A 230,686-nucleotide genomic window follows, 5' to 3' on the forward strand; every position below is an offset into this window, starting at 1 on the left:
TCCTCCCCGCGACAAAAATCCAAGGCGCCATCTAGGGCAGGGTACGGCCACACCATCGTGGATCGGTTGCTAGCGTCGATGTTTCAGCTGTTGGAAAAAAACGCCACCGCGTATTTGCGGTGGCGTTTTTGCTTGCGCATCGTGTCCTTACTTCCCAGGCACCAGGTGGACGCGCGACTCGGTCGCGGCTTCCACTGCCTTGCGCGAATACAACAGCGGGAAGTACTCGCCCTTGAGCCACAGCGGTGCGAGGTCGCGGTAGTGCGGGCTGTCGGGATTGCCGGACTGGCCGGGGAGGTTGACGGCGCGGGAGTTGTCCCAGTTGCCGACATCCACCACCGTGCGGAACGATGGGCCGTTGGTCTGCAGGAAGTCGCTCGCGCGATACGTCGATTGGTTGGGCGTGTAAGCGCTGCCGCCTTCGGGTGTGGGCCCGACGTTGAGCTTGGCACGCGTGGCTTCGTCGACGATGGCGGCGAACGGATGGGCGTTCAGGTTGTGGTGCAGCTGGCCCCAGTTCCATGCCTGCGGGTTCGCGCCCTGGCGCTTGACCATATCGGCCCATGCGTCCTTCAGGCTGGCCAGCAGGACGGCGTCGCGCTTGGCGGCCGCTTGCTGCGGGTCTTCGCCGAACCTGTGATCGGCGCCTTGGGGGTGTTCGAGCGTGTCGAGCATCACGGCGGTATCGGGCGCGCCCATGGCGTCCGCGGCGGCCTTGGAGAGCACCGCGTTCTTGAACGCGCGGCCCAGGTGATGCGTGAACCAGACCTCGTGCAGCGCGGCCTGCGCAGAATCCGCCAGCATGGTCGCGTCCCAGCCCTTGAGGAGGTTCAACGCGGCCTGCGTGTCGGCATCGCTGGACGACAGCGGGGCCAGCAGCGCGACGAGGCGGCGTGCCGGGATCGACACCATGTCGTTCTGCAGGCGCATGGAGTCTTCCAGCGATACCTTCTCGAGCTTGGCCAGCACTTCGTCAATGCGCGCGTGACGCGAGCCGTTGGTCCACTCGAAGCCGAGCTTGCGTTCGCGGTACGGGTAATCGGGCGGGAGGTTCATCTCGTTGGACGAGGTGAAGTAGCCGGATTTCGGGTTGTAGGTGCTGGGCAGCTGATCGCCGCGCCAGAATCCGGCCCATTCGTAGCGGCCGTCGCCGGGAACGGGCAGCAGACCGTCCCAGTTCGGGCGGATCGGGGCGAGGCCGCCCGGCACCCAGCCGATGTTGCCCTTCGTGTCGGCATAGACCTGGTTTTCGGTAGGGGCGCCCCAGTTCATCATCGCCTGCTTGAACTGCGCGAACGTGCGGGCGCGCATGTAGCCGACCGAGCCGAAATACGGCGACATGCCCGGCGACAGCCACGCCGAGCGCACGGCATACGCGCGGTGCTTCTCGGCATCGATATAGATGACGGGGCCGTGGCGCGTGAAGGTGAGGTCGATGGGGCGCGACTCGCCGCCGCGCACCTTCACGGTTTCGTGCAGCACCTTGAACGGCTCCCAGCCGTCCTTGTAGCGGTACTCGGTGTGGTTGGCCGGGTTCAGCTCGTAGACGTAGAGGTCTTCCTGGTCGATGTTGAAGATCGTGAGGCCGAAGGCGACGTGGCCGTTGTGGCCGATCGACACGGCCGGCAATGACGGCTCGCCCGCGCCGATGATGTCGAGCGTCGGCGTGCTGACGTGGGCGATGTAGCGCAGGCCCGGTGCGGAATACGCGCGGTGCGGGTCGTTGGCCATCACGGCGCGGCCAGTGGTGGACTTGCCCGGCGCGATCACCCAGTTGTTGCTGCCCTCCATGGCCTCTTCGAGGTTGGCCGCAGCGGCGACCCGCGTGCCGTCAGTGTCCACGCCCTTGAGCGATTCCGGCGCGAGCTTCACGCCTTGCGTGGCGAGCGTGAAGACCTTGAGCAGATCCTTCGGCAGGCACGGGTCCAGGCCCTCCGGCATCTGGGTTTGCCACGCCGGCTGCAGGCCGAAGCGGATCGTGTCGTCGGCGAGGTTGGCCTTGCAGGCCACGTTGGCGCGCGCCACTTCCGACTGCAGATTGCGCGTCAGGCCGTGGCTGCGGATGCGCACCACGTCTTCGGGCGCCCAGTGCGCGGGCGTGTAGTTCAGCTTGCGGAACTCGAACGGCATCTGCTCCGGATGCCTGGTCAGCCAGTCGACATAGGCGTTGATGCCGGCGACGAAGCGCGTGGCGATGCGCTGCGCATCGGGGCTGTAGCGGTTCCATTCGGTCTGCATGTCGCCGCGATAGAGAAACAGCCGCGTGGCGCGATCCTGTTCCACATAGGCGGGGCCGAACACTTCCGAGAGCTGCCCCAGGCCGCGGCGGCGCCACAGATCGATCTGGAACAGGCGGTCGCGCGCGGCATTGAAGCCCTGCGCGAAGAAGCCGTCGTCTTCGCTCTTGGCGTAGATGTGCGGCACGCCCCAGCGGTCGATCAGGATGTCGGCGGGCTTGGACAGGCCGGGCACGGCGATCGTCTGCGCGGCAGCGGGGGTTGGCAACTCCTTGGCGACGACCTGCGTGGCCACGCCAAGCGCAACGGCAGACAGCAGAACGGGAAGGGAACGGATGGGCATGGCGATGCGGTCTCCTCTCTGTGCCCGGAATGCCGGCGCAACCCAAGGCGGGCGGCGGCGTTCAGGCGTTCTTATGGGTACGGCAGACAGCTGCACGGCGGCGGACGGCGGCTGATTCGGAAGGCAGGCTGGCCGATCGGTGAACTGGGTGCTGGGCACTGCTAGGGGAGAGATGCCCACCGACCGGCACAGACCAACAAGTATGCGGATGCACCATCACGCGCGCCAATGACTTTTGTTCGGTCAACCATTCCGTCAAGGCATGGTTTGCGCGCGGCGCAGGCGCGGCCATGCGTGACCGCTAGGCCAACGTCGGGGGCCCGGCCTTGCGATGCACGTTGGCGGCCAGCACGTGGCCCAGCTCGCCCGGGAAGATGGGCTTGGTAATGACGGATTGGTAGCCGGCCTCTTTGGCCGCCTTCAGGCGGATCGGATCGGCAAACGCCGTGACGGCAATGGCGGGCAGCTCTGTCATGCCGCTGGCGCGCACGGCGTGGATGAGCTGCAGGCCGTCCATGCCCGGCATGGCGAGGTCGCTGACCAGTGCGTCGAACGGGTGGTTGCCGGCCGCGGCCTTCAGTGCGTCGAGTGCTGCCGCGCCGCTGGAGACCGTCGTCACCTCGGCGCCGTAGCGCTCGAGCATCAGCGCAATCACGCCAAGCGACTCAGGGTTGTCGTCCACGGCCAGCACGCGGATGCCCTCCAGCGTCGGCATGCCCGTGCCGGCCACCACGCCGGGCGCGCGATTTTCCTGCTCGCCGGGCTGCGCGGCGTGCAGCGGCAGCGTGACGGCCATGGTGGTGCCACGGTTTGCACCGCTGCTGGCGGCGGTGATGCGGCCGTGGTGAAGCTCGACGAGCTGCTTGGCAATCGCCAGGCCCAGCCCCAGCCCGCCGTGGCGGCGCGTGCTCGACAGGTCTGCCTGCTGGAAGCGGTCAAAGATGTGCGGCAGGAACGCCGGCTCGATGCCGATGCCCGTATCGCGCACGGTTGCCACGACACCCTCCGGCGCCGGGTGCACCGAGAGCCTGATATGCCCGCCCTCGGGCGTGAACTTGACGGCATTGGCCAGCAGGTTCCAGAACACCTGCTTGAGCCGCCCCGCATCGCCCTGCAGCAGCGGCACGGGCAGGTAGTCGCTCTCCATGGTGATCTGTTTCTGGCGCGCCATGGGCTCAATGGTCTCTCGCGCGCGCTCCAGCACGTCGGCGAGATCGACGGGACCAATGTCGAGCGGCACCTTGCCCGAGAGGATGGCCGACATGTCGAGCAGATCGTCGATAAGGTGGACCTGCGTGCGCGCGCTGCGCTCGATGGCCTCGATGCCGCGCTTGAACAAGCCCTCTTCGTACGGGCGCATGTTCAGCAACTGCGCCCAGCCCAGCACCGCATTGAGCGGCGTGCGCAGCTCGTGGCTGACGGTCGCGAGAAAGTCGTCCTTCAGGCGGCTGGCCCGTTCGGCTTCTTCCCGCGCCCGCGATTCGGCTTCGAGCAGCTGGGCGCGGCGCTCCTCGGCCTGGCGGCGCTCGCTGATGTCGATGACGGCGTTGGTCAGGCCGATGATCTCGCCGGTATCGTCGCGCAGCGGCGTCACCACCACGTCGTAGACCACGCGCTGCGTGTGCCGGCGGCGGAAGGCGAACTCCACGCGCGTGGGTGTGCCGGTGGCAATCACGCGCTGGCCGGCCTCGGTCAGCCGCGCGGCGGCCCGACGGCCGAAGACTTCCCGCACGGTGCGCCCGAGCAATTGCTCCGGCTTCAGGCCGAACACGGCGTTGTGCACCCAGGTGAAGTGCATCGTGTTGTCGACGTCGTACAGCGAGATCGGCGACGCCTGCAGCGCTGCCACCAGGCGCTGCTGTGACAGGCGCTGCTGCGTTTCGGCCAGCGCGCGGCGTTCCGCGCCGGCGCGCGCACGCCGCAACTGCTCGCAGAGCACGCAGATGAGCAGCGCGCCCACACTGAAGACCAGCACCTGCGCGGTTGTCGGCGGCGGCGGCCCGGCCCAGGTCTGCACGGCGGCTACCGCCAGGAACAGCGTCCCGTAGGCGCCGATGGCCAGCATGCCCGGCCAGAAGCCGCCGTACCATGCGGCGATGGTCACGACCGGAAACGCCAGGTAGAACGGCAGGTGGATCCCCATGGTCGCCTCGAGCGCGACCCGCACCGCCGTGCCCAGCACGGCTGCGCCGATGGCCACCAGCCATGCCGATGGGCGGATGGCCGGCGCGGCCTTCAGGCCGCTGCTGCTGAACGGGCCCGGGTCTGCCGGTCGGGGCGGTTCAGCGGTATGCGTATCGGACGGACGGGATGGACGAGGCGGAATGGACTTCATGATCGGGCGCGGTATCCGACGCGACCAGACAGGGCGGGCAAAGGTGACTCAGCATACGAACTGGCCGGCGTGGCTGCCATCGGATTTTCACTGACACGCGTGCAAGACGGCCGCCGATTCGTGCGCGGCAATAGCCTCCCGGCTGCAATCACCCTTCCGACGAGGGGTGCGGGTCGCGCATCCTGTCCCGCCGGACGAGGTCCGGAAACAGCCGCATCCAGATCGCCACCACCAGCAGCGTGCCCAGCCCACCGAGCACCACCGAGGCCACCGGCCCAAGCAGACCGGCCACCATGCCCCATTCGAACTCGCCGAGCTGGTTCGATGCTCCCACGAACACCGAGTTGACCGCGCTCACGCGGCCCCGCATCGCATCGGGCGTATCGAGCTGCACCAGGGAGGTCCGGATCACCACGCTGATCATGTCCGATGCGCCCAGCACCACCAGCGCCAGCATCGACAGCGGCAGCCAGCGCGATACCCCGAACACGAGCGTCGCCATGCCAAATATCGCCACGGCCGCAAACATCACGCGGCCCACGTGCCGGTCCAGCGGACGATGCGCGAGAAAGAGCGCCATCCCCAGCGCCCCCACCGCCGGCGCCGAACGCAGCAGCCCCAGCCCCCACGCGCCCGTGCCGAGGATGTCGCGCGCGTAGATCGGCAGCAGCGCCGTGGCGCCGCCCAGCAGCACCGCAAACAGATCCAGCGAGATGGCGCCCAGCACCACGGGCCGCCCCTTGATGAAGACGATGCCCGCAAACAGCGACTCCAGGCTCACCGGCGTGCTGACCGGCGCCGCCCGCGCCATGCGCACCCACGCGATCAGCACGTGCGCCAGCAGGAAGAGCCCCGCCGCGGTGGCATAGACCACCGGCGCGCCGGCCACGTACAGGAACCCGCCCACCGCCGGCCCCAGGATGATGCCCGTCTGGCCTGCTGAACTTGACAGCGCCACCGCGCGCGGCAGCACCTCGGGCGGCACCAGCGAGGGCAGCAGCGCCTGCAGGGTGGGCGTCTCGAAGGCCCGCATCGCCCCGATGACGACCACGCACAGAAAGATGGGCTGGATGCTCGCGTGCCCCATTGCCGCCATCACCGAGAGCGACAGCGCCACCAGCGCCTCGACGGCCTGGCACGCGCGCACGACGCGGCGCCGGTCGTAGCGATCGGCGATATGGCCCGACGCCAGCACCAGCACCACTGAGGGCAGGAACTGGGCCAGACCCACCAGCCCGAGCACATAGGCGCTGCGTGTGAGGTCGTAGATCTGCCAGCCCACGGCCACGCCAAACATCTGGTACGCAAAGGTCGTGGACAGCCTGGCAAACCAGAACAGGCGGAAGGCGGGGTAGGAAAAGGGCGCGTGCGACAGCGCTGTCGCGGGAGGGGGCGCGGAAGAAGCGGGGGAAAGACCGGCGTCGCCAGACACGTTGAATGCGCGCCGGAACCCGGCGACTTGCTGAAAGGGTGAGCGGAACGCCCGTCATCGTAACGGAAGTCGGCGGCCCGCAGCGTCTCGTACAGGTACGTGGCTTGCGAAACTGCCCATACATCATTACGGGAGATTTCATCATGGCCACATCGCACGCCAAGCCGAAATCCGATGCCAAGCCGGGCAAGGGCGCGCCGCATCGCTGGTCACACCACGTGATGGAGACGAGCGACGCACTGGATCTTGAACCCGACATCTTCAAGTCGCGCAGCCCATCGCGCATTGCCGCGTCGCTCAAGGCATCGGCCGAGCACAGCAGGCGGCGCAAAGGGACGGCGTTCCAGTCGGCCATGTCGATGCTGACGTTCTATATCAATCGTGCGGGGCACAACCTCAGTGCGGGGCGGCGGCAAATCCTGGAGCGTGCCAAGGACAGCCTGCGCGCCGAGTTCGGCCGGCCCACGCGCGGCGCTGCCAAGGCGCGGCATTGAGCGCGGCGGCGCCCCTGCGGATGGCGGGTCAGAGGGCGAGCATGACGCTCAGCAGCTGGCTCGCCACGGTCCGGTAGCTCTCGGGGTCACCCTGTGGCGAATAGGTCGACAGCGTCTTGCCGCGGTAATTCACGGTCACGATGCCGTTGCGCGCCGAGTAGGTCGCGTCGATGCGGCGGCCGCCGCGTTCGATATGGAAGCCGATGGTCTCGGCCACCAGCCGGACGGTTTCCGGATGGGGCGCCGGCATGGACAGCGGCGCAGGGCTGGCTGGGGTCGGTTGTTCGGGGCGGCGCACGGCGCTTTCTCTTCAGGAAGGTATGGGGCGCAACGCAGGTTCCGTACCAGCCGGGTTTGGCGGCCCTGCAGTCCGTGTCGCCCCAAAAGTGGCACTTCATCGCCGGATCGGCCGTCGGACCGACGCTCGGCTTGACGCCATGCGTCGCTTCGCTGACGAAATTTGTCATTTTCGTAAATCGGCCAAATACGCAATTAACCGCCAAGATTTTTGGGCCCCGTGCAAATCCGGGCTATCAGGCGCGAGGCGCAGGTGCCATGCTGGTCAATGACGCGGCGCATATCGTGTGCGGGGCGTTCTGCCGGCGTCCAACCATGCCAACAAGGAGGCGATATGGGTTCTCATACCTACAAGATGATCGAGCTGGTGGGCTCGTCACCCGAATCCAGCGATGCAGCCATCCGCAATGCCATCGCGCGGGCGGGCGAGACGCTCAACCATCTGGATTGGTTTGAGGTGCTGGAGACGCGCGGGCATCTGGTCGACGGCAAGATCGCGCACTGGCAGGTGACGCTCAAGGTCGGCATGCGGCTTGAGGCGCTGGAAAGCGAGAAGCCCGCCGGGAAGAAGAAAGGGAAATAGCGCCCAAGAAAGAAAGGCGGCCGCGCATGTCCGCGGCCGCCTTTCCCGATGCGCCCGGCGTTATTGCGCCTGCGAAAAATCGAGCGCGTTGGTCAGGTCGCCCATCGGTTTGTTGCCGTTGGCGACGAGGGCGTCGTCGCGCTGCTTCAGGCCGGGCAGCGTCGGCAGGGCAAAGCGGTGCGTGATCAGGCGCAGCACCGAGGCCGTGTCGTACTGCGTGTGGTCCACGAAGCCCTTCTTGGCGAACGGCGAGACGATGATCGCCGGGATGCGGGTGCCCGGGCCCCAGCGGTCAGCCTTCGGCACCGTGGCGTGGTCGTAGAAACCGCCGTTTTCGTCATACGTCACGACGATCACCATGTTCTTCCATTGCGGGCTCTTCTGCAGCTGCGCAATCACGTTGGCGATGTGGGCGTCGCCGTCGGCCACGTTGGCGTAACCGGCGTGCTGGTTCAGGTTGCCCTGCGGCTTGTAGAACGTGACGGCGGGCAGCTTGCCGGCGGCGGCATCGGCCAGGAAGGCGGCGTCGTAATCCTTCAGGTGCGCGGCGCGCTCGGCGGCACCGCTGGCGGTGGCCGGGTCGAAGCGGCTGAAGTAGTTGAACGGCTGGTGGTGCGGCTGGAACTGCGTGGTGCCAGCGTAGATCACGCTGCGCGTGGCGTTCGGCGCGTCGGCGATGGCGGCGTTCCACGCGCCGGCATACCAGGCCCAGTCCACGCCCTTGGCGCTCAGCAGGTCACCGATGTTGGTCGTGGACTGCACCGGCATCGTCGAGGCCTTGGTGGGGTCTGCGTAGGCCGCATTGCCGCTGGCCACGCCGTTGCCCGACGGCTGGAACGGCGGCTGCATGGTGTTGACGGCGTAGAACACGCCCGAACCATCGTCGGCCGTGAGCGTGCTGTCGTTGGCGTAGACCGCCTTGCCCGACAGCACGGAGCTCGGGTTGCCCGTTCCCGCGTCAAGCACCGGCACACCGTCGGCATTGACCGTGACCTTCGAGATGCTGCCCGCCGCCGGCGAGGACTTCGCGTTCGGATAGATTGGCGCGCAGGCGCAGATCAGGTACTGGTGGTTCAGGAACGAGCCCCCGAATGCGCCCATGAAGAAGTTGTCGGCGAGCGTGTATTGCTGGGCGATCTTCCACATGGCCATCTTGCTGCCGTCGTAGTAGCCCATCGAGAGGCCGCCCGCGTCGGAGTACGCGGCGAACTTGTCGTTCTTGCCGCCGTTGATCTGCATCTGGTTGTTGTAGAAGCGGTGCACGAGGTCGCGCGTGGTCACGCTCTGCGGCACCACGACGCCCGTGCCGTTCACGCCGTTGGGATCGTCGATCTGGAACATCTTGTTCGGCCAGCCGGTGGTCTGCGCCTGCGTGAGGGTCACGCTCTGGCCGGCGGCGGTCAGGCCGCCCCAGGTGGGCGGCAGGCTCGGCAGCACCGAGCCATCGAAGTCCTTCTGCGCGACAGCCGTGCCGGTGGACGTCGGGTTCACGCCGGGGATGCCGTTGGCGCCCGGGAACAGGCCGTACAGGTTGTCGAAGCCGCGGTTCTCGGCGTAGATGACGACGATGGTCTTGACGTTGTCAGCGAGCGCCATGCGCTTGCTCACGCCGTCGCGGATTGTCTTGCCGACGTCGCCGCCGCTAGCCACGGCATCGGCGATCAGTGCGATGGCCTGGTCGATCTCGGCCTGCAGCGCGGTCTTGGTGGCTGCGTCGGTTTCCTTGTTGTGGTCTTCCAGCAGCTTGTCGACCGTCACGCCCAGCCGCGCGGCCAGCGCGGTCTTGGCGGCATTGATGTCGCCGCCGTTGCTGTCCATCAGCGCGGCAAGTTCGGTCGAGATGGCGCTCACGACAGCGTTGGCGCCGGCCGGCGCGCGGAACACCAGCGGCTGCGTGACCGGCGTGCTCGTGTTCTTGTCCGGATCATTGCGCTTGGCATCCGTGCCGATTTCCACGGTGATGGCACCGGTGCCGGCCAGCGTGTACGCACCGTTCTTGTCGGTGCGCGTGCTGGTTTCACCGGCGTCGCACTTGCCGTTGTTGTTGGCGTCGATACAGACCTTGGCGTTCTCGAAGTAGCTGCCGGTCACCACGCCGGAGGTCGATTGCGTGGAGGCGCTGCTGTTCGAATCGCTGCCGCCGCAGGCAGTCATGCTGGCTGCCACCAGCGCGGCGAGCGGAAGGTGAGGCAAAAGACGGAATGCTCGGCTCATGATTTCCCTTGATTGTTGTGTGGGGGACGAAAGCGAGCGGGAGTCTGTGCCTCGTGTGTGACAAGTTGATGATGCAAACGCAGGCGCGGAGCGGATCTGGGCCGAGCTCAGCAGGAACACCATCGTCAGGAGGAGCAGGGGCACCGCCGAACGTTTGAAGACATTTGCCACCATGGGACCTCTCCAAGGACTGACGTGACGCGCGTTTGACGACATCAAAGTGTCATGGTGGCCGTGCTAAGTTGCAAGGCTTCCATCATTGCGCCCATCGTCGATGCCTCGTCTTCTGCCGTTGTCCACTGTTCGCGCGATTGCCGCTTCGGCGCTCGCGCTGGGGCTGGCCGCTTGCGGGCGCGGCGAACCGGCGGTGGCGCATGCCGCGGCGCCGGCCGGTGCGTCGGCACCCGCGGCCAAGTCCGTCCCTGCGTACGAAAAGGCCTTCTACACGATGATGGCGACGCGCCGCCCGTCGGTGCCGGCCATGGCGGCACTGGGCAAGGCGCTGTTCTTCGATCCGGCCATGTCGGCCTCGGGCAAGCTCTCGTGCGCGAGCTGCCATAGCCCGGCGCACGCCTATGGCCCCCCGAATGACCTCTCGGTGCAGCTGGGCGGCCCCGGCATGGACAAGACCGGCGTGCGCGCCGCGCCGTCGCTGCGCTATCTGCAGAGCGTGCCGCCGTTTAGCGAGCACTTCTTCGAGAACGACGGCAACGACTCAGAAGACCAGGGCCCGACCGGCGGCTACACCTGGGACGGCCGCGTGTCGTCCACGCACGACCAGGCGCGCATTCCGCTGCTTTCCGCGCACGAGATGGCGAACGGCACGCCGGCCAGCGTGGTGGCCAAGCTGCGCAATGGCAGCCATGCGCTGGCGTTCCGCCAGGTGTTCGGCAACGACATCCTCGACAACGAAGACACGGCCTTCCGCGCCGCGCTGATGGCGCTGGAGGTGTTCCAGCAGACGCCATCGGAGTTCTACCCGTACGACAGCAAGTACGACGCGTTCCTGCGCCGCCAGGTCAAGCTGTCGCCGCAGGAAATGCGGGGCCTGCGGGCGTTCTCCGATCCGGCCAAGGGCAACTGCGCGTCATGCCACGTCAGCGCGATCAAGCAGGACGGCGCGTTCCCGGCCTTCACCGATTTCGGCCACATTGCCGTGGGCGTGCCACGCAACCGCAAGCTCGAAGCCAACGCCGACCCGGCGTTCTTCGACCTCGGCCTGTGCGGCCCCGACCGCACCGACCTCAAGGATCACGCCGAGTACTGCGGCCGCTTCCGCACGCCATCGCTGCGCAACGTGGCGCTGCGCAAGACGTTCTTCCACAACGGCGCGATCCACTCGCTCGAAGATGCGGTGCGCTTCTACGCCCAGCGCGATACCCAGCCGCAGAAGTGGTACCCGCGCAAGGCCGACGGCACGGTCGACAAGTTCGACGACCTGCCGCCCCGGTACCACGCCAACGTCAACATGGAGCCGCCGTTCGGCGGCAAGCCGGGCGACAGGCCGGCGCTGTCCGAGGCCGACGTGCGCGACATCGTCGCCTTCCTCAAGACCCTCACCGACGGCTACCGACCGCCACACGTTGCCCGGCGCTGAGCCTGCGGCCCGTTTGTTGCAACGCCCCGAAGCGTACGCGCGGCTGCCCGGGCGTGCGCTCCGGTTATCATCGGCAGATCGTCTTCCCGCAGTCTTGATTGCCCTCTATGACCTGGCTTGCTGACCCGTCCGTCTGGATCGGGCTGTTCACCCTCGTGGTGCTCGAGATCGTTCTCGGCATCGACAACCTCGTTTTCATCGCCATCCTGGTCAACAAGCTGCCGCCCGCGCAGCGTGACCGCGCGCGCATGATCGGCCTCGGCCTGGCGCTCGTGATGCGCATGGTGCTGCTGGCCACCATGTCGTGGCTCATCGGACTGACCAGGCCGCTGCTCACGCTGGGGCCGGTGGAACTGTCCGGGCGGTCGATCATCCTGCTGCTCGGCGGGTTCTTCCTGCTGTTCAAGGCCACGTCTGAGCTGCACGAGCGCCTTGACGGCCAGCCGCATGACGAAAGCCACGGCACAGGCCATGGCAAGTTCTGGAACGTGATCGCGCAGGTGGTGATCCTGGATGCGGTGTTCTCCATCGACTCCGTCATCACGGCCGTGGGCATGGTCAACGACCTGCCGGTGATGATGGCCGCGGTGGTCATCGCCATGGGCGCCATGCTGTTTGCATCACGCCCGCTGACGCACTTCGTCAACGCCCACCGCACGGTGGTGGTGCTGTGCCTGAGCTTCCTGCTGATGATTGGCTTCTCGCTGGTGGCCGAGGGCCTGGGCTTTCATATTCCGAAGGGGTATCTGTATGCGGCCATCGGCTTCTCGATCCTGATCGAGTTCTTCAACCAGGTGGCCCAGCGCAATACCGTGCGCTACGAGCGCCGCCGCCCCCTGCGCGAGCGCACCGCCGATGCCGTGCTGAGCCTGCTGGGCGACCGCCCCGGCACGCCAGCGGATGCCGAATCGCATGAAGCAGTGCCGCACGAGGATGGCCACCCCGAGCCGCAGGCCGTGTTTCGCCCGGAAGAGCGCAGCATGGTCAGCGGCGTGCTCGATCTGGCCGAGCGTTCGGTGCGTTCCATCATGACGCCGCGCCACGATATTTCGTGGGTGGACCTGGAGGCCGATGCGGCCGTCACGCGCAAGCTGCTGCTGTCGGTGCCGCACAACCAGTTCCCGGTCTGCCGCGGCGGGCTGGATGACCTCGTGGGCGTGGCGCGCGCCAAAGACCTGATGGGCGATCTCGACACACGCGGCACCATCGACGTCGAGCGCACCGTCAAGCCCGCGCTCAAGGTGTCCGACAACATGGGCATCCTGCGCCTGATGGACCAGCTCAAACGTGCGCGTGGGCGCATGCTCGTCGTGACCGACCCGCTTGACGTCGTGCAGGGCGTGGTCACACCCATCGACGTGCTGGAAGCGATTGCCGGCGAGTTTCCCGACGAAGACGAACGCCCCGGCGTGGTCGAGGTGAGCGACGGCTGCTGGGAGGTGGCCGGCGAGGCCGACTTGCGCCAGCTCGAAGACGTGCTGCAAGTCGACTGGCTGCTCGACGAAGGCGGCGGCGCGACAAGCCTGGGCGGCTACCTCTTCAACCAGTGGGACCGCCTGCCCGAGGTGGGCGACACACTGGTGCGCCACGACCTGCGGTTCGTCATCCTCGAAGCTGGCAGCCGCCGCATCGTGCGCGTGCGCATCGAGCGCATGGAAGACGTGACGGCGCCAGAGGCCGAAGCCTAAACGGCTTCTTCGGGTGGCGATGCGGCAGGCGCGGGCCTGCGTGTCAGCGCGAGGCTCGCCACCGCCGCCAGCACGCACGCAATGCCGCCCACCTGGCGCACGCTGACGGATTCGCCAAGCAGCACCGCCGCAAACGCCACCGCCGCGACGGGCGCCAGCGCAGTGAACAGCGCTGCCTCTGCACCACTCACGCGCGCTGCGCCGGCATACCACACCACGAAACCGCCGACCGTCGGCACGACCGCATAGTAGGCAACGGCCACCAGCGCCTGCGCTGCCTGCGTCGATGCATGCAGTTGCCAGGGCGATTCCCCCAGTGCAGGCAGCAGTGCCGTCAGCAAGCCGAACGCACTCATCGTGGCGGACAGCGCCAGTGGCGGCACCGGCGTACGCAGCCGCTTGTTGAGCAGGATGAAAAGCCCCTCGCATAGCACGGCGCCGAGCACCAGCAGATTGCCCAGCAGCGGGTGCGCGGCGTCGCTGCCCGGCTGGAACGCGATGGCAAGCACACCGGCCGTGGCCAGTGCGATGGCGCCCAGGACGGCGCGGCGCGGCCGCTCGCCCAGCAGCAGGATCGCAATGAGCGCAGACATGACAGGCAGCGTGCCGATGATCACGCCGGCATCTGCGGCGGAGGTGTAGCGCAGCCCCGAGATCAACAGCGTCGTGTAGCCGACGCTGCCTGCTGCGGCCTGCAACACCAGCAGCGCCCAGTCGCGCCGCGCGAGCACCGGCCAGCGCGTGCGCATGACCCGCATGATGAGAAGAAACAGCGGCAGCGCGAGCGCAAAACGCAGCGCCGTTGCCGTGAAAGGTGGCAGGCCCGCCGCGATGATCTTGCTGGCCGCCACGGTGCTGCCCACCAGCACCATCGCCAGCGCCAGATAGAGATAGCCTTCGAGCCGCTTCGACATGTCGCACCCCGCGCAGATGAAAGCCGCAGGATGCCCCCGCGCTGGGCGGCCGTCTTGAACGAAATTGCAGCGCGGCGGTGTGTGCCCTAGCGCGCCGCCGCCACCATGCCGGGCGAGACCCCGTACTTGCGCACGAACTGCCGCGTCATGTGGCTCTGGTCGGCAAAGCCGCAGGCGGCGGCCACCTCGGCCAGCGGCAGCCCTTGCGCGATGAGGCGGCGGGCCAGCGCCACGCGCCGCTGCAGCTGATATGCGTGCGGGGTCAGGCCCGTCACGCGTGCGAATCCGCGCAGGACCTGGAATCGGCTCAGCCCGGTCTCGGCGGCAAGATCGTGCAGCGAGACGGCGGCGGCCGGGTCATCGTCGATGCGGCTGCGCGCGGCGCGGATGGCATCGGGCGCATCGTCGGCACGATGGGTGCGGGCGTGCAGCGCATCGGCAAGGACGGCCAGCAGCAGTTGCTCGCGCAGCAGCGCATCGCCGCGCCCGCCCGAGGCCGTCATTTGCGCAAACAGCAGGCGCACCTGGCGGGCCAGCCGGGCGTCGCGGATGACGGGGCGGCTGAACTCCGCCGCGCCGGGCACGCTGGCGTGCAGGTCGCTGGCAAGGTCCGCCACCACGTCGGCGTCAAGGTAGAGCATGCGCCACGCCCGTCCGGTATCGCCGATCGGTGTGCCGTCGTGCACCTCGGCCGGGTTGACGGTGATGACGTCGCCGGCGCCGGCTTCCACCATGCCGCGCCCGCTGAACGATTTCTGCGCGCCGCGCTCGATGATGCCGATGCCGAACTGCCCGTGCGTGTGGCGCGGAAAGCTGTGCGGCGTGTCTGCGGCGACGGCCTCCACGCCGGGCATGGCGCAGCGCGGCATGAAGAACGCGGGGCGGGGCGTCTGGCGCGGCAAAGGCGGCTCCGTGGGTGAAGAGCGTGTGGGGCGGGCGGGGGCGCCAAGTGGCAGCAGCATACGCTTTCTTCGCATTTCGCTCACTTTCTGGCCGCGTGCCGTTGCTATGCTCGCGTACGGCTGCTGGCACGCCCGGTAAGATGAGCGCGGCCCACCTGCCGGGCACTGCGCAAGCCGCTCCCGCCGGCGGTGCGCCAAGCCGCCCTGATTGATTCATGCGCCTGTCTTTCGGTATCACCTCCAAGCTGTTCGTTGCGCTGTTCACGCTGAGCATCGTGGTTGCGCTTGCCATGGGCGCGGCGGTGCGCTGGCGCTTTGACGCCAATTTTCTCGACTACGTGAATGCCCGCGAGGCCGAGCGCATGGCCGCCATCGCGCACGGCGTCGAGGCCGCCTACGCGCAGCACGGCAACTGGGATTTCCTGCGCAGCGACCGCGCCGCGTGGTTCCGCCTGCTGCGCCGCGAGGGCGCACGCGCGCGGGCAAGCGGCATGGGCGCCGATCGCTTCGAACCCTCGGCGGGCTACCGCTTCGAGCCGCCGCCCGGCCTCGAGCCGGACATGCCGCTGCCGCCGGGCCCACCGCGTCTGCCGGGCGAGCCGCCCCCGATGCCGCATTCGCCCATCTGGCTGCTGGACGCCGCGCGCAACGTCGTCATTGGCGATGGCCCGCCGCTTGGCCCGAACGCGCGCTGGCACGAGCTGCATCACAACGGCCAGACGATCGGCTGGCTGGCCATGCCGCCGCGTGTGCGCGTGCCTGAGGGCGCCGACCAGGCTTTCCAGGCGCAGCAACTGCGTGCCACGTGGATCATCGCGGGCCTGTCCGTCCTGCTGGCGGCGCTGGTGGCCGTGCTGCTCGCGCGCGGGTTGCTGGCCCCGATGCGCCGCCTGACCGACGCAGCACGCCGCATGGCAGACGGCGACTACGCCACGCGTGTCGACGTCCATTCGCGCGACGAACTCGGCGGGCTGGCGGCGGATTTCAACCACCTCGCTGCGTCGCTCGAGGCCAACCAGAAGATGCGGCGCCAGTTGACCGCCGACATCTCGCACGAGCTGCGTACGCCGCTGGCCGTCCTGCGGGGCGAACTCGAAGCGCTGGAAGACGGCGTGCGTCCGCTGACGGCCACGTCGCTTGCGTCTTTGCAGGCCGAGGTTTCCATACTCAGCAAGCTCATCGACGACTTGTACGAGCTCTCGCTGGCCGACGTGGGCGCGCTCGCATTCCACATGGAGCCGCTGGACCTGGCCGACACGGTGTGCAGCGCGGTGCAGGGCTTCACGCCGCGCCTGATGGAAAAGGGCATCGCCCTGCAGATCGACGTGCCGCAGGGGCCGGCGCATGCAACGATGGTCCGCGGCGACGCGCAGCGCCTGCGCCAGGTCATGCACAACCTGCTCGAGAACACGCTGCGCTATACCGACGATGGCGGCACGCTTCGTGTGCGCGTCCACCAGGACGGCGCGTGGCAGCAGGTCGACGTGCAGGACAGCGCGCCGGGCGTGCCCGAGGCGATGTTGCCGCGCGTGTTCGATCGGCTGTTCCGTGCCGATGCGTCGCGCAGCCGGGCGCACGGCGGGGCCGGGCTTGGGCTCAGCCTGTGCCAGACCATCGTTGCCGCGCACGGCGGCACCATTGAAGCCAAACCCTCGCCGCTGGGCGGGCTGTGGATTGCGATTCGCCTGCCGCTGCTCGCCCAGCCATGACACGCTAGCCGACCATGATCCTCATCATCGAAGACGAACCGAAGCTGGCCGCGCTGATGACCGACTACCTGCGCGCCGCCCACTACGAGACCGAGTGTCTGCCCGACGGCACGGACGCCGTGCAGCGCATCCGCGAGACCACGCCCGAGCTCGTGTTGCTCGACCTGATGCTGCCTGGCAAGGACGGCCTGCAGATCTGCCGCGAGGTGCGCGGCTTCAGCGAGGTGCCGATCGTCATGGTGACGGCGCGCGTGGAGGAGATCGATCGTCTCCTCGGCCTGGAGCTCGGCGCCGACGACTACGTCTGCAAGCCCTTCAGCCCGCGCGAACTCGTGGCGCGCATCAAGACCATCCTGCGGCGGGTGCAGCGTGCGGGCGGCGTGCCTGACAGCGCCCTGGTGATCGACAGCACCGCCTATACCGCCACGCTGCGCGGCCAGCGGCTCGATCTCACGCCGGTGGAGTTTCGTCTGCTGTCGGCGCTCGCGGCCGCACCCGGGCGCATCCTGTCGCGCGCCAACCTGCTCGAGCAGATCTACGACGACCACCGCATCGTGACCGATCGCACGGTCGACACGCATGTCAAGAACCTGCGCCGCAAGATGGAGCAGGCCAGCCCCGGCACCGATCTCATCCATTCGGTCTACGGTGTGGGCTACCGGCTCGACGCCTGAGGTTCAAGAAAACTCCTCGGTTTGCCCACCGTTGGTGCAACTTCAGTGCCTACAGTGGGCGCATGGCCGGCGCGCCCGGCCGATGAACCCTTCAGGAGCCTCATTCATGACCGTTGTGACTTCCCGCCGCCTGCCCGCGCTTGCCGCCGGGCTCTTGCTCTCGTGCGCCGCGCTGGCGCAGACCGCCGCACCCGGTGCGGTTCCGCTGTCGCCGATGCCCGCGCATGGTCCCGGCATGATGGGCCGCGGCCCAGGCATGGAAATGGGCCCGCACCGTGGCGGCATTCCGTTCCTGCGTGGCCTGAAGCTGACCGAAGCGCAGCGCGACAAGGTCTTCGCCATCGAATATGCGCAGATGCCGGAAGCGCGCGAACAGCGCAAGGCCATCGCGCAGGCTCACCGCGAATTGCACCAGATGGTCGTGTCCGGCCAGTATGACGAAGCGCGTGCCCGCGCGCTGACCGAGACGCTCGGCAGGGCGGTGGCCCGCGAAGCGCAACTGCGTGCACAGGCGGGTGCCAAGATCATGCAGGTGCTCACGCCCGAGCAGCGCAAGCAGATCGGCGAGCGCGAGGCGCAGCGCGTGGCCGAACTCGAACACGGCGAGGGCGGGCTGGAGCCCGTGCCGGTGATGTAGCCGGCACATCGGGGGCGCCTACCGCAGATCGTCCAGCGCCAGGTTGAGTTCCAGCACATTCACGGTAGGCTCCCCAAACACACCAAGCACCGGCCCCTTGGTATGCTCGGCGACCACCTTCCTCACCAGGTCCGGCGACATGTGCCGCGCCCGCGCCACCCGCTCCACTTGATACGCCGCCGCCGCCGGGCTGATGTCCGGGTCCAGCCCACTCGCAGAAGCGGTCACAAGATCAGCAGGAATCGGCGCAGTGTTCGTCGGGTCCGCTTCCTTGAGCGCCGCAATGCGGGCCTTGGCCGCCTCCGTCAACGCCGGATTGCTCGGCCCAAGGTTCGATCCGCTTGATGCCTGCGCGTTATACGGATTCGGCGCAGTCGCCGAGATCCGCCCCCAGAAATACTCCGGGGTGTCAAAGTTCTGCCCGATCAACGAAGACCCGACAGCCTTGCCGCCACGCTCGATGATCGAGCCCCCGGCCTGCGCCGGAAACAGCGCCTTGCCGACACCCGTCACCACCACCGGATACAGCACCCCGGTAATGAGCGACAGCCCGACGAACACCACCAGCGCCGCACGCACCAGCCCACCTTGTTGCGGCACATCGGCCTGAACAGGTTGACGCACTTGAGTTGTGGTTGCCATGAATGCACTCCTTCCTTAAACCCAGCCCATTGCGGCCAGGAACATGTCGATGATCTTGATGCCCGGGAAGGGCAGCAGCAGGCCGCCCAGGCCGTAGATCAAGAGATTGCGGCGCAGCAGCGTGGCGGCGCCCAGCGCGCGGTACTTCACGCCCTTGAGCGCCAGCGGGATCAGGAACACGATGATCAGCGCGTTGAAGATCACGGCGCTCATCACGGCGGATGCCGGCGTTGCCAGGTGCATCACGTTCAGCGCGGCGAGCTGCGGATACGTCGTCGCAAACGCGGCCGGGATGATGGCGAAGTACTTCGCCACATCGTTGGCGATCGAGAACGTGGTGAGCGAGCCGCGCGTCATCAGCATCTGCTTGCCGATCTCGACAATCTGGATCAGCTTGGTCGGGCTGGAATCCAGGTCGACCATGTTGCCGGCCTCCTTGGCGGCCTGCGTGCCGCTGTTCATGGCGACGGCCACGTCGGCCTGTGCCAGGGCGGGCGCATCGTTGGTGCCGTCACCGGTCATGGCAACGAGGTGGCCCTGCGCCTGCTGTTCGCGGATCAGCGCCAGCTTGGTCTCGGGCGTGGCTTCGGCAATGAAGTCGTCGACGCCGGCTTCAGCGGCGATGGACGCGGCGGTCAGGCGGTTGTCGCCGGTGATCATCACCGTCTTGATGCCCATCTGGCGCAGCTCGGCAAAGCGCTCGCGGATGCCGGCCTTCACGATGTCCTTCAGTTCCACCACGCCGAGCACGCGGTCGTTGTCGGACACCACCAGCGGCGTGCCGCCTGCGCGTGCCACGTCATCCACGGCCGTCGACACGGCATCGGGAAACTTGCCGGCCAGCAGCGTCACATGCGTGCGAATCGCATCGGCCGCGCCCTTGCGGATCTGGCGGGCGTCGCCTGCATGGGAGACGTTGATACCGCTCATGCGCGTTTGCGCAGAGAAGGCGACGTACACCGGCTGCGTCTTCGCCAGCGCGGCTTCATCGATGGACGCCTCGCCCAGGTTGCGCGCGAGCGTGACGATGCTGCGGCCTTCCGGCGTTTCATCGGCCAGCGACGACAGCCATGCGGCCTCGGCCAACTGCTTGGCCGTCACGCCCGGCGCGGGGATGAAGCGCGACGCCTGGCGGTTGCCGTGCGTGATCGTGCCGGTCTTGTCGAGCAGCAGCACATCCACGTCGCCGGCCGCTTCCACGGCGCGGCCCGAGGTGGCGATCACGTTGGCCTGCATCATGCGGCTCATGCCCGCCACGCCAATGGCGGAGAGCAGCCCGCCGATGGTGGTCGGGATCAGACACACCAGCAGCGCCACGAGCACGGTAATCGTGATCGGCGAACCGGCCTTCATCGCGTCCACCGAGAAGATCGAGTACGGCAGCAGCGTGACGGTCGCCAGCATCAGGATGATGGTCAGGCTCACCAGCAGGATCGTCAGCGCCAGCTCGTTCGGCGTCTTCTGGCGCTTGGCGCCTTCCACCATCGAGATCATCCGATCGAGGAAGCTCTCGCCGGGGTTGGCGGTGATGCGCACGATGATCCAGTCCGACAGCACGCGCGTGCCGCCCGTCACGGACGAGAAATCCCCGCCCGATTCGCGGATGACCGGTGCCGATTCGCCCGTGATGGCGCTTTCGTCCACCGAGGCCACGCCTTCGATGACCTCGCCGTCGCCGGGCACCATGTCGCCGGCTTCGATGAGCACGATGTCGCCACGGCGCAGCGCGGTGGCGGCGCGTGCTTCCGTACGATCACGGCGGCCTGCATCGGCCAGCACCTTGGCCTGCACCGTGGTCTTGATGCCGCGCAGCGATGCGGCCTGCTGCTTGCTGCGGCCCTCGGCCAGCGCTTCGGCAAAGTTGGCGAACAACACCGTGAACCACAGCCACACCGACACGGCGAGGATGAAGCCCGCCGGCGCTTCGGCCTGGCCGCGCAGCGCCATCACCCACAGGATCGTGGTGAGGATGCTGCCGACGTAGACGACAAACATCACCGGGTTCTTGGCCTGCGCGCGCGGCGACAGCTTGCGGAAGCTGTCGACAATGGCGGGCTTGACCAGCGCCGACGAGAACATCGACAGCTTGCGCACATCCTTGGCGGACAGCGTGGTATGCGTCGTATGCGTGCTGCGTGCCTGCGGCTCGGCGGCTGCAGCAGTACCAGTACCGGCGCTCGGCTCAAGCTTGTGCTTGACCGTACGCACAGCCGGTTCGGATTCGGGATAACGGATAGCCATAAGGCACCTGTTGATATGGGGTAGACGACTCGCCGTGCGCTTAGCGGGCGAGGTGTTCTGCAATCGGACCCAGTGCGAGCGCCGGGATGTACGTGAGCGCGCCCACCAGCAGCACCGAGCCGATCAGCAGCACCACAAACAGCGGGCCGTGCGTGGGCAGCGTGCCGGCCGTCACGGGCAGGCGCTTCTTGGCGGCAAACGTGCCTGCCATCGCCAGCACCGGCACGATGATCCAGAAGCGGCCCAGCCACATCGCAATGCCCAGCGCGATGTTGTAGAACGGCGTGTTGGCAGACAGGCCCGCAAACGCGCTGCCGTTGTTGTTGGCCGCCGATGAGAAGGCGTACAGCACCTCAGAGAAGCCGTGCGTGCCGGGGTTGAAGATGCCGGCCTTGCCCTGCGTGACGACCACGGCGATGGCCGTGCCCACCAGCACCAGCAGCGGCGTGACGAGGATGGCGATGGACGTCATCTTCATCTCGAACACCTCGATCTTCTTGCCGAGGTATTCCGGCGTACGGCCGATCATCAGGCCCGCAATGAACACGGCCAGGATGGCGTACACCAGCATGCCGTACAGGCCCGAGCCCACACCGCCAAACACCACTTCGCCCAGCTGCATCAGGAACATCGGCACGAAGCCGCCCAGCGCGGTCAGCGAGTCATGCATGGCATTCACCGCCCCGCACGACGCTGCCGTGGTGATGGTGGCAAACAGCGACGAGGCCACGATGCCGAAGCGCGTTTCCTTGCCTTCCATGTTGCCCACGGCCTGGTCGATGCCGAGGTTCGCAAGCATCGGGTTGGCATGCAGCTCGGCCCATGCCAGGAATACGGCGAGCACGGCAAACAGCACCGTCATCGCCGCAAGCACGGCCCAGCCTTGCCGGCCATCGCCCACCATGCCGCCAAACGTAAAGCACAGCGCCGCCGGGATGATGAAGATCGCCAGCATCTGCACGAAGTTGGTCAGCGCGTTCGGGTTCTCGTACGGGTGGGCGGAGTTGGCGTTGAAGAAGCCGCCACCGTTCGTGCCGAGCATCTTGATCGCCTCTTGCGACGCGACCGGGCCCATCGGCAGGGTCTGCGTTTGCGTGGTGGCTTTCTCGGTGACGGGGTTGCCTTGTGCGTCCTTGAGCGGCTGGCCGCTGGCGTCCATCTTCGGGTTGTCGTACGTGGTGGCGGTGACGGTGGTCACTTCCTTGTAGCCCTCGAAGTTCTGGATCACGCCCTGGCTCACGAAGAACACCGACACCAGAATCGACAGCGGCAGCAGCACGTAGACCGTGGCACGCGTGAAGTCGACCCAGAAGTTGCCGATGGTGTTGGCCGAGTGGCGCGCAAAGCCGCGGATGAGCGCAATCACCACCGCAATGCCGGTCGCCGCAGACAGGAAGTTCTGCACCGCCAGGCCGAGCATCTGCGTGAGATAGCTCATCGTGCTTTCGCCCGAATAGCCTTGCCAGTTGGTGTTGCTCACAAAGCTGATGGCTGTGTTGAACGACGAATCCGGCGTGATGGCACCAAAGCCCTGTGGGTTGAGCGGCAGCCACTGCTGCACGCGCTGCAGCGCATACACCGCCAGCGCGCCCAGCACGTTGACGACGATGACGGCCAGCGCGTAGTGCTTCCAGCCCATCTCGGCCTGCGGATTGACGCCGGCCACGCGATAGAACAGCCGCTCGACGGGGCCGAGCCAGTGCGCGCGCGATGGCTTGTCACCAAACACGCCGGTCATATACGCACCCAGCGGTTTGGCCAGAACCAGCAGCACGACCAGGTAGATCGCCAGCTGGAGGAGGAACGCATTCATGGTGTGCCTCGCAGTGTTGTTAGAAGCGTTCGGGCCACAAGAGGGCGACGAACAAGTAGACGAGCAGGACCACCGTGATGGCCCCGGACAGCACATAGAGCCAGGTCATTGCTGTTTCTCCATCGCGTGCGTGGTCGGTTGGTCTTTGGTGGCAAGCCGGCCGGAGAGGGCGAGCAAGCCGCCCACTGCCAGGGCCAGCACCGCAAGGCCGGCGAGATAAACGAAGTCCATATGCGCTCCCCTTTCCTTCAGGTCGTGTTGGTCAGAACGTCTTGGTCACCGCCAGCAGCGCGGTGGCCTTGCCCATGTAGTTGCCGCGCGTGTTGGTGTACGCGGCGCGCGCGGCGTTGGTGTCGATGTACGCAAGCGATGCCGTCCAACCGCTGCCGAAGTCCTTCGTCACGCCCACCTTCCAGTCGGCATACGAGGTCCGCACCACCTGATGCGGCACCTGCTGATAGCCCACGTGCAGGTTCAGCGTGAGGCCCCAGAAACCGGTGTCGAAGTTGCCCGACAGATCGAAGTACTGGCTGTGGTGGCTATCCGCAAAACCGAACAGGTTGGAGAACGCATGCGAGTACTTGAACGAGACCGGCCCGTAGCCGATCTGTGCATAACCCTCGGTGGTGTGCGGGCGGGTGTAGCCGTCGGGGTAGCTGCCCGGGTAGTAGTACTGCAGCACGCCCACATCAATGGGCACGTCCTTCATCAGCTCGGTCTTGTAGCCGCCGTAGAAATCCATCTCGATGGACGCAGAGACGTTGGGGTTGGAATCCCCCAGCCAGCTGATCGACGAGTTCCAGTTGCCCACGTAGAAGCCGTTAGGCAGCGCGTAATCCACGCCGCCCTGGATGGCGGGCTTGTTGTTGGTCTGCATGAGACCGCGATAGCGGTATTGGCTGGCCAGCGTGACATTGGCCGTCAACGGGCTGGCGGGTGCTGCGGCCGGGGCCGGCGCAGCGTCAGTGGACTGCGCAAAAGCGGCCGCGCTCGACAGTGCTGCGGCACAGAAGACAACGCCACCCATGACGGTGGCGTGCAAAGAAACCTTGGCTTGCATGGACCTTTCCCTTGTTGTTTTAGGTGCCGCCCGGCCCGGCGCAGGTGCGCGTCAACGGGGCCGGATGCGGCGTGCAGGCAGGCTCCCGTCACAGGGCCTGCGTGCAGTGCAACAGTAGGGAAGCGCGGATAAAAACGGGATAAAGCTTCGGGGGAGGGGTGTAAACGCCGTGTAAAAACGGTCGATTGCACAGGCGACGGCCGCCCCGGTTACAGCAGCAGCGCGCGCAAGCGCGGCGCAGGCGCACCATGCCGTAGCGGATAGCGCCGGTCTTGGTTGTCGGATTCCGGGGATACGGTCGCCTGCGGCGCGGCGGAGCGGGCTGAGGCGCGCTTGATGTCGATGGCGAGACAAGTGGGCCGGCGCTCCGCGCAGAATGCAGCGACGCTAGGTCGTGGCTGCAAGCGCCTGACGGGCGCGCGGGTTAGCGGACGAGCGTGACCGGAATGCGCGACAGGCGCATCAACCGGTTGGAAAGCCGCGCGGCCATGAGCGAGCCGAACGGCGAGCGCGCTGCCGAGCCCATCACGATCATGTCGCATTGGTTGGCCGCAGCGGTTTGCGCGATGGTTTCGGCCACGCGACCGATCCGCACCTGGGCAACGTAGTGCGCGCCGGCGTCGTCCAGGATGGCGCGCGCCCGCCGCAGGACCTCTTCACCGCTTTGTTCTTCAATCTCGCGCAGGGCCTGGAGCGAGTGGTAGGCGCTGGCGCGCCCGCCTTCAATCGGGGTCTGTACGTTGAGCAGCACGATGTCCGACGCGCAACGGTCCTGGCAGAGAAAGGCTGCATGGCGAACCGCGTCGAGCGCGTGGCGAGAACCGTTGACGGGGACGAGAAGCTTGAGCATTGCGTAACCCTGATCACGTTGATCGACCGGCGGCAGGGTGAGTCGGGTCGTTGCCTGCACAGTGCCGGGGCATGGCCGTTTGAACAGCGTGACGGCCTGTCGGTGTTATACGAACGCCGCCGCAAAGACGGTGTAAAGACTGCGGCCCACGTCTATAAAAAACCTGTAAAGGCTGCCTGCAACGCGTGCGCCGTCAGCGTGGCGTCGGATGACGCCGGCAGCGGCAGTCTTCAGGATGGATCCCCGGAGTTCGAGAGCCCTTTTTCATGGTGGTCGATTGCGCGCCCATAGCGTCGGGACGCGCTTCGCTCATCCAGGAAAAGCACCACGAACAACATCACGAGGGCGAGCACGGCACCGGCGCCGAGTAGCCATCTGGCGGCCAAAGTCATGATGAATGAGCGCACTGCGCCCCCATAGTCCAGTCCATGCAAGGGTAGTCAGGCGGCCATTAAAAACGTGTAGAGACTTGGCGTGGCCGTAGAAAAATCCTGTAAACGCCCTGCCTGCGGGTTCGCGCTTTTTGCCGTTCGGGACAGCGTTTGCGGGTGGGCAGCGCGGCAAGCCAGCCCAGGCATGCATCTGTAGCGTTGCGCAGAGCGTTGTTTTAGATTGCCGAATAGAACGCGATCCAACTCGGCGCGCACGGGTAAGAAAGCCCTCCTCCCGCCACGACGCCGCCCGCATCGAAATCGTCTGCTGCAGGGGAGACACCATGGCCCGCTTCGCCAAGATGTGGCAGTTGCTGTTCGGCAAGCCACTGGACCCGCTGGACCCGCGCACGCGACACGCCATTGCCGTGACGCCACTGCTGGCGTGGGTCGGCCTGGGCGCGGATGGTCTCTCATCCTCCTGCTACGGCCCGGAAGAAGCCTTCCTCGCACTGGGCCAGCACACACCGCTTGCCTTGTTCCTTGCGCTGGCCACCGCTGCCACGGTGTTCATCATCGCGCTGGGCTACAACCAGGTCATCGAGCTGTTTCCCACTGGCGGAGGCGGCTACCGCGTCGCCACGGCACTGCTCGGGCCACGGCCAGGTCTCGTGTCGGGCGCCGCTCTTCTTGTCGACTACGTGCTGACCGTTGCCACCTCGCTCGCCAGCGGCGTCGACGCATTCTTCAGTCTGCTGCCTGTGAGCGCGCAGGCTTTCAAGCTGGGCACCGAGATTGTCCTGGTCGTGCTGATGACGGGGCTCAACTTTCGGGGCATGCGCGAATCCATCCTCGTGCTGCTGCCCATCTTCATCGGCTTCGTGGTGCTGCACCTCGGCTTGATCGTCTACGGCGTCGCGGTGCATGGGCAGCATCTTGCGGCTGTGGTGCCCGAAGCCGTCGGCGAGGCGCATGGCATGTCGCAGGCCTTCGGGCCGCTGGTCATGATCGGGCTGCTGATGCGCGCGTTCTCGATGGGCGGCGGGACCTATACCGGGCTGGAGGCCGTCTCCAACAACGTCAACATGCTGGCCGAACCGCGAGTTCCGGCCGGCAAGCGCACCATGGTCTACATGGCAACGTCGCTGGCCTTTACGGCGGGCGGCATCATCCTGCTCTACATGCTGTGGCAGGCCAAACCTGTGGAAGGGCAAACGCTCAACGCCGTGGTATTCGGCAGCGTGATCGACCACATGGGCCTGGGCTCCGACTTTGCACGCAATGCGCTGCTGGCCGCCGTGCTTGCGTTCGAGGCCGGCCTGCTGCTGGTGGGCGCGCAAACCGGTTTCCTGGATGGCCCCGCGGTGCTGTCGAACATGGCGCAGGACTCGTGGGTGCCACGTCATTTCCGTGACCTGTCGACGCGACTGGTGCGGCAGAACGGCATCATCGTGATGGGCGTGGCCAGCGCGATCATCCTGCTGTGGACACATGGGCAGGTCGCGGTGCTGGTGGTGCTCTACAGCATCAACGTGTTCCTGACCTTCAGCCTGTCATTGCTGGGCCTGTGCACCTATTGGTGGCGCCGCCGCCGCGATGGCGGCAACTGGTACACGCACTTCGGTCTGTCCGCACTGGGGCTTTCGGTCACCAGCACGGTGCTCGTCATCACGCTGGTCGAGAAGTTCATGGCCGGCGGCTGGTTGACCGTGCTTGTTACCAGTGCAGTGGTCGCGCTGTGCTTCCTGATCCGGCGGCATTACGACGAAACGCGCGCACTGATCGCCAAGGAAGACGCCTTGTTTGCCGGCCAGCCGCCTGAAGTGGACCCGACCGCCGCACCGGCAACGCCCGACCCGTCGCAGCCGACCGCCATCCTGCTGGTGGGCAAGCACCGCGGCGCCAGCATGCACGCGCTGCTCTGGGTCAACCGGCTGTTTCCGGGCCACTTCAAGAACGTCATCTTCCTGGCCGTGGGCGAAGTGGATGCACAGAGCTACGAGGGCGCAGAGCATCTGGACCACCTGCGCCAGACCATCGGCGCATCGCTGCAGTACTACGTTGCGCATTGCCGGCGTCACGGCATGGCCGCCGACTACCGCATCGCTTTCGGCACGCACCCGATTGCCGAATTCACCCGGCTGGCGGAAACCACGATGGACGCCTTTCCGAACAGCGTGTGCTTTGCCAGCAAGCTGATCTTCAAACAGGTCAACTTCCTGACCGCATGGCTGCATAACCAGACGCCGCTCGAGATCCAGACGCGCCTGCATGTGCAGGGCAAGCAGATGGTGCTGCTGCCGATGAATGTGGGGTAGGTGAAGCGGATGTGCGGGGGAGTGTAAAGACGCTGCAGAAAGCCCGGCGCCCCTTGCTGCGACGCCCGGGTTTCTCTGCTGGACTGTTTACCTGTACTCCCAGGTGTCGTCGATCTTAATGATCTTCCAGGCCGCATCCACTCGCTTCATGAACAGCAGCACATGCACCGGGTCTTGCGAGCCAAAAGTGACCGGCACAACCGCAACATCGCCCAGCATCAGCGCGCGTTGCACTTGCATATGGGCGAGCCAGTCGCGGCTATCGTAGTCCTGCACCTTCAGGAAATAGTCCACGCCATTTGGCGCGCCGGCGTGCGCGTAGTCGTTGCGCAACCGGGCAACGGTCTCTTTGGCGACATAGCGCTCAATGTCCGGCTCGCGCAGCGGATATGTGTGATCCGAATCGTGCTGAATGAACCAGGTGTAGAACGAGATGGCTGCGGCCTCCGGCGTGTTTTGCGAGACGGCGGCCTGTGCAGCGGATGCCGACCAAACCGCGACGGCGCATACCACCGCAACGAGCAGGGAAAGGACGCGGGTCATGAGCTTGCCTCAGTGATAACGGTAGATCTTGTAGGCCGGTTGGGCGCTTCGGTACGCCGGGCCAGGATAGAAACCGTGCAGCTGCTTGAAGTCCGATATCCAGTGGGAGCCATCGTAGATCGCCATGTGCCCGTGAGGGTGCCCGGGGGCGGGTTGAATCACGATCACGTCCCCCTTCATCGGCGAGCCTGTCACCTCGTGAAACCCGGCTGCCCGCAGTAAGGGGCCGTAGTCCTTTGCCGAGCGGGTGCGCTGCAAAGAAATGCCGCCCCATTCAATTGCCTTGCGCACGTATTCTGCGCAGCGGCCCACACTATTCGGCTCGATATTGCTTGCTGCATAGTTCGCAGCCAAGATGCCGTCATACATTGCGTGCTCCTGAGAAAGTTGGTTGAGGGCTTTCTCTTTTACGGGGTGCACATCGGCAAATGCATGAGCCGTTTCTGAAAATTCAACCGGGTTCGAAGGCCTCTTTGTGGCTGGGATTGGTCGTGACTCTTTCGGCTTGCTGAGAAAAAATTCCGCAAAAACAAGGCGAAATAGAGAAGCCGACTCGCAGCGCACTGTCCAGTTTTGTACTGTCGGCACTCTGTGGGCGGTTCACTCTTTAAGCTCAGCCGGCAAACAGCAGTTGGCCAACGCATAGCCAAAATAGGCCCCACACACTCCTAACAGCGCCAGGAACACCAACTCCGCACCGGTCCAGGCATACATGCCAAAACCCCATCCGCTCATAGCTCCTAACCAATGGAGTTGGGCAAACATCGCGGCGAGAACCAACGCAAACAGGCAGACGAGAAGAAGAATTGCGCGATTCACGATGCGCTTGAACCGCTTCTTTCGATTTCGGTAACGCGCTGCGGAATCGTCATCTCTCGCACGCGCTCTGTGCACAGAGAAATACAGCAGGCACACCGTCAACGGCACAAGAAAGACAATCGCGACGATTGCCGCCAGAAAGAACACCAGTGGTTCAAACATCAGGTCCTCTCCGTATCGGTTCGCTCAGCCACCACATCGTCCACACGGTTCTGCGGCCCGCGACTAAACCGCACCGCCAGCGCCTTGCGCGCCGCATCCAACCCTTCCCCCTGACCAGCCACCTTGAGGAACGCGTACCCCTCCAACGCGGCGCTCATCACATCGCTGCCCAGCGCTAAGTGCGAATCCGCCATGCGTTCGTGAATGCGGGCGACACGCATGAGGCGGCTGCGTAGCTGATCGAAGCCCGCCAGATCGCGGCGCAGTTCCGCAAGGTCGAAATTGCCGGGCAGCACGTTGGGGTTGTTGTTCAGCACCTCCACGGCCTTGCGCGCGAAGGCTTCGGACTTGTTGCCCATCTTCACCAGCGTTCGGCGCTGAACCGGGGTGAGGTCGATCAGGCTGGCGAGCCGGTCTTCCAGCGTCTTCAGCGCGCCGTCCACGGCGGCGAGATCGGCCGAGGTGAGCTGATATGAAATCAAGTTCTGCGGCATTTCACTCCTCGCAAATCAATTGGCAGTGCCGTGCCATCAAGGGCACGAGGGCGGGAGATTGGCCGCTACGGCGTTGGTCCGCAATGCCAGGAGGGGGTTTTGGACGAAGAATCAGAATGATCTGATGCGGCGTTCACAACTCGACACATCGAGAGACGTTCTCGACAGTCCGAGCGCTGAGCTCGACGCGCGAGGCTCTTTTGTCGGTCGCCCAGGATTGAAGCTCGGCGGGCCAGGTATTTTGCTCGACGGCCCAAGCTTCGAGCGCGGCGCATCGGGCATTGTTCTCGACAGCCGGAGATTCGGACTCGACGTACGGAGCTTTTTTCTCGGTGGGTCGAGCTCGGAACTCGGCATGCGCAGTTTTTTTCTCCGCTGGCGGAGATTGAAACTCAACACGCAGGCCTTGTTGCTCAGAAGACCAAGACCGCAGCTCGGCGTGCGAGGCCGTTTGCTCGGTGTGGCCCGTGCAGCGTGGAGCCCGCCGGGCCGCCTGCATCGCGCCATTCCGCCCCGCCGATTTTTACGCCGTTTTTACACCACCTTCTCTAAGCTCCCCACCACCGCCACACCCCATGCCTCGGCCACCACAAGCCCATGGCACAATCCGCAACACCCGCCACAACGGGCCACCCCGCCCACCATGCCTGACGCCACCCCCCGCGATTTCGCGCCGCGCCCCGACCCCGATGCCCTGTTGCAACGCGTGCAAGAAGCGGGCGCACGTGCTGCCATGGGCAAGCTGCGCGTCTACTTTGGCGCGTCGGCGGGCGTGGGCAAGACGTTTGCCATGCTGACCGCCGCGCGGGCGGTGCGCGCGCAGGGGGTGGACGTGGTGCTGGGCGTGGTCGAAACCCACGGCCGGGCTGAGACCGAAGCCCTTATCGACGGCATCGAACGGCTGCCGATGAAGGACGTGCCCTACCGCGAGCGCGTGCTCAGGGAATTCGACCTCGATGGCGCCCTGGCGCGCCGGCCCGCGCTGATCCTGGTGGACGAACTCGCGCATTCCAACGCGCCCGGCAGCCGCCATCCCAAGCGCTGGCAAGACATCCAGGAGCTGCAGGCGGCCGGCATCGACGTGTGGACGACGGTCAACGTGCAGCACCTCGACAGCCTGAACGAGGCGGTGGGCGGCATCACCGGCATCCGCGTGTGGGAGACCGTGCCGGACACGGTGTTCGATGGGGCGGACGAGGTCATCCTCGTCGATCTGCCCGCCGATGAACTGCTGCGCCGGCTGCACGAAGGCAAGGTCTATCTGCCGGAACAGGCCCGGCACGCCGCCCGCAACTTCTTCCGCAAGGGCAACCTGATCGCGCTGCGTGAACTGGCGCTGCGCCGCACGGCGGACCGCGTGGACAACGATGTGCGGGCGTGGCGCACGCAGGAATCCGTGCAGCCGGTGTGGCGCACGCGCGAGGCGGTGCTGGCCTGCATTGGCAGCGGCGACGACGCCGAGCAGGTCGTGCGCAGTGCGCGCCGTCTGGCGGGGCAGCTCGATTGCGACTGGCATGTCGTAACCATCGCCACGCCGCGTCTGGCGCCGCCGTCCGACGCCGCACAGGCGCGCCTGCAGGCGGCGATGCGGCTGGCCGAACAGCTCGGCGCGCGCACCGAGGCATTGGCCGGCAGCGACATGGTGCAGGCCGTGGTGGCCTACGTGCGCCGGCACAATCTCACCAAGGTGGTGCTGGGCCGCGCGCCGGCGGATTGGCGCCGTGGCGGTGCTTCGTGGCCGGCGCGCGGCCGGGCGCTGCTGGCGCTTGCGTTGTCGCCGTTCCTGGGCGCGCAGGGGTGTTTGTTCGGGCGACGCAGCTTTGCCGATGCGCTGGCCGCCGGCTGCCCGGAGATCGACGTGATCCGCGTGGCGGCAGACACCACGCGCGTCGACGTCAAACCGCGCCACGACAGCGGCCGCGCCGATGCCGATGCCGCTGGCACCGACGGTGCACGTCGAAAAGACTACGCTTGGGCCGCCATCTGGTGCGCCGGCGCGACGGCGCTGTCGGCGCTCACGCGGCCGTGGTTCGATCTCGTCAACATCGCCATGCTGTTCCTGGCGGCCGTGGTGGGTGTGGCGTTGCGACACGGGCGCGGGCCCGCGGCGTTTGCCTCGGTGCTGGCGGTGGCGGCCTTCGACTTTTTCTTCGTGCCGCCGCGCTTCTCGTTTGCCGTGAGCGACGTGCAGTACCTCGTGACGTTCGTGGTGCTGCTGGCGGTGGGGTTGGTGATCGGCCAGTTGACCGCCGGCCTGCGCGAGCAGGCGCACCTGGCGGTCGCGCGCGAGACGGAGGCGCGCACGCTCTACGAGCTGGCACGCGAGCTGTCCGCCGCGCTCATGAACGAGCAGATCGTGGCGATCGGCAGCCGCTTCCTGCGTGCCGCGTTCGATGCCAATGCGGCGTTCTTCTTTGTCTGCGCAGAGGGGCGCCTGTTGCCGCCGGTATCCGAGACCGGCGAGCGCAGCGTGACCGAGCACGGCGATGCGGTGGACCGCGTACTGGCGCAATGGGTGTTCGACCACGGCCAGCCGGCCGGCACCGGCACCGATACCTTGCCTGGCAGCTCCGTCCTGTATCTGCCGCTCAAGGCGCCGATGCAGGTGCGCGGCGTGCTGGCGGTGGAGCCCCGCACATGGCGCGCGTTTGCCCAGCCGGCCGTGCGCCGGCAGGTGGACGCGTTCTGCACGCTCATCGCGATTGCGGTCGAGCGGCTGCACTATGTGGACGTGGCGCAGCAGGCGTTGCTGCAGATGGAATCCGAGCGGTTGCGCAGTTCGTTGCTGGCGGCGGTGTCGCATGATTTGCGCACGCCGCTCACCAGCCTCATCGGCATGGCGGAAACGCTGCAGCGCAGCCATCCACCGCTGGCGCCGCCGGTGGCCGACACCGTGCAGGCAATGCGCGAGCAGGCACAGCGCATGCATACCATGGTGATCAACCTGCTCGACATGGCGCGCCTGCAAAGCCGCGATGTCGCCATGCGCAAGGAATGGCAGTCGGTCGAGGAAATCGTGGGCGGGGCGCTGGCCGCCATGCGCGGCGCGCTGGCGCAGCATCGCGTGGTGGTGGCGAACCTGTCTGCGCTGCCGCTGCTGGAATGCGACGCCGTGCTGATGGAGCGTGTCGTCTGCAACCTGCTGGAGAACGCCGCGAAGTACACGCCCGCCGGCACGGAAATCCGCATTGGCGCGCAGGTGCACGGCGATGAACTGCGCCTGACGGTGGAAGACGATGGCCCCGGCGTGCCGCCCGGCAAGGAACGGCGGATCTTCGAGAAGTTCACGCGCGGCGAGCGCGAGTCGGCGTTGGCTGGTGTGGGGCTGGGGCTGGCGGTATGCGAGGCCATCGTGCAAGCGCATGGCGGGCGGATCTGGGTGGAAACCGCGCAGCGCGCCGATGGGGCCAGCGCCCGGGCGGGCGCACGCTTCGTGGTGGCGCTGCCGCGCGGCAATCCGCCCCGGATCGAGCCTGAGACGGCCGAGCTGGCCTAGGCATCAAGCAAGTACGTAAGAGAGGCGGCACACATGCCATTCGAGTTTTCGCCCACGGTGCTGATCGTTGAAGACGAGCCCCATATCCGCCGGTTCGTGCGCACCACGCTGGAAGCCGAGGGCTGCACCGTGCACGAGGCGGAAACGCTCAAGCGCGGGCTGATCGAGGCCGGCACGCGCAAGCCCGATCTCGTCATCCTCGATCTCGGCTTGCCCGATGGCGACGGCGTGACGCTGATCCGCGAAGTGCGCACGTGGACGGAGGTGCCGGTGCTGGTGCTCTCGGCCCGCGCCGATGAAGGCGACAAGATCGTCGCGCTCGATGCCGGTGCCGACGACTACCTCACCAAGCCGTTTGGCGTGGGCGAACTGGTTGCGCGCCTGCGCGTGCTGCTGCGCCGGCACGCCAAGGCCAATGCGCAGGGCACGTCGCAACTGGCGTTCGGCGATGTGGTGGTCGACCTCGCCAACCGGCTCGTCACGCGCGCCGGCCAGACCGTGCACCTGACGCCCATCGAATACCGCCTGCTGGCCGTGCTGCTCGCCAACCGGGGCAAGGTGATGACGCACCGCGAACTGCTGCGCCAGGTGTGGGGCCCTTCGCAGGCGCAGAGCAGCCAGTACCTGCGCGTCTACATGGGGCACTTGCGGCAGAAGCTCGAAGCCGACCCGGCGCAGCCCGTGCACCTGCTCACGGAGACGGGCGTGGGCTACCGCTTTGCCGGCTAGCCGCCCGCCCACGTCACACGCATTCAGCGATACACCACCACCGGCACGTGCGCATAGGTGAGCACCTTGCGCGTCTCGTTGCCGATCAGCAGGCGGCCCATCAGGCTGCGGTGCCCGTGCGAGGCCATGAAGATGACGTCGCACCCATGCCGCTTTGCCGCGTCGAGAATGCCGAGGTAGGGCTCGGGAAACTGCGACACGTCGGTGTCGAAGTCGATGCCTTCTTCACGGGCACGCTCGGCGATGCGCTCGATGCAATCCTTGGCGTAGCCCTGCACCTGTTCCATGTAGTGCGCGTGCGGGCATTCCCCCACGCCGGCCGAGTAGGCCATGTTGGGAAATTCTTCGATGCACGTGTAGGCGGTGAGCCGGCAGCCCGTGGCGCGCGCGAGCTTGAGGGCACCGTCGATGGCCTTGCGGCATTGCTCGGAGCCGTCGGTCGGCAGGAGGATATGGGCAAACATGGCGGTCTCCATGGGGAACCCATGTTCACGTTACTGCGCCCGTGCGGGCGCCTCTATCGTGGAAAACGCTAGGGGCTGCGACGTCCCGCCAATCCTGCGTGTGCGGGCCCCACGGCGGGCTGCCTATCGGCCCTGCCAGGCCTGCCGATAGCGTGACGGCGATGCACCCAGTTGCATGGAGAAGCGCCGGCTGAAATGGCTCGCGCTGGCAAAGCCGCAGCGCTCGGCAATGGTTGCCAGCGGCAGGGCGGTCGTGCGCAGCAGTGTCTGCGCGCGGGTCATGCGCTGCTGCATCACCCAGTCATGCGGCGCCGCCCCGAACGACGCGCGGAACATCCGCGCGAAATGAAAGGCCGACAGGTTGGCCTCCGCCGCAAGCTCACCGAGCGAGGGCGCCAGATGCAGTTCGGCCTCGATGCGGGCGGCAAGGCGGCGACACACGTGCGGCGCAAGCCCGCCGCGCACGGCAAGCGCGCGTGTGCGGCCCTGCGTCTGCACCAGGTACGACAGCGTGTCGTTGGCCAGCGCGTTGGCGCGCATGCGGTCGTCGAGGTCGGTCCAGTCGAGTTGGGCGATGCGGGCGCAGGCCTGTGCGAGGTGCACGTCTTCGATGAAGGTGCGGTCGTGCAGGGTGAACAGGCGCGGCTCGGCGTCGAGCAGGCGGACGGCGTGCCCGGCCAGCGCCTCGGGCGCGAAATACAGATGGACGAAGCGCATGGGCTGTTCGATCACCCATGCCGACTCATGCTCGGCCGGCAGCATGCACACGCGCCCCGGCGCACCAAAGAGGTTGGGCAGGTCCTGCCGGTGCGTGGTGTAGCCGCCTTGCAGATAGACCGACAGCGTGTGGTGCCCCGGCTGCGTGTAGCGCGCCTCGTCGTGTTCGTTGCGCCAGATGGCGGCGGTCACGCCATCGCCCAGGTTGGCGACACGTTCCAGCGAGGCGCGCGAGCCGCGTGCGAGCGTGCCGAAGACGCTGGCGTCTGCGGTCATGCGTGGGTCTGGCGAGGCGGGGGTGGGAGCAAGGTGCACGCGGCGATGTTACCAACGATCACGCCGCCGCGCGGAAGCCAGAGCGGCGCTACCTCGGCTTGCCCGCGCCCGGCACGGGGATGGCCACGGCGTCGGAATGGCTGCACGCCATGGTGACGCCGGCCTTGTCCACGTCGACCAGCACGGCGCCGGGCTTGTCGGCGGTGCTCGGTGTGCCGGCAAGGCTGCCCGACAGGCGCTGCATGATGGCCTGGCAGGTCGGCGGCTTGCCCTTGGCGGACGTTGCGGACGGCGCAGCCGGCACACTGGCGGACGATGCCGCCGGCGGGGTTGGGGCAGCGTGCGCGCGCGGCAGGGCCACGAGCGCGGCCAGCACCGCCACGGCAATCAGCAGCCGCACGGGCGGGCGCAACGCCACGGGCGAGGAACGGGATGGGCGGGACAGAGATGGCATGACGGTCAAGACACGGGCATCCAATGCGCCTGCGGGATCACGGGCAGGCGGGCTCTCATGCAGTAACGGCACATGGGCGCGGAACTTGACGCGGCAATCTGCCTCATCGGTCACGTGGGCGCGCGTTTGCCGCGGCAAGATGCGAGGTCCACGCAACATAATCGGCCGGTGCGGAACATTCTCGGCGCCGCGTTGATCCACCCAATATGCCGGGGAGATTTTCTCGACGTTGTCGGCATCGCCAGACGGGCCAGCAACAAGGCCCGCACGTGCGGACGGGACCAGCAGCACAGGGGTTCGAGCAGTGACAGGAAAATGGGTCAACCGAAAATAAAAATGGGACGGGATACCCCGTCTTTTCCTCCCTTTGTTTTTTGGAGCGGCACACTATGATTCAAAACATGGAGGCGATGCGGTGCCACGACGCGCCGCTCGCTTCATGGGTCGGTTCTCCTCTCTGGAACAGATCGACACGGTCCAGAGATTTCAACCCGCGCCTCGTCAACTGAGCGCGGGTTTTTCTTTGGTTGCGCCAATGTGGGCGGTGCAGCCACACGCGTGTCATGGGTATCACGCGACACTCTTCAGTTTTTGGCCAGCGCGCCGTTGTGGATAGGGTCGAGGCGCCGGCCTTGTGCTTGCCGTGTCTTTCGTGATTCCGTTGCTGTCGTTGCCAGAACCATCGCAATTTCCATGACCCGTTTCCTGCCGGCCGATGCCGGGGCCCCTGCTGATGATGCCGCACCCGGCCCCGGGGCCGCGCCGCATCGGGAAGCGGCCGCCGTTGCGGCAGGCGCGCGAAGCCGGGCCGATACCGATTTCGATGCGCTGGCGCGGCTGTCGTCCGATGCCGTGCTGCTGACGGTGGACGGGCGTGTCGTGCGCGCGAACCCGGCTGCCGCCCGCCTGATGGGGGCGCAGGATCCCGTGCAGCTCGTGGGCGCCCAGGTGGCGGCGTTGATCCACCCCGACGACGTTGCCCAGACGATCCCACGCCTGGCCGGCATGGTGAGCCGCAGTGCGCCCGCCCAGCCGGTGGAGCATCGCCTGGTGCGCGCCGATTACACCCACGTGCTGGTCGCCAGCGAGGCGGCCGCCTGCGAGCACGAAGGCCAGCCCGCCGTCATGCTCGTGCTCCGGGAAGCCGTGTCCCGGCATGCGCTGGAGCGGCACGCCGTGCAGGCCCGTGCCGAGGCGCTGCAGGCGCGCCGCCTGCTTGCCTCCGAGAACGCCGTGCTCGCCCAACTCGCCTCCAACGCAACGCTGTCGAGCGTGCTGCGCCATCTGTGCCTGTACGTCGAACAGGTTTATCCGAATGCCATGGCGGCCGTGCTCCTGCTCGATGCCGAGACGACGACGCTGCGCGTGGCTGCGGCCCCCACGCTGCCCGCGGCCTATGCGGCCACGCTCGAGAATACCCCCGTCGGCCCCGAGGCCGGCGCGTGCGGCTGCGCCGCCTACCTCGGCGACACGGTCCTCATCGACAACATCGCCGCCGACCCGCGCTGGCAACACGAGCGCACGGCGGCGCTGGCGGCCGGCTTTGCCGCGGCGTGGGCCTTGCCCATTCGATCGTCGCGCGGCGACAAGCTGGGCGTGCTGGCGTTGTTCTATCGACAGCCGTGCCTGCCGGTGGAAGAAGAGCAGCATTTCCTGGACGACGTCACCCACCTGGCCGGCGTCGCCATTCAGAAAGACAGCATCGAGCGGGGCCTTGCCGAAAGCGAGGAGCGCTACCGGCTGGCCATCTCGAACCTGCATGAAGGCGTGGTGATCCAGTCGCTGGACGGGGTGGTGCTGGCCGCCAACGCCAGTGCGGAGCGCATCCTGCGCGTGCGTCCGGGGCAACTCGTCGGCCGCAACCGGCTCGATGCGATCCAGCGCGTCATGGACGAAGACGGCAACGACGTCGAGCCGACCATGATGCCGTCGGCGCAGGTTCTGCGCAGCGGCGAGCCGATGCTGGGCCACGTCTACGGCGTGCTGCTCAAAACGGGTGAGCTGGTGTGGCTGCGCCAGAATGTCATCCCGATCCGCCGGCATGGCGATCCGCTGCCCAGCAGCGTGATGCTGTCGTTTGCCGACATTACCGACATCAAGCGCGCGGAACAGCGCCTGCGCCACCTGGCCGCGCACGATGCGCTCACGGGCCTGACCAACCGCAGCTTCTTCATCAGCCACCTCGAAGGCGCCATCGAACGCGCGCGCGACGAGAGCCGCGAACTGGCGCTGTTCTTTCTCGACCTGGACCGCTTCAAGAGCGTGAACGACACCGCCGGCCATGCCTGCGGCGACACGCTGCTGCAGAGCGCCGCTGCCCGGCTGACCGACTGCATCGGCCCCGGCGACGTGATCGCCCGCCTGGGGGGGGACGAGTTCGTCATCCTCATCGACCAGCGTGTCGAAGGCAAACGCATCGCATTGCTGGCCGAACGGCTCCTGCAGGCCATGCGCGAGCCGTTCGACACCGTCAACGGGCGCTATTACCTGGGTGTGTCGATCGGCGTGGCGCTGTATCCGCATGACGGCATCTCGGGCTCCGACCTGCTGCGCTCGGCCGACGCCGCCATGTACCGCGCCAAGCAGAACGGCCGCAACCGCGCGCAGTTCTACACGGCGGAGCTCAATGCGCGGCTGCAGCGCCGCTACCTGCTCGAAAACGCGCTGCGCGACGCGCGCGACAATAACGAGCTGCAGCTTGTCTATCAACCGAAGTACGACCTCGCCAGCCACCGCATCGTGGGGGCGGAGGCGCTGCTGCGCTGGAACAGCGCCAAGCTTGGGGCGATCTCGCCGGTGGAGTTCATTCCGGTGGCGGAGGAGACCGGCCTTATCGTGCCGATCGGCGAATGGGTGCTGCGCCGCGCGTGCGAGCAGGCCGTGATCTGGTACGAGGCGCTCGGCTACGACTTCCGCATGGCGGTCAACCTGTCGGCGCGCCAGTTCCAGGCGGGCGAGGTCGTGCCGATGATCGAGCAGACGCTGGCCGACACCGGCCTGCCGCCCACCGCGCTCGAAGTCGAGATTACGGAAAGCCTGCTGATGGGCGGCGCCGACGAGATCCGACCGATGTTCGACGCCCTCACGGCGCAGGGCATCCGCATCTCCATCGACGATTTCGGCACGGGGTACTCGTCGCTGTCGTACCTGCAGCGCTTCCCGATCAGCAACGTGAAGATCGACCGGTCGTTCATCACCGGCATTCCGGGCGACCCCGATTCGGTGGCACTGACGGAGGCCATCGTCGCCATGGCGCGGGCGCTGGGCATGACCGTCACGGCCGAAGGCGTGGAAGATGCCGACCAGGTGGAGTTTCTCGCCAAGGCGGGGTGCCAGGAGATCCAGGGCTACTACATCGGCAAGCCCGTCACGGCCGAGGGCTTTGACCGGCTGCTGCGGGCGCACCTGTCGGTGGTGGATGCCGGCGTGCGGGCTGCGCTGGGCTGATCCGGGGCTTCGACCATTCGCGGCCGGCTTTCTGCCGTTTGTCGCAAACCGCTCCCGCGTGCGCGGGCCGGCACCTAAGCTGGCGTCATTCCAACACGGAGACTGCCATGCCCGGATCCATCGCTTCGATCGTGTCGCATACGCCCGCCTGGGTGTTCGTGCTGTTTGCCGGCCTCATCGCCATCGGCCTGCGCCAGACGCAGCCGCGCGTTGTGTCGCGCCGCCGCCTGATCGTCCTGCCGCTGCTGATTGCCGCGTATTCGTTCTACGGCGTGGCGACGGCAAGCCACGGCAGCCCGCTTGCGCTCACGATGTGGGTGGTGGCGGTCTTGATGGCATGTCTGCTCACGTATCTGTCGCCGCCCGACGGCGCGGTGTCTGAGATGCCCGGCACCGTGCGCGTGCCCGGCAGCTGGGTGCCGATGGTGGTGATTGTCGGGCTCTTCGCCACCCGCTATGCCTACAACGTGATGCTCGCGATGCACCCGGAGGTTTCCCACTCAGGCAATTTCATGGCGGCGTTCAGTGCGCTGTTCGGCTTCCTGGGCGGGCTGCTGCTCTCGCGCTCGGTGCTGCTGCACGTGCGTACGCCGCGTCTGGTGGCTGCCTGAGACCTGCGCCGCCGCCGATCGGCCCGCAATCGGCGCTAACATCCGCATGTTGCAAATCGCGATTCCCTACGAGACGACATGCTGGAACTCGACGGCACCATCTGGCTGCGCGCCGGTGACAACAACTGGGGCGGCCACGGCCGCATCGCCTTGCTCGATGCCATCGGGCAGACGGGCTCGATTACCGCGGCGGCCAAGGCGGTGGGCCTGTCGTACAAGGCTGCGTGGGATGCCATCGACACGATGAACAACCTCGCCGGCGAGCCGCTCGTCGTGCGCACCACCGGCGGCAAGGGCGGCGGCGGCAGTGTGCTGACACCGCGCGCGCTGCGGTTGATCGAGAGCTTCCGTGTGCTCGAGACCGAGCACCGCCGCTTTGTCGAACGCCTGGATGCCGCTGCACACGCCGCCAGCGAAGATGCGACGCTGCTGCGCCGCCTCATGTTGCGCACGAGTGCACGCAATGCGCTGTTCGGCACGGTGGCGTCCGTCGTGTCGGGCGCGGTCAACGATGTGGTCACGCTGCGCCTGCCGGGCGGCCAGGCGGTCGTGGCGACCATCACGCAGGAAAGCACGCAGACACTGGGGCTCGCGCCCGGCGTGCAGGCTGTCGCGCTCATCAAGGCGCCGGCCGTGATGCTGCTGCGCGCGTCCGGCGAGTGGCGCGTCTCCGCCGAGAACCAGCTGCCGTGTGTCGTCACGGAGATCCGCGAGGGCGCGGTGCAGTCGGAAGTGCGGCTGCGCTTGCAGGATGCAGGCGCTGCGTCGGCGCAGACCGTGCTGGTGGCGATGCTCTCGCGCACGGCCGTCGAAACGCTGGCGCTGGCCGAGGGCGTGGAAACCGTGGCGGTGTTCGAGGCGTCGAGCGTGATGCTGGGGCTGGGGTAGGCCGCCATGGCTGCGCCCAGGACCCTGTTGATCGTCTACCACTCGATGACGGGCGGCACGCGCCAGATGGCCGAAGCCGCCCAGGCCGGCGCCGAGGCGGACGGCAGCGTGGCGGTGCGGCTGCTGCACGCGGCGCAGGCCGGCCCCGACGACGTGCTCGGCGCAGACGGCTATCTCTTTGGGACGCCGGAGAATCTCGCCTCCATCAGCGGACAGCTCAAGGATTTCTTCGACCGCTGCTATTACCCCGCGCTGGACCGCATCAATGGCCGCCCGTATGCGTGCCTGGTCTGTGCCGGCAGCGACGGGCAGAACGCGGTGCGGCAGATCGAACGCATTGCCACCGGCTGGCGGCTCAAGCGCGTGGCTGAACCGATCGTGGTCTGCACACGCGCGCAGACGCCCGAGGCGATCCTGGCGCCCAAACACCTCGCGGCGGACGAGCTTGAGCGCTGCCGTGCGCTCGGCGAGGCGATGTCGGCGGGGCTGGCGCTGGGCGTGTTCTAGACCGGGCCGCCGGCCACCACCGTCAGATGCGGATACGGTGAGACAGGCGGCGCACCCGGCGCGCGCACCGCATCGGCCACGACACGGCCGTCGCGCAGCTCGAACACATGGTCGCCAAAGATCTCCACATCGGCGGGGTCGTGCGTGATCATCAGCATGGGCACGTCCAGCCGGGCCTGCAGCGCGGACAGCTCCGAGCGCATGCGGGTGCGCAGGGCCGGATCCAGCGCCGCGAACGGCTCGTCGAGCAGCAGCATCGAAGGCTCGGCGATGAGCGCACGGGCCAATGCCACGCGCTGACGCTGGCCGCCGGAGATCTGCGACGGGTAATTGGCGGCCACGGCGCTCAGCTCGAAGGCGTCGATCCACTGCAGCACGCGCGGGTCCCGTGTGCGGCGGGGCGGATTGAACCATCCGCGCTGCAGCCCGAACGCGATGTTCTGCGCCACCGTCAGATGATTGAAGAGCGCGTAATCCTGGAACAGATAGCCGACGCCGCGGTCCCGCGCGCTGACATGCACCCCGTCTGCATGGTCGAACAGCGTGCGGCCGTTGAGCACGATGCGGCCGCGATCGGGCGTCATCAGGCCCGCGATGGCGCGCAACGTCAGGCTCTTCCCGGCGCCGGACGGGCCGTACAGCACCACGCGGCGGCTCACCGAGCGCACGGCCACGTCGAGCGAGAACACGCGCGCCGCGCTGGCCAGTGTCTTCTGTATCGCGAGGTCGAGCATGACGGCGCTCATGCCGGCTGCTCCTGCAGGCCCGGCGCGCGACCCTGCAGCAGGCGGCTCGCCACGACCAGCACCACGATACACGTCAGCGAGACGATCAGCACCAGCGTGTTGGCGGTGGCGTCGTCACCGGCCTGCACGGCTTCGTAGATGGCGACGGACAGCGTCTGCGTGCGGCCCGGCAGGTTGCCGGCAATCATGAGCGTGGCGCCAAACTCGCCCAATGCGCGGGCAAAGGCCAGCAGCACGCCGGCGGCGATCCCGCGCGCAGCCATCGGCAGCGTGACGCGAAAGAACACGGCCGCGTCGGGCAGGCCCAGCACGCGGGCTGCGTTTTCCAGCTGGTGATCCACGCCTTCGAATGCGGCGCGCGCCGATTTCATGACCAGCGGAAACGCCACCACCGTCGCCGCGATCACCGCCCCCTGCCACGTAAAGACGAGCTGGACGCCAAGGCTGTCGAGCCATCCGCCGATCGTGCCGCGCCGGCCCAGCAGCACCAGCAGGTAATAGCCGAGCACCGTGGGCGGCAGCACCAGCGGCAGCGTCAGGATGGAATCGACGACATCGCGCAGCCGGCTGCGCGTGCGCGCCAGTGCGTAGGCCGCGGCCACGCCGAGGATGAGGTTCAGGGCAGTAGCCCAGCCGGCCACCTTGAGGGAGAGCAGCAGAGGCGTCCAGATGGAGTCAGACATGGGCGCAGCGCGACGAAGGCGGCATCGGCCGGCAGGGGGACCCTGTTGCCTCGTTGGCGCCTCGCGACAGATTGGGTGAATGACACGCAATATAGAGTTGGATATAACGCCAGGTCAATCCTGACACCGTGATGCCCGGCATGCCGCCCAGCGCATGGCGCCACCTCGCACCGCGCGGTGGCAGGGGTGTCGTTCGCTGCATCGCGACATAAGCCCCTTCGATGGTAGGGCACTAAAAAGTTTTGTTGGACAATGTTGCCGCCGCTTTGCAACAATGCGCCAAAACGTAGGCCGGACGTCGCTTTTCACGATCCGCGCCCGGCGGTGCAGACGGGTCACCGCACAGCATGAGTCATCCCCCGGGGGGGAAACAGCCTTGGCCACGACCGGCGAAGATCGGGCGGCCGAGCAGGTGTTTCCAACATGACCGGAGGACGGCAATGGCCGCCGCACATCGCTCAGATGGTTTGCAGGCAGTACGTTTTCCCCGCGCCGAAGAGCTGGCGCCCCTGCTGGACATGCGCACCACGCTCCAGGACGCGGATGGCGCGCAGGCCCGCGTCTGCGCCCACCCGGGCGCTTCCGTCCGGATCGACCTCGACGCATTCCCCGCCCACGAGCGCACCGCGCCCCGACCTGGGCACGCCGATCCGCTCACTTCCCGTGTTGCTGCCGACGACGCCGCCAACGGCGACCGCTTCTTCGTGCCGTTGCCGCCTGGCACCGAGGTTGTGCCGGTGGACGAACACGCGCTGACGTTCGACCCGGCACCGGCGCAGCCCGGCCGCCTGCGCCTGGCTGCAGAACTGCAGGCGGCGCGCGGCGTGGCCGAACGCGCGCGCATCGTGTCGGGGCTGATGGGGCTGATGGGCTTTGCCTCGCTCACCTACGCCCTGACCGAGCGGCATGAGAACGCGCCGCCCACGGTGGCCATGCTCAAGAACTACGTGGCGCCGCGCTTCATGCAGCGCTATTGCGAGGAGCGCCTGTTTGCCGTCGATCCGCGCCTCTCGGCGGTGTTCGCGACCGGCATGCCGCTCGTGTGGGACCTGGCCTCGCTGGCGCGCAGCCAGCCGCGCATGGAGCCCGCGCTGCGCACGCTTCTGCAGGCAATGGACGAGCATGGCTTGCGCAGCGGCGTGATGTTCAGCCTCGGCGCGGGCGACGGCACGGGCCACGCGGTGGTCAGTCTCACCTCGTCGCATGCGGGGCGTGACTGGATCAGCGACAGCGTGATCGGGCAATCCATCCTGTTTGGCATGGCGCTGCACCAAGTCTGGCGCGGGCCGATGCAAACGTTCGCGCGCCACACGCGGCAGTGCAGCGAAGAGGCACCGCTGTCGGCCATGCAGCGGCGCATCCTCACGTGCCTGGCCGCGGGCATGAGCGACAAGGAAATCGCCATCAAGCTGCACACCACCGCGCACAACGTGGATTACCACCTGCGCCTGGTCCGCCGCCGCTATGGCGCCACGAATCGCGCGCAGCTGGCCTATATCGCGGGCCGCCTCAACCTGATTTGAACGGCGCCGCTGCCGCGCGAGGTGTTCAACGCGGCAGGGCCACGCAGCGCAGGCACGCGCTGCCATCGGCCCGGTTGCACGCAACGATCATGACCTGCCGCGCATTTTGCCCGGTGCAGGCGCTGCCCGACAGCACGTTCGGCTGCGTAGCGGCCCGTGCGGCGCGAGCGGGCCGGGGTGCCGGGCCATTGCCACCGGCCGGCACCACCGGAATCGGCTCCACGCGGCCTGCGCCGGCCTCCGGCGCGAGGGCTGGTACCTGCCCCGCGTTGGCAACCACTTTCTGCACATAGCCGTGGCGGAAGCCGGTTTCGAAATTGCCGCTGTAGTAGCACGACAGTGCGGCGCGCAGGGCCTGCTGCGGATCGCCGTAGCGCGGCAGCGAGCGCGCAAAGCACTCGGCGAGGATGGTGCCGCCGGCGCGCAGGTTGCGGCACGCGTCGAACGCGGTGTCGAGCGTCTCGCCAAAGCGCGCGAGGTTGTAGCGGTTGACCTGCCCGAGCCCGACGCTGAAGTTGTAGCCCTGCCGCTCGAGCGCACGCGCCGTGGCCAACGCTTCTTCCAGTGTGGCCGGTTGGCGCACCAGCCGGCCCCCCACCACGCCAATCGCATACGGGTTGTAGGCCGATTCCGTGCGCACGAGGGCTTCCAGCGTGAGGCGGTCGACGTGGGGCGCGCACGTCGCGGCCAGCTTGGCGAACGACTGCGCATCGATCCGCGGGCCGGCCATCGCGGGTGGGGCTGCTGCGCCGGCAAATACGATGGCACACACGAGCAACGCGGTTACGCGCATGGTCGCCCCCTCATCGATAAGACAGCACGAGCCCGTGCACCAGCACCGACCACCCGTCGAGCATCACGAACAGCAGCAGCTTGAAAGGCACCGAGATGGTGGTCGGCGCGATCATCTGCATGCCCAGCGCCAGCAGCAGGTTGGCGACGATCAGGTCCACCACCACGAAGACGATGTACAGGACGAAGCCGACCTGGAACGCCTTGATCAGCTCGGTGAGCGTGAAGCTCGGCACCAGCACGGTCAGGTCATCGTTCTTGAGTTCGGCCGCACGCTCCTTGGGCCAGATGCTGGTGGCCGACTTGACGAAGAAGTTGCGCTCCGACTCCAGCGTGTGGGCCTGCAGGAACTTCTTCACCGGCGGCTGTGCGGCATCGAGGATGGCGATCACGTCGTCCACGCTCATCTGGCTGCTGAGGTTGAAGTTGCGACCGCGCAGGTTGTCGACCATCTCCATGCCGACGGGCGCCATGATGAACACCGTCAGGATCAGCGCGATGCCGTTGAGCACGATGTTGGGCGGCACCTGCTGGATGCCCAGCGCCGAGCGCAGCAGGCCGAACACGACGACGAGCTTGGTATAGCTCGTGACCATGAGCGCGGCAAAGGGCGCGATCCCCAGTGCCGCCACCACGGCAATCATCGCGACGGGATTGGGCAGGTTTCCCATGGGCGTGTCGAGTGTTGTGGATGCGTTGTTCTGGTCGGCGGGGCGCTGGCTCAACCCTGCGCCGTTGAAGGTTGCCCGATGAAGCGCGAGACCCGCACGCCCAGGCGGTTGCCGACCGCAATCAGATGGCCTTCGCCCACCGGCGTGCCGTTGGCGAGGATGCGGATGACGGCCTGGTTCAGCGGCTGCGACAGCTCCATCACCGTGCCGGGCCGCAGTGCACGCAGCTCGGCCAGCGACACACGCCGCTCTTCCAGCTCGAACGTGGTGACCAGTTCGATGTCGTCGAGGCTGTCGGTCGGGAGCGGTCGGGCCGCGGGCTCCCCGGCAGAGGCGGCGGCTGGGGTTTCGGTGGTCATCGGTTTCTCCTCCACGTTATCCACGACGATGCGGTTGCCATGCACGTGGCCGAACACGAGCAGGTGCAATCGGCCCCGCACGCGCGCCACGCAGCGCAGCGCGTCGCCGGCGGGCAGCCATTTCTCGATGCGCACGATGTCGCCCAGCGCAATGCCGGCCAGATCGCGGCGCGACAGGAAGGTGGCGCCCAGTTCGAAGCGCAAGCCGACCTGCGTGCCCATGAAGACCGCCACCGGGATGGGCTCCGGCGCCAGGTCGGGCGGGCACAGCGCGGGCAGGATCTGCGGCGAATCGAACACCAGCCCGACGCGCGCCTGCCATGGCGTGGTGCCGTCCTCGGCCGGGGCGGCATCACGGCGGGTGATGACGAGCTGCAGCACGTCCGGCCGTTCAAGCCGCACGTCGGGCGGTGCGCGATCGGGCAGCCATGCGAGGGCGCGCCCGCTGCGCTGCTCGACCAAGTGGGCGAGCGCGGCCAGCGCATCGGCCAGTACGGCGCAGCGCAGCGCTTGCGGCACGTGCGCGTCCGCCGCGTCTGCCAGCCACGCGCGCTCAGCGGCGGCGTCCACCAGCAGCCAGCCCGGCGCGTCGCCCAGCGTGAAGCGGTACGCCTGTGCCATGGTTTGCACCGCGTGGGCTTCGCAGCGCGCTTCGTAGGCGAGTCCACCCACGGCAAACGGCAACGCCGCACGCGCCAGGTAGAGGCGCGAAAGCGCGCGCGCCAGCGCGGCATCGACGGCCGAGAGCATGCGCGCGTCCAGTGTGTTCATGTCATGAGCACGCGGCCGGCCATGTAGGCAAGCTGCACGCGGTTCTGCGCGCCATACTTCTTCTTGAGCTGGCGCAGGTGATAGTCGACGTTGTGCGGCGACATGTTCAGCTGCTCGGCAATCGCCTTGTCCGACAGGCCGCTGGTGATGAACTCCAGAATCTGCCGCTGCACCTGCGTGAGGGCGCGGGCGTGCGTGTCGTCGTGCAGCGGCTTGGCGTGCTGCATGAGGAATTCGTGCAACCCAAGCCCCACGGCATACGCCTGGCCGACCACGTTGTCGGCAATCCAGCCCTTGGCGTTGTTACCGGAGCCGAAGCAGATGACGCTGTGCTCGAGGCTGCGCGGGCTCAGCACACCAAAGCTGATGCCGCTGCGCAGGCCGGCGCGCTCGGCATCCTGCAGCAGGCGGTGCAGACGCTCGGCATCGGCCGGTGCGGTGGGCGTGGCGCCCAGGTCGGTGAGGTCCCACACCAGCGGCCATTCGTAGCGCAGTGCGAAGGCCAGGCGCGGGTCGACTTCGTAATAGCGCTCGTCTACGTAGCGCTTGGGCCAGCTGGGCGGGGAATATGCGCGGAAGTACAGCACGCGCGTAATCGATTCACCGATGCGCGTCACGCGGTAGTAGCACAGCCAGTCGAAGCCGATGCTGCGCAGCGCGGCGCGCAGCAGCAACTGACGTTCCTGCGGGCCATGCGCGGTGCGCAGGTCATGCGCGGTTTCCGAGAAGGCCTCGGGATGCGATGGGCCGACGCGGATGGCATCCGGGTCCACCACGATGTGTTCTTCGCCAAACAGGATTGGCGCGCGGGCATCGCCGGCACCCACATTGGAAGCAGTCAACCGTCGCCCCTCGCGTGGCACATGGATGCAGTTAATGTAGTGGCACGCATGCGTTGCGATGAACTACAGAAAAACGTAGTCGCCCCCGGAACTTCGTGGGAGTTTGGCTGCACGACTACGAGTTTCAGCGTTGAGCCGGGTTGCCTCCCACTTCTACACTTTCCGCAAGGGAAAGCGGACGCAGCCGCGTCTGCCATCTACGAAGAATCGTGGGCCGACGGCCCGAAGGCGCCCCATGGCAAAGCCTCGGAATCTTGCTGCAGCGTTGGACATTCCGCTCACCGGCATGCGCTGGGCGCGGCTGGTGAACTACGACATCGCCATCGCCGTGTTCGTGGTGGCGGTGGTGGCGCTGTTCGTGCTGCCGCTGCCGACCGTTGTGCTCGACGGGCTGATCTCGCTCAACCTGGCGGCCAGCATCGTGCTGCTGTGCGTGTCGATCTATCTGCCGTCGGCGCTGGCGTTCTCGTCGTTTCCGGCGGTGCTGCTGTTCACGACGCTGTTCCGCCTGTCGCTGAACATCGCCTCGTGCAAGCTGATCCTGCTGCAGGCCAATGCAGGCCACGTGATCGACACCTTCGGCAAGCTGGTGGTGGGCAACAACTTCGTGGTGGGCGGCGTGGTGTTCCTCGTGATTGCGGTGGTGCAGTTCATCGTGATCGCGAAGGGCTCTGAGCGTGTGGCGGAAGTCGGTGCGCGGTTCTCGCTCGACGCGATGCCCGGCAAGCAGATGAGCATCGATGCGGACCTGCGCGCCGGCATCATCACGTCGGATGAGGCCAAGCGCCGCCGCGAGGCGCTGGAGCAGGAGTCGCAGCTGCACGGCGCGATGGATGGCGCGATGAAATTCGTCAAGGGCGACGCCATTGCCGGCATCATCATCGCCGTCATCAACATCCTGGCCGGCATTGCCGTGGGCGCGTTGATGCACGGCATGTCGATCGGCGACGCGCTGCACCGGTACGCGATCCTGACGGTGGGCGATGGCATGGCCTCGCAGATTCCGTCGCTGCTGGTGTCGATTGCCGCCGGCATCGTCACCACCCGGGTGGCCACGCGCGACCGCGATGCGCGGCACCTCGGCCAGCAGATCGGTGCGCAGATCACGGCCCACCCGCGCGGCATGCTGATGGCCAGCGGCGTGCTGCTCGCATTCCTGCTGGTGCCCGGCTTTCCCAAGTGGTCGTTCCTGCTGCTGGCCGTGGGCACGGCCGGGGCGGCGTTCCTGCGCATGCGGCAGCGCCGGCAAGCGCCGCCGCTGGATTTATTGGTGCTGGGCACCGATACGCGACAGCTGGACGAGCCCGGAACCGGCTCGCCCATGGAAGGCATTGCGGCGCCCATTGCCGTGCGTCTGGCCGAAGACCTGCGGGGCGAAATCGACCTCGTTGCATTGCAGACGCGCCTGGCGGAGGCCAAATCGCGCGTGCAGCGCAAGCTCGGCGCCGTGTTTCCGCGCGTGCAGCTGAACTGGGATGCCGCTCTGCCGGCCCGCGGCTACGCGCTGCTCGTGCAGGACGTGCCGGCCGCCGAGGGGACGCTGCCCGGGCGCGATGCCATCCCTGCCAGCGCGCTGCCCGGCGAAGCGCGCCTGGCCGCCGAGGTGGAGACGCTCATCGAGCGCAACGCCGCGTCGCTCATCGGCATCCAGGAGACGCAGAACCTCATCCAGATCATGCGTCGCGAGCACGGCGAGCTGGTGGCGGAACTCACGCGCCTGGTGCCGCCGCAGCGCATTACCGAAGTCCTGCGCCGGCTGGTGCAGGAGGGCGTGTCGATCCGCAACCTGCGCGCCATTTTCGAGAGCCTGATCACGTGGTCGCCCAAGGAGCCCGAAGACGTGATCGGCCTGGTGGAACTCGTGCGCGTGGATCTGCACCGCCAGATCACCGAGCAGTTCTGCGGCACCAGCCGCGTGCTGGACGTGGTGCTGTTCGAGCAGTCGCTGCAGGAGCGCATCGAGCAGGCCGTCGTGCACACCAAGCAGGGCAGCGTGCTGAGCCTCACGCGCGACGTCAAGCAGGCGATCACCGACCAGGTGGTGAAGATCCTCGGCGGCACGCGGCCGCTGGAGAAGGACCGCAACGGCCGCCCGCTCGCGGTGATGGTCTCGCTCAACTGCCGGCGCTATGTGAAGACGATGCTGCAGCCCGTGTTTGGCGATCTGCCGGTGCTGTCGTACCAGGAGATCGACGAGGCCATCGAGCTCAACACCGTCGGCTGGGTCACCAACCCGGCCTGACCACGCAGGGCGAAGGAGACAAGCGGATGAACATGAGCGCCACCCTTCTCGAAGCCACACGCCAGGGGCTGCTGCTGGTGCTGCTGGTGTCCTTGCCGGTGGTGGCGGTAGCGACGGTGTCGGCGTTGCTGATTGCCATCGCACAGGCCGTGACGCAGATCCAGGACCAGAGCATCGGGCTTTCGGTGCGGCTGATCGCGGTGATGGTCACCATCGTGGTGCTGGCGGGCTGGGGTGGGCGCGAGGTGCTGCGTTTTGCCCGCATGGCACTGGAGCAGGTGTTTTACGGCGGTGCGGCGCCGTTCTGAGCCCAGAGAGAGCGCGCCGATGAACAACAACATATCCGAGCGAGAACACGCGTGAACAAACGCTATCGATTCCTGAGGTGGAGTGCGTCGGCGGTGTGCCTGTGGCTGCTGACGACCGCCGCTGTGGTGCAGGCGGCCGAGCTGCGCTGGCGCAACCGGTCGTACACGCTGGTGGCCGAGGGCAAGAAGGTGAGCGACTTCATCCGCGAGCTGGCCGCCTCGCAAGGCGTGACGGCCGTGGTGGACCCCAAGGTGGAAGGCACCATCAGCGGCAAGTTCTCTGGCCCGCCGGCCAACACGCTCAATACCGTGTGCGCCACCTACGGGCTGACGTGGTACTACGACGGCTCGCTCATCTATGTGGACCGCGCCGATGATGCGCAAACGCAGGTCTTCCCGATCCCGAAGGGCAGCGGCCCCGAGCTCGCGCAGATCCTGCGCGCCATGCAGATCACGGACCAGCGCTTTCCGCTGGTGGTGAGCGACAGGGAGAACACCGTCTACGCCTCGGGCCCGAAGCGCTACGTGGAGCTCGTGCGCCAGGCCATTGCATCGATTGCAGACCCGTCGCGCGGCATGGACCGCGCGGAAATCCGCGCGTTTCCGCTCAAGTACGCCTGGGCGGGCGACGTGGAGATCAACCGTTCCGGCAAGCCGGTGACGATCCCCGGCATCGCGACCATGCTGCGCCGCCTGCTCGGCGCCCCCAACCCGGGTGCCAGCAGCCCGGGCACGTCGCCCACGCGCGCGATGCGACTGACGGGGCCGACGCGGCAGATGAAGCTCAGCTCCGGTGACAGCATCAATGTCCCGCGCATCGAGATTCCGCTGGCCGGCGCGCAAGGCGACTCCGGTTATGGAGCACAAGCCCCGGCACCGGCAAGCAGCGGCACACCGGCGGACCTCCCCCGCATCGAGGCGGATGCCGGCATCAACGCTGTGCTCATCCGCGACGTGCCCGAGCACATGGCGCAGTACGAGCGGCTGATCGCCTCGCTCGACACCAAGCCGCGGCTGGTGGAGATCAACCTCACGATCATCGACATCAGCACCGATTCGCTCGACAGCCTCGGCGTGGATTGGCGCCTGCACACCAAGCACGGCGATTTCCAGTACGGCAACGGCAACAACCCGCCGCTGACGTTCAACCTCGGCACCACGGAAGAGGGCCAGACCGGCGCCACCACGCCGGTGGGGCTGGCGCTTACGGCATCGATCGGGGGCAGCCTGCGCAACTACCTGCTGGCGCGCATCAACGCACTCACGCAGACCGGCAATGCGCAGCTGCAGGCCAAGCCGAAGGTGCTGGCGCTCGACAACACCGAGGCCATCCTCGAGAACCTCATCCACTTCTACGTGCCCGTGTCGGGCTTCCAGGATGCATCGCTGTACGGCATCACGACGGGCACGAGCGTGAAGGTCACGCCCCTCATCGTCAACGAGGGCGGGCAGATGAGCGTGATGATGTCGATCGACATCGACGACGGCAATCTCACCAACGACCGCGTCTCGCAGCTGCCGGTGGTGCAGGAGCGCTCCATCGTCACCAAGGCGATGATCGAGGAGGGCAAGAGCCTGCTGATTGCCGGCTTCAACTCCGACAGCGTGAACAACACCAAGTCGGGCATTCCGTTCCTGTCGGACGTGCCCTTCATCGGCAACCTGTTCAAGTACACCAACAAGACCGGCCAGCACATGGAGCGCTTCTACCTGCTGACTCCGCGCATCCTCACCGCCGCCAGCACCAGTCCGAACGACGTGCCGGCGGTGTCGATTCCCGGCGTCGGGGTGCCGGTGCAAGGTGCGACCGATTGGAAACCGGGCCCGTCGCCCATCGCTCCGGCGCCTGCCGTGCCGGGCACGCTGCCCACGCCGCCTGTGTCTCGATTGCATGAACCCGACAGCCGTTCCACCCTCGCCGCACGCTGACAAGTCGCCCTGGAAGCTGTGCTTCCTGAGCGGGCCGCTGTACGGCAGATCGATGCCGTTGCGCATGGGCGCCAACGTGGTCGGCGCCGCGCCCACGTGCGACATCATCGTGCCCGACAGCAGCGTCGCGCCGCGCGAGCTGATGTTCGAGGTGGGCGGCATCGCGGTGTCGGCGCGCCGGCTCGACGAGGCGACGCCTACGCTCAACGGCCAGCCGTTCGGGCAGACGCGCCGCAGCGTGGTGCCCGGCGATGTGATTGCCATGGGCGACATCCGCGTCGGCATCGAGAAGGTCGGCACGATCCGCATGCCGACGGCGGCCGTGGAAGGCGCGGGCACCACCGCACTGGCCGAACGCGTGCCGTCGTGGCTGCCGCTGGCTGCCGCGGTGTGGCTGTCGCGCTTCTCGACCCGGGCAGGGCGGGGGCGGACGTGGCTCGTTGCCGGCATCGGGCTGTGGCTGGCGGTGCTGCTGGCCGGCGGCGTGGTGGCGTTTGCGGGGCACGACGGGTGGTCGTTGTGGGGCCGGGATCCGGCAGCGCGTGCGTTGCAGGTGCGGCACGCGCTGGGCGATCTGCCCGAGATCGTGGTGATGCCCGCGCCGGATGGCACGTCCCGCGTGTCTGGCTATGTGCAGACCGAGGCCGACCGCCAGGCGCTGCTGAGCCGCGCGCGCGGGTTGTCTGATGTGTCGATCGGCGAGGTCTACGTGGTGAGCGACCTGCTGGCGGCTGCACAGCAGTACTTCAGCGCGGGGGGCACCAGCGGCACGGCGGGCCTGAACGTCGCGTACGACGGGCACGGCCGCATCGTGGTGAGCGGCACGGCCGACCGCGCGCAGGCGTGGCAGCGCATCCGCAACTACGCGCGCGATGCCAGGCCCGCCGTCGAGATCATCGATCGCGTCGCCTGGGATGGCCCGCCGCCGCCGAACATCGTGGCCGAGACGCCGCGTGCCGACGGCCTGCCCGCGATCGTGAGCACGTATGAGGATGAAGACGGCACGCGCTTCGTGCAGACGCGCGACGGCCAGCTGTATTTCGAGGGCGCCCGGCTCAAGGGCGGCCTCCAGGTGAAGAGCATCGCTTCTGATGGTGTGGTGCTCGACCGCGGCGGGCAATCGGTCACCTGGCCGATCCAGCCGCAAACGCCGTAGCGCCGGCGCTGCCCGGTGTGTCGGCGTGAGCAGTGCGTTGGTATGCAGTTCTTGTTGTCTTTGTGACCCCTTTTTTTTGACCAAGCAGGAGATGACCATGGCAGCTCCCACCACCGGCGTCGATGGCGCCATCAACAGCATCAACCAGTCCGGCGAAGATCAACTGAAGATCGCCACGGCCGTGCAGGCCGCCGCAGCCAAGGGTGCCGCGGCCAGCGGCATCATCGGTGCCGCCCAGTCGCTGAGCAACACGGCGGCTTCGGCCGCCGGTGCCGTCCGCGACGGTGCACGCGCCAGCTGACGATGCAATGCGGCGGCGGGTACGGCCCGCCGCCGTTCCACCGAATACAGGAGGCCACGATGTCCATCGAAACCAATGCGATTGCGGCCGTGGGCGCCGCCCAGGCAAGCCAGGCCGCGCCCGCGCAAGCGAGCAACGCTGCCGGCGGTGCGCAGGCCGCCCATACCAATCCCGCCGCCTATGCCGCGCAGGGGCCGGGGCAGGTCGAGCAGGGCATCGGTGCACCGACAGCGCAGGCGGCAAGCCCTGCCGATGCGCAGCACTTTGGCAGCATGATGCGCGCCGGCGCGCCCACCGCCGTGCAGCCGGGCGCGCTTCCCGCCCAGCCGATCCCCGTGGTGCCGAACGCTACGCCGTCTCCGGTGGCGGACGTATCGTTCACGTTCACGCGCGGGCCAGGCGCCGACGGCGCGATGGGCCAGTGGCGCGACTACGGCCACGACCTCAACGAGCGCTACACCAGCATCAACGCCAAGCGGCAGGAGATGCTCGATTCGCTCGACAGCATGGACGTGACCATGACGATGGTGAAGCTGGCCGACTTCAGCTACTTCGCCTCCATGACGCTGGCCGAGTACCAGATGGACATGAGCTTTGCGCAGGCCGCCAACGGCGTGAGCCACTCGCTGCTGAAGAACCAGGAAGGCTGACATGAAGCGATTGCTCGGGGTGCTGCTCGCGTTGGCGTGCCTCTTTGGCCTGGCCGGGTGCGAGCAAGAGCTGTACACCGGCCTGTCAGAGGTCGAGGCCAACGAGATGGTCGCCGCGCTGTCCTCGGTAGGCATCAGTGCGCAAAAGACGGTGCAGGAAGGCCAGGGCCAGGAGGGCCGCACCTGGACGCTCACCGTCGACCAGGCCGACATGGGCCCATCGCTTGCCGTGCTGCGCGCGCAGGGGCTGCCGCGTCCGCGCCTGGCGTCGCTCGGTCAGGTGTTCCAGAAGCAGGGGCTGGTGGCCACGCCCGCTGAAGAACGCGTGCGCTACATCTATGGCGTGTCGCAGGAGCTCTCGCGCACGCTGCTGGATGTGGATGGCGTCATGCTCGCGCACGTGCACGTCGTCATTCCCGAGAACGATCCGTTGGCGGACAAGGCCAAGCCCGCTTCGGCGGCGGTGTACATCCGCTACCGGCCCGGCGTGAACCTCACCGCCATGGCGCCCATGGTCAAGGACCTGGTTGCCCACAGCATCGAAGGGTTGAGCTACGACAACGTCTCGCTGTTCCTGCAGGGTGCGCAGCCCGTGCCGGTGGACGTGCGCAAGGGCACGGCGCTGCTCGGCACGTTCAGCATGCGCAATCCGCTGGTGTGGCTGCTCGGCCTGCTCATCGTCGCGGCGCTGGCGGTGACGGGGCTGGTTGCGTGGCGGCGCGGCGTGTTCGACGGGCTGGGCAGGCCAGGCACGCGCGAAGCGGAGCGCGCCTCATGACGACCGATGCGCGCCTGGCCGGGCTGGTGGCTACGTTCAACCTGCGGCCCGACCGGTACATCGATCCTTCATGGCTGCCGGCCGACTGGCCACTGCCGTTGCGTGACCCGGCCAGCTACGGGGAGCCAGGCCGCGCGGTACTCGCGCGCGCGCTGCTGCAGGCGCATCACCTCGATGAGGAATGGGATTACGACTTCGCGCCCGTGGACAAGCGCATCGCCCTGTTGCCCGGCAACGCGCTCGAACACATGGCCGTGTGCTGCGGCCTGTGCCTGCACCGCCAGTGGCTGCGCGAGGCGGACGTTCCGCGCAAGACGCGGCAGGCCATCGACCTGGCCTTCGGTGCGCCGCTGATGGCGTTTGCCCTCGAGCGCATGCCGCCCTTCGAGGCGGTGGCAGAAACGCTGCAGACGCAGCGCCAGCACCCGCGCCTGGCGGTCGAGACATTGCGTGCACGCGGGCGCCGGCTGCTGACCGATTTCCTCGCGCCGTTCGGCCCCGCCGTCCTGCGCCGCCTGGCGCTGAAGTTTCCGCGCAACGCAGGCGGTGCGGATCGTCCGCCGTATCTGCTCGGCCGCACGCAGCGCGCGGAGCTGGGAGAGCTGTTGCGACTGAGCTTGATTCCTGAACAGGTGCCGGCATGGGACTGGCTTTTCTGATTACCACCGACAAGCTGCACATCCTGAGCGAGCGCAAGGTGCTCAAGCAGCACGAGTACGCCGCGCTGCTGGATGCCACGAGCATCCTCGCGACCGCGCAGGAAGAGCGTGCCCGCCTGCTGGAAGACGCCCAGGCGCAGCGCGAGCAACAGCTCAAGGCGGGCTACGACGCCGGCTACGAAAAAGGCCAGCGCGAGGCGGCCACGCGCCTGTATGCCGATGCGCTGGCCAATGCGCGCGCGCTGGCCGCCATGAAGCAGTTGATGGCCGAACTGGTGACGCGCACCGTGCGCGAGCTGGCGGCCGACCTGCCCCGCGACGCCATCTATGCCAAAGCCTTCGCGCGCATCGAAGCGCTGGTCGAACACGAGCCCGTGCTGACGGTGCGCATTGCCCCGCAGCAGGTGGCCGATCTCGAACGCGTGCTCGACACCATGACCGACGGCACGCGGCGCGTGCGCGTGGTGCCCGACGCCAGCCTGTCGGAAGATGCGCTGGTGGTGGAAACGGCCTCCGGCGTGGTCGAGGCGGGCATCGATACGCAGCTTGCCGCGCTGCATGCCGCGCTGGTGGGGGAGCAGACATGAACGGACCCGTCGCCTCGCACATCATCGACGCCAGCAAGCTCGAGCGCAGCCTGCGCGACGCGCTTGAGCGCTCGGATGGTGCAGCCGCCGGCGTGCAGATGCGCGGCCGCATCCACCGAGCGGTCGGGCTGATGCTCAATGCCTCCGGCATCCAGGCCCGGCTGGGCGAGGTGTGCGAACTGCGCACGCCGGGCGAGCGCAGCGTCTATGCCGAGGTCGTCGGCTTCGAGAGGCAGTCGACGCTGCTGACGCCGCTTGGCAGCGTGCATGGCCTGTCGGCCGCCACGGAGGTGATCCCGTCGGGCAGCGCGCATCGGTTTGGCGTGGGCGATGCGCTGCTTGGCCGCGTGCTCGACGGCCTCGGCGCGCCGATGGACGACGCGGGCCCGCTGTACACGAGCGGGCGGGTGTCGACGCATGCCGAGCCGCCAAGCCCGCTGGCACGGCGGCGGATCGACGCGCCGCTGTCGACGGGCGTGCGCGCGATCGACGCCATGTTGACAGTCGGCATCGGCCAGCGGCTCGGCATCTTCGCGCCATCGGGCGTCGGCAAGAGCACGCTGCTCGGCATGATCGCGCGTGGCGCGCAGAGCGACGTCAACGTCATCGCGCTGATCGGTGAACGCGGGCGCGAGGTGCGCGAGTTCCTGGAACTGTGCCTGCCCGAGGCCACGCGCCGCAAGACGGTGCTGGTGGTGTCCACGTCGGACCGCCCGGCCATGGAGCGCGTGAAGTGCGCGCTGGTGGCCACCGCCGTGGCCGAGTACTTCCGCGACCGGGGCAAGAACGTCCTGCTGCTAGTGGATTCGCTCACGCGCTTCGCCCGAGCGCAGCGCGAGGTCGGACTGGCCAGCGGTGAGCCGCCCACGCGGCGCAGTTTTCCGCCGTCCACGTTCTCGGTGCTGCCGCAGTTGCTGGAGCGGGCGGGGGCGGGGGCGCAGGGCGTCATCACGGCGTTCTACACCGTTCTCGTGGAAGGCGATGAAGAAAGCGACCCGATCGCCGAAGAAGTGCGCTCCATCGTGGATGGGCACATCGTGCTGTCGCGCAAGCAGGCGCTGGCGGGGCGGTATCCGGCCATCGACGTGCTGGCGAGCATCAGCCGCGTGATGCCGCAGGTGACGACGCCCGGGCATCGCGCAGCCGCGCAGCGTGTGCGCGAACTGCTCGCCAAGTACCAGGAGATCGAATTGCTCGTGCAGATCGGCGAATACCGCGAGGGCAGCGATGCCCTGGGCGACACCGCTTTGCGCGCGCATGCCGCGCTGACGCGTTTCTTCGAGCAGGATGCCGATACGCGCGTGCCGCTGGAGCGCACGGTGGCTGACCTGCAGGCCGTGGTGGGGGCGCTATGAGCGACGTGCTGCAGCAACTTGCCCGCGTGCGCGAGGCACGCAAGCTTGCCGCGCTGGCCCGGGCGCAGAAGCAGGCGGCGCTGGTCGCACAGGCCGCCGCGCAGGAAGCGGCGGCCCGGCAAGGGCTGCAGCGGGTGGTCAGCGCGCGGTCGGCGCACGATGCCGCCATCGAGCGGGCCGTGCGTGACGATGCGCGCGGCGCCGTCGTGCTGCTGTGCGAGGCCAACGCGGCACGGCTGGCGCTCGACCGCGCCATCCTCGACGCGCATCGCCAGTCGGCGCACGCGGGCGCGGCGCTGGCGGCCGAGCAGGCAGCCCAGATGCAGGCGCAACAGCGCGTCGCGCGCGCCAACGCCAGGTGCGAAGCGGTGGCGCGTGCCGAAGAGCGCGTAGCGGCCGCGCAGCGCCGTGCGCAGGCGTGGCAGGAGGAAGACGCCGCGCTGGAAGCACAGCTCGCGCGCTCCACCGTCATCACGGGCTGACCCGATGCAAGGGTTCGATCCGCATTCCATGGAAGGGCTGTTCCGCCAGGCACTGCTGGTGCTGCCGCGCCTGCTGCCCATCATGTTCATCGTGCCGGTGTTCAGCGGCCGGGTGGTGACGGGCATGGTGCGCAGCGGGTTCATCGCCATCCTCGCGGTGTTCGTGGCGCCGTCCATGGCGGGAGCGGCCATGAACGTGCAGGGCGGCGGGCTGTGGATGGCGCTGGCGCTCAAGGAGGCACTGATCGGCGTGTTGCTCGGCATGGCGTTCGGCGCGCTGCTGTGGGCCATCGAGAACATCGGCCACCTGATCGACTTCCAGACGGGCTCGGGCAACGCCTCGTTCTTCGATCCCGTGGCCGGCCACGAAAGCGGCCCGACGGCGAGCTTCCTCGGCTTCATGGCCATCACGCTGTTTGTCACCGGCGGCGGGCTGCACGTGATGCTCGGCGCGTTCTTCGAGTCGTACAAGCTCTGGCCCATCGAGCGCATGCTGCCCAGCGCGTCGGTGGCGCTCGAACAGTTTGCCGTGCGCGAGGCCGACAGCGTGCTCGGCTGGACGCTCAGGCTCGCCGCGCCCGTGATCATCGTGCTGGTGGTGGCGGAACTCGGCATCGGGCTCATCAACCGGTCGGTGCCGCAGCTGAACGTGTTCCTGTTTGCGCAACCGGTGAAGAGCCTGCTGGCGGTGCTGATGATGGTGCTGTTCCTCGGCTTCGTGTTCGAGTCGCTGCGCACCTTCCTGGCCGGCAACGGCGAGATGGTCTGGCTGCTGCGCGCCTTGCTGCGCCAGCCCGCGTCATGAGCGAGAAGCAGCACAAGCCCACGCAGCGCCGGCTGGAAGATGCACGGCGCGAAGGAGAGGTGGTGCGCAGCGCCGATGTGGTCGGTGCGCTCGTCTTCATTGGCGTGCTGATGTTGCTGTGGCAGGGCGGGCCATGGCTGCTCGAACGCCTGCGCGGCCTGCTGGTGCAGAACGTGGCCGCAGCCGCCCGCGCGCACGATCCGTCTGCGGCGGTGGTGCAGGCGCTGGTGTCGGCGGGCGGGCAGTGGCTGCTGGTCAGCGTGGCGGTGTTCGGCATGGTGGCCGTGCTGGCGGCGCTGGGCGCATTCGCGCAGGTGGGCGGCATGGTGGCGCCCAAGCGCCTGGCGCCCATGCTGTCGCGGCTGAACCCCGGTGAGGGGATCCAGCGCATGTTCTCCGTGCGCAACCTGGTCGGCCTGGCGATCATGCTGCTGAAGGTGGGCTGCCTGGCGCTGATGCTGTTCGTGGTGCTCCGCGGGTCGTTGTCGCTGCCGCTGCAGGCCGGTTACGGGCGGCCGGCGGCCATCCTGGCCGTGGTGGCGCACCTGGTGCTGGTGCTGTTCGGATGGGCGGCCGTGGTGTACGTGCTGATGGCTGCGGTGGACTACTGGCACGTGCGCTTCGAGTTCTTCAAGAAGAACCGCATGTCGACCGAAGAACTGCGCCGCGAACACCGCGAGCTGCAGGGCGACCCGCATATCGTCGGGCGCCGTCGGCAGCTGGCGCTGGAGGTGCAATACAGCGCGCTGGAAGACCGCATGCGCATTGCCACCGCCGTGGTATTCAGCGCGCGGCATGCCGTGGCGCTGTACTACCCGGGCGACGGCACGCTCCCGATGGTGATTGCCAAGGGCAGCGGAGAGGCCGTCCAGCGCATCCGCCAGATGGCCGAGTACCACCTGGTGCCCACGGCCGCAAATGCCGGCCTGGCCGAGCGCCTGCACGACACCGTGCCGATGGATACCACCATCGGCCGCACGCTCTTCCGCGATGTGGCGGCGCTGCTGCGCTGGGCCGACGGCGCGGATGCGATGGGCACGCCTTATGTCTCGTCGCGGTCCTGAGCCGGGACCGCGCCAGGACAGTCGGCGTATGCCGGCCTGCGGGTCCGCTAACCGATCCGCACGATGTCGCCCGGCACGACGAGGTCCGGGTCTTGCGCTGTCGCGCCCGGCGTCTGCGGATCGCCGTCCAGCGCGGCCCAGTCGAACTGGTGGTTCAGTGCATGCAGCTTGGCGAGCGCGGCTGCCGTGCGCGCGTCCGACGCGGGAGCCTTCGTGCCGAGCAGCCTGGCCGCATCGGCGGCGCTCAGGCGCCAGAGCGTGTCGCCGGGGCCGACGATCGCGTATTGCGGCGACGTAGCGGTGCCCACGGACCGCAGCGCCTGCGTGGCGTCGGCACGCAGCACTTCGCCGCTGACCCCCTGCATGTCCGGAAACGCAAGCGTGGCGACAGGCGGCATGCCCTGATCCTGCTGGTTGTCATTGCCCTTGCCCTTGCCCTTGCCCTTGCCATTGCCCTGCACTTGCGACACCGCGGGCGCGGGCGTCTGGTTTGGTACGAAGAACTCGATGCCGAAGCGCGTGACGGCAGCCACACCCAGCAGCACGCCGCCGGGCACCATCGCACTGCTCGGCAGGCGCTTGCCGACCTTCGGCATCAGGTCGCCCGCCAGCCGCAGCGCGCCGGCGCCGAATGCGAGATCCAGCGCGGCCTTGGTGGCGCCCATGGCGGGGCTGTTGGTGTGCATGAGCGCATCGTTCATCGCCAGCGGCACCGAGCCGACCGTGTACAGCGACATCGTGAACGCCTGCGCGCGGTTCAGCCATGGGCTGCCCATGGTGGCCTTGTCGTTGAACGTGGCGCCGAGCCGCCCCGCAAAGTTGCGGCTGGACAGCGCCAGGTTGGCCGTCAGGAACAGCGCGTTGCTCCAGAAGGCCGGTGTATTGAGATGCGCGCCGTGCGTGGCAAACCAGTACGCAGTATTGCCGTTGTTGAGCGCGAGCGTGAGCAATTGCAGCGTGTCGTTGGCGCGGCCCGTGAAGCTCTTGGGCGACAGCAGCTTGCCGGGCGCGCCCAGCAGCGCTTGCAGGCGCCGCACGTCCGGGTCGCTCTTCTGCGCTGCTGGGTCGTCCTTGCGCGCGAGGGCGGCGGTGAGCGCATCCGGATTCGACTGGAAATGGTCGATCGCTTCCCCGATCGCCGCGCGGTCGGCCTTTGAGATGCCCCAGCGTCCGGCCTGGCCGCGCACGTTGGTCTTGAGCCATGCCAGGGCCGCAGCGGAGTCCTCCGTGCCCAGCTTGCCGAGCTGTTCGTTGATCGCACGTGCCTTGTTGGCGCGCAGCGCGGCAATGCCGCCGCGATAGATGAACGACAGCGGGCTGGTGACGGCCGGGTCGAACGCCGCGGAAGGAATGTGCGCGGACGTGAGCGTGGCTGACGTCGCGGCCGTCGAGAACGCGCCCGTGAGCGAGCCCGCGAAGATCCAGCGGATCCACGGCTTGCGCTTGGGCTCGTCGCTGCCGGCGGTGCCGTCCGGCGCCTTCGGTGGCGTGCCGCTGCCGTCGTCTCCTGCGCCGGCGGGCTTTGCGGCCGACGTGGTCGGCTCGCCCGTCTTGCCGCTCGTGGGCGGCGTGTTCGACGCAGGGTTGCCGGGCTGCGGACCTTCCGGGCCCTGCGGGCCGGTGGCGCTCGCGGCAGGCGGCTCGAGCTTTTGGCCCGCGGCCAGGTTGATCATGCGGACGACGGTCTCGTATGCGTTGCGGTCCTGCCCGCCAACGGTCGCCTGCGCGCGGCCCGTTGCGCCATCGATGGCACCGGCGTCGACCGTGGCTTGCAGCACGTCCATGTGCTGCTGGTGCGTGGTCAGCAGATCGGTGCGGCCGGCCGCTTTCAGGGCGGATGCTGCCAGGCCGTGCGCGCCCCAGTTGGACGTCGATGCCGTCACCAGGTGGGCGGCCGGCACCACCGAGCGCGGGTCGACCACTGTGCCGTCGGGCAGCGTCACGCGCGGCGCCGTGCGGCGCGTGTTGCCCATGCCGGCCTCGTGCCCGCGCGAGCCCACGCCGATCGTCACCACGCCGTCGGCCTTCCAGCCCGCCACGGCCACTTCATCGAGCGGCACGGTCTGGTCGGTGACGTCGACGCCGTTCTGGTCGATGTAGCGGCCCTCGGCATTGCGGCCGTGCACGTTGATCGAGACGATCGCGTCCGGCGATTCGGCGCCGAGCAGGTCATGCGCGAAGTTGCGTGCCGCTTCGCCGGGCGCGGCATCGAACGGGATGATGCTGTAGTCGTTGACGGCCGCGCCGCGCGCCTGCAGGGCGGCATCGAGCGCGGGCACCGCTTCATGCGGCACCACGTAGACGATCTCCTTGCCGGCCGCCCGCATGTCGTGGCCGAAGAGCGCCGCACCGGCCAGGCCGTCGGTGTCCACGGCGCCGTGCGCATTGCGCGAGCCGGCCAGGACGAGGATGCGGTTGCTGTTCTGCAGCGCGCCCGCGGCGTTGTCGATGCCGAGCGGGTTCTCGATGCGGGCCATGTCGGGGTCGAACATCGCCATCACGGCATTGCTGATGGGGCTGGGCTCGATGCGCCGGTTCGGCGGAATCACGTCGTCGAGCGTCTTGCCGGGACCGAAGCGGCGCACCCGCTGCACGGGCACGTCGGGCAGTTCCATCAGGTTGCGTGCCGATTCGCTCACGGCCTTGGTCTTGCCCGAGGTCACCACGTAAGGGTCGGTGGCGTACGCGGCGCTGGGCACCTTCCATTCGCGCGCGTCGATGGCCTTGAGGACGGCCTCCGCCTGGTACTTCATCGGGTCGATGACGGGGATGTCCATGCCACGCTTTTCCAGCGAGCGCACCAGGAAATCCTTCATGGCCGGGTAGTGGGTGCAGCACAGCCAGAGCGACGTTGTGTTCGGGTCCAGCTCGGCCACATAGGCGTCGGAGGCGGATTGCAGCTCGGTCTTCACGGCCGGGTCGTCACTCTTGTGCTTGAGGGCGTTGACGAAATCCGCGAACTTGTGGGCGGCCACGGCCTGCGGGCGGATGGCGCCATCGGTGAGCTCGGCCACCGTGTTCTGGTAGGCGCCGCTCTTGACGGTGCCGGCGGTGGCGATGACGGCAGGGCGGTCGCCGCCGTGCTGCACGATCGCGCGCGAGGTGATATCGATCAGATCGATGACCGGCACGTCGATGTTCTCCAGCGCCTTCGGGAACGCCGTGCAGGCGGTGTTGCACGCCATGGCGACCATCGCCGCCTTCAGGCGCCGCGCGGTCTGCAGGCCATTGCCGACCAGGCGGACCAGTGTGTCCGGCCCCTTGGGTCCGTAGGGGGCGTTGGCGTGGTCCACGACGATGGCCACGCGCAGGTCTTCGCCGGTCTGCGCCTTGATGGTCGCCAGCATGTTCCTGGCCGCGATCAGGCCGCCGTTGCTGGAGTCGAACGCGGCCAACGTGAAGGGCTCGGTGGCCGTTGCCTGATCGAACGTCTTGCCCTTGGGCATGTGGTTCATCGCCTCGGTCAGCAGCACGAGCATGCCCTGGTGTACCTGCGACGGGAAGCCGTCCACGCTGGCTTCGCCCTTGCGGCTCACGCCGTCCACCGCGCCAGCCTCCACCGAGGCCTTGATGGCCGCGTGCAGCTGCTCGGGCTTGGGCATCAGGTCCATGCGGCCCATCTGGCGCAGCATGTTGGCGAGAATGGCCTGCGCGCCGAAGTTGGAGTTCCACGCCGTGACGGGAAAATCCACCGGCACCGTCGACGCGAAATCGACCTGGCTGCCGTCGGCCAGTGCGACGGCCGGGATCTTGCTGCGCAGGCTGCCCATGCCGGCTTCGTTGCCGCCGTCGCCAACGCCCACCGTGATGATGCCGTCGCGTTCGTTGGCGGCCAGCACGATCTCGTCTTTTGGCGCGTTCACGTCGGCCACCGAGACGCCGCGCATGTTCAGGTAGTCGCCGTCGGCATTGCGCGCGGGCAGTTCGATGGCGACCACCGCCTCCGGCTGCACGCGGTCGAGCAGCGCGTTGGCCGCATCGCGCGCGGGCTGGCCACGCCTGGCGTCGAACAGCTCGAGCTTGACGAGGTTGCCGCCTTCGTACGTGTCCAGCACGGCCTGCAGCACCGGCATGCTGGCCGAGTCGGTGGCGATGGTGATGTCGTAGCCGGCGCGCGCCAGCGTCGCGGCTTTTTCTGCGGCGCCGACGGGGCCGTCGGTTTCCGGCAGCAAGCGGCCCGTTTCAGCGTCGCGCCCGACCGTGAAGCCGGTCACCATCAGGATGCGCTTAACGCCGACCAGCGCCGCCGCCGCGTCTTCCGTGCCGCCCTTGACGAAGAAATTGCGGATGCCGCGATCGACGAAGATGGCCTGGATGCGGTCGACCGGCGACATGATGCGATCGGCCGTCCGCCCGAACACCGACGACTTGCCGCGATAGAGCTGCATGCGCTGGCGCCAGCTCATGCGCACCGGGTCCTTGATGTTGGCGGTGTCGCGCGCGAACTCGGCCTTGTCGAGGATGAGCCGGCGCTGCTCGTCGCTCATCTTTGCCAGCGCGGCCGCCAGGCGCCGCACGCCGATGCCGCGCGGGTGGCGGCCGACGGTGCTGCCGCTGGTGCGGTAGTTCTCGGCGTCGAGCAGCAGGTTGGCATGCCGCGCCAATGCGTTCTGCTGGTCCGCATCCAGCGCCTTCTGGGTGTCGGTGAAGCCCGTGAGCGTGACCTCCGGGTTGGCAAGATCATCGAGCGCACCGGGCAGCGGACGCGATGGGCGCGCGGGGCCGGTGCCCGGCGGATCGGCTGCGCTGCCGGTCTTGTCCGTCGTGGAATCGGCCACCGGTCCGGTCTTGCCCTTGGGGGGGGCCGCGGGGTCGGTGCCGGCCTCGGTGGTCTTGCCGTCGTTGCCGGTCGTGCCGCCTTCGGGCTCGGTGTGCTGGCCGCCGGTCTGCGTGACGACCGGCTCGTTGGTCGGATCGCCCTTGGGCCGTCCGGCGCTGGCGGGGTCGTTGGCGGCCATCGTGGTCGGCTCCGCCGGCATCTCCGTGGTCTTGTAGCGGTCGGCGTTGTTCTTGAGTGCATTGAGCAGGCCGGTGCGCTCGGTGCCTTGCGAGAGGCCCATGCGTTGGAGCATGCGCGTCGCACCGATCTGGCCGAGGCCGAGACCGAGGAACATGATCGCCTCGGCCTTCTGCTCGCCCGACATGCGGTCGCCGTACATCAGGAGATCCCTGACCTGCGCGCCGGTCATGACCACGCCGGCTATCCCCGCGACGACGTCCGATGCGGTGCGGGTGAGCCTGAACATCCTCGAGGCGGCCGCCGCTTCCGACACCGCCGAGAGGCCCTTGCCGGCGAGGCTGTATTCGCCCGCCGCAGACGTGACGATCGCCAGCCAGTCGTTGAACGCCTCGGGGTTCGTCGGCGACCACGACCGGCCGTGATCGGCCAGTGTGTTCAGGTGGTCGATCGATTCCCCCACCATCCAGCCCGTGCCGACCGCCACCATCGCACCGCCCACGAACGACAGCGTGCCGCCCGAACCGACCGAGAGGATGACCCCGCCCACCGCCGTGGCTACGCCGGCCACGATGTCGACCACGTGCCGGATCTTCTGGCCCGTGGTGGTGATGTGCGCACTGAAATGGTCGACGTCCGGAACCCCGGTGGGGCCGGCCGTGACGCTGCCCGCCAGGTTCTTCGGCACGTAGATCGTGCCGCCGTCGGACAGCGCGTTGTTGCGCCGGTATTCGTCGAGGTCCTTGTACTCCCAGCCGCGGTCGTCGATGTAGTGCGTCTTGCCGTCGGTGCCCTTCACCTCGAACAGTGCCGTGGGCATGACGCCCGCGCTCTTGTCCACATAGGCGATCGGAATGGCCTTGACGGTCGGGTTGTCGCCGCCGTACTTGTGGATCGCGTCGCTGACCTCGTTGATGATCTTCGTGCTGTTGCCGCTGGTGAACCACGCCGTGCCGGTGGCGCCGCTGCCTTGCGCGCCGGCGTTGTCGGCCTGGATCATCAGCGCGCCGCCGATGTAGTTCTTGAGCTGCGTGTCGGCGTCGGGGCCGGTGAACGTCTGGCGCTTGTCGTTGTAGAGCGGTGTGTCCTTGCCGAAGGTCGCCTTCGACATCTGGCCGAAGAGGGTCTTCAAGCCCGCGTCCTGGTCTGCCTGGAAAGTGTTGTAGTCCGCTTCCGCCTGCCGCTGCCGGACCTTCTCGTTGCCGCGCTCGAAGGCCCGCTGCAGCATGTCGGCGTTGGGCAGGTCCTTGCCGTGCTGCTGGATCAGCGCGTTCGTGAGCGTGCCGCCGTTGCCTTCGCCCACGGCGTTCTGCACGGGCGTCCACGACGGCATGGTGCCTCCCGAGCCGGAGGTCTGCATGCTGTAGAGGAACGACTTGGCGTCGGCGTTCGTGGTCAGCCAGTTGGCCACCTGCTGCGCGTGGTCGGTACTCGGCTGGTCGCTGGCAAAGCGCGGCGCGTCGGCCACGGCGGCTGCGAGGCTCAGCCCGCCGTAGAAATCCGACCCATGAGCGATCAAGCCGGACGTATCGCCCGAGTTGCTCTGGAACCAGTGGCCGTTGTCGTTGAAACGGTCCTGAACGGTGGACAGCAGGTTGCTCGCCACCTCAGGCGGTGCCACCTTGGCGAGGTCCTTCATCCATTTGCCGACGGCGTCGTACTTGACGGTGCTGTCGGCCATCTTCCTGCCGCTGTCGGGGTCGCTCGGGTCGTATTTGTAGACCTGCGTGAGGTTGGTGATCTGCCTGTCGAAGTAGTCGCTGTGGGCACCAAAGAAGGGCTCGCCGGCTACCTGGAACAGGTGGTCGCGCGCTTCGGTATCGGCGCTGGAAACCGATACGTCGTTCATGTTGGTGGCAAGGATCTTCAGCGCGCCCTCGGCGTCGCCGTTCTTCATGTGCTGCGTGACCTGATCCTTGGTGTAGGCCACGCGCACGTCGTAGCTGGCCGCCCCGATCTGCTCGAAGACCTGTTCGGCGTTCTTCTCCTTGCCGTACGGCCGGGCAAGCTGCACGCACGCAAACTGCACGGGGTCGTTCGTGGCAAGCGCCTTGTCCTGCGCCGACAGCGTCGGGTCGTTCGGGTCGACGTGCTGGATCTGGTAGCGGATCGCGTCACCCGTGGCGATGTTCCTGGCAAACGCAATGCTGCCGTCGTCCCAGTCGGGGTGCGCCTTGGCCAATGCGTCGACCGCGCTGTCGGCCGCCTTCAGGTTGTCGCCAGAGCCGAACGTCTCGTAGCCGGCAAGCTCGTTGCCGATGGCCGTCTTGAACGTCTGTATGGCCTTCTCCAGATCAGCCTGCGCGGCGCTGACGGAGTCGCCCTTGTCTTCCGCGGCGATGCGGCTGGTGACCTTGACGCTCTGCGCCTGGTGCAGCTTGTCCTGGGCATCGAGCACGCCGTCGCGTGCTTCGGACGTCGCGCGCTGGCTCGGGTCTTGCTTCTCCACCGCTTCCTTGGCGTCGTCGACGATCTTGTCGAGCCATTTGGCGTCTGGGTCCCGCTTCTTGATGGCGGCAGCGGCATCTTCCACGGCCTGCTTTTCGTTGCCGGGCGCCGCCTGGTCCGCCTGCAGGCGCAGTTCGTTCTGCACCGAGGTGATGACATCGGACAGCGGCCGGTCGAGCTTTGCCTTTGCGGCGTCCGAATCGTCGCCATTCTTGATGTAGTTGTTGACCGCGCCGTTGGCGTTCTGGATGGCCGTGTCGGTCTTGGTCCTGGCGCTGGCGGCGGCCTGCTGCTGTTCTGGCGTGGGCTGGGGCTTCGGGGGCGGCGGCCGGTAGTAGACGATGCGGCCGTTGATCTCGTCGATGGCGGGCATGGTGTTCTCCAGCGGCGCCCCATGCGGGGTGTGCCTGATTGAAAGCAACCCGGTGATAGGGGCATTCTGGACGCCGGTCGGCAACGCAGCTATTGGCAAAACACGTAGTGCGGCGGCGGCGTGTGATGCAGTGCGTTGTAGAAACTACGAGACGCCGTGGCCGCCGGCACGGGGCTTGGTAAGAATGACGGCGGCGGGGTGGGCCAGCCCCGTACGCGCAAGGCGGTAGAAGGGCCGCACACAACAGCATGAGGGGCAGGGCATGAACCTACGGTTTCTGGAAACCTTCGTCTGGGTCGCGCGATTGCGCAGCTTCCGTCTCACGGCCGACAAGCTGTTCACCACGCAGGCGTCCATCTCGGCGCGCATTGCCGCGCTGGAAGAGGAACTGGGCGTGCGCCTGTTCGACCGCGACACGCGGGGCGTGCAGCTCACGCCCGATGGCCACAAGGTGCTCGAATATGCCGACCGCATGGTCAGCACGCTGCATCAGCTGCAGGCCGCCGTGGCGCAGCGTCCCGGCTTTGAGGGCCGCGTACGGGTGGGGGCCATGGACAGCGTCATCCACACGTGGCTCTCGCCGCTGATCGCGCGCACGGCCGAGATGTTTCCCGCGCTCGAAATTGAACTGGTGGCCGACAGCGCGATGCACCTGGTCGAGCAGTTGCAGAAGGGCGCGCTCGACATCGCCTTCCAGACCGACCTGCTGCGCGCCGAGAGCGTGCGCAACGTGCAGCTGGCGCAGTACCCAATCCACTGGGTGGTGGCCACCAGCTCGCGGCTGGCGCATCCGTACGCGAGCCTTGCCGAACTGGCGCAAGAGCGGCTCATCACCTTCGTGCGCAATTCGCGGCCGCACCAGGACATGCTGAACCTGCTGCACCTGAACGGCGTGGAATCGCTGCGCGTGAACTGCGTCAACTCGGTGGCCGCCATGACGCGGCTGGTGGGCGACGGCTTTGGCGTGGGGGCGCTGCCGACCGTGCTGGTGCGCGACCGCATCGAAAGCGGTGCGCTGACGGTGCTCGAAGTGGACCCGGCCTTGCCGGCGTTGCCCGTCATCGCGTCGTGGCGCGTGGGTGCGGGGCTGGAGGTGCACGAGGCCATCGTCGGCCTGGCGCGCACGATGGCGCGGGAGTTCTGCCTCTCGGTGGGGCCGCGTTACGCGATTGCCGAAGACCTCGAGCGCAGCACCGAGGCCGCCTGAACGTGGCGCGGCGCCCGCGTCAGAAGATCGACCGGCCGGACAGCGTGGTCAGCCATTCCAGCGCCTGCAGGCCGGCCAGCGAGTTGCCGCTGACATCGAGCCCCGGCGACCACACGCACACGCCGAACTCCTCCGGCAGCACGGCCACGATGCCGCCGCCCACGCCGCTCTTGGCGGGCAGGCCGACGCGGTAGACGAAGTCGCCGGCGGCATCATAGGTGCCGCAGGTCAGCATCAGCGCGGACAGGCGCTTGGCGGGGCTGGCATCGACGATGCGCTCGCCGCTCCAGGGCACCACGCCGGCGTTTGCCAGGAACAGCACGGCGCGCGCCAGGTCGGTGCAGTTCATCTCGATGGCGCACTGGCGGCAGTAGGCATCGATCACGGTCTCCACCGGCATGTGCAGGTTGCCGAAGCTCTTCATGAAGTGCGCCATGGCGCGGTTGCGGTCGGCATGGGCCAGCTCCGATTCGGCCACGCGCGGCGCGTAATCGATGCCCGGGTTGCCGACCAGCCGCCGCATGAACTGCACCAGCGCGGTCTCGGCCTGCACGAAGCGCCGGCACAGCACGTCGGTCACGACGAGCGCGCCGGCGTTGATGAACGGATTGCGCGGAATGCCGTTTTCATATTCGAGCTGCACGAGCGAGTTGAAGGCATTGCCGGAAGGCTCGCGGCCCACGCGCTGCCACAGCGATTCGCCCTCCAGCTGGAAGGCCAGCGTGCAGGCAAACAGCTTCGAGATGCTCTGGATCGAGAACGGCACATCGGCCTTGCCCACGCGATGAACCTGGCCCTGCAGCGTGACGATGGCCATGCCGAAATCCGACGCGCTGGCCTTGGCCAGCTCGGGGATGTAGTCGGCGACGCGGCCCCGGCCGAGCCACGGCTGGATGTCGCGGTGGATGGTGTCCAGGATCGCTTGGTAATCCGCTTGGTGACGCATCGGAGGCTGGGGGCAACGGTTGGGGCGAAGGATTCTACACGCGCAGGTGTGGCTTGGGTCGTGGCCGCGGCAATCAGCTTTTTCTATCGCCTGCCATCCGAAACTTTCGTTGGACCCGGTTTCATCGCGCTTTCACAATTTGCCGCACGAACAACCTTGTGGACGAGCTTTGTATGAACATGGCAGTGGAGTCAGCCCAGGCAAAAAGAATGCCGGAACAACCGGCGCCGATTTCCGCACCTGCCCGCACGGCGGCCAGCGTGTCTTACGCGAACCCGTACTCGGCGCGGCTGGCGGCCCGCTCCGGCGTGCTGCGCGGTCACACCAGCGGGCTGTGCGATGGTCATGTGCAGGCCAATATCGTGATGCTGCGCGACACCTGGGCCAACGAGTTCCTGCGTTTCTGCCAGCTGAACCCGAAGCCGTGTCCGCTGCTGGACGTGACGGAGCCCGGTGTGCCCGTGTTCCGCCACCTGGGCCAGGACGTGGACGTGCGCCGCGATGTGCCGCGCTACCGCGTGTACCGCCATGGCGAGCTCGCCGACGAACCGCTCGACGCGGAAGCGCTGTGGACGGACGACATGGTCGCCTTCGCCATCGGCTGTTCGTTCTCGTTCGAGCACGCGCTGATGGAGGCCGGCGTGCCGCTGCGCCATATCGCCATGGCGCGCAACGTGGCGATGTACCGCACGTCGATCGACACGGCCGGGACGTCGCGCCTTGCGGGCAAGCTCGTTGTGTCGATGCGGCCGATGTCGGTGCCCGATGCCATCCGTGCCATCGAGATCACCTCGCGCATGCCGCGTGCGCACGGCGCACCGGTGCACTTTGGGGATCCGGCCGCCATCGGCATTGCGGACCTCGCGCAACCCGACTGGGGCGATGCCGTGCCCGTGCAGCCAGGCGAAGTGCCGGTGTTCTGGGCCTGCGGCGTCACGCCCCAGGCCGTGGTGCAGCAGGCACGGCCGGAGCTGTGCATCACCCACGCGCCGGGGCACATGCTGATCACCGACCTGCGCACCGCGGCGCTGGTCTGATCGGATTCGCTGCCGCATCGCAGGCCTTCAGGACGGAGAGAAGCAGGGGCGGACGGGTCGGGGTTCCCGCTGGCGCACGCAGAGGCGTTGGCCTATCACAAACAAAAAGAAGCACGAGACAGCAACAGTGAAAAAGGAGGAAGCACCATGACGACCGAAGCATCGGTTGCGCGAGCGCCCACCGAGGCGGACACCGCAGCCCCATCCGCCGCGAATCCGGGCGGCCTGTTCCGCTGGTACCGGGAGATCTCGCCGCAGGAGCGGCGCACGTTCTGGAGCTGCAAGGTCGGCTACGCGCTCGACGCCATGGACACGCAGATCCTGAGCTTCGTCATCCCCACGCTGATCGGCGTGTGGGGGCTCTCCAAGGCCGATGCGGGGTTGATCGGCACGTGCACGCTGCTGGCATCGGCGGCGGGCGGCTGGGTGGCGGGCATCCTGTCGGACCGCATCGGCCGCGTGCGCGCGCTGCAGATCACGATCCTGTGGTTTGCCGTCTTCACGTTCCTGTGCGGCCTCGCGCAGAACTACGGGCAGCTGCTGATTGCCCGCACGCTGATGGGCTTCGGCTTTGGCGGCGAGTGGACGGCCGGCGCCGTGCTGATCGGCGAGGCCATCCGCGCGCAGGACCGCGGCAAGGCCGTGGGCATGGTGCAGGCCGGGTGGGCCCTGGGCTGGGGTGCATCGGCGCTGCTGTACGCGTGGCTCTTCAGCGTGATGCCGCCCGAGACCGCATGGCGCGCGCTGTTCCTGGTGGGCATCGTGCCGGCGGTGTTCGTGTTCTTCCTGCGCCGGCTGGTGAAGGAGCCGCAGGTGTATCAGGAGGCGAAGTCTCAGCAGACCGGCGGCGTGGGCTCGAGCTTCTTTGCGATCTTCTCGCCGCGCCTGCTGAGCACGACGTTGCGGGCCGCTGTGCTGACGACCGGCGCGCAAGGTGGCTACTACGCGATCACCACGTGGCTGCCCACCTTCCTGAAGACCGAGCGCCACCTGACGGTGCTGGGCACCGGCGGCTACCTGGCGGTGGTCATCATCGGCTCGTACATCGGCTACCTGACCAGCGCCGTGCTGACGGACCGCCTGGGCCGCAAGCGCAATTTCATCCTGTTTGCCGCCGGGTCGATGGTGGTGGCGCTCGTGTACACGCAGCTGGACGTGACCGACAGCCTGATGCTGGTGCTCGGTCTGCCACTGGGCTTCTTTGCCTCCGGCATCTTTGCGGGCATGGGCGCGTTCCTGACCGAGCTGTTTCCGACCTCGGTGCGCGGCTCGGGCCAGGGCTTCTGCTACAACGTGGGCCGGGCCGTGGGCGCGAGTTTTCCGTTCCTGATCGGGCAGGTGAGCGCGCATTCGTCGCTCGGGCACGCCATCGGCATCTTTGCCGCGGGCGCGTATGGCCTGCTGATCCTGGCGGCGCTCACGCTGCCGGAAACGCGCGGCCGCGAGCTGGAGGCGATTTAATCCTTGTGCTTCCCCCAAGTGCACGGTGCGCGGCGTCCGGAAGGCGCCGCGCTTTTTTCATGCCCGGAACGGAGAGTCCGTGCGGCATCCGGCTTCGACGAGGAGGATGGAGCGCCACCGCCCACGAACAAAGCGCCAAAAAAAAACGCGGCCGAAGCCGCGCGTAATCTCGCTTTCCCGAGAGAGGAGCAACGTCTTACTGCTGGGCCACCGTTGCCGGCTGGGCCTGTTGCGCGGGCAGATCGCCCCAGCCGCCGCCCAGCGCCTTGATGAGGCCGACCGTGGCATTGACGCGGGCACCGGCCAGCTGCACGCCGATGCGCTCGGCCGAGAGCATGTTGCGCTCCGCATCGATCACGTCCAGGTAGTTGACCGACCCCGCGTTGTAGCGCGTGCGCGAGAGCTGTGCCGCGCGCGAGGAGGCGCGCACCGCATCGCTCTGGGCCTTGGACTGATCGGCCAGAAGGCGCAGGTCTGACAGGTTGTCTTCCACCTCGCGGAAGGCGACCAGCACGCTTTCGCGGTAGTTCGCAACGTTCTCTTCATACGCGGCGCGCGCCTGCTTCACGCCAGCGCTGCGGGCGCCGCCGTCAAAGATCGGCAGCGACAGCGCAGTGCCGACCAGCGGGCCGAGAATCCACGTGCGGCTGCCCCATTTGAGCAGGTCACCGATGTCGTGCGACTCATAACCGAAGCCGCCCGTGAGCTGCAGCTGCGGGAAGAACGCCGCGCGTGCCACGCCGATGCGCGCATTGGCGGCCGCCATGGAACGCTCGGCGGCGGCCACGTCCGGGCGGCGCTCCAGCAGGGCGGAGGGCAGGCCGGCCGGCACGCGCACGTCCAGCGCGGTCAGCGGTTGCGCGTCCATGCTGAAGTCGGCGGGGGCCTTGCCGAGCAGCGTGGCGAGCGCGTGCTCCAGCACGGCGCGGCGGCGCTGCACGCCAATGCGGTCGGAGCGCGCGGTGGCCAGCTCGGCGTCGGCGCGCGCAACGTCCAGCTCGCCGATGTCGCCGGTGTTGAAGCGGCGCTGCACGAGCCTGAGCGCCTCTTCGCGGCCGACGACGGTGCGTGCGAGCAGCGCTTCTTCGGCATCGAGCGTGCGCAGGCTGAAGTACGTCTGTGCAACGTCGGCCTGCAGCGACAGGCGCGCGGCGCGGTACAGCGCTTCCACGCGTTCGGCATCGGCGCCGGCGGCATCGATGCTGTTGCGTACGCGGCCGAAGAGATCGGCTTCATACGCCACCGTGGCCTGCGCGCGCCAGTACGTTTGCGGCTGCACGGGCGCACCGACCGGCAGGCCCGCCGACGCGGCCGAAGGGCGCTGGCGCGTGGGGCCAAAGCCCGCATCGAGTTCCGGGAACAGCGATGCGCGATTGGCCTGCACGAAGGCGCGCGCCTGCGTGACGCGCGCGGCCGCGGCGGCCAGCGTGGGGCTCGCTTCAGCGGCCTGCGCTTCGAGCTTGTCGAGCGTCGGGTCGTTGAAGATCTTCCACCACGCGCCGTCGGCCGGCATCGACGGTTCAGCGGTCTTCCATTTGCCTTGTTCGCCGGCGGCCAGCGGTGCGTCGGCGGCCAGTTTGGAAGATTCGGCCGCTTCCTTGAAGGCCGTGGGCGTGCCCACGTCCGGCTTCTCGTAGTTCGGTGCCAGCGAGCAGGCCGCGAGGAACAGCGCGGCGGCCAGCGCCAGCGGAGTCCAGCGGCCCGGCCGCGCCGGACCGGTGTGTTGTTTGAGCGCGTTCATAGCGATGTTGTCATTAGTGTTGGCTCGACGGCACCGGCAGCGCGCCATCGAGGTCCAGATCGCGGTCCGGTGCATTCTCGGAGCGCTCGCCGCGGCGCGAGGCCAGCGTACGCAGCACCACGTAGAACACCGGCGTGAGGAACAGGCCGAACAGCGTCACACCGAGCATCCCGGCGAACACGGCCACGCCCATGGCATGACGCATTTCCGCGCCGGCGCCGGTCGACACCACCAGGGGCACCACGCCCATGATGAAAGCGATCGACGTCATCAGGATCGGGCGCAGACGCAGGCGGCAAGCCTCGATGGCGGCCTCCACGATGGAGCGTCCCTGCAGCTCGAGCTCGCGCGCAAACTCGACGATCAGGATGGCGTTCTTGCACGCCAGCCCCACCAGCACCACCAGGCCGATCTGCGTGAAGATGTTGTTGTCGCCGCGCGAGATCCACACACCCAGCATGGCGGCGAACAGGCTCATCGGCACGATCAGGATCACGGCCAGCGGCAGCGTCAGGCTTTCGTACTGTGCGGCCAGCACCAGGAACACCAGCAGCACGCAGATCGGGAAGATCCACACCGCCGAGTTGCCCGCCAGGATCTGCTGATACGTCAGGTCCGTCCACTCGAAGCGCACGCCCTTGGGCAGCGTTTCATGCGCGATGCGCTCCACAGCCGCCTGCGCCTGGCCCGACGAGAAGCCGGGGGCCGGGCCGCCGTTGATGTCGGCAGCGGTGTAGCCGTTGTAGCGCACGACCATGTCCGGCCCGAAGCCTTGCGACACGCGCAGCAGCGATGACAGCGGCACCATGTCGCCGGCGCTGTTGCGCGTCTTCAGCTGCAGGATGTCTTCTGCATGGGCGCGGAACGGCGCGTCTGCCTGCACCTTCACCTGGTACGTCCGGCCGAAGCGGTTGAAGTCGTTCACGTACAGCGAGCCCAGATACACCTGCATGGTGTCGAACACGTCCGTGACCGGCACGCCCAGCTGCTTGGCCTTCACGCGGTCCAGATCGGCATTCAGCTGCGGCACGTTGATCTGGTAGCTCGAGAACGACGGGCCCAGCTCAGGCGTCTGGCGTGCCTTCGCCATGAAGGCTTGCGTGGCGGCAAAGAGCTGTTCGTAGCCGACCGAACCCCGGTCTTCGATCTGCATCTTGAAGCCGCCCACCGTGCCGAGGCCCTGCACCGGCGGCGGCGGGAACACGGCGATGAACGCATCCTTGATGGCGCCGTATTGCTTGTTCAGCTGGCCCGCAATCGCACCGCCGGACAGGTCGGCGCTCTTGCGCTGGTCAAACGGCTTGAGCGTGACGAACACGATGCCGGCGCTCGGGCTGTTGGTGAAGCCGTTGATGGACAGGCCCGGGAACGCCACAGCGCTTTCCACGCCCGGGTGCTTGAGGGCGATGTCGGACATGCGGCGGATCACGTCTTCCGTGCGGTCAAGCGAGGCACCGTCCGGCAGTTGCGCGAAGCTCACGAGGTATTGCTTGTCCTGCATCGGCACGAAGCCGCCGGGCACCTTGTTGAACAGCAGCGCGGTCGCACCGATGAGCGCCAGGTAGATGCCCAGCATCAGCGCCTTGCGGCCGATCACGCGCGATGTGCTGCGGCCATACGACTCCGATGCGGCGCCAAACACCCTATTGAACGGACGGAAGATCCAGCCGAGGCCCTTGTCCATCACGCGCGCCAGCCAATCCTTCGGTGCGTCGTGGCTCTTGAGCAGCAGGGCGGCCAGCGCCGGCGACAGCGTGAGCGAGTTGAAGGCCGAGATGACGGTCGAGATGGAGATCGTCAGCGCGAACTGCTTGTAGAACTGACCGGTCAGGCCCGTCATGAAGGCCAGCGGCACGAACACGGCAATCAGCGTCAGGGCAATGGCGATGATCGGGCCGCTCACTTCGCGCATGGCCTTGTACGTGGCCTCGCGTGGCGATAAGCCTTCGGCGATGTTCCGCTCGACGTTTTCCACCACCACGATGGCATCGTCCACCACGATCCCGATCGCCAGCACCAGCCCGAACAGCGACAGCGCGTTGATCGAGAAGCCGAACATCAGCATCAGGCCGAACGTGCCGATGATCGACACCGGCACCGCCAGCAGCGGAATGATCGACGCACGCCACGTCTGCAGGAACAGGATCACCACGAGCACCACAAGCGCCACCGCTTCCAGCAGCGTGTGCGTGACGGCTTCGATACTGGAGCGGACGAACTGCGTCGGGTCATAGACGATGCGGTAGTCGACGCCTTCGGGAAAGTCTTCCTTCAGTTCCGCCATCGTCTTGCGCACGTCATCCGAAATCTGCAGCGCGTTGGAACCCGGCGCCTGGAAGATCGGAATGGCCACCGCCTGCTTGTTGTCCAGCAGCGAGCGCAGGCCGTATTCCGACGCGGCCAGCTCGATGCGGGCCACGTCACGCAGGTAAGTGACGGCGCCGTTGGGCGAACTCTTGAGGATGATGTCGCCGAACTCCTGCTCGGTCTTCAGGCGGCCCTGTGCGTTGACGGACAGTTGCAGGTCCGTACCCGGCACCGACGGTGAGCCGCCGATCACGCCTGCCGCCACCTGCACGTTCTGGTCGCGGATGGCCTTGACGACTTCATTGGCCGTCAGGCCACGCTCGGCCACCTTGTTCGGGTCGAGCCACACGCGCATCGAGTAGTCACCCGAGCCGAACAGCTGCACCTGGCCCACGCCGCTGATCCGTGCAAGGCGGTCCTTGACGTTCAGCACCGCGTAGTTGCGCAGGTATGTCATGTCGTAGCGGTCGTTGGGCGACAGCAAGTGCACCACCATCGTCAGGTCGGGGCTGCTCTTGATGGTCGTCACGCCCAGGCGCTGCACCACGTCGGGCAGACGCGGCAGCGCCTGCGACACGCGGTTCTGCACGAGCTGCTGCGCCTTGTCGGGGTCGGTGCCCAGCTTGAAGGTGACCGTCGTGGTCATGTTGCCGTCGCTGTTGGCCTGCGACTGCATGTACAGCATGTTTTCGACGCCGTTGATCTGTTCTTCGAGCGGCGAGGCGACGGTCTCGGCAATCACCTTCGGGTTGGCGCCCGGGAACTGCGCGCGCACCACCACCGAAGGCGGCACGACCTCGGGATACTCCGAGATCGGCAATCGCCAGATCGAGATGATCCCGATCAGCAGGATCAGCGTGGAAAGCACGCCCGCAAAAATCGGGCGGTCCACGAAAAATTTGGAGAAGTTCATGGCTGTCAGCGATGCGTTTCAGTCGCGATCAGGCGCGGTCGGCCGGAAGGCGTTGTGCGTTGGCTGCGGTCTTGGCGCCGGCAGGCTTGGCTTCGGCCTTCGCGGCGGGGGCAGCAGGGGTATCGGCTTTGGCTTCTGCGGGCGTGGCGGGGGCTTCCGGTTGTGCGCCGGGCAGCACCACGCGCTTCGTGACGAGGCTGTCCATGGTCACCACGTTGGGGGCCACGGCGTCGCCCGGCCGCACACGCTGGATGCCGTTGACGACGATGCGCTCGCCCGCCTTCAGGCCCGACTTCACGACGCGCAGGCCGTCGACCGAGGCACCGAGCGTGACCGCGCGGTAGCTCGTCTTGTTGGCGGCATCCACGACCAGCACGAACTTCTTGTCCTGGTCCGTCCCGATGGCCTTGTCGCTGATGAGGATGGCGTCGTGCGGCGCGCCGGTGCTCATGCGCACGCGGGCGTACAGGCCCGGCGTGAGGCGGCCGTCGGCGTTGTCGAGCGTGGCGCGCACGCGGATCGTGCCTGAGCGCACGTCCAGGCGATTGTCGACGGACTGGATGAAGCCCTCGCGCGTATAGCCGTCTTCATTGGCCAGGCCGATGTAGACCGGCGTCTTGGTGCCCTTGGCGGCTTGGGCCGAGTAACGCAGGTAGCTCTGCTCGTCGGCATCGAACGCCACGTACATCGGCGAGACCGACACCAGCGTCGTGAGCACCGGCGCGGCACCGCCGGCGGACACCACGTTGCCCACCGTGATTTCCGCGCGCGACACGCGGCCCGACACGGGCGCCACGATGCGCGTGTACTCGAGGTTGAGCTTGGCCGCTTCCAGTGCGGCAGCGGCGCCTTGCAGGTTGGCCTGCGCCTCGCGGGCGGCGTTTTCCTTCTCTTCGAACTCGCGCCGGGCGATGGCGTTGTCGGCCACGAGCTTCTGCGCGCGTTCGAGTTCCGACGTGGTGTAGGCCACCCGCGACTTGGCGGCCGTCAGCGCCGCTTGCGTGCGGGCCACTTCCGCCGCATACGGGCGCGGGTCGATGGTGAACAGCGGGTCGCCCTTCTTGACGATGCTGCCGTCCTTGAAGTGCACGGCCGTGACGGTGCCGCTCACCAGAGGGCGGACTTCCACGCGTTCAACCGCTTCGATGCGGCCCGAAAATTCATCCCACTCGGCCACGTTCTTGGCGAGGACGGGCGCGACATCCACCGGCGTGGCGGCGGGGGCGGCGGCAGGTTGCTGCGAGGCACCGGCATTGGAAACCAGGCCGTATGTGCCCACGGCGGCAGCGCCGAGCACTGCTGCAACCGAAATGGCGATGGTGCGTTTGGACAGGCTCATGATGACTCTCTCGATTTCGTTGGGATAGGCAAAGAGAACAGACTCAGGAAAAGCGCGTGGGCCGCAGCGTAGAAACACGCGCGCGGCCTCGCACTCCGTTTCTTGTTGTGTGGGGTCAGCCAGGCGTCTCCTCGGTGGGGCCAGGGGGCGTGCGGTCCTTGCGGTCCGCACGTGCGCGGCGCCTGGCGCGACCGGCGGGCTGCCGTGTCATGCCGAGGTGCCAGCGCAGGAAACACGTGATCTCGTCCTGCGCGACCGCGCTCATGGCGATCGAGTCATGGCACGCATCGTTCACACGCACGACCTGCGTGACGACCCCGGCTTCGATGAGGCACGCGGCATAGCGCTCGGCTTCGGTGCGCAGCAGGTCCTGCGGCGCGGTCAGCAGCAGCGCGGGCGGCAGGCCCTGCAGGCGGCGCGATTCCACCGGCGCGGCGTACGGATGCACGCGCTCGGTAGGGCGCGGCAGGTACTGGCGATAGCACTCCGCGCAAACTTCGGCCGAGTTGTCGGCGTCAGCCAGGCGGTCGGGGCGCACGCGCGCCATGGTCGGGTCGAGCATGGGCGCGATCAGCACTTGTGCGCGCAGGTGCGGGCCGCCGCGGTCGCGCGCAATCATGGCCAGCGCGGCCGACAGATTGCCGCCCGCGTCGTGCCCGGCTACCGCCATGCGGCGGCGGTCGATGCCCCAGGCGGCGGCATGCTCGGCCATGCAGCACAGCGCGGCGTAGACGTCTTCCGGCGCGGCCGGGAAGGGCGCGGCCGGCGCCAGCGAGTAGCCCACCGTGACCACGACGGCGGGCAGCGTGGCGGCGAGGTGGCGGGCCGGCGCATCGGCATCGTCGATCGTGCCGCGCACGAAGCCGCCGCCGTGCAGATACAGCACGGCGGCATGGCGCAGTGGCGCGGCCGCCTCGTCCGGGCGCATTTCCGGGCGATACACGCGCAGGCGGATGCGGCCGGCGTAGCCCTGCGTCCAGTAGTCCTCGGCGTGCACGTCGCGCGGGAGGGCGGCGATGTCGGCGGCCCCGTCGGCGTGACATGCTTGCTCAGGCAGAGGAGATGTTGCGCTGCGCAAATGGTTATTCACTGCAACCTTTGTAACGTCGGAGCGCGAGTACGATTGCGCCGGACGAACAGCAACCGAACCCGCATCCCGATCGGGCGAGTATTCAGAAACAACCAGGCGCGGTGGAGAAGAACCCATGATGTCAGGCGGGGCTTACCTTTGCGGATCACCCTGATATCGATGGGCTGAATGATGGTGATTAGACGAACGCGGATAAATGCCTATAATCGGACATCACTATTAGTCACAGCCGAACAATCAAAATTGACGGTTGTGCTACAAAGTGTCATTGCTTGAGGCCGATCTTGTTGCGCTGCGGAAATGCCTCCGTCCGCCGATCGCGCCACCCGGGTATCCCCTTGAGATTTCACTGCCTTGCGCATTGCCGTTCGGATTCCGGCAGTGCGCACGGCCCGTGGATTCCGACCTTCAGGAGCCGCAGATGGATCGATTGCAGGCCATGCAGGTCTTCACGCGCGTCGTGGAGGCCAGCAGTTTCACCAAGGCTGCCGACAGCCTTCAGTTACCCCGCGCCACGGTGACGAACCTGGTGCAAAGCCTCGAGGCGCACCTCGGCGTGCGCCTGCTGCACCGGACCACCCGCCGCGTCAACGTCACGGCCGACGGCGCTGCCTACTACGAGCGCTGCGTGCGGCTGCTCGGCGACCTGGAAGAAACCGAGGCCGCGTTCTCGCAAAGCGCGGCGGGTGCGCGCGGCACGCTGCGCATCGATGTTCCTGCGTCGATTGGCAAACGGTTGCTTGTGCCGCGCATCCGCGATTTCCACGAGGCGTACCCCGATCTTCAGCTCGAGATCGGCATGAGCGACCGCACGGTCGACCTCGTGCAGGAAGGCGTGGACTGCGCCGTGCGTGGCGGCGAGCTGCAGGATTCGAGCCTCGTCGCGCGGCGCATCGGCCAGTTGTCGATGGTCAATTGCGCGTCGCCCGAATACCTCGCGCGCTACGGCACGCCGAAGACGCTCGAAGACCTGCAGGACCACATCGCGGTGAATTACTTCTCGGCCCGCAATGGCCGCCGCATGGACTGGGACTTCGTCATCGACGGCCAGAAGCAGATCCACAAGGTGCGCGGCATCGTGTCCGTCAACGATGGCGAATCGGCGGCGGCGTGCGCGCTGCACGGCCTCGGCCTGCTGCAGACCGCGCGCTTCCTCGTGTACGAACACCTCATGTCAGGCGCGCTGGTGGAGGTGCTGCCCGACTACGTGTCGGAGCCGGTGCCGGTGTCAGTGGTGTATCCGCACAACCGGCATCTGTCGCCCAAGGTGCGCGTGTTCGTGGACTGGGTGGCGACGCTGTTTGCGGATCATCCGTGCCTGCAACTGAAGGAAAACCCGCGGCTGCACATTGCCAGCGCCGCCTGACGGTCGGTGTGCGACCGCTGCTGCGGTGTAGACGGCGTGACGCACGGAGTGTCACGCCGTTTTCATTTCGGTCGATGTGGGGTGCGGAGGCCGGATTGACATCCGCGCCCATGAGCCGCGATGAAGCGCGCCGGTGCTTCATCGCGGGGTCGCCCCCCCCGATTCGCGGATTTGTCCGCCGGGGAGTATCGTGGCAGGCATGCAGCCCGTCATCTTCACGTTCGATACCAACCTGACGCCGCTCCTGCCGCGAGCGCTACGCGGCCGCCCGATCGTACGCACGTGGGCAGAAGGAGCCACACTGAAGCACGCCATCGAAGCGCTGGGCGTGCCCCATACCGAAGTCGGACGCGTGCTGGTCGATGGTCAGCCCATGGCACTCGAAGCCATCTTGCCGGCCGCCGGTCATGTGGCGGTTTCCGGTGTGGTGCCCGCGCTGCCGTCGCCTCCGCTGCGTTTCCTGTGCGATGCGCACCTCGGCGCGACCGCCCGGCTGCTGCGCATGGCCGGCTTCGACACGGCGTATGACAACAACTACGCCGATGTCGCCATCGAAGCGCTGGCGCAGGCCGAAGACTGGATCGTCCTCTCCCGAGACCGGGAGCTGCTCAAGCGGCGCGGCATCCGCCGGGGCGCGTTCATCCGCGCACGCGAGCCGCGGGCGCAGATGCGCGAAGTCGTCGCGCGCTTCCGGCTGGCCGATGTCGCCCGGCCGTTTTCGCGCTGCCTGGAATGCAATGCACCACTGCGGCAACTCAGCACGGAAGAGGCCGCAGCCAGCGTGCCGCCCCGCGTGCGCGAGCGGCAGCGCCTGTTCAGCACGTGCGATGTCTGCCGCCGCGTCTACTGGCCGGGCTCGCACTGGACGCGCATGAGCGCCGTGCTCGCTGGCATGCTGGCGCCGCACGCCGACGCCGAAGACGATGCGGCCGATGCTGTCGGGCGCATCCTGCGTCGCGGCAGCGGCGGCGCGTGATCAGCGTGCAGGCGCGTTGCGCAGATCGGCAACGAAGCGCTCGCGCCACACGGTAAGGTTGGCCGCGCGCAGGCGGTCCATCATGTGGGCGTACCGGGCCTTGCGCTCTTCCAGCGGCATCGTCAGCGCGCGGTTCAGTGCTTCGGCCATGCCGCGCGTGTCGTACGGGTTGACGATGAGCGCGGCATCGAGCTCGCGCGCCGCGCCGGCAAAGCGCGACAGCACGAGCACGCCCGGGTCTTCCGGATCCTGCGCGGCCACGTATTCCTTGGCAACGAGGTTCATGCCGTCGCGCAGCGGCGTGACGTAGCCGATCTGCGCGCTGCGGAACAGCGCCATCAGCACGCGCCGCTCATATTGCTTGTTGATGTAGCGGATGGGCGTCCAGTCGAGCTCCGACAGCTTGCCATTGATGCGGCCCGATTCGGCTTCGAGCCGCTGGCGGATCTGCTGGTAGCTCTGCACGTCCTGGCGCGACGTCGGCGCGATCTGGATGAACGTCACGTGCCGGCGGTGATCGGGAAAATCGTCCAGCAACTGCTCGAACGCGCGAAAACGCTCGGGCAGGCCCTTGGAGTAGTCGAGCCGGTCGACGCTCATGATGAGCTTGGGCTGCCCGTGGCCGCCGGCGCGTTCGCCGCGCGTGCCGGCGTGCCGCGTGAACGGGTTGCGCCGCGCCAGCGACGACATCGCCTGCTGCGCAATCTCGTCCGGGTGCACGCCGATCGGGTACACCTCGGCGCGCAGCGTGTGGCCGTAGGCATGCACCGGCCCGTTCTGCTCCTTGTGCTCGATGTAGCCGCGCGCCTCGCGCTCGATGTAGTCGTAGAAGGCCACGCGGTCGGTCTCGGTCTGGAAGCCGACCAGGTCGTACGCGCAGAGCGCCCGCATCAGGTCTTCATGCGGCGGAATCGTCGTGAGGATTTCCGGCGACGGAAACGGAATGTGCAGGAAGAACCCGATGCGGTTAGTGATGCCCAGCGCGCGGCATTCCGCGGCAAACGGAATCAGGTGGTAATCGTGCACCCACAGGACGTCGTCGGGCTGCACGAGCGCCTTGAGCTGATGCGCAAACTGCGTGTTGACGCGCCGATATCCGTGGTACTCCTCTCGCTGGTAGCGCGAGAGGTCGACCCGGTAGTGGAAGATCGGCCACAGCGTGGCGTTGGCAAAGCCGCGGTAGTACTGGTCGTAGTCCTTGCGGTTCAGGCCGACGGTGGCGTACGTGATGTTGCCCTTGGTGACGATGTTCGGCTCGTTCGACCCGGTGGCCGTACCCGACACGACTTCGCCGCTCCAGCCGAACCAGATGCCGCCGGTATCGCGCAGCGCATCGAACACACCCACCGCCAGGCCCCCCGCGGTGCCCTGGCCTTCCGCGATGGGCGCCACGCGATTGGAAACAACGATGAGCCGGCTCATCGTGCACCTCCGTCGGTGCTGTGAGGGGTCACCAGCGCGGCAAGCCACGCGCGCAGCGCTGCAGGATCGTTCAGCCGCCAGCGCGCCTGGCTTGGGCCCGCTCCCACCTTGACCGACCAGCCGCCCAGCGCGTTGACGGCATCGAAGGCGGTTTCATCGGTGAGGTCGTCGCCGGCAAAGACCGCGGTCCGGCCCATGAAGGGCGGCTCGGTCATCAGCGTGTGCACCACGTCGCCCTTGCTTGCGCCGCGCGGCTTGAGCTCGACGACCATCTTGCCGGCCTGCAGGCGCACGTGCTCGGCATGACGGTGCGCAAGGCGATCGGCCACGGTGAGGACGGCGTTCTCCGCCTCGGGCACATGACGATAGTGCAGGGCGAACGCGATGCCCTTGTTCTCGAGCACCACGCCGGGAAACTGCGCAGCCAGCTGCGCGAAGTCGGCCCGCAGTGCGCGCTCGAGCTCGGCCAGCGCGTCGGCATCGGTGTTCAGGCGGACAAGGCGGCCATCCGCGTAGCGCCGCTCCGCGCCGTGCACGCCTGCAATGACGAGGCCCGGCAGCGACAGCCGCGACTCCACGTCGTGCACGGTGCGCCCGGTGATGACGGCGAGCGCCCCGCCGCTGGCTGCGTGCAGCGCGCGCAATGTTTCGCGCAGCGGTGCCGACACGTGTACGGCATCCGGTTGCGGGGCAATGTCGACGAGGGTGCCGTCAAAGTCGAGCAGGAAGGCCGTTCGCGCAAGATCGAGCGGGGGCAGGGGCGCCGCGTTGGCAGAAGACTGGGGTAAAACGTTCTTGGTCAAACCGGTCCAGGGTGAATGTGCGTGATGCGCCAGTTCACGCAAGAACCGGGCCGACCGCGCGGGGCGTTGTCATTTCGCCCTTCGCGGCCGGCGGCCGGTCGGCCGGTATGTAAAAACGGGCGCGTGATGCAAATTCTTCACATGCGGAGCGTCGTGGGCGTCACAGCGAAGCCGCGAGTCGCGTGCCCTGGTCGATGGCGCGCTTGGCATCGAGTTCGCGCGCCTCATCCGCGCCGCCGATGACGTGCACCTTCGCGCCACCGGCCTGCAGCGGTTCAACGAGTTCGCGCAGCGGTTCCTGGCCCGCGCACAGCACGATGGAATCGACGGGCAGCCATTCGGCGTCTTCGCGCTTCTCGCCGTAGCTCACCAGCAGGCCCTCGTCGCCGATGCGCTCGTAGTTGACGCCACCAACCATGCGCACGCCGAGGTGCTTCAGGCTCGTGCGGTGGATCCAGCCGGTGGTCTTGCCCAGGCCTGCGCCGAGCTTGCCTGCGCGCCGCTGCAGCAGCGTGATCTCGCGCGCCGGTCGAGGCGGCTGCGGGCGGATGCCGTGGACACCGCCGCGCACCTGCGTCGGGTCGCCTACACCCCATTCGGCGCGCCACGCCTGCAGATCCAATGTGGGCGAATGGCCGTCCAGCGCGAGGAACTCCGCCACGTCGAATCCGATGCCGCCCGCGCCGACGATCGCGACGCGCTTGCCCACCGGTTTGCGGTGGCGCAGCACGTCGATGTACGACAGCACGCTCGGATGCTCCTGCCCCGGGATCTTCGGATTGCGCGGCGACACGCCCGTCGCGATGATGATCTCGTCGTACCGGCCTGCCAGGAGTTGCTGCGCATCCACGCGCGTCCCCAGGTGAAGCGAGACGCCCGTGGCCTGCACGCGGCGCGTGAAGTAGCGCAGCATCTCGTGGAATTCCTCTTTGCCCGGAATCGCCTTGGCCATGTTCAACTGGCCGCCGATTTCCGCCGCGGCGTCGTACAAGTCCACGGCATGACCGCGCTCGGCCAGCGTGGTGGCCGCCGACAGCCCGGCCGGCCCTGCACCAACCACCGCAAAGCGCCGCCGTGCGGGCGCGGGGCGAATGACGATCTGCGTTTCATGGCATGCGCGCGGGTTGACGAGGCAGCTGGCCGTCCGCGCCTTGAAGGCGTGGTCCAGGCACGCCTGATTGCACGCGATGCAGGTGTTGATGTCCTGCGCGCGGTTCGATGCGGCCTTGCGTACGAACTCCGGGTCGGCCAGCAGCGGGCGCGCCATCGACACCATGTCGGCGCAGCCATCGGCCAGCACGGCCTCTGCCACCTCGGGCGTGTTGATGCGGTTGGACGTAACGAGCGGAATGCCGACCTCGCCCTTCATCTTCTTTGTCACCCACGCGAAGGCCGCGCGGGGCACGCTCGTCGCAATGGTGGGGATGCGCGCTTCGTGCCAGCCGATGCCGGTGTTGATGATGGTGGCGCCCGCGCGCTCCACGGCCTTGGCAAGCTGCACGACTTCTTCCCACGAGCTGCCGTCGGGGATGAGGTCGATCATCGACAGGCGATAGATCAGGATGAAATCCTTGCCCACCGCCTCGCGCGTGCGCTGGACGATCTCCACGGGCAGGCGCATGCGGTTGGCATAGCTGCCGCCCCAGTCGTCGGTGCGCTTGTTGGTGTGCGTGACGAGGAACTGATTGATGAAGTAGCCCTCGGAGCCCATGATCTCGACGCCGTCGTAGCCGGCTTCGCGGGCCAGCTCGGCGCAGCGCACGAATGCGCGGATCTGCCGCTCGATCCCGCGCGGCGACAGCTCGCGCGGTGTGAACGGGCTGATCGGCGAGCGCAACGCAGACGGGGCCACTGCAAATGGGTGATAGCCGTAGCGGCCCGTATGCAGGATCTGCAGCGCGATCTTGCCGCCTTCTTCATGTACGGCACGCGTGACGGCGCGATGCCGGCGCGCAGCGCCGTGGGTGGCGAGACGCCCGGCAAACGGCTTGGTCCACCCGGCAATGTTGGGCGCGAATCCGCCCGTGACGATCAGGCCGACATCGCCGCGGGCACGTTCGGCAAAGTACGCGGCGAGCCGGTCGAAGTGATTGCCGTCTTCCAGCCCGGTGTGCATCGACCCCATGAGCACGCGGTTCTTGAGCGTGGTGAAGCCCAGGTCGAGGGGCTGCAGCAGGTGGGGGTAGGGGGACGGTGTGGAGGAAGGCATGTCCGGCGCATCACAGGCTGTGGAAACGCGCCGGACGGTAGCACCCAAGCGCCCGTTGGAACAACAGGGCGGGGCTCTAGATGTGGGAGCGGCGCGTCAGGGCTTCTTCTGGTCGCCGTCGGCAGGCTTGCTCAGCAGCGCCTTGAGCAGCTTGTTCTGCGGCACCGGCTTGGCGGCGCCCTGGCCAGGCTTGCCGGTGCGCTGATTGTCGCGCTTCAGGTTGTTGGCGATCTTCAAGCCCTTGAGTTTTTCGAGGTCGGTTTTCTTCACGATGGGGTCCGCAATGGAGTCCGGTTGGCGCGTGTTACGCTCGGCAGGATACGCGAAACGCTCGCACGCGCTCCATTTTTGCCGCATGTCCGCCGCTTTCACCCCGCCCGCCACGCCCGTCCCCGACCTGTTCCAGCCCAGCCTGCAGGACTGGACCGACCAGCCCGCGCAGGCTTTCGAGCATTGGCTCGCCGCGCGCGGCTATCGTGAATCGTCCGCCACGGTGTATCGCGCCATGTGGCGCAAGTGGCTGCGCTGGACCGAATCGCACCAGCGCGCCCTGGCCGACTGGAGCGCCGCCGACATTGCCGCCTTCCTCGATGAATCGGGCCTGACCAAGCTGCATCGCTACCGCTACGCGCGGCTGATCGAGCGCGTGTTCCATCAGATCGACCAGTTGCGCGCCGGCACGCACAACCCCGCCAGTTCAGCCGTGCAGCAGAAGCTGGCGGAGGGCGAGAACGACCCGACGACGTTTCTCTCCGAGGCCGAGCGCACGGCGATCGAAGCGTCGCTCGAGGTGGGCCCGCGCGCGGGCGAGGCGGCGCCCAATGCCAGCGCCTTCAAGCTCGCACGCGACCGTGCGCTGGTGGCCGTCTGCCATGGCGCGGGGCTGAAAGTCGCGCAGGTGCAGGCGCTGCTGTTGCACCACGTCGATGAGGCCTTGGCCACCATCACCATCGAGCGCTTGCGTGGTCCGGCGTATCAGGCGCCATTGCTCGAAGCGGCGCGCCCGGCATTGGCGGCGTGGCTGGCGGTGCGCCGTCAGGCCGAGGTGCCGGGCGAACGGGTGTTCGTCGCCGATGCAAGCGGCCGCGCCATGCATGCCGCGTCGGTCTACCGCCGCGTGGAGGCGTGGCTGGCTGCGCTGCCGGCATTGGTGCACCGCAGCGAACGGCTGTCTCCGCAGACGCTGCGCAACGGGTACGCAGCGGCCTTGTTCGACGCGGGCGCGACCCCCGCTGAAGTGGGGTATGCCCTCGGCCTGCGCGACCAGACCTCACCCTGGCGCCTGCGCGCCGCCTACGCCGCCTGGCAGGCGGCCGCCCATCCCGACGCGGCGGCGTAGTCGCGCCGTGGTTCAAGTTCGCCGCAATGCGGTAGGGCGCTTTGCTATGATCGCGCTGTTTCGGGCGCCGGCTGCCACGCCGGCGCTGTACAACCCGATGCCGCGCGTGAACGCGGCACGCTACCACGCTCCTCCTCGATACCTCGAACCCAATGACAGAAACCATTCTGCTGACCGGCGCCACCGGTTACATCGCCTCGCACACCTGGGTTGAACTGCTGGATGCCGGTTATCAGGTGATCGGGTTGGACAACCTGTGCAACAGCAGCGCGACCGTGCTGTCCCGCATCGAGCAGATCACCGCCAAGACGCCGAAGTTCGTGCAAGGCGACGTGCGCGACCGCCGCCTGCTCGACGACCTGTTTGCCAGCACGCGCATCTCCGCGGTGATCCACTTTGCTGCGCTCAAGTCGGTGGGCGAGTCGGTGCAGAAGCCGCTGGCCTATTACGACAACAACATGGGCGGCCTGGTGACGCTGTGCGCGGCGATGGCGCATGCGAATGTACGCCAACTCGTGTTCAGCTCGTCGGCGACCGTGTATGGCAATCCGCATACGGTGCCGATCACCGAGTCGTTTCCGCTGTCGGCCACCAACCCCTACGGCCAGACGAAGGTGATGGGCGAGCAGGTGCTGCGCGATCTCGAAATTTCGAACGCGGCCTGGCAGATCGCCTATCTGCGCTACTTCAACCCGGTGGGTGCGCACCACAGCGGACTGATCGGCGAGGACCCGCGCGGTATCCCCAACAACCTGATGCCGTACGTCGCCCAGGTGGCGGTCGGCAAGCGGGAGAAGCTGTCCATCTACGGCGGGGATTGGCCCACGCCCGACGGCACCGGCGTGCGCGACTACATTCACGTGGTCGACCTCGCGCGTGGCCATCTGTCTGCACTCGATACGCTGCGCCGCGACGGCCGCGGCTTTACCGTCAACCTGGGCACCGGCCGCGGATATTCGGTGCTCGAAGTGGTGGAGGCCTACAAGCGTGCCAGCGGCCGGCCGATTCCGTACCAGATCGTCGACCGCCGCCCGGGCGACATTGCGGCCTGCTACGCCGATCCGGCGCTGGCGGCGTCGCTGCTGGGCTGGCGCGCGCAATACGGCATCGAGCGCATGTGCGAAGACTCGTGGCGCTGGCAGAGCATGAACCCGGACGGCTTCCAGAGCCGCGGCTGATCCGGGCGCCCCTTGAACGACACCGTGCAGCAGGAGACGTCCGGCCGTGGATGAGGCTTTCGTCACGCACCTGATCCGCGTGCTCGCGGATGCGCTGTCGCCCGCCTTGCTGTCGCTGCTGGTGGCGTGCGGCGCCGGCAGCCTGCTGCTGCGCGTGCTGGACGGCCTGCCTCGCGCGACCGCCTCGCATGCGCGCCTGCCGCTCGTCATGACAGCGCTGTTTGCCGCGGTGGGGCTCTGGACGGTGCCGCTGCTTGCGCTGCTGATGCACTGGCCGCCGCATGACGAGAACCTCGTCGTGTTGATGACGGTGGCCTCCTTCGGCTGGAGCCTGGCCGTCGCCGCGCTGTGGTGTGTGCTGGGCGGCCGTGCCACTAGCGTGCGCGCCGTCCTGCTGGGCGCATTGCTCAGCCTGAGCGGGCCGGTGGCGGTACTGCTCGTCGCGGGCACGGCGCACTTTGCTGCGATGGCGTGGGCTGACGCCGGCCTGCTGGGCATCGTCATGGTGCTGTCGGCCGTGGCCTGTGCGGCGGCGCTGCAGCTTGCGCTGTCGCCCCGGCCCGGCGCCGCTGGTGCACCGGTGCGCCGCCCTGCCGTGAGCGTATTCGTGTGTGCGCTGTTCGGGGCGGCCTTGACGGTGAACGCCGCCTGCATGGCATCGCTGTCAGGGACGTTTTCGGCGGCCCGGGATGCCGCGCCCGCGTGGCTGCGGGTGGCGCTTGCCGTGGGCGCCGTGGCCTCGGTGCTGGCGGCGCTCCTGCTCGGCTATCGCGACCGCGCCGCCGCCGACGTTGCCGCCGCGTCGGCCGCGCGCGACATGCGCCTGCGCAAGGAAGCCATGCAGGCGCTCAATGACCTGGAGCAGAGCTACCGCCAGCGCGAAGCCGAACTGGCGGCGCGCCATCAACTGCTGCTGGATGGCGTCGAGGTCGGCCTGTGGGAATTCGACCTCGTGACCCGGTCGGCGCAGTTTTCCGCGCGGTTTGCCGACATGCTCGGTTATACGCTCAAGGAAATCGGCCCGAGCACCAGCGAATACCTGCGCCTCGTGCATCCCGACGACCTGCCGATGGTGCTCAACCGCATCCAGGCGCATGTGGACGGCAATACCGCTGCCTACGTCGCGGAGTTCCGCATGCGCCACAAGGACGGCGGCTATCGCCATGTGCGCGCGCACGGCGTAGCGTGGCGCGACGCCGGCGGGCGCGCGGCGCGCATGGCGGGCTCGCATGTCGAGATCGCCGTCCAGGCGGCGGCTGAGCCGGGGCCGCGCGCGAGCGAGCCGGCCGTGACACCCGAAGCCTGGCGCCGGCAAGGCTTGTGGGAAACGTGGTCGCCCATCGAGGACGATCACGCGGCAGCGGCGCCTGCGGTCCTCCAGCCGGTGGCTGCATCCGGCGCCGATGCGGCGCTGCCCAGCATCAATCCGCACGCCCTGCGCTGAACGGTGGTCCGGCACGGGCGCGACCTGGCCAGGAGGGTCGCCGCCCTCAAGTTTTCTGCTTCCTTGCCCGATAGCTCATGCAGGGCGCGTGCGATCGCGCCCGGGGGAGCGCCGCACGCATCACGCGGATAAAAAAGAAACGGTGGAGGGAAGGAAGATGAATCGACTCACGCTTCGGCAGAAGCTGTGGCTGCCGCTCGTTCTGAGCTGGCTGTGCCTGCTGGTCATCACGGTCTGGAGCGCGTGGGAAACGCGCACAGTGCGTCTGGAAGAGCGCCAGCGGGATCTCCAGAACGTCAGCGAGGCCGCGTTTGGCGTCATCAAGGAATACGGCCAACTGGCCCAGGAAGGCAAGCTGAGCGCCGACGACGCGCGCACCCAGGCGATGGCGCGCATCAAGGCGATGCGTTACGGCAAGGATGGGTATTTCAGCATCAACCTGACCAATTCCGTGATGCTGATGCACCCGATCAAGCCCGAGATGGTCGGCAAGGACATGTCGGGCTTTACCGATCCGTCGGGCAACCACCTGTTTCAGGAAATCTCCCGCGTGGCCAAGAACGGCGGCGGCTTTGTCGATTATCTGTGGTCCAAGCCCGGCGCCGAGGAGCCGCAGCCGAAGAAGAGCTATGTGCTGTACTACCAGCCGTGGGACTGGTGCCTTGTCACGGGCACGTACATGGACGATATCGACACCGCGTTCCGCGCGTCGCTGTTCAAGGCGCTTGGGCTGCTGTTCGGCGTCGGCCTGCTCATGACGTTCGTGGTGGTTACCGTGACGCGCAGCCTCCAGCGCCAGTTGGGCGGAGAGCCGGCCTATGCCGCAAGCATTGCCAGCCGAATTGCCTCCGGCGATCTTGCCGTGCAGGTGCAGACCGAGGGTCGGCCGGGATTCGTAAAATTTCCGCCAGAATGAGTCTAAGCGGCTGATTTGAAAGAGAAATCGATCGTCGGATCAAGCGGCGGCACCTTCTTGTGCAGGTCCATCAAGTAATCGCCGAACCGGTTGATGTGGTCCTTCCGGTAAGGCGACAGCACCTTCAGCACTTCGGCGTCGATCGGCAACCCCTTCTCCTGAAGCTCCTTGAGCTTGCGCGACATCCACTGCACGTTGTACAGGATGACCATGTTGGCCACGAGTTGGTTGTACTTGATGACCTTGCGCTGCTCGTGCCGGATGTTCTCGGCGATGACGCCCTCTCCCCCGAACATCAGCCACTGCGCGTAGTCGTTGAACTGCTCGCTCTTGTTGGTGGCCGCATGGATGGCCCGTCGCATGTCGGGGTTGCTGATGTACTTCAGCAGGAACATCGTACGGATGACGCGGCCCAACTCTCGGAAAGCGAAGTACAGCTTGTTCTTGCGGCTCTCGGAGCCGAGGCGCCGGAGGATCGTCGACGGCGTCATACGGCCGACCTTAATCGAGATGGCCACGCGCAGCATGTCCGGGAAATGCCGCTCGATCAGTGCCCAGTCGATGGTGCCCCGGAACAGCGAATCGATGTTTTTGTAGCGCCGGCGCCGGTCGGCCTTGTAGAACACCAGATCCTTGATGTTTCGGATGCGCGGCATCAGGTTGATCCCCAGTAGATGTGCCAAGCCGAACACCGGCCCGCTCTGCGCCTGCGTGTCGCCATGGACGGTGTCGGGCTGCACGCTGGAGGCATTCTTGAGCAACCCATCCAGGATGTAGACGGCCTCGTGCACGCCGCAGGGAATGAAGTGGCTGAACAGCGCGATGTACATGTCGGAGACATGGTAGTAACCGATGCCGCCATAGCCACCGTACCGGATGTGATATTCCGACAGCAGGTTCTGCTCGTAGAGGTTCCACTTCGTGCCGTCGGCCGACACCCGCTTGCCGGAACCCCAGAACTTCGGCAAAGCGAACCGGTTGTAGGCATTGATGACCTGCACGATGGCTTTGTCCAGGCGCTCCTCGGTGACGTGTCGCAGATTCAGCCAGGCGACCTGCTTGCGGCTCAGGTTCTTCACCGAGCGCGCGGTCTGGCTCGGTCCGAGATTGCAGCCATAACAGAACAGCGTTGTGATGAACCGCTTGCGCGGATCGTCGATCTTGGCTTCGAACCCCGACAGCGGACCGAACAGCTTGTGCAAGTCGAGCCACCGCTCGGTCTCGATCAGGATGTCCAGAATGCTCACCGGTGGCATCGACGCGGTGATGGCCTGATCGATCAGCAGCTTGTTGGGCGGATCGGGATCTTTCTCCAGCCGATGCAGGATGAGCCCCTGTTCGCTGATCTCCACATGGTCGTTGGCAGGGAACTCAGAGTCCACCGCGTCAGCGAGCGTACCCAATTCTTCTTTCAACGCCTGGACGAATGCCTTGCCGTCGACCGGGAAATTGACCAGCTCGCTGTAGCGCGGTAGTTCCGCCCGGAACTCCTCCCACGACACCTGGTGCACACGTGGATCGTCGTACTGGTCACTGTTCTCCACATAGATGTCACCCGATTTCAACTCCCGCATGATTTGGCTGAATACGCACAGCTCGAAGTACTTGCGGTGCATCAGCCGGCCGCTCTTGCCATTCGGGAAAATCGGCTTCTCCCACTTGTCCGGTATCCAGCCCAGCGGTAGGTTGGCCGCGTCACGGTCGCTGAGCATCAGGTATTCGCGGTGCGAGGTCCTGTAGCTGCGCATCCAGTCCAGCGCTCGCAGGAGCGCATCGTCTTGCGAGCTGGCCCTGAGCGATAGCAGATCGAGGCACTGGAACAGCAGCGCCCGCAGGTTCCGATACGGACGCAGCATGAAGGGAAACGTATGGTTTCCCGCGTAGGCGATGTGTTCATTGCAGCGGGTCAGTACCCCATCGGGATCGCCGCCCAGCGCCGCGCGCATCTTCGCGACACGGGCTTCCGCCGGCAGCGTGTCGTCCTGCAGCACACCGAGCACGTCTCGAAACTGACCGACCAGGGCCTCAAGCTGGTCCGCGTGCGCTAATTGGTACTGCTGCAGGCGCAATTCGGCCGTATGTTCCAGGTTGCGCACCGTCTTGATGAAGATCTCGGCCACGTCGTCCAGTGCTTTTTGCAACTGCGCAAGGATGAACAGGACAGCCAACGCATAGCGCTTGGTGGGCTTGAGCGACCGCATTTCCTGGACATCCAGGGCGCGCGCTTCCGTGACCAACTGCGTGCACTTTGGCGCGGTGAGGATCTCCGGTGCCACCGGCATGCCATCAGCCAAGACACGCAGCGCCTCGATGTGCTTGAGGAACCCGGCGATCTCCCGTGGCGCGGGCCGCTTGGGTTCCCGTTTGACCTGATCCCAGCCGGTGCGCCCGCCACGGTTGTCGAAGAGCGCATCGATTCTGACGATCAGGTCGGGCCCCAGCGCCTCGACGATCGTGCGGTAGATGGTTTCGTTGACCTGACTGCGGGCGTGGGCAGCGATCCTGGTCAGCGCGGCCAGCGGCGGCAATTCATAGCGGTGCCGGATCAGCTCCTCGATCAGGACGTTGATGATGTCAGGCAGTTCCGTTTTGATGCGCGCCGCGTGCGCGGCCACATCGGCAAGCCACGCGTGTGTCTGCGCGTCCGTGGTGCGAATGCCGATAAAGTCGCGCAGGAGCTTTTGGTGGCGGGATTTGCTTCCTGAACGGTCGTATCGTGCCAGCACGCTGCGCAGCAGTGGGCGGATGCGCAGCACCGAACACACGTGATGCACGATGGCCGTCGGAACGCCCGAAACTGGCGGGCAGTAGCCCAGCCGCTGGTACAGCTTGAGCTGGACGAGGATCAGCGCGCGCGTGGGCGCTTGCCGATACTGGTCGGCAACAAAGCGGATTTCGGCCGGGCTCGGGGTGAACACCGTGGCCAGTCCCGTTTCCCCCAGTTCGGCCGGCAGCATTGGGTAGGCCGTGTCATGGATCTGCTGCATCGTCTCAACCGCCGAGAATGTTTGCGTCTTGAGTCTCGTCACGCCAGGCTACGCATCATAAGGGCTGACCGGTGCGATATCGGCCCCGCCTCGGGCTGAAAACCGTGTCAGCGCGCATGCAAGCAATGCCAGCATCGGGTCTGGTGGACAGTTCTTTTTAAGTCTGATTTCGATATTTTTCAGCGATAACGGGCCACAGCCGCTCTACCATCCCGGGTTTTGGTCAACCCGTGCTGGTCGTCGATGAGGTCAATCAGGTCACCCCGCAAAGCCCGCGGAACCCGACCGCCCACTGTCTGGGAGCAAGGCCGATGGATCAAGGCCGGCTTGCCGCGCGATGGGTGGATTCGCGTCGCTGCCGACGAGGGCGACGCCGGTGTCGGCACGTGTGACCGATGCCGTGGCGTGTTCACGGGGCCGGTGCACGTATTACGTCATCACAACTACCACGGCGTGCTGCGCGTCGACGAAGACTGTTCCCGCGAGTTGCGGGTGAAACCGCAACAGAGCGAGCCGAAGCCGCCGCCGCGCAGCCGGGCGACCAAGCGCCTCTTATGGCTGACCCGCGCATGGAAGCGCGGCGGCAGTTTCGATGGCCCCATGTCGCTTCCGGCCGATGGCTATGTGACCACGGTGTGGCGGCAGGAGAACGGATGGCGTTACGAAATTCGCCCCATCCGGCAAACCGAAATCTGTCGGGCAGAAACGGGCTATGCCTCTGATGAGGCTGCGCGCCTAGCAGCGTTCGATGCCATTACCGAACTTCTCGAAAACAAATCCCCCCGCCCAGATCCTGCGCGCGTGCAGCCGCCGGTGGATGGTTGGACATTGCACCTGTAACGGGCAGATCGCCGCATGGAAGTCACAACCCTTCTTCAGAACCTCTTCGCCCCCACACGCCGCCTGTACACGCTGGAAGGCGACGGGCCGCTTGCGGATCTGGCGGTGGAAGCCTGGCTCGGTCGCGAGGCACTGTCCGAACTGTTCGAATGGCGCGTGGTGGCCGTCAGCGCCAATGCGCGCATCGCGCTCAAATCATTGCTGGGCCAGCGGGTCACGCTGGTCACGACGCTGGCCGATGGTACGCAGACCAAGCGCACGGGCCTGATCCGCCTGGCTGAGAAGCTCGGCGCGGACGGCAGCCTCACGCGCTATCGCCTGACGGTGGTGCCATGGTTCTGGCTGACCACGCAGCAGCGCCACAGCCAGGTGTTCCAGAATCGGCCGCTCGCTGACATCATTGAGCAGATGCTGTCGCCGTACGAGCCGTACGCCTCGTGGCGCTACGCGGCCGGTGCCGAAGCACGCATGAGCGATTTCGGTACACGCGCGCACATCGCGCAGTTTCGCGAGACGGACTACCACTTCGTCACACGCCTTCTCGCCGAGGCGGGGCTCGGCTTCACCACGGTGGAAGACGACCAGGCGCACGGCGGCCACACGCTGGTGATCTTTGCCGACAGCACGCAGCTGCCGGAAGACACGGAGTCGGCTGCGGCCGGCGGCATCCGCTTCCACCGCGCGCACAGCCTGGAAGAGCGCGACGCCATCCAGCAACTGGCCTGCCACACCCGCACAACTGCCGGCGGCGTTGCCGTGGCCGCGTGGGACCCGGAAGGCAAGCACAGCGTGCGTGCCCATGCGCCCGCGCGCTTTGCCACCAGCGCCGGCAGCCCCGACGCGTATCTGTCCATCAGCCCGTCGCTGGCGCCGGATTCCGCCAATGCCCAGCGCATTGCCGAGCAGGTCATGGAAAGCCTGGAGGCGCGCGCACTGCTGTTCTCGGGGCGAGGCACGGTGCGCACGCTGCGCAGCGGTACGCGTCTGCAGGTGGTGGATTGCCCGCACCTGCCGCAAGACGTGGAAGGCGCCTATCCGCTGTTGATGGATCTGGTCGAGCACTGCGGCATCAACAACCTGACCGTCGATACGCACAACGCGCTCAGCCAGCGTTTGGGCGGGCTCGATGCCGCGCTGGCATTCGATACGCCGCCCAGCGCGCCGGAATCCGGCCCGGGCGTTTTTGGTTTCCAAGAAGCAGAAGGCCCCGTCGAACGCAGCACGCCGACTGGCGATCTGCTCAAAGCAGCACGCGCGCACGGTTACGCTGGCGTCTTCCGCGCCGGCGACGCACGCCGGCCCTGGCGCCCGGCCGTGACTGAACCCGATTGCGGCCGTCTCTACGCGGCGCCCACCGCGCAAGGCGTACACAGCGCCATCGTGGTCGGCCCGGACGGCCAGACCCAAGCCGGCGGAGACGGCGAGCACCATGCCAGCCCCGCAGGTGAAATCCGCGTGCGCTTTCCCTGGCAACAAGGCGAGCGTGCAGATGACCGAAGCAGCCGCTGGGTACGCGTCGCGCAGCGGCAGGCCGGTTCCGGCATGGGCTGGCAATGGCTGCCGCGCATTGGGCAGGAAGTGCTCGTCAAGTTCAGCGAAGACGATGTCGACCAGCCGGTCGTCATTGGTGCCCTCTACAACGGTCAGGGCGAGGCCGGCGTTGCGCCGACGCCCGGCGGCCAAACCGCAGCTCAAATGGACACGGCCGCACTCTACAAACAAGGCAGCGATACGGCCCCGAGCGCCCAGGGTAACGTGGCGGGCGGCCACAGCCCCGCCTGGCACGGCATGGGCACCGACGCGGACGGACACCGCAACGCTGCTGCGCACACCGGCTTCAAGAGCGCCGAACACGGCGGCAGCGGCTACAACCAGCTCGTCTTCGATGACAGCGATGGTCAGTTGCGCACGCAGCTTGCCACCACGCAGCTACACAGCCAGATCAACCTTGGCCACCTCGTTCACCAACAGGACAACCGGCGCGGCAGCTTCCGTGGTCAGGGCTTCGAGCTGCGCACCGACGGCCACGCCGCCGTGCGCGGCCAGGCCGGACTGCTGCTGACCACCTACCGCGACGCCGCCAGCGGCAAAGCTGTGCCCACAGGCGACAACGCCGCCGGCATTGCCCTCATCAAGCAGGCCAAGGCGCTCACCCAATCGCTGGGCCAAGGGGCCGTCACCCATCAGACCGCTGGCCTGTCGTCGGCGAAGGACGAGAATGCGCCGCTGGCCAAGCAGGAGAAGGCCGCCGCCGGCATGGTGGACGGCAAGGCGCTCGATGCGGCGAAGCAGGATGCCAGCGCCGGCAACACCAGCACGCCGGGCAAGGTGCCACACCAGGGCGAGGCGATGGTGCATGCGAACGGCCGCGCCGGGTTGGTCATGGTGGCCGGTCAGGATCTGCAGTTGGCCAACGGCGAGAGCATCGCCCTGGGCAGCGGCCAGGACACCAACATCGCCGTCGGCAAACAGGCGCGCATGCACGCTGGGCAAGCGATCGGCGTGGCGGCGGGCCTGTCCAAGGCGGGTGACAACAACATCGGCCTGCAACTGACCGCCGGCCAGGGCAACATCGACGTTCAGGCGCAGCACGACACGCTGAAGCTCATGGCCAAGGATGACCTGAAATTAGTGTCGGCCAACATGAACGTGGATTTTGCGGCGGCCAAGCGGATTCGCCTGGCGACGGCGGCCGGTGCAGCCATTACGCTGGAGGACGGCAACATCACCGTCGAGTGCTCCGGGCCGATTACCTACAAGGCCGCGCAGCGCACCTTTGATGGGCCGGTGAACCAGTCGTATCCGTTGCCGGCGTTTCCACAGAGCATCTGTGTCGAATGCATGTTGCGCGCAATGGCTGGCGGTCATTCGCTCGGTAGCAGGAACGGCTGATTTAGCAGACATCGAGGTCATTGGCACCATGGCAACCCGTTTCCAGATTCAACGCAGACGCTCGGATGAACCTGCTTGGGTGAACGATTTCCCGGATAGCGCTCTGGCACAACTTTTTGGCGCATTGCCGGAGGCGAACGTGTATGCCTTGGTCGACAACGCGTTCGATACCGGTTTCGCGCAGCGGCTACGCTCGCGGTTTCCGGGCTTGCATCCGCAGTCACTCTACGAGGGGCGCTATGACGGGCCCGGCTTGGCAGAAATCGCCCCCTCCGTGGTCCGCATACCGGTTGAAGAATCCGAACGGCGTACGTTCCTTGAGTTCGTTCTGAATGAGACTTCGGGCAAGCCGATGCTGAGCTTCTTGCATCGCATCGCGTCGGCTCTTGATCCAGTCGCGCACCTCCAGGACCAGATGGAAGCTGTGGACCATGAGGGGAAGGCGTTCCTGATCCGCTTCGCGGATACCCGCTCGTTGGATGCGCTGCTGCAGGTGTTTGATGACGCGCAGCGTGAGCGCTTCCTGAATGGGTTGCGGTGGTGGTACTTCCGACGCGATGGCAGGTTGCAGGCTGTCGGTCACCCTGACGATGCTTCAGCCGACCGGACTGACGAACCCTATGTCTTCAGTCGGGAGCAGATGGATCGTCTTGATGCGCTGGCTCGCCCGGATGGCCTGCTGAGACTCATTCAGACGAACGTGCATTGGTGGGGAGAACTAACAGGTACACCATCTCAGGCGCATAGCTGCATTCGGATGGCGCTGGATAGCCCCGAGTTCAACGCGGGCGCGCATGACGCAGTGGTTTTTCGAGTAGTCGCCGGTGCATTGAGTGAAGCTGGTTTGCTGCAGTCGCAAGAAACGACGGAACAGTCATGAAAATTCGAACATGGATGGCACTCGTGTTGGTGGTGTTGGCCACGCTCAGCGCCGGCTGCAAGCCTGCGGAGCAGGCGAATGCTGCCCAGCAAGATGAAGACCTCGGCCTTGAGGTCCGAGTGCTCAACTACATGGATGAGGGACTCGACATCGTTTATGTAAACGGCGTTTGGGTAGGAAGTGAGAAGCGCCATGCAGGGGGTTTTGGTGTTGCAGGGGCAATCGGTGTGCCACGCAAGTGGCATCCAGGTCTTACAGTAGAAGTTGAATGGCAGGACGACACGCTCTACCGGAAGGACCATGATGCGACATACAAGGCACAGGTCCCCGTCGAGCCGTATCCTGACGGCGATCCAAGTTCGCTTTGGCTAGCGTTTTACCCAGGCAAGAAGATAAGAGCCATTGCTTCGCGCTATACGCCTCTCAATCCCAAATTTCCAGGCGGACTGAAGTATCCAGAAGACGCTTGCATGGCGGACAAGGCGTGCGCCGCCAAGTTCTATCCCGAGCGCATGGCGTCATCCAGCCAGGAGCGATGAGATGGCCGAACTCGAACGACTGCAGCCAAATCCCTTCGCCCTAACGCTGGACGAGAAGGGACGGTGCATGGCGAACAACATTGAGGCCTTCTCAGGGCAATGCACCGAGGAATTGCGAATCGGGATCTTCTTCGATGGCACCAACAACAACAAGGATCGGGACGCACCCAAGCACGCCCACAGTAACGTAGCGCGGCTGTACGACATCTTTGAGCGGAAGAAAAATCAGGTGGCCTTCTATGTGCCCGGCATCGGGACACCGTTCGAGAAAGAAATCGGCGACACCGGCCGCGGCTATGACGCACGGGCGGGGCTGATGGCGGGCTGGGGCGGTGAAGCCCGCATCAATTGGGCATTGCTGAAACTAACCGATGCGCTTTACCAGCTGTTTTACGGAGATGATCTGAGTAGGGCGATGGGCACCGAAGATCTGAAGGTGCTTCGCAAAATCTCGGGCGATTTGAGCTTCCCTGTACATAAGCGCGCGGAAGCCGGCGCACGCGACGAGGCGCAGAAGATCAAAGACGAAGTGGAGCAACTGAATGACGCAGGGACGGGGCGCACGCTCGCCGTCGCGTTGGACACGGCGGACAACATTCCCAATGCCATTCCGCGCAAGCAGGAGTTGCAACGGCGGCGCGAGTTCCTTTCGCAAAAGCTGAAGGCACTCATCGCCGACCGCAAGCCGAAGCTCCAGCGCATTCGCCTGTACGTGTTCGGATTCTCACGCGGCGCGGCGGAAGCTCGGGTGTTCAGCAACTGGCTGGAAGATGCGTTCGACCCAGGTATGACGCTGGCTGGTGTCGAGGTGAGCTTCGATTTCCTCGGAATCTTGGATACTGTCGCGTCCGTGGGGTTCGCCCAAAGCTCCATGTTCTCCACCGGCCACGGCGGGTGGGGCCAAGAGGAATTCCTACGCATTCCGAAATATGTCAATCGGACGGTCCACTTGATTTCCTCACACGAAATACGTGGCTCGTTCCCGTTGGACAAGGCGGTCGCCAGGGATCTGCTCGAAATCGCCTATCCAGGCGTCCACACGGATGTGGGCGGGGCATACCGGCCAGGGGACCAAGGCCGTGGTTGCAGGGCCGACGGAACACCCGACGACAGCACCAAGCTCTCGCAAGTGACACTTGCCAAGATGTATCGGGAAGCCGTTGCTGCCGGCGTGCCGTTGAAGCCGTCAGCGGATCTTCCACCTCGGGTTCTGGATGCACTCAAGATCTCGCCCCAACTGATCAAGGACTACAACGCGTACGTTGATGCGGTGAATCCGCTTATCAAAAAGAAGGGCGGAGGAACTACTGGCGCAGCACACGTGCAATACGGCTTGTACCTGCGTTGGCGTCGGCTGCGCCTGGGCAGCGGACCCGATGCCTTTGAGAACCAACCCTTTTTCAGGCGAGCACAGAATTACAGTGCTCAGTGCGCACAGGATCTGAGCGGCGCAAACGAAGAATTGCGCGAAGAAGCCAAGACGATGTCGGAGATGGAAAACTCCATCCTGTACTCAGATGGCTGGATGGCGGCGGTATTCCGCAGGTCAGGTGTGGCCGCTGAGGCGTTGATCAGACTCCACCGTGCCATATGGGGCGACAAAGTTGCACAGTGGCGAGAGGTCAAAGAGTATTGGAATGACACGTCGCCGTTGGACCCGAGGATCGTCAAGTTCTTTGACGACTACGTGCACGACTCGCGTGCGTGGTTCAAGCCAATGGGCGCCACCAATGAAGGGGTCTGGAAGCTGAGGGAAAAAAACCGGCTGGAAGACCTCAAGCGCAAAGATGCCGAGTGGAACGCCAGATGGAAGGCGGAGTGGCAGAAGATGAGCGCGGACCTCCAGCGGGACCCGCGCGGAACGATCGAGCGCTATGCGCCGGTTTCTGACGGCGGCAAGGGTGAAGTCGCGCCGCCACCGCCACCAGTTATGGGTCAGGATCGCATCGATTTGGACCGCTATCTGAAGGACGGCACGCTGCCGTTGGAGAAAACCGGACGCGAGTTCAGTTCAGTATGGGGGTATCTACGCTGGCGCACACACTTCGCGCCGGAGCTGACGCTGGGCGAGCGTGCGCAAGCGGCGTGGGACCGTGTGGCGGCGGTGCCTGGCAAGGTAGCGGACACAGTCTCCCAGAAGGTCGGCGAAGTCGCGCATAGCGCAGAAGAGGGTCTAGCGAGCACAGCTCGCAAGCTCTTGTCTGCCGGCCAAGACGCGCTGGAACGTGGTGCGAAGCGCGTCCTGGAGCAGTACTCAGGCGGCGGGGTCCCCATGCTTTGACGCAGCCAGGAAACAGGCATTTCCTCAGCTGACTTCGACCTCCCAATCGTCCTGCTCGGACTCGGGATCGCGAGCCTGCTCGCTTCCATGGGGATGACTGATACGGGTGCCTCCACGGATGAGGAGGCGCTGCGCTCTATGGCCGCACAGCGACGTGTATTGCGTGCAATCGCCTATGTCTTCATGGGAATCGGAGGGTTGATGCTGCTGCCGTTGCTGGTCTTCAGCGTTGTCGGAATCTCCGGGGCGCCTTGATCGCATAAACAGCATTTCCGTCCTGTTTTCGAGAGACCTCCATGCCTGACCGATCCGACCCACCTTCGCCACATTCCCGCGCCGCTGTCGACTGCCAAGGTGGGCAGCGGATGGACTACCCCGACGGTAGCTTCATGGTCACGTTGCCAGGCGTCGCCACGGTTCACTGCTCACGCGACGGTGACATCGACGGGCGGACGCCGGCTATCCGCGCAGTCACCATCGCCGATCTCTCGAAGGTTGTGAAACACAGCATCATCCGCCTCTACGACACCGTGTCCCATACGGTGCACTTCGCAGGCGGCGGAGTTGTTTCCTACCTGCACGGCGTCGATGGGACCGGCTTTGAATTCAACTGTCGCAACGTCGTTTTCGAGATTTCCGAGGCGGGACAGGTGCTGGTGCTCGGCACCTATATCGAGCAGTAGTCGTTTAGATCCGCCCGAGGGCAGACCATCGTTGCCATCTTCGTGACTGCGTTTGCGTTTGGTTCGGACCAATGGCAGAATCATCACGGGCGCGCATCGCCGCCTGGGCTCCCAGCCCAAGTTTTGAGCGGCTTAAACTGGCACGAATTCATCTCTTCCTTCCGCGTCGCATGATTGTCAAAGGCGGCGGACGCTAAACGCTCAACGTTCGCTGTGCTCTGAGAGACAACCATGGACCAGTTCTCCCGCTGGAGCGGCATCGCGCACGCCCTCCTTGTCAAGCAAGCTCCCAAAATCAAACTCGGCCAAGTGCATCAGCTCCTCGCTGCCTGCCTCGGCCACCGAACGTACGCGTCGCTTCGCGCGACGGATCTCGACACCCTGAATGGCAAGCCCCACTATGTCCTGTTCGACGATGCGGCGGGACTCGCACGCGCGGAGGACCTCGGACTTGCCGTGACTGAAGCGCAGTGGCGAGACGTTTCCTTGGCGCTTCGACCCAGCGGCATTACGCCATTTTGGCTGACCACCATCGGCGGCATGCACAACGCGGCTGAACTTGTTTTCGAGGACACGTCCAATTCCCGAATCCACGCCATCCAGCGATTGGTCGGTTACCCGGATGTCAAGAGAGCGACCTCAAGCCGCTGCCATTGCGCCGAAGATCAAGTGCCGGATATTCTGAGGATTGAGGTTTCAGGGGACGCCTACGCCTACAACCAAGAAACATCGTTCGCGGTACCCGTGATCGCGATCGTGGAGTTTCCAAAGGTCGGCCAACGCATGTACGGACACGGCACGATTGTCTCGGTCGAGCAGAAGGGAGCGCCGGAGCCGCGTATCTTGGAAGACGTGGATGCGGGTGAGTTTTACTGGATGCCTGAAGAATAGCGGCCCGCTGACCGCGCTCTGACTTTGCCGGCTCAGGCCGTATCAACAAGGGAGAAATGGTGGGACAAGCAAAACAACGCGGGACCAAAGAACAACGGGTGGCGCAAGCGCACGCCAAACTGGCGGCGCTGCGCCCGGAGACGCTGGTGTGCGGCAGCTGCAAAACGGCGTTTGCCGAGTTTGAGGCGCTGGGCACGCGCGGCCTGGCCGGTATCGATGCGGCCTTTGGCGGGCCGTGCCCGACGTGCGGGGAGTCGGTCGTCGCATTCAAGGGCGACTCCGATGCGGTGGCCGATTCCATCCTTGCGTGGCAGGACATGATTGGCAGCGAAGGCGTCGTCGGCAGCCAATCGTCCGATGGGCGCTACCTCCCGCTCGACGGCCCGTCCGGAGGTACTCACCATGGGTGAGGCCAAGCGGCGCGGCAGTCAGACAGAACGTGTGGAGGCTGCCATTGGCGCGGTACCGAGCCCCGAGGCCATGCGCGAAAGTATGGGTTTTGCGGCGTCCGCGAAGTTCGTGGGCTACGTCGTGCACCTGCCCGATAGCGACGAATTCCTGGCCGATGCCATGGAGTCCCAACGCGGGGTCACGGTCTATCGGTATGGTGCCAACCCGGACCTGGCCAAGGTGTTCGCAGACTATCGCGGCGCCGCCAAGCAGGCGGCCCAGATCCAAAAGCATAGGACCGTGGTGGCCTACTTGTTCGACCACGACAATCAGTGGCTGGTCGGTTTCACGGACTGACCTCGGCCCGTCGGTAGTGCAATGAAGACCTTTTATGGGTTCCGTCTGAGGCCGAAATCGGGTGCGAGCGGTTCGCACTCGCATCCGATTCTTCCGCCACCGCTCAACGTGGAAGCCCGCGAGCGGTTGCGTTGGCGCATCGTAGACCTCGACAAGAACCCGGTCGAGATGAATGAGGATGAGCTACGTGCCTGGTTGCTCTCGATCCCAGACGACGAACTGAACGAGTTGATCGCCTTGTCGGATTGGACGCACCCCGACGACAAAGCTGGATGACTCAGGCTGTCCCTCTACGGTACCTACCTGGGTACGCTTAGGTGCCCCAGCCCAGCCGGTGGTTCGCCTGCGTCGCCGCGTGGCGCAGATCCTCTTCGGTGTGCAGGTAGATGCTGGTCGTGGTGAGCGACGCGTGGCCGAGGTTGTCGCGCACGAAACGCAGGTCGACATGGCTGTCGGTCATGTGGGTGCCGGCGGTATGGCGCAGCCAGTGGGACGATGCGCTGGCCAGCCGATCCGCCTGCACGTTGAACTCAGGCCCCTGAGACCGCAGCCGGTCAGCCGCCAGCTTGAACACCTCTTTGACGATCAAGTGAATCGCCGCGCGCGAGAGCGGCTTTTCCGGTCTGATCACGGGCAGCAGCAAAGGGCGCGTTTCACCGGCCTGCGGCGACGGCGGCAAGCCACAGATGCGCCGGTAGCGTGCCAGTTCCGCGATCAGTTCGTCGGTGGCAGGGACCAGTCGTGTCTTGTCGCCCTTGCCCTTGACCTCGATCCACCAGCGCTCGACGCCAGTGGCATCGCGTCGGCAGAACACCGCGCCCATCGGCGTACTGGCGATTTCCGCCGCACGCAGGCCGGCGAGGTACAAGACCGAGAACAGCCACCGGCAACGGGCCGCATGCAGCCGGTCGCGTTCGGTCGTGACGGGCATCGTCTCGATCGTGGCTCGAACGGTATCCCAAAGGTCGTGCGTCAGGTACCGCGTCACGCGCGGCGGCGCCTTGGTGCCGCGCCGGCGTGCGAGCGACAACGGATTGCCGGCCAGATACCCCGCTTCGACGAGCCAAGCGAACAGCGCGTTGAGGATCGTCATCGCATGCCGCACGCTCGTGGGCGACAGCGGGCCGGCAAACGGGCGCCAATCGGGCGATGTTCGCGCCAGCTTCTTGCGCGAGGCCATGACCCAGCGCCATGCCGGCTGCGGGTCGGCCAGGAAGCGCTCATACACCAACAGGTCTTCGTGCGTGAGCGAGGACAGCGGCTTGCCGTGCTGCAGGATCGCCCACAACATCAGGCGCTCGGCTTCCTTGCGATAGGTCGCAACCGTGCCTGGAACCGCGGCATAGCGTGCGAGCCACGCAGCAACGGCGGACAGATCATCGTCCGCCGTGATTTGGCGGGTGCCTGCGCGCGCACGGTTGCCGCCGTTGGCCCCCGATAGTACCGGCGGGATGCGCAACTGCTCGATGGCCTGTGCGGGGCCGTTGAACGAAGGAACAAGCTGGGTCATCAATGAAGAGGTGCGGTCAGGTCAGCCGGAATGGACTGCATGTGCATCACCACTCGAAGTCCGGCCAGTCTTCATCGCTGTCGATGAAGGCGGTGGGCGGGATGACATCGGGGCGCATCGTGACATCCGACTTGGCCAGGTATCCATACATCGGATCGAATGTCGCCATCACCTTGGGCAGCATCTTGAGGCGCTGTTTGGGCGGCAGCGCAATGAAGTACCGACAGCGGCTATCGAGCACGCTCTCCAGGTGCACGTAGGTCGCGTTCGAGGCGGACCGTGTGCGGTGGATGACTTCATCGGCCAACACCGGCGTGGCGGCGCGTACTGCCGATTCGACCACGTGCTCCAACTCGAACATGATCGCCTGGTCGAGCTTGTTGGTCGGGACGAAGGCCATGGCCTGGCGCAGCACGCCGACCTGGGTCAGGAGCACCGGCCACAGGACTTCGACGCCGTAAATGCGGCAGCGGTCGTCCTTGGTGTCGCCGCGATGGTCGACGCTGCGCTGCCCCGAGTAGGCTTTGCGTACGTCGTACGCGAGGCCGAGCACAAAACCCTCCTTGTCCTCGATGTAGACGCTTTCCTGCACGACGTAGTGGATGAAACCATGCAGCCGTTCCAGCGCCGCGAAATCGCCCCACAACGCGACGCCGGCATGGTTCGGCGTCAGCCGGTACTCCAGCATGGTCTTGCCTCCTGTTATCGGTCTTCGCGGGTGTGCCACAGCCGCAGCACGTAGATGGTGTCGCCCTGGATCTCGTAGCGCATCTCATACTGGCCGACGAGGATGCGCCGTACTTCGCGTGGCTCGAATTGGAACAGTTGCTCACCCACGCGCGGATTGGTCAACAGGGTCTCTGGCGCCTTGATCAACGCCTGCACTGCGCGCGCTGCCGCTGGCTGGTTCACCGGGGCGAGAAACTCGTACAGGCGTGCGAGGTCTTCCTGCGCCTTTCCAGTCCACTGCAGTTCCATCAGCGCGGCACCGCCAGCGGTTCACCGGTGCCCAGGCTGTCCGCCCAGGCCTGCACCGCTTGGTGACCGATGACGCGGCCGGCGTCCACATCGGCCAGTGCCTCACGGGTGAGGCGATCGCGCTCCTCTTCCTGGGCAATCCAGGCAGACAGCGCCTGCTTCATGATCCAGCCGCGCGAGCGTTCGAGGCGGTCGGCCAGTTGGTCAACCTTTTCGGCCAGCGGCACCGGGACGTGGGCGGTCAATACGCGGGTTTCGGTCTTGGACATGGCGTCCTCCTGAAATCGGGTCAATACAGTCGGGCGAAGTGCCCGGCGCCGTCAGCGGAATTTGATCTTGCCGGAGCCGGCCACCCGGTCGTCCCGGCGCGGCGGGTTGCCCCGCACGACGATGTCTCCGGAGCCCGCGACGCGGGCGCGCACGTCGGAGCGCACGAAGGCCTCGATGTCGCCGGAACCCGCTACTGACAGGTCGGCCGACTCGGCGATCAGCTCGCTGGCATCGACATCGCCGGAGCCCGCGACCTGCACGTGCAGGCGGGTGACCTCGCCGGAGACGGTGATGTCGCCCGAACCCTGAATCTCCAGGTCCAGGGCATCTTGCCGCAGATCGAGCAAGGTGACGTCGCCGCTGCCCTTGATCTTGACCGCGGGGGACTCGGGCAGCGCGAGGCTCACCACCGCGCGAGGCTGGCGAAGCGAAACCGTCTGCCCGGTGGCTTGGCCGTTCACGATGTCGCCCATCACCACCGAGCCGACCGTGCCGTGGAAAGTCATGTGGCCGCTGCCAAAGCTGATCGATACGCCTTCGCGCTCGATGACCAGCTTGTCGCCTTTGTACTCGGTCCGGACCGCCGCCACCGCGTCGGCACTTTCACCGGCTACCACGAGTGCGGGCGTGTCCGCGCGCCGGAACACCACATCGACCGAGCCCCTGATGACGAGCTTGCGGATCGGTTGCAGGGGACGGTCCTCCTTGATGGCGTTCTCAAGGCGATCCCAGGCAGTGTCTTTCATTGGGGAGGGCATGTTGAGGCTCATCGGCTATAGCACAGGCAAATCATTGTGATTAAAAACCAATCATAGTGATTGAACGCCGCGCAATCAACTGTCCGCCAAGTCACTTTGAGCGAGACGCGTTAGGCCGGGCCACTGTGACATGATCACTAGACAGAAGCGCCATTATGTCTAAAGACTGCGGCGGATAATAGGGAATCAATCGGTTTACGTTGTATTATTTTTCTTCCAAGACGCAAACAAAGCCCGCGACCATGACGCTCGACCCCGCTTCCACTGTGGAAGACCAAGCCCTGCAAGCCGATATCGCCGCGCTGCGCGGCCGTTTCACCGATACCCGCGAGCTTTACCGGGAGGTCTGTGCGCTGCTGTTTTTTCGCTACGGCGTCACGCCGACGGCCAACAAGCTCTACAGCCTGGTGCGCAAGGGCAGCATGAGCACGCCGACCGACGTGCTGAACCGCTTCTGGCAGGACTTGCGGGAAAAGACGCGCGTCAAGATCGACCACCCGGAGCTCCCCGACGCCATGAAGCAGGTCGCGGCCGAGGCCGTGCTGACGATCTGGCAGGCCGCCTCGTCGGCCGCGACCGGTGAACTTGCCGCGCTACGGGCCGAAGCGCGCCACCAGGTGCACGCTGCCGAGACGGCACGTGACCAGGCGGCCGCCGAATCGGAAGCTGCCCGGCAGGCGACGGCAGCGACCCAGACGCAGCTCGATGCCGTTCGCGCACAGCTCACGGAGCAGCAGGAGGCGCTGTCCACCGAACGCCAAGCCCATGCCGCGACCGATGCCCGTCTGCAGGAGGCCCGCCGGCAACTGGATGAAGCGACACGGCAGTTGACGGAGCTGCGGACCGAGTTCGGCGCTCAGCTTGAGCGTGAACGGGAACGTGCTGACGCAGCCGACATGCGCGCGGCCAGTCACGAGAAGCGAGCACTGCGCGAGATCGACCAGGAGCGTACCGCTCGCCAGAAGAGCGAGAAGCTGGCGGAAGAACTGCGCGCGCAGCTTGTGGCCACTCGGGCCGAGATACAGCAGGCGGCTGTTCAGCACGCCAACGCGATCGGCGCCTTGCGCGCGGAACTGGGCGGGGCGCAGCAGCAGGCAGACGCCGCCGTGGCTCAGCTGCGCGCGGCGGCCGATCAACTGGCGCAGACTCAGTTGCAGCTGCAGGAAGCGCTGCGACGCGCTGAGCGCGCCGAGACCGAGGCGGCAACGACGCGCCGGTTGGTAGATGTGTTGAAGAAAGCGCCAGTTGGACGCGCTGGCCAGCGGCCAAAACCGGCCTGACGCCTAATTACCAAACGAAATAACAAGCGCCGCCTTCATCACCGAGAGGCTTATGATAGCGGGTCGGCTTATCTTGGTCGGCCCGCAGGTAGCGCGCCAACAATCCGGCCGCCAGCGTCGCGGCCGAGACAGCGAGCAGCGCTATATTGAGATGACGGAAGCCGGATTCCATGAACGATGGGCCTGCACGAATAGCGACCTGGAAGAACCGTTTGCTGCGCTAGATCATGCGACGCAACAATCGGTCTTTCAGCATGAACTCATGCCAGAGCGCTGCGGCCGCATGCAGCCCAACAAAGATGTACACGAGCGTGGCACCTGACTCATGCACCTCCTTGCTGAGGCTCGCCAAGCTCTTGTCCTGCAAAAGGGGGAGCGTCAAAGTCAGCCCGAACGGCTGAATCGGCTTACCACCCCAGGCCAGCGCCAGCACGCCAAGAATGGGCATCCCGACCATCAACAGGTAGAGCACGCCATGCGTGAGGCATGCTGCACGCTGCAGCAGTTGTGGGCCAGGGACCGGTGCCGGCGGCTGGGTTCCCCAGCGGACAAATAAACGCAGCACCATCAACGCGAGCACGGACAGCCCCGCGGTCTGATGAACCGCAAATGCCGCGGTGCGCGCGGTGCTGCCTTTGGGAAAAAAGTCGTGGATCTCGATCGCCACCACGGCAATCGTGACGGCCAGGAATACCAGCCAATGCAGGGATCGCATGGCAAGGGAGTACTTCTGTTCAGAGCGCATAAAACCACCTAGAAATTGGAGTGTGTGAATCATGGCTGCGCAGTACAACATCTATGTACTCGCATGCCCCGTTACGGAGCAGCGACTTCTGATCGATCGCCGCCGCGATACGGAAAACAGTTGTTGCAGATCAAAAAGGAAAACACGTTTAGGTCGGTGCCTCCACAGGGTCCACGTGGGTCATTACGTTGAGCACATCGCGGCGCAGCATGACGCGGCGCCGCGCTTCCAATGCAATGTCGTGGCCTTGTCTCACGTTGGCACGCGCATCGACTTCCAGGTGGACATCGACCAGGATCATGTCGCCCATGCGGCGGGTCTTGACGTCGTGTACGCCGTGCACGCCCGGCGTTTCCAGCATCGTTTGGTGGATCGCCTCAACGGTTTCCTGGTCGACGGCACGGTCCATGAGATCGTGCAGCGCCTCCCACCCGAAGTGCCAACCCATGCGCGTCACCATCAGGCCGACGATCAGGGCAGCCACAGGATCAAGCAGGCGGTAGCCGAACACATTGCCCACAATGCCGAGCGCCACCACCAGCGACGAGGCGGCGTCCGAGCGTGCGTGCCAGGCGTTGGCGACCAGCATGCTGGAGCGCACACGCTCGGCAACGGCCAGCATGTAGCGGAACAGCAGCTCCTTTGCCGCCAGCGCCCCGAGAGCGACCCACAGGCCGATGAGCTTGACTGGCTGAATGGCCTCGGGGTGCTCCAGCTTCACCACTGCATTCCAAAGCATGCCGACGCCGACGGCCAGCAATAGCAAGCCGAGCACTAGCGACGCGGCGTTCTCGAAGCGCTGGTGGCCATAGTGGTGAGTTGCATCCGGTCCTTTCTGGCTGTGGTGGCTGGCAAACAGCACAACGAAGTCCGAGATCAAATCGGACAACGAGTGGATGGCATCGGCCACCAACGCCTGGGAGCCGGCCAGGATGCCCGCCACGACTTGTGCAACGGTCAAGCTCAGGTTGACGCCCACGCTCACCAGCGTGGTGCGCCGTGCGGCTGCCTGGTTGGTCGCACTGTCTTCGGTATCCAGGTCGATCTTGAGATCGAGGTCTTCGGGATGTCGCATGATTCATCTACGTTAGGACACGTGGAGTACGCCGCTGCTTCGGTCGTTGCGAACGCACCCACGTTGATGGTTATCGCTATCTATTCATGGGGCATGTAAGGTGTTGCTCAAGATCAGTCATCGAAATCCCACATGCGATGCAGATCCAGCTGGAGCCGGCTGTCCGCCTCCAGTACGTTCACCCGAGCGAGCCGCTCGGCCAACACTGCGTCGGCAAGGCTGCGGCGTGCCACCAACAGCTCGGTCAAGCCGGACTCGCCGGCGCGAAACGCGCGGGTGGCGCGATCGGCTGCGCATCTCTGTAACGTAGCCGCTTCGATCTGTGCCTGCGCGGCTCCCCCTTTGCCTTGCAAGTCACGATAGAGCACGTCGAATTCCGCACCCAGGCGTCGTTCTGCACCGAGTCTGCGGCGAGCTGCAGCTTCCGCATCGGCCGCGGCCGCTGCTGCGGCAGTACGGCGATGCGCAGAGCCGAGCGGCATCGCCACGCTCACTCCCATGATGCGTTCCGCACCACCACGCTCCACCGATACGAACATGCCGACGGTGGGATCGGGCCGGCGCTCCAGATCTGCACGCTTGGCCATCTGCTGTGCCTGCACCTCTTCCGCCATGGCAAGCCGGTACTCGTGGCTGTCCTGTATGTACTGCGTGCGCAATCGTTCCGGTGGGTCCTGCGGCAACACAGGCAGCGCGGTGTCAGCGGCCATCATGGGCCGGGGCAACCCCGGAAAACGGGCCTGCAGTTCCGCCTGCGCGGCCTGTTCGGCTGCAGCGGCCGTCGCCAGTGCGGCTTGCATGCGAGCCTGGTCAGCTGCTGCCAGTTCACCGTCCAAGCGCGAAGCGTCACCCAACTGGACCCGGCGGGCCGTCAGCGTCGCCAACTCGGCCGCAGCCCGGGCATTCTCCTGAGCGGCCTGGCGTGCTTGCCCTGCCCGCACAGCAGCAAACCACAGCGAGAGGATCTGCCGCGATGCTTCGTGGCGTGCGTCCTTCACCGCAAGTTGCCCAGCCTCGGCCGCCGCATCAGCAAGCTGGCCATCGGCTTGAGCCTTGCCCCACAGCCTCAACGGCCGCTCCACGGCGATCTGCCCTTCGGCATGTCGCTCAGATGGATCTCGGACCTGACGCCCCTGTCCGATCGCTCTCACCACAGTCTCGGCCGTCCCCGCTCGAATGCCTTCGGCACGGGCCAGCGTGGCATCGCGCCGGGCTTCGGCCGTCATCACCTCGGGCGATTGCGCCACCGCTTCACGCACCGAGCTCTCAGCGGGTAGGTAGCCCGGCGTGTTCTGCGCTTGCGCGGCGGTGCCGCAAAGCAGCATCACGCCGGCTCCGGCCAATGCGAAGCGAAACATGTTCAACCTCATTGCAAATCTCCCTGCCCGTCGGCCGTCCGGGCCCGGGGCATACCAAAGCGTTCAAACAGCAAGGGGAGCAGGAGCAGCGTCAGTGCCGTCGAAGAAAGCAACCCGCCCGACACTACGATCGCCAGCGGGCGTTGAATCTCCGACCCTGGCCCGCTGGCCAATAGCAGCGGAATCATTCCCAGTGCGGTAATGCAGGCTGTCATCAGCACCGGCCGCAGGCGGTCTTGCACGCCCACACGCACGGTTTCCGCCATGCTTGAGCCCGACTCCAGCAAGGTGTTGAAGTGCGAGACCAGCACCACACCATTGAGCACCGCGATCCCGAGCAGCGCGATAAAGCCGACGGAGGCCGGCACCGACAGGTACTCGCCCGATATCCGCAGCGCGGCGATGCCGCCTACGAGGGCAAACGGAATGTTCGCGACGACCAGCACCGCCTGCCGCACCGAGCGGAACGTGAGCATCAGCAGCAGAAAGATGGCGCCCAAGGCCAGCGGCACGACCAGTGCTAGACGCGCCGCCGCACGTTGCTGATTCTCGAACTGGCCGCCCCAGACAACACGCAGTCCTTTCGGCAGCGTGCTGATGCTGCCAACCGCACCCTGTGCTTCCTGCACAAAGCCGGCCAGATCCCGGCCTTCAACGTTGGCCTGGATCACAGCAAACCGGGCTCCGTCTTCATGATTGATGCGCACCGGCCCGTCCACGCGTTCGATGCGGGCCAGAGACGAGAGCGGCCAAGTTTTGCCATCTGGCGCCGTCACCAGGAGGCCGGTGAGGTTCTCCGGCGCTTGGCGCAGGCCCGCTCCGCCGCGCAGGATCAGCGGTGTACGCATAATGCCTTCGGGCACTACGCCAATCCGGTCACCTTCGATCAGGGCTCGCAACTGCGTTTGCAGGGCATCTCCGGTAAAGCCAGCGTGGCCGACTGCCGCGCGATCCAGCGAGACCTTCAGGTACTGCACACCACTGTTGCTGGGCGCGATCACCTCGGCGGCGCCACGGATGGAGCGCACCTTGGCAGCAATGGCCTGTGCGGCCGCGTCAATAGCGGCGAGATCGCTGCCGAAGAGCTTGATGGCGATATCCCCGCGCGTACCGGTCAGCATCTCCGACACGCGCATCTCGATCGGCTGCGTGAAGCCATAGATCACGCCGGGAAAGCGCTCCATCACGTGACGAATGGCTGTCGCGATGTCCTCCTTGCTGCCGCGCCACTGGTCCTTGGGCTTGAGCACCAGGAAGGTGTCGGTCTCATTCAGACCCATCGGGTCCAGGCCCAGGTCGTCGGAGCCGGTGCGCGCCACGATGGAGCGGATCTCGGGCACCTCTTTGAGCAGCGTTTGCTGCACGCGTTGGTCCAGGTCCAGCGATGCTGCCAGGGAAACAGACGGCGCCTTTTGCAACAGCACAATCAGATCGCCTTCGTCCATGGTCGGCATGAACGTCTTGCCGACTGACATGTACAGCACCACGGCCACGACCAGCGCCGCCCCCGCCACGCCAAACACGATGCGGCGGCGCGCCGTGGTCCAGGCCTGCAGGCGGGCAAAGCCACCCGCCACCTTGCGCATCAGCCAAGGCGCCTCATCCGCATGCGCGAGCAGCAGCATGGAGGCCAACGCCGGCACGACCGTAAAGGCGATCACCACAGACGAGGCCAGTGCCAGCATGATGGTCAGCGCCACCGGCCCGAACAACTTGCCCTCCAGCCCCTGCAATGACAACAGCGGCAGGAACACGATGGCGATGATGGAAACGCCGGAGAGCATCGGCACCGCAACGGTAGCCACTGCGTGACGGATCACGGCCCCGCGCAGCGCTGGATCGGTCTTGTGGTCTTGGGCACGCGCCATGGCGGTCTCAATGTTCTCCACCACAACGACCGCCGCATCCACCAGCATGCCCAGAGCAATGGCCAGTCCACCCAGGCTCATCAGGTTGGCGGTCAGGCCCACGTAGCGCATCAGCAGGAAGGTCGCCAGCATCGACAGCGGCAGCGTGGCCGCCACCACCAGCGCCGCCCGCACACCGCCCAGGAACAGGTACAGCGTGATGACCACCAACACGCTGGCTTCAATCAGCGCACGCACCACCGTGTTGGCTGCGCGTGTCACCAGCTCGCCACGGTTGTAGAACACGTGTGCCGACATGCCCTTGGGCAGTTGAGGGCCAAGCGTGTCCAACCGTTCCTGTACCGCCTCGACCAGCTTGCGGGCATCGCTGCCGCGCAGGCCCAGCACCAGCCCTTCGACTACCTCACCGTTGCCATCCTTGCTGACGGCGCCGTTGCGGGTCGCCTCACCCAGCTGCACGGTGGCCACATCGCCCACGGTGACGGCAGGGTTGGACGCCGGACTCTGCGCTGGCACCACGACAATCGCTCGCAGATCGTCGAGCCCGCGCACGCCGCCTTCCACGCGGACCACCCAGTGCTCGTCACCGCGATCAAGCCGGCCCGCACCATCGTTGCGATTGTTGGCATCCAGCGCCTGGCGCAGCTGCTCCAGCGTCACCCCCCGTGCACGCAAGCGTGCCGGATCGGGCGTTACCTCATAGCTGCGGACCTCGCCACCCAATGCGTTGACATCGGCCACGCCAGGAACGGTGCGCAACGCCGGCCGGATGACCCAGTCCAGCACTCGGCGCCGCTCCGCCAGCGAGTAGCCGTCGCCCTCCACGGTGAACATGAACATCTCGCCCAGCGGCGTGGTGATCGGCGCTAGGCCACCCACGGCTGTCGACGGCAGGTCGCGGGCAAGACCTGCCAGGCGCTCCGACACTTGCTGGCGTGCCCAGTAGACGTCCACACCCTCTTCAAAATCGACCGTCACGTCGCTGATGCCGTATTTGGACACCGAGCGCACGATCGTCTTATGCGGAAGGCCGAGCAGTTCCTGCTCGATGGGCGTCGAGACACGCTGCTCGACTTCTTCCTGCGTCATGCCCGGCACCTTGAGCACGACCTTGACCTGCGTCGGCGAGATATCGGGAAACGCATCAATCGGCAGGTTCAGGTAAGCCCAGACGCCAGCGGCAGCAAGCACGCCGGCCGCGATCAGCACCAGTACACGCTGGCGCAAAGAAAACTCAATCAGGCGGGACAGCATCATTGTTCTCCCGCCAGCAAGCCCTTGAGTGCACCGACGCCCGCAACCGCTACGCGTGTCCCTGTGGGCAGATTGGCGCGCACGACAGCGACGGCGTCATCCGTACTGGCAACGGCGACCTCCTGGAAGCGGAAGCCTTTGTCGGTGGCGACAAACACGCCCGGAACGCCGGACACGTAGGCCAACGCGGCCGCCGGAACCCGCACCAGCCCCGAGGCGCCCGCGCCGGTAGCGCCGCGCAGCTTGAGCGTGACGTTGACGCTCTCGCCGGCACGCAGATCGCCACAGCGCTCCAGCGACGCCCGCACGCGCACCCCTGCCGTACCGTCACCCGAAGGCGCAACGCCAATGACCGTACCGCTTGCACCACGCGCCACGATCTCGATGCGGTCGCCTATGGTTGGCACAGGCACATCGCGGCCAACCAGCAGGTCCAGCTCCAGCGCAGCCGGGTCAACGATCCGGAAAAGCGGCGCGGCCGCTTCAACTCGCGCCCCCGGAACAGCGTTGACCTCCGACACCACGCCGCCATGATTCGCGATCAGTTGCGCTTCGCCGCCCGCGCCAGCGAATGCGATACCTGCGGAAGCCAGTTCGGCCCGGCGCGCCATGGCCATGGCGTTGGCCTCAGCGGCCCGCGCCTGCGTTGCCTGCCAGCGGCTTCCGGCGATGATGCCGTCATCAAAGAGCGCCTTATCGCGGGCGAGCGATTGCTGCGCCAAACGCGCCTGCGAGTTGGCCTCCGTGAGCGCGCGGCTCGCTTCAAAGAGCTGCGGGCTCAGGAAACTCGCCAGCGGTTGACTCGGGCGGACGGTCTGCCCCAGTGACACCAGCGCGCGAGGCACCACGCCCGCGTACGGAGCCGCCACCACATATTGCGCATCCGGCTTGAACACGACACGTGCGTGGGTGCCGACTTCCAAGCCCCCAGAAGCTGCGACCGAGCTAAAGCGCACACCCAGTGCGCGCGCCTGTTCGGCCGACAGAGACACTGCCTGTGCCGCCGGTTGAGCAGTAGCCCAACGCACAGGAAATGCGGTCAGTGCAATCGATGCGCCAACCACCACAATTCGTTTGAGAAACATGCCTGACTCCAATCCACGAAGGCAACGCTGTCGGCGTCATCCTCCAACTGCGTCGCCTCCCGAAGCGGCACGAACACCGACTGCGGCGTGGCGCTTCGAGGCGACGCGAACAAGAATGTAGGAACAGTGGATGGCCAGCGGATAGCAATGCAGCTACCGCCTTGTGGCGTCGAGCGAACGTGATGGGTCAGAAGCCAATGCTCCTAACGAATTCATGATCGCTACGGTGGGCGTGATGGGGCTGTTGCAGATCAACTCAACGAGTGTTCTGCTGCACCGTGACGCGCGTGCCGTCCGCCTGCTTAGGATCAGCAGGCCGGTGGGGGAGCCTGCGCTGGAGGCGTTCGATTGATGCGATCGCGCCAGCGCGCGCGAATTGGTGCTGGCCGAAAGACTGGGCGTGATATGGCTGAACAGGCAAGCGCTGCCAGCAGAAGAAAGGTGAGTGCCGATAACCCAGGCCCCGCAGCAGCCCAAAGAAATCCGGCGAGATCCGATGGACCGATCGAGGGCTCTACATCAACCTCAAAGGGTTCCCTGCTCGTCAGAGCCAGCTCGCGATCAAGAGCATACCCCTCATGCGCGGAGGCTCGATGATGGGAAGATCCGAGGGATTGAAAATGAGAATCAACCGCGCCAGAAAGCGCGGTGTGCACGTGCAGGCCAGTCTGTTTCGGAATTCCGAAATGGCCGTGCAGAAGTGGGCTCAGCAGCTGCAGCAACACGATAAGAAGCAGCAACACAGCCCGAAGCGAGATGCTTAGGGTTGCACGTGACATGCGCGCATTGTAGCGCATGGCATCGCGTTGAATGTACTGATGGGAGATGCTGCCGTACTAAGGCGTACGCAAACGTACAACGTAAGCGCGAATTTAGCCAAACGTAGCCCCCAGTCGGGAGGCGGCAGATGATTGTGTCCATCACTATTTTGATGGACACAATTCATGACGCCAGAAGACCTGGAGGACTTGTTGCCGTTGAAGGTTCTCCATGTGGGGGCGAACGGCAAACGCACCTTTGACCCACGAGGCAACCGAACCTATCCGTGAAGAGCTCCCCTCTATAGCCCCTCTCCATTTTTTTCGGTTGCCACGTTTCTGCAAGCCCGGTAGATGGGATTCAACGTGTTCCGTTAGCTCTCTCAGAAAGACTGTCTCGTCAACTCCAGCTGCCTCTCAGCGCACCAACCAGCCACCTTTGCTGATTCAGTAGCGTTCCTGCCCTGTAATGGGCGACGCCGATGCGCTTGGCGATCTGATACGGATTCGTGCTGCATGACGCCGCAAAATCCGATCTTGATCGGAAATTCCCTTTTGAATCATCGCCTTAGGATCATTCTGGCGAGAAATACACGAATCCCGGCCAACCCTCTTGATGGAAAGCGTCTGTGCGTGCTCAGCCAGATAGCGTGCAACGCTGTCGGCGCTGGCCGGCAGGAAGCCACCCCACTCTTGCTCGAAATGACGGATGGCGGACTGATAGCTGCGCCGTGTGTGATCGCGGGTCGCTGCCTGCAGATACCTGTCGATATCCGCCATTGAACTCTCAAATCAAGGTAGCGACTACGCTTTGCTCGATGCCTTCTGCGATCGGAGGTTATACGCGAAGCTGAGCACAATGATCAGCAAGATCGCCACCTGTGCGATCACCGTCTGCATGGACGGGTAAATCCCCAGCACGTCAATACGCGGCATCGAAATCGGCGTGATGTGCAGAAAACCAACCTTCTGCAACGCCGCAACGCCCTTGCCGATCAGCACCACTGCCAGGACCGCGACCAGAGCCGAGCTGAAGGCAAAGAACTGGCGGATCGGCAGGCGCGCCGAGGAGCGCAGCAGCACGACGGCGATGATCGCCAGGATCGCAATCCCGGAGCCCAAGCCGGCCAGCAGGTAGATGCCGTTCCCTTCGCTCCACAGCGCGGCGTAGAACAGCACGGTCTCGAACACCTCGCGGTACACCGTCACGAATGACAGCACGAACAGCATGATCGCCGAGCGCTTGTTCAGCGCGGAGGACAGCTTCTGCTTCACATAGGCCTGCCAGCGACCGGCCAGGCTCTTCTGGTGCATCCACATGCCCACGCCGAGCAGGACCACGGCCGCAAAGATTGCCGAGAAGCCTTCGGTCATCTCGCGGCTGGCACCGCTCAAATCCACCAGGTAGGTAGCGACGGCCCACGTCAGTCCACCGGCGGCCAGCGCAACAATCCAGCCGGCATGGACGTATGGCAGCACGTCGGTGCGTTCGGCCTTCTTCAGGAAGGCCATCATGGCGACCACGACAAGCAGTGCCTCCAGGCCCTCGCGCAGCAGGATCGTCAAGGCGCCCAGGAACGTCGACAGCGGGTCGTTGGTGCCACCCAGTGCATCCTGGGCTTCAGTCAGCATCGTCTGCAGATGCTGCGCGATGTCCCGTACCTGCTCGGCCTGACCGGTAGTGATCGCGTTGCGATACAGGCCCATCATTTTTTCGATGTCCTGGAACAGCGACTGGTTCTTGGCGGCCAGGGCCGGTTCGACCGGCTCGAAGCCGTCGAGGTAGGCGGAGAGCGCCAGGCGCGAGGCAGTCGCTTTGTCGCCCTGGTCGAAGGCGGCTACGCTCTCTTTGAGCTTGTCCTTGGCGATTGCGAGACTGTCTGCGTTGGAGGCGTTCAGCACATCCGGCGCGCTTCTCAAATAGGCGGTCAATTGCCGCGCGGCATCCGGGCTGATCGTCTTGGCCAGCAACGCTTCTGGCGTCTGGCTGAGCTTGGCGAGCGTCGGCACCGCGCTATGCAGCTCCGGGCGGGATGCCCACAATTTGGCGCCGGCTTGCCGGTCCGCATCGGAATAGGACAAGGTCGACGCAAAATAGGCCAGTGCCCAGCGATCATCGTCAGTGAGCTGCGCGAAGCTCGGCATCGAGGTGCCCTCGACACCGCGCGTGATGATCTGCTGGAGGGCGAAGACGCTGCGCTCCTGGGCGCGCTGATGATCGGCCAGGGCTATGGGGGGCGGGCTCAGCTTGGCGGCCAGCGGACCATCGGCGTGTCCGGTGTTGCCATGGCAGGACGCGCACTGGCTTTGATACAGCGTAGCTCCATGCTTCAGGTCGGGCACCTTGCTGGGCGCCATCGGCACCGGGTAGGCGGCCAGCAAGCTGTCCGCGAGCTTATGCGCCTGTTCACCGACGACGGTGGGTGCGGCCTTGTCGGCGATGAGCGTGCGCAACGCGCCAGCATCCTTGAGCAAGGCTTGCGTCTGTGGCCCCGCCGGCAACTCGGCAATCTGGCGCTGCGCCGCATGCGCAAACTCCTGCATTTCGGCGTACTCATCGGCATTGGCCACCTGGCCGTCCTTGACGGAGCGACCGTAATCGACCGCCAGATAGTCGAGTAATTGCCAGACCTGCTTGGTCTTGTCTTGAGTGGACAGCGTGTCGGCGTACGCGCTTGAAACCGATGTCAGCAGGTAGAACAGGATGAGGGTGACGACGCGCTGCAGTTGCATGAAGAGCCTACCGGCGAAGCGGGAGAAATGGCTTTAAATGAGAATGATTGTAATTCATGTTTCGTGACGCAGATGTCGCGCTGGTCAAAAAACATGCGGCCGAAGGGGTCACATAGGGGTCGTCTCAGAAAACGGAAAATAAAGCACGCTAAGCCGGTGGCAGCGGTCGCAATGGCCTGAACTTCCCCGCACCGACCTTGGCACTGCTGCGCCATAGGTAATCGCCGGTCAGGTTGATATGCTCCCACCCCAGCGGTGACAGATATTGCAGCAACGTGTCGTCCAGCGCCTTGCCGTGGGCACGCAAAGCACTGGTGGCACGCTCCAGATAGACCGTGTTCCACAACACGATGGCCGCCGTCACCAGATTGAGGCCGCTGGCCCGGTAGCGCTGCTGCTCAAAACTGCGGTCGCGGATTTCACCCAATCGGTAGAAGAAGACCGCCCTGGCCAGCGCGTTGCGCGCCTCGCCCTTATTCAGCCCCGCATGGACGCGGCGGCGCAGCTCCACGCTTTGCAGCCAATCCAGAATGAACAGCGTGCGCTCGATGCGCCCCAGCTCGCGCAGGGCGACGGCCAAGCCGTTTTGGCGCGGATAGCTGCCGAGCTTGCGCAGCATCAGCGAGGCCGTCACCGTGCCCTGCTTGATCGAAGTGGCCAGCCGTAGGATTTCATCCCAATGAGCGCGAATAGCCTTGATGTTCAGCCTGTCGCTGCTAATCATCGGCTTGAGTGCATCGTAGGCAGTATCGCCCTTGGGAATGAACAGCTTGGTGTCGCCCAGGTCGCGGATGCGCGGCGCGAACCGGAATCCCAGAAAGTGCATCAGGCCGAACACATGATCGGTGAAGCCCGCCGTGTCGGTGTAGTGTTCCTCGATACGCAAGTCAGACTCGTGGTACAGCAGGCCATCGAGCACATAGGTCGAGTCGCGCAAGCCGACGTTGACCACCTTGGCGCTGAAGGGCGCGTATTGGTCGGAGATATGGGTATAGAACGTCCGCCCAGGGCTACTTCCATACTTCGGATTGATATGCCCGGTGCTCTCTGCCTTGCTGCCGGTTCGGAAGTTCTGGCCGTCCGACGATGACGTGGTGCCGTCGCCCCAGTTTCCGGCGAAGGGTTGTCGAAACTGTGCGTTCACCAGCTCGGCCAGCGCCGTCGAATAGGTTTCGTCGCGAACGTGCCAGGCTTGCAGCCAAGACAGCTTGGCGTAGGTGGTGCCAGGGCAGGACTCGGCCATCTTGGTGAGCCCAAGATTGATACCATCAGCCAGAATCGTCGTCATCAGCAAGGTTTTGTCCTTGGCCGTGTCGCCGGTCTTCAGGTGTGTGAAGTGGCGCGTGAAGCCCGTCCATTCATCGACCTCCATCAGCAACTCGGTGATCTTGAGGTGCGGCAGCAACATCGCCGACTGGTCAATCAAGGCTTGCGCGGCGTCTGGCACCGCTGCGTCCAGCGGCGTGATCTTCAGGCCCGATGCAGTGGTGATGATGGCATCCGGTAAGTCGTTGGTCGCCGCCATGCGGTTGACTGTGGCGAGTTGCGCCTCCAATAATTCCAGTCGGTCATGCAGATATTGGTCGCAGTCGGTGGCCACGGCCAGTGGCAATTCGCTGGCCAGCTTCAGGGTGGCGAACTTCTCGATCGGCACCAGGTATTCGTCGAAGTCCTTGAACTGGCGCGAACCCTGCACCCAAACATCACCAGAGCGCAGTGCGTTCTTCAGCTCCGACAGGGCGCATAACTCGTAGTAACGCCGGTCAATACCCTCGTCGGTCAGAACCAGCTTTGCCCAGCGCGGCTTGATGAATGCGGTTGGCGCATCGGCGGGCACCTTGCGCGCGCTGTCGCTGTTCATGCCGCGCAGCACGTCGATGGCATCGAGCACACCCTTGGCGGTGGGCGCGGCGCGCAGTTTGAGCACGTCCAGGAACTGCGGCGCATAGCGGCGCAGCGTGGCGTAACTCTCGCCGATATGGTGCAGGAAATCAAAATCGGCAGGCCGCGCCAGCGTTTGCGCCTCGGTGACGTTGGCGGCGAAGGTGTCCCACGGCATGACCGCTTCGATGGCGGCGAACGGATCGCCGCCGCTTTGTTTGGCTTCAATCAGCGCCTGACCGATGCGCCCATACATCCGCACCTTGTCGTTGATCGCCTTGCCGGAAGCCTGGAACTGCTGTTGATGCTTGTTCTTGGCCGCATTGAACAGCTTGCCGATGATGCGGTCGTGAAGGTCGATGATTTCATCAGTGACGGTGGCCATGCCCTCGATGGCCAGTGCTACCAAGGTGGCGTAACGCCGCTGCGACTCGAACTTGGCCAGGTCGGCGGGCGTCATCTGGCCGCCCTCGCGGGCGATCTTGAGCAAGCGGTTTTGGTGTACCTGCCGTTCGATGCCAGCAGGTAGGTCAAGCGCCTGCCAGGCTTTGAGGCGTTCGATGTGTTCAAGCATGTGGCGCGAGTTCGGCTTGGCGGGCGATTGGCGCAGCCACGCTAGCCACGTCATTTTGCTACCATCCTTGCGCTTGAGCAGTTCGTCCAGGCGCTGGCGATGGACAGGTATCAAGGAATCGGCCAATGCCGCATGGATGCTCCGGTTGGCACGGGTAATGGCCTCGGCGCTTGCGCGCTCGATGGCATTCATGGCGGGTAGGATGATGCTCTGCCGCCGCAGGTTTTCAACAAGGGTGCTGGCCAGCACAATGCCTTTGTCTGTTTGCAAGGCCAGTTCGGTCAGTGTATGCACGGCTTGCCGGTAGTGACTCATGGTGAAGGGCTTGAATCCAAACACCGTTTGCAGCTCGACCAAGTGCTCCCGCCGTGTCTGCTCGCGCTGGCCGTAATCGTTCCAGCTTTCCACCGGCACCTTGAGTTGTGCGGCCACCATGCGCAGCAGGGGCGGAAATGGAGGTTCATCGACGCCCAAGAAGATGCCAGGGAATCGCAAGTAGCAAAGCTGCACGGCGAAGCCCAATCGATTCGCGGCGCCGCGACGCTGACGGATCACCGACAGGTCGGTTTCGTTGAACGTGTAGTGCCGTATCAGTTCGTCTTTGGCATCTGGCAGTGCCAGCAGACTTTCGCGCTCGGTGGCGGACAGGATTGAGCGGCGTGGCATGGTCAGTCTTCCCGCAGGTACTGGTACAAGGTTTCGCGGCTGATGCCGAAGTCACGGGCCACCAAGGTTTTTTGGTCGCCTGCCGCAACTCGCCGTTTCAACTCGGCAATTTGTTCGCTGTTCAGCGATTTCTTTCGTCCCCGGTAGGCACCGCGCTGCTTGGCCAGCACGATTCCCTCGCGCTGACGTTCGCGGATCAGGGCGCGCTCGAACTCAGCAAAGGCTCCCATGACCGACAGCATCAGATTGGCCATCGGTGAGTCCTCGCCGGTGAACGTCAGCCCTTCTTTGACGAACTCCATGCGCACGCCCCGTTGTGTCAGCCCTTGGACGATGCGGCGCAGGTCATCAAGGTTGCGTGCCAACCTGTCCATGCTATGCACCACCACGGTGTCGCCCTCGCGGACGAAGGCCAGCAGCCTTTCAAGTTCGGGACGTTGTGTGTCCTTGCCTGAAGCCTTATCGGTGAATACCTTGCCGACTTCTATTTGTTCCAGTTGTCGATCAGGATTCTGGTCGAAGCTGCTGACGCGGACGTAGCCGATACGTTGACCTTGCAAGATGCCTCCAAAGGTAAAAATGTCAGGATGAAATCTATTACCCTTGACTGAATGTGTCAATAAATATAAATTCACACTCTACTCTGACGTTGTTTGTGCTCAACTGTCATTTTCAGAAGACGACTGCACGGAATATCAGAAGTCAGCCGCACGACCTTCTCCGATGCCAATTAGGCAGGCCGCTCACGAATCCAAAATCGCAGGCCAATGTCGGCGTGCGAAACAACTCATGCTATGCGTTGCATCCCGGATGATTGCAATCTGATAAACCTTGCAAGATGCCACATGCCTCTATTCGTCGAGCGCCCGAGCATTTTTCACGCAGCGAGAGCAAGTGCCGCTTCAATTGCAACAGCGCTTCGACGCGATCTTCGGTCTGACGAATATGGGCATCCAGTAGTGTATTGACGTCGCCGCAGTCCTGAGCAGGGTTATCTCGTAGGCCCAGCAGTATCCTGATTTCGCTCAGCGTCATGTCAAGCGAACGGCAATGACGAATGAACTGCAAACGCTCGATGTGCACATCGCTGTACAACCGAAAGTTGCCACCGCTTCGCGCTGGCTTTGGCAGCAGCCCTTCCTTTTCGTAGTAGCGGATGGTCACGACCTCGCACCCAGAGCGCTTGGCTAGATCGCCAATTCTGATTTCCATGCCTCAATCTCCATTTATCACTTGACTCTATAGTAACTATAGAGTTTTTAATGGAGGTTGTACAGAAGATTTGAAGGAGTTATCCATGAGTGAATGCGCTTCAAAGGCGTGTGGCTGCTCGGCTGGGCCGATCATGCAACCCACGACACAAGCCCCGCCGACAACCGGATCGGCTCAAGCGGTGTACCGCATCGAGAACATGGATTGCCCCACGGAAGAGGCGCTGATCCGAGGCAAGCTGGTTGGGCTGGCGGGTGTGGTTGGTCTTGAGTTCAACCTGATGCAGCGTACCTTGACCGTGCAGCACGAATTGCCTTCGCTGTCTCCCGTTGAACAGGCACTGAAGGCCATCGGCATGCAAGCTGTGCGCATGGATGAGGCGTCGGCTGGGCAGACAACCAAGCTGTCCATTGCCAAGATGGATTGTCCGACAGAGGAAGCATTGATCCGCAACAAGCTCGGCACCGTGGCCGGGGTTACCGGTCTCGATTTCAACCTGATGCAGCGCACGTTGTCGGTACGCCATGCTGACGGGGTTCTGCCGGATGTGCTTGTGGCACTACAAGCGCTCGGATTCGAGGCGCAGGTCGAGGACAAGGCCATGGCCGCGTCGCCATCGGCGTCCCCTGTGACAACGCAGACCAACTGGTGGCCACTCGGTATTTCCCTCATCGCCGCATCAGCGGCCGAAGCGGTCTACTGGTTCCACAACGGCAATCATTGGTCGGTCGTCATTCTGGCGCTTGTAGCGGTCTTGACGGGAGGCCTGTCCACCTACAAGAAGGGCTGGATCGCGCTCAAGAACCGTAACCTCAACATGAACGCCCTGATGTCGATTGCTGTCACAGGTGCCATGTTCATCGGCCACTGGCCCGAAGCTGCGATGGTGATGGTGCTCTTCGCGCTGGCCGAGGTGATCGAGGCCAAGTCATTGGATCGCGCCCGCAACGCCATCCGTGGACTGCTCGACCTGACCCCGGAGCAGGCCACGGTGCAACAGCCTGACGGCACCTGGCGAGAGGCAAGCGCCAAGCAAATCGCCATTGGCAGCCGAGTCCGGGTCAGACCGGGTGAGCGCATCGCGCTCGATGGCGAGGTGCTAGACGGACGCTCCACGGTCAACCAAGCCCCGATCACGGGCGAAAGCCTCCCGGTCGAGAAGTCCCCCGGCGATCCGGTGTTTGCGGGCACGATCAACGAATCCGGTTCCTTCGAGTACCGCGTTTCCTCCTTGGCCAGCAACTCCACTTTGGCCCGCATCATTCACGCGGTAGAGGCTGCACAAGGTAGCCGTGCGCCGACCCAGCGTTTTGTCGATCAGTTCGCCCGTTGGTACACGCCTCTCGTGTTCGCCCTAGCCATCGCCGTCGCACTGCTGCCCCCGCTTTTCATGGGCGCGGCATGGATGGACTGGATTTACCGTGCACTGGTTCTGCTGGTGGTTGCCTGCCCATGCGCCTTGGTGATCTCCACGCCGGTCAGCATCGTCAGCGGCTTGGCCGCCGCTGCCCGCCACGGCATTCTCGTTAAGGGCGGTGTCTATCTGGAAGAAGGCCGCAAGCTGCGCTGGCTGGCTCTGGACAAGACCGGCACAATCACGCACGGCAAGCCTGCTCAGACCGATTTTGTCGCATGGGGTCATGCACTCGCCTCGGATAGCCGCAGCATCGCTGCCAGTCTGGCGGCCCGCTCAGACCATCCGGTATCCAAAGCGGTGGCGCAGGCTGCGCAGCGGGATGGGGTTGCCTTGCTCGACGTGGCCGAGTTCAGCGCGCTGCCCGGTCGGGGTGTGCAAGGCCAAATCGACGGGGAGACCTACCATCTGGGCAACCACCGGATGCTGGAAGAGCTGGGGCAGTGCACACCAGAGCTGGAGCAGCGCATCGCAGCGCTGGAAACCGCAGGCAAGACCGTCGTGATGCTGGTGGGCGCAAAAGGGGTACATGGCTTATTCGCCGTTGCGGACACCATCAAGGACAGCAGCAAGAGAGCCATCGCCGAGCTGCATGCTCTGGGCATCAACACCGTGATGTTGACCGGCGATAACCCCCACACGGCACAGGCCATCGCCGCACAAGCCGGCATTGACCGCGCGCAAGGCAACCAACTGCCCGACGACAAACTGCGCGAAGTGGAGCAATTGTCCAGAAACGGCAAGGTTGGCATGGTCGGTGATGGCATCAACGACGCACCGGCCTTGGCGCGTGCGGACATTGGCTTTGCAATGGGAGCGGCGGGCACAGATACCGCTATTGAAACCGCCGACGTGGCCCTGATGGACGATGACCTGCGCAAGATTCCGACCTTCGTGCGCCTGTCGCGTGCGACAGCACAGGTGCTGATGCAAAACATTGTGCTGGCCCTTGGCATCAAGGCGGTATTTTTGGTGCTCACCTTCACGGGTCACGCGACCATGTGGATGGCTGTGTTCGCCGATATGGGTGCCAGCTTGCTTGTTGTCGGCAACGGCTTGAGGTTGTTGCGCCGATGAGCTGGAAACTCTTTCTCTATGACTGGGGTGGCCTGAACATCGCGTTGTTTCAAGCCATCAACACAGGCACGCCCGCCACGCTGAAACCACTGGCATGGTTCTTTGGCCTCGTGGGAAGTTACTGGACAGCGCCGCTGATGCTGTTGGGTCTGTGGTGGTGGTCGAAATCGGCTACAAACCCGGCGCGTGGTACGGCCGTTCGGCATCGCCTTATTGGTTTTAGCGCGGCCTTCTTGCTGGCGTTATTGGTCGCCACCGCCTTGAAGCTATGGTTCGACTTTCCACGCCCGCCTGCCGTCCTTGGCGACCTGGCGCGCGTCATCGGGGACAAAGAGCTTCACTACAGCCTGCCCAGCGGGCATGCCACCTATGCCGCGATGGTGGTCGGCGCGCTCTGGCCTTTGATGGGCCGCCGTGGTCGTCTCAGTTTAATGCTGTACGCCACATTGGTCGGCTGGTCGCGCATCGCGGCCGGAATGCACTTTCCGGCCGATGTGTTGGCGGGGTGGGCGCTGGGATGGAGCTGCACGGCACTCGCCGGGTGGTTGCTGCCGTTGGCCGCCCCTGTGTGGCAATCGGCCCGCCGCACATCGGCTTGGGTCTGGTTCACCGTGGCCGCCAGTGCTGTCATGACCGATCAGCTCACGAAGTTCGCCATCATCCGCACGTTTGCCTACGGTGAGCAAGTCGAAATCACCCCGTTTTTCAACCTCGTTCATGTCCTGAATCCGGGTGCGGCATTCAGCTTTTTGGCGAACGCTGGTGGCTGGCAACGTTACTTTTTCATCACGCTGGGTCTGGCTGTTTCTGCTTGGCTGGGGCGCATGCTGTGCCAGCAACGGCCACGTCTCGAAGCGATGGGCTACAGCCTGATCCTTGGTGGTGCGCTCGGCAATGTCGCGGATCGTGTGCTGCGTGGATCGGTTGTCGATTTCCTCGACTTCCATTGGCAGCTTGTGCACTGGCCCGCCTTCAACCTCGCAGATGTGGCGATCACATCGGGTGCTGCTTTGCTCATCATGCAGATGCTAACCCAAGGCAAGGCGGTGGACACCGGTGTAAATGGGAATTATAATCATTCACAATGATATAATCCGAGAGTTTCCATGACTTGCCGAGCAACCTATCGCTGGCTGATGACTTTGCTGTTGGCGACTTGCGCGTTGATTGGCGGGCCAAGCTACGCAGCCGACACCACCGAACTCAAAGCCAAACAGATTTGGCAGCTTCTGGACTACGTCGCCGTCGATTACGGCGGCGCGGTCGCCAACGGTGCTGTCCTGAAAGCGTCGGAGTACGCTGAAATGCAGGAATTTTCAGCGACAGCCGAACGTCAACTGGGAGAATTACCTGACCAGACCGACAAGGGTCGCTTGTTGCAACAAGCGACCGCTTTGCGTGCTGCGGTAGCTGCCAAAGCCGATCCGGCCAGCGTAGCAAAACTGGCGCACGCGCTGTCCAGTGCGGTGCAAAAGGCGTACCCGTTTCCAGTCGCACCGACTGCCATGCCGGTCTTAGCGAAGGGAGGGCAGTTGTTTCAGGCCCAGTGTGCGGCCTGTCACGGTCAGCAAGGGCGCGGTGATGGCCCCCTAGCGGCATCCCTCAACCCCAAGCCGACCGCGCTGGCCGATCACATGCGGGCGCGCGAGCGCAGCTTATTCGCGCTACACCAAATTATCAGCAACGGTGTCCAGGGCACCGCTATGCAGGGCTTTGGCGCGTTGTCGGATGAAGACCGATGGGCATTGGCGTTCTTTGTTGGCACGCTACCTTATACGCAAAGCGACAAGGACGAAGGAGCCAAGCTCTGGCAAGCCAACGCGCAGGTTCGCCAGACGCTCGCCAGTCTGGATGTGCTGACGCAAACATCTGAGCATGTCTTGGCGGACAGGCTGGATGAGCCTTCCGCCAGAGCCCTGACGGCCTATTTGCGCGCCAATCCGAGCGCGCTGAATATCAGCAGTCCGAAGGGCACCGCGATTGCCAAAGCCAAACTCAGTGAGAGCGTGACGGCATTGCTGGCTGACGACCGTGCAGGTGCGACCAAGCTAGCCTTGTCTGCTTACCTCGATGGCTTCGAGCCGGTCGAACCGGCGTTGGCCACTCGCAATCGGCCGCTGTTCGAGAAGATCGAAGCCGCGATGGTGTCCTACCGGGCATTGATAGCCAATGGTTCGCCTGCCGATGTGCAGACAGCGGAGCTGCATTTGCGCGGCTTGCTGGATGAAGCGGACAAGGTGCTTGCCCCCTCCGACGACGATGCCGTGGCGGCCTTCATCGGTGCGTTAACCATCTTGCTACGTGAAGGATTGGAAGCCCTGCTGGTGGTCGTTGCCATGCTGGCGTTTCTCAAGAAAGCCGAACGGAAAGACGTATTGATCTACGTGCATGCAGGCTGGGCATCCGCGCTGGCCGCAGGCGGCATTACATGGGCAGTGGCAACTTACTTGGTCGGCGTCAGTGGGGCAAGCCGGGAGCTAACGGAAGGCTTTTCGTCACTCTTTGCCGCCGTGGTCTTGCTGGGTGTGGGCATGTGGATGCACCAGAAGAGCGTTGCCGGTCGTTGGCAGGTCTACCTCAAGGAAAAGCTGTCTTCGGCGCTCAACAAGCGCACGGCATGGTTCTTGTTTTCGCTGGCCTTCGTCGCCGTCTACCGTGAGGTGTTCGAGACGGTGCTGTTCTACGCAGCGCTCTGGACAGAAGGAAATGGCTGGCCCCTGCTGGCGGGCTTGGGCACTGGCATGGGAATCCTGGCCCTGCTGGCAGTCGTGCTGCTGCGCACCAGTGCGCGCCTGCCGATTGGCCAGTTCTTCGCTGCCAGCTCACTGCTGGTGGCCATACTTGCCGTGGTCTTGGCAGGCAAGGGCATCGCAGGTCTGCAAGAAGCAGGGTTATTGCATACCAGCCCAATATCGATCCCACGCATTGATCTGCTGGGCATCTATCCGTCGTGGCAAACACTCTCAGCGCAATTCGCTGTGTTATTCATCATTGTGGTGGTTTTTACGATCAATTCGCGGTCATCGCGTCAAATGGCAGTACAAAAAAGCTGATTTGACGGCGTGAATAGGTGAATTGATGCCGCGATGAGCGCCGTCATCCTCGAATCCGTGCTGACCATGTAGAGGCCAGTTTTTCTTTTACATCTTGGACAGCAGTCGTATTCCATCTGCGCGCAATTCCCCCTTGGGAGAAATATGCCGGTACAAGGTCTGTCGCGTGATGCCGAGCTCTTGGCACAGGTCGCCGACCTTAGTTTCAGTCTGCCCCATTGCCGCCATCGCCAGGCGCAGCTTGGCGGCGGTCATCTTGAAAGGCCGACCACCTTTCCTACCGCGCGCCCGCGCCGAGGCCAAGCCCGCTACTGTGCGCTCTGCGATCAGCTCGCGCTCGAATTCGGCCAGTGCGGCGAAGATGCCGAAGACCAGTTTGCCAGCAGCGGTCGTCGTGTCGATGGCCGCACCGTGGCCGCTCAGCACCTTGAGACCGACGCCACGCCCAGTCAGATCGTGCACGGTGTTGATCAGGTGCCGAAGGTCGCGCCCGAGCCGGTCGAGCTTCCATACGACCAAGGTATCCCCTGAACGCAACGCCTTCAAACAGCTCGCCAAGCCGGGACGATCCTCGCGCTTGCCGGATGCCTGGTCTTCGTAAAGATGCGCCGGGTCGACATCGGCGGCGATCAGCGCGTCGCGCTGCAAGTCAGTGGCCTGGGAGCCATCCGCCTTCGATACCCGCATGTAGCCGATTAGCATGTCATACCTGTCACATATACGTTCGATTATGTGACAGTATGCGCCGGAAAGTTCTAACCGTCAAAAGTTGTCACTTAACCCGTCACTCTGTTTAAGACATGCAAAGGGCCCATTAGGCTCGTAATGTGACAAAAATTCCGGGGGGATGCCTTCCTTTGCAAAGGTGGTGCGCAACTGTTCCAGGGAAGCGGGATCGCGCCGACCATAGGAAGCCAACGCGAACAGCGAGCGTGCCGTCTCGGGGTCGTGCCGCGCTTCAATGATCGCCTCACTGATAGCTTGGACCGCCCGTTGCCAGTGATTGACGGGTTCGGGCTTCGGCGCTTTCGCCGGCAGACCACTGGTGAACCCGGTTTGGGGCTCGGACCAGAACAGCTTTGCATGCTCGCCTGGCGGGCTGATATCCCTCACCTCGATCAAGCTGATTGCCGTTGCCGCTGCCTCCAGCATCTGCAACCGTATTGCCGGGTTCAGGGTTTCATACGGTCGCCACAGACTTTGCCCAGCACGCAGCGGATGCCCGCAGCCTTGCCAGACTTGGCGAAGATACCCCGCGTAGGTTCCGCACGCCGAAAGCGGGGTGTTCAGCTCATCGAGCAGCGTGCGTAGCAGTCGAAACCACAAACCAGCGTGGATGCGTCGGCGCGGCAGTTCCACATGGCCGGTCGTCAGTGCCTGCCAGGTACGCCGGTCCATCACTGCAATCGCGTCGCTGGCGGTGCGCGACGCAGTGTCGGCGTTCTCCCAGCCGAGAAACCGCCCAGGCACGCCCCAATAGGATTCCAGCCAGCAGCCATGCAGCGGGCAGCTCAGCATCAGGGGCAGCTTCCATGCAAGCAGTACGGCGTGGTTTGCCGGGTCGTTCAGACAGAGCGGACAGGCGCGATGTATCGGCTGGCTGGGCAGCCAGGCACGCCAGCTCGTGATGGATCGCGTCCTACGGCGGAGTTTCGGCAGCAGCACCGAGAGCTGGAACGCATAGGTTTCCAATGCGTCTGGAATCTGATCATCAAGGCTGTCCAGTAGCCAAGGCACCCAGCCGGCGAAACTCATGCAACGCAGCCGGTCCGGCTCGATGCCGCTCCGCTGGGAGAGCATCGCCAACAGCGCCAGTGGTGGCGCGGTATCCAGGTCATCAACCTGAGCGTGACCAAGATCGTGCTCCAGCAGCTCGGACACCTCCATGTGATAGCAAAGGGCCACGCGGTTGAGCCACGAAGACAAGGCTTCGCCTTCTCTGGGGGCCGGATGCAGTGGCCAGCGTGGCGCTGGCTTCACATCAGTTCCCGCTCGAATTGCCGCCGCCGCTCGCTGGGGCCGGTGTAGTCGGCCATGCTGAGCGTACGGTGGTTGATCGCTTCCTCTCCGCTCTCCACGGCGACGATGGCCGCCGCCATCAGCAAGTGCGCCAGTTCGCCTATGGTGCCCTCGCTGCGTGTGAGCAGGTAGCGGGCCATGTCCAGCGTGGCAATCGACGAGGGTCGCCGCAGTGGAAGCGAAGCGGCGAAACTGGCCAGCAGTGAGCAGCAATCGTGATTGGCCTCCCATACCGGCAGCATCATCGGCTCGAAGCGATTTTCCAACTGGTCATCGGAGCGGATGGCCAGGTAGGCGTCGCGCGTGCCGACCCCGACCAGTGGGATGCGCAGTTCATTGCCGAGGAAGCGCAGGAGATTGAGGAATTCCCGGCGATTGACGCTGTTACCGGCCAAGACGTTGTGCAACTCGTCGATCACCAGCATGCGCACGCCGACCTTGCGCAGCAGTGCCAGCGCCAGTTGTTCCATTTCTGGCAGCCGTGGGCGCGGTCGCAATGGCGCACCCATCGCCGCGAGCAGCGCGACGTAGAAGCGGATTACCGACGGTTCGGATGGCATCTGCACGACCAGTACCGGAATGTGCTCCTGGTCGGCGTCGGCTCTGGCCGGATGCGTGCGCCGGAACTTCTCGACGATCATCGACTTGCCGTTGTTGGTCGGGCCTACCAGCAGCAGGTTGGGCATGCGTTGCTTGTTTGGCCACGCATACAGGGTTTCCAGCCGGTTCAGCGCCTCGACTGCTCGCGGATAGCCGATCCAGCGGTCGGCGCGAAGGCGATGGATGCGTTCGTCCGCCGGGAGACGGGCCAAGCCCTGGGCCGCCGGCAGCAGGTGGGACAAGTCGATGATGGGATATTCTTCCACGGCTACCACTCCTCAATCTGGTCGAACGGTTTGGCCGGCAACTGGTTGTCTGCCTGCTGCCCATCCATGTCAGCGCCCGGTGGTGGCGTGGTTTTGACAGGCGGTGCCGTTGCCTTGAGATGCTGGCGTCGATCCGCGTCGCGCCGCGCCTTGCGCGTAGCCTTCTGCGCGGTGGTAACGATTTCGCGCATCTGGCCGATCATGCGGAACAACGCCGACTCATCCACCTGTTCGCGCCCTTGCTGCCGCAATTTCGCCAGCGCCTGTCGTTGTTCCCAGAGGGTGACAGCCGGGTGCGACAAGGTACGGTAGGGAATTTCCAGGTAGTGCTGCCCCTCTGGTTCCAGCACCCATATGCGGCTGATGTCGCGCGGGTCGCGCCGGATCAGGAACGCAGGCAAGCGGTCCCGCCGAGCTATCCACGGCTTGAGCGCATCGGCGTAGTAGTGGATGTGGTCGATGACGAAGCCGGTGCGGGTCAGCGTGCGGCGGATGATGGGCAGAAAATCGACCAGAAAAGCCGTAGCGCGAGTGATGACGGTTGGCACGCCGGTCCGCGTGATAGCTTCGGCCCAGCGCGCGGCCGGCGGTTGGAGCAGGCCGTTGTGCACAGAGCCGTGATAGGTGCCGACCGCCAATGTGAGCCAGCGCTCCAGCTCGCGCAGTGTCAGGGCGGCCATCTTCTCGGAGGCGTATTCCCCGCGCTGGTCAGGATTGGAGAAGGTCGTCCCCGGCAATTCGTCGTGGATCATCTGCATCGCCGTGCCGATGATCCGTTCCACGATACCGCCGTAGTGCGGCTGCCCGAGCGGGCGATAGTCCAACCGGATGCCATGCTGCTCGCAGCCACGGCGCAGCGCCTCGCTCTTGAACTCAGCCGCGTTGTCCAAGTAGAGCAGTCTGGGCTTGCCGCTCATCGGCCAATCCATCTCTACGTTCAACCCTTCCAACCAAGGGCGCTTGTCGCAGGCGGCATGCACCAAGCACAAGCCGACCGAGACGGCGGACGGGGCTTCCAGCGTAACGACCATGCCAACCACGCAGCGGGTGAATACGTCGATGGCGAGGGTCAGGTACGGACGGCCAATCGGTTGCCGGTCGCGCTCGTCCACCACGATCAGGTCGATGACTGTGTGGTCGATCTGCACCTGCTCCAGCGGCGCGGAGACGGGTGGCGGAACACCACCAACACCTTGCAGGTCGCGGGCGGCATCTTGTCCTTCCCGGCGGTGAGTGACCTCGCGCGGATCGAGGCCGGCGATCCGCAGTGCCACCGTGTTGCGCGCCGGCACCCGCAGCTTTTGCAGCTTGCACGCCCGCACAACTTCGCGGTGGAACGCCGCCAAGCTACGCTTCTGCTTGGTCAGGAAGCGCTTTTGCAGTAACTCGCGGATGATTCGTTCGACCGACTCCGGCAAGCGGCCTTTACCTTTGCCACCGCTCGACTGCCCAAGAGCCAAGTCAGTGACCAGCCCCGAACCTAGCCGGGCACGGCGGATCAGGACGTAGACCTGCCGCCGGGACAGCCCCAATGCCTGGGCTGCCGCGTCGGCCGCTTCATGCCCAACGTCTCCGACTGCGCCAACGGCCCAATGATCTCCGCACGACGACGCGCACGCTCCCATGCCTGTTCTGGCAGGGTGGCCACGCCGTGCTCGGTAATCGGTGCGGTATCGGTCGCCATGCTCACCTCGCTTTGGTGCACACGAGTATTGAGCATAGACGAGTTTTGTGCAGAGGAATCCTGATATCGGGTTATCAGGATCCGTATGCACAACAGGCTTCAAACCGCGCTGAATGGTGCAGTCGTCTTCTGAAAATGACATCAGGATAGGGTATAGCTCAAGTTGACGCATTAGCGCTTGAACGCCAGTAACAAAACACCACCAGCGACCATCGCAATACCAGACCACTCGCGGAGCGACGGGCGTTCACCAAGAAACGTGAACGCAAACACCGCCACCAGTACGAGACTGAGTTTGTCTACCGGCGCGACTTTGGATGCATCGCCGATCTTGAGCGCCCGGAAGTAGCAGACCCATGACGCTCCGGTCGCCAAGCCGGACAACCCGAGGAAAAGCCATGTCTTGGGGGACAGATCCAAGGGGTTGGCCCATTTTCCCGTGTAGGCGACAAACGCCGACAGGACGACGATGATGATGGCCGTTCGGATCAAAGTAGCCAGATCGGAATCAACTCCCTGAATGCCCACCTTGGCAAAAATCGCCGTCAGCGCCGCAAATACAGCCGATAGTAGTGCCCAGTAGAACCAACCAGTTGAACTAACCAATTCGCTACACTCCCTCATTTCTCAAGTCATTGCTTCATGGGAACGATAACGGATACCTTTAAGCCGGTTTGCTGAATTTCGTCCACGAAGTCGAGGCGGATTTCTGCACCGATGCGATGGGCAATCGTTTGGACGATTGATAGTCCTAGACCCGAACCAATCTGCTCGCTGCCCAGTGTGCGGTAGAAGGGATCAAAAACCCGATCCCGTTCTGTCAACGGAATGCCAGGCCCGCTGTCCTGAACACGCAGCTCGGCTTTCCCTTTTGATATTCCCACGGAAAGATCGACCCGCCCTCCCTCTGGCGTGTAGCGAATGGCGTTATCGACCAGATTCTTGACCACGGCGATCATGTCCAGCTCGCTGGCCCACACTTCGGCGTCTTGCGTGCCTTCGACCCCGATGTCGATGTGCTTGGCCTCGGCCAGCGGCATGAGGTCTTCCAGCACGCGACGGTAGATGGCCTGAACGGATATCGGTGACTTCGGCGAGTCGGCAGCCGACTGCGCCTTGGCCAAGGTTAGGAGTTGATCCAGAAGGCTTCGGCCGCGCTCGATTCCTTGGCGCAACACCGTCAATCGTTCGCGCGCCAGGGCGGACATTTCTGCCTCTGCCAGCCTCTCTGCTTGCAGCGAAAGGGCGGTCAACGGCGAGCGCAGTTCGTGCGCGGCATCCGCCACAAAGCGGCGCTGAGAGTCCATTGACTGGCCGACGCGGGCGAGCAACCGGTTGATCGCCACGGCAAATGGGCGCACCTCGACCGGAAGGTGACGGTCTTCGACGGGGTGCAGTTCCTGCTCGGCCCGCAGGTCAATTTCCTTGGAAAGTGCCGCAATGGGGCGGAACATCTTGCGCACCAGGTCAGCGACGATCAATAGCAGTACCGGCACGAGAATCAGGAAAGGCATCACGGTGCGTAGCGCTCCATCGCGGGCAATTTCATTGCGGAAGCCCGCTTCCTGCGCCACGGCGATGCGTTCACCGGTTGCCGTGGTCTTGACCAGCACGCGGAACGACTCTCCACCGATCTCCAGCGTGTGCAGCCCATCAGCCGGTGTTGTGGGCAGGGAAAGCGTACCGCCTGCATCCACACTTGCCTCAGATGGGTTAGCCTCATTCAAGCGCTGGACGATAACGCGCGATTCTTCATCGACATCTTTGGGGCGCGCGTCGGGCGTCGGCGTGGCCGGCGACAGGCGCTGCCGGTCCATGAGCTGCGCCACCTGGCGTAGAACGTCATCCTGTAGCTCGTGCGCCTCGTCAAAAGCCGACAGGAACGAGAAGATGCCCGCCACGATGGCTACCACGAGGATGGCCAGCGACAAGGTGAAGGACAGCTTGAGCTGAACCGATTCGTTCAGGCGTCTTTTGAGACCATCCATCCGACCCCCCTGACGTTTTTGATGACCTCACTGCCCAGCTTGCGCCGCAGTGCATGGATCAGAAATTCGACGGCGTTGCTTTCGACCTCTTCTCCCCAGCCGTAGATGCGGTCTTCCAGCTCGCTGCGCGAGAGGATGGCTCCGGGCCGAACCAGCAAGGCTTGCAGCAGCGAGAACTCCCGGTTGGACAGTTGCACCGGGGAGCCACCGTTAACGCTGGCTTCTTTTGTGGCCGGATCGAGCGACACCACGCCATTGGTGAGCACTGGCGTAGCCGTGCCGCCTTTGCGCCGCAGAACGGCGCGCATCCGGGCCAACAGCTCTGCCATCTGAAAGGGCTTTGAAACGTAATCGTCGGCTCCGCCGTCCAAGCCACGCAGGCGGTCATTCAGTCCATCACGCGCCGTGATAATGAGCAGAGGAACCGGGTTGTCCTTGCCGCGGATGCTGGCCAGCACCTCCAGTCCATCCTTGCCGGGCAAGCCCAGATCGAGCAGAACCAGGTCATAGTGCTGGCAACCTAGTGTCGAGAGGGCGGTCTGCCCGTCCTTCACCCAGTCGGCGGCGTAGGACGCATCCTTCAATGCGCCTTGGATCGCGTCACCGATCATGGGATCGTCTTCAACCAGCAATACCCGCATTCCCCCTCCTCTTGAAATTATTACGCCCGCATTACGGCAACATCGAGACAAGAACCTTATCTTTTAGTCTGATATGGTGATATATAGCAGCCATCGCATGAATGCCTGCCAACCATATGATGACATCACCAAGCAGTTTGTGAATCTCGCCCCAATCTGCAAGGTTGGAAAAATAAGAATTCCCAACTGCAGGGAACACGTTAATTCGGATTCCGCCCAATAGCGTCAAAGGATGAGATTCGCTTCCCAGAGCCAGCAGCGCAGAAATCGGCAGCAAAAGAAGTAAAGCCCACAGTGCAAAATGTGCCAATCGGGAAAGGCCAAACATCCATACCGACATCTGATGCCGTGGAGCACCCGGACGTATTGCAGCCCAAATCAAGCGCAAGAATGTGAGCACAAATACGGCGACACCCAAAGATTCATGCCACACGATGTCATTTCGTGTGGCTGGATCGACTCCACCATCAACTATTCGCCCGAAGTCGCCAGGCCCTAACACGAATGCTGTGACAACAATTGCGGCCGTAATCCAATGAAAGGCTTTGCTTAATTTGTCATATTGATCAGGACTATTTCTCATGGCATTGTTTCCTCCATATTGGCTGGGATGACCGTATTTTCAATGCGCGGTCCGGGCTGCCCTTTGCCTGAACAGCAGGATCGCGGTCAGCATGAAGGCCAGCAGCGCGGCCGATGCCGAATAGCGGCTCAGCGCCAGACCGCCAGCGCTCAGCGGCTTGTCCAGAAAGTCGCCGACCACGGCTCCCAGCGGGCGGGTCAGGATGAACGCCGCCCAAAACAGCAGTGTGCGGGACACTTCCGTCCTGTAGTAGGCCACCACCACCAGGGCGAGCAACCCGCTGAACACAACAGCCGCGCCGGTGTAGCCCAGGCCTGCCGTATCCGCCATCCAATCGCCCAGCGCCGTACCCAGCGTCTGGGAGAACATGATCGTCAGCCAGTAGAACGCTTCCGCTTTGGGTGAGCTGACGGTGTTCACTGATACGGAGCCGAGGGTGCGATGCCAAACGAAGAGCGAGCCGAGCAACAAGGCCAGCAGCAGGCTCGAACCGCCAGCGTACCCGATGCCGAGCGAACGATCTGCAAAGTCGGCCAACGTCGTGCCGACCGTGGTGGTGGCGATGATGGTGGTCCAGTACAGAAAGGGATGGAAGCCCTTGGCCTTGACTTGCGCGATGACGGCAGCCAGGAAGATCACGGCGAAGATGCCGGTGCCGGCCAAATATCCCAGGTTCATGGACATCGAGACGGCATCGCCGCCGGTTTCGCCAAGCGTGGTTGCGGCAATCTTGATGAGCCAAAAGCCAAGCGTGACTTCTGGCACCTTGGCCAGAGCGTGTTCAGTGGATGTTTTCATGGGGTAAGCTCACTGTCCTTCGAGCGTGTCGAAGGTTTTTAGCAGAGTACCCATCGCAGCCTTGCAGTCAGCTTGGCTTGGCGCATCGGCACGCAACGCAGACAACGCCTTGTCGATGGCTTTGTCGAGCAGATGCCAGTCGTCGGCTGCGCGCGGTTTCAGTCCAGCCTCAGCCGAATCCCAGGCCACCTCCAAATCCTTGATGCGGGTCTTGGCGGCGGGCAGATCACCCTTGTCTACGATGGTGGACACGTCAGTGGCGATGCTGCGAAATGCGGTCAAGTCGCCCAGCTTGGAAGCGGCTTTGCCCGGCGATACCGTGCTGGCGTTAGTAGTCGGTGCAGGGGCGGTGCTCGCGCGGCCTTGGTCGGCAGGCTTGGAGCAGCCGGTGGCCAGGGCCACGAGCGCCACCGCCGACACGGCAGCGACAAGGCGGGCGATAGCGTGCTGATTGGGCATGATTTCTCCTTGGAAGTTGGGAAGATGGTTACTCGGCGGCTTGGGCGGAGCGGCCTGCGCTCATGCCGATCTGCGCAACGGCCACGAGAATGACGATGACTGAGAGGAACAGGGTGCTGGTCCACATGGCCCCCATTCCGAGGCCACCGTAAGTCTTGGCTTGTGTCAGCAGGTCGCCGAGCGCAGCGCCGAAGGGTCGGGTCAGGATGTAGCCGATCCAGAAGGTCAGCACGGCGTTGCCACCCATGCGCCACACGGCATAGGTGATGCCGATTAGCGCACCAAAGGCGACAGCACCCCAGGTAAAGCCCAAGCCCAGCGCCTCGGTCGCCAGATCACCGGCAGCAGTGCCCAGCGCAAACGTGCAGAGGATGGCGGACCAATAGAACAGTTCTCGGTTTTGCGTCACGATGTCGTGGATGGACAAGGTACGTTCGACCCGATACCAGACAGCGAAAATCACGGCGAGCGTGACGGCGAACGCCGAAGTGCTGATGTACAAGCTGACGCCCAGGCCGTCGGTCAACAGGTCGGTGATCTGGGTACCGACCACGCTGACCAACACAACCGTGAGCCAGTAAATCCAAGGGGTGTAGCGGCGGGTGCGCAGTTGCGTGAACAGGGCGACTGCCAGTAACGCCCCCATGACGGTGCGCGTCAAGCCTTGGCCAAAACCCGCGTTGATCGCCAGGAAGTCGGCCCCCGTCTCGCCCACCGTCGTGGACATGATCTTGATGATCCAGAACGACAGCGTGACTTCAGGGACTTTGTTGAGCCAGTCGCTTGCTCTGACCGTGGGCAAATTGTTCATAGTGTTCTCCTGCCGGTGTGAAAGGGACTGCCGCCAGTCTGAGCAGGCAGACTTAGCCCATCCATAGGCTCACTCGCGCACCCATCCCTGCGCGATCAGCTTGCCGAACAACAGGCAATGGATACGGCTCACCTGCCGGTAGACCGGCCCCAGATACCAGCGTGCTGCGTGCAATGTCAGCGCGGCACCGAGCGATGCGACCGCGATGGCACCAAGCATGTCCAGTGGAAAGTGAACCCCCAGGTAGATGCGTGACCAGGCGATTGGTATGCCAAACAGTGCCAAAGCTACGCCAGCCCTTAGTAGTCTTCTCTGTAGCAGAAAGCTGAAGGCAACCGACCACCACAGTGTCAGGTGATCGCTGGGGAATGACGAGTCGGCAACATGGGGAATGAGCGTATGACCTAGCCCGATCATGAAAGGCCGGGGGTGCGACCAAGCTAGACCGATGATTTGGTTGGTCAGCAGCCCAAGCAGGCCGGATGCGGTAGCGATCAGCAGCGTTTTGCGGGTGTTCTCGTTGCCACGCAGCCAGCTGATGCCGATCAGAATCGGGACGGCCCAGATGAGCCATTCCGCAAAGAAGGTGGCCAGCGTCACCACCAGAGCGTTCGGGTGTTCAGGCGCGTTGAGCCACAGGAAGAATGTTTGGTTGAGATGTTCCATGAAGTCTCCGGGCCGGATCACGGCGTCATGCGCAATCCGGCCACACTGGCAGGCGGTCAGTCTTGCTTGTCGTGGTCGTCATCGTGATCCGCCTTGTCCTCGGCAGACGAGATGACGGTGCCCTTGTCGGCATCGACCCGGACATCGAAGACCTTGGCCCCGCTGACAACTTCCACGTCATAGACCCAGCCTTGCTTCGAGTTTTCGTACTCGGCGCGCGATGCCTTGCCATTGGCGTGCTGCTCGGCAACGGTGACGGCCTGGGCGAGCGGAATTTTGGCCTTGGTGATCGCCAGGGCGTCGTTTTCCATACCGCCTTTGGCGGCATAGGCGACAGCGCCAGTCGTAGCAATGGCGATGGCCAGCAGGGAAAGTTTGGTGTAGCGGTACATGATGCTTCTCCAGAAGAGTGCAGGGATTTGCACGGTGGAGAAGTTACGCAGGCAGACTTAGCTGCTACTGAGCTGAGCCGTCGCCGTTATCGTCGGAGATTGTTGGCAATGGCTTAGCGTGCTTTATTTTCCGTTTTCTGAGACGACCCCTTCTTCGACATTTGAAGGATTCTGAGCACGATGAGTGCGAAGGCAGTCGCGACGATGGCCGTCACCGCATGGCCCATGCCGGCGGCCACGCCGATCGCGGCAGCAATCCAGATGCTCGCGGCAGTTGTGAGCCCCCTGACGTGTGTCTCATTGTCCGGCTTCAGGATCGCCCCTGCACAAAGGAATCCGATGCCTGACGTGAGACCCTGAAGCACGCGGCTCATGTCGGCAAGCTGCACGCCCGCCTGGAGGGGAACCACGACAAAAACGCATGCCCCCAGCGCGACGAGCATGTGAGTGCGCACGCCTGCGGATTTTCCCGAGCTCTCCCGCTCGTACCCCAGCAAGCCCCCCAAAACGATAGAGACGGTCATTCGAACGACGGCACGTACTGCCTCGGCAGCATTAGCGAGATCGGAGAATTCCGAGCTCAATGTGCGGATGATGTCGTTCATTGCGGAGCGTCTCTGGGTGTGTCCTGAAAATGGCCAAGACAGTCTATGTCGCAGAAGATGACTGTCAGATTGCCGAGCTATGACACAACCGGATTCGCTGGCCCGGGGGCAAGATTAACAACGTATTACATTTCGGCAATAAAGCCTGACAACGGAAGGGCAACCTTAGAATGCCGGCCATTAGTGCTCGTTTTCGCGCCAGTGTGTCCACTCGAAGTGCGCGACATTCTCCTCCAGCCCCCGAACCGCATGACCGATTCTTCAATCTCCCCGTCCCAACCCGCTGGTCTCTCGAGGGCGCTGGACAATTTCCTGACACGCCACCGCATCGGCGTTTGGCGTGTTGTCGTAACGTTTGTCCTGGCAAGTCTGGTCTTTGGCCATTCTCGCTGGGACGGTACCTGGGTGTCGCCGCTGCTGCTGACGCTGGGGATGTTGGGGGTGAGCCTGGCCACGGTCGGGCGGCTCTGGTGCGCGTTGTACATTTCCGGGCGCAAGAACAATACCTTGGTGACCTCGGGTCCATATTCACTGTGTCGCCATCCGCTCTATGTCTGCAACTTGCTAGGCATTATCGGACTAGGGGCGATGACCGAGTCGCTGGCGGTTACCGCAGTCCTGGCGCTCGCATTTGCGCTGATGTACCCGGCTGTCATCCGGACGGAAGACCGCTTTCTGGCTTCCGCCTTCCCGGAATTCGCCGAATACGCACGCCGTACACCAGCGTTCTTTCCCCGTCTGTCGCTGTATAGGGGGGAGTCGACATGGACGGTCCATGTGTCTTCCTTTCAACGCAATATTGCGGACTCGGTCTGGTTTCTCGGCCTGTCGGTGGTCGTGGAGTCGTTTGATTTGTTCCATGACGCCGGCGTCCTCCGGGCGGTCGTGACGCTTGCCTGATGCGGGCAACTCCGCATACACGTACAGCCATGCACTACGCTCACGTCTCCGATTCTGTTGTCGAGAGCATGCTCGTGATGCTGGTCGGCCTGATCGTCCTGGTACGTCCCCGGTCTTGTAGACACCTGATAGGGTGTTTTTGAGACTGGAGGAAGCATGAAAAGCAAGCGATATACGGATGAGTTCCGGGCCGAGGCGATCAAGCAGGTGACCGAACGCGGTTACCCGGTGGCGGAAGTGGCGCAGCGGCTGGGGGTGTCGAGCCACAGCCTGTACGAGTGGCTTCGCCGCAGCGGGGTCAGCCGGCAGGCACGCAAGACGCAGCAGGATGCCGATCTGCAGCGCGAGAACCAACAACTGCGCGCCGAACTTCGCCGTGTCGAGGAGGAGCGCGACATCCTAAAAAAGGCCGCCGCGTACTTTGCCAGGGGGTAAGGGCAAGGTACGGGTTCATGCATGCGCACCAGCACGAGTTCCGGATCACGACGATGTGCCGGGTCCTGAAGGTCGAACGCAGCGGCTACTACGCCTGGCTGGCCAAGCCCCGCTCGGCCAGGTCGATTGAGGATGCACGCTTGCTCAAGCTGATCGAAGAAGCCTATCTGGCCAGCGGCGGCGTGTACGGCAGCCGCAACATTCATCGTGATCTCATCGAAGCCGGCGAACGTGTCGGCAAGCACCGGGTTGCACGCCTAATGCGCGAGAACGGCTTACGCTCGGTGCGGTCGCCGCAACGCCGCCGCTACAAGACGGGTAAACCGTCAGTGGTAGCGCCCAACCGGCTGCAGCGGCAGTTCACCGTGCCCGAGCCGGATCACGCCTGGGTCACGGACATCACTTACCTGCGCACGGCCGAAGGCTGGCTGTACCTGGCGGTGGTGCTGGATCTGTACTCCCGTGCGGTCATCGGCTGGTCGATGAAACCGACGTTGGCGCGGGAGTTGGCGCTGGATGCACTGCTGATGGCGATCTGGCGCCGCAGGCCGACGCGAACGGTCACGATCCACTCCGATCAGGGCGTGCAGTACGGAAGCGACGACTGGCAGCGGTTCTGCCGCGAACACGGGTTGGAGGTGAGCATGAGCCGGCGTGGCAACTGCTGGGACAACTCGGTGGCCGAGTCGTTCTTCAGCAGCTTGAAGAAGGAACGAATCCGGGGCAAGGTCTATCCGTCACGGAACGATGCCAGGTCAGACGTGTTCGACTACATCGAGGTGTTCTACAACCGACAGCGCCGCCACGGGCACAATGGCGGCCTGTCTCCCATGGCTTTCGAGGAAGCTCACCCAACTCGATCGCTGTAACTGTCTACAGAACCGGGGACGTACCATCCTGTATGTGGGGTTCGCTGTCTATTTGCGGTGGAAGCATGGGCCCGCCCCCAAGCGTAAGACTGATGAGGGGCGAAAGCGGCACCCCAAAACGAGCAGGCGAAAGCGATAATCGTAATCTGCTCTTAATGCTGGTGATCGAGGATTCATGTAAACTTCGGCGACGGCCCAGCCGTTAGTACTTCAACCCCAAGCCCCCCGCACAGTCTCCCAAGGAATGCGACGTTTCGTTCTGATCTTCGTGCTGCTCATTTTGCCGTTCCAGTTTTCCTGGGCGGCAGCGGCACGCTATTGTCAGCACGAGAAAGCCACGGCCACTTGGCACCTTGGGCACCACGAGCATCGTCATCAGCAGCCGGAAGGTAAAACGGATGCCGAGAAAAAGCCATTCGTGGATACAGACTGCGGGGTATGCCATCTGGTCTCCCTCCCGTTCGTCTATGGACAGACGCAGGACGTGTTGATAGCGAATCGGGTAGAAGTGACCGATACTCAACATGCGTCCGAGTTCTCGTCTCTGAATGCCAGGGCTCCCGACCGTCCTCAGTGGCAGCGTCTCGCTTGATCGGCGAGACGACGACTCTTTTTCTCCTTTCGTCTCTCGCCGAATTCTCCTGGTCACATACCTTGGTGCAATTCGATGCGAAGACTATTTCTGCCGCTCGGGCTGGCGGTAGCATTTCTCAGCCCAAACTTTGCCGTAGCGCAATCTGACACCGGCACGTCCATGGTGCCCGTCTTCCCAAGGGAAGCGGCGGGACCGTTGACCCTCGAGGCCGCGTTGTCGCTGGCGGCAGGAAGCAATTTCAACCTGTCCGCCGCCGCCAAGGAACTCGATTCCACAGAAGGTGGGATCATGCAGGCCCGGGTTATTCCGAACCCGGAACTCCAGACGCTGGTCGAGGACACGCGGAAATCCACCCGTACATCCACCGCCCAGATGAATATCCCCATCGAACTGGGCGGCAAGCGCTCGGCTCGTATCAATGCCGCGGAAAGGACGCGCGAACTGGCGCAGGCAACGCTGGCTGGCGTTCGCGGTGACATTCGGGCGCAGGTAATCGAGAGCTTTTTTTCCGTCTTGATCGCACAGGAACGCGTCAAGCTGGCAACTGGCTCCGCGGATATCGCTGCGAGGGGCGCGCAAGCCGCTTCACGCCGCGTCGCGGCCGGCAAGATCTCCCCGGTTGACGAAACTAAGGCACGTGTCGAACAGGCCAACGCCGAACTTGAATTGGCCGAAGCAACGGCGAGCCTGCAGTCCGCCCGTCAGGCGTTGACGGCGTTGTGGGGCAATGCATCGCCGCAGTTTACCGAAGCACAGGGCAATCTGGACGCGCTGCCATCCAGGCCGGCGCCTGAACTCCTTCTGAAGGAGCTGGAAAACTCACCGCTGGTGGCCGCAAGCCGCGCTGAACTTGACCGCCGCCAGGCATTGGTGGGCGTTGAGCGCAGCCGCCAGTATCCGGATCTGACAGTCAGTCTGGGTGCCAAGCGAGATACAGAAGCCAACCGCAACATGGCGGTGATCGGTGTGGCGATCCCGTTGCCGATTTTTGACCGGAATCAGGGCAACTTGTATTCGGCCATTCGCCAGGCGGACAAGGCCCAGGATGAATATCTGGCCAATCGCATCAGCCTGACCCGAAATCTCCTGATGGCATCGAACCAGCTGTCGGTATCGCGCGCCTCGGCACAAACGCTGAAGCAGACCGTCTTGCCAGGCGCCGAGCAAGCCTTCAACGCGGCGACCATTGGCTTCGAGGCCGGCAAGTTCAATTATCTGGACGTCCTGGATGCCCAGCGCACGCTGTTCCAGGCACGCATCCGCTATCTCGGCGTGCTTGGACAAACCTATCAGGCGGCGACCACGATCGATCGCATTCTGGGACGTTAAGACGGGATTCATAAAACATGGCTATTTCGAACAAACAAAAGGCTGCCATTGCGGCCATCGTACTGGTGGGCGGCGTCGCGACTGGTGGCGTTCTGCTGAGCGGGCGCTCTGCGCCGGAAGAGCAGGGTGGGCACTCGGAATCCAAGGGGCATGGCGACACCGAGCACCATGGCAAGCAGGCGGCGGAAGCCGACCACAAGGATGACAAGTCACACGGCGACGGCGAGCATCACGAGGTCAAGAAGGGCCCCAATGGTGGCGCGCTCTTTTCGCGTGATGGCTATGACGTCGAAATTGGCACGGCCGAATCCAAGGGCGAGGCCCGTATTCGGCTCTGGGTTAGCAAGTCTGGGAAGGCGGTGGCAAATGGCGTGGCAGCGACAGGCCAGCTCGTGCGGGCTACGGGCGAGTCTCAAGCGCTCAAGTTCGTGGTGTCTGGCGACGCGCTGGAAAGCCAACAGCCAGTTGCCGAGCCCCATGTCTTTGACGTGACCGCAAATGTGACCTTGCCCGGTTCGTCTTCGCCACTCGCCGTGCGGCTCTCGAAAGAGGAAGGCAAGATTGAGTTGACAGCGGACCAGCTGGCCAAGACAGGGGTAGTGGTTCAAACCGCGGGCTCGGCAAAGGTCCAGGCTGGCGTCCAGTTCCCCGGCGAAATCCGTTTCAACGAAGACAAGACAGCCCACGTGGTGCCGCGACTGGCTGGCGTCGTAGAGAGCGTTCCGGCCAATATTGGGCAACAGGTTAAGAAGGGACAGGTTCTCGCGGTCATCGCGAGCACCGGACTTTCTGACCAGCGCAGCGAACTGCTCGCAGCACAGAAACGTCTGGATCTGGCGCGTGTCACTTATGACCGCGAGAAGAAGCTCTGGGAACAGAAGATCTCTGCGGAGCAAGATTATCTGAGCGCCCGCAACGCGCTGCAGGAAGCGCAGATCAGTGTCCAGAACGCGCAGCAGAAGCTGACCGCCATTGGCGCCAGCAACAGCTCGACGGCACTCAATCGCTACGAGCTGCGCGCACCGTTCGACGGCATGATCGTTGAAAAGCATATCTCGCTTGGGGAAGCGGTGGCGGACAACGCCAACGTGTTCACGCTGTCGGATCTGTCGTCCGTCTGGGCCGAGTTCGTGGTGTCTGCCAAGGATGTCGAGCGGGTGCGCATCGGCGAAAAGGCGTCGATCAATTCGGCATCGTCCGATGTGAAGGCAGATGGCACCGTTTCATACGTGGGTTCGCTGCTGGGCGAGCAGACGCGGACGGCGAAGGCCCGCGTAACATTGACCAATCCACAGATGGCTTGGCGACCGGGTCTCTTCGTCACGGTCGACGTATTCGGTGCTGATGTCGAGGTGCCCGTTGCGGTGAAGACCGAGGCCGTCCAGGACGTCAATGGCGAGAGCGTAGTCTTTGTCGCGGTTCAAGGTGGATTCGTGCCGCAGCCGGTGAAGGTCGGCCGGACAAACGGCAAGGTCATCGAGATTGTCGAGGGCCTGAAGCCGGGCGCACGTTACGCCGCCGCCAACAGTTTTGTTCTGAAGGCCGAACTTGGCAAATCCAGCGCCGAACACGGCCATTGATACGGGGGAAACAGCAATGTTTGAACGTATCATTAGTTTCGCCATCCAGCAGCGATGGCTGGTCCTGCTCGCCGTGTTTGGAATGGCCGGGTTAGGGATTTTCAGCTACAACCGACTACCGATCGACGCGGTCCCTGACATTACCAACGTTCAGGTTCAGGTCAATACCTCGGCACCAGGCTATTCACCGCTCGAAACCGAACAGCGTGTTACGTATCCGATCGAGGTCGTGATGGCCGGCCTGCCGGGACTCGAACAGACGCGTTCCCTGTCCCGCTATGGCTTGTCGCAGGTGACGGTCATCTTCAAGGATGGCACGGACGTCTATTTCGCGCGCCAACTCGTCAACCAGCGCATCCAGGAAGCCAAGGACAATCTGCCTGAAGGCGTTGTGCCGGCGATGGGGCCTATTTCGACCGGCCTCGGGGAGATCTATCTATGGACCGTTGAAGCCGAAGAGGGTGCTCGCAAAGCTGACGGGACTGCCTATACGCCGACAGATTTGCGCGAAATCCAGGATTGGGTGGTACGGCCGCAACTGCGTAACGTGCCCGGTGTCACCGAGATCAATACTATCGGTGGTTTCAACAAGCAGTACCTGGTCGCGCCGAGTCTTGAACGGCTAGCGTCGTACGGGCTGACGCTGACCGACGTCGTCAATGCGCTGAACAAGAACAACGACAACGTGGGTGCGGGCTACATCGAGCGTAGGGGCGAGCAGTATCTGGTTCGTGCGCCGGGTCAGGTTGCGTCCGAAGACGACATCCGCAACATTATTGTCGGTACAGCGCAGGGGCAGCCGATCCGCATTCGCGACATCGGGGATGTGGAGATTGGCAAGGAACTGCGTACCGGTGCGGCAACCGAGAATGGCAAGGAAGTTGTGCTGGGCACGGTATTCATGCTCATCGGCGAAAACAGCCGGGCTGTGTCAAAAGCGGTCGATGAAAAGGTCGCTTCCATTAACCGTACGATGCCGGAAGGTGTGAAGATCGTAACGGTATACGACCGGACACGTCTGGTCGACAAGGCCATTGCGACCGTCAAGAAGAACCTTCTTGAAGGCGCGGTGCTCGTCATCGTAATTCTGTTCCTTTTCCTGGGTAACATCCGCGCGGCGCTGATTACCGCGACGATCATTCCGCTGGCGATGTTGTTCACCTTCACGGGGATGGTGAACTACAAGATCAGTGCGAACCTGATGAGCTTGGGCGCGCTCGACTTCGGCATCATCATCGATGGCGCGGTGGTGATTGTCGAAAACTGTGTGAGGCGACTGGCGCATGCGCAGGAACACCATGGCCGGCCATTGACGCGCTCCGAGCGGTTCCATGAGGTGTTTGCCGCAGCGAAGGAGGCGCGTCGCCCACTGATCTTCGGTCAGCTCATCATTATGATCGTCTACCTGCCGATCTTTGCGCTGACGGGGGTGGAAGGCAAGATGTTCCACCCGATGGCGTTCACGGTCGTCCTGGCGCTGCTGGGCGCGATGATTCTGTCCGTGACGTTCGTTCCGGCTGCGGTCGCCTTGTTCATCGGCGAACGGGTGGCCGAGAAAGAAAATCGTCTCATGCTCTGGGCGAAGCGTCGCTACGAGCCGCTGCTGGAAAAGTCGCTCGCGAACACGGCCGTTGTATTGACGTTTGCCGCGGTGTCAATTGTTCTGTGCGTGGCCATTGCGGCCCGCCTGGGCAGCGAGTTCATCCCCAATCTGAACGAAGGCGACATTGCCATCCAGGCGCTGCGCATTCCTGGCACGAGCCTGTCGCAGTCCGTGGAGATGCAGAAGACGATCGAGACGACCCTCAAGGCAAAATTCCCCGAAATCGAGCGCGTGTTTGCGCGGACAGGTACGGCGGAGATTGCATCCGATCCGATGCCGCCGAATATTTCGGATGGCTACATCATGCTCAAGCCTGAGAAGGATTGGCCAGAGCCGAAGAAAACACATGCCGAACTGCTGTCCGCCATCCAGGAGGAAGCCGGCAAGATCCCCGGGAACAACTACGAGTTCTCCCAACCGATCCAGCTGCGGTTCAACGAGCTGATCTCCGGGGTCCGCTCGGACGTCGCAGTCAAGATCTTCGGCGATGACAACAACGTGCTCAGCGAGACGGCGAAGAAGGTATCGGCCGTGCTGCAGGGCATCCCCGGCGCGCAGGAGGTGAAGGTAGAACAGACCACCGGCTTGCCGATGCTGACGGTCAAGATCGATCGGGAGAAGGCGGCGCGATACGGGCTTAACATGAGCGACGTGCAAGACGCGGTGGCAACGGGCGTCGGAGGCCGTGATTCCGGAACCTTCTTCCAGGGCGATCGTCGTTTCGATATCGTGGTCCGCCTGCCCGAAGCTGTGCGCGGCGAGGTCGAGGCTCTGCGCCGATTGCCGATTCCGTTGCCAAAAGGAGTGGACGCGAGAACGACGTTTATCCCATTGAGCGAGGTGGCGACGCTGGAAATGGCGCCCGGCCCGAACCAGATCTCGCGCGAGAACGGCAAGCGCCGCATCGTGATCAGTGCCAACGTTCGTGGACGTGATATTGGTTCATTCGTGCCCGAGGCGGAAGCGGCTATCCAAAGCCAGGTCAAGATCCCGGCTGGCTACTGGATGACATGGGGTGGCACCTTTGAGCAACTGCAGTCCGCCACCACCCGCCTGCAGGTGGTAGTGCCGGTGGCGCTGTTGCTGGTCTTCGTACTGTTGTTTGCGATGTTCAACAACATCAAGGATGGCTTGCTAGTCTTCACGGGCATTCCCTTTGCGCTGACTGGCGGGATTCTTGCCCTGTGGATACGCGGCATTCCGATGTCCATTACTGCAGCGGTGGGCTTCATCGCGCTGTGCGGGGTGGCGGTGCTCAATGGTCTGGTGATGCTGTCGTTTATCCGATCGCTGCGCGAAGAAGGGCATTCCCTCGACAGCGCGGTCCGAGTTGGCGCCCTGACGCGACTGCGTCCGGTGCTGATGACGGCCCTGGTGGCATCCCTGGGTTTCGTGCCGATGGCCATCGCCACCGGTACGGGCGCTGAGGTGCAACGTCCCCTCGCAACGGTGGTAATCGGTGGCATCTTGTCGTCCACGGCGCTGACCCTACTGGTGTTGCCGGTGCTCTATCGACTTGCTCACCGCAAGGATGAGGACGCGGAAGATACTCGCGAGCCAGTCACTCAGACGCATCAACCGGATCAAGGCCGCCAGCCTGCATGACGTAAATCCTTGGGCGGTCATCGTACCGCCCAATTTTTATAGGAGTTTCTATGGGCGCAGGTCACTCACACGACCATCCCGGTGGCAACGAGCGATCGCTCAAGATCGCCCTTGCGCTGACCGGTACGTTCCTGATTGCCGAAGTGGTCGGTGGTGTCATGACGAAGAGCCTGGCGTTGATCTCCGACGCCGCGCACATGCTCACGGACACCGTCGCACTGGCCATCGCACTGGCTGCTATTGCGATCGCCAAGCGACCCGCGGACAAGAAGCGGACATTTGGCTACTACCGTTTTGAGATTCTTGCCGCGGCCTTTAACGCATTGCTGCTGTTCGGTGTGGCTATCTACATCCTGTACGAAGCCTACCTGCGGCTGAAATCGCCACCTCAGATTGAGTCAACCGGCATGTTCGTCGTGGCTGTGCTGGGCCTGATCATCAATCTCATCAGCATGCGCATGCTGTCCTCCGGGCAAAGCAGCAGCCTGAACGTGAAGGGTGCTTATCTGGAAGTCTGGAGCGATCTGCTCGGGTCGGTTGGCGTCATCGCCGGTGCGATCATCATCCGCTTCACGGGCTGGGCGTGGGTCGACTCCGCCATTGCGGTGCTGATCGGCCTCTGGGTACTGCCTCGCACTTGGATCCTGCTGAAGTCGAGCCTGAATGTGCTGCTCGAAGGCGTACCCGATGACGTGGATCTGGCAGAGGTTGAGAAGCAAATTCTGGCGACGCCCGGGGTAAAAAGCTTCCATGACCTCCACATCTGGGCACTTACCAGCGGCAAGGCGAGCTTGACGGTTCATGTCGTGAATGACACGGCCGTCAACCCGGAAATGGAAGTGCTACCGGAATTGAAGCAGATGCTGGCTGACAAATTCGATATCACGCACGTGACCATTCAGTTCGAACTGGCACCATGCGAACAAGCGGATGCAGCTCAGCATTTCAATGCATCGCCAGCACTGGTCGGATCGAAGTCGCTTGCTGCAGGAGGAAACTAAGGTGCGGGTACTTGTTGTAGAAGACGAACCGCGTACTGCGGAGTATTTGCAGAAGGGATTGTCGGAGTCGGGTTTCGTGGTCGACATCGCGAACAATGGTGGCGATGGGCTCCACATGGCGGAAGAGACCGACTACGACGTCATCATCCTGGACGTCATGCTGCCAGGTATGGACGGGTGGACGGTCATCAAGTCCATTCGATCCAAGTCCGAGACACCCGTACTGTTTCTGACGGCGCTGGATGATGTGGCGGATCGTGTCAGAGGCTTCGAGTTGGGGGCAGACGATTACCTGGTCAAGCCCTTCGCCTTTGCCGAGCTCCTTGCCCGTATCCGGCGTTGCTTGCGCCAAAGCACCTCGAAGGAGTCCGAGCGATTGCGCATTGCCGATCTGGACATCGACGTGCTTGGAAGGCGGGTATTCCGGGGAACTACCCGCATTGAATTGACGAATCAGGAGTTCTCGCTGTTGCACCTGCTCATGCGCCGGAGAGGGGAGGTGCTGTCGCGAACCACGATCGCGTCCCAGGTCTGGGACGTCAACTTCGACACGGATACCAATGTCGTTGACGTCGCGATCCGGCGCCTGAGATCCAAGGTGGATGATCCCTTCGATCAAAAGCTGATCCATACCGTACGGGGAATGGGCTATGTCCTCGACCCAGAGCGCGGCCGGTGACGGAATGAGGCCCGGGACTTCGATAACCCCGCTGTCACTGACGAGGCGGCTTGGGCTCTTCTTTGCATTGGTACTGTCTATCGCGCTGGCCAGCATGGGCGCCTTTGCTTACTACTCGCTCGCCGCGCAACTCGAGGCCAGAGACGATGAGGTTGTAAAGGGAAAACTCGAACAGGTCGAGCATTTCTTGCGCGAGGTGGACGGGGTGCAGGGCGTCCCGGCGGCGCAGCATCGCTTCGATGATCTGGTGCGAGGTTACTCGGACCTCATCGTTCGCGTCACGGCGCTGGATGGCCGGCTTTTGTTTCGCACGGGCAACGATGCATTGCTGGAAGGCACTGACCAAGCGGCGGTCACGGGAAAGTCATCGCTCATGTTCCAGTCCGCCGATGCGGTGTTGGGGCGAGACGGTACGCGGGCGACGGTGTTCGTGGCGAAGTCTGGCGAGGACAGGAAGCAGGTGACTGCGCGATTCCGGACGACGCTCGTGCTTGGTACCACCGTCGGTGTGATATTGACGGCCCTGGTGGGGGCGGCCATTACGCGCCGTGAGCTGGAGCCGGCGCACGTACTTATCAAGCAGATCAACCGGATCAGTGTGGAACGGCTGAGCTACCGGGTGGACATGCCACCCAAGCCCACCGAAGTGCGTGATATCGCCTCTGCGTTCAATGCGATGCTGCAACGCCTCGAGGATGGTTATCAGAAGCTGTCGCGGTTCTCCGCCGATCTTGCCCATGATTTGCGCACGCCGCTTAACAACCTCATTGGACATGCCGAGGTCGCCTTGTCACGAGACCGCACCGGGCCCGAGTATGTCGCCTTGGTGGAGGAAAGCCTGGTCGAATACCAGCGACTTGCGAGGATGATCGATGCGATGTTGTTCCTCGCGCGAGCTGACAGTGCCAATGTGGCGCTCGAGTTGACGGAACTCCAGTTGAATGCAGAACTTCGCAAGTTGTCCGCCTACTTTTCGGTGCTTGCAGAGGAGCGAAGCGTCGTAATCAGGGTAAGCGGGGATGCCACCCTGGTCGCTGATGCCATTCTGTTCCAGCGTGCGATCAACAATGTTCTGTCAAATGCGGTCCGTCATGCGTGGCCGAATTCGATGATAGATCTGGTGGTGCGCCGCGAAGCGGCACATTGTTGCATCGACATCACGAACGTTGGAGACCCAATCCCGGAGCGGGAACTTTCCCTCATCTTTGATCGGTTCTTCCGTGGGGATAGGGCGAGATCCAACTCGTCACAGTCCACGGGGCTGGGCCTGGCCATCGTCCTGTCGATCATGGAGCTCCATGGCGGCGACGCGTCAGCCGTGAGCGGCTTGGATGGGAAGACACGCTTTACATTGCGCTTCCCGCTCAACGGTGCTGAAGCCTCAGCGCGGGTTTCGGTGGGTAGGCCGAGTCAGGACCGACCAGTCGTTGGGTAGAGTGGTGCAATGAGCCCGATTGCCTATTTGTAATCGCCGGGCAAGGCTGCAGCATGCGTACAATTTATACACTCGTTTTCATAGATCAACGAAGTCTCTAGAAGATGACTATGAAAACGAAGAAACACGCCTTGCTGTTTGCGGCGTTGCTGTTGGGTGGGATGTCGGCTTCGTATGCTTTGGAAATGACCGGGTTGAAACCGGGCGTGCCTGCGTCGACGGCGACGGCGCAGGCGATGGCGAAGCGTCACGCGACCTTGTATGGCGATCCAGCCGGCCAATCTCAGGCCAGTCGCATTATCGACGTGAAGCCAGGGATGCGGTATGTCAACGTGGACTCTGGCGAGACGGTGGCGTTTCGGGCCGGCGAGAAGATCGTCGCATGGACCTTCGCCCAGATGGTCAGGGATACGAGTGTGGACCTTGGCTTGTTGATGCCGGATCTGCCGGGTAGCGCTGGCGTGCGCGTCTATATTGATAGAAGCGACCTCTTCACAGGTGGCTGAACGTTGCTGAACCGGTGAACTACAGGCCCCGCACAATGCGGGGCCTTTTTCATCGTCATTGGCGTCGGTTCTGCCGCTTAGCAATACACGAGGCGATGGGAAGTTGTAGCACGCGCCACCGCATCATGAACGGCACCGGATTGACGCCGATGGAGGGAAAAAAAGCTTGCCCTCCGGGGAGGGCAAGCTTCGGAAGCTTTCGCCATCGGGATAAAGCGAAAGAGCACCAAGAGCCAAGCAACTGACGGGTGCCTGGCTCCCCCACAGAGGTCGGTCTGAGTTTCAGGGACGGCTTGCGTCAAATTCCGCGTGCGCCATCGGTGAACACATCACGCGGCCCAATACGCGAGCCGTCGGTAAATACGTCACGCTGGCCGAGGCGTGCGCCGTCGGTGAACACGTCGCGCTTGTCGATGCGTGCACCGCCGGCGTAAATGTCGTTGACTGCGGCGCGTCCGCCGTCGGTGTAGGGGTCGCGGGGACGGTGGATCTGGCCATCAGGGGTAGCAGCGATGGCGGAGCCGGCGGCAGCAATCGTGAGGGCAGCAGCAATCAGGGCAGTGTGAATCGTCTTCATGGAATCTCTCCGGAGTCAATGTTTGTGAGTCTCTAATCGCTCACCGTGTTCACAGTCTAGCTACCGGACCTGCTCCACTGAATTACCCGCGTATTACGATCCTGTCATAAAAAAATGCCTCCCGGTTGGGAGGCACAAACTCTCTTGAATTAACAAGAAAGTGTCGATTCTTTTGAGCTCGCTCAGAACTTGTGGCGTACGCCTACGACGACGCCGGTCTGATCCTTGCCAGGGACAACGTTGGTCGGGCTGCCGGTCGTCGAGTTGTAGCCGTTCATGCCCAGCTGCGAGTTGCCGCGGTTCAGTGCATAACCGACGTTCATATACACATCGGTACGCTTCGAGAAAGCGTAATCTGCCGAGGCAACGAACAGGAACGGGTCTGCGCCAGAATTGCGGCTGTCCGTGTAGTAGGCGGCGCCGGTCAGCGTCAGTGCGGGCGTCAGGCCATAGCGCAGGCCGGCCCAGTAAATGTTAGAACCGTTCGTCGGCAGCGCACCGACATTGCCGTTGTACCAGCGATAACCAATAAATGCCTTAGCCGGTCCGAAAGCGTAGCTCGCGCCAATTAGAGCGCGGCGGTCCTTGCGGTCGGCCGTGGCGACGGTGCTGCCCTGGATCTCGTCGTACACCGCGCCGACAGCGAGGGCGCCGGTTTCATACATGAGCGATACGCCCATGTTTCGATCGACCTTGTAGTTCCCCGGCACTTCGCCGCCGCCGGTGCGGCTAAAGCTGTAGAGGCCGGTGACCGTCAGGCCACTGAAGATGCCACGGTACTTGATAGCATTGTCAGCGCGACCCGCCAAGACGTCATCCATCTTGAAGAGCGAGTAGCGCGGCGCGAAGCCCATCGGGTCGAGTTGCAGCGTGGTGTCATACATTGGTGTCGTTTGACGACCCAACGTGGGGTCGTCTCAGAAAACGGAAAATAAAGCACGCTAAGGCATAGCCGAACCTGCCAAGCTTGCTCCACCCTGTAGTGACGCGATCAGCGGGCAGGAAACGTTCCCCCTTCGCGCATGGCAGGCGCACACCAACTCAGACAGCACGGCCTCCATGCGCGCCAGGTCAGCCATTTTCTCGCGCACGTCCTTGAGCTTGTGCTCGGCCAGACTGCTGGCTTCCTCGCAATGGGTGCCATCCTCCAGCCGCAGCAGCTCGGCGATCTCATCCAGGCTGAAGCCCAGCCGCTGGGCTGATTTCACGAAGCGCACCCGCGTTACATCCGCCTCGCCATAGCGGCGGATGCTGCCATAGGGCTTGTCAGGCTCCAGCAACAAGCCCTTGCGCTGATAGAAACGGATGGTCTCCACATTGACCCCGGCCGCCTTGGCGAAAACGCCAATGGTCAGGTTCTCCAAATTGTTTTCCATATCGCTTGACTCCGTACATGAGTACGGAAGTAAGGTTACGCTATCCAATTTCAATTCGAAAGGACAAGCGCATGTCTGAACCAAAAACCGGGCGCGGCGCGCTCTTCACTGGAGGGCTTGCCGCCATCCTCGCCTCGGCTTGCTGCCTCGGGCCGTTGGTTCTGATCGCCTTGGGGTTCAGCGGCGCTTGGATCGGCAACTTGGCGGTGTTGGAACCCTATCGCCCCATCTTTATCGGCGTGGCGCTGGTGGCGTTGTTCTTCGCCTGGCGGCGCATCTACCGGCAGGCAGCGGCCTGCAAACCGGGTGAGGTCTGCGCGATTCCCCAAGTGCGAGCTACTTACAAGCTCATTTTCTGGATCGTGGCCGCGCTGGTTCTGGTCGCGCTCGGATTTCCCTACGTCATGCCATTTTTCTACTGATCGGAGTTCACCATGAAGAAACTGTTTGCCTCCCTCGCCCTCGCCGCCGTTGTTGCCCCCGTCTGGGCCGCCACCCAGACCGTCACGCTGTCCGTACCGGGCATGACCTGCTCCGCCTGCCCGATCACTGTCAAGAAGGCGATTTCCAAGGTCGAAGGCGTCAGCAAAGTTGACGTGACTTTCGAGACACGCCAAGCGGTCGTCACCTTCGACGATGCCAAGACCAGCGTGCAGAAGCTGACCAAGGCAACCGCAGACGCGGGCTATCCGTCCAGCGTCAAGCAGTGAGTCACTGAAAACGGCACCGCAGCACAACGGACGTCATTGTCTGGCGCCACAAACGATAAAGGATCTGTTGCATGACCCATCTAAAAATCACCGGCATGACTTGCGACTCGTGCGCGGCGCACGTCAAGGAAGCGCTGGAAAAAGTGCCAGGCGTGCAGTCGGCGCTGGTGTCCTATCCGAAGGGCACAGCGCAACTCGCCATCGTGCCGGGCACATCGCCGGACGCGCTGACTGCCGCCGTGGCCGGACTGGGCTACAAGGCAACGCTAGCCGATGCGCCACTGGCGGACAACCGCGTCGGACTGCTCGACAAGGTGCGGGGATGGATGGCCGCCGCCGAAAAGCACAGTGGCAACGAGCCCCCGGTGCAGGTAGCGGTCATTGGCAGCGGTGGAGCCGCGATGGCGGCGGCGCTGAAGGCCGTCGAGCAAGGCGCGCAGGTCACGCTGATCGAGCGCGGCACCATCGGCGGCACCTGCGTCAATGTCGGCTGTGTGCCGTCCAAGATCATGATCCGCGCCGCCCACATCGCCCATCTGCGCCGGGAAAGCCCGTTCGATGGCGGTATTGCGGCAACTGTGCCTACGATTGACCGCAGTAAGCTGCTGGCCCAGCAGCAGGCCCGCGTCGACGAACTGCGGCACGCCAAGTACGAAGGCATCCTGGGCGGTAATCCGGCCATCACCGTTGTGCACGGTGAGGCGCGCTTCAAGGACGACCAGAGCCTTACCGTCCGTTTGAACGAGGGTGGCGAGCGCGTCGTGATGTTCGACCGCTGCCTGGTCGCCACGGGTGCCAGCCCGGCGGTCCCGCCGATTCCGGGCTTGAAAGAGTCACCCTACTGGACTTCCACCGAGGCCCTGGCGAGCGACACCATTCCCGAACGCCTTGCCGTAATCGGCTCGTCGGTGGTGGCGCTGGAGCTGGCGCAAGCCTTTGCCCGGCTGGGCAGCAAGGTCACGGTCCTGGCGCGCAATACCTTGTTCTTCCGTGAAGACCCGGCCATCGGCGAGGCGGTGACAGCCGCTTTCCGTGCCGAGGGCATCGAGGTGCTGGAGCACACGCAAGCCAGCCAGGTCGCCCATATGGACGGTGAATTCGTGCTGACCACCACGCACGGTGAATTGCGCGCCGACAAACTGCTGGTTGCCACCGGTCGGACACCGAACACGCGCAGCCTCGCGCTGGACGCAGCGGGGGTCACTGTCAATGCGCAAGGTGCCATCGTCATCGACCAAGGCATGCGCACGAGCAACCCGAACATCTACGCGGCCGGCGACTGCACCGACCAGCCGCAGTTCGTCTATGTGGCGGCAGCGGCCGGCACCCGTGCCGCGATCAACATGACCGGCGGCGATGCGGCGCTCGACCTGACCGCAATGCCGGCCGTGGTGTTCACCGATCCGCAAGTGGCGACCGTGGGCTACAGCGAGGCGGAAGCCCACCACGACGGGATCGAGACCGACAGCCGCACCTTGACCTTGGACAACGTGCCGCGTGCGCTCGCCAACTTCGACACACGCGGCTTCATCAAGTTGGTTATCGAGGAAGGCAGCCATCGGCTGATCGGCGTACAGGCGGTCGCGCCGGAAGCGGGTGAACTGATCCAGACGGCGGCTCTGGCCATTCGCAACCGCATGACGGTGCAGGAACTGGCCGACCAGTTGTTCCCCTACCTGACGATGGTCGAGGGGTTGAAGCTCGCGGCGCAGACCTTCAACAAGGATGTGAAGCAGCTTTCCTGCTGCGCCGGGTGAGAAAAAGGAGGTGTTCAATGAACGCCTACACGGTGTCCCGGCTGGCTCTTGATGCCGGGGTGAGCGTGCATATCGTGCGCGACTACCTGCTGCGCGGATTGCTGCGCCCGGTGGCGTGCACACCAGGCGGCTACGGCTTGTTCGATGACGCCGCCTTGCAACGGCTGTGCTTCGTGCGGGCGGCCTTCGAGGCGGGCATCGGCCTCGACGCGCTGGCGCGGCTGTGCCGGGCGCTGGATGCGGCGGACGGCGACGAAGCGGCCGCGCAGCTTGCCCTGCTGCGTCAGTTCGTCGAGCGTCGGCGCGAAGCGTTGGCCGATCTGGAAGTGCAGTTGGCCACCCTGCCGACCGAGCCGGCACAGCACGCGGAGAGTCTGCCATGAACAACCCCGAGCGCTTGCCGTCCGAGACGCACAAACCGATCACCGGCTACCTGTGGGGCGGACTGGCTGTGCTGACTTGCCCCTGCCACCTGCCCATCCTCGCTGTCGTGCTGGCCGGCACAACCGCCGGTGCTTTCCTCGGCGAGCATTGGGTCATCGCGGCGCTCGGTTTGACCGGCCTGTTCCTTCTGTCCCTGTCGCGGGCGTTGCGGGCATTCAGGGAAAGAGAATGAGCGCTTTCCGGCCGGATGGATGGACGACGCCGGAACTGGCCCAAGCGGTCGAGCGCGGGCAGCTTGAACTGCACTACCAGCCCGTCGTCGATCTGCGCAGTGGTGGGATTGTCGGCGCGGAAGCCCTGTTGCGCTGGCGTCATCCGACGCTTGGACTATTGCCACCGGGCCAGTTCCTGCCCGTGGTCGAATCGTCCGGCCTGATGCCTGAAATCGGCGCTTGGGTGCTGGGCGAAGCCTGCCGCCAGATGCGTGACTGGCGAATGCTGGCATGGCGACCGTTCCGGCTGGCCGTCAATGTTTCGGCGAGCCAAGTGGGACCGGACTTCGACGGGTGGGTAAAGGGCGTGCTGGCTGATGCCGAGTTGCCCGCCGAGTATCTCGAAATCGAGCTGACCGAATCGGTCGCGTTTGGTGATCCGGCGATCTTCCCCGCCCTGGACGCCTTGCGGCAGATCGGTGTGCGCTTCGCCGCCGATGACTTCGGGACGGGGTATTCCTGTCTGCAACATCTGAAGTGCTGCCCAATCAGCACGCTCAAGATCGACCAATCGTTTGTCGCCGGGCTCGCCAACGACCGCCGCGACCAAACCATCGTGCACACCGTGATTCAGCTTGCGCACGGGCTGGGCATGGATGTGGTGGCTGAAGGCGTGGAAACATCGGCGAGTCTTGATCTATTGCGACAAGCGGACTGCGACACAGGACAAGGCTTCCTGTTCGCGAAGCCAATGCCGGCGGCGGCATTCGCCGTCTTCGTCAGTCAATGGAGGGGTGCCACCATGAATGCAAGTGACTCGACCACCACCAGTTGCTGCGTGTGCTGCAAGGAAATCCCGCTCGATGCCGCCTTCACCCCGGAAGGCGCGGAATACGTCGAGCACTTCTGCGGGTTGGAGTGTTATCAACGCTTCGAAGCGCGTGCCAAGACAGGGAACGAAACCGATGCCGATCCGAACGCCTGCGACTCGCTACCGTCAGATTGAGGCATACCCTAACTTGGCGTCAGACCATCCGGCGCTAAATCGTCAGAATAGAGTTGCCTTCCGAATTGATTGACATACGCCGTCAAGGGTCATAGATTTCTTCCTGACACATTTCCCTCAGGAGGATACCTTGCACGGTCAGCGCATCGGTTACGTCCGCGTCAGCAGCTTCGACCAGAACCCAGAACGGCAGCTCGAACAGATCCAGGTGGATAAAGTGTTCACCGACAAGGCGTCGGGCAAGGACACACGGCGGCCCGAACTGGAACGGCTGCTCGCCTTCGTGCGCGAAGGCGACACGGTCGTGGTGCACAGCATGGATCGTCTGGCGCGCAACCTCGACGACCTGCGCCGCCTGGTGCAGGGCCTCACCCAGCGCGGCGTACGCATCGAGTTCCTTAAGGAGCATTTGACCTTCACCGGCGAGGACTCGCCGATGGCGAACCTGATGCTGTCGGTAATGGGCGCGTTCGCCGAGTTCGAACGCGCCTTGATCCGCGAGCGGCAGCGCGAGGGCATCGCGCTCGCCAAGCAGCGCGGGGCCTACCGTGGCAGGAAGAAATCCCTGTCGTCTGAGCGTATTGCCGAACTGCGCCAACGTGTCGAGGCTGGCGAGCAAAAGACCAAGCTGGCTCGTGAATTCGGAATCAGTCGCGAAACCCTGTATCAATACTTGAGAACGGATCAGTAAATATGCCACGTCGTTCAATCCTGTCCGCCGCCGAGCGCGAAAGCCTGCTGGCGTTGCCGGACACCAAGGATGAGTTGATCCGTCACTACACGTTCAGCGAAACCGACCTCTCCATCATCCGGCAGCGGCGCGGCCCGGCCAACCGGCTGGGCTTCGCCGTGCAGCTCTGTTACCTGCGCTTTCCTGGTGTCATCCTGGGCGTCGATGAGCCGCCGTTTCCGCCCTTGTTGAAACTGGTCGCCGACCAGCTCAAGGTCAGCGTCGAAAGCTGGGACGAATACGGGCAGCGGGAGCAGACCCGGCGCGAGCACCTGGTCGAACTGCAAACGGTGTTCGGCTTCCAGCCCTTTACCATGGGCCACTACCGGCAGGCCGTCCAGTTGCTGACCGAGATGGCCTTGCAGACCGACAAGGGCATCGTGCTGGCCAGCACCTTGATCGAGCACCTGCGGCAGCAGTCGGTCATTCTGCCTGCCCTCAACGCCGTCGAGCGGGCGAGCGCCGAAGCAATCACCCGCGCCAACCGGCGCATCTACGATGCCTTGGCCGAACCGCTGTCGGACGCGCATCGCCGCCGCCTCGACGATCTGCTCAAGCGTCGGGACAACGGCAAAACGACCTGGCTGGCCTGGCTGCGCCAATCGCCCGTCAAACCGAATTCGCGGCACATGCTGGAACACATCGAACGCCTCAAAGCGTGGCAGGCGCTCGACCTGCCTTCTGGCATCGAGCGGTCGGTGCACCAGAACCGCCTGCTCAAGATCGCCCGTGAGGGTGGCCAGATGACGCCCGCCGACCTGGCCAAGTTCGAGGCGCAGCGACGCTATGCCACCCTGGTGGCGCTTGCCATCGAGGGCATGGCCACCGTCACCGACGAAATCATCGACCTGCACGACCGCATCCTGGGCAAGCTGTTCAACGCCGCCAAGAACAAGCATCAGCAGCAATTCCAGGCGTCCGGCAAGGCGATCAACGCCAAGGTGCGGCTGTTCGGCCGCATCGGCCAGGCGCTGATCGAGGCCAAGCAGGCGGGCCGCGATCCGTTCGCCGCCATCGAGGCCGTCATGTCCTGGGATGCCTTCGCCGAGAGCGTCACCGAAGCGCAGAAGCTTGCGCAGCCCGAGGACTTCGATTTCCTGCACCGCATCGGCGAAAGCTACGCCACGCTGCGCCGCTACGCGCCGGAATTCCTTGCCGTGCTCAAGCTGCGGGCCGCTCCCGCCGCGAAGGACGTGCTCGACGCCATCGAGGTGCTGCGCGGCATGAACAGCGACAACGCCCGCAAGGTGCCCGCCGACGCGCCGACCGAGTTCATCAAGCCGCGCTGGCAGAAGCTGGTCATGACCGACACCGGCATCGACCGGCGCTACTACGAACTGTGCGCGCTGTCGGAGATGAAGAACGCGTTGCGTTCCGGCGACATCTGGGTGCAGGGGTCGCGCCAGTTCAAGGACTTCGAGGACTACCTGGTGCCGCCCGCGAAATTCGCCAGCCTCAAGCAGGCCAGCGAATTGCCGCTGGCCGTGGCCACCGACTGCAACCGGTACCTGAACGACCGGCTGACGCTGCTGGAAACACAGCTTGCCACCGTCAACCGTATGGCGACGGCCAACGAGCTGCCGGACGCCATCATCACCGAGTCAGGCTTGAAGATCACGCCGCTCGACGCGGCGGTACCCGACACCGCCCAAGCGCTGATCGACCAGACGGCAATGATCCTGCCGCACGTCAAGATCACCGAACTGCTGCTGGAGGTGGACGAATGGACGGGCTTCACTCGGCATTTCGCGCATCTGAAATCGGGCGACCCGGCCAAAGACAAGAACCTGTTGCTGACCACGATCCTCGCCGACGCGATCAACCTGGGCCTGACCAAGATGGCGGAGTCTTGCCCCGGCACGACCTACGCCAAGCTGGCTTGGCTGCAAGCCTGGCACATCCGCGACGAAACCTACGGGGCGGCGCTGGCCGATCTGGTCAACGCACAGTTCCGCCATCCCTTCGCCGAGCACTGGGGCGACGGCACCACCTCATCGTCGGACGGCCAGAACTTCCGCACCGGCAGCAAGGCCGAGAGCACCGGCCACATCAACCCGAAATACGGGAGCAGCCCAGGGCGGACGTTCTACACCCACATTTCTGACCAGTACGCGCCATTTCACACCAAGGTCGTGAACGTCGGCGTGCGCGATTCGACCTACGTGCTCGACGGCCTGCTGTACCACGAGTCCGACTTGCGGATCGAGGAGCATTACACCGACACGGCGGGCTTCACCGATCACGTCTTCGCCCTGATGCACCTCCTGGGCTTCCGCTTCGCGCCGCGCATCCGCGACCTGGGCGACACCAAGCTCTACATCCCGAAGGGCGACGCCGCCTATGACGCGCTGAAACCCATGATCGGCGGCACGCTCAACATCAAGCACGTCCGCGCCCATTGGGACGAAATCCTGCGGCTGGCCACCTCGATCAAGCAGGGCACGGTGACGGCCTCCCTGATGCTCCGAAAGCTCGGCAGCTACCCACGCCAGAACGGCCTGGCCGTGGCGCTCCGCGAGCTGGGCCGCATCGAGCGCACGCTGTTCATCCTGGACTGGCTGCAAAGCGTGGAACTGCGCCGCCGCGTGCATGCCGGCCTGAACAAGGGCGAGGCGCGCAATGCGCTGGCCAGGGCAGTGTTTTTCAACCGCCTGGGTGAAATCCGCGACCGCAGTTTCGAGCAGCAGCGCTACCGGGCTAGCGGCCTCAATCTGGTAACGGCTGCCGTCGTGTTGTGGAACACGGTCTATCTGGAACGGGCTGCGCACGCGCTGCGTGGCAACGGCCATGCCGTTGATGACGCGCTGTTGCAGTACCTGTCGCCGCTCGGTTGGGAGCACATCAACCTCACCGGCGATTACCTCTGGCGCAGCAGCGCCAAGATCGGCGCGGGCAAGTTCAGGCCGCTACGACCGCTGCAACCGGCTTAGCGTGCTTTATTTTCCGTTTTCTGAGGCGACCCCACATAGCGAACCCGTTCGGCCATTCCCCTTCGTGTCAGCGGTGCGTGCCGTCTCCAGTGCACGTGCCGCTACCTTCGGACAACCCCTGCAGGATTCCGCAAGCTTCTGCAGCTCGCCCGTCGGAACAGGTCTCGCGCAGCGCGCACAAATGGTGCTTTAACACCCCCAGTGCCTCGATACGCCGCTCGACTTCCTCGATGTGCTTGTCCAGGAGGGTGTTCACCGCGCCGCAATCCTCGTCCGGTCGCTCGCGGTAGCGCAGGAGTGTCCGCACGTCGTTCAGCGGCATGTCCAATGACCGGCAGTGGAGGATGAACTGCAGCCGCTCAATGTGCCGCTCGCTGTACAGCCGGAAGTTGCCCGAGCTGCGGTCCGGCGGCGGCAACAGGCCTTCGCGCTCGTAGTACCGGATGGTTTGAATCGGGCAGGCCGTGCGCTTGGCGAATTCACCGATCTGAATGTTCATGATGTCGGGCCGAAGTCCCTTGACTCTATAGTAGCTATAGAGTGTGTACTTGAGTCCAATCCATTTCAAGCGACAAAGGGAGGTGCTGTGAGTGATTGCGGCTCCAAGGGGTGCGGTTGTGCTGCCACCAACGTGGTGACGCCGGCGGACGGCGATGCGGCGGCTGTTGACCTGAAACGATCCCGCTACCGGATCGACAACATGGACTGCCCGACGGAAGAAACGCTCATTCGCAATAAGCTGGCGGCGCTGCCCGGCGTGGTCAACCTTGAGTTCAACCTGATGCAGCGTTCGCTGGCCGTCCAGCACCGGCTGCCATCCCCGGCGCCGATCGAGCAAGCCTTGGCAGCCGTTGGCATGCGAGCGGTTCGCGCCGATGAAAGCCCCGCCGGGCAGAGCACAGTCCTGACCATTCGTCAGATGGACTGCCCGACCGAAGAAACGCTGATTCGCGGCAAGCTGGCGGGCATGGCGGGCGTGTCAGACATGCAGTTCAATCTCGTCCAACGCACACTCGCCGTTCAACACGCTGCCGATGCGCTACCGCAAGTGCTGGCTGCCATTCAGTCGCTTGGCTTCGATGCCGAGGTGCGCGACCGCTCTGCCGCAGCACCGCTTCCCGAACAAGATGCCGCGCCCACCAAATGGTGGCCGCTTGCCATTGCCGGCGCGAACGCCGTCTTGGCGGAAGTGGTGTATTGGCTCAACGGTGGCAACCATTGGGTGGTGGTGATCCTGGCGCTGGCCGCGATCCTGACCGGCGGGCTGTCCACCTACAAGAAAGGCTGGATCGCGCTCAAGAACCGCAACCTGAACATGAACGCCCTCATGTCGATCGCAGTCACTGGGGCGATGGTGATCGGCCATTGGCCGGAAGCGGCGATGGTGATGGTCCTCTTCGCCTTGGCGGAGGTCATCGAAGCCCGTTCGCTGGACCGCGCCCGAGATGCGATCCGGGGGCTGATGGATCTCGCCCCGGAGACAGCCACGGTACAGCGCAGCGACGGCAGTTGGTCCGACGTCGATGCCAAGACCGTGGCCGTTGGCAGCCGTGTGCGGGTCAAGCCGGGCGAGCGCATCGCGCTCGATGGCACGATTCTGCAGGGGCGGTCATCCGTCAATCAGGCGCCGATCACGGGCGAGAGCCTGCCGGTCGAGAAGGCAGCGGGCGACTCCGTGTTCGCCGGCACCATCAACGAATCCGGGTCGTTCGAATATCGCGTCACCGCAGCGGCAAGCGACTCCACACTGGCACGGATCATTCACGCCGTCGAGGCCGCGCAAGGCAGTCGAGCGCCCACGCAGCGCTTCGTTGACCAGTTCGCCCGGCTGTACACGCCCATTGTGTTCGCGGTTGCGCTTGCGGTGGCCATCGTCCCTCCGCTGGTCTTCGGTGCGACTTGGCTGGACTGGATCTACAAGGCCCTAGTTCTTCTCGTGATTGCTTGCCCCTGCGCGCTCGTGATCTCGACGCCGGTGAGCATTGTGAGCGGCCTGGCGGCCGCCGCGAAGCGCGGCATCCTCATCAAGGGCGGCGTCTATCTGGAAGAGGGACGCAAGCTGAAATGGTTGGCGCTCGACAAGACCGGCACGATCACGCACGGCAAGCCAGCGCAGACGGACGTCGTGGCCTGGAACGGTGCGGACGCGTCCGCCGCCCAGATCCTGGCAGCTAGCCTGGCTGCCCGCTCCGACCATCCCGTCTCCCTGGCCGTGGCCCGCGCGGCGCAGGACCAAGGCCTAGCCCTGCGCGACGTCACCGATTTTGCGGCCTTGCCCGGACGCGGCGTCCGGGGCCATGTCAACGGTGCGCTCTATCACCTGGGCAATCATCGTCTGGTCGAGGAACTGGGCGTGTGTTCGCCGGCATTGGAAGCACAGCTTGCCGTGCTGGAAACCCAGGGCAAAACGGTCGTGATGCTGATCGGCCAGGACGGCGTACGCGCGTTGTTCGGTGTGGCGGACACCATCAAGGACAGCAGTCGCCAAGCGATCAAGGAATTGCACGCACTGGGCATCAAGACTTTGATGCTGAGCGGCGACAATCCGCACACCGCAGAGGCGATTGCGCAGCAGGTCGGTATCGACGAGGCTCGCGGTAATCTGCTGCCGGAAGACAAGCAGCGCGAAATCGAGCGCCGATCCGCACAAGGAACCATCGGCATGGTCGGCGATGGCATCAACGATGCGCCGGCGCTGGCACGGGCCGATATTGGATTCGCAATGGGCGCGGCCGGGACGGACACGGCGATCGAAACGGCCGACGTTGCGCTGATGGACGACGATCTGCGCAAGCTCCCGGCGTTTGTACGACTATCCCGGTCCACGGCCGGGGTGCTGAAGCAGAACATTGCGCTGGCGCTCGGCATCAAGGTCGTGTTCCTGGCACTGACCTTTACAGGCCAGGCCACCATGTGGATGGCGGTGTTTGCCGACATGGGCGCCAGCCTGCTGGTGGTCGGCAACGGGCTGAGGTTGCTGCGCAAATGAATTGGAAGTTCCTCGTGTACGACTGGGGCGGCTGGAACGTCGCGCTATTCCACGCCATCAACTCGGGGATGCCAAGCGCCCTGGACCCGGTGGCGTGGTGCTTTAGCCTGATTGGCAACTACTGGACTGCGCCGCTCTTGCTGCTGGGGCTCTGGCGGTGGTCGATATCAGCGTCGAATCCAGCGCGCGCGTGCGCTGTCAGGCAACGCCTCGTCACGTTTGGGTTGGCCTTCGCGCTTGCCCTGCTGGCCGCTTCCGCCTTGAAGTGGTGGCTGGATTTCCCACGGCCACCGGCGGTACTCGGCCACCTCGTGCACGTCATTGGTGAGCCGGAACTGCACTACAGCCTGCCGAGCGGGCACTCGACGTTCGCAGCGCTTGTGGTCGGGGCACTCTGGCCCTTGGTGGGTTTTCGGGGGCGTCTCGCGTTGGTGTTCTACGCCGCGTTGGTCGGGTGGTCGCGTGTTGCCGCCGGGATGCATTTCCCGGCGGATGTGGTCGCCGGCTGGATGCTCGGGGCTAGCAGCGTCGCTATAGCAGGGTTGTTGCGCTCAGCATTGATGTCACGACAAGGCGCCCTCGTGAAGGGACTTTCTGGCTGATTCCGCAGCATGCAGCGGCGCACGACCGATGGGCCGTGCGCCGCCGAGGGTTTACTTGCTCCGCAAATCGACGACGGTCGGCTGACCGTCGACCATATCAAAGACGGCCCACACCGCTTGGCCCTCCTTGAAGTGCTGCAGTGATGCCTTGTCCTTGACGGCAAACGTCATCGTCATGGCGCCCATGCCGAGATTGTCGATGGCGCCGTGCTTAAGCGTGACCTTGCCGGTGTCGAGGTAGATCTTGCGGACCTCTGCTGCCACGGGCTTGGGCGCCTGCTTGGTTTGACCAGCAGGCTTCATGTCCATACCTTCCATCGGCGTGGCCGCAAAGGCGGCTGGAGTCGACGCCAGCGTCAGGGCGAATACAACAGCGGAAACGTAGTTCATCGTGAGACCTTGTCATGAGAGGGTGGTTGGGGAATGGATTGCCCGCTGCCACGCCTGCGCAGCAGCAGGTAGACAGCAGGAACGACAAACAGGGACAGCAACGGCGCGGTGATCATGCCGCCGACCATCGGCGCGGCAATGCGCTGCATGACTTCGGAGCCTGTGCCGTCCGACCACATGATCGGGAGCAGGCCAGCCAGGATGACGGCCACCGTCATGGCCTTGGGGCGTACACGCAGCACGGCGCCTTCCTGAATCGCTTCCAGTAGCGCTTGGGTAGAAGTTTGACCGTTTTCCTGCCGCTCGGTCCAAGCGTGTTTGAGATAGAGCAGCATGATCACGCCGAATTCGGCCGCCACCCCGGCGAGCGCAATGAAGCCGACGACTCCGGCCACCGACAGGTTATAGCCGAGCAGATACAGCAGCCAGAACCCGCCGATCAGTGCGAGCGGCAGCGTGCCCATGATGAGCAGCGCCTCGTCGATACGGCCGAACACGAGGTACAGCAGCACGAAGATGATCAGCAAGGTGAATGGTACGACCACCTGCAGCTTGGCACTCGCACGCTCCAGGTACTCGAACTGCCCTGACCAGCTCAGCGCGTAGCCCGCCGGCATCGGCACCGCCTTGGTCACTGCTGCCTGCATGTCCTTCACCGCCGAGCGCAGGTCGCGCCCCCGGATATCGACATAGATCCAACCCGAGAGCCGGGCATTCTCGCTGCGCAGCATCGGCGGGCCCTGCACGACGCGGATGTCCGCGACGTCGGACAACACAATCTGCTGGCCCCGGTCAGTGACAATCGGCAAACGCCGCAACTGCTCCACGGAATCCCGATAATCGCGCGGATAGCGGAGGTTGATCGGGAAGCGGGCCAGGCCGTCAACCACCTCACCGACATTATCGCCACCGATGGCGGATGACACGATGCTTTGCACGTCGTCGATGTTCAGGCCGTATCGGCCGGCGGCCTGTCGGTTGATGTCCACGTCGATGTATCGTCCGCCGGACAACCGCTCCGCTAGCGCAGAGGTGACACCCGGCACGGTTTTGACGGTCTCCTCGATCCGAGTGGTCAGTCGATCGATCTCCTTCAAGTCCGTGCCCGCCACCTTGATGCCGACCGGGCTCTTGATGCCGGTGGCGAGCATGTCGATGCGGTTGCGGATCGGTGGCACCCAGATGTTGGACAGCCCCGGCACCTTGACCACGCGGTCGAGTTCTTCCACCAGTTTGTCGGTCGTCATACCGGGGCGCCACTGGTCGTGCGGCTTGAACTGGATGGTGGTCTCGAACATCTCGATCGGCGCCGGGTCCGTTGCGCTGTCCGCGCGCCCAGCCTTGCCGTACACGCTGGCCACTTCGGGAACCGTCTTGATGAGGCGGTCGGTCTGCTGCAGGAGCTGAGCCGCCTTGCCGGCCGACAACCCAGGCAATGCTGACGGCATATACAGCAGATCGCCCTCATCCAGCGGCGGCATGAATTCGCCGCCTGTGCGCAGGATCGGCCAGGCCGTTGCCCCCAGCAGCACAATGGCGATAGCGACCGTCGCCTTGGGATACGCCAGCACCTTGGACAGCATTGGCTGGTAGAGGCGGATCAGCCAGCGGCTGAGCGGGTTCGATTGCTCGCTCGGGATACGCCCGCGGATCAGGTAGCCCATCAGCACAGGCACCAGCGTGACCGACAACCCAGCCGCTGCCGCCATCGAATACGTCTTGGTGAACGCCAGCGGCGAGAACAGGCGGCCCTCCTGCGCCTCCAGCGTGAACACGGGGATGAACGACAGCGTGATGATCAGCAGCGAGAAGAACAGCGCCGGCCCCACTTCTGCCGCCGATTCCCCGATCACGTTCCAGCGCTCGTGGCCTGTGAGTTCGCGGCCGGGGTTGTCCTCGAGCCAATGCTCCAGATGTTTGTGCGCGTTCTCGATCATCACCACGGCCGCGTCGACCATGGCGCCGACGGCGATGGCGATGCCACCCAGCGACATGATGTTGGCGTTGACGCCCTGGTATCGCATCACCAGGAAGGCCGCCAGGACGCCCAGCGGCAGCGAGACGATTGCCACCAGTGCCGAGCGCAGATGGAACAGGAACACCAGGCACACGACAGCGACGACGATGAATTCCTCGATCAGCTTGTGCGTCAGGTTGTCCACCGCGCGCTTGATCAAACCGGACCGGTCGTAGACAGGAACGATCTCCACGCCTTCGGGCAGACTGGTGCGCAGCGTGGCGAGCTTGGCCTTGACGGCTTCGATCGTCTCCAGGGCATTCTTGCCTGAACGCAGGATGACGACGCCACCTGCCACCTCGCCCTGACCGTTCAGTTCCGCGATGCCACGGCGCATCTCGGGCCCGAGTTGGACGGTGGCGACATCGCCCAAATGCACGGCGATGCCCGCATCGTTCGTCATCAGGGGAATCTGCCGGAAGTCGTCGAGCGTCTTCAGGTAGCCGCTGGCGCGGACCATGTACTCGGCTTCGCCCAGTTCCAGCACGGAGCCACCGGTCTCCTGGTTGGCACCCTTGAGCGCTGCCAGCACCTTGGCCTGTGTCAGGTTGAACGCACGCAGCCGGTCCGGCTGCAACACCACCTGGAACTGCTTGACCATGCCGCCGACGGAAGCGACCTCCGCGACGTTCGGCAGGGCCTTCAACTCGAAGCGCAGGAACCAGTCCTGCAACGCCCGCAGTTGGGCCAAGTCGTGCCGGCCGGTCTTATCGACCAGCGCGTATTCGTAGATCCAGCCCACGCCGGTGGCATCCGGGCCCAGCGCCGGTTTGGCCGCCGCAGGCAGGCGGGACTGCACCTGGTTCAAGTACTCCAGCACGCGCGAGCGTGCCCAATACAGGTCAGTCCCGTCCTCGAACAGCACATAGACGAACGAATCGCCGAAGAACGAGTAGCCGCGCACCGTCTTGGCGCCCGGCACCGACAGCATGGTGGTGGTCAGCGGATACGTGACCTGGTTTTCCACGATCTGCGGCGCTTGGCCAGGGAACGGCGTGCGGATGATGACCTGTACGTCCGACAGGTCGGGCAGCGCATCGAGCGGCGTGCTGCGCGCGGCCCACAGACCCCAGGCCGTCAGCATGACGGTCGCTAGCAGCACCAGGAAGCGGTTGCGGATGGACGCGAGAATCAGCCGTGCGATCATGGCTTGCCCCCCTGATCCGCGCCGGCCGGCTCGACCGAGGACAGGACTGCCATGCCATCGTCATGCAGTTGGAACCGGAAGCGCACACGGTCCCCAGGCTTGAAGCGCTTTGGCAGGCCGGAGGGCGGTGCGGCAAAATCCATTGTCATCGCGCTCCAGTGCGCGGACGGAATCGCGCCATGTGAGATCGTCAGGCCTTCGCTGGTGACAGCCTCAATGCGGCCGACGCCTTCATGCTCGATGGCGGCCGCTGCGGGCGCGGAGGCCGCAGGTGGCGATGCCATGCGTTGGGCGGTGCCGCGCAGGCTAGCTTCCGAATCAATCAGGAACTGCCCGGAAACCACCACCTTCTGTCCCGCGCTCAAACCGTCGGTCACTTCGGTCTGCCCATTGGCTTCGGCTCCGGTCTTGACTTCGATGGGGTTGAAGCCGCCATTGCCGGCGTCCACCATGACGATCGTGCGCGTACCGGTGCGAATCAACGCCTCCGTGGGGACCAGCAGCTTGTCCGGGCCGGCTTGCGCGCCAAACCGCACGTTGGCGAACATGCCGGGCAAGAGGCGGCGGTCCCGGTTCTGGAGTTCGACGCGCACCTTGACGGTTCGCGTATTGGCATTGACGTCGGGCAGGATGGCATCCACCTTGCCGGTCAGCGCGTGTCCAGCGATTGCCGTCGCCGTGGCCGTCACCGCCTGGCCCGGGCGGATGGCCGATGCTTGGCTCTCGGGAATCTCCGCCAAGACCCACACGGTGGACAAGTCGGCAATCTTGAAGAGCGTCATGCCGGGTGCGACAGCCATGCCGTCCCGGACCCCGACCTCGGTGATGACGCCATCGATGTCGCTGGAAATCGCCAGCCGTGGCTGTGGCTTGCCGGTGGATTCGACCAGCCGGATCTGCGCCTCCGTCATGCCGGCCTGGCGCATGCGCAGCAACGCTGCGCTGCGCAGGTCCCCCTGCAGGGCGTTGGCCGTACGCGAAACGGCCAGGTACTCCTCTTGTGCGGCGACCCATTCCGGCGCGTAGACGACGATCAGCGGTTGCCCGCGCTTGACCGGGTCTAACGTGGTTTTCGCGTACGCCCGTTCGACAAAGCCGGCGGCGCGCGCTTGAATGATCTCGATGCCGCGCTCGTTGATGGCGATATTGCCGGGCACTTCCAGCATGGCGTCCAGCCGGCCGGTCTTGACCTCAGCCGTGCGCACAGCAAGATTCTGTGCCACACGGCCATCAACCGTGACGGCGGCGCTCCCGCCGGCGCCATTCTCGTAGACGGGGGCAAGCGGCATGTCCATGAAAGGTGATTTGCCTGGTTTGTCGAAACGCTGGCCAGGTGCCATGGGGTCTTGCCAATAGAGAATCCGCTTGCCCGTCTTGGGATCGATGTCGCCCGCTTTGAGCGGGGCATCGGCGGCTTGGGCAGATGCTGCCGCCTGCGTGGGCGCGCTCCGCTGTCCCTGCCTCACGCCAAGGTAGTAGGTGGCGCCCATGCCAAGGCTCGCCAACACCAGACTGGCTGCAATGCGCGCAAAGATGGTTCGGTTCATGGTTGAACTCCAACGTTGGAGGTCGGCTGGTTTGCCGTGGGGAGCGGTTTGAGGAAGGCGAGCTCGGCCCAGAGTTGGGCCGTCGACGCTTCGAGCTTGAGACGTTCCAGCGCAAGGTCGAGTGCCTTGCGGCTTGCCTCGGCGACCGCGGCGAGCGAACCGCTTCCAGTCCGGTAGGACGTTAGCGCTGCCTCGGTTTGCGCGCGCGCTAGCGGGACGGTCGTGGTTTGATAGCGATCCAGGCGGCGTTGGTTCAGTCGCAACGTCTCGCGCTTGCCCAGAATCTGGCCCACCATGTTGCGCCGCAAGACTTCTGCTTGAGCGCGCGCGGCATTGGCTTGCGCCAGCTTGGCCGAGACCTCGCGGTCCTGGCGGTTCTTCTGATCCCAGGGAATCGGCAGGGAGACGTTCAACGACACCATGTTGGCGTAAGCCGGTCCGCGCTGGCTATACATCAGCTCCACCGTCACGTCGGGTGTCTTGGCCGCACGAGAGACACGTCCTTCAGCGTCCGCCATGGCGGCTTGCGCGCTGGCAGCGGCCACATCGGGCAGGGTATCGATGGCCGCGTCGTCCAGCGCGTCGAGCCACTGCGGGACGTCGAACCTGGGGGGCGCGGCGGGCGGGCGGCTGGATGCGTCGCCTACCCAGCGCCGCAGCATGGCCTTGGCAGACGCTTCCGTCGCCCGGGCCTCGTCGGTCCGGTCTTGCAACTGCTGCCGTTCAAGGCGTGCAGCTACGATGTCGGCGCGTGAGCCGCGATTGCCGCGATAGGCCGCCTCGGCTGCCTCGACCTGCAAGGCGACAGAGGCTGTTTGTTCCGCCAGCAGTTGAACGGTACGTGCGGCATACCAGCGGTCAAGCCAGGCTTGCGCTGTGCTGCGCTGGACGGCTGCCAGCGCGGCGACACGCTGTGTTTCGGCCGCGGAGGCCTCGGCGTTGAAACGTTCCGCACGGGCACGGCGCTTCTCGGTCCGCGTGAGCTCTTGCATCACGCTGACCGAGCGCATGGTCATGAAATCGGTGCCGATGGAGAACCGGTCGCTGCCATCGGCGGGAACATTGTTCACGCCGAATTTGAGGACAGGGTCGGGCAGTTGGGCTGCCGCCACGGCCATGTCGAGCGCCGACTGTACACCGGCGCGGGAGGTTTCCGCGTCGGCGGAGCGGGACGATGCCAAGCCGATCGCTTCCTGCAAGGAGAGCGCATCGGTCTGGCTATACGCCAGATGACTGCTTAAAAGCAGCAGGACGGCGAGCGCGAGCAAGCGCCCACCGCGTGGGGGAAAACGCAAAAGCATAAAGCCTCCGGAAAGCAACGACCACCTTGCCGGTTAGGCGGCAAGGCGTGAGAGATACGTCGCTTCGGAGGCTACGTGCGGAAACAGCAGTTCAGGATGGGAATCGGGGGTGGTGGTGCACGGGGCGCCACATCGGCGAGCAAGACCGATTGGCCGTCCGCCATGATGACTGGCTCGGCCGTGATCATCCGGATCAGGACGGGCAGGAAGATGGGAATCTGCGGCGATACGTGATTGGCCGACTTGGTGCCGCTCTGGCAGTGCTCAAGACAGAGGCCGTCATGCTGGTGCACATCCTGCTGCGCCTGCATGGCCATCTCGGGGCACGACTGCACCATGGCACCGGCGTCGGTCGCATCGGCCATGGTGGGCATGACCTCCGCTGAGCCGCGGCTTGCCGCACAGGCGTATGCTGCCGCTGCCAGTTGAACTGTCAGGAAAGCGATGACTAGGAATCCGGCGAACCACGGCCGGCGAAGCGATGCGCGCACGTTCTGCAGATGATGTGATTGGATCGAATGGTAACAGCGGCTACGCGCGATGTGCACGCGGACGCGGCTTATGATCGAACGGGTTGATCTGCCGCAAACGTGCCATCGCGCGATGGGCGTCCTGCCGATAATGCAGAACGCCCCACCGTGTTATTTCGGCGCTTGAATCATGTCTTGGCAGGGCTGCGGCATCGCAGGCATGCCAGCGCTTTTCTGCGCTTGCGCTGCGCGGATCTGCGCAAGTTTCGCGTTGCGAGCTTTCTCGATGACCTGCCAGTCTGGCCCGGCAATGGCCGTCAACGATGTCAAAACAGCCGCCAAGCCGACAGCGGAAAGAATGACCTTCTTCATGGTGATGCTCCAGTGATTTCACGCGGGGCCGGCATGAATGCCGGCTTAGCAATTTGCGTGGCGTATTCGCTTACGCCGCTATACGGATGCCGCACTGCAAAAAGGCGCGATCCGTAAAGCTAAATGGAGCGGGCTCGGGGTGGCCGTTCGAGCGGCACAGGAACTGCGGAAATATAGACAGGCTCCTGGGCGGGAACCAGGATGTGCATCCCCTTGGCGCCGAGCGGCATCGCTGGGCTGGAAAGCGCCCCGATCACAGCGCAGAAAGACACGCAAGGAGCGGTGTCCGTGCAGTCGGAACCACTCTGGGCATGGCCGTCACCGGTGATATGGCAGGGGTGTCCTTTCTCGGCTTGTACGACATCATGCGCTGTCGACAGCCCTGGCAGACCCACAGCGCCGTGCATCTGCATTGATGCCATGGGGAGCCCGCGCGCAGGCAACGCCACGGCAAGCAGCACGATCATCAGCATGCGCCAAAGGGATTCATCGCGCGCGGATTTTTGTCAGATGTTGCGTAGGTTCAAGCTAACGGTCAGCAGGTATGCGTCACGCACGCCTGTTGACCAATTCTGGGCAGTATTCACCTTCCCACAATGGCAACGTCAAGGTTTCTTTGATGGTTCCTGCTGTTTGAGCATCTGGTCCATCATCATCTGCATCATGTCCATGCGGTTTTCCATCATGTTCATGCGCTGCTCCATGGGCATGCCCGAGCCGCCCATCATCGGCGCCGCACCGCCGGCCCCCATCCCTTGACCGCCCATCATGTCCATCATCATCGGGCCGCCCATACCGTGCATTGTCTGCATCGTGTCCTGCATGGCCTGCATGTGCTCGGCCATCAGACGTTGCCGTTCCTTCGGGTCCTTGGTCTGATGGATCTTGTCCATCTGGGCCTGCATCTTCTTCATCTGCTGACGGGCTTGCTCGAAGCGCTTTTCCGTATCCGCAGAGTTTGCCGTGGCAGGGGCAGTCTTCGCTGGGGTTGCCGCACTAGGCTGGCTCGCTGCGGCGGGGTGGTGCTCGTCAACGGCCCAGACCGATGCACTGGCGATCAGCAGCGCGCCTGCTACAAGAAAGCCAACATGCTTGTTGTTCGTCATGGTGCTGCCTCCTGAAATGATGGGATTTCATTTTGATATGCGATCGGTGGTCGCCAGTTGACGTATCACAACGAATTGCTCTCGCTTGACCCGTATCAACCTCCCGTTCCGGGCGTGGAACACACTGCAATCGTAGTTGTGCCCAGACCTAATCAAGTTAAACAATCAGCACATCCGAGGTTGGCATGCCAAGCGATTCCATCGGACACCATCGTGGCGATCAAGTGGTCGGTCGGCAGAGCGCGCTGCGCATCGCTCAACCGGTCGTCGATGCCGGTCGCGTGCGCGATCCGGTTTGCGGTATGGAGATTTCCCCTGCGCAGGCAGCAGCCAGCACGGAAGTCGGGCATCAGCGCTATTGGTTCTGTTCTCGGCACTGTGAGAAGACTTTTCTCGCTGATCCGGCGCGATATCTCTCGCATGACGCGCATGACGCGCATGACCACGACGGCGCGGCCCATGATCACGCGCCAACCGGAGTTGCTGCGGTGTCCGCAAGCACGAAGCAACTGGCCAAGGACCCCATCTGCGGAATGATGGTTGACAAGGCCACTGCCTTGTCCGCAGAGCGAGGAGGGCGAAAGTACTACTTCTGCAGCGAGAGCTGTCTGCACACGTTTGAGTCGCCGGAGTCCGAACTGAAGGCGATGAAGACGCGCGTCACCATTGCCTTGACCGGTGTGCTGGCGTTGGCGGTGTTACGCGCCGGGGCGTTTCTGGCCTTGGCTGCAGGTGCGACCCTGCTGACTTGGGCGCCCATTCCGGCGCTGCCTTGGTTCACATGGGGAATATGGCTGTTCCTGCTGGTGACCCCCGTACAGTTCATTGGAGGTTGGAGCTTCTACAAAGGCGCGTGGAACGCGGTCCGCACGCGCAACATCAACATGGATTTCCTGATCGCGCTGGGTACGTCGGTAGCGTACTTCTACAGCGTGGTCGTGTTGTTCTTCCCATCCTGGTTGCCGGTGAAGGTGGCCGAACGCGATGTCTACTTCGAGGTGTCCGCGGTCATCATCGCTTTTGTGCTGCTGGGCAAGTACATGGAGGAGATCATCAAAAAGAAGTCCTCCGCCGCAGTCCGTCGCCTGCTTGACCTCAAGCCCGCTGTGGCGCACGTGATTCGCGATGGCAAGGAAGTCGAGATTCCCGCCGAAAGCATCATGGTCTCGGAGCTGGTAGTGGTCCGCCCCGGCGAGAAGATTCCAACCGATGGCAAGGTGACGGACGGGCAAACCAGCGTGGACGAATCGATGCTGACCGGGGAGTCGATGCCAGTTGACAAGAAGCCTGGGGCAACGGTGATCGGCGGTACGCTGAACCGGTCAGGCGCCTTTACGTTCCAGGCGACCCGCATCGGTGCGGATACGGCGCTGGCGCAGATCATCAAGATGGTAGAAGACGCGCAGGCAAGCTCGGCACAGATTCAGCGGCTGGCCGACCAGGTGACCGGCTATTTTGTGCCGGCGGTCGTGGGCGTTGCACTGCTGGCTGTCATCGGATGGACGCTCGCGGGGCATTTCCCGCAGGGGCTGCTCGCCTTTATTGCCGTGCTTATCATCTCCTGCCCGTGCGCTCTGGGTGTAGCGACGCCTGCCGCCTTGATGGTCGGCGTGGGAAAAGGCGCGGACGCCGGCATCCTGATCCGCGGCGGCGAAGTGCTCGAACGCGCTGAGAAATTGACCACCGTTGTCTTTGACAAGACGGGCACGATTACGCGCGGCGAACCGACCGTGACCGATATCCTGCCGCTTGGGACACACCAGGAAGCCGAGCTGCTCAGTATTGCTGCAGCGGTCGAGTCCGGCTCGGAGCATCCGCTGGGCGAAGCGATCGTCCGTGCCGCACAGCATCGTGAGCTGGCGACGCGTAAGGCGAACAACATCCAGGCGCTGTCGGGGATGGGTATTCAGGGGGCCATCGACGGCCAGCAGGCCTGGCTAGGAAACCGGCGCATGCTCGCGCAGCAGGCCATCTCAGTCGATACGATTGAAGCGACGCTGGCCGGGCTGGAGGCTGATGGCAAGACAGCGATGCTGGCGGGGATCGGGCATGAACTGCTTGGCATCATCGCCGTGGCCGATACGGTCAAGCCAGAGGCGTCAGAGGCCATTGCCATGCTCAAGTCGCGCGGCATCAAGGTGGTTCTGCTCAGTGGGGATAACCAGCGCACCGCGCAAGCTATCGGGCGGCAGGTCGGCATCGAGCGCGTAATCGCAGAGGTCATGCCGGAAGACAAGGTCAAGACCATCCAGGGCTTGCAGAAGGACGGCGAGGTGGTTGCCATGGTCGGCGATGGGGTCAACGACGCGCCCGCGCTCGCTGCGGCGGATATCGGCGTCGCTATCGGCTCGGGCTCGGATGTGGCCAAGGAGACCGGCAGCATCATCCTGATCCGCAATGACGTACGCGACGTGGCGGCTTCCATCGAGTTGTCCCGCGCCACGATGCGCAAGATCAAGCAGAACCTGTTTTGGGCCTTCTTCTACAACACCATCGGCATTCCGGTGGCGGCTTTCGGCCTGCTCAATCCCATCCTGGCGGCGGCGGCGATGTCGCTGTCCTCGCTTAGCGTGGTGGCGAATTCGGCCATGCTCAAGCGCGTGCGGCTGACAAGTAAGGCGCAGGAGGTGCCGGCATGAAACCCGCTGTCTGGTTCTGTGCCGCCGTGGCGACGGCGCTGGCCGCCGCCATCCTCTATTGGTACGGAATCTCACTGTTCTCGGTGCTGGTTGCGCTGATTCTCCTGGCCTGTCCGGTCTGGGTGATCTGGATGAGTTTGCGTCTTTCACGGCAAACCAGACGAGAGGTTGAGGCGGCAGTGGAGCGGGAACTGAAATCGCGTAGGAAGTCGTAAGACGGAGGTGGAAAATGACCTGGCTTTCGCAAAACCTGATCTGGATCGTGCTGGGCGGATTGGTGGTGGTGTTCCTTTGGCGCAGCCAAGCGATGCGCTCCAGAGGCGGCGAGGGTGCCGGCATGATGCACGGCGCTCCAGATGCAAACAGTGACCCAGTGACCGGAAACCGGGTTGACCCGACCCACGCCATCACGGCCAATTTTGAAGGGAAGACGTTCTACTTCGAGTCTGAGCAATCTCGCGCGGTCTTTCAGCAGAATCCTTCACGTTTCGTCCACCAACACCATCGCCATCACGGCGGGTGCTGCTAGCCAGCCTTTTTTCAAGCCGATTGCCTGTGGACGAGGAGGCTCGCATGAATGATCAAATGAACCCTGAAGATGGGCCGCACGCGGCGCACAGGACAGTCTTCAGGTCCAGGTGGGTTTTGATAGGCTTCCTGCTTGTGATCGCCTATTTCCTGTTCACGGAACATCGGGCACACGTGATCCCGTTCCTGCCCTTCCTGTTGCTCGCTACTTGCCCGTTGATGCACCTGTTCATGCACCACGGCCACCAAGACGAAGGGGGCGAGCCGTCAACGCACGTACATCCAAAGGGAGAGTAACGATGCAGCACGACACACAATCCGGCTACGGGCTCTGGTCGTTGGTCATCATCAACTCGGCCATCTTCATCATCTTCGCTTTCAGCTTCACCAAGCCAAAGACCTCGCGTGACTGGCGGTCCTTCGGGGCCTTCTCGGCGTTTCTCGTGGCGCTGTTTACGGAGATGTACGGGTTCCCACTGACGATCTACTTGTTGCTGCCCTGGTTGAGCAAGCATTTTCCCGGTATCGATTTCCTCTCTCACGACGCGGGGCATTTGCTGGAGGTGATGTTCGGCTGGCGCGCTAATCCGCATTTCGGGCCGTTCCACATCCTAAGCAACCTGCTGATCTTCGGTGGTTTCATCATGCTCGCTTCCGCCTGGCGGGTGCTGTATCTGGCGCAGCAGCAGCACCGTCTGGCCACCGGTGGACTCTATACCCGCATGCGCCATCCGCAATATGTGGCGTTTGTCCTGATCATGCTCGGCTTCCTGCTGCAGTGGCCGACGTTGCTCACGCTGATCATGTTTCCAGTGCTGGTCTGGATGTATGTTCATCTCGCGCTGACTGAGGAGCGAGATGCGCTGGCCGAGTTCGGCCGGGCATACGAAGCGTATTGTGAGCGCACACCACGTTTCATCCCCCGTTGGAGCAGTGGTGCGTCGAAGGCGTCGTCTCATTGATCACGACATCCTCGGCAGGAGGCAACCCTTCGCAGCCGCTGTAACAGAGTCCGCCACTCTGATCCTCTTCTCCACGTAATGCACGTTGGCTTGGCTGGCGGCGCCCGAACCTTTCGTGGATTTCATGGGCACGCTTTTCCATGGCGTAGATTTCAAGCATCTGCCGGCCAACTGCTCACGTGATGGTCCCTTCTGTATCCCGCCATCATGTTTGTAGTACGGTTCTTTGCGGCGGGCGCCTTCTTTTAGTCGCCGCACAACGGCCAGTTAGGTCAAAGAGAAAGCGCTGCCCGCTGAGGCTCGCGTTGCTAGTGCGCTTGGCCGGCAAATTCGAGCGCCCGTTGATTGGGCCATTGCCCATGTCTGGATCATCACAACCGCCCATTGGATATGCAGCTAAGAGTCGCCGGAAACCTCACCGCACGTCAGTGTCGCAAGCGCTGCAAGCTTGGCGAACCGTTGCTTCTCCAACGTCGCAGTCACGATGGTCTGATGCCGGAATATAAGACTGCGCAAACGAGTAGGGCCAAGATGGCCCGTAAAGCCACTGGAATGCCGTCTCGGCCACCAAGTCGCGCACTGACCGACCTGTCTCAAGTGTGTGTGTCAGCGTGGCGCTAAGCGCTTCTTCCGAAGCGCGCCAGATATTGTCTTCCCCGGCTTTTCGCCTGGAGGCCCTCACGCCCGCAGCCATGGCGGCTACGAGCAACAGCCATGGTTGGAACCGCTCGGACCATGCATAGCGCGTCCAGCGCATCGGATGGCTCCATTTCAGCCATTCAGCGCTCCACGGCGTTGCCAGCGCGCGCACGGTTGGGCTCCAGAACTGGTCATACAGCCGTTCGTTGATTTCCGAGACGGCGCGCACATGCTCGAACAGGGCACGCGGGTATGGGAATTGAATGTCTTCGACGCGACGCGGCTCAAACGTGACCCCGCGTTGGGAGTTGTTCTGTGGCGGCGCATCGGAGTGTTCCGACAGCTTCATCTCGTACAAGCCGGGCGGCAGCGCCTCAATCGCATCGAGGCTTTGCAGGATCGCGCGATGCTCGTGACGCGCCACGCTTGCGGAGACGAAAATGCCGAGGTGTCCGACATGCGGGTTGGTGAGATACACGATTCGCTGGCCGGCGGCGACCAGAGCTTCCGTACTTTCGTACACGACGGGAATCCAGCCGAGCGCCTGGTGCGGTGGCGTGATGTTGTCGCCGTACGAGGCAAAGATGACGATCGGTTTGCAAATGCGCCGTAAGTCGACCGTGCACTTACCGTCGACATGCACTTCGCCGGTTTCCAACTTGTTGCCGACAAAAAGATCCTGGATGGTTGCGACCAGTTCTTCCCGGCTGAGAAAGTAAAAGCCATTCCACCAGCGCTCGAATTCCAAAAACCGGTCACCTTCACCATCCGGATCGGCGAAGACAGTGTAGAGCTTGGTCCAGAGCGCGGACTCAGGCTTGAGTGCCTCGAAGTTCTGTACCAGCCATGCACCGTCAAAACGGCCGTTGCCCAGATCGGCAAGAAAGTTTGCTGACCACACGCCGCCGGTGAACGCCCCGAGCAGGCGCATCGGGTTGACGCCTGCTTCGCCGGACCAGTACGAGAGCGGGGAGCCGTTGAGCACCGCAGGGCAGGCGACGCGCTCGCAGCAGTGGGCAGACAGGAGCATCACTTCCCAGCCGGCCTGGCAGTTGCCGTAGAGCACCGGCGCCTGCCCGTCATGCCGTCGCGCGACCTCCTCGACGAAGGTACGAAGCGCGTTCAGGACGTCGCCAAGGGTCTGTCCGCGGCAGGGGGCCGGGAAGAAGCTGACAAAGTAGACAGGATGGCCTTCGGCGAGGGCCATGCCGACTTCCGAATCGCGCTTGAAGCCCCCAATGCCCGGTCCGTGACCGGCACGCGGGTCGATGACGATGACGGGGGTTGCATCCGCCCGAACCTGTCGCTCCAGGTGGTCGGTGCCACAGCGCGTGATACGGAGCAGGGCATAGTTGGCCGGGCGCTCGAAGGTTCGCGCATCCAGTAGCAATTCGTAGTCGAAATGCAGCGGTGGCGGCAGGCCGGCCTCCTCATGGGCCAACATATTGTTGGCGCGTTGCCGCAGGATATCGATGAACAGAATCCACCGCTGCGTGACATCCACCCAGTAGTCCCACCCTTGCTCAAGAGGGGGCTCGGCAGGTGCCGGCTGTGGCTCGGCCTGGTGGTCCGGTTCGCTAACCAACCGCAGCGCCGGGGCTGCTACACCCGGCGCCGATCGGGCCGGACGTCGTTTGCGCTGTACCGTACGGTCTGTCATCACACCACCTCATCACTTCCTGTGAAAGTCGTGATGTCCGTCACCAGACAGTGCGGACACGGGCTGCAAATCATGCGGTGCAACTGCATGGGCCTTGTAGGCCAGCTTAGCCGCATCGGGCCGAACTTCGTTGTCGCAGGTCAGGTGAATTGAAGCGCGGGCTCTTTTCTGAGCCCGCGCGCAGACTTACTTGGTATCGGGATGGAAATGCTTGGACTTGTCCCTGCCCTTGGTGTCCTCGGCGGGGGCGGCCGCCGGCGCGCTGGCGGCGGAAGCGCCAGCTTTCTCGGCGACGTGCGAATGCGGTTTCATTTTGTGCGCGCCGGAGGCTTCGGATGCCATGGGCATGTCGTTGTCCGTGGCAAATACGCCGGCCGACATGGATGCGGCGGTTGCAAGCAGCAGTGCGGAAAGGATGGTTTTGCGGTTCACGTTGTGTCTCCTAGCGATAAAAGTTGGCGGTTCAGTTTTGCAGTCCATTCTGGGTGATGAGGGGCCACTATTGCACTGACTCCTGCTGGATAGCGACCGTGGCTTGATCCATGTCAAGCCGGATCGGCGCTCCATGTCTCATTTCACCCAGCCAATAGCAGGATGTTTGGTCTCGTACGCCATGCCCCAATGCTCTTGGGCAGGGGCGGTGGGTGCGGGGATGGTTTCCATGAGCGGGGTATCGGCAGTCTGCCAACTGCTTCCCGATGGGAAGCTGACCGGAAGGTGACTTTTCTGTCATGCATTCCAGTTGCTTGATCTTCAGGTGCATGTTTCTGGCACATGGGGGCTGAAATGGCGACGGGTAAGCTATTACCTGCTACGCAATTGGATCGAATATGCCTTGATCCAGGTAAAGCGATGCCGCCCATAAAGGTGTAACGTGAATTGTGCTTGGGGTTACACCTTGGGTTTCACGAGGAGGTGCACGATGATGGTTCACGGGTTCGACATGGCCGGCTATGGTCTCGCTCACTGGATCACGTTTGCCGTCATGGCGGTGGTATTGCTGTATCCCATCGGCCGAATCCTGATGCGGATCGGGTTGTCGCCTTTTTGGGCCATTCTGGTGCTGGTGCCATTCTTCAACCTGATCGGGCTTTGGGTGCTGGCATTTGTCGAATGGCCACGGCAAGGGTCTGGCCGTCCTGGCTAGTCGGATGCCATGAAATCGTTCAGCTGCCCGGATGGCACCATGGTTCGCAAGGCCATTCCCTCTCTGGTGTCCGCGTGCCTTGTGGCGTTTGCTGCCGCATGCATGGTGGGTGGGGCTTGGGCTGAGGAACCAGACGGCCGCACGCTCGTCGATCGCGTCGATACCCTGCTGTGGGGCAAGACGCTGCAAGGCGAGTTCCAGATGACGATCACCACACCGCGCTGGCAGCGCGCGCTTGACCTGCGCGCCTGGATGGAGCGGCCGCGGCGCTCGTTCATCCGCGTTCTGGCGCCGGCCAAGGAGGCCGGTATTGGGTCGCTGCGTATCGGCTCGGAGATGTGGAACTACCTGCCCAACATCGAGCGCACCATCAAGATTCCGCCGTCGATGATGCTGCAGCCCTGGATGGGCTCCGACTTCACCAACGACGACTTGGTCAAGCAAAGCAGCGCCGTGGATGACTACACGCATCGGGTTCTCCGCACGGAGGTGCTGAACGGCGCCGCGTCTTACGTGATTGAATCGATTCCCAAGCCGGATGCCGCCGTCGTGTGGGGAAAGATTCTCTACTGGATTCGGCAAGCGGATACGATTCCGCTCAAGCAGTATTACTACAACGAGCGCAACGAACTGGTGCGGGTCCTGACGTTCTCCGACGTTGGCCCGATGGGTGGCCGCACCATTCCGACCAAATGGGAAATGCGCCCCGTGAATGATCCAGGCCACGCAACCGTGATCGTCGTCAAGGCCGCGCGCTACGACCAGCCGATTGACGACGAACGCTTTACGCAGCGCAATCTGCAAAAGCCATGAATGCTGCAGCCGATACAGTCGTCAAGCTCGTAGGTGTCTCCAGGCTGTATCGGCAAGGTGCCAGCGTCGTGCATGCGCTGCAGCATATCAATCTGGAAATCCGCAAAGGCGACTTTGCGGTGCTGGTAGGGCCGTCCGGCTCGGGCAAGACAACGCTCCTGAACGTGATCGGTGGCTTGGACTCACCCACCGAAGGCCATGTCTGGGTCGACGGCAGCGAGATCGGGACACTGGGTAAAGCCGCGCTTTCGGACATCCGCTTGCGCAAGATCGGCTTCGTCTTCCAGGAGTTCAATCTGATTCCCGTTCTTTCCGCGCTAGAAAACGTGGAATTCGTGATGCTGTTGCAGGGGGTGCCAGAGATGCAGCGCCGGGACCGCGCCATGACGCTGCTCAAGGAACTGGGATTGGAAGGGATGGAGCACAGGCGTCCGCAGCAACTCTCCGGTGGGCAGCAGCAGCGCGTGGCGGTGGCGCGCGCCATCGCGGCCGAGCCGATCATCGTGCTGCCCGATGAGCCGACCGCCAATCTGGATTCCAAAGCCGGCGCCGCGCTCATGGACATGATGAAGGCCATGAATGAACGGCGCGGCGTGACGTTCGTGTTCTCCACCCACGACCCGATGGTGGTCGAACGCGCGCGGCGGGTCATTCGCCTGCGTGACGGCCGGATCGAAGCCGATGAGCGCCGACCGCCATGATGCTGCTGCCACTCGCCGTGCGCAATGTGCTGCGCAACCGCAGGCGTTCCGCCATCACCATCTCGTCGATCGCCATCGGCCTAGCGGCGATGATCTTCAACTGGGGATTCACCGCTGGCATGAACCGCGAGATGGTCGAGAACACCACGCGGTATTTCGCCGGCGATGCGCAGGTGCATCTCAAGGGCTACCACGACGATCCGATCCTTGATCTCGCCATGCCAGACTCGGCCCCCATCCTGCATGCCGTGCGCAACGAGGCTGGGGTGGCAGCCGCCAGCATCCGCCTGGAAACCAAAGCGCTGGCCAGCCGGGGCGACAAGTCGCGCGGCCTCATGCTCGTCGGCGTCGAGCCGGCAGACGAGGCGCAGGTGACGATGCTCTCGGACGCCATCGTGGCCGGGCAGCCGCTGACGACCGGCGCGCCCGGCGTGCTGATCGGGGAGATGCTTGCTGAAGCGCTCGCGGTGCGGCCCGGGCAGAACATCGTGTTCGTGGGGCAGGGCTACGACGGCTCGATATCGAGCGGAAAGTATCCGGTGCGCGGCATCTTCCGCAGCAAGATCGACGATCTCGACGGCTACGTCGCCGTGATGCCGCTGCCTGTTGTGCGGGAGTTTCTCTCCGCGCCCGGTGGCGCCACCGCCATCGCCCTGCGGCTGCGCGAGCGCTCGCGCCTGGAGCCGGTCAGCGCGGGGCTCGCCGAGCGCCTGGGAGATCGTTACGAAGTCGTGGGGTGGCCACGGCTGCTACCGATGGTAGCGGTCAGTTCGCGCTTTCACGAGGTCACGACCTACGTGGTGCTGTTGGTGTTCTTCGTGGTGGTCGTCTTCGCGGTGGCGAATCCTGTGCTGATGTCCGTGATGGAGCGCACGCGCGAATTCGGCATCATGCTTGCCGTCGGCATGAGCCGCACGCGCGTGCTTCGGCTGGTCCTGTATGAATCGATCCTTCTGGGCATCGTTGGCCTGATCGTCGGCAACGCCGTCGGCTGGACAGTGACGGCGTATTTCGCGCGCGCGGGTATCCATCTGCACGGTTTTGAAGCCGGGCTGCGCACGATGCCCGGGCTGTCCGACGTCGTCTATCCGGTGGTGAGCGCCGAGCGTGGCGTCGTGCTGTCAGTGGCGGTCTTCGTCATTGCCGGGCTGGCGGCACTGTATCCCGCTGCCAAGGCCGTGCAGTTGCGGCCCATCGAGGCGATTCGCGGGCTACCCGCTGCCATGCGGGTGTCGTCACGAAACACGGGCGATTCCCGCTTGCCGGTGTTCGTGCTGCTCGCACTGCGCAACCTGCTGCGCAATCCACGCCGCACGGCCCTCATGGCCGCAGGCGCTGCCTTCGGCATCGTGGGCTTTGTCTTCATCCTGGGGTTTTTCGACGGATTCTTCGACCAGACGATCGAGAACTCCACGCGTTATCTGACGGGGCACATCCAGGTCGAACGCAAGGGCTTTCGCAAGGATTATGCCCCCGAGCTTGCCATCGACGATGCCGTCTCGCTGCTGCAAGCCGTCCGGGGCACGCCTGGCGTGATTGCGGCTGCGCCGCGCACCCAGGTCCAGGCGTTGGCCAGCACGGCCTCGAAATCCGAAGGCATCATGCTCATCGGCATCGATCCGGTGGCGGAGGCTAAGGTCACGTTCATTTCCCGCACGGTTGTCCAGGGACGGGCGCTCATACCTGGCGCCGATCGCGAAGTCATGATTGGCCGCAGGCTCGCCGACAAGCTCGGTGTCCGCCTGGGCGAGAAGATCGTCGTCATGGCCCAGGCCGCCAACGGCGAGCTCGGCACGGCAGCCTACGGGGTGGGGGGCATTTTCTCGACGGAAAGTGCCAGTTTCGATGGCGCATTTGCTTTTGTCACGCTGCCAGCGGCGCAGTCGTTGCTTGCGCTCGGTTCACGCGTTTCCACCATCAATGTCCGGCTGGAGGATCGCGCGCACGTGTCCGCTGCCGTTGCCCTGCTACGCGCGCGTATCGGTGGCACCGACGTGACGCTGATACCGTGGCAGGAACTCTTGCCGCAGCTCGAAGACATGGTCCGGCTCCTGCGCGTGGTGAGCAGTATCATCCTGGCGGTGCTGCTTCTGGTGATTACCACGTCGGTCATCAATACCGTGTTCATGGCCGTCACCGAGCGCACGCGCGAGTTTGGCGTGATGCTGGCGCTTGGCACGTCGCCCGCCGCCTTGAGGCGCATGGTCGTATATGAGTCCATCGCCTTGCTGTTGATCGCGTCTGCCGTCGGGTATGGCGCCGGCATTGCGCTGGTGCTGTATCTTGGGCATGCCGGTATGGACCTGTCGAGCTTCTTCGCCGGATATTCCGCCATCCCCGGGTTGACCGGCATCGTTTATCCGCGCATTTTCGGTGCGACGGTGGTCCCGCCGGGTATTGCGCTGTTGATTGCCGGCGTGCTGGTTTCGCTCTATCCCGCGGCCAAGGCGGCGCGGCTCGATCCAGTGCAAGCGATACGCCATGTTTAAGCAAGCCGTGCCGTTCGGACTTCTGGCGGCTCTGGCCTTCGGAGCCTCGGCGCAGGAGACGTCGCAGTCCGGGTTGAAATTTTCCGGTTACTACAAGAGCTTGCTGGAGGAATCGGAAACCATCGTGCCCGGCGGGCAACGCTATCTGCTCGATCTCAATCGCCTGCGGCTGCAGTTGCAGGGCAAGCTCTCCGAGCACGTCGCCGTGGATCTGCAGTACGACAACGAATTGCTGTTCGGCAGCTACCTGCACACCGCACAGTTCGCAAGCCAGAGCAGTCTCGCGCCGGATCAGTACCTGGATCTCGACGGCAATTACCTGCGTGGCGGCTCGTACTACGGCCAGCACCGGCTGTATCGCGGCAACGTCACCCTGTCATCGGGCGACACCGATGTGCGCATCGGGCGGCAGCGCATCGCATGGGGAACGGGCCGTTTCTGGAGCCCGCTCGACCTGCTGAACCCCCTGAACCCGACTGCCATCGAGCGCGAGGAGCGCGTGGGTGTCGACGCGGTGCTGGCCGAGCACAAGCTGGGGCCCATCTCCCGCATCAGCGCTGTGTACGCGCCGGGGCACGGTGGCGCGGACTCCAGCGCGGCATTCAATTGGCACGCCAACACGCATGGCGTGGACTATTCCATTGTCGGCGGGCGCTTCGGCAATGAGCAGGTCGCCGGCTTCGATCTCGCGGGGCAGATCGGCACGGCGGGCATTCGTGGTGAGTTCACGCAAGTGCGTGCCAAGACTGGCTCGACCTATCAACGTGCCGTTCTCGCGCTCGATTATGCGTTTGCGAACACGCTCACGCTTAGCGCCGAGCTCTACTACAACGGCGCCGGCACGACCAATGCCGCCGCGTACGATTTCACGTTGCTGTTGACCGGCAAGATTCGCAGCGTTGCCAAGCACTATGCTGGTGGCTACATGAGCTACGAAATCACGCCGCTGCTCAAGTGGGAGGGCTATGTGGTGGTCAATTTGGACGACCATAGCCGTTTCGTTTCGCCCCTGCTGACCTATTCGATCAAGACGAATCTCGACTGGCAGATCGGCGCCCAGTTCTTTATGGGCAGCAGTGGCAGTGAGTTTGGACATTTCCATCACATCTACTACACGCAGATACAGTGGTTCTTCTAAAACGATAGTGCTTGCCGGCTGTCGACGTCCGGAAAGCTGGGCTCGGATGCGTGCATGGCGCGGCAATGGGGAAGGTGGGCAACGAGGAGAAGGAACATGGGCGTCATAACGCATGCGAATCCCGAACCAGCGGTGCGCGAGCGGGTGCCCGCTGAACTGCCACGGCTCTTGTACATCCTGCGCGCATTGGCCGGGGCAGGGTGGGCGCATTATGTGGAGCGGCTACGGATTGGCCGTGACGCACTCGAAGCTTCAGTTGAGGCGGTGCAAGCGACCGATCAGGATGCAAAGCGGCTGAGAGCTACGCTCGAAGGGCTGGGGCCCGCGTTCGTCAAGTTTGGCCAGCTTCTGAGCCTGCGGCGCGATATGTTGCCGGAGGTCTATATCGAGGAGCTGCAACGGCTCCAGGATGATGTCGCTGTTTTCCCTGGCGAGCAGGCGCGTGAGATTGTCGAGCGTGAACTGGGCAAATCCGTTCACGCGTTGTTCACCAGTTTCGATGAGACGCCCCTGGCTGCCGCGTCGATCGGCCAGGTCCATACGGCGCAGTTGATTGACGGCACCAGCGTGGTGGTCAAGGTGCAGCGCCCCGGCATCGAGCCCATCATTCATGCCGATGTCAGGATCATGCGCTTCTTGGCCCGTCAACTGGAGCGGTATGTGCCGGAGAGTCGCCGATTTGGCCCGGGCGATCTGGTGGAAGAGTTTGCCCGGCTCATCAACGAAGAATTGGACTATCAAGTCGAGGCGCGCAACGGCGATCTCCTGAGGGAGAATTTGCAGGATGATAAGCACGTCTTCGTGCCCCGCATCTTTTGGGAGCAGACCAGCCGACGTGTCTTGACCATGGAGCGCAGTTTCGGCAAGAAGCTTACGCATATTCCGTCGTCCGAACAGGAGAGCCGACGGCGCGTGGCGCAGGCGCTGATGGCATCGTTCTTGAAGCAGGTCTTCGAGGACGGCTTCTTTCACGGCGACCCGCATCCGGGCAACGTATTTTTGCTGGAGGACGGCCGGCTTTGCTTTCATGACTTTGGCATCATGGGACGGCTGTCCGCCTATGATCAGGAAGCCTTGGCCCAGTTGATTCTCGCCGTCAGTTCCGGCGAGGTGTCATGGATGGTGGATGCCTATTTCGAGATGGGGGTGGCGACCGAGGGGGTGGATCGTGAGGCATTTACCCGCGATGCTTCGCAGGCACTTGACGCATACTACGAAGCCGCCGGGAAAGGCTATTCGTTCGGCGAAATTGTCCGCCAGTTTGCGCTGCTCAGCCAGCGCCATCGGATCAAACTGCCGCGCCAGTTTCTGCTGGTCTCGAAAGCGTTCATGCTGGTCGAATCGCAAGCGTTGACGCTCGCCCCGGACTTCAACGCACTCGCGTCCTTGCGGGAATATGCGCCGCATTTGCTCGGCCGCAAACTATTGCAGGGGGCGAATGTACAGACCGAGTTCAGCAGGGGATTCCGCACCTTGCGCGCGCTGCATCACGCCGCCGCCTTGCTGCCCGACATTCTGAACCGCACGGTGGAGGCGCTCAGCAGCGGTAAGGCGACGCTGCATATCAAACACGACCAGTTGCAAGGATTGGAAGCGCATATCGACCGTGCAAGCAACCGGCTGAGCTTGAGCTTGATTATTGCGAGCGTCGTGATTGGCTCCTCAATCGTCATGGCGTTCCACAGCGGTCCGCACTATGCGGGCATTCCAGTGCTGGGGCTTCTGGGTTTCGTCGTCGCCAGCGTGATGGGCCTCGCTTGGGCGGTTGCGATCCTGCGATCAGGAAAGTTCTAGAGGCGCCGCTACAAGCAATGGGGCCTCGAAAGCAACGATGCAGCGCTCCGCTAAAAGACGGCGATGGCACCCGTGGCCAACTCCCGTATCAGCGCTGGAAGCGCCGCCAAATGCTGCGCGGTCAGCTCGCGAACTTGCCGCTGCCGCGCAGCGGAGAACCCACCCGCCGCTGCAAGGTCGATCGCCACCAACTGAGGCTGGTCGACCGGGTGGCCGATTGCCGAGAGCAGCCTGACCGTCACTTCATCCACGCCTTCGATGTCGGCATGAATGCTCGCCGCCAATCGATGTGCCAGCACGTTGTAGAGCTTGCCGACATGCGCGGCCGGATTCTTTCCCGCTGCCGCTTCCAATGACATCGGGCGGTACGGCGTGATCAAGCCGTTGACGCGATTGCCGCGGCCGACCTCGCCATCGTCGCCGTGCTCCGCACTTAACCCGGTCACGGTCAGGTAAATTCCGCTCTCGTCAAGCGTAGCTGGGTCATCCAGGGTGTTGATCCCGATATGGCACGCCGTCGGCAGACACCCAGCCAGGTACGCTGCCAATCGGCCCTTGAGTGTGAAATAGTCTTCAATACTTCCCACGTCTCGGTCGACGAGTGCGAGCGCCACGGTAAGGCCGAAGTGCGCGCCCAGCCGGTGCCCCATGATCTTAAAATCCGCCCCAGCCGCATCAAAGGCGCTGCGAAATTCGTTGGAGCGCAGGACGCGCGCAGCGCAAAGGACCGTGTCTTCGAGTCGGGAGCGGGGTGCGTACCCGACGCCGAAGGAGGTGTCGTTGGCCAGCGGAAGCGCCGCCTGCTGGATAACACGCTGAAGATTCGGCGCCGAAGGCCTCAAAACAAGCTCGATGCCGATGTCATTGCCTGCCTTTCCCAAGGTTGCCACCAGGTATTCGCGGATGGATTGCTCGACGAGTGACGTGGCCGAAGCCGACGGCAACTCGGTCACGGGGCCGCAGACGATCAGCCGCGCGGGACGCAGAACTTTGCCGCCGCCGAACCGTGGCTGGCTGATGCCTCCGATTAACAGCGCCTTATCCAGGTTGAAGTGCTGAATCGCTCCGTATGCTTGCAGATAGGCTCGGGATAGGGCGCAGGCTGCCGCCTCGACGGCGCCATCGCACAGGCTGTCCGGATGGCCGAAGCCCTTGTGCTCGGCAATTTCGGTTTGTGTGGCTTCCAGCGTCGACGTGGTCGAGATGGAGAGTGCAATTTCGCCGACAGTCCGCATGATAAGACGCTCCTGCCCAAATCCGATTGGGTCATTCTATTCACTGGCAGTCCAGTTTGGTATTAAGACCGTCCCCTCGGGGGTCGCGATTGTGGGCCTTGAGCGACATCAACAAATTCGCCGCCCGAGTGACTAGCATGGAAACAGGACACCCGGAGCGGCATGGGCTCTTGTGTGGCAGGAACGGCATGGTTGGCCCATGCGCGGTGTTCCCATGCCTCCGGGGCTAAGAATCTCGAAAATGGAGGTGTCTGATGCGAGCAGCATGGTCAGTCGTTGTTGCGGTAATTTTGGCAATCAGCCTCTCGGGGTGCGGCTATAACACCATTCAAGCGCAGGATGAACAGGTCAAGGCAGGCTGGTCTGAAGTCGTGAACCAATACCAGCGGCGCGCCGACCTGGTACCGAACCTGGTCAACACGGTCAAGGGTTACGCAAGTCATGAGAAAGAGGTGTTGACGGAGGTGACTGAGGCTCGCGCGCGTGTCGGCGCCATCCAAGCCTCGCCTGCGTTGCTCAATGATCCGCAGGCGTTTGCCCGATTCCAGTCGGCGCAGCAGCAGTTGACCGGATCGCTGTCCCGACTCCTTGCCGTGTCGGAGAACTACCCGCAGTTGAAGGCAGATGCTGGGTTTCGCGATCTGCAAGCACAGCTTGAGGGGACCGAGAACCGGATCACCATTGCACGAAATCGGTACATCCAATCGGTACAGAGCTACAACGTGACCGTGCGCTCATTTCCATCGAATCTGACCGCGAAGGCCTTCGGCTATCAGGAGAAGCCCAATTTCACCGTTGCCAACGAGACGGCCATTGCCAAGCCGCCCCAGGTGGAATTCGGTTCGCCGTCCGCCAGTGCGCCGGGGAGCTCCAAGTGAACCTCCTCAAAATCGCGCGTGGCTTGCTTGTGGCAGCGGCTGCGCTCGTCTCTTTTGGGGCGGTTGCCGAAGTTGCCGTGCCACCCTTGACGGCGCGGGTGACTGACCAGACCGGCACACTCACGCCTGGGCAACTAGCAGAGCTAGAACAGACGCTGCAAGCCTTCGAAAACAAAAAGGGCGTGCAGATCGCTGTACTGATCGTGCCCAGCACACTGCCCGAAGCCATCGAACAGTATTCGCTGCGCGTGGTCGAGCAATGGAAGTTGGGGCGAAAGCGCGTCGACGACGGCGCACTGCTGATCATCGCTAAAGACGACCGCACACTTCGCATTGAAGTCGGGTACGGGTTGGAAGGTGTCCTAACCGATGCGACAAGCAAGCGCATCATTAGCGAAGTCATCTCGCCGCGGTTCAAGACTGGCGATTTTTATGGCGGCGTGAAAGACGGTGTTCAGAGTATGCAAGCCGTGATTGAGGGTGAAGCACTGCCGCCCCCCTCACGGTCGACGCGCGACGGAGGCGTATCCGTTCGGTCCTATATGCCTGTCATTCTGGTGTTGACGTTGGTGTTTGGCGGCGCGCTGCGAGACTTCCTTGGCCGTTTTCCGGGGGCGGTTGCAGCGGGCGGCGCCGTCGCCCTAGTCGCTTGGTTGCTTTCGGGCGCCATTTTTGTCGCGTTTACGGCGGGAGTGATCGCGCTCATCTATACGCTATTGGGTCCGGGCATGGTTGGGCACGGAGGCTCTTGGTCTACAGGCTCACGCTCGGGCCGCGGGGGATTCGGCGGTGGCAGCGGCGGTTTCGGCGGTGGCAGCGGCGGTTTCGGTGGAGGCGGCGGTGGTTTCGGTGGTGGTGGTGCCTCGGGAAAATGGTGATGGAAAACATCAAGCGAATTCTTTCCCATCTACTGACGACGCACTGGCGCGTCAGGCGAGCGTTCCCGCGCAAGGCGATGCGGGCCATCGGGCAAGCGATCGCTCAAAGCGAGTCGTCCCATGTCGGGCATCTGTGCTTTGCCGTGGAAGGCGCGTTGAGCTTCTCTGCGCTATGGAAGGGGGTGACGGCGCGGGAACGGGCTCTTGAAGTCTTTTCGCAACTGCGTGTGTGGGACACAGAGCAGAACAACGGCGTCCTGATTTATCTATTGCTGGCGGACCGCAGTGTCGAGATCGTTGCCGACCGTGGCATTCACGCGCGGGTTGGTGCTCAAGGATGGCAGGCGATCTGCAGCCAGATGGAAGCCGCGTGTCGGCGCGCCGAATATGAGCGCGGTGTGATCGACGGGATACGATCCATCACGCTGCGCCTGACGCAGCATTTCCCGGCGCGCGACCGGCGCGAGCAGAGGTTGCCCGGCAAGCCGGTCATCCTGTGAAGACGCAGAAATCTCTGTTTGATATTTGCGAAGTCGCGGTAGGAGGTGAATATGTTGTCTCTGCGCTCATTTGTTCCCTACGCTGCGGTGATTTGTGTCTTGGCGCTGCCGTCGGTGGAAACGCTCGCGCAAGCGCGGCTCGAACGTGAGGGCGTCGTCCTCTACTGGGGGTTGATTCCCGCCGCCATCGCCTCGGAAAGGCTCGACTTGGAGGAGTCGCATGGCGCACCTTCACCGGGAGGCGGCCGCCCTCACCACTTGCTAGTGGCGTTGTTTCGTGCCGACGGCTCCCGTATCACAGATGCCGTGGTGCGTGCGCAACTCAAGGAAGTCGGGATCGTTGATTCGCCGCCGAAGTATCTGACGCCCATGGTTATCAACGGCCAGGTTTCCTACGGCCAGGTGTTCACCTCGGTGCTGAGTGGGCGCGTGTATTTCCGCGTACTGGTGAAACTTGTTGACCGAACGAATGACATCGAATATCGGATTTCGGTCTCGCCTCCGCACATCGGCGGAAGTGAACCTTGATACCGGATGGAGCATGGCCGATACTGTGCCGACCAATGCATCTCGGCGGATTCGCCAAGCCTGTAAGACGATGATTGGACGTCGAAAAGGTCAGCAGCGACCAAGACCTGTCAACTCAGGTTGAGGGCCATGATCGCGTAGACATTTCGTAATGCCTCAACTCGACGAGCCACCGGTGGCCGGATAGCGCGTGTCGCCCGTCCATGCGCCGTCCGAGTAGATCTCAAACTTTCCAGCCTTGGCGCCATCAGTGTACGGATCGCGCGCGTCAGCAGCCCGCGCCCCGTCGGTGTAGACGTCGCGCTGAGCGAGGGCCCCGTTGCTGGAGGTTGCTGCGCTGGAAATGTTCGCGCCGAGAGAAATCAGCGCGGCTGCGATCAAGACGGTCTTCTTGGTGTGGTTCATTGCATTCTCCTGAAGTGGTTGGACTCAAAGGACTTGCTATGGGAGCCACTATAAGAATCCGCCCCTGACCGAGCGATGACGACCACATTACGAGAGCGTCATTCGGGCAAAGGATCGCGCAATAGTCGCGCTGATCCATGTCCTCCTGAATTCGACCATACATCGGAGGGCGCTTGACTCACATCAACCGCGCAAAATTGGCAGGTGCTTAAGCTTGTTCACCCGTTCGTAGGTTCAAAATGTGGTTGTCTGCCCATTTGAGCGTTTCGTAACAACGAAACCGCCATACGGCTGATGACGCTCTGGAGCGTTACTCCCGTTTCCATAGCCAACGCCGGAGGTGCGCATATGGCAAAAGGCAAGTCGAAGAAAAAGACCACTTCATCGGACGCCGAACACGTAACTGGCTTATCGTCCAGCCAGGCGCGAGTCGATGCTGCCAAAGGAGTCCAGGGTCGCGAGGACTACGAGGCGCAACTGCACCTGCTGCAAATTGAATTGGTCAAGCTTCAACGGCATTTCATCGGGTGTGGTGACCGCATCCTTGTCCTGCTGGAGGGGCGGGATGCGGCAGGCAAAGACGGCAGCATCAAACGCATTATCGAATTTCTCAGCCCCCGCGAGACGAGGGTGGTAGCGCTGGGTAAGCCGTCAGATCGCGAGCGCACCGGCTGGTATTTCCAGCGCTACGTGCCCCATCTTCCTCTCGCCGAAGAGTTTGTCCTCTTCAACCGCAGCTGGTACAACCGGGCAGGCGTTGAGAGCGTGATGGGCTTCTGCACTGCTGAGCAGTATGACGAGTTCATGTACTCCGTGCCCCACTTCGAGGAAATGCTCGTCAATTCCGGTATCAAGCTGCTTAAGTACTACCTCGACATCAGCAAAGCCGAGCAAGCTCGCCGACTTGCCGAGCGGCGCCGCGATCCGCTCAAGCAGTGGAAGACGAGCCCGGTCGACGCCGTGGCGTTGAAGCATTGGGATGCCTATACGACGGCACGCAACGCCATGCTGATGCATACGCACACGGCTGCCGCGCCATGGCACATCGTGCTCGCCGACGACAAGCGCACGGCCAGGCTCAACTTGATTCGTCACATCCTGTCGCGGCTGCACTACGCGGGCAAGAAGAACAAGCTGGTCGCTCCCGATCCTGAGGTCGTGTTCGAATTTTCGAAGGAGTGCCTCGATGCGAAACGTCTCGCATCCTGATGCTATCCAGCAGACGCAATCGATAAGGAGGAGACGCTTGAAGGTCGTCTGCGTGAGCGATGAAGGCAACTGAGCAATGCTACGCCTGAGCCTGCAGTCCGGTCTGCTCCGTGCCCTAACCCGGCGGGCCGACTCGCGCGCGTTCCCACTGGTGGTTGCCGGGGCAGCACTGGCGGCGGAACTGTCGATGTCGGTTCCATTTGCCAGCCTGCTGATGGCCGCAGTCCTGTTGGCGCCGCGCCGCTGGGTGTCCATCGCGACTTTGGCCAGCCTGGGGGCCGCTGTTGGCGCTCTCGTGCTGTACCTCGTCTTTCATCACCTGGGGTGGAACCGGTTGTTCGCTGCCTACCCGGACGTGGTGCGATCCACCGCGTGGCGTGATGCGACCCACTGGCTCGAACACTACGGCGTCGTATCGCTTTCGGTCATTGCCGCATTACCGGTGCCTCTCACCCCCGCTCTCATGTTTGCGGCGATCTCGCGACTTCCGGTCGCAGAGGTCATCGCCGCACTGTGGCTCGGCAAGTTGGCGAAATACCATGTTTACGCCTGGCTCGCCTCGCGATTTCCGGATCGGCTTGTGCGCCACGGCCGGCGCCATGTCGATACGTTGCGGGCAGTGCTCGGCAACGGCACGAAGGCTGACGGTGGCACAACCCCCACGCGGGGAGGGCGTCGGTAGCTCAATACACCATCGGGGCGCCTGTCTCACGTGGTGAACGCATTGATTGCCGGCAGCCGGCCGCGCTTTGGCGTGGTTGCGTTCTTGGCATGCCATGGCATCAATCTTCGCTCTATGTGCCTTGCGTTTTTTGGTCCGGTTTCCCCGTTGCAGTTGACTCCTCGATATTCGCGACGGGCTTGGGCGGAGGCATTGGCGTCACCTTCGCTGACAAAAACATGTCCAGGTCTTGGCGGTCAACCACTTCCTTCTCGAGAAGTAATTGGGCCAGAGCATCGAGCTTGGTCCGCTGTCCTTCCAGCGTCGCTTGTACGCGATGACTTGCTTCTGCCAATAGCTTACGGACTTCAGCATCAATCATCTGTGCGGTGCTCTCGCTGTATTCATTGCGTTCGCGCTGCATTAGCCCCGTCCCAGCAAAGAGCGGGTTCGGCATATTCTCGTACGTGGCCAGGCCCAGCTGGTCGCTCATGCCAAACTGGGTAATCATCTGCCGAGCCATGTCGGTTGCGCGCTGCAGGTCGTTCTGTGCGCCCGTGGATACGTCGCCGAAAATGAGCTGTTCCGCAATACGGCCACCGAGCAAGACATCGAGCCGGTCAAGCAGTTCGCTGCGCTTGAGCAGGTAGCGGTCCTCGGTTGGGGTCTGTTGCGTGTAACCCAACGCCGCAACGCCCCGCGGAATGATGGAAACTTTGGAGACACGGTCAGCCAGCGGCCGATGCTCCGCGACGATGGCATGTCCTGCCTCGTGGAATGCGATAGTTTCCTTCTCCTTCGGATTCATCACGCGGTTCTTTTTTTCCAGGCCGCCGACGATCCGGTCAAGCGCCTCGTCGAAATCTGCCATCTCGACCATTTGCTTGCTCTTGCGCGCGGCAAGGAGCGCGGCTTCGTTAACCAAGTTGGCAAGATCGGCACCTGCGAACCCCGGGGTCCGTCCGGCGAGTTTAGTCAGGTCGACCTCAGGAGCGAGGACAACGCCCTTGACGTGAACTTTGAGAATCTGCTCCCGTCCCTTGAGGTCAGGCCGGTCCAGTGCGACGTGGCGGTCAAAGCGACCGGGGCGAAGCAGGGCGGGGTCCAGTATCTCGGGTCGGTTTGTGGCGGCCATGATGATGACGCCTTTGTTGCTATCAAAACCGTCCATCTCGACCAGAAGCTGGTTCAGTGTTTGTTCGCGCTCCTCGTTGCCGCCGACCGCATTCAGTGCTCGCGTCTTTCCGAGTGCGTCAAGCTCATCAATGAAGATGATGCAGGGGGCTTTGGTTTCGGCTTGCTTAAAGAGATCGCGGACCCGTGCTGCACCCACACCAACGAACATCTCGACGAAGTCGGAGCCGCTCATGCTGAAGAATGGCACGCCGGCTTCGCCTGCCACGGCCTTTGCCAATAAGGTCTTGCCAGTGCCCGGGGCCCCAACCAGCAGCACGCCCTTGGGAATTTTTCCGCCCAGGCGCTGGTACCGCTGAGGATCTTTCAGGAAGCTAACAATCTCCGACAGCTCCTCCTTGGCTTCGTCGATTCCAGCCACGTCGGCAAAAGTCACGCCGGTCTCCTTTTGCATGTAGACCTTTGCCTTGCTCTTGCCAATTTCCATCATGCTGCCGGCGGCGCCGCCCACGCGCTTGATGAGAAAGCTCCAGATACCGAAAAAGATGACGGCCGGCACAACCCACGAGAGGATCGTGCTCAGCCATTTGTTGTCGGGCTGCCCGACGAAGCGCACCTTTGCCGCTTCGAGCTCCTGCACCAGCTCAGGATCGGCCACTCGAAGCGTGGAGAAGGCGTGGTCGCCCTTTGCCTCTCGGCGGATTTCCTCGATCTGCTGCTTGGCAAGGAGATTGTCGATACCTTCTGTCGAGAAGGTTCCGCTGATAGCCTGCTCACCAATAGCCACGTCCTTGAGCTTGCCAGCCTTCAGTAGGACCTTGAAATCGCTGTATGGGATCGTCTCGACATGCCCCGACACGAAGAGCGTCTGGATTGCAAGCATGGCCAGTATGGTCACGAGCACGTACCAGAGGGAGAACTGTTGCTGTCGCGGTTCCATGGGATTCTTCTCCAAGTCGACCTTATTGAAAGTGAGTCTGGTCTCCAATGCTGGGAAGGTTGGTGGGCGGCCTGGGTAGGCGCCGGACAACCGCGCATTGGTATGCGTTCCCAGTATTGACGCTTGGAAATCGCCGAGGTTGACCTTCATCAACCCGCGACATTGGGGCCGCGCGCGCGGGCGCAAGCGCCGTGGCTTCTCCATGGTTGTGCCCAGCCGATAGGGGATGTGTCGCGGAAAGCAAACATGACAAATCCATTACGGCGGCATGAGACTCAACAGCAACTTGCGCTGGCGCAAAGTATCGATCGCATACCCACCTAAAGTATTCCCAAGTCGCGTTGCTCATTGAGCATCCACACAGAATCAGAGGATTCCATGGCTGAGGTAACGAAGAACGAGCACCGTAGCGCATACCTGGTTGGCAGCGGCATTGCGTCATTGTCGGCTGCCGTGCTGCTGATTCGCGACGCAGGCTTCAAGGGGGAGAACATCCACATCTTGGAGGAACAGCAGGTGGCCGGTGGTGCGCTCGATGGCTCCGGTGATCCGCACAAAGGCTATGTAACTCGGGGCGGTCGCATGTTCACCGAAGAGACTTATGTCTGTCTGTGGAACGTGCTCGACAGCATTCCGTCGCTGGATGATCCGAAAATCAGTGTCAAGCAGCAGGCCTGGGCCTTCAACGCCGAATGGCGCTCGGATTCACACGCCCGGCTGATCGACGGGCAACGCCGTATCCTCGACGCTGCCGATCTGGGTTTCAACCTCCATGACCGGTTGGAGATCATGCGATTGCTGGCCACGCCAGAAGGGCTGCTGCATACGCTTCGCATTGAGGACTGTTTCTCGCCGCACTTCTTCGAGACCAACTTCTGGGCCATGTGGCGTACGACCTTCGCCTTCCAGAACTGGCACAGCGCGATCGAACTCAAACGCTATATGTTGCGCTTCTTGCAGGAGTTCCCGCGTATCCACACGTTGGCCGGCGTACGGCGCACGCCGCTGAACCAGTATGACGCGATCGTGCGGCCGATGGAGCAATGGCTGAAACAGCAGGGTGTGGTGTTCGAATATGGCACAAAGGTGGAGGATGTCGACTTTGTTGAAACCGGTGACGGCCGGCGAATTGGACTGCTGCGCGTGGTGCGCGGCGGACAGCCGATGGCCTATGACGTGCGGCAAGAGGATCTGGTGCTCATCACCATCGGCTCGATGACCGCCGACGCGTCTTATGGGGACGACCACCATGCACCGGAACTGGTGCGCGACAAACGCGATGGCGCCTGGACTCTGTGGGAGACCATGGCCCGTAAGGAACCTGGGCTCGGGCGGCCGAATGCGTTCTGTGGCAACGTCGACGAAAGCAAGTGGGAGTCGTTCACCTTGACGATGCGCAGCCCGGCGCTTGTGCACCGGATTGAGACCTTTACCGGCAATGCGCCAGGCACCGGCGGTCTGATGACGTTCAAGGATTCGAGTTGGCTGATGTCGATCGTCGTGCCTCACGCGCCGCACTTCGCCGGACAGCCGAAAGACATGTACACCCTGTGGGGCTACGGGCTCTTCGTGGACAACAAGGGCGATTACATCGACAAGACGATGGCCCAGGCAACCGGCCAGGAAATCCTCACCGAGCTGCTGCACCATTTGCATTGCGAGGACATTCTTGACGAGGTCTGTCGTACCACCACTGTGATCCCGGTGATGATGCCGTACATCACCAGCGAATTTGAGCGCCGCGAGCCTTCGGATCGGCCGCCAGTGATCCCGCACGGAGCGAAGAACTTCGCGCTGCTTGGGCAGTATGTTGAGATCCCTCAGGACGTAGTGTTCACCGTCGAATATTCGGTTCGCGGCGCGATGCACGCGGTTTATGGGCTGCTGGGCTTGAAGAACGAGATCCCGGCCATTTACCACGGGATTGCTGACCCAGGCGCTGCGTTTGCGGGCCTGAAGACGTTGTTGAGTTGAACCGTCGGACGGTTTACGGTTGATTTGTATCAACCGGAGGTTGGACATCCGCGCCTAGGCTGACTCTGTGTGACCGTTCCTCTCTTTGGGCAGAAATCATGTTCTTCCACTCCCGACATCTACGCCGCTGGGCAGCTCAAATGCTACTGGTGTGGCTGTTGGGTCTGGCCGTCGGCATCGCAAACGCGTGCGCTGTCGCGGATGCAGGTAAGGCCGCAGCGCCGGCATCTGGCCACGTGTCAGCCCACAGTCATGGACACCATGCGGATGCCGACGATGATGGCTGTGACGATAGCGGCAAGATTGCCTGCCACAGCTTCTGCGAAAAGTCCTCAACCAGCATTCCCCGTGTGCTGTCGGATCATGACAAGCCTCTCATTCCGGTGGCCGTGCCATTACCGATGAGCATGGCATCCACGCCGGAGGTGGACCGCTGCAGTGTGCACCGTCAGTCCAATCCCCGGCCAGCGGACAAGTTCGCGTCTATACCAATCGTCTTCCTCCGGTTGACGCTATAGCGCTCTGTCGCTGTTTGGCAGTGCGCGGCTTTGTCTTACGTATCGCCTTGACGCGCATCCAGTGCGGACACCGCCAAAGGTGCGTTGCAACACGCCGTTCCATCGTCAATGCACTGAACAAAAGCGGCCTTGGTCGGCATTCGCCCCGAGCGTCTCGATTGCGTTCTTTCTCTACTGCCGGAAAGTGTCTGGCGCTGTGTTGAACGCAGTCGCAGTGAGATTTTCAACGTCACCTCCTAAAAGGATTTCTTCCATGGACACTATCGAACTGAAGATCAAGGGCATGAGCTGCGGCTCTTGCGTCTCGTCGGTTACTCATGCACTGCAGCGAGTGCCTGGTGTGGATGCCGTCGACGTGGATCTGGCGCGCGGTATCGCGCGCGTCAGCGGTAACGCCCAGGCCGCGCCCGCAATGCTGGCCGCGCTGGCAGCAGCCGGTTACGAAGCCGAGTCGCTTAGCACTGGCGCCGGAGCGAAGACGGAGCATGCCCACCATGGTGACGTCCCAACCGGCACTGCTCACAAGAGCGGTGGATGCTGCCACTGATAGACCGCTAGGAGGGGCGGCCGGGCAGTGCACCGATCGGCGTCCCTAACCTTGACCTTGCGAAGGAGTTCTCATGTCGTCGCTTCGATCTCTCTCCAGGCACCGCCAGTCGGGCCGCATCGGTTCAGGGGCCATCTTCATTGCGTTTGCGTTGATTGCCCTGTTCTTCCTGTTCACCGAGCACCGGGCACATCTGTTCGGCTGGTTGCCGTTTCTTCTACTGCTGGCTTGTCCGCTGCTGCACCTCTTCCACGGGCACGGTGGCCATGGAGGGCACGCAGGTCACGAGGACCAGCCGCGCGGTTCCGATTCCGGAAGTAGCCGCCCATCGGGGTCGACGGCCAGCGAACAACCGCCCGTTCAGGGCGCTCAGCATCACCACCACTAAGTTCTTCTCAGAGGAGCGCCATCATGGACCAATCGACACCTCCCGCCTATGGCTTATGGTCGCTGGTAATCATCAATTCCCTCGTTTTCATCATCTTCGCGTTCAGCTTCGCCAAGCCACAAAGCCCGCGCGACTGGCGTTCGTTTGGCGCGTTCTCTGCGTTCCTGGTGGCGCTATTCACCGAGATGTACGGCTTCCCGCTGACGATCTACCTCCTGTCGGGTTGGCTGAGCGCGAAGTTCCCCGGCGTGAATTTCATGTCGCATGACGCTGGCCACCTGCTGGAGGTGATGTTCGGCTGGCGCGCCAATCCGCATTTCGGGCCGTTCCATCTGCTGAGCGCTATCTTCATCGGCGGTGGCTTTTGGCTATTGTCGGCCGCTTGGGCGGTGCTTTACCACAACCAGCGGAGCCATACGCTGGCGACCACCGGCGCCTACTCCCGTATCCGGCATCCGCAGTATGTGGGCTTCGTTTTGATCATGTTCGGTTTTCTACTGCAGTGGCCGACCATCCTGACACTGCTGATGTTCCCAGTGCTGGTGGTCATGTACGTGCGTTTGGCCATTACGGAAGAGAAGTGGGCGGAGCGCGAATTTGGGGAGGAGTGGGCGCACTATGCGTCGCACACCCCGCGGTTCATCCCGAATTTTGGCGACAAGCAAGCGGATCGCCACCACCACGCATGACAAAAAGGGGGAGGCGATGAAGCTCAGTTTTCACGGTGCGGCCGGCACAGTGACCGGCTCAAAGTATTTGGTGGAGCATCAGGGGCAGCGCCTGCTGGTTGATTGCGGGTTGTTCCAGGGCTACAAGCAGTTGCGATTGCTGAACTGGGAGCCGTTGCCGTTCAGCGCCGCCGACATCGATGCGGTGGTGCTGACACACTCCCATCTGGACCATGCCGGTGCGTTACCGTTGCTCGTGAAACAGGGCTTCCGGGGCCGGATTCTGGCGACGCCCTCGACAATCGAACTATGCGGTCTGCTGTTGCCCGACAGCGGGAGAATCCAGGAGGAGGACGCCGCCTATGCGAACCGGCATCACACCTCCAAGCACGCCACGGCTTTGCCGCTGTACACGGAGGACGACGCACGTCGCGCAATGGAACAGTTGCACCGATTGCCTTTCGACCAGTGTGTGGACGTCGTCCCCGACGTTACGGTGACCTTGCGCCCGGCTGGGCATATTCTCGGCGCGGCCTCGGCCGAACTGACAGCGGGGCAGACGACAGTGCTGTTCTCCGGAGACGTTGGCCGCCCCGACGACCCGGTGATGCGTGCGCCTGCGCCGGCTCCCAAGGCAGACTACATCGTTGTCGAATCGACTTATGGGGACCGGCTACACGAACCGGTACCCAATGCGCAGGCCGTGCTCGGTGAGGCGATTGCTCGCACAGCACACCGTGGCGGCATGGTCGTGATTCCGGCGTTTGCGGTGGGGCGTGCACAGTTGCTGCTGCATTTGATCCACAAGCTGAAGCAACAGGGCGCGATTCCAGACCTGCCTGTTTTTCTCGACAGCCCGATGGCAATAGATGCAACCGAGATCTATCACCGCCATCACGCCGAACATAAGCTGTCGCTCGAAGATTGCCTCGGGATGTACAAAGCTGCGCGCATGATCAGGACCCCGGAGGAATCGCGGGCGCTGGCTGGGCTGGCCCTCCCGGCTGTGATCATCTCGGCCAGCGGCATGGCCACCGGCGGCCGCGTGCTGCACCATCTGAAGCATCTGGCGCCGGACCGGCGCAACACCATCATCCTGGCCGGTTATCAGGCTGGGGGGACACGCGGCGCGCGGCTGCAGGCTGGTGAGCGAAGCCTGCGCATTCACGGTGAGGACGTCGCCGTGCGTGCCGAAGTGATTTCACTGCAGGGCATGTCGGCGCATGCCGATGCAAGCCAATTGATCGAGTGGCTGGGCAGTGCGCCAGCGGCGCCGCGCTCGGTGTTCGTCACCCATGGCGAGCCGGGGCCGGCTGATGCGATGCGCCAGCGCATCGAGCGGGAACTTGGGTGGTCCGCCAGCGTTCCGTTGTTGGGACAGCACGTGGAGTTCGATGTATGAGGAACCCTCGCCACAGGGCAAGTCTTGCCGTGCGTCGGATGGGCATCGAGACGCAGCAGGAATATGTCGTCTACATGCATCGAGACTGCCATGTTTGCCGCTCCGAGGGTTTCGAGGCGCAGACGCGAGTACTGATTAGCCTGAACGGACGCTCGATCATCGCCACGCTGAACGTTGTCGATCCGACCTTGCTGGAGTTGGGGGAGGCGGCGCTTTCGAACAGCGCGTGGCGAGCGCTGGCGCCCGCGCCGGGCGACCGGATCACGATCTCGCATGCCCCGACGCTGGACTCAATGAGCCAGGTGCGGGCGAAGATCTACGGCCACAGGCTCGACGCGTCGGCTCTGGACTCGATCATTAGTGACGTCGCCGCTGGCAGCTACCCTGGGACACATATCGCCGCTTTTCTAAGCGCCTGCGCCGGCGGGCGGATGGATTTGCAGGAGACGATCGATCTGACGCGAGCGATGCTGGCCGCGGGCAAGCGGCTCGACTGGGGGCATGCACCGATCGCGGACAAGCACTGTGTGGGTGGATTGCCGGGAAACCGCACGACGCCGATTGTCGTGTCGATCATCACCGCGGCCGGGCTCACGATGCCGAAGACGTCGTCAAGGGCCATTACCTCGCCGGCTGGCACCGCCGACGTGATCGAAACGATGACGCCGGTGGCGCTCGATTTGGAGCAGATGCGCCGCGTTGTCCAACGCGAGGGCGGCTGCTTTGTCTGGGGAGGCTCGCTGGCGCTCAGCCCGGCCGACGACATGTTGATCCGCGTCGAGCGCCCGCTGGACCTCGACAGCGACGCGCAGCTCGTGGCATCTGTGCTGTCGAAGAAGATCGCTGCCGGCGCTACCCACTCCGTGATCGATGTGCCGGTCGGGCCGACCGCCAAGGTGCGCAGTGACGCAGACTACGAGTGCCTGAAGCAAATGCTGGAGCAGGTAGCGCAGGCCTTTGATTTGCACTTGCAGGTAGTGCGTACGGACGGGACGCAGCCGGTGGGCCGTGGCATTGGTCCCTCACTGGAGGCGCACGACGTGCTGGCAGTCCTTCAGCGTGCCGAGCGCGCGCCCGAGGATCTGAGCGTGCGCGCTGTCGCATTGGCTGGACAACTGTTGGAATTTTGCGGTCACAGCGAGCCGGGTACTGGCGTCTTGGTCGCTCAGCGGTTGCTTGATAGCGGCGCCGCGTGGGCCAAATTCCAGGCGATCTGCAAAGCGCAAGGGGGCTTACGCGAGCCGCAGCGGGCGCGGCTACGCGAGCCTGTGCTGGCCGAACGTGACGGGATGGTACGTGAGATCGACAGCCGGCGGTTGGCTCGCGTGGCCAAGCTCGCCGGGGCACCGAAGGCACCCGCTGCCGGGCTCGAACTGCATGTCAAGCTGGGGGATCGCGTCGAGCGAGGTATGCCGCTGTTCACCGTGCATGCCGAAGCGCTCGGCGAGTTGGACTACGCGTTCGACTACCTGGAGGCTCACCCGCTGATCGATGTGGGAGATTCGAGATGACGCCACTGATTTTTGCCATGCCGGGCAATGAAGCGATGGCAGAGAAGCTGGCTTCGGCGTTGGGCGCAGAGCGCGGGACTACGACGGTGCGGCGCTTTCCGGATGGAGAGTCGTATGTGCGGGTGGAGTCTGCCGTGGAGGGGCGGCGGGTCGCCATCGTCTGCACGCTAGACCGGCCGGACGACAAGCTGATTCCGTTGCTGCTGTTGGCGGCGGCCGCCCGGGAGAACGGTGCGACCGACGTTGGTCTGGTCGCACCTTACCTCGCCTACATGCGACAGGATAGTTGCTTCCAGCCGGGTGAGACGGTGAGTGCACGGCATTTTGCAGCCTGGTTGTCGCGTGGATTTGATTGGCTGGCAACAGTCGATCCCCACTTGCACCGCATCACCAAGTTGTCGCAGGTCTATGTAATCCCAACGCGTCACGTCCACGCGGCGCCGGCTGTGGCGGCATGGCTGCGCGCCCATGTGACACGCCCGGCGCTTGTGGGCCCTGACGAGGAGAGCAACCAATGGGTGGCCGATGTCGCAAGCAGGGCGGACGCGCCCATGGTGGTGCTGCACAAGGTCCGCAAAGGTGACCGGGATGTCGAGGTTTCGGTGCCGGATGTGGAGCGCTGGCGCGACCACACGCCGGTGCTGGTCGATGACATTGTCTCCACCGGTCGCACGATGGCCGAGACCATTGGTCATCTGCGGCGCGCGGGCTTGGCCGCGCCTGTGTGCATCGCGATTCACGCGGTGTTTTCAGGCAACGCGGTTCAGGATTTGGAGTCCACTGGGGCCGGGCTGGTGGTGAGCTGCGACACGGTTGTCCATCCCACCAATGGAATCTCCGTTGCCCCGGACCTAGCGTCCGCGGTTCGTGAACTCATGCAAGACCCCGGGGGTGCCACATGAGTGCCAAGACTCCGCACGTTCACTTCGAGATAGATCTGGCCGGATTTTGCAAAGCCGCGATTCCGATGTCGGGTTGGCGCTTCATCGTGTCAATTGGCGGAGAGGACCGCGACGAGCCATCAACCCAACGGGAGGGCAAGAGATGAACAGCACCAAGGCATTTATTGGCAGCGTTCCTTCGACCGACACCGAGCCGGCGCTACGCATCCTGCGTCGGTTGCTCGCTGGGATGGAGAAGCCGCCCGCACTGCGGCTGTGGAACGACACGCTGCACGGGCACGATACGGCGGTCGATTTCACGTTGGTGGTGCGGGACCCCAGCCTGTTGCGTCAGTTGGTGGTGGCGCGCAGTCCCCTTTTATTGGCTGACGCGTACTTTCGGGGCGTGCTCGACATCGAGGGAGACCTGTACGGCGCGCTCCGGTTGAAGAACCATTTCGAGTCGATCCAGTTGTCGTGGCGCGACAAGCTCGCGCTGTTAAAGGACGCGTTAATGCTGCCCGCTCCGGACCTGGGTGAGATCAAACCGGATGCGGGCTTCGCATCCCGGGTCGCCCGGCGCTTCGCGCACCGGCATTCGCGCCACAGCGATCGCGCCGCGATCTCGTTCCACTATGACGTGTCCAACAAGTTCTATGGGTTGTGGCTGGACGAGGAGCGGGTGTACTCCTGCGCCTACTTCGAGCAGCCCTCCGATTCGCTGGACACGGCGCAGCGCAACAAGCTTGAGCACGTTTGCCGCAAGCTGCGCCTGCGGCCCGGCGAACGGCTGCTGGATATCGGCTGCGGCTGGGGGGCGCTCGTATGTTGGGCCGCGCGCGAGCACGGTGTGCACGCCCACGGCATCACCCTAAGCGAGCGACAGCTCGAATACGCCCGCGAGCGCATTCGGATCGAAGGGTTACAGGATCGCGTCACGGTGGAGTTGCGCGATTACCGTGATCTGGAAGGCGAGGGTGTCTACGACAAGGTTTCCAGCATCGGGATGTTCGAGCACGTCGGCCTGCGCAACCTGCCGGCCTACTATGCGGTGGTGCGTCGGATGCTCAAGCCGGGCGGCCTATTCTTGAACCACGGCATCACGCACGACGAGGAAGGGTGGAACAAGACAGCTGCCACCGAGTTCATCAATCGCTATGTATTTCCCGACGGCGAGCTTGATTGCATCAGCAACATCCAACTCGGCATGGAGCGCGCGGGCTTTGAGATCCATGACGTCGAGGGACTGCGCCCGCACTACGCGATGACCTTACGGCACTGGGTGCATCGCCTGGAGGCTCAGCGCGATGCGGCGATCGCTGAAGTTGGAGAAGCCGCCTATCGCGTCTGGCGCCTGTACATGGCGGCCTGCGCGTTGGAGTTCGAGGCCGGTGGCTCCGGCATCTATCAAATCCTGGCGTCCAATCGCCACCCGGGTAAATGGCCTGTGCCGATGACACGGCGTGATCTGTACCGCAGTCGACCGCATTGGGATTGGGGGAACTAGCGCTATGTGCTTTTCCGCGACGGCCAGCTTTGGCTCCGGCACGCTACTGCTGGCAATCGGCACCGTGACGCTGCGTATGGCGCGCTGCCCGGCGGAGCGCCCTTATGCCGCCATCCCATTGCTGTTTGCGATCCAGCAGCTTGTCGAGGGGGTGGTCTGGCTCAGTTTTGGTGGCCCCGCTTGGCTTAACTTTGTTGCTACGCAGGTGTACTCATTTTTCTCCCACGTACTGTGGCCGGTGTACGTCCCCTTAGCGGCATGGCTGCTAGAGCCCCGGGGTCCGCGCCGCCGAGGGTTGTTGGCCTTTGTGGTTATGGGTCTGGCTGTGGGTGCATACCTGTTGTACAGCCTGGTGGTCAACCCGATTCAGGCGCGCCCGATGGCAGGCCATGTGGACTACCAGTCCCCGCATTTCTACATTGTCGCGTCGATGACGCTGTACCTGCTTTCCACGACGGTGAGCCTGTTGCTCTCCAGCCATGTTTGGGTCAAGGTGTTCGGGGCGCTCACGCTGGCCGCTTCGTTCACCGCCTACGTTTTCTATGCCCATTGGTTCATTTCGGTGTGGTGCTTCTTCGCCGCGCTGCTGAGTGGCGCTGTCGCACTGCACTTCATCGCACTGCGTTCGATTCCCCAACAACGGATTCCCTCATGAGCACAACCAACACATTCGAGGTGGCAGGGCTACTATCGCCGCTGGCAGCGCGCGGCGTCGAAAAGCACCTAGCGCAGATGCCGGGCATTGAGCATGTCTCGGTCAACGCGGTGGCCGGATCGGCCACGGTGACGTACGACCAGGGGCGCATTGATCCGGAACGCATCCGGGCGGCAATCCAGGACTGCGGGTACCACTGTGCGGGCGAAATGTTGCCCCGGCACATGTGCGGGCCGATGGAGCATGCTGTGGCGCCGGCACACGCGCACGGCCATATTCAGCACGAGCATCCTGAGCGGCACGTACATGCCGCTGGTGGGCCGGCCACAGCGGAGGCGCCCGTCGCGCACGACCACGCCGCGATGGCTCACGGTGGCATGGATGCAATGGCCCACGAGATGGGCCATGGCCCCGGTATGGATGCCAAGGGGATGGCGCGCGACATGCGCAACCGTTTCTGGGTCTGCCTGGCGTTTACGGTGCCGATCTTCCTGTATGCCCCGATGGGCATGGATTTCATCAAGCTGAAGCCACCGTTCGGCCTGGATTTGGGGCTGTGGCTGTTCCTGCTCGCCACCGCTGCGGTGATCTACCCCGCGTGGCCGTTCTTCGTCGCCGCCGCGCGTGCGTTGCGCAATGGCGTGCTCAACATGGCGGTGTTGGTGGTGCTGAGCGTCGGCACCGGCTACGTCTTCAGTGTCGGCAGCACCTTCATTTTCGGCGGTGCGCAGTTCTATGAGGCTGTGTCGGTGTTGCTGGTGTTCATTCTGCTGGGCCACTGGCTGGAGATGCGCGCGCGCGCAGGAGCGTCGGAAGCCATCCGCGCGCTGATGGATTTGGCCCCGCCAAAGGCCACTGTCTTGCGCGCCGGCAAGGAAGTGACTGTGGCGACCGCCGAAGTGCTGCTCGACGACATCGTCCTGGTGCGTCCTGGCGACAAGATTCCGGTTGACGGCGAGGTGCTCGAGGGCGGTTCTCAGGTGGACGAATCGATGCTCACCGGCGAGTCGATGCCGGTGAAGAAGATGGTGGGCGACAAGGTGATTGGCGCGACGATCAACAAGAGCGGCAGCTTCCGTTATCGTGCGACCAAGGTGGGTGCCGACACCGCGTTGGCGCAGATCGTCAAACTGGTGCAGGAGGCGCAGAATTCCAAAGCGCCAGCGCAGTTGCTGGCCGACCAGGCCTCACAATGGCTGGTCGTGATCGCCTTCCTGATCGGTGTGGCCACTTTCGCTGTCTGGTACTTCGTGCTCGGGCAGCCGGTACTGCTGGCACTGACACTCACGATCACGGTGTTTGTGATTGCCTGCCCAGATGCACTGGGGTTGGCGACGCCGATGGCGGTGATGGTGGGTACCGGCCTGGGCGCGATGAACGGCATCTTGTTCAAGAATGCTGCGGCGCTGGAGGACGCGACACGGCTAAATGTGGTGATCTTCGACAAGACCGGCACCCTGACGCTTGGCGAGCCGGAAGTGGTCGATATAGCGGTGGCCCGGGACGTAACGCCAGACGACCTGCTGCGCGTTTCAGGCTCGGTCGAAAAGCTCTCCGAACACCCGCTTGCGGTCGCGATCCTCAAGCGTGCCGGCGCACTGGCCTCCGAAGCGGTGACGGATTTCACCAACATCGATGGGCAGGGCACGCAGGCGGTGGTGGCCGGTCGGCTGGCCCTGCTCGGTAATCGGCGGTTGATGGAGGCCAATGGCGTTGACCTTGGCGCGCTCAAGGCAGATGCCGACCGTCTGCAGGGCCAAGGCCGCACCGTGGTGCACGTCGCACACGGCGGTCGCCTGATCGGTTTGATCGCGATCGCCGACGCAGTGAGGCCGTCTTCGGCCGAGACGATCAAGGCACTGCATGGCCGCGGGGTGCAGGTCGCAATGCTAACCGGTGACAACCGTTCGACCGCTGAGCGCATTGCGAAGGAATTGGGCATCGACATCGTGCTGGCCGACGTGCTGCCGGGCGACAAGGCCGCAAAGGTCAAGGAACTGCAGGGGCAGGGCAAGAAGGTCGGCATGGTGGGCGATGGCGTCAATGATGCTCCGGCGCTGACGCAAGCCGACGTGGGCTTCGCGATCGGTGCGGGCACCGATGTCGCGATGGAGAGTGCCGATGTGGTCCTGATGAAAAGCGATCCGCTGGATGTGGTCGGTGCGATTGAACTGTCCCGCGCGACCTTGCGAAAGATGCATCAGAACCTGTGGTGGGCGGTCGCCTATAACGTAGTGGCGTTCCCGTTGGCGGCCGGCGTACTCTACCCATTCACGATCAGCCCCGAGGTGGCGGCGATTACCATGTCGGGCAGCTCTGCGCTAGTGGCGATTAACGCGCTAATGCTCAAGCGAACCCGGCTGACTGGAATCCGACGCGCAAGCGCGGCGACGGTCCACAACGGCGTGACCGCTCCGGTGGCCGCTCACGGCGCGGGCTGAAGGCATCATGCTTAATCAATCGTCCGCCACTCCCGCACCCCTCGATGCGCGGGCCGTCAGGCCAGCGTTGGTCGTGCTGCTTGCTCTGGTATTTGTTGTCTCTCTCGGCTATGGAGTCGGGCTGCCGTTGCTGCAGTTGTATCTGGCGCAGTACCTGCCTGGTGCGACGCGGCAAACGCTGGCGTGGCACGTTGGCATGCTGGGAGGAATCTACACGCTCGCGCTGTTCATCTTTGCGCCGTGGTGGGGCCGCCAGTCGGATCATCGTGGGCGGGCGGCGGCGCTGACTACCGGCTTCGCTATGTTTGTGCTGGGAACCGCGATGGTCGCGCTAATACCCAGTCTCATGGCGATCTATGGCGGTCGATTGATCGCCGGGGCGGGGGCAGCGGCTATCGTGCCCGGTGCCCAGGCCTATGTGACCGACATCAGCAATACCGAGGACAGGAGTCGGCGCTTTGTGCTGATCGGTAGTGCATCGTTCGTTGGCTTTCTCGCGGGCCCCGCGTTCGGTAGTTGGCTTGCCGGGCCGCTGATGGGCATGCCTGCAGGCCAGATGCCCAGTATGGTCAACTGGCCCGCGTTGGTGGTCGCATCGGTCGGACTGCCACTTCTGTTGGCGGTTCGCCGCTGCCTGAGCACGACCAAGCCGATCTTGCTCGACAGCGGCTCGGTGCAGATGACCCGGCAGCGCAAGCGCTTCGTTGCTGTATCGATGCTGTTAGCCCTGCTGGCGTCCTTTGCCGCAGGTACCTTCGAAGTCGGCTTCAGCCTGTTTGGTGGCCAGACACTGCGCCTACCCAACTCGATGATTGCGGTGATGTTTGTCACGTGCAGCCTGGCGATGCTCGCCGCGCAGGCTTTGCTGCTGCTTCCGGCAGTGCGCAAGCATATCGACCATCGCTGGGTTGCCGGCGCATTTGCCGGCTCAGCGGTGGCACTGGGCTTTGCCGCACTGGTGCCCGATGCCGCCGCGCTTGGGCTGCTAATCGCCGTGGTGGCTACCGGCGTCGGCATGATTGGACCGGTGCTGTCTTATGAGTTGCTGGAAGGTGACCGTAGTTTCGCTGGGTCGCTGTTGGCAAGGCAGGCAGCCGCAGGCAACCTGGGGCAGGCACTAGGTTCGGTGAGTGCCGGTACCCTGTTTGGATGGAATACGTTCGCTCCATTTTGGGCAGCGGCGGCTGTGTTGCTGCTTGGTAGTGTGGCTGCACTGCGTTGGTGGGGCGCGGCGCGGCAGGCTGAACGTCAGCCAGAGCAGCGCAGCTTTCAAGCAGAAGGAGAAAGGCAGACGAGGGAAGGGCGGGGCGCATGAACAACAATGAAAATTCCTCGTGCTATGTGCGCGCATTGTGCTTTTGAGGCCGCTTTCCAATGGCAGCGCACCGAACCGGCAATTCGTGGATGGTGTAACACGTGACGGCGGATGTGACCTATCAGCGCCATTTGCTCCTTCCAATTGAACTGGGGTTCAAAGCCGTTATTGCATAGCTCGACAGGCTTGCGCGCATTCCTCACACGCACGTGCGCAAGTTTGACAGTGGTCGTGTGCATGCTTCGCGCACTCTGCGCCGCATTTCTGACAGATGGTTGCGCATAATACGCAAACGGCTTTGGCTTGGCTGCTGCCGCGTGCCATATAACCAACGGCAGTCTGGCACAACTCCGCGCAATCGAGATCCAGGCGAATACAGTCGGCAAGTTCCGCCGGGCTTGGCTCGTTGAGGCAAGCCACAGCACAGTGCAAGCATGTGACCTGACACGCGTTACAGGCGTCGAGACATTCTTGATAGGTTTGGTGAGACATCGTCGTTCTCCTGGGTGGTTGGCGTACCGACATGGCATGCGCACCCACGAGAAAGCAAGGACGGCGCCTTGTGCCAAAGAGGCGGGGCACGTTGAGTCGCAAATGGCCAGATCTGTCCGAACCGTAATCGGACCGCCATGTGGCGGTCATGTGCGCTTTCCGCCAGTGGCCCATGGTGAACCGAAGTGTTCGCGCTCTCGGCGGAATGCGGTCGGCACGTGGAGACGCGCGTGCGCCACGACGACCACAAGGCCATGTCGCGGGGGTGTGCCGGATCGCATTGGGCAGCAAATCACCAACGTAGCAGCGCCACAGCAAAGTGGTCTAGAACTAGCCTCTGGTGGACGGTGTCGAGCCGGTGCCGAACCCGTACACCTCTATGCGTCGTGACATCACCCAGCGGGCGCTACCGCGCGCACCAACAACTTCGGTACGCATTGCCATATCGTGCTGTTTTGGGACACCGATTACCATCTCATCGCACGCTAGTTGCTCGTGGGTGGTCTGACCTGCATCAACAGGCTCCGTGTGCAACGACTTAAGCTAAATGCACATTCCCAAGAAACGGAGGTGCGCCATGTCCGCAAGTCGCCGCGCATTGCGAGGCTCAGTCACCGTCCTGTTCGCGATTCTGAGCGAGATCGCTCTCGGCCATCCAAAGCTGGTTTCATCGAGACCAGCGAACAATTCTGAAGTGGCCGCCCCAAAGCGAATCGAATTGAGATTTTCAGAGGAACTTGTATTCCCGCCTTCGGGAGGTAATCTAGTTATGGCGTGGCTGCCGGGCCGGGCGCTTCACGGGCCGATGAAGATTCCGGCTGAAGTATCGCGTGGCGGAGACGCCAAGACGGTCGTTATTCAGCCGACTCAACCTCTCATGGCTGGTTCCTATCGCGTTGACTGGCAAGCGGTCTCATCCGATGGGCATCCTGTCAATGGCAGGATCGTATTCCGAGTACGATGAAGCGCCGATCCTCATCGTTTGAGTCCATCGGAGTGGCGCGCGAAACCGGCGGCTGTTTCGGTTTGCGACCCAAAATGCCCGCCAAGCCCGGCTTGGCAGTAGTCGCCGCAGTGTGCAAAGAACTATACAGACAATATTGCGGCATCGATGCAACGCGGTAGGCGGATAGAGAACCGTGTGCGCCCGTCAATGCGCGCAACGGTGATGGTGCCGCCGTGCGCCGCAACGATCGCTTTGGTGATGGCCAAGCCAAGGCCGGCACTTTCCGACTCGGGCCGCGCGCGCGATTTGTCCGCCCGGAAAAAGCGCTCGAAGATAAATGGCAGCAGCTGCGGCGCGATCTCGCTGCCGTCGTTGTCTACCGAAACCGTCATGCCGTCGCGATCATCACTGACCGAGACGACCACGCGGCCATGTCGCGGGGTGTGCCGGATGGCGTTGGAGAGCAGGTTGCTCAACGCACGGCGCAGCATGAGCCGGTCTCCTGTGACGTGTCCATCGCCCCGCGTTTCGAGCAGGACAGCCTTGTCTTCTGCAAGCGCGTCATAGAAATCGAACAACGCGCGGATTTCGTCAGCGATGCGGATGTCTTCGGCGCTTGGCAGCGTCAGGCTGTGCTCCATCTTGGCGAGGTACAGCATGTCGGACACCATGCGTGCCAGGCGCTGCAGTTCCTCCGCATTGGAGGTCAGCACATCGCGATACTTCGTGCCCTCGCGCGGCTGGGATAGCACGACCTCCGTCTGCGTGAGCAGGTTCGTGATAGGCGTACGCAGTTCATGGGCGATGTCGGTCGAGAAGTCCGACAAGCGGCGGAAATCGTTCTGCAGGCGCTCCAACATGCCGTTCAGGGTCGCGGCAAGGTCCGCCACTTCGACTGGCACGGTATCAACAGGCATGCGTTCATCGAGCTTGTCGGCAGTCACCGTGCGCGCCCGCGAGGCCATGGTGCGCAAAGGCGCCAGGCCTCGGCGTGCAGCCCACCAGCCGAATAGGCCCGTGGCCAGCGCTGCGACGGCGATATAGAAAGCGAGCGTCCCGCGGAAGGTGTGGAGGAAGTGGGCGTGAATGTCCGTGTTGATCCCCAGCAGGACATCAAGCTCGCCCGATGATCCATCTCGCAGTGGGATGGCCGCGTGCATGCCCCGATATTGCTGACCGCCTTGCGCCCAAACGAGGGTTTCGCTGGTATGCCGCAACTGCGCCAGCGCTTGCGTTGCCGCTTGAAAATCGAAATCCTGGGTTACGTACAGCATGTGCCCGTCCGAACCCTGGATACGAGCTACGAGATCGGTGCGATGTTGGATTGCCTCGCGGATGCGTTCGGGGACCTGTTCGGCGGGACTCGATTCGACAATCTTTTCAATGACGCTGACGTTCTCGCGCAGCGCGGTGTAGTCCTCCACCGCAAAGTGCTGATCCATGGCCAGCGCAATCACCACGCCCAGGCCCAGCAAGACGGCTGCCGAACACAGCGAGAAATACGCGGTGAGCCGAGTGGTCAGGGAGAACTGCCCCATCAGGCCGCGTCCTCGGGCGCTTCCAGTACATAACCCATGCCGCGTACCGTTTGGATCAGCTTCGGCTCGAAGTGGTCGTCGATCTTGGCGCGCAACCGGCGAATGGCGACGTCGATCACATTGGTATCACTGTCGAAGTTCATGTCCCAGACCTGCGAGGCGATCAGGGAGCGAGGCAAGACCTCGCCACGGCGGCGGACCAGCAGCTCCAGCAGGGAGAACTCCTTGCTCGTCAGCGGGATCTTCTGGCCTCCGCGTGAGGCACGACGGCGAGCCAAATCCAGCACAAGGTCGGCCACTTGGATTCGGTCGGACGAGACGGCACCGGTTCCCCGGCGCAGCAGCGTGCGGACCCGGGCTAGCAACTCAGCAAACGCGAATGGCTTCACCAAGTAGTCGTCGGCGCCCATTTCAAGGCCTTTGACGCGGTCGGCCACGCTGTCGCGGGCGGTCAAGAACAACACCGGCACCGCCTGTTCCGCAGCGCGCAACGATTGGACGATCTGCCAGCCATCCACGTCAGGCAGCATCACGTCCAGCAACAGCAAGTCGTAGTCGCCCGACATGGCCAGATGGCGGCCGTCAGTACCGTTGCGTGCCAGATCGACCACAAAGCCGGCTTCGGTCAGGCCTTGCTGCAGATACTCTCCGGTTTTGGGCTCGTCCTCGACGACCAACAGTTTCATATCGCGCCTGAATCACTTCCTATGATTTATGGGCTGTAGAGTACCGCGCTGCAGGCGGCATCACACCAAGATGACGGATTTGTAATGTTTCAGTCAGGTCGGGGTAGCCTGGCGCTGGGTAGCCTGCACCCACCTTTCAGAGTCGGACATTTTGTTAAGGAAATCTCGATCATGCGCAGCAATCGTGCATCCGGCCTCGTGCTACCGAACCTGCCGCGGCGGCGGTTTGTGCAAGGTTTGGCTGCCGGCGGTGTCATCGCCGGTTTGGGCCTGGGTGGTTTCACTTCGGCGGCATCCGCTGCGTCCACCGCGCTGGGGACCGCACCAGTGCTGCGCGGCACCGAATTCGACTTGGTGATCGACGAGACGCCGGTCAACTTCACGGGCAAGCCGGCTATGGCCACGACCATCAATGGCATGCTCCCGGGGCCCACGCTGCGCTGGCGCGAGGGTGACACCGTCACCTTGCGCGTGACCAATCGCCTGCGCGAGCCGACGTCAATCCACTGGCACGGCATTGTCCTGCCGTTCGAGATGGATGGCGTACCGGGCATCAGCTTCCACGGCATTCCGCCCGGCGAGACCTTTACCTACCGCTTCAAGGTGCGACAAAGCGGCAGCTACTGGTACCACTCGCATTCGGGCTTCCAGGAGATGACCGGGGTCTATGGCGCCCTCATCATCGATGCCGCCGGCGGTGACGCGATCCGGGCCGACCGCGATTACAGCGTGCTGCTGTCGGACTGGACCGACGAAGATCCGATGCGCGTCCTCTCCAAGCTCAAGACGCAGGGCGACTACTACAACTACCACCAGCCTACGGTGGTGGACTTCTTCCGCGACGTTTCCAACGATGGCTGGAAGGCGGCCATGGAAAAGCGGGCCATGTGGAACCAGATGCGCATGAACCCGACCGATCTGGCCGATCTCTCCAGTGCAACGCTCACCTATCTGACCAACGGCGTCACGCCGGCCGGCAATTGGACGGGCCTGTTTACGCCGGGCGAGACTGTGCGGTTGCGCTTCATTAACGGCTCCGGCAACACGTTCTACGACGTGCGCATCCCGGGGCTGAAACTCAAGGTGGTTCAGGTCGATGGGCAGAACATCGAGCCGGTCACGGTGGACGAATTCCGCTTCGGCCCCGGCGAGACTTGCGATGTGCTGGTCGCGCCCAAGGACGACGCCTACACCATCTTCTCGCAGTCGATGGACCGTACTGGTTATGCACGTGGCACGCTGGCTGTCTGCCGGGGCTTGCAGGCTGCAGTGCCTGCGCTCGACAAGGTGGAATGGCTGTCCATGGCTGACATGATGGGTGACATGGGCGGTATGGGTGGCATGAGCCACGGTGGCATGTCGGGCATGGACCATGGTGCGATGTCCGGTATGAACCACGGCGGCATGCCCGGTATGGATCATGGCGACATGCAGATGATGGACGACACTGGCATGACCATGATGGACTCCGGCGGCATGCAGATGATGGACCACAGCCAGCATGCGGAATCCGGCGGAGCGGCTAACAGCTTGAAGGTGCCGAGCAAGACAGCACGGCACGCGCGCACGGAATACGGTCCGAGCACCGATATGCACGTCGACATGGCGCGCACCAACCTGGACGATCCCGGCGTCGGTCTGCGCAACAACGGGCGCCGCGTTCTGGTGCTCGCCGACATGCATACCATCGGCGGTCCGATGGATAAGCGCGGTCCGGAGCGCGAGGTGGAACTGCACCTCACCGGCAACATGGAGCGCTACACGTGGTCGTTCGACGGCGTGGAGTTCGGCAAATCGACACCTGTGCACTTCCGTTATGGCGAACGGCTGCGCGTCATCCTCCACAACGACACGATGATGACGCACCCCATGCACCTGCATGGTATGTGGAGCGAACTGGAAGCGCCGGACGGTACGTTCCTCGCGCGCCGGCATACCATCCCCGTCCAGCCCGCCCAACGGATCAGCTTTCTCGTCACAGCGGACGCGCTGGGTCGCTGGGCCTGGCATTGCCACCTGATGTTGCACATGGATGCGGGTATGTTCCGCGAAGTGGTGGTGGTCTGATGCTCGACTTTCACAGCGGATTGATCATGCACAAGCACGTAAGAACACTGTTGACTGTGGCGCTGGCTGCCGCCGGCATCGGCGTTGCCTCGGCCCAGGAAATCCAACTGATGAACGGGGAGACAACCCCGGCGTCCCAATCTGGCGCTCAGAATACTGGCAGCTCAATGCAGGGGATGGACCACGGCTCGATGCAAGGCATGGACCACGGCAGCATGAAGATGCAGGATGGTTCGGCGCCGCCCGACGCACGCGATCCCGATGCTTACTCGGGCGGATACCAGCTCGGCACCGGCAAATACGCACTGGGCGATCCCCGCCACATGATGATGATGGCGGACGCGCACAACTTTGGCTCAGTGCTGGTTGACCGGCTGGAGTGGGTGCACGGTAACGATGCCAATGCAACCGCCTACGAATTGCAAGCCCGGTTCGGCAGCGTGTACAACAAAGCGGTCCTAAAAGCCGAAGGCGATGTCTCAAAGGGGCGCTTCGAAGAGGCGCGCACCGAGTTGCTGTGGAGCCATGCCGTCACAACGTTCTGGGATACCCAGCTCGGTGTGCGGAATGACACGGGTTTCGGCCGACCCACACGCAACTGGGTGGCCTTCGGCGTGCAAGGTCTGGCTCCATACTGGTTCGATGTCGAGGCCACCGCCTATGTGGGCAATAGTGGACGCACGGCATTGCGTCTGTCCAGCGAATACGAGCTGTTGCTGACCCAGCGGCTGATCCTGCAGCCGCGCATCGAAGCCAACTTCTATGGCAAGCGCGATCCCGATCTCGCCGTTGGCAGCGGGCTTTCCAACGCGACGGTGGGCTTGCGGCTGCGCTATGAGTTCAGCCGCCAGTTTGCGCCCTATATCGGCGTCGAACGCAGTCAGGCATTTGGCGGTACCGCCAACATGATCGAAGCGGCCGGTGGGCGCCGCGGCGACACCCGTTTTGTTGCGGGTGTGCGCCTCTGGTTCTAGTTTTCTCAACTCCCAACCACAAGGGTGTTTCTATGTTCACGTCTCGTTTTGCCACCAAGGCCATCATTGGCACGTCCTTGGCGCTTCTGGCTTCGGCCGCGTTCGCGCATCCCAAACTGGTCTCTTCGACGCCCGCCGATCAGGCGGAAGTGACTGCGCCGACGAAGATCGAGCTGAAGTTCTCGGAGACCCTCACGACACAATTCTCCGGGGCCAATCTCGTCATGACGGAGATGCCCGGCATGTCGGGGCATAACCCGATGAAGGTTGGCGCAAAAGTCTCCGCCGGCGACGACGCCAAGACGATGGTCATCACGCCCGCACAACCGCTGACGACCGGGACGTACAAGGTGGAGTGGCGCGCGGTCTCGTCGGATACCCACCCGATGACGGGGAATTTCACGTTCAAGGTGAAGTAAGGCCATGGCGGACGATTGGCTCAATATCGCCCTGCGCTTTGGGCTGTACCTGGACTTGACGATCCTTTTCGGGGTCTCGCTGTTCGGGGTCCAGGCGTTGCGACCCGATCACCGGGCCACGGCGATTGCGCGCCGATACGTCCGTGCCGTCGGAGTCACTGCCGCATTGGGCATCGTGCTGTCGCTCTGGAGCTTCGTTGTCATGGCCAAGGCGATGACGGGGGCCACCGAGTACGCTGAACTCACCAGCCATGTCTTCAGCATGATGCTGACCACCACCGCGGTTGGCCTGGCCTGGATGGCGCGATTGGTGGCCCTGGCCGGATGCTTGGTCGCCGTTGCGCGTTTGCGGAAGCACCCAGCGCCTCACTTCGGCGTGTGCGCCGGGCTGGGTGCGGTGGCTCTGCTAACGGTCACTTGGGCCGGGCATGGGGCGATGGACGACGGTGTGAAGGGATACCTTCATCTCACATTTGATATCGCGCACGTTTTGGCCGCGGGCGCCTGGGTTGGCGCATTGGCAGCGTTTGTGCTGCTGGCGTCGACAAGACAAGCGGCCTCATCGGAAACGGTGGAAATCCTTAGTCACACATCCAATGGCTTCGCGCGTCTTGGGACGCTGATTGTTGCCACGCTGTTTGCGACAGGGACGTTCAACTATTTTTTGATCGTTGGGCCGACGATTAACGGGTTGTTCACCACGCCATACGGGCGCTTATTGTTGATCAAGCTGGCTTTGTTCGCGCTGATGCTCGGACTGGCCGCAGCCAATCGTTATCGGCTGAGCCCACGGCTTGCGGCGGCGGTTAGGGCCGCAGACCACGTCCACGCGGTGATAGCACTGCGCCGCAGTCTGGTCATGGAAACCAGCCTTGCCATACTGATTTTGGCGTTGGTCGCTTGGCTTGGTGTGCTTTCGCCGCCTGGAACCTGATACTGCTTACCTGTTTGCCGGAGGAACCATGATGATGAAATCGCCGACTGCCAAGCCCGTGTCCGCGACAAGACGGTCCCTGATTGCAGGTCTGTTACTGCTGCCTGCCGTAGCCCTGGCGCAAAAGGCCGGATCGAAACCCGTGATCCAGGTGTGGAAAACGCCGGGTTGCGGCTGCTGCAAGGATTGGCTTGCCCACTTGCGGGACAACGGGTTCGACGTGGTTGCACATGACGTCGAGGAAACGGTGGAAGCCAGGCGAAAGGCTGGCATGCCAGAGCGCTATGCCTCTTGTCACACGGGCATCGTGCAGGACTATGCGCTGGAAGGCCATGTTCCGGCACGCGAAATCAAGCGTCTGCTGCAGGAGCGCCCGAAAGCGATCGGGCTGGCGGTCCCCAGCATGCCGCTCGGCGCCCCTGGCATGGATGGGCCGGCATACGGTAATCGGCGCATGCCATACAACGTCCTGCTGATCGGATTGGACGGACAGGCCACCGTGTTCCGCGCATACAGCTGATGGGGTGTGACCGTCTCCTTGGCACCCGCAATCGTGCCACCGGTCAGAGCGTTTTGGCGATGGCTTCAATCGGCTTGATACCTGCGCCGAACCGGGCCATGGTTTCCCGGTGCTCGGTGAGGCTGGTGTAGGGCACATATCGGATGCCAAGTTCCGATACGCGGCTGAAGGCGGGGCGTGCAAGTTGAGCGCGCACGTCGGCCTCTCGTCCATCCGGCGCAACCAGGAACAGGTGTTTCTTCGCCGGCTGTTCTGTGCCCAGGGCTAAATCAAGCAGTCGCACGATGCCTGAGTAGATCGAAGTGGTGTGTTCGACCTCGAAGGCGGCTTCCACCTCCAGCGAAGCAGCGTTCAGCCAAACGACGTCGATAAGGGGCACGGTGTCGGCACCCGCTACCAACAGCGAGTTCGGCAACGTTGCCAGGCAGCCATCGCTGAGCACGCCGCCGTTGTAAGGGCGGCTACGGTCGTTGGTTGCCACCCATACTGCGAAGCCCAGTGCCTTGCCGAGATCGCGCAACCAGCCTTGCACCTCTGTATGGGAGGCATCGTCGGTTCGTCCCGCCTGAAGTTGTTTGGCGAAGGAGGCCGCTTCCTCGCGCGCCTTGGCCAGATTGCTCTCCCACTCAGCGATCGTGGCAGCATCGCCTTCTCGCGGCGGCGCCGGATAGCGCTCCATTCCGATATCGAACAGCAGTCCGGCAACTGCGCCCAAATCGTTGGACAGGAGGTCGCGGTAGCGACCATTCAGGGACAGCACACCCTCGCGCATGGCCAGGTAGTGGTCCCATTTCCCGAGCTTGACGCGAGAACCCGTCAGCGCGTTGTATCCGTTGACGATCGCGGTGTTGAAGGGAACCGCCAGCGTCGGGTGAATGAAGTACAGCAGGTTGGCGACGGCCGGGCCCAGCCCCTTGATGCCGTGTTGGTTCAACTGCTGAATCGCTTGAACCAGTTCTTGTTCGGTGTCGCAGCAATTGCACGTATGCAGCAGCCTGGCGAACGCTCGCTGATGATCGGCATTCTCATAGATGTCCGGGATGCGCAGTTTGGGCTTCCAGAGGAAGGCATGGTCCGCCCCCTTGAAGATCTGGCGCTGCTCTGCAATCGAGGAGACCACGGTTTCGAGGGGGGACCCGCGATAGGCGTTGCCGAATGTCCCAGCTTGAATCTCATTGACGACCGCGCCGATGCCGCGCCGAATGGAGCGGAAGTTCTTGAGGCGCTCCGGCCAGAGAAACCACGTCTGATATGTCCCGTCCCTGTCAGCTTTCCATCGCTCAATGAGCGTTCTTGTCAAATCGGTCATGCACGCCAGTGTTCTTCAAAAGATCGGAGTCTATCTTCTCAAAGAATGCGTTCAATTTGTCGCTCGTATGCGCGTCTTGTTTCGATAACCAGCGTGCTGGTGCCGGGAATGCTGTATGGGCGCAAACTGATTTCGGCGGACACCCTGGAACGTGCACCGCAGGCGTCAGGTGATACCAGTGTGGCTCACTGAGAGCAGGGTCGGTGGCCGTACGGCCAATTGCGAAGGTGTATGTTTTTGAAGTGTACGTTGCCCCTTGAATCCATAGAGGCGCGCTCCACCGCTTGATCCTATGACCTATTTTCTTTTCAAATCAGCACCTTAGATCGGATGTGGCGGATTTTTTACGAATCCCGGCCATCCCTCAGACCCGTCCGGACGACCGCGACAGCATGCTGTACGCCATGGCGCAGATGCAGCGCGAGCTGACGGGCACGATCAGCAACATCAAGAACTCCGCCGATTCCATCGCCAGCGCCACCAAGCAGATCGCCGCCGGCAACGCCGATCTTTCGCAGCGTACGGAGCAGCAGGCGTCGTCGCTGGAGGAAACCGCGTCCAGCATGGAAGAGCTCACCTCGATCGTGAAGCAGAACGCCGACAACGCACGTCAGGCGAGTGCCCTGGCCGTCAACGCCTCGGACATCGCCGTCAAGGGCGGCGAGGTGGTCGGGCGCGTGGTCGAAACCATGTCGGGCATCAACGAAAGCAGCAAGAAGATCGCCGACATCATCGGTGTGATCGAAGGCATTGCCTTCCAGACCAACATCCTTGCGCTGAACGCGGCGGTGGAAGCCGCCCGTGCCGGGGAACAGGGGCGCGGCTTTGCGGTGGTGGCCGGCGAGGTGCGCAGCCTGGCTCAGCGTTCGGCAGGCGCGGCCAAGGAGATCAAGGAGTTGATCGGCGACTCGGTCGGGCGCGTGCAGAACGGAGCCGCGCTCGTGCAGGAGGCCGGCGTGGTCATCGAAGAAGTGGTGACCGCCGTCAAGCGCGTGACGGACATCATGGGCGAAATCTCGGCCGCGTCGGACGAGCAGAGCTCGGGTATCGAGCAGGTCAACCAGGCGGTCAACCAGATGGACGAAGTGACACAGCAGAATGCGGCGCTGGTGGAGCAGGCGGCCGCAGCGGCGCTCTCGCTGGAGGAGCAGGCGCAGTTGCTGCGCACGGCCGTGGGGCGCTTCCAGGTCTAGCGCAGCGGGGCCCAGGCCCGCCAGCGCGCGGGAATGAAAAAGGCCGGCAGAGTTTGCCGGCCTTTTCTTTTGTGGTTTCCGGACGCCTCTTTGTGCTGTCTCGGAGGTAAGGCTTCTGCCGGGTCAGGCGATGAGGAAATCCTCCATCTTGCGGCCGGCCGAGAGTTCCTTGACCAGCCAGCCCGGACGCTTGCCGCGGCCGGTCCAGGTGTTGCCATTGTTGTCGCGGTAGCGCACGGGCACCTTGCGGCCGGCCTTCTTCGAGGCCACGCCACCCTTGGCGCCAAAACCGAGGTCTTCGGCGGTCAGGCCGTACTCCGCGATCTTCTGCTTGATTTCAGCGATCACCGCCGCCTGCTCATTTGCCCGAAGTTCATCGGCTTGACGCTGCAGTTCAGAGATCTTCTGAACGATTTCCTTGTAAGTCGGCATTATGGATTCCTCTACGTTGCAATTGAAACATGGGCACGCTCCCCGTAGCCCACGGCATTATAACGACTTCGCAAGGGAGAAATAAATTCTGTTAAGTCCATAGGCCAATGAGGCGCATTTTTCGGGAGGGTATTTTTGCGCAAATCATCGTGCCATGGGCATTTACGTGGCCGTCCGAAATGTAAACCTCAGTGTCGATGTTCCCGTAGGCCGCCAAGCCCTACGCCTTGGGCCTCCACACTGTGAGGACCATCCTTTTTATGTGATGGCTTCATTGCCCGGGCAGGCGTATCAAACGCTGGACCGGTGCTTTCCACATTCGCGCGTGAAAGGCTTCTGAAAGGGAAAATGCGTCCATGCATCAAAATGGCGCATTTTTTGGCCGTCCGATTTCACGCGTACTCGGGGGCGAGTCGCGTCTGGAATTCCTTGGCCGGTAAGGGGCGGGCGAGGAAAAAGCCCTGCACCTGGTCGCATTGCAGTTTCACCAGCGCCTGCATCTGTGCGTCGGTTTCCACGCCTTCGGCGACGACGGTCATGTCGAGAGAATGGGCCATCGCGCAAATGGCACGAATGATGGCCGCCGCCTCGGACGGGTTTTCGTCGAGCGCGCTGACGAAGGCACGGTCGATCTTGATCTGCTGCGCGCGAAAGCGCTGCAAGTAACTGAGGCTGGAATATCCGGTCCCGAAGTCGTCGATGGCCACCTCGAAACCGAGCGACTGGATCTGCCGGATCGCCGCAATGCTCTGGCCGGCATCGCGCATGGCTGCGGTCTCGGTGATCTCGAACATCAGCCGGTGCGCATCGACCTGGTAGCGGTGCAGGATCTGCGACAGCCGCGGCACCAGGTCGGGCTGCTGGAACTGGGTGGGCGACAGGTTCACGGCGATGCGCTGCGGCGCGAGGCCCGACGCGTCCCAATGCATGATCTGGCGGCAGACTTCTTCGATCACCCAGTCGCCGAGTTCGACAATCATGCCGGTGCGTTCGGCCAGCGGAATGAACTCGGCCGGCGACACCGGGCCCAGCTCCGGGTGGTTCCAGCGCAGCAGGGCTTCAGCGCCTGTCATGGCGTGCGTGCGCGCGTCGAACTTGGGCTGGTAGTACACCGAGAGCTGCCCATTGAGCGCCGCGTGGGACAGTGCGCGCTGGATCTGCAGCACACGGTGGGCCGTCGTGTTCAGCCGCGGCTCGTAGAAGCGGTAGGCGTTGCCGGTGCTTTGCTTGCAATCGAACATGGCAGTGTCGGCGTGCTCGAGCAGCGCATCGGCGGTCGCACCGTTGTGCGGGTGGATCACCACGCCGATGCTGGCCGTTGCGCGCACGCGCCGGCCGTCGATTTCCACCGATTCACGCAGGCGGAACAGCAGCTTGTCGCCGATGGTGGCGGCGGCTTCGGGCAGCGCCAGGCCTTCGACCAGGATGCCGAATTCATCGCCGCCGAGCCGTGCGACGATGTCTTCGCCCCGCATGGCCTGGCGCAGGCGCTCTGCGATGATCTGAAGGACGCGGTCGCCCGCGCTGCGGCCGTGCTGTTCGTTGATGTGGCCGAAGTGGTCGAGATCCAGGTAGAACAGCGCGAACGGCCGCCCGCGCCGGGTGGAAGACAGGATCGCGGCGTCCAGCGCGTCACGCAGATACAGCCGGTTGGGCAGGCCCGTGAGTGCATCGTGATGTTGCGGTGTGGGCGACTGGCTCGCCACGCGTGCAAGCGAGGCCGCAAGATGTGCCTGCGCGGAATCGATGCGGGTCTCCAGCATGATGAGCGCCGCATGAAGGCCCAGCGCCAGCAGTACGCCGCCGGCGCTGACCATGATGATCGGCACGGCATGCGCCATCGACTCGTCTGCGGGCCAGGCCGCCGAAGGCCACGCCGCCAGCGACACCATGGCGGAGGTGGCCAGTACGGCCGCCGCCTCCGCGCGCAGCCCCACTGCCCCCCGCCGCCGCGACGGCGGTCCGTGAAACGCCATGCACATCGCCAGGCAAGCGCCCGCTCCCAGCACGATCGTGCTGCCGCCCCAGCCGAACACGCGGCGCGCGAGCGACCCGGTGTCGTAGACCCACGGCCGCGTCAGGTACAGCTCGATGACAAGAAGCCCGGCGGCCAGCGCCACGGTGCCCATGGCGATGTTGCGACGATGCATCGGTTGCGGCGCGTTGGCCGGCGCAGCGTCGGCCAGCACGATCGAAAATGCGGCCACCGCGGCGGCCAGTGCCGTCGTCAGCGTGGCGGCGAAGGGCGCGGCCAGCGGCAGGCTGACCTGGCGATGCAGGCCGAGCATGGCAAGCCACAGCCCGGACCACAATCCGATGCCAAGAATGGCCGCACAGGCTATGCGCCAGTTGCGGCGTTTCGCGACCGTCGAGCCCCCCGGCAGGCGTGTCGCAGCGTCCAATGCGGCAAACGTGGTCAGCCCCGTGCTGACCCACGCAAACAGCAGCAGCGCAATATGGAAATCGTTATGCATGCGAGCGCGTTCGGCGCGGCCCCGATCCACGCCTAGTCTTGTTTGGCGGCGAGGATAGCGCAAACGCGTGCCGTTTCAGCCCGCGAAGAAAGATGTTTGTTGCGCGCTATTCACAGAATGCGTCGGGAGAATCCGCCGTGACGGCATCGCATCATGCGGGCACGGCGACGCCACGCCTGTTCTCATGCATCGGCACGACCGCCGAAAACGTGACAGGGGTATACGCGAATGGCTTCGCGCTGCCGGATCGGCGTCAGGCGTTCAGCCGGCCGCGACGACGCGCGGTGGTGACCGTGGCGGCACCCGCGCGCTCAAGGTCGACGCTCGGCAGCAGGTGCAGCAGCCGCACGAGCTCCGACTGGCGATGCGTGCCCGTCTTGCGCAGGATGTCGCGGATATGCACCCGCACCGTATGCAGCGAGAGAAACTCGTGTTCGGCGATCTCCTGCAGCGTCTCGCCCGCCGCCAGTCGCGCTGCGACGATGCACTCCTTGTTCGTGAGCCCGAAGAGCGACGCCAGCACGCCGGCATCCATGACGGAGCGGGCCTCGGAGTTGCCGACCAGCACGAGCGCCAGCGGCGACGCCCACGCCGAGCGCAGTGCGTCGGACGGCGCCAGGGGCGTCGCAATGAACGGCACCGGCCGCCCATCGCGAGCCAGGTACATCCACGAGCCTGCCGCGCCCTGCACGCCGATCGAGCCCGCAGCATGCTCGATCAGGTTGCGCAGCGCCGTGTTATGGATGTGGTCTTCGGACCGCAACATGCCTCCATCGAGCGACAACCTATCGTCTTCGGCCGTCATCGTGCGAGCCCAGGCATTCGCGTACTTCACGCGCATGGTGCGCTCGATGACCATCACGCCAAAGTCGAGCGTGTCGAGCCCCGCCATGCCAAGCGCGGCAAGTTCGTTGAGCTCGAGATTGCGCTGCTGCATGCGGGCCGCGCGCTGAAGATGCGGCAGCACGCGCTGCAGGCGCGTTTCGCGTTCGCTGGCGCTGAGCTCGGATTCGCCTTCGCGGGTGCGCAGGCGCATCACCACCTGCAGGTCGGGCGTATCGATGAGCGTGACAGCCGCCGCGGAGGATGGCTCCGTCGCAGCGCTCACGTGCAGTCGAGCGTCCTGGCAGAAATCCTGGCAGCGGCCGGCATGCGGGCACTGCTGGCACCAGCCGGATGACACGCCATGGCGCGGCGCGCCGGCATGCTTGTCCCACACGAAATAGTGCGCGCTTTCCGCGCCGGCATAGACGGAGAGCAGGGCCAGCGCAATCGGCATCTGCGCGGGCTCGAGTACCGCCTCGTAGAGGGTGTCGACGAGTCGATGAAACTCTGCGTCATCCGATAGACGTTGCAGCATGATGGCCCCCGGTGCGTATTGCGACGGCTGAGGGTGCGCTCCCTTGCTGTCGGCGTGTTGCGGCCTGATGCCGCTGTCGCTGTATTGGTTCTTGTCGTTTTGCGCGACTTCTGTGGTGATCGGCAACGCGTTGGAAAAACTGAACATTCCGCTCTGATGCTCCCAAATTCGGGCGGTGATGTATCCCCCTCAGTAGAGGGGAGTATGGGCGACTTTCAGCGCTGAAAAAATAAACAATTCAAAAAAATCGTGCACATGTTCACGATCGGCTGTCGTGCGCGTCGGATCTCAGTTGAACTGGTAGGTGTACGCGGCATTGAACCGCAGGGCGCGCGAGCTGTTGTTCACCGGCTTGTCGCCCACGGGGCGCGCCACGGCAAGGTCGAGCGTGTAGTACTTGCGGTCAGAGAAGCGGACACCCAGGGCGATGGAGCCGAGCTGGTCGTGAATGAGCGTGCCCGCATTGGAATACACCTTGGCGGTGTCGTACAGCACGTACGGTTGCACGGTCTTGAGGTAGTCCATCGACACGGTGAACGCGCGGTTCAGTTCAACCGCCGCCCCCCAGCCTCGGTCTCCGGCCACTTCGCCGGCAGGATAGGCGAGGCCGAAGAAGCGTCCGCCGAAGCTGATCTGCTCGGACGAGGGCAGCACGGCGCCGCTGTACTGTGCGGCGGCCGAGACGGCCAACCCGAAGCCCATCGGCAGATCGTGCGCCTCGCTGGCCGTCACGCGGGTGCGCAGGAAGCTCAGGTCGACATTGTTGTTGGCCGACTTGCCTGCGCCAATGCCGTTGATGCCCTGATACACCCCCAATGAGGCGCGGCGTGTCTCCCCCGGCTTCACCTCTGTGTACAGGGCTTCGGCGCCGGCCACGCGAACCTTGGCGTCCAGCTCGGTCTGCGCGAACACGGGGCTTTGCGGCGTGTAGCGCTGCTTGTCGTCGTTGCCGTAGAGCGTGCCGGTGAGCGTCAGGCTGCGCGTGTTCGACAGCAGCACCGGATAGCTCAACGACAGGCCGAGACGCTGCGTATCGGTCAGGTAGCGTGACTGGTAGCCGAGCTGCTCAAGCGGCAGGTTTTCGGGCGTGCCGCGATAGTGCGACCACGTGAGCTTGGCCAGCATGCCATCGGTGCCGATCGGCTGCGCCCAGGTGGCCGAGTAGAACGTTTCATGATCCGGCCCGCGCGGCTGCAATGTGGACACGGTGATCTGCTCGCCCAACGGCGTCACGCTGTTGAGCGTGCCGGTGATGACCGCGCGCACGCCGGGCTTGCGGTATTCCACCCCGGTGCCGATCGTGTACGGCTGGCGCTTGACGTTGAGCACGAGTTCGCTTGCGCCATCGGTGGTGGTGGGGGGCTGCACGGTGGCGGTGATCTGCACGCCCGGCTGCAGCGCGAGCACGCCGGTCACACGCTCGAACGTCTCTTTGCGCAGCGGGCGTTCGTCCATCATGCGTTGCGAGATCTCGCGCAGGCGATCCTCGAGCGGGCCAGGTGTGCCCTCGATGCGCATGCGTGCCACGTAGCCTTCCACCACGGTGATGCGCACCACACCGCCCTCGAACGTTTGAGCAGGCACGAACGCGAAAGAGAGGGGATAGCCGCGCTCGGCGTAGAGCTTCGTGACGTCGTTGGCCGCCTGCAGCAGCTGTGCGACCGTGACATCGTGACCCGCCAGCGGCGCGAAGTGCGCGGCAATCTCCGGAAAGGGCAGGGTCTTAACGCCCTCGATCTGAAATTTGCTCGGCGTCAGGTGCGTGGCGAGCAGATTCTCAAGCGCGGGGTTGGGGCGCTGAACCTCCACCTGGATCTTCTGTTCACGCGGGCGGGAGGTATCGACCTTGGGCAGCGTATCGATCGGGTTGCCCTGGGTGGGGCTGCTCTGTGCCCAGGTGAGTGCCGGACTCGTGAGCACAACGCCTGTCGCCAGGGCCAACCGCATGGTGGTGGTCCGCACGCCTGTCTTCTCCGTGGTGGTGTTCGTTTGTCATGGTGCAAGCGCATACCGCCGCGCATTGCATCAAACGATAACCGCGAGACATGGTGCTTTACAACAAGACACATCAAGGCGGCGTTCACGCGGCGCAACGTCGGCGGCTGAACCGGTGCCGCGGCGCGTGTGCCTGCGAGCCAAATCACGATGCCGCATTGCGCGGCATCGGTGTTTGAGATGCGATGGCTGCGGACCAGAACGGGGGCTGGCCCGCTCCCGTTCCAGCGGTTACTGGCGCGCGCCGCCCAGCAGGCCGCCCACCGTACCCAGCAGGCCGCCCACGGTGTTCGTGATGGGCGCCAGCGGGGTGGTGGCACCTGTCGACGTGACACCCGTGCCGACCGTGGTCACGATGTGGCCAACCGGCGCGGTGATCGCGCTGACGGGATTGCTGCCGCCCGTGGCACCGCCGAGGCCGCCCAGCGCCCCGGTGACAGCGCCGAGCGGGTTGCCGCCCGCTCCGCCGGTCAGGCCGCCCAACGCATTGGTGACGGGCGCCAGCGGGCTGGTGCCACCGGTGCCACCCGCGCCGCCCAGACCGCCGAGCGTGCCGGTGATGGCACCCAGCGGATTCGTCGCGCCCGTGCCGCCGCCGAGGCCGCCCAGGAGCCCGGTGATCGGAGCGAGCGGATTCGTCGGTGTGGAGGTGGACGAGTACACGACGCCGCCGAGCGCACCCACCGTATTGCCCACCGCCGTCACCACGCCGCCAAGGTTGCTGACGACCGGAACATTGGCTGCCGTGAGCGTGTTGCCGCCGTTGGCAACAGCGCCGCCCAGCGTGCCGAGCAGCGTGTTGGCCGGCGAGCCCAGGCCGGTGGCCGCGCCGAGCGTCTGCGTGCCATTGGTCAACTGCGAGGTGAGCGGCACGATCGCTGTGCTGAGCTGCTGCGTGAGCTGTTCCACCGGGCCCGTCGACAGCGCCGTGCCGAGCGTGCTGCCGCCATTCGCCACGCCCTGGCCGACCTGCGTGACGACCCCCGCCAGCGGCGTCGTGATCGGTGCGAGCGGTGCCAGCTGACCGGTGCCCAGGTTGTTGACGAGCGTTCCGGTGGCCGTGACGGTGTTGCCTGCGCCGGTGACCACATTGCCGAGGCTCGACACCGTCGTGCCCACCGGGTTGGGGTTGCGTCCGATGCTGCCAAGGCCATCCTGCACCCCCTTGCCCAGCGCCGATACGGTCTGGCCGGCGTTCTCGACCACGCCGCCCACGCCGCTCTGCACGCCGCTCAGCTGCGACGGCAGCGGTGCGTTCTTGATTGCCGTGCCCACGCCGCTGACGGCGCCGCCCGTTGCCGTCACGATGCCGCCCGTCGTATTGAGGACGCTGCCCGTCGGCGTCAGCGGAGCAGGCGCCGGTGTCGGCGAGGGTGACGGGGAAGGGGAAGGTGACGGAGATGGCGAAGGCGACGGCGACGGAGAGGGGGACGGCGAAGGCGAAGGCGACGGCGTGTTGCCGTTGTTGTTCGACCCGCCGCCGCCCAGCCCGCCGCTCATATCCCCCGAGCCCGAGCTTGCGCATCCACCCAGGATCAACAGACCTGCCATGGTGGCTGCCAGGCTCT

Annotated in this window: 195 protein-coding genes and 4 pseudogenes (1 of these 199 cut by a window edge); 106 read left to right on the forward strand and 93 right to left on the reverse strand. The window is 64.2% G+C overall.

What is annotated here, in order from left to right; translation table 11 throughout:
* Nucleotides 1–147: 147 nt before the first annotated feature.
* The 3 genes from A6M56_RS00005 to A6M56_RS00015 form a co-directional block, all read right to left on the reverse strand.
* Entirely contained in the window at nt 148–2,580 is a 2,433-nt protein-coding gene (locus A6M56_RS00005; RefSeq protein ID WP_286757549.1) for a penicillin acylase family protein, read from the reverse strand.
* A 301-nt stretch (nt 2,581–2,881) separates the two neighbouring features.
* Nucleotides 2,882–4,915, reverse strand: a complete 2,034-nt coding sequence (locus tag A6M56_RS00010; protein WP_082062944.1) for a hybrid sensor histidine kinase/response regulator — start codon at nt 4,913–4,915, stop codon at nt 2,882–2,884.
* Between the two features lie 148 nt (nt 4,916–5,063).
* Nucleotides 5,064–6,347 carry an MFS transporter gene (locus A6M56_RS00015; protein WP_286757553.1) on the reverse strand — a complete coding sequence of 428 codons (1,284 nt, stop codon included), beginning with the start codon at nt 6,345–6,347 and terminating at the stop codon, nt 5,064–5,066.
* 143 nt (nt 6,348–6,490) lie between these two features.
* Here A6M56_RS00015 and A6M56_RS00020 point away from each other — a divergent pair, with 143 nt between their 5' ends.
* A complete protein-coding gene (locus tag A6M56_RS00020; protein ID WP_045219884.1) occupies nt 6,491–6,841 on the forward strand; it encodes a DUF3175 domain-containing protein in 351 nt (116 codons plus the stop codon).
* 28 nt (nt 6,842–6,869) lie between these two features.
* Here A6M56_RS00020 and A6M56_RS00025 read toward each other — a convergent pair whose 3' ends face one another.
* Entirely contained in the window at nt 6,870–7,091 is a 222-nt protein-coding gene (locus A6M56_RS00025) for a hypothetical protein (protein WP_257983890.1), read from the reverse strand.
* A 381-nt stretch (nt 7,092–7,472) separates the two neighbouring features.
* Between A6M56_RS00025 and A6M56_RS00030 the strand changes: the two genes are divergently transcribed.
* Nucleotides 7,473–7,721, forward strand: a complete 249-nt coding sequence (locus tag A6M56_RS00030) for a dodecin (protein WP_045219888.1) — start codon at nt 7,473–7,475, stop codon at nt 7,719–7,721.
* Nucleotides 7,722–7,781: 60 nt separating this feature from the next.
* Here the strand turns inward: A6M56_RS00030 and acpA are convergent, their stop codons facing one another.
* A complete protein-coding gene (gene acpA / locus A6M56_RS00035) occupies nt 7,782–9,935 on the reverse strand; it encodes an acid phosphatase (protein WP_102078979.1) in 2,154 nt (717 codons plus the stop codon).
* A 274-nt stretch (nt 9,936–10,209) separates the two neighbouring features.
* Between acpA and A6M56_RS00040 the strand changes: the two genes are divergently transcribed.
* Both A6M56_RS00040 and A6M56_RS00045 read left to right on the forward strand, forming a co-directional pair.
* Nucleotides 10,210–11,532 carry a cytochrome-c peroxidase gene (locus A6M56_RS00040; protein WP_062738979.1) on the forward strand — a complete coding sequence of 441 codons (1,323 nt, stop codon included), beginning with the start codon at nt 10,210–10,212 and terminating at the stop codon, nt 11,530–11,532.
* A gap of 107 nt (nt 11,533–11,639) precedes the next feature.
* A complete protein-coding gene (locus tag A6M56_RS00045; RefSeq protein WP_045219894.1) occupies nt 11,640–13,220 on the forward strand; it encodes a TerC family protein in 1,581 nt (526 codons plus the stop codon).
* Here A6M56_RS00045 and A6M56_RS00050 read toward each other — a convergent pair.
* Complete coding sequence (locus tag A6M56_RS00050; protein WP_062738978.1) at nt 13,217–14,134, reverse strand: DMT family transporter; 918 nt, start codon at nt 14,132–14,134, stop codon at nt 13,217–13,219. The genes A6M56_RS00045 and A6M56_RS00050 overlap by 4 nt on opposite strands.
* Before the next feature lie 86 nt (nt 14,135–14,220).
* Complete coding sequence (locus A6M56_RS00055; protein ID WP_062739013.1) at nt 14,221–14,988, reverse strand: AraC family transcriptional regulator; 768 nt, start codon at nt 14,986–14,988, stop codon at nt 14,221–14,223.
* A gap of 263 nt (nt 14,989–15,251) precedes the next feature.
* Between A6M56_RS00055 and A6M56_RS00060 the strand changes: the two are divergent.
* From A6M56_RS00060 to A6M56_RS00070, 3 genes and pseudogenes are all read left to right on the forward strand, one after another.
* Nucleotides 15,252–16,773: pseudogene (locus tag A6M56_RS00060) on the forward strand (ATP-binding protein); the annotation flags it as partial.
* Nucleotides 16,760–17,419, forward strand: coding sequence for a response regulator (locus tag A6M56_RS00065; RefSeq protein WP_045219901.1), 660 nt, complete (start codon nt 16,760–16,762; stop codon nt 17,417–17,419). The pseudogene A6M56_RS00060 and the gene A6M56_RS00065, both read left to right, overlap by 14 nt.
* Nucleotides 17,420–17,525: 106 nt before the next feature.
* Nucleotides 17,526–18,056 (forward strand): Spy/CpxP family protein refolding chaperone, encoded by a 531-nt coding sequence (locus A6M56_RS00070; RefSeq protein WP_102078978.1) that lies wholly within the window; start codon nt 17,526–17,528, stop codon nt 18,054–18,056.
* A gap of 18 nt (nt 18,057–18,074) precedes the next feature.
* Here the strand turns inward: A6M56_RS00070 and kdpC are convergent, their stop codons facing one another.
* The 7 genes from kdpC to A6M56_RS00105 all read right to left on the reverse strand — a co-directional run bounded on the left by kdpC (nt 18,075) and on the right by A6M56_RS00105 (nt 24,662).
* Nucleotides 18,075–18,698, reverse strand: a complete 624-nt coding sequence (kdpC, locus tag A6M56_RS00075; protein WP_102078977.1) for a potassium-transporting ATPase subunit KdpC — start codon at nt 18,696–18,698, stop codon at nt 18,075–18,077.
* Between the two features lie 15 nt (nt 18,699–18,713).
* Entirely contained in the window at nt 18,714–20,939 is a 2,226-nt protein-coding gene (kdpB, locus tag A6M56_RS00080; RefSeq protein WP_286757557.1) for a potassium-transporting ATPase subunit KdpB, read from the reverse strand.
* A gap of 40 nt (nt 20,940–20,979) precedes the next feature.
* Nucleotides 20,980–22,752, reverse strand: a complete 1,773-nt coding sequence (gene kdpA, locus A6M56_RS00085) for a potassium-transporting ATPase subunit KdpA (RefSeq protein WP_102078975.1) — start codon at nt 22,750–22,752, stop codon at nt 20,980–20,982.
* 19 nt (nt 22,753–22,771) lie between these two features.
* Entirely contained in the window at nt 22,772–22,861 is a 90-nt protein-coding gene (kdpF, locus tag A6M56_RS00090; protein ID WP_004628487.1) for a K(+)-transporting ATPase subunit F, read from the reverse strand.
* Entirely contained in the window at nt 22,858–22,983 is a 126-nt protein-coding gene (locus A6M56_RS00095; protein WP_257983888.1) for a hypothetical protein, read from the reverse strand. The genes kdpF and A6M56_RS00095 overlap by 4 nt, the downstream gene beginning before the upstream one ends.
* Nucleotides 22,984–23,014: 31 nt before the next feature.
* Complete coding sequence (locus A6M56_RS00100; protein WP_102078974.1) at nt 23,015–23,812, reverse strand: TorF family putative porin; 798 nt, start codon at nt 23,810–23,812, stop codon at nt 23,015–23,017.
* A gap of 424 nt (nt 23,813–24,236) precedes the next feature.
* The gene (locus A6M56_RS00105) at nt 24,237–24,662 is read right to left on the reverse strand and encodes a universal stress protein (protein WP_102078973.1); all 426 of its coding nucleotides are present in this window, start codon (nt 24,660–24,662) and stop codon (nt 24,237–24,239) included.
* A 715-nt stretch (nt 24,663–25,377) separates the two neighbouring features.
* Here A6M56_RS00105 and A6M56_RS00110 point away from each other — a divergent pair.
* Nucleotides 25,378–27,351, forward strand: coding sequence for an APC family permease (locus tag A6M56_RS00110; RefSeq protein ID WP_286757559.1), 1,974 nt, complete (start codon nt 25,378–25,380; stop codon nt 27,349–27,351).
* Between the two features lie 87 nt (nt 27,352–27,438).
* Here A6M56_RS00110 and A6M56_RS00115 read toward each other — a convergent pair whose 3' ends face one another.
* From A6M56_RS00115 to A6M56_RS00130, 4 genes are all read right to left on the reverse strand, one after another.
* Entirely contained in the window at nt 27,439–27,894 is a 456-nt protein-coding gene (locus A6M56_RS00115; RefSeq protein ID WP_102078971.1) for a DUF3828 domain-containing protein, read from the reverse strand.
* 9 nt (nt 27,895–27,903) lie between these two features.
* The gene (locus tag A6M56_RS00120) at nt 27,904–28,263 is read right to left on the reverse strand and encodes an NlpC/P60 family protein (protein WP_102078970.1); all 360 of its coding nucleotides are present in this window, start codon (nt 28,261–28,263) and stop codon (nt 27,904–27,906) included.
* Between the two features lie 231 nt (nt 28,264–28,494).
* Complete coding sequence (locus tag A6M56_RS00125; RefSeq protein ID WP_102078969.1) at nt 28,495–28,875, reverse strand: hypothetical protein; 381 nt, start codon at nt 28,873–28,875, stop codon at nt 28,495–28,497.
* A complete protein-coding gene (locus A6M56_RS00130) occupies nt 28,875–29,369 on the reverse strand; it encodes a hypothetical protein (protein WP_102078968.1) in 495 nt (164 codons plus the stop codon). Before A6M56_RS00130 ends, A6M56_RS00125 begins: the two co-directional genes overlap by 1 nt.
* Nucleotides 29,370–30,012: 643 nt before the next feature.
* On the opposite strand from A6M56_RS00130, the gene A6M56_RS00135 reads away from it, so the two are divergent.
* On the forward strand, nt 30,013–32,865 hold the full coding sequence (locus A6M56_RS00135; RefSeq protein ID WP_286757560.1) for a DUF4118 domain-containing protein: 2,853 nt from the start codon (nt 30,013–30,015) through the stop codon (nt 32,863–32,865).
* A gap of 33 nt (nt 32,866–32,898) precedes the next feature.
* Complete coding sequence (gene kdpE, locus A6M56_RS00140) at nt 32,899–33,594, forward strand: two-component system response regulator KdpE (RefSeq protein WP_045219919.1); 696 nt, start codon at nt 32,899–32,901, stop codon at nt 33,592–33,594.
* Nucleotides 33,595–33,617: 23 nt separating this feature from the next.
* Here kdpE and A6M56_RS00145 read toward each other — a convergent pair whose 3' ends face one another.
* The 3 genes from A6M56_RS00145 to A6M56_RS00155 form a co-directional block, all read right to left on the reverse strand.
* Entirely contained in the window at nt 33,618–34,058 is a 441-nt protein-coding gene (locus tag A6M56_RS00145) for a universal stress protein (RefSeq protein ID WP_045219921.1), read from the reverse strand.
* 123 nt (nt 34,059–34,181) lie between these two features.
* Nucleotides 34,182–35,051 (reverse strand): AraC family transcriptional regulator, encoded by an 870-nt coding sequence (locus A6M56_RS00150; RefSeq protein ID WP_102078966.1) that lies wholly within the window; start codon nt 35,049–35,051, stop codon nt 34,182–34,184.
* An 88-nt stretch (nt 35,052–35,139) separates the two neighbouring features.
* Nucleotides 35,140–35,505 (reverse strand): hypothetical protein, encoded by a 366-nt coding sequence (locus tag A6M56_RS00155; protein ID WP_045220483.1) that lies wholly within the window; start codon nt 35,503–35,505, stop codon nt 35,140–35,142.
* A gap of 693 nt (nt 35,506–36,198) precedes the next feature.
* On the opposite strand from A6M56_RS00155, the gene A6M56_RS00160 reads away from it, so the two are divergent.
* From A6M56_RS00160 to A6M56_RS00175, 4 genes are all read left to right on the forward strand, one after another.
* Entirely contained in the window at nt 36,199–38,952 is a 2,754-nt protein-coding gene (locus A6M56_RS00160; RefSeq protein ID WP_102078965.1) for a sensor domain-containing protein, read from the forward strand.
* A 107-nt stretch (nt 38,953–39,059) separates the two neighbouring features.
* On the forward strand, nt 39,060–39,563 hold the full coding sequence (locus A6M56_RS00165; protein ID WP_045219928.1) for a DUF6622 family protein: 504 nt from the start codon (nt 39,060–39,062) through the stop codon (nt 39,561–39,563).
* Between the two features lie 78 nt (nt 39,564–39,641).
* Complete coding sequence (locus tag A6M56_RS00170) at nt 39,642–40,451, forward strand: TOBE domain-containing protein (protein WP_045219930.1); 810 nt, start codon at nt 39,642–39,644, stop codon at nt 40,449–40,451.
* Nucleotides 40,452–40,457: 6 nt separating this feature from the next.
* Nucleotides 40,458–40,958 (forward strand): flavodoxin family protein, encoded by a 501-nt coding sequence (locus tag A6M56_RS00175; RefSeq protein ID WP_045219932.1) that lies wholly within the window; start codon nt 40,458–40,460, stop codon nt 40,956–40,958.
* On the opposite strand, the gene A6M56_RS00180 is transcribed toward A6M56_RS00175, so the two are convergent.
* On the reverse strand, nt 40,955–41,704 hold the full coding sequence (locus A6M56_RS00180) for an ABC transporter ATP-binding protein (protein WP_102078964.1): 750 nt from the start codon (nt 41,702–41,704) through the stop codon (nt 40,955–40,957). The two genes, A6M56_RS00175 and A6M56_RS00180, sit on opposite strands and share 4 nt — an antisense overlap.
* On the reverse strand, nt 41,701–42,387 hold the full coding sequence (gene modB, locus A6M56_RS00185; protein ID WP_045219937.1) for a molybdate ABC transporter permease subunit: 687 nt from the start codon (nt 42,385–42,387) through the stop codon (nt 41,701–41,703). The genes A6M56_RS00180 and modB overlap by 4 nt, the downstream gene beginning before the upstream one ends.
* 518 nt (nt 42,388–42,905) lie before the next feature.
* Between modB and A6M56_RS00190 the strand changes: the two genes are divergently transcribed.
* On the forward strand, nt 42,906–43,910 hold the full coding sequence (locus A6M56_RS00190) for a helix-turn-helix transcriptional regulator (RefSeq protein WP_286757561.1): 1,005 nt from the start codon (nt 42,906–42,908) through the stop codon (nt 43,908–43,910).
* Between the two features lie 25 nt (nt 43,911–43,935).
* Here A6M56_RS00190 and A6M56_RS00195 read toward each other — a convergent pair whose 3' ends face one another.
* The 4 genes from A6M56_RS00195 to A6M56_RS00210 are packed head-to-tail and all read right to left on the reverse strand — an operon-like array spanning nt 43,936 to nt 47,345.
* A complete protein-coding gene (locus A6M56_RS00195; RefSeq protein ID WP_045219942.1) occupies nt 43,936–44,703 on the reverse strand; it encodes a lytic transglycosylase domain-containing protein in 768 nt (255 codons plus the stop codon).
* 10 nt (nt 44,704–44,713) lie between these two features.
* Complete coding sequence (gene sctR, locus A6M56_RS00200; RefSeq protein WP_062739603.1) at nt 44,714–45,373, reverse strand: type III secretion system export apparatus subunit SctR; 660 nt, start codon at nt 45,371–45,373, stop codon at nt 44,714–44,716.
* Between the two features lie 50 nt (nt 45,374–45,423).
* Nucleotides 45,424–46,503, reverse strand: a complete 1,080-nt coding sequence (locus A6M56_RS00205) for a FliM/FliN family flagellar motor switch protein (RefSeq protein ID WP_102078962.1) — start codon at nt 46,501–46,503, stop codon at nt 45,424–45,426.
* A complete protein-coding gene (locus A6M56_RS00210) occupies nt 46,500–47,345 on the reverse strand; it encodes a helix-turn-helix transcriptional regulator (RefSeq protein ID WP_145997130.1) in 846 nt (281 codons plus the stop codon). The genes A6M56_RS00205 and A6M56_RS00210 overlap by 4 nt, the downstream gene beginning before the upstream one ends.
* Before the next feature lie 286 nt (nt 47,346–47,631).
* Between A6M56_RS00210 and A6M56_RS00215 the strand changes: the two genes are divergently transcribed.
* The 13 genes from A6M56_RS00215 (at nt 47,632) to A6M56_RS00275 (ending at nt 59,661) form a co-directional block, all read left to right on the forward strand.
* On the forward strand, nt 47,632–49,587 hold the full coding sequence (locus tag A6M56_RS00215) for an FHIPEP family type III secretion protein (RefSeq protein ID WP_257983962.1): 1,956 nt from the start codon (nt 47,632–47,634) through the stop codon (nt 49,585–49,587).
* Between the two features lie 32 nt (nt 49,588–49,619).
* Nucleotides 49,620–49,895, forward strand: a complete 276-nt coding sequence (gene sctS / locus A6M56_RS00220; RefSeq protein ID WP_045220490.1) for a type III secretion system export apparatus subunit SctS — start codon at nt 49,620–49,622, stop codon at nt 49,893–49,895.
* A gap of 51 nt (nt 49,896–49,946) precedes the next feature.
* Nucleotides 49,947–51,824: a type III secretion system outer membrane ring subunit SctC gene (gene sctC / locus A6M56_RS00225; protein ID WP_373271724.1), complete on the forward strand. Its 1,878-nt coding sequence runs from the start codon at nt 49,947–49,949 to the stop codon at nt 51,822–51,824.
* On the forward strand, nt 51,787–52,980 hold the full coding sequence (locus A6M56_RS00230) for an FHA domain-containing protein (protein ID WP_102078958.1): 1,194 nt from the start codon (nt 51,787–51,789) through the stop codon (nt 52,978–52,980). Before sctC ends, A6M56_RS00230 begins: the two co-directional genes overlap by 38 nt.
* Nucleotides 52,981–53,077: 97 nt before the next feature.
* Entirely contained in the window at nt 53,078–53,281 is a 204-nt protein-coding gene (locus A6M56_RS00235; RefSeq protein ID WP_045219950.1) for a hypothetical protein, read from the forward strand.
* Between the two features lie 59 nt (nt 53,282–53,340).
* Nucleotides 53,341–53,931 carry a hypothetical protein gene (locus tag A6M56_RS00240; protein WP_052698641.1) on the forward strand — a complete coding sequence of 197 codons (591 nt, stop codon included), beginning with the start codon at nt 53,341–53,343 and terminating at the stop codon, nt 53,929–53,931.
* Between the two features lies 1 nt (nt 53,932).
* On the forward strand, nt 53,933–54,709 hold the full coding sequence (gene sctJ, locus A6M56_RS00245) for a type III secretion system inner membrane ring lipoprotein SctJ (RefSeq protein ID WP_102078957.1): 777 nt from the start codon (nt 53,933–53,935) through the stop codon (nt 54,707–54,709).
* Nucleotides 54,706–55,368, forward strand: coding sequence for a SctK family type III secretion system sorting platform protein (locus A6M56_RS00250; protein ID WP_052698642.1), 663 nt, complete (start codon nt 54,706–54,708; stop codon nt 55,366–55,368). The genes sctJ and A6M56_RS00250 overlap by 4 nt, the downstream gene beginning before the upstream one ends.
* Entirely contained in the window at nt 55,350–55,955 is a 606-nt protein-coding gene (gene sctL, locus A6M56_RS00255) for a type III secretion system stator protein SctL (protein WP_045219955.1), read from the forward strand. The genes A6M56_RS00250 and sctL overlap by 19 nt, the downstream gene beginning before the upstream one ends.
* Nucleotides 55,952–57,310, forward strand: coding sequence for a FliI/YscN family ATPase (locus A6M56_RS00260; protein ID WP_286757562.1), 1,359 nt, complete (start codon nt 55,952–55,954; stop codon nt 57,308–57,310). The genes sctL and A6M56_RS00260 overlap by 4 nt, the downstream gene beginning before the upstream one ends.
* A complete protein-coding gene (locus A6M56_RS00265) occupies nt 57,307–57,792 on the forward strand; it encodes a hypothetical protein (protein WP_102078956.1) in 486 nt (161 codons plus the stop codon). Before A6M56_RS00260 ends, A6M56_RS00265 begins: the two co-directional genes overlap by 4 nt.
* 28 nt (nt 57,793–57,820) lie before the next feature.
* On the forward strand, nt 57,821–58,597 hold the full coding sequence (sctT, locus tag A6M56_RS00270) for a type III secretion system export apparatus subunit SctT (protein WP_233902614.1): 777 nt from the start codon (nt 57,821–57,823) through the stop codon (nt 58,595–58,597).
* On the forward strand, nt 58,594–59,661 hold the full coding sequence (locus A6M56_RS00275; RefSeq protein ID WP_102078955.1) for an EscU/YscU/HrcU family type III secretion system export apparatus switch protein: 1,068 nt from the start codon (nt 58,594–58,596) through the stop codon (nt 59,659–59,661). Before sctT ends, A6M56_RS00275 begins: the two co-directional genes overlap by 4 nt.
* Before the next feature lie 47 nt (nt 59,662–59,708).
* Here A6M56_RS00275 and A6M56_RS00280 read toward each other — a convergent pair whose 3' ends face one another.
* Complete coding sequence (locus tag A6M56_RS00280; RefSeq protein ID WP_102078954.1) at nt 59,709–67,439, reverse strand: glutamate cyclase domain-containing protein; 7,731 nt, start codon at nt 67,437–67,439, stop codon at nt 59,709–59,711.
* A 262-nt stretch (nt 67,440–67,701) separates the two neighbouring features.
* Here A6M56_RS00280 and A6M56_RS00285 point away from each other — a divergent pair, with 262 nt between their 5' ends.
* Nucleotides 67,702–68,646 (forward strand): LysR family transcriptional regulator, encoded by a 945-nt coding sequence (locus A6M56_RS00285; RefSeq protein ID WP_102078953.1) that lies wholly within the window; start codon nt 67,702–67,704, stop codon nt 68,644–68,646.
* A 19-nt stretch (nt 68,647–68,665) separates the two neighbouring features.
* Here the strand turns inward: A6M56_RS00285 and A6M56_RS00290 are convergent, their stop codons facing one another.
* Nucleotides 68,666–69,592 (reverse strand): glutaminase, encoded by a 927-nt coding sequence (locus A6M56_RS00290; RefSeq protein ID WP_102078952.1) that lies wholly within the window; start codon nt 69,590–69,592, stop codon nt 68,666–68,668.
* Between the two features lie 209 nt (nt 69,593–69,801).
* Between A6M56_RS00290 and A6M56_RS00295 the strand changes: the two genes are divergently transcribed.
* Nucleotides 69,802–70,629 carry a putative hydro-lyase gene (locus A6M56_RS00295; protein WP_373271723.1) on the forward strand — a complete coding sequence of 276 codons (828 nt, stop codon included), beginning with the start codon at nt 69,802–69,804 and terminating at the stop codon, nt 70,627–70,629.
* 147 nt (nt 70,630–70,776) lie between these two features.
* Nucleotides 70,777–72,090: an MFS transporter gene (locus A6M56_RS00300; RefSeq protein ID WP_102078951.1), complete on the forward strand. Its 1,314-nt coding sequence runs from the start codon at nt 70,777–70,779 to the stop codon at nt 72,088–72,090.
* Between the two features lie 196 nt (nt 72,091–72,286).
* On the opposite strand, the gene A6M56_RS00305 is transcribed toward A6M56_RS00300, so the two are convergent.
* The 4 genes from A6M56_RS00305 to A6M56_RS00320 all read right to left on the reverse strand — a co-directional run bounded on the left by A6M56_RS00305 (nt 72,287) and on the right by A6M56_RS00320 (nt 79,597).
* A complete protein-coding gene (locus A6M56_RS00305) occupies nt 72,287–73,831 on the reverse strand; it encodes an efflux transporter outer membrane subunit (RefSeq protein ID WP_045219974.1) in 1,545 nt (514 codons plus the stop codon).
* Nucleotides 73,832–73,844: 13 nt separating this feature from the next.
* Nucleotides 73,845–77,051, reverse strand: coding sequence for an efflux RND transporter permease subunit (locus A6M56_RS00310; protein ID WP_045219976.1), 3,207 nt, complete (start codon nt 77,049–77,051; stop codon nt 73,845–73,847).
* Between the two features lie 28 nt (nt 77,052–77,079).
* Entirely contained in the window at nt 77,080–78,390 is a 1,311-nt protein-coding gene (locus A6M56_RS00315) for an efflux RND transporter periplasmic adaptor subunit (protein ID WP_062739593.1), read from the reverse strand.
* Between the two features lie 115 nt (nt 78,391–78,505).
* Nucleotides 78,506–79,597, reverse strand: a complete 1,092-nt coding sequence (locus tag A6M56_RS00320) for an alpha/beta hydrolase (protein WP_102078950.1) — start codon at nt 79,595–79,597, stop codon at nt 78,506–78,508.
* Between the two features lie 304 nt (nt 79,598–79,901).
* Here A6M56_RS00320 and A6M56_RS00325 point away from each other — a divergent pair, with 304 nt between their 5' ends.
* The gene (locus A6M56_RS00325) at nt 79,902–80,846 is read left to right on the forward strand and encodes a LysR family transcriptional regulator (RefSeq protein WP_045219982.1); all 945 of its coding nucleotides are present in this window, start codon (nt 79,902–79,904) and stop codon (nt 80,844–80,846) included.
* Nucleotides 80,847–81,045: 199 nt separating this feature from the next.
* Nucleotides 81,046–81,822, forward strand: a complete 777-nt coding sequence (locus tag A6M56_RS00330) for a Mut7-C RNAse domain-containing protein (protein ID WP_102078949.1) — start codon at nt 81,046–81,048, stop codon at nt 81,820–81,822.
* Here the strand turns inward: A6M56_RS00330 and otsA are convergent, their stop codons facing one another.
* From otsA to A6M56_RS00350, 4 genes are all read right to left on the reverse strand, one after another.
* Nucleotides 81,823–83,244, reverse strand: a complete 1,422-nt coding sequence (gene otsA / locus A6M56_RS00335) for an alpha,alpha-trehalose-phosphate synthase (UDP-forming) (protein WP_045219985.1) — start codon at nt 83,242–83,244, stop codon at nt 81,823–81,825.
* Nucleotides 83,241–84,047: a trehalose-phosphatase gene (otsB, locus tag A6M56_RS00340; RefSeq protein WP_045219987.1), complete on the reverse strand. Its 807-nt coding sequence runs from the start codon at nt 84,045–84,047 to the stop codon at nt 83,241–83,243. The genes otsA and otsB overlap by 4 nt, the downstream gene beginning before the upstream one ends.
* Nucleotides 84,048–84,207: 160 nt before the next feature.
* Nucleotides 84,208–86,256 carry an NADPH-dependent 2,4-dienoyl-CoA reductase gene (locus A6M56_RS00345; protein ID WP_102078948.1) on the reverse strand — a complete coding sequence of 683 codons (2,049 nt, stop codon included), beginning with the start codon at nt 86,254–86,256 and terminating at the stop codon, nt 84,208–84,210.
* A 96-nt stretch (nt 86,257–86,352) separates the two neighbouring features.
* Entirely contained in the window at nt 86,353–86,526 is a 174-nt protein-coding gene (locus A6M56_RS00350) for a hypothetical protein (protein ID WP_164491327.1), read from the reverse strand.
* An 85-nt stretch (nt 86,527–86,611) separates the two neighbouring features.
* Here A6M56_RS00350 and A6M56_RS00355 point away from each other — a divergent pair, with 85 nt between their 5' ends.
* From A6M56_RS00355 to A6M56_RS00370, 4 genes are all read left to right on the forward strand, one after another.
* Nucleotides 86,612–87,595, forward strand: a complete 984-nt coding sequence (locus A6M56_RS00355; protein ID WP_062739598.1) for a tyrosine-type recombinase/integrase — start codon at nt 86,612–86,614, stop codon at nt 87,593–87,595.
* A gap of 152 nt (nt 87,596–87,747) precedes the next feature.
* Nucleotides 87,748–88,773: a UDP-glucose 4-epimerase GalE gene (gene galE / locus A6M56_RS00360; RefSeq protein ID WP_045219995.1), complete on the forward strand. Its 1,026-nt coding sequence runs from the start codon at nt 87,748–87,750 to the stop codon at nt 88,771–88,773.
* 46 nt (nt 88,774–88,819) lie between these two features.
* A complete protein-coding gene (locus A6M56_RS00365; protein ID WP_102078947.1) occupies nt 88,820–90,217 on the forward strand; it encodes a PAS domain-containing protein in 1,398 nt (465 codons plus the stop codon).
* A gap of 157 nt (nt 90,218–90,374) precedes the next feature.
* Nucleotides 90,375–91,133 (forward strand): cache domain-containing protein, encoded by a 759-nt coding sequence (locus A6M56_RS00370; protein WP_257983878.1) that lies wholly within the window; start codon nt 90,375–90,377, stop codon nt 91,131–91,133.
* A gap of 2 nt (nt 91,134–91,135) precedes the next feature.
* Here A6M56_RS00370 and A6M56_RS00375 read toward each other — a convergent pair whose 3' ends face one another.
* Complete coding sequence (locus A6M56_RS00375; RefSeq protein WP_286757654.1) at nt 91,136–94,120, reverse strand: Tn3 family transposase; 2,985 nt, start codon at nt 94,118–94,120, stop codon at nt 91,136–91,138.
* Between the two features lie 327 nt (nt 94,121–94,447).
* On the opposite strand from A6M56_RS00375, the gene A6M56_RS00380 reads away from it, so the two are divergent.
* From A6M56_RS00380 to A6M56_RS00425, 10 genes are all read left to right on the forward strand, one after another.
* Nucleotides 94,448–94,960, forward strand: coding sequence for a hypothetical protein (locus A6M56_RS00380; protein ID WP_017513000.1), 513 nt, complete (start codon nt 94,448–94,450; stop codon nt 94,958–94,960).
* Nucleotides 94,961–94,975: 15 nt separating this feature from the next.
* Nucleotides 94,976–97,852, forward strand: coding sequence for a type VI secretion system Vgr family protein (locus tag A6M56_RS00385; RefSeq protein ID WP_017513001.1), 2,877 nt, complete (start codon nt 94,976–94,978; stop codon nt 97,850–97,852).
* Nucleotides 97,853–97,880: 28 nt separating this feature from the next.
* Nucleotides 97,881–98,732: a DUF4123 domain-containing protein gene (locus tag A6M56_RS00390; RefSeq protein ID WP_017513002.1), complete on the forward strand. Its 852-nt coding sequence runs from the start codon at nt 97,881–97,883 to the stop codon at nt 98,730–98,732.
* Nucleotides 98,729–99,271 (forward strand): DUF3304 domain-containing protein, encoded by a 543-nt coding sequence (locus A6M56_RS00395; RefSeq protein WP_017513003.1) that lies wholly within the window; start codon nt 98,729–98,731, stop codon nt 99,269–99,271. The genes A6M56_RS00390 and A6M56_RS00395 overlap by 4 nt, the downstream gene beginning before the upstream one ends.
* Before the next feature lies 1 nt (nt 99,272).
* Nucleotides 99,273–101,552, forward strand: coding sequence for a T6SS phospholipase effector Tle1-like catalytic domain-containing protein (locus tag A6M56_RS00400; RefSeq protein ID WP_039376341.1), 2,280 nt, complete (start codon nt 99,273–99,275; stop codon nt 101,550–101,552).
* A gap of 365 nt (nt 101,553–101,917) precedes the next feature.
* Nucleotides 101,918–102,235 carry a hypothetical protein gene (locus A6M56_RS00405; protein WP_017514042.1) on the forward strand — a complete coding sequence of 106 codons (318 nt, stop codon included), beginning with the start codon at nt 101,918–101,920 and terminating at the stop codon, nt 102,233–102,235.
* 231 nt (nt 102,236–102,466) lie between these two features.
* Nucleotides 102,467–103,126, forward strand: coding sequence for a hypothetical protein (locus A6M56_RS00410; RefSeq protein WP_017514041.1), 660 nt, complete (start codon nt 102,467–102,469; stop codon nt 103,124–103,126).
* Nucleotides 103,127–103,185: 59 nt separating this feature from the next.
* Nucleotides 103,186–103,536, forward strand: coding sequence for a hypothetical protein (locus A6M56_RS00415; RefSeq protein WP_038316601.1), 351 nt, complete (start codon nt 103,186–103,188; stop codon nt 103,534–103,536).
* The gene (locus A6M56_RS00420) at nt 103,529–103,873 is read left to right on the forward strand and encodes a hypothetical protein (protein WP_017514039.1); all 345 of its coding nucleotides are present in this window, start codon (nt 103,529–103,531) and stop codon (nt 103,871–103,873) included. Before A6M56_RS00415 ends, A6M56_RS00420 begins: the two co-directional genes overlap by 8 nt.
* Nucleotides 103,874–103,894: 21 nt before the next feature.
* Nucleotides 103,895–104,149 (forward strand): hypothetical protein, encoded by a 255-nt coding sequence (locus tag A6M56_RS00425; protein WP_017514038.1) that lies wholly within the window; start codon nt 103,895–103,897, stop codon nt 104,147–104,149.
* Nucleotides 104,150–104,186: 37 nt separating this feature from the next.
* On the opposite strand, the gene A6M56_RS00430 is transcribed toward A6M56_RS00425, so the two are convergent.
* The 5 genes from A6M56_RS00430 to A6M56_RS00450 are packed head-to-tail and all read right to left on the reverse strand — an operon-like array spanning nt 104,187 to nt 107,377.
* Nucleotides 104,187–105,383, reverse strand: coding sequence for a tyrosine-type recombinase/integrase (locus tag A6M56_RS00430; protein ID WP_017514037.1), 1,197 nt, complete (start codon nt 105,381–105,383; stop codon nt 104,187–104,189).
* A gap of 46 nt (nt 105,384–105,429) precedes the next feature.
* Nucleotides 105,430–106,071: a DUF6904 family protein gene (locus A6M56_RS00435; RefSeq protein ID WP_017514036.1), complete on the reverse strand. Its 642-nt coding sequence runs from the start codon at nt 106,069–106,071 to the stop codon at nt 105,430–105,432.
* Nucleotides 106,072–106,085: 14 nt separating this feature from the next.
* Nucleotides 106,086–106,361 (reverse strand): type II toxin-antitoxin system RelE/ParE family toxin, encoded by a 276-nt coding sequence (locus tag A6M56_RS00440; RefSeq protein ID WP_017514035.1) that lies wholly within the window; start codon nt 106,359–106,361, stop codon nt 106,086–106,088.
* Nucleotides 106,361–106,630, reverse strand: coding sequence for a CopG family ribbon-helix-helix protein (locus A6M56_RS00445; RefSeq protein WP_017514034.1), 270 nt, complete (start codon nt 106,628–106,630; stop codon nt 106,361–106,363). The genes A6M56_RS00440 and A6M56_RS00445 overlap by 1 nt, the downstream gene beginning before the upstream one ends.
* 51 nt (nt 106,631–106,681) lie before the next feature.
* Nucleotides 106,682–107,377, reverse strand: coding sequence for a GIN domain-containing protein (locus A6M56_RS00450; RefSeq protein WP_017514033.1), 696 nt, complete (start codon nt 107,375–107,377; stop codon nt 106,682–106,684).
* Nucleotides 107,378–107,631: 254 nt separating this feature from the next.
* Here A6M56_RS00450 and A6M56_RS00455 point away from each other — a divergent pair, with 254 nt between their 5' ends.
* Nucleotides 107,632–108,669, forward strand: a complete 1,038-nt coding sequence (locus tag A6M56_RS00455; protein WP_017515764.1) for a DNA-binding protein — start codon at nt 107,632–107,634, stop codon at nt 108,667–108,669.
* Between the two features lie 7 nt (nt 108,670–108,676).
* Here the strand turns inward: A6M56_RS00455 and A6M56_RS00460 are convergent, their stop codons facing one another.
* The 11 genes from A6M56_RS00460 to cadR (A6M56_RS00510) all read right to left on the reverse strand — a co-directional run bounded on the left by A6M56_RS00460 (nt 108,677) and on the right by cadR (A6M56_RS00510) (nt 123,878).
* The gene (locus tag A6M56_RS00460) at nt 108,677–108,841 is read right to left on the reverse strand and encodes a hypothetical protein (protein ID WP_156174057.1); all 165 of its coding nucleotides are present in this window, start codon (nt 108,839–108,841) and stop codon (nt 108,677–108,679) included.
* 48 nt (nt 108,842–108,889) lie between these two features.
* Nucleotides 108,890–109,414, reverse strand: a complete 525-nt coding sequence (locus A6M56_RS00465; RefSeq protein WP_049286305.1) for a cytochrome b — start codon at nt 109,412–109,414, stop codon at nt 108,890–108,892.
* Nucleotides 109,415–109,562: 148 nt separating this feature from the next.
* Nucleotides 109,563–110,489 (reverse strand): cation diffusion facilitator family transporter, encoded by a 927-nt coding sequence (locus A6M56_RS00470; RefSeq protein ID WP_017511440.1) that lies wholly within the window; start codon nt 110,487–110,489, stop codon nt 109,563–109,565.
* 113 nt (nt 110,490–110,602) lie between these two features.
* Nucleotides 110,603–111,859, reverse strand: a complete 1,257-nt coding sequence (locus tag A6M56_RS00475; protein ID WP_062739609.1) for a TolC family protein — start codon at nt 111,857–111,859, stop codon at nt 110,603–110,605.
* A complete protein-coding gene (locus A6M56_RS00480) occupies nt 111,856–114,969 on the reverse strand; it encodes an efflux RND transporter permease subunit (RefSeq protein WP_062739608.1) in 3,114 nt (1,037 codons plus the stop codon). Before A6M56_RS00480 ends, A6M56_RS00475 begins: the two co-directional genes overlap by 4 nt.
* Nucleotides 114,969–116,054 (reverse strand): efflux RND transporter periplasmic adaptor subunit, encoded by a 1,086-nt coding sequence (locus A6M56_RS00485; RefSeq protein WP_017512748.1) that lies wholly within the window; start codon nt 116,052–116,054, stop codon nt 114,969–114,971. Before A6M56_RS00485 ends, A6M56_RS00480 begins: the two co-directional genes overlap by 1 nt.
* Before the next feature lie 1,205 nt (nt 116,055–117,259).
* Nucleotides 117,260–117,592: a hypothetical protein gene (locus tag A6M56_RS00490; protein WP_244190989.1), complete on the reverse strand. Its 333-nt coding sequence runs from the start codon at nt 117,590–117,592 to the stop codon at nt 117,260–117,262.
* A 24-nt stretch (nt 117,593–117,616) separates the two neighbouring features.
* Complete coding sequence (locus A6M56_RS00495) at nt 117,617–119,545, reverse strand: FTR1 family protein (RefSeq protein WP_012435721.1); 1,929 nt, start codon at nt 119,543–119,545, stop codon at nt 117,617–117,619.
* 148 nt (nt 119,546–119,693) lie between these two features.
* Entirely contained in the window at nt 119,694–122,666 is a 2,973-nt protein-coding gene (locus tag A6M56_RS00500) for a Tn3 family transposase (RefSeq protein WP_003056098.1), read from the reverse strand.
* 2 nt (nt 122,667–122,668) lie between these two features.
* Complete coding sequence (locus tag A6M56_RS00505; RefSeq protein ID WP_001162010.1) at nt 122,669–123,226, reverse strand: recombinase family protein; 558 nt, start codon at nt 123,224–123,226, stop codon at nt 122,669–122,671.
* 232 nt (nt 123,227–123,458) lie between these two features.
* Nucleotides 123,459–123,878: a Cd(II)/Pb(II)-responsive transcriptional regulator gene (gene cadR, locus A6M56_RS00510; protein WP_005303894.1), complete on the reverse strand. Its 420-nt coding sequence runs from the start codon at nt 123,876–123,878 to the stop codon at nt 123,459–123,461.
* Between the two features lie 85 nt (nt 123,879–123,963).
* Here cadR (A6M56_RS00510) and A6M56_RS00515 point away from each other — a divergent pair, with 85 nt between their 5' ends.
* From A6M56_RS00515 to A6M56_RS00525, 3 genes are read left to right on the forward strand one after another with little or no spacing between them, the layout of a single operon-like run.
* A complete protein-coding gene (locus A6M56_RS00515) occupies nt 123,964–126,369 on the forward strand; it encodes a heavy metal translocating P-type ATPase (RefSeq protein WP_005303896.1) in 2,406 nt (801 codons plus the stop codon).
* Nucleotides 126,366–127,457 carry a signal peptidase II gene (lspA, locus tag A6M56_RS00520; RefSeq protein WP_102079433.1) on the forward strand — a complete coding sequence of 364 codons (1,092 nt, stop codon included), beginning with the start codon at nt 126,366–126,368 and terminating at the stop codon, nt 127,455–127,457. The genes A6M56_RS00515 and lspA overlap by 4 nt, the downstream gene beginning before the upstream one ends.
* 18 nt (nt 127,458–127,475) lie before the next feature.
* Nucleotides 127,476–129,422, forward strand: coding sequence for a cytochrome c/FTR1 family iron permease (locus A6M56_RS00525; protein ID WP_005303902.1), 1,947 nt, complete (start codon nt 127,476–127,478; stop codon nt 129,420–129,422).
* Nucleotides 129,423–129,509: 87 nt separating this feature from the next.
* Here A6M56_RS00525 and A6M56_RS00530 read toward each other — a convergent pair whose 3' ends face one another.
* From A6M56_RS00530 to A6M56_RS00595, 14 genes and pseudogenes are all read right to left on the reverse strand, one after another.
* Nucleotides 129,510–130,124 carry a recombinase family protein gene (locus tag A6M56_RS00530; RefSeq protein WP_005303904.1) on the reverse strand — a complete coding sequence of 205 codons (615 nt, stop codon included), beginning with the start codon at nt 130,122–130,124 and terminating at the stop codon, nt 129,510–129,512.
* 60 nt (nt 130,125–130,184) lie between these two features.
* Complete coding sequence (locus A6M56_RS00535; RefSeq protein ID WP_102079432.1) at nt 130,185–131,402, reverse strand: TniQ family protein; 1,218 nt, start codon at nt 131,400–131,402, stop codon at nt 130,185–130,187.
* Nucleotides 131,399–132,307 (reverse strand): TniB family NTP-binding protein, encoded by a 909-nt coding sequence (locus A6M56_RS00540; protein ID WP_027011230.1) that lies wholly within the window; start codon nt 132,305–132,307, stop codon nt 131,399–131,401. The genes A6M56_RS00535 and A6M56_RS00540 overlap by 4 nt, the downstream gene beginning before the upstream one ends.
* A gap of 2 nt (nt 132,308–132,309) precedes the next feature.
* A pseudogene (locus A6M56_RS00545) lies at nt 132,310–134,027 on the reverse strand (TnsB C-terminal domain-containing protein).
* Nucleotides 134,028–134,162: 135 nt separating this feature from the next.
* Entirely contained in the window at nt 134,163–134,597 is a 435-nt protein-coding gene (locus tag A6M56_RS00550) for an EamA family transporter (protein ID WP_102079473.1), read from the reverse strand.
* Between the two features lie 26 nt (nt 134,598–134,623).
* Nucleotides 134,624–135,979 carry an ATP-binding protein gene (locus tag A6M56_RS00555; RefSeq protein ID WP_102079431.1) on the reverse strand — a complete coding sequence of 452 codons (1,356 nt, stop codon included), beginning with the start codon at nt 135,977–135,979 and terminating at the stop codon, nt 134,624–134,626.
* Nucleotides 135,955–136,620: a response regulator transcription factor gene (locus tag A6M56_RS00560; protein WP_102079430.1), complete on the reverse strand. Its 666-nt coding sequence runs from the start codon at nt 136,618–136,620 to the stop codon at nt 135,955–135,957. Before A6M56_RS00560 ends, A6M56_RS00555 begins: the two co-directional genes overlap by 25 nt.
* A gap of 31 nt (nt 136,621–136,651) precedes the next feature.
* Nucleotides 136,652–137,203 (reverse strand): cytochrome b, encoded by a 552-nt coding sequence (locus A6M56_RS00565; protein ID WP_102079429.1) that lies wholly within the window; start codon nt 137,201–137,203, stop codon nt 136,652–136,654.
* A gap of 39 nt (nt 137,204–137,242) precedes the next feature.
* On the reverse strand, nt 137,243–138,001 hold the full coding sequence (locus A6M56_RS00570; protein ID WP_102079428.1) for a COG4705 family protein: 759 nt from the start codon (nt 137,999–138,001) through the stop codon (nt 137,243–137,245).
* 9 nt (nt 138,002–138,010) lie between these two features.
* Nucleotides 138,011–138,460 carry a hypothetical protein gene (locus A6M56_RS00575; RefSeq protein WP_102079427.1) on the reverse strand — a complete coding sequence of 150 codons (450 nt, stop codon included), beginning with the start codon at nt 138,458–138,460 and terminating at the stop codon, nt 138,011–138,013.
* 28 nt (nt 138,461–138,488) lie between these two features.
* Nucleotides 138,489–139,271 carry a COG4705 family protein gene (locus tag A6M56_RS00580; RefSeq protein ID WP_102079426.1) on the reverse strand — a complete coding sequence of 261 codons (783 nt, stop codon included), beginning with the start codon at nt 139,269–139,271 and terminating at the stop codon, nt 138,489–138,491.
* 69 nt (nt 139,272–139,340) lie between these two features.
* The gene (locus A6M56_RS00585) at nt 139,341–139,937 is read right to left on the reverse strand and encodes an undecaprenyl-diphosphatase (protein ID WP_102079425.1); all 597 of its coding nucleotides are present in this window, start codon (nt 139,935–139,937) and stop codon (nt 139,341–139,343) included.
* Between the two features lie 56 nt (nt 139,938–139,993).
* Entirely contained in the window at nt 139,994–140,329 is a 336-nt protein-coding gene (locus A6M56_RS00590) for a PepSY domain-containing protein (protein WP_102079424.1), read from the reverse strand.
* Nucleotides 140,330–140,442: 113 nt separating this feature from the next.
* Entirely contained in the window at nt 140,443–140,934 is a 492-nt protein-coding gene (locus A6M56_RS00595; RefSeq protein WP_065851665.1) for an MgtC/SapB family protein, read from the reverse strand.
* 249 nt (nt 140,935–141,183) lie between these two features.
* Here A6M56_RS00595 and czcN point away from each other — a divergent pair, with 249 nt between their 5' ends.
* From czcN to czcE, 10 genes are all read left to right on the forward strand, one after another.
* Nucleotides 141,184–141,834, forward strand: a complete 651-nt coding sequence (gene czcN / locus A6M56_RS00600) for a heavy metal efflux RND transporter CzcN (RefSeq protein ID WP_020206397.1) — start codon at nt 141,184–141,186, stop codon at nt 141,832–141,834.
* Nucleotides 141,835–141,990: 156 nt separating this feature from the next.
* Nucleotides 141,991–143,138 (forward strand): IS3 family transposase gene (locus tag A6M56_RS00605; RefSeq protein ID WP_372585118.1). Its coding sequence is split into 2 segments (ribosomal slippage): nt 141,991–142,234 and nt 142,234–143,138, totalling 1,149 coding nucleotides; the frame shifts between segments, so codons are not numbered across the junction.
* Between the two features lie 244 nt (nt 143,139–143,382).
* Complete coding sequence (gene czcI, locus A6M56_RS00610) at nt 143,383–143,730, forward strand: CDF family cobalt-zinc-cadmium transporter CzcI (protein ID WP_137924345.1); 348 nt, start codon at nt 143,383–143,385, stop codon at nt 143,728–143,730.
* Nucleotides 143,731–143,805: 75 nt separating this feature from the next.
* On the forward strand, nt 143,806–145,062 hold the full coding sequence (gene czcC, locus A6M56_RS00615; protein WP_004635338.1) for a heavy metal efflux RND transporter CzcC: 1,257 nt from the start codon (nt 143,806–143,808) through the stop codon (nt 145,060–145,062).
* Between the two features lie 17 nt (nt 145,063–145,079).
* A complete protein-coding gene (gene czcB, locus A6M56_RS00620) occupies nt 145,080–146,642 on the forward strand; it encodes a heavy metal efflux RND transporter CzcB (protein ID WP_004635340.1) in 1,563 nt (520 codons plus the stop codon).
* A 16-nt stretch (nt 146,643–146,658) separates the two neighbouring features.
* Nucleotides 146,659–149,850 carry a heavy metal efflux RND transporter CzcA gene (gene czcA, locus A6M56_RS00625; RefSeq protein WP_004635342.1) on the forward strand — a complete coding sequence of 1,064 codons (3,192 nt, stop codon included), beginning with the start codon at nt 146,659–146,661 and terminating at the stop codon, nt 149,848–149,850.
* Nucleotides 149,851–149,900: 50 nt separating this feature from the next.
* Complete coding sequence (locus tag A6M56_RS00630; protein ID WP_004635344.1) at nt 149,901–150,851, forward strand: cation diffusion facilitator family transporter; 951 nt, start codon at nt 149,901–149,903, stop codon at nt 150,849–150,851.
* A 1-nt stretch (nt 150,852) separates the two neighbouring features.
* Entirely contained in the window at nt 150,853–151,530 is a 678-nt protein-coding gene (gene czcR / locus A6M56_RS00635) for a heavy metal homeostasis two-component system response regulator CzcR (RefSeq protein WP_008646724.1), read from the forward strand.
* Nucleotides 151,531–151,534: 4 nt separating this feature from the next.
* Nucleotides 151,535–152,965: a sensor histidine kinase CzcS gene (czcS, locus tag A6M56_RS00640; RefSeq protein ID WP_011229349.1), complete on the forward strand. Its 1,431-nt coding sequence runs from the start codon at nt 151,535–151,537 to the stop codon at nt 152,963–152,965.
* Nucleotides 152,966–153,069: 104 nt separating this feature from the next.
* Complete coding sequence (gene czcE, locus A6M56_RS00645; RefSeq protein WP_011514820.1) at nt 153,070–153,471, forward strand: copper-binding periplasmic protein CzcE; 402 nt, start codon at nt 153,070–153,072, stop codon at nt 153,469–153,471.
* A 298-nt stretch (nt 153,472–153,769) separates the two neighbouring features.
* Here czcE and A6M56_RS00650 read toward each other — a convergent pair whose 3' ends face one another.
* From A6M56_RS00650 to merR, 3 genes and pseudogenes are all read right to left on the reverse strand, one after another.
* Complete coding sequence (locus A6M56_RS00650; RefSeq protein WP_008646716.1) at nt 153,770–154,048, reverse strand: hypothetical protein; 279 nt, start codon at nt 154,046–154,048, stop codon at nt 153,770–153,772.
* 182 nt (nt 154,049–154,230) lie between these two features.
* Nucleotides 154,231–154,956: pseudogene (locus A6M56_RS00655) on the reverse strand (porin); the annotation flags it as partial.
* A gap of 33 nt (nt 154,957–154,989) precedes the next feature.
* The gene (merR, locus tag A6M56_RS00660) at nt 154,990–155,424 is read right to left on the reverse strand and encodes a mercury resistance transcriptional regulator MerR (protein ID WP_003131969.1); all 435 of its coding nucleotides are present in this window, start codon (nt 155,422–155,424) and stop codon (nt 154,990–154,992) included.
* A 71-nt stretch (nt 155,425–155,495) separates the two neighbouring features.
* Between merR and merT the strand changes: the two genes are divergently transcribed.
* The 8 genes from merT to A6M56_RS00705 all read left to right on the forward strand — a co-directional run bounded on the left by merT (nt 155,496) and on the right by A6M56_RS00705 (nt 163,153).
* Nucleotides 155,496–155,846, forward strand: coding sequence for a mercuric ion transporter MerT (gene merT, locus A6M56_RS00665; RefSeq protein ID WP_003131974.1), 351 nt, complete (start codon nt 155,496–155,498; stop codon nt 155,844–155,846).
* 12 nt (nt 155,847–155,858) lie between these two features.
* Nucleotides 155,859–156,134 (forward strand): mercury resistance system periplasmic binding protein MerP, encoded by a 276-nt coding sequence (gene merP, locus A6M56_RS00670; RefSeq protein ID WP_003131987.1) that lies wholly within the window; start codon nt 155,859–155,861, stop codon nt 156,132–156,134.
* A 71-nt stretch (nt 156,135–156,205) separates the two neighbouring features.
* The gene (gene merA / locus A6M56_RS00675) at nt 156,206–157,891 is read left to right on the forward strand and encodes a mercury(II) reductase (RefSeq protein ID WP_003156770.1); all 1,686 of its coding nucleotides are present in this window, start codon (nt 156,206–156,208) and stop codon (nt 157,889–157,891) included.
* A gap of 17 nt (nt 157,892–157,908) precedes the next feature.
* Nucleotides 157,909–158,274: a mercury resistance co-regulator MerD gene (merD, locus tag A6M56_RS00680; protein WP_000995360.1), complete on the forward strand. Its 366-nt coding sequence runs from the start codon at nt 157,909–157,911 to the stop codon at nt 158,272–158,274.
* Complete coding sequence (gene merE, locus A6M56_RS00685) at nt 158,271–158,507, forward strand: broad-spectrum mercury transporter MerE (RefSeq protein WP_003132004.1); 237 nt, start codon at nt 158,271–158,273, stop codon at nt 158,505–158,507. Before merD ends, merE begins: the two co-directional genes overlap by 4 nt.
* Nucleotides 158,504–159,493: a DUF3330 domain-containing protein gene (locus A6M56_RS00690; protein WP_003132006.1), complete on the forward strand. Its 990-nt coding sequence runs from the start codon at nt 158,504–158,506 to the stop codon at nt 159,491–159,493. The genes merE and A6M56_RS00690 overlap by 4 nt, the downstream gene beginning before the upstream one ends.
* A gap of 130 nt (nt 159,494–159,623) precedes the next feature.
* Nucleotides 159,624–160,184, forward strand: coding sequence for a recombinase family protein (locus tag A6M56_RS00700; protein ID WP_003124096.1), 561 nt, complete (start codon nt 159,624–159,626; stop codon nt 160,182–160,184).
* Nucleotides 160,185–160,186: 2 nt separating this feature from the next.
* Nucleotides 160,187–163,153, forward strand: coding sequence for a Tn3 family transposase (locus tag A6M56_RS00705; RefSeq protein ID WP_001138070.1), 2,967 nt, complete (start codon nt 160,187–160,189; stop codon nt 163,151–163,153).
* 67 nt (nt 163,154–163,220) lie between these two features.
* Here the strand turns inward: A6M56_RS00705 and cadR (A6M56_RS00710) are convergent, their stop codons facing one another.
* Nucleotides 163,221–163,652, reverse strand: a complete 432-nt coding sequence (gene cadR / locus A6M56_RS00710; protein ID WP_009277754.1) for a Cd(II)/Pb(II)-responsive transcriptional regulator — start codon at nt 163,650–163,652, stop codon at nt 163,221–163,223.
* 87 nt (nt 163,653–163,739) lie between these two features.
* Here cadR (A6M56_RS00710) and A6M56_RS00715 point away from each other — a divergent pair, with 87 nt between their 5' ends.
* Together A6M56_RS00715 and A6M56_RS00720 are read left to right on the forward strand one after the other, a co-directional pair.
* A complete protein-coding gene (locus A6M56_RS00715; RefSeq protein WP_012435722.1) occupies nt 163,740–166,142 on the forward strand; it encodes a heavy metal translocating P-type ATPase in 2,403 nt (800 codons plus the stop codon).
* Entirely contained in the window at nt 166,139–166,744 is a 606-nt protein-coding gene (locus tag A6M56_RS00720) for a phosphatase PAP2 family protein (RefSeq protein ID WP_009241695.1), read from the forward strand. Before A6M56_RS00715 ends, A6M56_RS00720 begins: the two co-directional genes overlap by 4 nt.
* A gap of 51 nt (nt 166,745–166,795) precedes the next feature.
* Here the strand turns inward: A6M56_RS00720 and A6M56_RS00725 are convergent, their stop codons facing one another.
* The 7 genes from A6M56_RS00725 to A6M56_RS00755 form a co-directional block, all read right to left on the reverse strand.
* Nucleotides 166,796–167,134 (reverse strand): copper-binding protein, encoded by a 339-nt coding sequence (locus A6M56_RS00725; protein ID WP_004635229.1) that lies wholly within the window; start codon nt 167,132–167,134, stop codon nt 166,796–166,798.
* Nucleotides 167,131–170,298 (reverse strand): efflux RND transporter permease subunit, encoded by a 3,168-nt coding sequence (locus A6M56_RS00730; RefSeq protein WP_004635226.1) that lies wholly within the window; start codon nt 170,296–170,298, stop codon nt 167,131–167,133. The genes A6M56_RS00725 and A6M56_RS00730 overlap by 4 nt, the downstream gene beginning before the upstream one ends.
* The gene (locus tag A6M56_RS00735; RefSeq protein ID WP_004635224.1) at nt 170,295–171,845 is read right to left on the reverse strand and encodes an efflux RND transporter periplasmic adaptor subunit; all 1,551 of its coding nucleotides are present in this window, start codon (nt 171,843–171,845) and stop codon (nt 170,295–170,297) included. The genes A6M56_RS00730 and A6M56_RS00735 overlap by 4 nt, the downstream gene beginning before the upstream one ends.
* Complete coding sequence (locus A6M56_RS00740) at nt 171,842–173,146, reverse strand: TolC family protein (RefSeq protein WP_004635223.1); 1,305 nt, start codon at nt 173,144–173,146, stop codon at nt 171,842–171,844. Before A6M56_RS00740 ends, A6M56_RS00735 begins: the two co-directional genes overlap by 4 nt.
* Before the next feature lie 71 nt (nt 173,147–173,217).
* Nucleotides 173,218–173,637: a hypothetical protein gene (locus tag A6M56_RS00745; protein ID WP_009277756.1), complete on the reverse strand. Its 420-nt coding sequence runs from the start codon at nt 173,635–173,637 to the stop codon at nt 173,218–173,220.
* Between the two features lie 150 nt (nt 173,638–173,787).
* Nucleotides 173,788–173,988, reverse strand: a complete 201-nt coding sequence (locus A6M56_RS00750; RefSeq protein WP_004635218.1) for a hypothetical protein — start codon at nt 173,986–173,988, stop codon at nt 173,788–173,790.
* A 605-nt stretch (nt 173,989–174,593) separates the two neighbouring features.
* Nucleotides 174,594–175,094 (reverse strand): hypothetical protein, encoded by a 501-nt coding sequence (locus A6M56_RS00755; protein ID WP_004635214.1) that lies wholly within the window; start codon nt 175,092–175,094, stop codon nt 174,594–174,596.
* 185 nt (nt 175,095–175,279) lie between these two features.
* On the opposite strand from A6M56_RS00755, the gene A6M56_RS00760 reads away from it, so the two are divergent.
* From A6M56_RS00760 to A6M56_RS00780, 5 genes are read left to right on the forward strand one after another with little or no spacing between them, the layout of a single operon-like run.
* On the forward strand, nt 175,280–177,733 hold the full coding sequence (locus A6M56_RS00760) for a heavy metal translocating P-type ATPase (RefSeq protein WP_004635213.1): 2,454 nt from the start codon (nt 175,280–175,282) through the stop codon (nt 177,731–177,733).
* Complete coding sequence (locus tag A6M56_RS00765) at nt 177,730–177,948, forward strand: hypothetical protein (RefSeq protein ID WP_004635211.1); 219 nt, start codon at nt 177,730–177,732, stop codon at nt 177,946–177,948. Before A6M56_RS00760 ends, A6M56_RS00765 begins: the two co-directional genes overlap by 4 nt.
* A gap of 14 nt (nt 177,949–177,962) precedes the next feature.
* Nucleotides 177,963–178,262 carry a YHS domain-containing protein gene (locus A6M56_RS00770; RefSeq protein WP_004635209.1) on the forward strand — a complete coding sequence of 100 codons (300 nt, stop codon included), beginning with the start codon at nt 177,963–177,965 and terminating at the stop codon, nt 178,260–178,262.
* 44 nt (nt 178,263–178,306) lie between these two features.
* Nucleotides 178,307–178,558, forward strand: a complete 252-nt coding sequence (locus tag A6M56_RS00775) for a DUF2933 domain-containing protein (protein ID WP_004635207.1) — start codon at nt 178,307–178,309, stop codon at nt 178,556–178,558.
* A 2-nt stretch (nt 178,559–178,560) separates the two neighbouring features.
* Complete coding sequence (locus A6M56_RS00780) at nt 178,561–179,223, forward strand: methyltransferase family protein (RefSeq protein WP_004635205.1); 663 nt, start codon at nt 178,561–178,563, stop codon at nt 179,221–179,223.
* 415 nt (nt 179,224–179,638) lie between these two features.
* Here the strand turns inward: A6M56_RS00780 and A6M56_RS00785 are convergent, their stop codons facing one another.
* Nucleotides 179,639–181,522 (reverse strand): DUF3141 domain-containing protein, encoded by a 1,884-nt coding sequence (locus tag A6M56_RS00785; RefSeq protein WP_004635203.1) that lies wholly within the window; start codon nt 181,520–181,522, stop codon nt 179,639–179,641.
* A 186-nt stretch (nt 181,523–181,708) separates the two neighbouring features.
* Nucleotides 181,709–181,954: a hypothetical protein gene (locus A6M56_RS00790; RefSeq protein ID WP_004635201.1), complete on the reverse strand. Its 246-nt coding sequence runs from the start codon at nt 181,952–181,954 to the stop codon at nt 181,709–181,711.
* A 490-nt stretch (nt 181,955–182,444) separates the two neighbouring features.
* On the opposite strand from A6M56_RS00790, the gene A6M56_RS00795 reads away from it, so the two are divergent.
* From A6M56_RS00795 to A6M56_RS00820, 6 genes are all read left to right on the forward strand, one after another.
* The gene (locus tag A6M56_RS00795) at nt 182,445–182,669 is read left to right on the forward strand and encodes a hypothetical protein (RefSeq protein ID WP_004635200.1); all 225 of its coding nucleotides are present in this window, start codon (nt 182,445–182,447) and stop codon (nt 182,667–182,669) included.
* 39 nt (nt 182,670–182,708) lie between these two features.
* Nucleotides 182,709–183,482 (forward strand): outer membrane lipoprotein-sorting protein, encoded by a 774-nt coding sequence (locus A6M56_RS00800; protein ID WP_004635198.1) that lies wholly within the window; start codon nt 182,709–182,711, stop codon nt 183,480–183,482.
* On the forward strand, nt 183,479–184,183 hold the full coding sequence (locus tag A6M56_RS00805; RefSeq protein ID WP_004635197.1) for an ABC transporter ATP-binding protein: 705 nt from the start codon (nt 183,479–183,481) through the stop codon (nt 184,181–184,183). Before A6M56_RS00800 ends, A6M56_RS00805 begins: the two co-directional genes overlap by 4 nt.
* Nucleotides 184,180–186,672 (forward strand): ABC transporter permease, encoded by a 2,493-nt coding sequence (locus A6M56_RS00810; RefSeq protein WP_004635192.1) that lies wholly within the window; start codon nt 184,180–184,182, stop codon nt 186,670–186,672. Before A6M56_RS00805 ends, A6M56_RS00810 begins: the two co-directional genes overlap by 4 nt.
* Nucleotides 186,665–187,810 (forward strand): hypothetical protein, encoded by a 1,146-nt coding sequence (locus A6M56_RS00815; protein WP_286757617.1) that lies wholly within the window; start codon nt 186,665–186,667, stop codon nt 187,808–187,810. Before A6M56_RS00810 ends, A6M56_RS00815 begins: the two co-directional genes overlap by 8 nt.
* 96 nt (nt 187,811–187,906) lie before the next feature.
* Nucleotides 187,907–189,604, forward strand: a complete 1,698-nt coding sequence (locus A6M56_RS00820) for an ABC1 kinase family protein (protein ID WP_004635187.1) — start codon at nt 187,907–187,909, stop codon at nt 189,602–189,604.
* A 50-nt stretch (nt 189,605–189,654) separates the two neighbouring features.
* Here A6M56_RS00820 and A6M56_RS00825 read toward each other — a convergent pair whose 3' ends face one another.
* On the reverse strand, nt 189,655–190,839 hold the full coding sequence (locus A6M56_RS00825; protein ID WP_004635185.1) for a methionine adenosyltransferase: 1,185 nt from the start codon (nt 190,837–190,839) through the stop codon (nt 189,655–189,657).
* 254 nt (nt 190,840–191,093) lie between these two features.
* Here A6M56_RS00825 and A6M56_RS00830 point away from each other — a divergent pair, with 254 nt between their 5' ends.
* The 4 genes from A6M56_RS00830 to A6M56_RS00845 are packed head-to-tail and all read left to right on the forward strand — an operon-like array spanning nt 191,094 to nt 193,623.
* Complete coding sequence (locus tag A6M56_RS00830; protein ID WP_004635183.1) at nt 191,094–191,717, forward strand: LemA family protein; 624 nt, start codon at nt 191,094–191,096, stop codon at nt 191,715–191,717.
* On the forward strand, nt 191,714–192,595 hold the full coding sequence (locus A6M56_RS00835) for a TPM domain-containing protein (RefSeq protein ID WP_004635180.1): 882 nt from the start codon (nt 191,714–191,716) through the stop codon (nt 192,593–192,595). Before A6M56_RS00830 ends, A6M56_RS00835 begins: the two co-directional genes overlap by 4 nt.
* Complete coding sequence (locus A6M56_RS00840; RefSeq protein ID WP_004635178.1) at nt 192,595–193,095, forward strand: TPM domain-containing protein; 501 nt, start codon at nt 192,595–192,597, stop codon at nt 193,093–193,095. The genes A6M56_RS00835 and A6M56_RS00840 overlap by 1 nt, the downstream gene beginning before the upstream one ends.
* Before the next feature lie 51 nt (nt 193,096–193,146).
* Nucleotides 193,147–193,623, forward strand: a complete 477-nt coding sequence (locus A6M56_RS00845) for a hypothetical protein (protein ID WP_009241694.1) — start codon at nt 193,147–193,149, stop codon at nt 193,621–193,623.
* A 156-nt stretch (nt 193,624–193,779) separates the two neighbouring features.
* Here the strand turns inward: A6M56_RS00845 and A6M56_RS00850 are convergent, their stop codons facing one another.
* Nucleotides 193,780–194,028, reverse strand: a complete 249-nt coding sequence (locus A6M56_RS00850; protein WP_004635173.1) for a hypothetical protein — start codon at nt 194,026–194,028, stop codon at nt 193,780–193,782.
* A gap of 348 nt (nt 194,029–194,376) precedes the next feature.
* Here A6M56_RS00850 and ppk2 point away from each other — a divergent pair, with 348 nt between their 5' ends.
* Together ppk2 and A6M56_RS00860 are read left to right on the forward strand one after the other, a co-directional pair.
* Complete coding sequence (gene ppk2, locus A6M56_RS00855; RefSeq protein WP_004635170.1) at nt 194,377–195,237, forward strand: polyphosphate kinase 2; 861 nt, start codon at nt 194,377–194,379, stop codon at nt 195,235–195,237.
* Nucleotides 195,238–195,313: 76 nt separating this feature from the next.
* Nucleotides 195,314–195,919 (forward strand): YqaA family protein, encoded by a 606-nt coding sequence (locus A6M56_RS00860; protein ID WP_009241693.1) that lies wholly within the window; start codon nt 195,314–195,316, stop codon nt 195,917–195,919.
* Between the two features lie 112 nt (nt 195,920–196,031).
* Here the strand turns inward: A6M56_RS00860 and ftsH are convergent, their stop codons facing one another.
* Nucleotides 196,032–197,972 carry an ATP-dependent zinc metalloprotease FtsH gene (gene ftsH, locus A6M56_RS00865; RefSeq protein ID WP_009241692.1) on the reverse strand — a complete coding sequence of 647 codons (1,941 nt, stop codon included), beginning with the start codon at nt 197,970–197,972 and terminating at the stop codon, nt 196,032–196,034.
* A 378-nt stretch (nt 197,973–198,350) separates the two neighbouring features.
* On the opposite strand from ftsH, the gene A6M56_RS00870 reads away from it, so the two are divergent.
* The 11 genes from A6M56_RS00870 (at nt 198,351) to A6M56_RS00920 (ending at nt 211,779) form a co-directional block, all read left to right on the forward strand.
* Nucleotides 198,351–199,946: an oleate hydratase gene (locus A6M56_RS00870; RefSeq protein WP_004635167.1), complete on the forward strand. Its 1,596-nt coding sequence runs from the start codon at nt 198,351–198,353 to the stop codon at nt 199,944–199,946.
* Between the two features lie 771 nt (nt 199,947–200,717).
* On the forward strand, nt 200,718–201,011 hold the full coding sequence (locus tag A6M56_RS00875) for a heavy-metal-associated domain-containing protein (RefSeq protein WP_004635162.1): 294 nt from the start codon (nt 200,718–200,720) through the stop codon (nt 201,009–201,011).
* A gap of 73 nt (nt 201,012–201,084) precedes the next feature.
* Nucleotides 201,085–201,399: a DUF2933 domain-containing protein gene (locus A6M56_RS00880; protein WP_004635160.1), complete on the forward strand. Its 315-nt coding sequence runs from the start codon at nt 201,085–201,087 to the stop codon at nt 201,397–201,399.
* A 23-nt stretch (nt 201,400–201,422) separates the two neighbouring features.
* Nucleotides 201,423–202,088, forward strand: a complete 666-nt coding sequence (locus tag A6M56_RS00885; RefSeq protein ID WP_004635159.1) for a methyltransferase family protein — start codon at nt 201,423–201,425, stop codon at nt 202,086–202,088.
* Nucleotides 202,089–202,104: 16 nt separating this feature from the next.
* Nucleotides 202,105–203,469: an MBL fold metallo-hydrolase gene (locus tag A6M56_RS00890; protein WP_004635157.1), complete on the forward strand. Its 1,365-nt coding sequence runs from the start codon at nt 202,105–202,107 to the stop codon at nt 203,467–203,469.
* Nucleotides 203,466–204,980, forward strand: a complete 1,515-nt coding sequence (locus A6M56_RS00895; protein ID WP_004635154.1) for a thymidine phosphorylase family protein — start codon at nt 203,466–203,468, stop codon at nt 204,978–204,980. Before A6M56_RS00890 ends, A6M56_RS00895 begins: the two co-directional genes overlap by 4 nt.
* Nucleotides 204,977–205,882, forward strand: a complete 906-nt coding sequence (locus A6M56_RS00900) for a ribose-phosphate pyrophosphokinase (protein WP_004635153.1) — start codon at nt 204,977–204,979, stop codon at nt 205,880–205,882. The genes A6M56_RS00895 and A6M56_RS00900 overlap by 4 nt, the downstream gene beginning before the upstream one ends.
* A gap of 142 nt (nt 205,883–206,024) precedes the next feature.
* A complete protein-coding gene (locus A6M56_RS00905; protein WP_009241691.1) occupies nt 206,025–207,368 on the forward strand; it encodes a class I SAM-dependent methyltransferase in 1,344 nt (447 codons plus the stop codon).
* Between the two features lie 4 nt (nt 207,369–207,372).
* The gene (locus A6M56_RS00910) at nt 207,373–208,023 is read left to right on the forward strand and encodes a DUF6629 family protein (RefSeq protein WP_004635145.1); all 651 of its coding nucleotides are present in this window, start codon (nt 207,373–207,375) and stop codon (nt 208,021–208,023) included.
* Nucleotides 208,020–210,464: a heavy metal translocating P-type ATPase gene (locus tag A6M56_RS00915; protein ID WP_004635142.1), complete on the forward strand. Its 2,445-nt coding sequence runs from the start codon at nt 208,020–208,022 to the stop codon at nt 210,462–210,464. Before A6M56_RS00910 ends, A6M56_RS00915 begins: the two co-directional genes overlap by 4 nt.
* Before the next feature lie 7 nt (nt 210,465–210,471).
* Nucleotides 210,472–211,779 carry an MFS transporter gene (locus A6M56_RS00920; protein WP_004635140.1) on the forward strand — a complete coding sequence of 436 codons (1,308 nt, stop codon included), beginning with the start codon at nt 210,472–210,474 and terminating at the stop codon, nt 211,777–211,779.
* A 165-nt stretch (nt 211,780–211,944) separates the two neighbouring features.
* Here A6M56_RS00920 and A6M56_RS00925 read toward each other — a convergent pair whose 3' ends face one another.
* Nucleotides 211,945–212,271, reverse strand: a complete 327-nt coding sequence (locus tag A6M56_RS00925) for a four-helix bundle copper-binding protein (protein ID WP_012435756.1) — start codon at nt 212,269–212,271, stop codon at nt 211,945–211,947.
* 577 nt (nt 212,272–212,848) lie between these two features.
* Between A6M56_RS00925 and copC (A6M56_RS00930) the strand changes: the two genes are divergently transcribed.
* Nucleotides 212,849–213,235, forward strand: a complete 387-nt coding sequence (gene copC, locus A6M56_RS00930) for a copper homeostasis periplasmic binding protein CopC (protein ID WP_009277764.1) — start codon at nt 212,849–212,851, stop codon at nt 213,233–213,235.
* A 122-nt stretch (nt 213,236–213,357) separates the two neighbouring features.
* On the opposite strand, the gene A6M56_RS00935 is transcribed toward copC (A6M56_RS00930), so the two are convergent.
* Together A6M56_RS00935 and A6M56_RS00940 are read right to left on the reverse strand one after the other, a co-directional pair.
* Nucleotides 213,358–214,755, reverse strand: coding sequence for a heavy metal sensor histidine kinase (locus A6M56_RS00935; RefSeq protein WP_009241690.1), 1,398 nt, complete (start codon nt 214,753–214,755; stop codon nt 213,358–213,360).
* Nucleotides 214,755–215,441, reverse strand: coding sequence for a heavy metal response regulator transcription factor (locus A6M56_RS00940; RefSeq protein ID WP_012435757.1), 687 nt, complete (start codon nt 215,439–215,441; stop codon nt 214,755–214,757). Before A6M56_RS00940 ends, A6M56_RS00935 begins: the two co-directional genes overlap by 1 nt.
* A 171-nt stretch (nt 215,442–215,612) precedes the next feature.
* Between A6M56_RS00940 and A6M56_RS00945 the strand changes: the two genes are divergently transcribed.
* The 5 genes from A6M56_RS00945 to A6M56_RS00965 are packed head-to-tail and all read left to right on the forward strand — an operon-like array spanning nt 215,613 to nt 220,355.
* Nucleotides 215,613–217,508: a copper resistance system multicopper oxidase gene (locus tag A6M56_RS00945; protein WP_009241688.1), complete on the forward strand. Its 1,896-nt coding sequence runs from the start codon at nt 215,613–215,615 to the stop codon at nt 217,506–217,508.
* On the forward strand, nt 217,508–218,482 hold the full coding sequence (locus A6M56_RS00950) for a copper resistance protein B (protein ID WP_009241687.1): 975 nt from the start codon (nt 217,508–217,510) through the stop codon (nt 218,480–218,482). The genes A6M56_RS00945 and A6M56_RS00950 overlap by 1 nt, the downstream gene beginning before the upstream one ends.
* A gap of 32 nt (nt 218,483–218,514) precedes the next feature.
* Entirely contained in the window at nt 218,515–218,901 is a 387-nt protein-coding gene (gene copC / locus A6M56_RS00955) for a copper homeostasis periplasmic binding protein CopC (protein ID WP_009241686.1), read from the forward strand.
* A 4-nt stretch (nt 218,902–218,905) separates the two neighbouring features.
* Nucleotides 218,906–219,835, forward strand: a complete 930-nt coding sequence (copD, locus tag A6M56_RS00960; RefSeq protein WP_009241685.1) for a copper homeostasis membrane protein CopD — start codon at nt 218,906–218,908, stop codon at nt 219,833–219,835.
* Between the two features lie 31 nt (nt 219,836–219,866).
* Entirely contained in the window at nt 219,867–220,355 is a 489-nt protein-coding gene (locus tag A6M56_RS00965) for a DUF411 domain-containing protein (protein WP_021197391.1), read from the forward strand.
* 43 nt (nt 220,356–220,398) lie between these two features.
* Here the strand turns inward: A6M56_RS00965 and A6M56_RS00970 are convergent, their stop codons facing one another.
* Complete coding sequence (locus tag A6M56_RS00970; RefSeq protein WP_009241683.1) at nt 220,399–221,664, reverse strand: type II restriction enzyme NmeDI-related protein; 1,266 nt, start codon at nt 221,662–221,664, stop codon at nt 220,399–220,401.
* Between the two features lie 365 nt (nt 221,665–222,029).
* On the opposite strand from A6M56_RS00970, the pseudogene A6M56_RS00975 reads away from it, so the two are divergent.
* Nucleotides 222,030–222,857: pseudogene (locus A6M56_RS00975) on the forward strand (methyl-accepting chemotaxis protein); the annotation flags it as partial.
* Nucleotides 222,858–222,980: 123 nt separating this feature from the next.
* Here the strand turns inward: A6M56_RS00975 and A6M56_RS00980 are convergent.
* The 5 genes from A6M56_RS00980 to A6M56_RS01000 form a co-directional block, all read right to left on the reverse strand.
* Nucleotides 222,981–223,289, reverse strand: a complete 309-nt coding sequence (locus A6M56_RS00980; protein ID WP_045220001.1) for an H-NS histone family protein — start codon at nt 223,287–223,289, stop codon at nt 222,981–222,983.
* Between the two features lie 392 nt (nt 223,290–223,681).
* Entirely contained in the window at nt 223,682–225,763 is a 2,082-nt protein-coding gene (locus A6M56_RS00985) for a putative bifunctional diguanylate cyclase/phosphodiesterase (RefSeq protein ID WP_062739602.1), read from the reverse strand.
* 253 nt (nt 225,764–226,016) lie between these two features.
* A complete protein-coding gene (locus tag A6M56_RS00990) occupies nt 226,017–227,270 on the reverse strand; it encodes a helix-turn-helix transcriptional regulator (protein WP_045220005.1) in 1,254 nt (417 codons plus the stop codon).
* A gap of 141 nt (nt 227,271–227,411) precedes the next feature.
* Nucleotides 227,412–229,085 (reverse strand): ShlB/FhaC/HecB family hemolysin secretion/activation protein, encoded by a 1,674-nt coding sequence (locus A6M56_RS00995; protein ID WP_102079420.1) that lies wholly within the window; start codon nt 229,083–229,085, stop codon nt 227,412–227,414.
* Nucleotides 229,086–229,349: 264 nt separating this feature from the next.
* Nucleotides 229,350–230,686: the 3' portion of a collagen-like triple helix repeat-containing protein gene (locus A6M56_RS01000; protein ID WP_102079419.1), read on the reverse strand. The gene runs 16 nt beyond the window's last position; 1,337 of the gene's 1,353 nt are visible here — the last part of the coding sequence; the start codon falls outside the window, past its right edge — the gene reads right to left on this strand; it ends in the stop codon at nt 229,350–229,352.

The sequence above is a fragment of the Ralstonia sp. RL genome (assembly GCF_001683835.1).
In the GTDB taxonomy this organism is placed as follows: Bacteria; Pseudomonadota; Gammaproteobacteria; order Burkholderiales; family Burkholderiaceae; genus Ralstonia; species Ralstonia mannitolilytica.

Excerpts from the sequence above, each read along its gene's own strand:
- A6M56_RS00005 (WP_286757549.1), bottom strand. The coding sequence starts at position 2,580 with ATGCCCATCCGTTCCCTTCCCGTTCTGCTGTCTGCCGTTGCGCTTGGC.
- A6M56_RS00010 (WP_082062944.1), bottom strand. The coding sequence starts at position 4,915 with ATGAAGTCCATTCCGCCTCGTCCATCCCGTCCGTCCGATACGCATACC.
- A6M56_RS00020 (WP_045219884.1), top strand. The coding sequence starts at position 6,491 with ATGGCCACATCGCACGCCAAGCCGAAATCCGATGCCAAGCCGGGCAAG.
- A6M56_RS00025 (WP_257983890.1), bottom strand. The coding sequence starts at position 7,091 with ATGCCGGCGCCCCATCCGGAAACCGTCCGGCTGGTGGCCGAGACCATC.
- A6M56_RS00030 (WP_045219888.1), top strand. The coding sequence starts at position 7,473 with ATGGGTTCTCATACCTACAAGATGATCGAGCTGGTGGGCTCGTCACCC.
- acpA (WP_102078979.1), bottom strand. The coding sequence starts at position 9,935 with ATGAGCCGAGCATTCCGTCTTTTGCCTCACCTTCCGCTCGCCGCGCTG.
- A6M56_RS00040 (WP_062738979.1), top strand. The coding sequence starts at position 10,210 with ATGCCTCGTCTTCTGCCGTTGTCCACTGTTCGCGCGATTGCCGCTTCG.
- A6M56_RS00045 (WP_045219894.1), top strand. The coding sequence starts at position 11,640 with ATGACCTGGCTTGCTGACCCGTCCGTCTGGATCGGGCTGTTCACCCTC.
- A6M56_RS00050 (WP_062738978.1), bottom strand. The coding sequence starts at position 14,134 with ATGTCGAAGCGGCTCGAAGGCTATCTCTATCTGGCGCTGGCGATGGTG.
- A6M56_RS00055 (WP_062739013.1), bottom strand. The coding sequence starts at position 14,988 with ATGCCCGGCGTGGAGGCCGTCGCCGCAGACACGCCGCACAGCTTTCCG.
- A6M56_RS00065 (WP_045219901.1), top strand. The coding sequence starts at position 16,760 with ATGATCCTCATCATCGAAGACGAACCGAAGCTGGCCGCGCTGATGACC.
- A6M56_RS00070 (WP_102078978.1), top strand. The coding sequence starts at position 17,526 with ATGACCGTTGTGACTTCCCGCCGCCTGCCCGCGCTTGCCGCCGGGCTC.
- kdpC (WP_102078977.1), bottom strand. The coding sequence starts at position 18,698 with ATGGCAACCACAACTCAAGTGCGTCAACCTGTTCAGGCCGATGTGCCG.
- kdpB (WP_286757557.1), bottom strand. The coding sequence starts at position 20,939 with ATGGCTATCCGTTATCCCGAATCCGAACCGGCTGTGCGTACGGTCAAG.
- kdpA (WP_102078975.1), bottom strand. The coding sequence starts at position 22,752 with ATGAATGCGTTCCTCCTCCAGCTGGCGATCTACCTGGTCGTGCTGCTG.
- kdpF (WP_004628487.1), bottom strand. The coding sequence starts at position 22,861 with ATGACCTGGCTCTATGTGCTGTCCGGGGCCATCACGGTGGTCCTGCTC.
- A6M56_RS00095 (WP_257983888.1), bottom strand. The coding sequence starts at position 22,983 with ATGGACTTCGTTTATCTCGCCGGCCTTGCGGTGCTGGCCCTGGCAGTG.
- A6M56_RS00100 (WP_102078974.1), bottom strand. The coding sequence starts at position 23,812 with ATGCAAGCCAAGGTTTCTTTGCACGCCACCGTCATGGGTGGCGTTGTC.
- A6M56_RS00105 (WP_102078973.1), bottom strand. The coding sequence starts at position 24,662 with ATGCTCAAGCTTCTCGTCCCCGTCAACGGTTCTCGCCACGCGCTCGAC.
- A6M56_RS00110 (WP_286757559.1), top strand. The coding sequence starts at position 25,378 with ATGGCCCGCTTCGCCAAGATGTGGCAGTTGCTGTTCGGCAAGCCACTG.
- A6M56_RS00115 (WP_102078971.1), bottom strand. The coding sequence starts at position 27,894 with ATGACCCGCGTCCTTTCCCTGCTCGTTGCGGTGGTATGCGCCGTCGCG.
- A6M56_RS00120 (WP_102078970.1), bottom strand. The coding sequence starts at position 28,263 with ATGTATGACGGCATCTTGGCTGCGAACTATGCAGCAAGCAATATCGAG.
- A6M56_RS00125 (WP_102078969.1), bottom strand. The coding sequence starts at position 28,875 with ATGTTTGAACCACTGGTGTTCTTTCTGGCGGCAATCGTCGCGATTGTC.
- A6M56_RS00130 (WP_102078968.1), bottom strand. The coding sequence starts at position 29,369 with ATGCCGCAGAACTTGATTTCATATCAGCTCACCTCGGCCGATCTCGCC.
- A6M56_RS00135 (WP_286757560.1), top strand. The coding sequence starts at position 30,013 with ATGCCTGACGCCACCCCCCGCGATTTCGCGCCGCGCCCCGACCCCGAT.
- kdpE (WP_045219919.1), top strand. The coding sequence starts at position 32,899 with ATGCCATTCGAGTTTTCGCCCACGGTGCTGATCGTTGAAGACGAGCCC.
- A6M56_RS00145 (WP_045219921.1), bottom strand. The coding sequence starts at position 34,058 with ATGTTTGCCCATATCCTCCTGCCGACCGACGGCTCCGAGCAATGCCGC.
- A6M56_RS00150 (WP_102078966.1), bottom strand. The coding sequence starts at position 35,051 with ATGACCGCAGACGCCAGCGTCTTCGGCACGCTCGCACGCGGCTCGCGC.
- A6M56_RS00155 (WP_045220483.1), bottom strand. The coding sequence starts at position 35,505 with ATGCCATCTCTGTCCCGCCCATCCCGTTCCTCGCCCGTGGCGTTGCGC.
- A6M56_RS00160 (WP_102078965.1), top strand. The coding sequence starts at position 36,199 with ATGACCCGTTTCCTGCCGGCCGATGCCGGGGCCCCTGCTGATGATGCC.
- A6M56_RS00165 (WP_045219928.1), top strand. The coding sequence starts at position 39,060 with ATGCCCGGATCCATCGCTTCGATCGTGTCGCATACGCCCGCCTGGGTG.
- A6M56_RS00170 (WP_045219930.1), top strand. The coding sequence starts at position 39,642 with ATGCTGGAACTCGACGGCACCATCTGGCTGCGCGCCGGTGACAACAAC.
- A6M56_RS00175 (WP_045219932.1), top strand. The coding sequence starts at position 40,458 with ATGGCTGCGCCCAGGACCCTGTTGATCGTCTACCACTCGATGACGGGC.
- A6M56_RS00180 (WP_102078964.1), bottom strand. The coding sequence starts at position 41,704 with ATGAGCGCCGTCATGCTCGACCTCGCGATACAGAAGACACTGGCCAGC.
- modB (WP_045219937.1), bottom strand. The coding sequence starts at position 42,387 with ATGTCTGACTCCATCTGGACGCCTCTGCTGCTCTCCCTCAAGGTGGCC.
- A6M56_RS00190 (WP_286757561.1), top strand. The coding sequence starts at position 42,906 with ATGCGCACCACGCTCCAGGACGCGGATGGCGCGCAGGCCCGCGTCTGC.
- A6M56_RS00195 (WP_045219942.1), bottom strand. The coding sequence starts at position 44,703 with ATGCGCGTAACCGCGTTGCTCGTGTGTGCCATCGTATTTGCCGGCGCA.
- sctR (WP_062739603.1), bottom strand. The coding sequence starts at position 45,373 with ATGGGAAACCTGCCCAATCCCGTCGCGATGATTGCCGTGGTGGCGGCA.
- A6M56_RS00205 (WP_102078962.1), bottom strand. The coding sequence starts at position 46,503 with ATGAACACACTGGACGCGCGCATGCTCTCGGCCGTCGATGCCGCGCTG.
- A6M56_RS00215 (WP_257983962.1), top strand. The coding sequence starts at position 47,632 with ATGCGCTGGGCGCGGCTGGTGAACTACGACATCGCCATCGCCGTGTTC.
- sctS (WP_045220490.1), top strand. The coding sequence starts at position 49,620 with ATGAGCGCCACCCTTCTCGAAGCCACACGCCAGGGGCTGCTGCTGGTG.
- A6M56_RS00230 (WP_102078958.1), top strand. The coding sequence starts at position 51,787 with ATGAACCCGACAGCCGTTCCACCCTCGCCGCACGCTGACAAGTCGCCC.
- A6M56_RS00235 (WP_045219950.1), top strand. The coding sequence starts at position 53,078 with ATGGCAGCTCCCACCACCGGCGTCGATGGCGCCATCAACAGCATCAAC.
- A6M56_RS00240 (WP_052698641.1), top strand. The coding sequence starts at position 53,341 with ATGTCCATCGAAACCAATGCGATTGCGGCCGTGGGCGCCGCCCAGGCA.
- sctJ (WP_102078957.1), top strand. The coding sequence starts at position 53,933 with ATGAAGCGATTGCTCGGGGTGCTGCTCGCGTTGGCGTGCCTCTTTGGC.
- A6M56_RS00250 (WP_052698642.1), top strand. The coding sequence starts at position 54,706 with ATGACGACCGATGCGCGCCTGGCCGGGCTGGTGGCTACGTTCAACCTG.
- sctL (WP_045219955.1), top strand. The coding sequence starts at position 55,350 with ATGGGACTGGCTTTTCTGATTACCACCGACAAGCTGCACATCCTGAGC.
- A6M56_RS00260 (WP_286757562.1), top strand. The coding sequence starts at position 55,952 with ATGAACGGACCCGTCGCCTCGCACATCATCGACGCCAGCAAGCTCGAG.
- A6M56_RS00265 (WP_102078956.1), top strand. The coding sequence starts at position 57,307 with ATGAGCGACGTGCTGCAGCAACTTGCCCGCGTGCGCGAGGCACGCAAG.
- sctT (WP_233902614.1), top strand. The coding sequence starts at position 57,821 with ATGGAAGGGCTGTTCCGCCAGGCACTGCTGGTGCTGCCGCGCCTGCTG.
- A6M56_RS00275 (WP_102078955.1), top strand. The coding sequence starts at position 58,594 with ATGAGCGAGAAGCAGCACAAGCCCACGCAGCGCCGGCTGGAAGATGCA.
- A6M56_RS00280 (WP_102078954.1), bottom strand. The coding sequence starts at position 67,439 with ATGCCCGCCATCGACGAGATCAACGGCCGCATCGTCTACTACCGGCCG.
- A6M56_RS00285 (WP_102078953.1), top strand. The coding sequence starts at position 67,702 with ATGAACCTACGGTTTCTGGAAACCTTCGTCTGGGTCGCGCGATTGCGC.
- A6M56_RS00290 (WP_102078952.1), bottom strand. The coding sequence starts at position 69,592 with ATGCGTCACCAAGCGGATTACCAAGCGATCCTGGACACCATCCACCGC.
- A6M56_RS00295 (WP_373271723.1), top strand. The coding sequence starts at position 69,802 with ATGCCGGAACAACCGGCGCCGATTTCCGCACCTGCCCGCACGGCGGCC.
- A6M56_RS00300 (WP_102078951.1), top strand. The coding sequence starts at position 70,777 with ATGACGACCGAAGCATCGGTTGCGCGAGCGCCCACCGAGGCGGACACC.
- A6M56_RS00305 (WP_045219974.1), bottom strand. The coding sequence starts at position 73,831 with ATGAACGCGCTCAAACAACACACCGGTCCGGCGCGGCCGGGCCGCTGG.
- A6M56_RS00310 (WP_045219976.1), bottom strand. The coding sequence starts at position 77,051 with ATGAACTTCTCCAAATTTTTCGTGGACCGCCCGATTTTTGCGGGCGTG.
- A6M56_RS00315 (WP_062739593.1), bottom strand. The coding sequence starts at position 78,390 with ATGAGCCTGTCCAAACGCACCATCGCCATTTCGGTTGCAGCAGTGCTC.
- A6M56_RS00320 (WP_102078950.1), bottom strand. The coding sequence starts at position 79,597 with ATGGGTTCTTCTCCACCGCGCCTGGTTGTTTCTGAATACTCGCCCGAT.
- A6M56_RS00325 (WP_045219982.1), top strand. The coding sequence starts at position 79,902 with ATGGATCGATTGCAGGCCATGCAGGTCTTCACGCGCGTCGTGGAGGCC.
- A6M56_RS00330 (WP_102078949.1), top strand. The coding sequence starts at position 81,046 with ATGCAGCCCGTCATCTTCACGTTCGATACCAACCTGACGCCGCTCCTG.
- otsA (WP_045219985.1), bottom strand. The coding sequence starts at position 83,244 with ATGAGCCGGCTCATCGTTGTTTCCAATCGCGTGGCGCCCATCGCGGAA.
- A6M56_RS00345 (WP_102078948.1), bottom strand. The coding sequence starts at position 86,256 with ATGCCTTCCTCCACACCGTCCCCCTACCCCCACCTGCTGCAGCCCCTC.
- A6M56_RS00355 (WP_062739598.1), top strand. The coding sequence starts at position 86,612 with ATGTCCGCCGCTTTCACCCCGCCCGCCACGCCCGTCCCCGACCTGTTC.
- galE (WP_045219995.1), top strand. The coding sequence starts at position 87,748 with ATGACAGAAACCATTCTGCTGACCGGCGCCACCGGTTACATCGCCTCG.
- A6M56_RS00370 (WP_257983878.1), top strand. The coding sequence starts at position 90,375 with ATGAATCGACTCACGCTTCGGCAGAAGCTGTGGCTGCCGCTCGTTCTG.
- A6M56_RS00375 (WP_286757654.1), bottom strand. The coding sequence starts at position 94,120 with ATGCAGCAGATCCATGACACGGCCTACCCAATGCTGCCGGCCGAACTG.
- A6M56_RS00385 (WP_017513001.1), top strand. The coding sequence starts at position 94,976 with ATGGAAGTCACAACCCTTCTTCAGAACCTCTTCGCCCCCACACGCCGC.
- A6M56_RS00390 (WP_017513002.1), top strand. The coding sequence starts at position 97,881 with ATGGCAACCCGTTTCCAGATTCAACGCAGACGCTCGGATGAACCTGCT.
- A6M56_RS00395 (WP_017513003.1), top strand. The coding sequence starts at position 98,729 with ATGAAAATTCGAACATGGATGGCACTCGTGTTGGTGGTGTTGGCCACG.
- A6M56_RS00400 (WP_039376341.1), top strand. The coding sequence starts at position 99,273 with ATGGCCGAACTCGAACGACTGCAGCCAAATCCCTTCGCCCTAACGCTG.
- A6M56_RS00405 (WP_017514042.1), top strand. The coding sequence starts at position 101,918 with ATGGACTACCCCGACGGTAGCTTCATGGTCACGTTGCCAGGCGTCGCC.
- A6M56_RS00410 (WP_017514041.1), top strand. The coding sequence starts at position 102,467 with ATGGACCAGTTCTCCCGCTGGAGCGGCATCGCGCACGCCCTCCTTGTC.
- A6M56_RS00420 (WP_017514039.1), top strand. The coding sequence starts at position 103,529 with ATGGGTGAGGCCAAGCGGCGCGGCAGTCAGACAGAACGTGTGGAGGCT.
- A6M56_RS00425 (WP_017514038.1), top strand. The coding sequence starts at position 103,895 with ATGAAGACCTTTTATGGGTTCCGTCTGAGGCCGAAATCGGGTGCGAGC.
- A6M56_RS00430 (WP_017514037.1), bottom strand. The coding sequence starts at position 105,383 with ATGACCCAGCTTGTTCCTTCGTTCAACGGCCCCGCACAGGCCATCGAG.
- A6M56_RS00435 (WP_017514036.1), bottom strand. The coding sequence starts at position 106,071 with ATGCTGGAGTACCGGCTGACGCCGAACCATGCCGGCGTCGCGTTGTGG.
- A6M56_RS00440 (WP_017514035.1), bottom strand. The coding sequence starts at position 106,361 with ATGGAACTGCAGTGGACTGGAAAGGCGCAGGAAGACCTCGCACGCCTG.
- A6M56_RS00445 (WP_017514034.1), bottom strand. The coding sequence starts at position 106,630 with ATGTCCAAGACCGAAACCCGCGTATTGACCGCCCACGTCCCGGTGCCG.
- A6M56_RS00450 (WP_017514033.1), bottom strand. The coding sequence starts at position 107,377 with ATGAAAGACACTGCCTGGGATCGCCTTGAGAACGCCATCAAGGAGGAC.
- A6M56_RS00455 (WP_017515764.1), top strand. The coding sequence starts at position 107,632 with ATGACGCTCGACCCCGCTTCCACTGTGGAAGACCAAGCCCTGCAAGCC.
- A6M56_RS00460 (WP_156174057.1), bottom strand. The coding sequence starts at position 108,841 with ATGGAATCCGGCTTCCGTCATCTCAATATAGCGCTGCTCGCTGTCTCG.
- A6M56_RS00465 (WP_049286305.1), bottom strand. The coding sequence starts at position 109,414 with ATGCGCTCTGAACAGAAGTACTCCCTTGCCATGCGATCCCTGCATTGG.
- A6M56_RS00470 (WP_017511440.1), bottom strand. The coding sequence starts at position 110,489 with ATGCGACATCCCGAAGACCTCGATCTCAAGATCGACCTGGATACCGAA.
- A6M56_RS00475 (WP_062739609.1), bottom strand. The coding sequence starts at position 111,859 with ATGAGGTTGAACATGTTTCGCTTCGCATTGGCCGGAGCCGGCGTGATG.
- A6M56_RS00480 (WP_062739608.1), bottom strand. The coding sequence starts at position 114,969 with ATGCTGTCCCGCCTGATTGAGTTTTCTTTGCGCCAGCGTGTACTGGTG.
- A6M56_RS00485 (WP_017512748.1), bottom strand. The coding sequence starts at position 116,054 with ATGTTTCTCAAACGAATTGTGGTGGTTGGCGCATCGATTGCACTGACC.
- A6M56_RS00490 (WP_244190989.1), bottom strand. The coding sequence starts at position 117,592 with ATGGCGGATATCGACAGGTATCTGCAGGCAGCGACCCGCGATCACACA.
- A6M56_RS00495 (WP_012435721.1), bottom strand. The coding sequence starts at position 119,545 with ATGCAACTGCAGCGCGTCGTCACCCTCATCCTGTTCTACCTGCTGACA.
- A6M56_RS00500 (WP_003056098.1), bottom strand. The coding sequence starts at position 122,666 with ATGCCACGCCGCTCAATCCTGTCCGCCACCGAGCGCGAAAGTCTGCTG.
- cadR (WP_005303894.1), bottom strand. The coding sequence starts at position 123,878 with ATGGAAATCAGAATTGGCGATCTAGCCAAGCGCTCTGGGTGCGAGGTC.
- A6M56_RS00515 (WP_005303896.1), top strand. The coding sequence starts at position 123,964 with ATGAGTGAATGCGCTTCAAAGGCGTGTGGCTGCTCGGCTGGGCCGATC.
- lspA (WP_102079433.1), top strand. The coding sequence starts at position 126,366 with ATGAGCTGGAAACTCTTTCTCTATGACTGGGGTGGCCTGAACATCGCG.
- A6M56_RS00525 (WP_005303902.1), top strand. The coding sequence starts at position 127,476 with ATGACTTGCCGAGCAACCTATCGCTGGCTGATGACTTTGCTGTTGGCG.
- A6M56_RS00530 (WP_005303904.1), bottom strand. The coding sequence starts at position 130,124 with ATGCTAATCGGCTACATGCGGGTATCGAAGGCGGATGGCTCCCAGGCC.
- A6M56_RS00555 (WP_102079431.1), bottom strand. The coding sequence starts at position 135,979 with ATGGATGGTCTCAAAAGACGCCTGAACGAATCGGTTCAGCTCAAGCTG.
- A6M56_RS00560 (WP_102079430.1), bottom strand. The coding sequence starts at position 136,620 with ATGCGGGTATTGCTGGTTGAAGACGATCCCATGATCGGTGACGCGATC.
- A6M56_RS00565 (WP_102079429.1), bottom strand. The coding sequence starts at position 137,203 with ATGAGAAATAGTCCTGATCAATATGACAAATTAAGCAAAGCCTTTCAT.
- A6M56_RS00570 (WP_102079428.1), bottom strand. The coding sequence starts at position 138,001 with ATGAAAACATCCACTGAACACGCTCTGGCCAAGGTGCCAGAAGTCACG.
- A6M56_RS00575 (WP_102079427.1), bottom strand. The coding sequence starts at position 138,460 with ATGCCCAATCAGCACGCTATCGCCCGCCTTGTCGCTGCCGTGTCGGCG.
- A6M56_RS00580 (WP_102079426.1), bottom strand. The coding sequence starts at position 139,271 with ATGAACAATTTGCCCACGGTCAGAGCAAGCGACTGGCTCAACAAAGTC.
- A6M56_RS00585 (WP_102079425.1), bottom strand. The coding sequence starts at position 139,937 with ATGGAACATCTCAACCAAACATTCTTCCTGTGGCTCAACGCGCCTGAA.
- A6M56_RS00590 (WP_102079424.1), bottom strand. The coding sequence starts at position 140,329 with ATGTACCGCTACACCAAACTTTCCCTGCTGGCCATCGCCATTGCTACG.
- A6M56_RS00595 (WP_065851665.1), bottom strand. The coding sequence starts at position 140,934 with ATGAACGACATCATCCGCACATTGAGCTCGGAATTCTCCGATCTCGCT.
- czcN (WP_020206397.1), top strand. The coding sequence starts at position 141,184 with ATGACCGATTCTTCAATCTCCCCGTCCCAACCCGCTGGTCTCTCGAGG.
- czcI (WP_137924345.1), top strand. The coding sequence starts at position 143,383 with ATGCGACGTTTCGTTCTGATCTTCGTGCTGCTCATTTTGCCGTTCCAG.
- czcC (WP_004635338.1), top strand. The coding sequence starts at position 143,806 with ATGCGAAGACTATTTCTGCCGCTCGGGCTGGCGGTAGCATTTCTCAGC.
- czcB (WP_004635340.1), top strand. The coding sequence starts at position 145,080 with ATGGCTATTTCGAACAAACAAAAGGCTGCCATTGCGGCCATCGTACTG.
- czcA (WP_004635342.1), top strand. The coding sequence starts at position 146,659 with ATGTTTGAACGTATCATTAGTTTCGCCATCCAGCAGCGATGGCTGGTC.
- A6M56_RS00630 (WP_004635344.1), top strand. The coding sequence starts at position 149,901 with ATGGGCGCAGGTCACTCACACGACCATCCCGGTGGCAACGAGCGATCG.
- czcS (WP_011229349.1), top strand. The coding sequence starts at position 151,535 with ATGAGGCCCGGGACTTCGATAACCCCGCTGTCACTGACGAGGCGGCTT.
- czcE (WP_011514820.1), top strand. The coding sequence starts at position 153,070 with ATGACTATGAAAACGAAGAAACACGCCTTGCTGTTTGCGGCGTTGCTG.
- A6M56_RS00650 (WP_008646716.1), bottom strand. The coding sequence starts at position 154,048 with ATGAAGACGATTCACACTGCCCTGATTGCTGCTGCCCTCACGATTGCT.
- merR (WP_003131969.1), bottom strand. The coding sequence starts at position 155,424 with ATGGAAAACAATTTGGAGAACCTGACCATTGGCGTTTTCGCCAAGGCG.
- merT (WP_003131974.1), top strand. The coding sequence starts at position 155,496 with ATGTCTGAACCAAAAACCGGGCGCGGCGCGCTCTTCACTGGAGGGCTT.
- merP (WP_003131987.1), top strand. The coding sequence starts at position 155,859 with ATGAAGAAACTGTTTGCCTCCCTCGCCCTCGCCGCCGTTGTTGCCCCC.
- merA (WP_003156770.1), top strand. The coding sequence starts at position 156,206 with ATGACCCATCTAAAAATCACCGGCATGACTTGCGACTCGTGCGCGGCG.
- merD (WP_000995360.1), top strand. The coding sequence starts at position 157,909 with ATGAACGCCTACACGGTGTCCCGGCTGGCTCTTGATGCCGGGGTGAGC.
- merE (WP_003132004.1), top strand. The coding sequence starts at position 158,271 with ATGAACAACCCCGAGCGCTTGCCGTCCGAGACGCACAAACCGATCACC.
- A6M56_RS00690 (WP_003132006.1), top strand. The coding sequence starts at position 158,504 with ATGAGCGCTTTCCGGCCGGATGGATGGACGACGCCGGAACTGGCCCAA.
- A6M56_RS00705 (WP_001138070.1), top strand. The coding sequence starts at position 160,187 with ATGCCACGTCGTTCAATCCTGTCCGCCGCCGAGCGCGAAAGCCTGCTG.
- cadR (WP_009277754.1), bottom strand. The coding sequence starts at position 163,652 with ATGAACATTCAGATCGGTGAATTCGCCAAGCGCACGGCCTGCCCGATT.
- A6M56_RS00720 (WP_009241695.1), top strand. The coding sequence starts at position 166,139 with ATGAATTGGAAGTTCCTCGTGTACGACTGGGGCGGCTGGAACGTCGCG.
- A6M56_RS00725 (WP_004635229.1), bottom strand. The coding sequence starts at position 167,134 with ATGAACTACGTTTCCGCTGTTGTATTCGCCCTGACGCTGGCGTCGACT.
- A6M56_RS00730 (WP_004635226.1), bottom strand. The coding sequence starts at position 170,298 with ATGATCGCACGGCTGATTCTCGCGTCCATCCGCAACCGCTTCCTGGTG.
- A6M56_RS00735 (WP_004635224.1), bottom strand. The coding sequence starts at position 171,845 with ATGAACCGAACCATCTTTGCGCGCATTGCAGCCAGTCTGGTGTTGGCG.
- A6M56_RS00740 (WP_004635223.1), bottom strand. The coding sequence starts at position 173,146 with ATGCTTTTGCGTTTTCCCCCACGCGGTGGGCGCTTGCTCGCGCTCGCC.
- A6M56_RS00750 (WP_004635218.1), bottom strand. The coding sequence starts at position 173,988 with ATGAAGAAGGTCATTCTTTCCGCTGTCGGCTTGGCGGCTGTTTTGACA.
- A6M56_RS00755 (WP_004635214.1), bottom strand. The coding sequence starts at position 175,094 with ATGACGAACAACAAGCATGTTGGCTTTCTTGTAGCAGGCGCGCTGCTG.
- A6M56_RS00760 (WP_004635213.1), top strand. The coding sequence starts at position 175,280 with ATGCCAAGCGATTCCATCGGACACCATCGTGGCGATCAAGTGGTCGGT.
- A6M56_RS00765 (WP_004635211.1), top strand. The coding sequence starts at position 177,730 with ATGAAACCCGCTGTCTGGTTCTGTGCCGCCGTGGCGACGGCGCTGGCC.
- A6M56_RS00770 (WP_004635209.1), top strand. The coding sequence starts at position 177,963 with ATGACCTGGCTTTCGCAAAACCTGATCTGGATCGTGCTGGGCGGATTG.
- A6M56_RS00775 (WP_004635207.1), top strand. The coding sequence starts at position 178,307 with ATGAATGATCAAATGAACCCTGAAGATGGGCCGCACGCGGCGCACAGG.
- A6M56_RS00780 (WP_004635205.1), top strand. The coding sequence starts at position 178,561 with ATGCAGCACGACACACAATCCGGCTACGGGCTCTGGTCGTTGGTCATC.
- A6M56_RS00785 (WP_004635203.1), bottom strand. The coding sequence starts at position 181,522 with ATGACAGACCGTACGGTACAGCGCAAACGACGTCCGGCCCGATCGGCG.
- A6M56_RS00795 (WP_004635200.1), top strand. The coding sequence starts at position 182,445 with ATGATGGTTCACGGGTTCGACATGGCCGGCTATGGTCTCGCTCACTGG.
- A6M56_RS00800 (WP_004635198.1), top strand. The coding sequence starts at position 182,709 with ATGGTTCGCAAGGCCATTCCCTCTCTGGTGTCCGCGTGCCTTGTGGCG.
- A6M56_RS00805 (WP_004635197.1), top strand. The coding sequence starts at position 183,479 with ATGAATGCTGCAGCCGATACAGTCGTCAAGCTCGTAGGTGTCTCCAGG.
- A6M56_RS00810 (WP_004635192.1), top strand. The coding sequence starts at position 184,180 with ATGATGCTGCTGCCACTCGCCGTGCGCAATGTGCTGCGCAACCGCAGG.
- A6M56_RS00815 (WP_286757617.1), top strand. The coding sequence starts at position 186,665 with ATGTTTAAGCAAGCCGTGCCGTTCGGACTTCTGGCGGCTCTGGCCTTC.
- A6M56_RS00820 (WP_004635187.1), top strand. The coding sequence starts at position 187,907 with ATGGGCGTCATAACGCATGCGAATCCCGAACCAGCGGTGCGCGAGCGG.
- A6M56_RS00825 (WP_004635185.1), bottom strand. The coding sequence starts at position 190,839 with ATGCGGACTGTCGGCGAAATTGCACTCTCCATCTCGACCACGTCGACG.
- A6M56_RS00830 (WP_004635183.1), top strand. The coding sequence starts at position 191,094 with ATGCGAGCAGCATGGTCAGTCGTTGTTGCGGTAATTTTGGCAATCAGC.
- A6M56_RS00840 (WP_004635178.1), top strand. The coding sequence starts at position 192,595 with ATGGAAAACATCAAGCGAATTCTTTCCCATCTACTGACGACGCACTGG.
- A6M56_RS00845 (WP_009241694.1), top strand. The coding sequence starts at position 193,147 with ATGTTGTCTCTGCGCTCATTTGTTCCCTACGCTGCGGTGATTTGTGTC.
- A6M56_RS00850 (WP_004635173.1), bottom strand. The coding sequence starts at position 194,028 with ATGAACCACACCAAGAAGACCGTCTTGATCGCAGCCGCGCTGATTTCT.
- ppk2 (WP_004635170.1), top strand. The coding sequence starts at position 194,377 with ATGGCAAAAGGCAAGTCGAAGAAAAAGACCACTTCATCGGACGCCGAA.
- A6M56_RS00860 (WP_009241693.1), top strand. The coding sequence starts at position 195,314 with ATGCTACGCCTGAGCCTGCAGTCCGGTCTGCTCCGTGCCCTAACCCGG.
- ftsH (WP_009241692.1), bottom strand. The coding sequence starts at position 197,972 with ATGGAACCGCGACAGCAACAGTTCTCCCTCTGGTACGTGCTCGTGACC.
- A6M56_RS00870 (WP_004635167.1), top strand. The coding sequence starts at position 198,351 with ATGGCTGAGGTAACGAAGAACGAGCACCGTAGCGCATACCTGGTTGGC.
- A6M56_RS00875 (WP_004635162.1), top strand. The coding sequence starts at position 200,718 with ATGGACACTATCGAACTGAAGATCAAGGGCATGAGCTGCGGCTCTTGC.
- A6M56_RS00880 (WP_004635160.1), top strand. The coding sequence starts at position 201,085 with ATGTCGTCGCTTCGATCTCTCTCCAGGCACCGCCAGTCGGGCCGCATC.
- A6M56_RS00885 (WP_004635159.1), top strand. The coding sequence starts at position 201,423 with ATGGACCAATCGACACCTCCCGCCTATGGCTTATGGTCGCTGGTAATC.
- A6M56_RS00890 (WP_004635157.1), top strand. The coding sequence starts at position 202,105 with ATGAAGCTCAGTTTTCACGGTGCGGCCGGCACAGTGACCGGCTCAAAG.
- A6M56_RS00895 (WP_004635154.1), top strand. The coding sequence starts at position 203,466 with ATGAGGAACCCTCGCCACAGGGCAAGTCTTGCCGTGCGTCGGATGGGC.
- A6M56_RS00900 (WP_004635153.1), top strand. The coding sequence starts at position 204,977 with ATGACGCCACTGATTTTTGCCATGCCGGGCAATGAAGCGATGGCAGAG.
- A6M56_RS00905 (WP_009241691.1), top strand. The coding sequence starts at position 206,025 with ATGAACAGCACCAAGGCATTTATTGGCAGCGTTCCTTCGACCGACACC.
- A6M56_RS00910 (WP_004635145.1), top strand. The coding sequence starts at position 207,373 with ATGTGCTTTTCCGCGACGGCCAGCTTTGGCTCCGGCACGCTACTGCTG.
- A6M56_RS00915 (WP_004635142.1), top strand. The coding sequence starts at position 208,020 with ATGAGCACAACCAACACATTCGAGGTGGCAGGGCTACTATCGCCGCTG.
- A6M56_RS00920 (WP_004635140.1), top strand. The coding sequence starts at position 210,472 with ATGCTTAATCAATCGTCCGCCACTCCCGCACCCCTCGATGCGCGGGCC.
- A6M56_RS00925 (WP_012435756.1), bottom strand. The coding sequence starts at position 212,271 with ATGTCTCACCAAACCTATCAAGAATGTCTCGACGCCTGTAACGCGTGT.
- copC (WP_009277764.1), top strand. The coding sequence starts at position 212,849 with ATGTCCGCAAGTCGCCGCGCATTGCGAGGCTCAGTCACCGTCCTGTTC.
- A6M56_RS00935 (WP_009241690.1), bottom strand. The coding sequence starts at position 214,755 with ATGGGGCAGTTCTCCCTGACCACTCGGCTCACCGCGTATTTCTCGCTG.
- A6M56_RS00940 (WP_012435757.1), bottom strand. The coding sequence starts at position 215,441 with ATGAAACTGTTGGTCGTCGAGGACGAGCCCAAAACCGGAGAGTATCTG.
- A6M56_RS00945 (WP_009241688.1), top strand. The coding sequence starts at position 215,613 with ATGCGCAGCAATCGTGCATCCGGCCTCGTGCTACCGAACCTGCCGCGG.
- A6M56_RS00950 (WP_009241687.1), top strand. The coding sequence starts at position 217,508 with ATGCTCGACTTTCACAGCGGATTGATCATGCACAAGCACGTAAGAACA.
- copC (WP_009241686.1), top strand. The coding sequence starts at position 218,515 with ATGTTCACGTCTCGTTTTGCCACCAAGGCCATCATTGGCACGTCCTTG.
- copD (WP_009241685.1), top strand. The coding sequence starts at position 218,906 with ATGGCGGACGATTGGCTCAATATCGCCCTGCGCTTTGGGCTGTACCTG.
- A6M56_RS00965 (WP_021197391.1), top strand. The coding sequence starts at position 219,867 with ATGATGAAATCGCCGACTGCCAAGCCCGTGTCCGCGACAAGACGGTCC.
- A6M56_RS00970 (WP_009241683.1), bottom strand. The coding sequence starts at position 221,664 with ATGACCGATTTGACAAGAACGCTCATTGAGCGATGGAAAGCTGACAGG.
- A6M56_RS00980 (WP_045220001.1), bottom strand. The coding sequence starts at position 223,289 with ATGCCGACTTACAAGGAAATCGTTCAGAAGATCTCTGAACTGCAGCGT.
- A6M56_RS00985 (WP_062739602.1), bottom strand. The coding sequence starts at position 225,763 with ATGCATAACGATTTCCATATTGCGCTGCTGCTGTTTGCGTGGGTCAGC.
- A6M56_RS00990 (WP_045220005.1), bottom strand. The coding sequence starts at position 227,270 with ATGTTCAGTTTTTCCAACGCGTTGCCGATCACCACAGAAGTCGCGCAA.